Genomic DNA, 230,686 nt, shown 5'->3' with positions numbered 1-230,686 from the left:
TTAACTTGCAATATAAGCGTTGGTGACTTCTAAAATAACATTGTTGTGACCTGCTCGGCATCATGCGACAAAAAAAGCTGTTCCTCTGACGCATAATGCGCGTTAGAGAAACAGCTTCTTGATTGGGCTGTAACCAATACCACAACCCGAATGGCATTTCTGACCATCCAGCCTGTGTTTCTGCACATCACAAGGTGTCAGGTCATCTTATTGGTTACACTTTGAATTTGTTAATTTGCTCCTGCAATTCTTCCGCCATCTTGGATAACGAACCTGCGGATGATGCAATCTCTTCCATAGAAGCCAGCTGCTGCTCAGTTGCAGCAGATACATTATGCACTCCGCCTGCTGCTTCTCCGGCAATGTTGGAGATCTGACTCACATATCCTACAACCTCAGTTGTACTCGCAGACATTTCTTCTGAGCCTGCAGATACTTCCTGAATCTCACCCGCTACTTTGTTGACCGCATCCGAGATCTGCTCGAACGCTTGTCCTGCCGCTGTAACCATCTCGATTCCCGCTTCCGTCTCACTGCTGTTCACTTTGACAGCCTGAACAGCATGATCCGTATCTTTCTGAATCAATTGAACGAGATCCGTAATTCTTTGCGCAGATGTGGAAGATTCCTCGGCCAGCTTCCGTACTTCTCCCGCAACTACGGCGAAACCACGTCCATGCTCTCCCGCTCGTGCGGCTTCAATGGCTGCATTCAGTGCAAGCAGATTGGTCTGCCGGGCAATGTTGTTGATCACCTCGGTAATCGTGCCAATCTCTGCTGAACGTTCCCCCAGCCCTGTAACCAGCTCTGTCAGCGAAGCAATGGAATTGCGAACAGAACCCATCTGTTCAACCGCTTGTTGAATAATCATGTTTCCTTCAGAAGATTGATTCGCCGCATCTACAGCCGATACCGATACACTCTGAGCAAGCTCGGCGATCTGTTCTGATCCAAGAGCCATCTCATTCATCGCCTGTGAAGAACGCTTCACAATATCAACCTGATCCGACGTGCCCACAGCCAATTCCTCTACCGTTTCAGAAATCTGTTCCGAGGCTTGAGTATTTTGCTCTGCACTTGCAAGAAGTTCTTCCGATGAAGCCGCTACTTGCTCAGAAGTCACCGCTACAGATTGAATCATCGCGCGTAGATTGCCACTCATGATATTGAAAGAAGTTGCCAGTGTTCCCAGTTCGTCCTTGTTCTTCAGTACAATCGTCTCACCCGTCAGATCTCCATTGGCAATCGCCATGGCTGCTTCATTCATCTTCTTGATTGGACGTGAGATGATGCTTGCAATGAAGAATGCAATGAACACTGCGATCAGGAATGCAAAAATCGTCACAGCCAAAATTACATTAAATGTATTTTCGGCCACCTCAACAGATTCATTCGTTGCCGCGTCCGATCCTTCATTACCCAGGGTAATTAACTTGGCGATCGAATCGTTTGCCGTGTACCACGTTGGATAAGCCTCCGTGTGTAAACGACTGGACTCATCATAATTGTTGTTCAAACCAAATTCGATAAATGCCGGCATTTTCGCCACATAAGCATCATAATTCGTACTGAAATCATTGTAGAGCTTCATCGCCTCATCATTGCTCTCAATGAACGTTAGCAACTGTTTACGTTCATCTTCAATCTTCGTAAGCAGTAGCTGTAACGCTTCATTTAACTTGGCTGTTTCATCTTTGTTCTGTTCAACGATGATGGCCAGTGCCAAGCGCTCTACATCAGAAATATCGCCATTCATCTGACCCAGCAGACTTACACTCGGCATCCAGGTCTGATCCACATCGTTGGCTTTGCCAGACATATTATGGATCTGTACTAAAGCATAGCCACTTACAATAACCAACAGAGCCACGACTATGAGAAAACCAGTCAGTAACTTGCCTCGAATCGTTAACTTCAATTTCCCCAATATGTTCCCCCGCGTGTCTTCCATGTGTCCCACTCCTCAAAATAATACATATTTATAGTATATCGTCACCTATCGTCATGAATTGTAGATGTTAGAATTCAATTTCTATAAACTTCATGTAACTTCTAATATAACGCCAAAGAAGTCTCCCATCTTTGGCAGAACCAGAGATAAGAGACTTCTTTCATTAAACGAAACTACCACCACTTCACTAGACATTACATTAAGACGCTATCGGAAAACCCGTCGGTGTATGTTAATGAAGAAGTCGGGGATCGACTTGGTATAATTGCGGGTTGTAATCAAAACCACACTAAGCAGGCTACCCAGAATGAATCCCCCCAGGATATCTCCTGGATAATGCACACCAACATATACGCGTGACACCCCTGTCAACACAGCAAGCAACAGCATCCATAACCCGAAGCGACGTCCAATAAAGAATGAAGCAGCTGCTAGAGCAAATACAAAGGAAGCATGCTTACTTGGAAAAGAAGGATCAGGTACATGGGCAACCAGCTGATGCACGGTTCCTTCCACAAAAGGTCTTGGATGGCCCACTGCTGGTGATATCCCCCATTTGGCCAGAGCTAGCGCTACAATGGAAGCCACACAGGCATAGAAGACAATTCGCTGCTTCGATGGATCGCCGAGAAACCATACGATAACGAGCAGAGCGATCATAACCCAGACCGCATACTCGGAAGATGTAATCATAAACCAGTCCAGAAACGGAATTCGGTCTGCAAACTGATTAATCCAATTAAATATTGATTGATTCATAACGCCTTTTCATACCCCCATTACACAAAACAAGATTATTTTTAACATAATAAATATACACTAACTATTTGTCAAACATTCTACAATTTGACCGAAGTTACGAAATCAAAGAGGACATTTTCCTTTCTTTTTGTTAAACTAGTTTGGGTTACATATCAGTTCAATCATAGAAAGGTGAAGATTATGCTAAAAAAATGGTTATGGGGTACAGCCCTGACCTTGGCACTTGCAGTTACAGGTGTCATTGTCTATTACGGATATTCGATTGTTCATTTTGCCAATAGCATCTCAACGGCTTCCGGGACTTCATCCAACGCTTCCTCTTCCGGCACAAACAGCGATTCAGACACACCGACTACATCAATTCCCGAGTGGGAGGGTCAGGAACGGGTGAACATTCTGTTGATTGGTGGAGACTCCAGAGGCGATGATGCGGGACGTGCGGACTCCGTCTTGGTTGCTTCCATTGATCCGGTATCCAAAAAGGCACATCTGTTCTCCGTGCTGCGAGATACCTATGTGAAGATACCCGGACATGGTAAGAGCAGACTCAACTCTGCTTACTCCTTCGGGGGGGCGGAACTGACCAAACAAACCGTCAGTGACCTGCTCGGTATCCCCATTCAGCATTATGTCTACACGGACTTTACAGGCTTCATGGCACTCGTTGATGCTGTAGGTGGCATTGAGATCGACGTGGAGAAAGACATGTACTACACCAGTAAAGCGGATAAACACATGTACGATATAGACTTAAAAAAAGGATTGCAACATATGGACGGCAAGACCGCCCTGCAATATGTAAGGTTTCGGCATGATGCAACCTCGGATTTCACACGTACCCAACGGCAACGAATATTCATGACTGAACTGGTCAAGAAGATGCAGAACACCACTTCGATATTCAAAATTCCTGATATTCTGGAAGCTGTTGCTCCCTATATTGAGACCGACCTTAGTCCAACCCAGATGTTAAAACTGGCATCTCTGGGCTTCAATATCAATGTGAGCGATGTTGACCAGCAGCAGATCCCGCCAAATAAACTGTTGACCAATGAACTTGCCGGCTCAGCTCAGGTGCTGGGTGTCGATGTAACCAAACTCCAGTCCTACATTCAGAAACTGTTTGAAGAAGATACCTTATCCTCCGAGACCCCATCATCAGAGGAACTGAACTAAAACAAGCAAGAAATTGGAGCATTTATTGAACAAGATATGCCTGAGTGATATATCAACTGAAAAGACGGCCGAAGCCGTCTTTTTTAGTACCTATTTTCTCCATTTAATGCAGCCTTAATGTTTAACAGGTACCCTTATATGATGAACTCCGGTTCCTGGAGGGAGGACTACATGTGAAAAAACCGCGCATAGCGGAATGGACCGCGCTGCGAGGCATTGCTTTTCTGGCGATCGTCATGCAGCATAGTATCGCTGAGTATATCTATCGCGCCGATATTGAGCAACCGGATTCCATTATGCTGACCATGATTTATCATCTGACCCGGTTCGGTACGCCAACGTTTGTATTTCTATCGGGTGTAATGTTGTTTTACCATCATCGTAGTACCAAACCGGACTATCCTCGCTTCATTCGGAAGCGTTTTGGTGATATTTATATGCCGTTTGTCGTATGGACACTGATCTACTGGCTTGCTGTCCGTATCTTCACCCCGGCGTTCTGGCTTGCAGGCATACCCGATTTTCGCAGTCTTATTCGTGAACTGTTTGTCCCGCAGACGGGATATCATCTCTGGTTTGTCATTATGGTGTTTCAGTTTTACATCCTGTTCCCCCTGTTTTTAGCAGGAGCGAAAGCCATTCAGAGACGTATCCAGAACGTCTCACGTTTCTCGCCCATGCAAGTCATGATGGGGTTAATTCTTTTTGCAGCAGCGTTGTATGCCCTGCTTATGAAATGGTCCTACTATAATATGGGTGGCTGGACAGAATCACTGTCTGAGCCTTGGTCAACGTTACTGCAATATCGATCCTATTCATGGATCATGTACTGGTTCTACTTTTTGCTGGGTGCCGTGTGTGCCTGGTCAGTGGATAACTGGAGGAGCCTGACTACCAAGATCCTGCCCTGGACGATCTGTCTGTTCATAGGGATGTATATCTGGCTTGGATACGATGTGCTGCGCGGGTCCGGGGATGTTGTTAATCTGAATATCTCGACCTATCTGAAGCCAACTACATTCCTGATCATTGTGGCTCAGATGCTCATGTTCTACGGTTTCCTTATACTGATACAAGGAACAGACACGAAGTTTCAGCACCTGTTATCCTGGATAGGCCGCTACTCATTTGGCGGATATCTGGTTCATGCACTGGTCATCTACGCGATCGCTTACGTCACCAGACCGCTTCAACTCAGTGGATGGCATCTGCCGGTAACATTGCTCTCGTTCCTCGTAACGGTTGCTATGGCTTTAGCGATCAGTTGGGCGCTGTCCAAGCTTCCTGGCTCCCGCTTCACGGTAGGATTAATACGAAAACCAAGCTCCAGACCTCATCCATCTGTTACAGCGGACAAGAGAAATTCACCTCAGCCAAGCCCATCACCTGTTCCCACCTGCATTCAGGAAACGAGTGAGACATTATGAAGCAGGAAGAGCGTCCCCCTTATGGAGACGCTCTTCTTTATTTCACTTCAGTCGAAGTGGATCTTCCAGGAACAGGCTCCTGGGGACCTGGGGCTGGATGCGCGTTGCCCTTCTGATTCACAAACCTCTTCAGATCACCCGTCAATTGTTCCTTCAGCTTGTCCACCAGCTGCGTTTCGCTAATGCCTTTTGCCTGAGCAATCTCGGCCAGGGACTTTCCTCCCTGAAGCTGCTCGTGCAGTTGAGCAGGTGTGACTCCAATAAACCGGGCAATGGCGCCCTTATCTACCATGGGACGTTTGCCATGGTGGGCAAACTCACGCCGCAAATCACGAAGCGGTGTATGGATGACCTTTTTCAACTTGGTATCCATATCCGCCTTCGTAGCTGCTGCTTGTTCCTTGGTGAGACAACCCTCATCTACAGCTTGATCCAGACGCTGCGCAAGTGTAGGCTTTAACTTCTGCAATAGCTGTTCTTCACTGAGTCCCTTACGCTCTTTGGCAATCTGGGACAATGTCTTACCCAGCTCCATCTGTTCTTTCAGATCCCTAAGCCCAATCCCAAGCAAATCTGCCGTTTCACCAATCATAAACAGGCCATGTCCTGCCTGCATACATGGCTTCGCTTGTCTGCCGGAGGAAGAAGCTTTAGACTCATCCTCATGTTCCTCAGCACGAACGGCTGGATCAGCGAATGCCACATGCCCCGTTGCTGCTGTTATCACTACGGCTGCCAATCCGGCTGCCATCCATGTTTTCCATTTCATTTGCATTTTTCTGCCGCCTTTCCGATGTCGAAATCCTGTGCCTTCCTAGTTTGAGCCTAAAATCCACTTTTTTATGCCATAAAATACAAAAAGTCATCATTTTTCTCACAAATGATCACAAAAAATCCTATTTTTTTCAGTTTATTTCCGCTATACTAAGTGTAACTTCATGATCTATATCAGTTGAACAGTCCTGAATCACCTTAGTCGCAGGAAGGACGATATGTAACGATGCGTAGAGAATGGTTAGATCCGTTTAGATCCGATCTGGAGGCCGTGTTCGCTTCAGCGGAAGAACTCGTACGGAAATATCCCGAACCTCTATCAGGATATGGATTGGAACAACTTCATTCGGTCAATCCCCTGTTACGAGATTCGGGGCATAGTTATATCGGGTACATCATTCCTCTCTGGATGCAACATTCGGATGGACTATCCCGTGAGAACGCACACCAACTGAGTACAGCCTGTCTCATTCACATGTTATATTTCCTGAACCAGGACGACGTGATGGATGAACAGCCTGAGGATGCCACACGGAAGTTATCCCTGGGTAATCTATACTACATGGATGCACTTCAATCCTACTCGGAGTTATTCGATCCTACCTCCACATTCTGGATCTATTTCAGACAATATGTCGTGGATTGGGCCGTCAGCGTTACGGGTGAGCATTTCATTGATTATTTTCAACATAATCCCTTGCTGATTGCGCAGAAAGCTGCCCCTCTGCTCATTGGAGCTACTGGTGCACTCCTTCTACTGGAACAATCCGACCAGATGAACCCGGTGTGCTCTGCCATCAACATTATACTCATGACCCTCCAGATGACTGATGACTTCACAGACACACAACAAGATGCCGTGCATGGAAATTACAACAGCTACCTCTCCCACATATCCGCAGCACTGAACCATAACTATCCAGATCATCCGCTAAGTGAATGTATACATGACAATGTATACAATACACAACTCATGAACTCTTACGTAGACATTGCTAATCACTATAATCGTACATTAACATCTTCTAACTTGGGAATATCACACCTTGAAGCATTTAATTCCTATTTATGCAGCACTTTGGTACAAGCTGTTCAGGAGATTACACAACGGAAAAAAAGGCTCCTCCAAGGCGGGTTTCATTACTGGATCAGCGATCAACAACTGGAATCTTGAGCACAAGGGTGAAGCTGATTCGGTTTAATTTTAAATATGAAGGGAATGTTGACGATGATGGTATCAGAGAAAACGTTGCATGAGGATATTATTGAAAAAGCTTGGAGCGACGAGCACTTCAGACAACAATTGCACTCCAATCCGAAGCAAGCGCTTCGTGAAGCATTCGGCATCGTAATCCCGGAAAACATTAAAGTACGTACCGTTGAGGAACAGCAGAATGACTACGTTCTTGTCATACCTCCAAATCCTTCAAAGGTAAATTATGATGTAAATTGTGGACCTTGGAGAAGCTAAGTCAGATAAGTTAACTTTATAGTGCAAGAAGTCAGGGGTAGGAACAAAAAAAAGCGGTTGTATCCTTCTGCGAGTTCGTCATTCGACGAACTCGGCAAAAGATACAACCGCTTCTGTTCCTACCCCTTTGGTGCTTGTAAAGCTGATCTGCCCTTGCATCGCTTCTACAATTCGGAAAGTAACCATCATGCCCAGACCTGTGCCTTTGATTTTATTGGAGAAATATGGCTCGCCCAACCGGGAGAGTGCTTCCTCGTTCATCCCTTCTCCGTTATCCCTGACATGCACTTTGATGATTCCGTCCTGCTTATACGCCCAGATATCAATCTGGCCTTGTCCCTGCAGAGCTTCGATACTGTTCTTGATGATATTGATAAAAGCCTGTTTGAACTTCGAGGAATTGCCCCGAATATACAGATCTGGGGGAATGTCTGTTGTGATTTTTCCACCCTCCAGATTAGCCATCGGTACAAGAATGCCTTCAATATGATTGAATTCATCCGAGATATTGAGCGAGATGATATGGTCAAATTCAGGTTTGGCAAAGGTAAGGAAGTCCGTTATGATGCCGGAAGCCCGATCAAGTTCCTCCAGTGCAATTCGAACATACCCCTTATTTTTATTGTCTTCCTGTTCTGTCATAAGCTGCAGGAACCCTCTTGTCACCTGAAGTGGATTACGCACTTCATGGGCAACGGAAGCAGCCAGTTCACTAATAATCTCCATCTTCTCGGATCGCTGCAACTCATTGTTGAACAACTCCAATTCCTTGGAGTACTCTAGAACCTTGGTATGTTTTTCGGCAAAGCGACTTCCGAGAATCGCAATTAACGAGATCACAAATGCAACCATCGACCATTTCCACCATAACAGATGATATGAACCATTCCGCTGATAGTACCACAACAGTTCAGCCACACTAATTAGGGCAAATGTACCGAATCCTGTCGCAAGCAGCATCGTCTCCCGGTTTCGTTGCAGCGCTTTGGCGATGGTACCCACCAATAGAATCGTCAGCTGAATGACCAGCACCATGCCTACTACACGCTGTACGAGCAGATTGTAGAGCACATCCCATTGCCCGCCTGAAATAACATAGATAAATAGAGAGAACACAGCGACAACTGAATATATGAATAGTATTTTTCGCAGTTTGGTGAAGATTCCATGCAGTCCCGGCCCGATAATCTGTTCGAAGAAATAACAGAGCGCTGGCATACCCAACAGCATTGCCAGATCAAAGACTACGGAATACAGGTCACCATGCACCTGATAGAACGTATACAAAAATTGCGAGTACGTGATGATCATCGTGCCGATGGAGCCCATCACGATACATAGTGAGATCCACAATCCCTTGTGGAATTTGCCTAGAAAGAATGTGCAGCTCAGCATCGTAAGGGCTGTGAAGACAAAGGTCGCGCCCAAGATGACATCAATAAGCCCGCTATGAATATATTTCTCCTGTAACATGGCATAATTCCCAACCTGAATGGTGCCTTGTACGCCCAGACGGCCTTTCTCATTTTGCGACCATACATAGACCGTGTCACCTGAATTTTCGCTGGATAACGGTAGCAACACAGCATTATTATCATAATTGTAATGGTAGTTCTCGTAGACCTTGCGGTCCTCCAGATAGATAACAATATGATTGCCTTTGATGTTTTCAAATCGAATGGCTGAACTTTCCTCACTCAATTCAGGGATGGTCAGACGAGTCCATAAGGAACTCGATCGATCTGTATTGCTGTACCCTAACTTATCGATGCCCTGATTTTCCCATATCTCGTCTGCTCTCTTAACCTCACTGATGAACCCTTGATCGTCAACGTTCCCCCATTTTACTTCCCATCCTGTAATGGATACAGGCTGCTGAACCTCTCCTGTAGTTGCAAAGACTATCCCATGCGGCATGCATAGAATAATCAATACACTCATCCATAAGATGACGATAGCTTTGGGCACATTTTTCATTCACAGCACCTCAAAGTGTTTATTTTCCTTATATTAGAATCTCTCATCTATCATTCGCCACGGTTTGTCACGTCACCTTCTTGAGATAAAATGAAATTTCACATTTAAGTCGATTTATAGTCTTATTTCCATTTTATTGTTAAAATCATTCGGTTAATCGCGCAGATCTTCGAACTGATTCTCTATCATTTCACGTTCTCTTTGTTCAACTTGACTGCGGAACTCAAGCCACTGCTCTGTTTCCTCATCATCATAGATGGTCCATATATCGGAAAAAAGGAAATCCCTCAGCTGGACAACTTGTCCGGACCATATACCGCCTACCCAAAACAAACCATCCGGACGACGGATGACGGTACGGGAGAACCCGGGTGTGGACGCCTTTTGCCCGATACGAATGCGTGTGATCATATTGCCCAGTGTGAACCAGTCCACTTGAAACCCTCCCTTACATATTCATGATTCATCATAACATAGCCAAAACATGAAAAGCTGCAAAAACGGTCGCTGCGTTTCAATCCTATTCTTCAGGTGTAATGGTTTCACAAAGCTAGCACACCACCCTAAGGAGATGATTTCAATGAATGATCCACATCGTACGGTCGAGGTAGAACATAAGGATGTCCAGCATAAATCGGATTCAAGTAAGGTCGCTTCCACATTTATTAAATATGCCGCGTATATCATTATCTTTTTTGGATTTTTATACTTCTTGGTCAAGTATGTATTTCCCAAATTCTAAGGCATTCATATCGCAGTGGACACCCGGAGATAATAACCCTTGCAAGATTACAATACCAGCGCTTTGGGTAACTACGGGTAATAGCTTTTGGGCAACTCAAATGAAAGGAAGTGCTACTCATGTCTGACAAACCAATCAGTAACGAAGAGAGCGACCGCTACTACGACCGTTATCAGAGGTCCCGCGATATTCCACCAGAGACGGAAGTTCCGGAAGGTGATATGGATACCTTTGACGAGGTTTCCGGCAGACGGATTGTCACGGAAGATTCGAATCTGCCACCGGTAGCAGCAACGGCTGTGGACGAGCCGGAATTGGATTCACGTTTGGCTGAGACGCCGCTGGAATCCGTACCCGATGCAGATCTGCTGCAACCGAACAGCCCGGTTGATCCTGCTGCACCTGATCCGGATGCATTGCATGGTATAGATCTGCTCAATGGCGCTGGTGCAGACGCCAAACCGGAGAACGACATTCCACCACGACGCTAATAGTCGTAATGACATCCTGAACAAGGAGGTGCATACACGATGAAAGATGAACGCAAAGAGCATGAGCACGAACCCGATAATCTGGTAACTGAACGGGATATTGATCCAGACTTTGGGCTCTTCACAGAAGATTCTTTTCCTGATGCGCTTGAGGACGAGGATCAGCGTGATGCTGTTGAACATGCCATTCCCAAGGAGAAGGCTTCCCGTAAGCCCTCTTTCGATGACCAATAAATATAGATCCGTAGTAGACTTAAAAAAGATGACGTCTGTAACTTCACAGCGTCATCTTTTTTCGTTACCTTTCAGTTCACTTTCTGTGCGCAATTCAGCGTCACCGCTTTGCAGAAACCTTACCTGTTCCAGACAGCTTGTGATCCAACCCAGACCACTTGGCTACAATCGCAGTGATTAACAGCGCAAGTCCGTTAATGATAAAAATCCAGCGAATCGGCAGCCAGCCACCGAGAACACCACCAATGATCGGCCCCGCCATCGTCCCGATTTGGGCTGCGGACTGATTCAAACTAAAGGCCCTGCCTCTAAAACTAGATGCAGTAGCCTGCACAATCATGGCGTTAATCGCCGGGAATACAGCCGCAAAGAATAATCCATACACAAACCGCAATATACCGAATCCGATATACCCTGTTATGAAGAACTGCAGAAGGTTCCCTACAGCCCCGCCAACCAGACCAATGATCAGCACTTTACCGTATCCAATCCTTGAACCAATCTTGCCCCACCTTGGTGCCATGATGACTGTCGCTACACCTACCGCCGAGAAAATAATACCCGAGCTGAGTGAGGCACGATCAGGCTGCACGCCCATTTCCATCACATACACCGTCAATAATGGCTCCAGAATCATGACCGAGAATGTACATATGCCCATCATGCCAAGCACAGTCATAAACAACCGATTCGCTCGCGCTTCACGTATATCATCCATGACGTGGGAACGTGCCTTATTCCGGTTGAAGTTTTCCTCTTTTACCCAGAAGGTTGCGATAATCGCAGAGATTAGCACTACAATGGCCGAAAACAAAAATGCATTCCGGTTACCATAATAGTGACTCACCACCCCACCGATCAACGGTCCGATAATACCACCTGTTGCTCCCGCTGTAGACATAATGCCCAGTGCATACCCTGTCTTCTCTTCCGGTGTATTCGTGCCTACCAGGGCAATCGCTGCTGGAACAAACCCTGCAAGCAGACCCTGGAACAACCGAACAACAATCAGTGAATAGGGGTCCTGCACGAAGTAATTGATTAAATACAAGACGGCAAGACTATATCCCGACCGAATGAGCATGGGCTTGCGCCCATATTTGTCAGCCAGTGACCCCCAGAAGGGAGACACGAGAGCACTCGCGAGAAACGTAATACCGAAGGCCAATCCTGACCATAACTCCAGATGATCACGAACCCCCAGATCAGCACTAAGAAACAGGGGCAGAAACGGAATCGAGATCGAATACGCGGTGCTGCAAAAAAATACACCAATCCACAATATCACCAAATTGCGCTTCCACGAGAAGTTCATATGCCCACACGCCCTTTCCGTTACTGACGCCGGGACTGCCGTGTATTGGAGCGGACGGAACAGACCCGTACGTCCCCAATGCGGAAGCATTTTCCTTATTTTACACCCATGATTCCATGAAGACCATCCCTTGTTCACCACAACCACATGTATTGCATTGCCATCCTGTCCACAAAAACGGTATGATAGTTGGGTAAATATCCAAATAAGATTTGGAGATAATATATCATGCAGAGATGCAAGGAGGAACGCTTTCATGTCTTTACGGTGGAAAAAAACAACCGCGGTATCGCTCGTTTTTGCGATGCTGCTTATCGTCATTAGTGGTTGTGGACGCCCTTCGAGTGGCGCTACTGAAACACCAGCTCCAGTTGAACCCGAAGGCCCCAACCCGATAGCCACTATTGAAATGGCTGATGGTCAGAAGATTATCATTGAGCTATATCCGGAAATTGCACCCAATACGGTGAACAATTTTATTTCACTAGCGAATCAGGGTTTCTATGACGGCCTGATCTTTCACCGTGTCATTCCTGGATTCATGATTCAGGGTGGTGATCCAGATGGGAAAGGTTCGGGCGGCCCGGGATACACGATTAAGGGTGAATTTACATCCAACGGTCACAAAAACCACCTGAATCATACCCGTGGAGTTATTTCCATGGCACGTACAGATAATTTGGACTCGGCAGGCTCCCAATTCTTCATCATGTTAGCTGACGCGGATCACCTGGATAATGCCTATGCATCCTTCGGTAAAGTAACGGAAGGTATGGAAGTCGTTGATGGTATTGCAGCTCAGAAAATAGGCAATATAAAAGACAAACCCGATACCGATCAAGTTATGAAAAAAGTTACGGTAGATACCCATGGTCTGGAGTATCCAGAGCCGGTAAAAATGCCTTAATCAACATCCCTACCTATTGGATAGAATCCAAGGCTTACAGCTTGCTTTGAACTGTTCAAACAAACAAAAGCTCTGTCCTATGCGAATGTCGCAAGGCAGAGCTTTATTTAATGATAACGGTTACATAATTGACTTTATAAAAAATGACCTCTTCCGGCATCATCTTCAATACATCCATCCCATCAAACGCAACCAGCCGATAATCGCAATCCATAACGGGCAGCTGAAGGCAACGCCCCATGCAAGCCCTTTCAGTAAACCACGGTTTACTTCCACGAACAACGACTCCTTTCTCCAGGGAATAGTCGCAGTATCGGTAATAGTATATGATTTTATACCCGTTTTCATTCGTCACGCAACCCTCGTTTTCCTGCTTTTGTTCCGCAGTTTCGTGGAATGCATTACGGGAACCTGATATACTATGACTACTGTACGATAAATGGAACCTGATTCATGTTTGGAAAGGAGATTTTCCTATGGCAAAATCCAAAAAACGCACTCCTGCTCCCAAAGCAGCAGTAGCACAGGATAAACCCACAACACTGAAGGATCTGCTTAGCAGTGATGTGTTGGAGAAGCTGAAAGCTCAGGCGGATGCAGCCAAGGCTGCCGAAGCGGCACTTAAAGAGCAGGAACGTCAACAGGCAGAAGAAGCTCGCCAAGCGGAGCAGAAGCGCCGGGATAATGATTTCGAATATTTGCTCAATAACAGTGCAATGGACTGGAAGAAACATAAGTAAGTATCAGGCATGACCTCAATGAGTTTCCCACCATTCACATGCCAAAATAAGTTCACAGCAGACAGATGATGAAGATGATCTGTTCCAGAACAGGGCCGCGTTGCGGTCCTGTTCTTTTTCATATATACACATATGATTCACGCGTCTTGAGCCGGGTATGTTAGAAGTAGAGCGTACAACGATAATCTAACTATGAGGGATCAGAGATGACTGAACAACGTTTGGAAGGCAAAGTGGCGATTGTAACCGGAGGTGGATCGGGCATTGGTCAGGCTACTGCTATTCGATTCGCCGAGCACGGGGCCAAAGTATATATGCTGGATCGTACACCCGAAAATGCGGAGGAAACGAAGCAGACGATTGAGAAAGCTGGTGGAGAAGCGTATGTGATCGAGTGTGACATCTCCAAACCGGACAATGTACAGAAGGCGATCAATCAGGCTGTGGCTGAAGCGGGTAAACTGGATATCATATTTGCCAATGCCGGCATTAACGGAACGATGGCCCCGATCGAAACGATGGAAATTGAGGACTGGGACCAGACGATGGAGATCAATATGCGCGGAACCTTCGCAACCGTCAAATATGCTATCCCCCATCTGAGAGAACATGGCGGCAGCATCATTATTACCAGTTCCATTAACGGTAACCGGGTCTTCTCAGGGATCGGATTCTCTGCATACGCTTCCAGCAAAGCAGGACAAACCGCGTTTACGAAGATGGCTGCACTGGAGCTAGCTCGTTATAAGATTCGCGTAAACGCCGTCTGTCCAGGAGCTATCGATACCAACATCGATGATAACACCTATCCGTCGGATGATCTGAAAGAAGTACAGATTCCTGTTGAATTCCCCGAAGGACATGAACATCCGCTGAAGGGCGAACCTGGAACGTCTAAGCAAGTGGCTAACCTGGTTCTGTTCCTCGCTTCCGATGAAGCTTCCCATGTTACAGGTACACGAATCTACGTGGATGGTGCGGAATCTTTGCTCCGCGGATAAAATCAACATAAAAGTTGGCCCAATTCAGGGCAACAGCAGAACATCCCGCAAGCGATCTGAATGGGTCAGATTACTGCGGGATGTTTTATTTATGCATGGTTAGTAATTATACGGAGGAGGCGCAACTACAAGGATTACCTCTAAACCGCGGAGCTTTTCCCCTTTTTCATACGATGATTCAACCGGTCTGGAATGGCAAATAGCAGAACATACATCAGCGAAAACAAAACCAGCGCCATTATCTCTTCCCCAAGGATGTATATGGGATAAGGCCCGAGCATATCCAGGACCGAGGGTGTACTCGGCTTGTATCTCAAGAACATATAATTCGCATCAAGCAGAATATCTACAATATATACGAACAGTGCTGCTATATTCACAAATATCATCGAACCTGCCACAGATCTCCAACTAGGTCGCAGCTGTTCCACCCACGTCATGTAGAGTAAAGCCAGAATGATACAGGCATGAGCGACGAAAAATTGAATGAATCGAAAATGTGCATACGCATAGCCCAGATTAGGAGTCAGAATGGCCATAAGGGCTCCTGCGATGCCTGCGAACAACAGTGCCGAATGTAACCATCGACTGCGTGTCAGTAATAACACCCCCGATAATAACAAAGACAAACTGCATAGTTCGAGTGGCAGTGATGTCTGCAGGGTCCATACACCGCCATATATGTACCAGAGTTGCAGCACGATTTCACAGCCGAACATGATGCAAGCGATAACAATCCGCAGTGTATGGCGTGCCCTCTCTGACCACAACCGAAGCTGGTGTCGAAGTATAAACAATAGCAAAATCAGTACTGCAATTCCGCTAATGGTTACGATATGTGAAGTGGAGAACAGAATAAACGGCTCAGCATCATACGGGTCCAGCCATGGTGGATACGCCATGCATCTCTTCTCTCCTTTGTGATCATCTCACCACATTATCTCTCTTTAATGTTAACTTTTTCATTTTGCCATTGAATGAAATTACTGTCCAGTTGGAATTCTAAATAAGGATTGTAATTTAAATATCTTTATGTTAAGATAAATCCAGAAGCAAAGCACACTAAAAGTTAGTAACTTTCTCAAATAGACAATAAATTAAAAACACAAAATATGTTCAACTACAAATTTCACACGGTAACGGAGAGGACAGAAAAAACCTGAAGAAGCGGAGCGGTCGCCTAAAAGCTTTCTGAAAGAAAGCTACATCGGAAGCATATGCTTATCCCCGGATTTGCCATTTTCAAAAAGAAATCAAAAAAATCTGGGGATAACAGCGATCGGAGGGTTGTTCTGTCATCGAAGTGCCAGTGTAAATAATCCTTAGTTGAACTTATACCTAACTAGGAGGAATTATTATGCAAATCAAAGGACTTCACCACGTATCAGCTCTAACAGCACACGCCGATCAGAACTATCATTTCTACACTAATATCATGGGGCTGCGCCTCATTAAGAAAACGGTCAACCAGGACGATGTGTCCGTATACCATCTCTTCTATGGTGATGAGAAAGGCAATCCAGGTACCGAACTTACCTTCTTCGAGATTCCGATGGCCGGACAGACTCGTGAAGGCGTGAACAGTATATCAGGAACGTCACTCCGTGTTCCTAACGATAAGGCTCTTTCGTACTGGCAGCAGCGTTTTGACGAATTCGAAGTTGATCATGGAGAGATTGTTCAACGGGGCGGTCGTGCCACGCTCTCATTCACGGACTTTGAAGGACAACGTCTGATTCTGGTCTCGGATGAACACAATACAGGCGTTGCGGGTGGTCAACCGTGGGATCAGAGCCCTGTACCTGCTGAATACGGTATTGTAGGCTTGGGCCCCATCCATCTTACGGTAAAAGATGCATCCCTCACCGCTCCGGTTCTTACCGAACTGCTGGGTTTCAGAGCGAAAGGAAGCTACCCTTCCTTTACTCCAGGTCAACCTGATGTACTGGTCTTTGAATCAGGCGAAGGTGGCAGTGGCTCCGAAGTACATGTTGAAGAACGTAATGACCTTGCCCAAGAACGTCCTGGACGTGGCAGTGTGCACCATGTTGCGTTCCGTGTGGATAATGAGGAAGAACTCAAACAATGGGTGGAACGGGTTCATAACTTCCAATTCCCTAACTCCGGTTTTGTAGACCGCTTCTACTTCCGTTCCCTGTATTTCCGTGAAGCAAACGGTATACTGTTCGAGCTGGCCACCGATGGTCCGGGATTCGATACAGACGAAGAATTGGCCCATCTGGGAGAATCGCTTGCCTTGCCACCATTCCTTGAAGGTCGCCGCGCCGAGATTGAAGCAAACCTCAAGCCGCTAGACACCGTCATCCGCTAACCGGATCTGACTACCCTTCTCTATACAAGCAAAATAAAAACGATTATCGCTTATGCATTCCGGATATGATCCGGGTAAGGCAGAGCCGGTAATCGTTTTTGATTTTGATCTATTTTATATTTTCTCTGGGCAGCACAAAACGAGGCTGTATGTCCTGATTTTTTTCAGCCTCGCCCTGTTCCCCACTGTCCGTCAAGGCAGGAAGGGAGATATTTTTTTCACTTGCTTACTGGTAGGACTTCACTTTCACCACGAGAACTGCCAATCCCCGCCACACTAGGTGTCTACACTACGATATCAATCAAAGGATTCATAATATTCTTCTTCATACACTTCCATGCTGTACTTCAGATCTACAGCCTTCCATTCGCCACCCTCATATGCATAGGCAAAAGTCAGGTCACCGGCATACAGACCCATACCGTAAGCACCCGATGCCGACACAACAAGCTTGCCATTCTCCAGACTATAATACGTTACTCCACCAAACTTAAGTTCTTCGTTATACACGCCGCCACTCGTGTCTTCCTCCATCGAAGAGGGTTCTGCTGGAACTCCATCCACCGTAACGTCAATGTCGACCCATTCAGATGTAACGTTGATTCTCGAATTCACATGCTCCTTTACAATCTCATCCAGAGATTGCATCTTCATCTCATCCAGCGTCACCGGATCAACAATACGTGCTTGTCCCAAATAAATACCTGTGCCATGACCTTCCGTGTATAAAACTACAATCTCTTTCTGGCCGTCTCCATTCAGATCCAGCTCGTGCACTTCGGGTTTGTAAGATCCGCCTTCTCCCTGCCAATCACTGAACTCTCGCGTCTTGCCGTCCACTTCCAAAATCATTCCGTTATATATATATCCTGAACCCTCAACTTTCATAGGGTATAATCTGACATTTTCATTCTCAGGTGCAACCGAAACGTTCTCCTCTTTCACGGGAATCGATTCCTTCGTTGTCTTCGTTGTGTCATGCATTTTATCTATATTGGAAGCCTCGACCACTTCGGTCTGGCTGGATTGATCATCTATGTTAAGCTGTTTTTGTGATTCATTCATGGTTCTGGCAGCTGAAGTTGTACTAATCGTAGCTACCGCCAAAATAATCATCAGCAGGATACCTGTCCAAGTTTTCAATATACTGGGCTCCTTCTTCTGTTGTGATATTCCTATTATATCTCCATTTATCGCCTGCAAGTTGCGAAATTGTTAATGTTTCATAAAATAATCTTTACAAATTTTTATTTTCACGAAAGAACGTTCGGCTTTAACCAGAATAAGCAAAATTTCATGCCTAATACGTCTCTAAAAAGCAAAAAAAATTCCGAACACAGCTCAAGGCTGCATCCGGAATGCTTTGGTTTTGTCCATTAACCGATCGGTTAACTGTCTCAGTTCTTCAGCCGAGGATGAAATCTCCTCCATGATGGCTGTCTCTTCGTGTGCGGCATCCATGATTCGTCTCGCCTCATCCGAGAACGATCCGGCTTTACCCTGAATCTTCTTCACATGACCGTGCGTTTGTTCAACCCGGCCTGTCTGTTCTGCAATCTTGGAACCAATATCATGCGCACCCTTCATGAACACTTCCACCGTACCTGTCAGTTCATGCAACGTCTGATCCACAGAGATGGTCCGCTCCGATTCATTAACCACCAGACCATGCTGCTCATGAGACAGTTGTGCCGTCTCTCTGATCCGCTGCTGCACACGACTGATCAGCTCATTAATACGGTGCACCGATTCCTTACTCTCGTCTGCGAGCTTGCGGATCTGCTGAGCCACAACTGCAAAACCTGATCCTTCTTCGCCCGCTCGTGCAGCCTCAATGGAAGCATTCAGGGCAAGCAGCCCTGTTTCCTCAGCAATGTTTTTGACAGACTGAGTGATCACCTCGATATCGGAAGCTTCCTTCTCCAGCAACAGCATAATATCGCGGGAACGATTGTGAGACTCGGCCAGCTCGTCCATTCCATTCATCAGTGATGAGAAGGTCTGCTTCGTGTGATCCACCGATCGTTCCATCTGACCAGACATCTCTGTCATACCCATGGACTGGCTGTGCATACGCTGGAAATCCTTCAACATCTCATCCGCAGTGATCAGAGACTGATGGGAAGTGACTTTCTGCTCTTCTACTCCCACCGCAATATGATCTACCGCTTCGGACATCATCTCGATCTGCTCTGCAGCCTGCGTAATGGCTTCACTAAGCGATTGGGCGTTCTGGGAGGTGGTCCGTGTACTGTCCGCAATATCGTTCACAATACTTCTGAGATTAGAAACCATTACGCGAAAAGCGTCATATAATACAGTAAGTTCATCCTGTGTGCGCCGCTGCGGAATCTCGGTTGTCAGATCCCCGGATGAAACTTGTTGTGCCGCACGAGAAAGATGAACAATCGGACGAGTCAGCCAGCGAGAGGCGAACCACCCGAGAATCCCGTTCCAACACACCCCCATAACTAGGATGATGGAGATATACAACCAGCTTGGCATGTTGAAAGAGAGCCAGTCCTGGAGGAAAAATATAAAAAAGCCGCTAGTTCCGTACGTAATAATTGAGATCAGTACCAAACCTGCGACTGTTTTTGCGCCTAAAGTCCATTTCATATTCACACCCCGTAGTCCTTTTTTCCTATTTTACCAATCATGTACCAAATATCATGTGACATACATCACTGAAACATTCTATCTACTCCTTGCATATGGTTCACGCATGAGTTCTCTACCATGTAGTGCATAATGGATAAGACAAGCTTTTCAGCCCCCTTTTAATGATGACTGCGTATAAAGTAAATCCCTAATTTAAATTATTATCGGCAAATCAGACGAAATGATTTAGCTTGGCATCCATTTTGCTTAAATGATATACTGAGTGCGCTTCGGCATAGTCGGAGCTGACCTATTTATTGGATGCCACTGGAGGCGAACGAAATGTCTACAATGTCCACAAGGACGGAGAAAGATTTTATCGGTGAAAAGGAAATCCCAGCTTATGCCTATTATGGCATTCAGACGGTGCGGGCAGTAGAGAACTTCCCGATTACCGGCGTTCCGGTACACCGGGAGCTAATCACGGCTCTGGCTGCGGTGAAAAAGGCAGCAGCGATTACCAATATGGAGCTGAAGATGCTACCAAGCAAAATTGGCGATGTCATCGTCATGGCTGCTGAAGAAATGATGAAAGGCCATCATCTGGATCATTTTATTGTAGACTCCATTCAGGGCGGTGCAGGCACCTCCATGAATATGAATATGAACGAAATTTTGGCCAACCGCGGGCTGGAACTGTTAACCAAAAGCAAGGGAGACTACTTCCATTGCAATCCCAACAATCATGTGAACATGTCCCAATCGACCAATGACGTGGTACCCACAGCATTGCGTATTGCGGCGTACCGACTATCCGAGACGTTACTAGCGACGATGAAGAGACTACAGGATGCGTTCCGTAAAAAAGAAGAGGAATTCAACGATGTGGTCAAGGTTGGCCGTACCCATCTTCAGGATGCGGTGCCTATTCGCCTAGGACAAGAATTCGGAGCTTATGCCCGCGTAATTGGACGGGATATCGAGCGTCTTGAGTTCGCTAATCGCCGCCTGCTTACCATTAACATGGGCGCAACTGCGGTCGGCACAGGACTTAATGCCAAACCCGAATATATCGTCAAAGTTACGGAACATCTGTCCGATGTTACCGGACTACCATTACAAACGGCTGAAGATCTCGTGGATGCAACGCAGAACACGGATGCCTATCTGGAACTTTCGGCGGCGCTGAAGGTATGTGCGGTCAGCCTGTCCAAAATCTGTAATGATATTCGCATGATGGCTTCAGGTCCGCGTGCAGGATTCAACGAATTGCGTCTGCCACCGCGTCAGCCAGGTTCGTCCATTATGCCGGGCAAAGTCAACCCTGTTATGGCGGAAGTTATTAATCAGGTCTCCTTCCAGGTGATGGGGAACGACCATACGATCTGTATGGCGTGTGAAGCTGGCCAATTCGAGCTGAATGTCATGGGCCCGGTTATTGCGTTCAACTTGCTGCAATCGCTGAAAATTATGAATAACGGCATCGATGTTTTCACGCGTTATGCAGTTGAAGAGATGGAAGCTAACCGTGAACGCTGCGAATTAATCATGAACCAAAGTTTCAGTGTGGTTACGGCGTTGAACCCGCACTTAGGTTATAATGTGGCAGCTTCCATCGTGAAGGAAGCGCTCAAGACTGGACTTTCCTTGCAAGAGATTATTTTGGAACGCGGACTGCTGACACCGGAAGAACTGGAAGAGATCCTTCATCCGGAACAGATGACTACACCAGGGATTGCCGGAGAACACTTCCTGCGTAATATGGAACGTTTGTAGGAAATCAGATAATCTAATGCAGGAACCTAAACACCAACACCAATAATATAACAAGAACCCCCGCAGACCGTTCATCCGGTTCGCGGGGGTTCTTGTATTCAGAGATGATCAGACGCCAGCTACTCCATTAAGCCCATCGTTTACGCTCAAGGGAAGGCAGAATCTGAAGCTCCTCCCTGTACTTGGCAACCGTTCTGCGGGAGATGACGATCCCCTCCTCGGCGAGCAGTGTGGCCAAGTGACGATCCGAGTACGGCCGCTGCGTCTGTTCCGTGCGAATGATTGCTTTTAATCTGCGTTTCACCGCTGATGCGGATGTTTTATCCCCTGACGTTGTATCGATTCCCGAGGCAAAAAAAGCTCTGAGTTCATATACACCATGCGGAGTGTCAATGTATTTACCATTCACCGCACGACTTACCGTTGATTCATGCATGCCAATCTTCTCGGCAATAACAGCCAGATTAAGCGGCCTTAGCGCGGAAGGTCCACTGGTCAAAAAGCGCTTCTGCTCTTCCATCACGGCCGCCAGCACACGCATTAATGTTCTGCGCCGCAGGTGCACACTACGAATGATCGCCCTCGCCTCTGCCGCACGGGTAGACCAGATTTCGTCCGGTGCCTCATCCCTGATCCAGCGGGTACATGCTTCATTCATGAATACACGAGGGTTGCCTGCCGTATGCAGACTGAAATGAGCCTCACCATTACGCAATCCAACAATGGCATCCGGAATAATGTAATGTGGTCGTTCCGTACATCCGATGGATCGGCAAGGTTTGGGATCGAGACGTGTAATATAGTCATAGGCAGCCTGGGCTTCACATGAAGTTACACCTAATCGACTTCCTGTTCTACCCGGGTGAAAAGGAACCAATGCTTCCAATCCCGCTTCCACCATGCGTTCAGCATTCAGAACAGCCGATGGATCACGCCTGATCTGGAGCAGCAGACATTCCTGCAGATTCCTCGCCCCTACACCTGCGGGGTCCAGCGACTGGAGAAGTTCCAGTCCCGCTGTAACCTCATTCATGGGCAGCCCAAGTGCTGCTTGCACCTCTAACAGCTCCACCGTCAGATACCCATCATCATTAACACACCCTGCCAAGTATATTGATATATTCTCCAATTTTTCCGGAATAGTCATCACTCGAATCTGTGTAATCAACAACTGTTCCAGTGTAGGTTCGGCACCTTTAACCTGAAGCAGCGGATCATAGGAAGCATAACTGCGCTGATCCATTCGCCGTGGGATCCGGGCGAGGAGCGCAGCTTGTTCTTCCAGTTCAAGCACTGGATTTTCTTCTGCGGCATCTTGCAAATAACGAGCCAGATCCTGACCAGACAAGGTTAGCAAATGAAAGGATTGTTTCATCTCCGGCGTGATGGACAGCCGAATACGTTGTTCCTGTACCAACTGAACACCTAACATCCGTGTCCCTCCTTAAGCATTGCTGGGCAATAAACCTCTGTTTTTCTTATAATGCGTGTTCAAAAAGTCTGGTTTTCAGTACCGAGAAGATGGAATGAAGCTAGAAATGGAGTAGCGGAGCGTAGGAAAACTACGTGAGCAACCACAATGTTTCCAATGGAAACATACTTCGTAAGCCTACCGCTTATTTCGGCTGAATTTCATATTCGATGCTGACGATGCCGCTAGGCATGATTCGTAATCAAAAGTGGACTTTTTTGAACTACCTCTTATACGAACAAAAGCATTTGCAGGGATAATAGCATACTATTCAAGCGATTGTAAGCACTCTTTTAGCTGAATTATAATAATCCTTCTAGTATTTCTCCGATACCAGCTTCGCTTGTGTAAACAGCAGCAGATAGTCTCTTCCACCTGCCTTGGAATCCGTGCCCGACATGTTAAATCCGCCAAATGGATGCGTGCCTACCAGTGCCCCGGTACATTTCCGGTTAAAGTACAGATTACCCGCGAAGTACTCGCGTCTTGCCTGTTCCAGATGATCACGATTACGTGAGATCACCGCGCCAGTCAGACCATAATCCGTATTATTGGCAATATCCAGTGCATCCTGGAAAGATTCTGCTTTGATGAAAGCGAGTACGGGTCCGAAAATCTCATCTTGAGCGATTCGTGCTTTCGGATCCACATCCGCAATAATGGTTGGCTCAATGAAGTACCCTTCAACGTTCCCGGTACCACCACCATGCACAAGACGCCCCTCACCCTTCCCGATTTCAATATATTCCGTGATCTTCGCATATGCCTTGTCATCAATAACCGGCCCGACCTGACTGCCCACTTCAAGTGGACTGCCCATCGTCAGTTTCTGCGTCCGTTCAATCACTTTTTGCAATACTTCATCATATACATCCTTATGAATAATGGCACGGGAACACGCCGAACATTTCTGTCCTGAGAAACCAAATGCCGAAGCGGTAATGGACTCTGCCGCCAGTTCCAGATCGCTGCCGCTGTCTACGACGATGGAATCTTTGCCACCCATCTCTGCAATAACTCGCTTGATCCATTTCTGACCCGAAGCGGTACGGGCTGCACGTTCATTAATTCGCAGACCTACATCTCTGGAACCAGTGAAGCTGATAAATCGGGTGAGCGCATGATCCACAAGATAATCGCCAACTTCACTGCCTGGTCCAGGTAAAAAGTTCACTACACCATCTGGCAAGCCAACTTCTGCGAGCAGTTCCATGAATTTCGCGGCAATTACCGGCGTTGTGCTGGCAGGTTTCAAGACCACTGTGTTGCCAGATACCAGTGCAGCCGAAGTCATACCTGCCATAATCGCCAGCGGGAAGTTCCAAGGTGGAATGACAACACCAACGCCCAGCGGTATATAACTCAGCTCATTATCTTCCCCCGCAATCCGCACAAGGGGTTGCGGTTCACTCAGTCGCTGCATATCCCTAGCATAGAATTCCATAAAATCAATGGCTTCGGCTGTATCGGCATCTGCTTCAGGCCAGGTCTTGCCAGCTTCATAGACCATCCATGCCGAAAACTCATGCTTGCGACGACGCATAATAGCAGCTGCTTTGTACAAATAACGGGCCCGTTCATTCGGGTCAGTATGTTTCCAGGTGTGGAATGTCTCCGCCGCGGTCTGAATGGCCTTTTCGGCCAATTCCTGATCCGCCTGGTGAATGGTTCCGACAACCTGATTCTTGGCTGCGGGGTTCACGGACGTTAACGTGCGGCTACTTGTTATTTTTTGCCCCCCAATAATAATTGGATATTCCTGCCCAAGTTCAGCTTCTACCTGACGAAGTGCGTCTTCGAATGCTTCCCGGTTCGCCGGGACCGCAAAGGGTGTGAATGGTTCGTTAACAAAAGGGATATTCATGAATGATTCCTCCTTCAGGATGTGGGTTTCACTGGCTGCTCGCCTGAATTGATACGCATGTTACTCATCACCAAATATATGTAGCAAAATCCGTGCCAACTCCGTTTGGAACTGAAATATTTTCTCGTTAAAATTGAACTAAAGAAAATTCACACTGCCCACTCCGATGACAGAATAACCTTCCGATGCAGCTTTATTTCATAAAGCTTTTAGCTCCGCCTCGAATAAAAGTAGTAGACCATCGCTAAATCTGGCACATTTCTTGCTTGAATAAGGATACAAAGGGCACAAGGAGGAAATGAAGATGAGTGTAGGAACGGAAATATATCGTAAAACCTTGTTAACTGTGGCAGGCAACAAAGCTGTAGAGAACCTGTCCATCAAATACGGCAAGAAGCTGGCAGGTAAGTTTATCGCAGGCAATACCCTGGAGGAAGCTCTCGAAGAAATCCGCATACTCAACAACAAAGGCATTATGGCTACGCTCGATCACCTGGGCGAAGGCATTACCCGTCTAAGCGAAGCGGCATTATACAGGGATGAGTATGTACGACTGGTTGAAGGCATCGCACGTGAGAAGGCCGACTCCAATGTCTCGCTGAAACCAACCCAGATGGGCCTCGCACTCGACCCTGAAGAGGGTTATCGAAATATCCGAACCGTTGCCGCACAAGCCAAGCTGCATGATCTGTTTGTCCGAATCGATATGGAGGATAGCCCATTTACTCAAGCGACGCTGGACATCGTGCGCAGATTGCACGCCGAAGGACTGCACAATACAGGCACAGTATTGCAAGCCTACCTCCATCGGACTGAGGAAGATACGCGTGATATGATTCGGGAGGGGATCAGGCTGCGTCTGGTCAAGGGAGCTTACAAGGAACCCGGATCTGTTGCCTATCAGAATGCTTCTGAAGTCATTCATCAATTCAAAACGATGATACGCAACCATCTCGATCAGGGCGTGTATACTGCGGTTGCCTCGCATGACGATCACATCATTAACTGGACTAAACAATACGCCAAGGATCGGGGAATTTCGCCGGAATCCTTTGAATTTCAGATGTTATACGGTCTGCGCATGAGTGAACAGGAACGTCTCGCCAAAGAAGGTTATCGCATTCGCTGCTACGTACCATATGGCACCATGTGGTATCCGTACTACACCCGCCGTTTGGCCGAAAAGCCGGCTAATCTCTGGATGGTTGTTAAAAACATGTTCCGTTAGTTATATTTTAGAATGAATTTTTAGAATGAATTACTTCTATAACCATGCTGCCCTGTTTTCTTGGAGAGCATGGTTTTTTTAATCTATAAATTTGGATGAGATATAAGACTGAATTCTCATTCTTTAGCATGTTATAACCTGATTACTATGTCTAAAAAGTAAGAAACCTCAAATTGAAATGTCTAATATAATAGACACAGTAGTGCTTTCTCAGCCTTTCAAATAACTGGGCCTCCTTCTTCTCTCCGGTTTTTCCGCTCCGTTTCACAGAATTATTGACGTCATTTTTCATGACATCAAAACCACCAAAATCCTTTAGCCTTGCGATAACGGCAACTTCCATTCCCACTTACATCCAATGTAATCGCATACAATAATGAATAGGATCATAGCCGTAGATTCCCACCACTAAACCTGAACACCTGATGTCAAAAAATATATACACACCTTCATCCGAACGTTATAATATACATAATTTCACATTCTTCATTACGTACAAGTATAAGCTGTAACCGAGGTGATCCCGATGAGACATTTACTTCCTGATCTGAATTCTTTGTTACGAACAGATATGAGTATTCACGATGAAGTCCTGTATGACGAACATACACTTCAGTCTCTACATTCAGAACTCCATATTCGTGCAGACGAACCTGTCTTCATACGCTGCATTACAGGGTACGCCTGGTTATACAGCCAACCTAACAGAACAACACCATACGGTAGTCTGCCTGTGCCCGTCGTCTCTGCTTCGATCCAGCTTGCGGAAGTTATTCCCCTATTCGCTGCGAGCCCTTTTATATTAATAAAAAATGATCAGGGCGAATGGAAAGGCTATATCTCCGTATCCGATGTCCTGCATGCCATGATGCATGCGCATCGGCTGATGGAAGCCTATTTTGAGACCACATTGGAAACTGCGGGTTCAGCCTTGACCTTAATCGATGAAGAAGCTAAGGTGGCCTACTGGACATCTGGTGCGGAGCATGTATTTTCCATCAGCAAAAATGATATTATCGGACAGCCTGCCGCAGACTTTTTTCCGCCCGACCGACTTCAGTCCCTCAAGACGTTATATACCGGTGAAACAGTCTATCGCAAACAACATCAGCCGAGACCGGATCTGTTCGCTCTGATCAATGCCCGCCCAGTTCAGCTGGATGGACGCATTGTGGGCGCAGTAGCTGCTGAAGTGGATATTACAACCGAGATTCGATTGCATCAGGAATTATTACATATGACATCCAAAGTCCAACATTTGGAGAAGGCCGTTGCCAGACTGCGTCCTGACACAGATCCATTTGCTCGCATCAAAGGCAGCAGCCCAGTGATTCGCCAGTGTCTGGATACCATCCGCAAGATAAGTACCACCACAGCTACGGTACTCATCCTCGGAGAGAGTGGCACAGGCAAGGAGTTATTCGCCAAAGCCATTCATGATCTTCGTGAATTGCAGACGGCACCATTTATCGCGATTAACTGCGGGGCAATTCCCGCTTCCTTGTTCGAAAGTGAGTTATTTGGCTATGAAAAAGGCGCATTCTCTGGCGCTGATCCCAAAGGCAAAAAGGGCAAGATCGAGCTTGCCGAAGGGGGTACCCTTTTTCTGGATGAAATCGGTGAGATGCCATTGGAACTACAAGTGAAGCTACTTCGGGTGTTGCAGGAGAAGAGTTACTTTCCTGTGGGGGGAACACGTATGAAGCAGGCTGACTGCCGGATTATTGCAGCGACCAATCAGAACCTGCTCAGCATGATTGCCCGTAATCAATTTCGTGAGGATCTGTATTATCGGCTTAACGTCATCAATCTCATCATCCCTCCCCTGCGTATGCGCAAGGAAGATATATACGAATTAACCCAGACGTTCCTGCAAGAGTTCTCATTGCTCTATAACCGTCATATTGAACTGGTCCCACCCGAAGTGTTCAAGCTGTTGTTCCAGTATGATTGGCCGGGCAATGTACGAGAACTAAGAAATGTAATTGAACGCCTGACCATTCTGACCACAGATGGAGAGGTCAAGCCGGAATACCTGCCTGACACCCTCACCTCCATCGACCTGCAAGAACAGTCCGAAGTGCAGCTGATATCGGGAATTCATTTACATTCCAACAGTGAACACGAGCATAGCCAATATTCGGCGGGAACGGAACACAAACCTCGAACTGCTGCGAATGTGGGGGATTCGGATGATACCTACCAGCAAAAAATGGACACCTATGAGGCGCAACTTCTAATTCAATATCTGGAAGCCGCAGGTGGCAACAAACGAACACTCGCCAAGCAACTTGGCATCTCCAGGGCAACGCTCTATAATCGCATGAAGAGGCTTGGTCTATGACCAGCCTCTTCTTGTCATTATAATGAAAAAAAACTACAAAATCCGCGCCAAGCGGATCAGTGCTGTTCGGAGATGGCGATAGAATGTCGCCCGACTCATCGAACATGTCTGGGCTGCGGCAGTTGGATTGCCAGCATGTGTCCAATAGGCCGCATGGAGCAGCATCTGATCCTGCGGTGACACACCATGCACTCTGCCTTCCAGCAAATCCAGTAGATACAATTGTAACTGGATACCATCATTTACTCCTGTGATCCTGTTAGCATATTCATGCAATTCTCCCGGAGAACGAAGATGCCCCAACATCTTGCGAACATCCTGTTCAGTCCAGACTTCACGATCCGCCTCCGTTGTTTCTGGCTGTATTAGCACCTCTTGTTTCTCGGGATCAAGCAGAGACATGACCCAGGCTCCGAATTGCCCGCTACGCAAATCCAAATCAAGCACATCAGCCTGATTTTCATATCTGTCACAGACACGAGTACGTGTTCCTCGCATTCGAAACCCAATGCTCTGCAAGAACAATTTCAGATGAGGGTTCGTTGCTACCAGTATCGCTCTCGCGCCATCGCCCAACAGAGATAGTCGGTCGAGTGCCATGTATCCCACCAGTTCTTCTCGTGTGTAACCAGGCACGTCGCTTCTTGCCGCAGCCAGCAATGCAAAGTGGGTATCACTCTGATCCGGGTCATTCTCAAGCTCCTGTGGAGTGAAGCATTCATGCATCTCATTCGGAAAATATTTCAAAAGCAGCTCACTACTATCCCTATGTACAAGTACAGTGATGAACATGGCGATTATCTCCCCAAGCTTGTCACGCATCAGTACGATTCCTTCAGGATAACGGTCTGCCAATTCATCCAGGAAGGGGCCATAGGACACAGCCTGCCATGGTTCCACACTGTACTCGCACCATTGCTGTAACAAGCTGTGCAGAGCGGACAGATCCTCTTTTCTCATCATTTCAAGAGGCGAGAACAAGGAATCACGAGACACGTCTGCGTACTTGCGGTTTTGAAGCATCGATTCCTGACAGAGCAGCAGCATCTTTCGGGCGATTTGGCGACGCTCATGAGCCCCTGCCTGTTCATGCAACGGTTTCAGCAGCTTCGCCATCTTGATACGCATCGTCTGCAATCGATGTGGCTCACGCTGGCGAAAATCCCGCAGCAGATGCACCCTGGCCATGTCATGAAGTCCAAGACCATCCGGGCCGGAACGGATAAACGACATCTGTCTGAGCATATGGTAGTCTTCTTGCGTCACAGTCATGTCCAGTACAGATGATAACAATTCCTGATTGGCTGTCTCAATAAGTGTTAGCACCTCCACCATCGGATGTAGACGGGGATTCGTCAGTTCCAATAATAATCGCGCACTGATCATGTGTGATAACTCAGCCCATTCGGCCTGAGGAAGATTCCGTCTCTGATCCGCAGCCTCCACCGCAAGGGCCAGGCCCAGCGGGTGTCCATCGGTCATTCTCGTAATGGTACCTGCCACGCCCCGATTCAGGAAGCCTGCCACCGTGATATACTCCGTAATCTCATTCGCTGTAAAATGTTGAAGCCTCATCGGTACAAACCGCTGATGCAATCGGGGATGTGTCCGCCAGGCAGATGCCAGTTCCGGGCGTGAGGCAAGAATGACAAGTATCCCTCTTAACGGAAGTTTGGATATAAAGACTTCCATGAACCAACTTTCCAGCAGAGCGAGTTCTTCATAATTATCCACCGCCAGGACCATTCGCTTCTCGATTGAAGTGTTCCTCAGCAGGCTCAGTGGTCGTGGGTATCCTTCATCATCCAGTATCTCCAGGCCCAATGTAGAGGACAAATATTCCATAAAGACAGAAGGTGTCGGACCGCATGATCGGCCATCCATCCATATTGCCGTTGCACCCTGATCCCTAGATAAGGATAACATCTCTGATAGTAAGGAAGATTTACCAATGCCCCCCATGCCCGTAATTGAATATATGGTTAATGGGGCTTCCGGATGATTAAACCATGCCTCCAGTGTCGTCAGTTCCTTGGTTCGACCAACGAAACGTTTCCCATCCTTAACATATTTGTCGTATTGTGCCTCACTACTGTTTCCCATATATGTCCTCCGTACTAGATACTGGTACTTTTAATATACAATATATCCTCTCAAAAATGAGACTATATTGAGACGCGCAATTGCATGTGAAGTGATAGAATCTTGTTAAAAGCCAATTTAATGGAAATATTCAAAACAGCGGACATGGAAACGTATAACAAGGTATACATAAACGCCTCCGCGCTACTTCTTATCATATGGATCTTTCCGCCGATCAGGCACAGCCAACATGTACATGAGCATTTACCGATCTCGAATTCATGCTTCCCTTTCAATCCCTACTACCAGCCCGATATTCAGGAAAGGCGGATTTGTGTGAGAATAAACCTCGATATCTGTAATCTTAGCGGACAACTCGGAATCAATCCCAAACGACTTAATGAATGGCTGCTCCAAAGCGATATTTCAATGGCAGCCAAGGAGGCTGAACCGGGAGGACGCTCCGACCGGTCAACACCCCCATACCGGCTGGCTGCTCCTTCTTCTTTATCTCTGGCACCATCCTCCGGTCAAACGAAACTATATCGGGGACGACGTTCCACCCCCACCCTGCAACACCTGCCCGCCTCGTTACAACGTACTCGGCGGATCAGCAAAAACTGCTAGACTGTGCACGACGAAGTGTAAGCTCGATGCACAGTCTGTCTTACATCTCATATCACCCCATCAAGAGGATTGCCACTGTCCATTCTCAATCATCGCATGCGCGAGCAGCGCCATCTCCAGACAGATTCTTCTCTCCTGATCCATGTAATCAGGTCCCATCAGCTCTTCCAGCTTCTCCAGTCTGTTGTACAGCGTTTGCCGATGAACAAACAACTGGGCAGCGGCATCCCGTTTGGAACCAAAATTCTGCAGATAGGCAGCCAGCGTTTCTACCAATCGCAGGTGATTCGTCTGGTCATGTTCAATCAGCACACCCAAGTGATCCTGGACAAAGGGTTGCAGGAAGGATTGGGGTAAGGCTTTTAACATTTGATATATACCCATACGTTCGTAAAAGTGAACATGTTCCATCTGACCTACCGATCTCGAAACTTCAATCACCTGATAGGCCTCCTGAAGACTCTCGGGCAAGCTGGTCAAACGGCTGCGTAACTTGCCAAATCCCGCATGGATGGTGACTTGTTTCAAGTTACGGCTGGCAAACCGGTTCACATCCAGCGTGATTCCTTCCAGCAAGCGCAGCAGTTGATGACGCGCATTAGCAGTTACGGCTTCCTTCGCGCAGCACAGATACACCTGATTGTTCTTCAGCATGATCAGGTTGGGCAGATTATTCTTCTTGAGCAAAGATCGAAGCAGGACAAGAATATCCTGATGATTGGCTTCCATCCGCTCCCGTCCTGTACCCTTCAACCGATGCTCAATCTCTATAACCCCTCCAGCAAACCAATAATGTCCCTTCACCAGCAAACGAAGTCCCATTCGGGTCTGAGCTTGCTCCTCCTGATGGATGTTGCCATTCATTAGATCCTGGATCAGCTCGTTCTGATTGCGGACCATCTTCTCTTCAAGGAACTGGGAACGAAGCGTGAGGGCTGCCGCTGCCTTCGCTGTATAATCGAGCAACAGCTTGAGATACTCCACGGGAGCGGACGGATGCACGATCATGCCTACAGCTGAGAACACCTGCCCGAAACAGACGACCGGATGACACAGCAGAACCTTCTCTTCATCCATGTGGAACCATAATTCGGTGTCTGAATCATTCAGATCCAGATGCTCTACCTCTTGTTCATACCACGTATAGATCGTTTGTTCCATCTCCGGAGCCAGTTCAGGTACAAAGCTGCCCGGTTCCATGGACGAGATATACACCACCGGTTTAGCAGCGTACTCATGCAACAGGTTGAGCACAGCAGACATATCCGTACTCTGTAATGTTCGCTGCTGAAGCTGACGGGAGTAAGCTTCCAGACTTTTCAGCAGTTGATGCTGATGATTAATTAGCAGCGAGTGAATATCCTGTGTGATCTCGACAAAACGGACCGGTTGTTCGAATACGATTAACGGAAACTGGTGTCTATCCGCCAGTTCAATCAGTTCTTCGGGAATTCCGTTGATGCTGGTACCAAACTCCACACACAGCCCCGCAGCCTCACTGCCAATGAGCTGGAGCAGATACTCTTCACGCCCTTCTTCCGATTGAAGCCACAGTCCAGTGGATAAAATAAGATCATGGGGGCTTACGAATGGAGATACATTCGTAATCTCGAGCACATGAACCCAGCCAACCTGTCGGTTCACTCCACCCTTCCCTGCCGCAAGCTTTGCTCGGCCAAATACCGGACGTGCCAGGATATCTCTGATGGTAAACACGCGATCATTTTGCAATGGCGATCCCTCTTCGTGTTATTTTTTCTTACATTATAATCCATGGACAAATGTCCTGAACAGTCTTTTTCGACAATATGTTGAGTTGTATTCCTAAAAATTAGACATCAGGTAAGGTGCAAAACGATTATCCAGGTCATAAACTTGTAGTATAAGCTAACAACCAATAAATGGGCGAGGTGCATGGCGATGAGAATCGGAATTCCCAAAGAAATCAAAAATAATGAAAATCGTGTAGCAATGACTCCGGCCGGGGCAGCAGATTTCATCAGAGCCGGTCACCAGGTGATGATCGAACAAGGCGCAGGCGTCGGCAGTGGATTCACGGATGATGAATATCAAGCTGCGGGTGCTGAGATTCGGAATGATGCCAAGTCCGTTTGGACAGAGGCCGAAATGATCATCAAGGTGAAAGAACCGCTTGCCAGTGAATACGGATTTTTTCGTCCGGGGCTGATTCTGTTCACCTACCTGCACCTCGCAGCGGAACCGGAGCTTGCAAAAGCCCTTATTGAAAGTCGGGTAACGGCCATTGCGTATGAAACGCTGGAGGTCAACAATACCCTGCCTCTGCTCACCCCTATGAGTGAAGTCGCAGGACGCATGGCATCTCAGATTGGAGCACAATTGCTGGAGAAGACGGAAGGTGGCAAGGGCATCCTGTTGTCCGGTGTACCGGGTGTCAGTCGGGGGAAAGTCGTCATTATTGGTGGCGGTACAGTCGGAACGAATGCAGCCAAAATTGCTATTGGTCTTGGCGCCGATGTGACCATCCTTGATCTGAACCTGAATCGTCTGCGCCAGTTGGATGATATCTTCGGCAATCAGATCCACACGCTGGTATCCAGCCCGTCCAACATTGCAGCAGCCGTTGCCGCGGCGGATCTATTGATCTGTGCAGTGCTGATTCCGGGCGCCAAGGCGCCAACTCTTGTCAGCGAGCAGGTGGTGAAGACCATGGCACCGGGTTCGGTCATTGTGGATGTGGCGATTGATCAGGGCGGGATCGTTGAGACCATTGATCATATCACGACCCACGATGAACCGACCTATGTGAAACATGGCGTCGTGCATTACGCGGTGGCGAACATGCCAGGCGCCGTACCGCGTACGTCCACGGTGGCGCTGACCAACGCCACCATGCCTTATGCGCTGCAGCTGGCGAACCACGGTGCAGCAGCCGCGATTCGCGGCAGTTCGTCCATTCGCAGCGCGGTCAACGTGCTGAATGGACACATCACGTATGAGGCAGTTGCCCGGGACCTCGGGCATGCCTATGTTCCTGCGGGACAGGCGCTGGAGAATACCGCCGCTGTCCAGTAATCTTGATATGATCGTTCCACCCGGCGCCTTGTCGCCAGGCTTGTGGGACGCAATAGAAGCGCGAGTCGGGCAGATGAATGTTCCCGGCTTGCGCTTCTTGATTTTTTTCACATATGAAATAACTCGTTCGTATTAGTATAAGACAGGTCGTTCGTATAAGGCCTGATGTTCCTCTGGTTTTGGTGCTCTAGACCGCACGTTCGCTGCACACTTCGCGGAAGTTGCAGTCCCTGCAGGACCGGTGCGAAGGCATCGCCGTAAAATAAGTGACGTCCTTGGGACGGTTGTAATACTCATCCTCCACGCAGGATCGCATCTCCTCGATGTAACGCCCTACGTTCTCTTCTACCTTCCGTATATCCTCTTCCGTTGCGGTAAACTCTCGGTGCTTCCCGGTTAACAGGTACTCCACTCGCAGCTCAATCTGCTCCAAAGGAATTCGGTAGTGTTCTCTCACATAGGATGCGTACAGCATTAATTGATCCGAGAAGTCATCTTCCTTGCCCGTCTTCCAGTCCACAATGACAATGTTGCCGTTACTGCGTCGATACAATAAGTCCATCTTCACATACACACGTGTATCGTGCAGCATCATGGTATCCCATTTCTCAATCTCCAGAATGTCCGTACTTGCCCGGGACAAGTCCTCCCACGTAAGCGTCTGGTACAGGTTGCTGACACAGGCCGAAGCACGTTCCTTAATCGTGGCAATCCGGTCATTCAACGTATCATCCCCGTAATAAACCTCGGACAGCATCGTGCGATTCTTGGGGTTCAGCCGCCACTGATCTGCGTCCATTGATTCCACATACGCCTGATTCAGCAGCTTGCGTATCGTCTGTTCCAGAAAGTGTTCACGCGGTTTGTTCTTGCCCTCTTCCCTGCTGCGAACCGCTGACTCACACATCCGATGCGCGAGGTCCCCGAAGACAAGATACAGATTGCTAAGCTGTTTCAGACGGTACAGACGAACCTGCATCTCATCAGCAGAGTCTGTCTTCCAGCCATTATGGGCACCGTAATAATGATAATAATATTTGCGCAGGCACTCATCGAACATACTCGCCCGCGACTGCGAATAAGACCATTGCGGGTATTGTGCCATAAGAACTTCTGCCTTTCTGTATGCCGGATCTGCATGAGATCCCTTAATGCTCACAGTATAAAGCCCGTGCAACCTCGCCGCAAGCATGCTTCCGTTATTTTCTTCTGACGCAACCGTTTCCGATTCGATCCGTATCGTTTATATAGTAACATCACCAAAAGATGAAATTGCGGAGCAGAACGCTTAATATACTTCATAGAGGACAAAGAATCCGGGAGGCTGGTATGTGCCCAGGGCGGTCCCGGAACTAATGAATCTTACACATCTTATCACGTGCATAATACGGTTTTATTAAATCTAACGATCTCCAGACACGCTAATTAGTCTTTTTTTGGGTTGTAGAACGTAATTATTTTATAAAAAAATTGTACAGGCATATCCTAAAAGGAGGCACCACCCATGAATCGACCGGATTGGTTCCAGGCGGAAGAGGCATTACAACAGATCCAAGTCATCGGAAGCGACCGGAATGAGCTCGTGAACATCATCGGCGATGTCGAAGGATTGAATTGCATTGGCACGGGTACGGACGCGGCTGTATTTACGTATGACGGCTTGCCGCAGTATGCCTTCAAGATGTACTCGGATCATGCCTTGGACAAACTCGAAAATGAAAAGCAGGTATACGAGCAGCTTAAAGGCCTGCCATACTTCCCTATCTATTACGGCAGCGGCCGGAATGTTCTCGTGATCAGTTTTGAACCCGGAGATACCCTGCTGGAGTGTTTGGAAAAAGGAATCCCCGTCCCCGAGCAGGTGATGCTCGATGTGGACGCAGCACGAGAAGCTGTTCGCAGCCGCGGGCTGAACCCCCGCGACATTCATTTGAAGAATGTACTTCTCCAGAACGGACGCGGGAAAGTGATCGACGTATCCGAGTACATTCAGGACGGCAATGACAATCGGTGGGAACATCTAGTATGGGCTTATCACAATATCTATCCGCGAATCAAAGGTACGCCTATATCTCCACGCATGCTGCAAACGATCAAATGGGGATACAATCAGCTCGATCATGCCAATGTCAAAATGGACGATCTCTCCAAGAAAGCGAATCGTCTGTTCTCCAGATTTATGAAATAAGCATGTTGCAATCTCACTTCAATAAAATAACCCGGATGATCGCCAGAGATTGGCGATCATCCGGGTTTTGTTTGTCTAATGCCATCTCTCCCAAATTAATCTTACCCTAAATTCAAATGCCGCAACTTATCTGGATTACGCATGAGATAAATCCGTTGAACGCGGTCGTTTCTGAACGCAAGACTGACAACAGTTGGGAATGCCTCGGAGGGGCTGCTTAATACAAATCCAAGTTGTCCGTTGATCTTGACGAGCCGCACAGCCCCCGTGCTGTCACTTTTGGATACAAGCCCTTGAATGAACGCAAGAACTCGCTGGCTTGATGTAACGGGTTTAATTGCTGCCATGACTTTACCGCCACCATCACTATACAGCACGATATCGTCCGAAAGCATTCTGAAGAGCCCTTCCATATCACCAGTAGAGGTGGCCTGGAGGAAACGAAGTGCAAGCTGCTCGGACTGTGCGCTGGGGGTCAACTCGACTTCCGGCTCATCTTGGATTTTACGTTTGAGACGACTGTAAATCTTGCGGCATCCCAGCTCCGTCTTGTTCACGAAGTTTGCAATATCGCAATAATCAAATTCGAAGGCTTCTCGTAGAACGAATACCGCGCGCTCAATAGGAGTTAGCCGATCAAGCATGACAAGAAAGGCGTACGAGATCGTATCTTCCAGTTCAATCGTTTGGAGTGGGTCCTGTCCCGCTGCTGAAGCCGATCCTGGAGCGACCATATAGTCTTGCACCAGAGGTTCGGGCAGCCATGGCCCGATATATACCTCTCTTTTTTTACGTGTTGATTTCAAGTAATCTAGACAACGGTTCGTAACCATTTTGCATAAGTACGCTTTTAGGTTACGAACAGGGCCACCCTCTTTATGAATATCCTGCTGTTGTACCGTTATAAATGCCTCCTGCACCAAATCCTCAGCATGAGTGACAGATCCTAACATACGATATGCGATGGAAAGAAGGAGAGGTCTGTACGTTCTGTATACCAAGTCAAGCTCCATGATACATCCCTTCCTTATCTTTTTCTCTACCTGCTATTATCATTTGAGCAGCCTCTTTCGCGCTCGCTAAGGATGCGTTAATCAACATCCCCTCAGCTCCTACCCAATCGCCAGCAACATAGAGTCCGGGTCTTCCTTTGACCGCAGGTCCAGGCCTGCCCGGGAGGCCGCCGTTCGCTGCGGTGACAATGCCATGCGAGACAAGCATTCGCGGAAGGAAACGCTGCTGAACGACGTGCTTGCGCCACCCCGGCTGAATGAAATCAAGAAAGCCTTTAAGCTCGTGTTCATCCTGCCTGGGGTCCGAATGGATTGAAGCCGACAAATACTTCATGACATGCACAACCTCGTTTGCCGGGTTCTCTGATAAGGAAGCCGCGGCGGAATGGTTGGAGTAGTACCACGGGTAATCGGCGCCTAAAACAAATTTCGTCTTTGGTTGGGGCATCCCCGATACGACGAGATCCAGGCACGCGGCACGAACAGGAGTTAACTTTTTATAGGCTTCCGCTTCCATGGGTGTAAGAGCAGGATTGAGGAGAGCTAACGTATCCATTGGACCGGCAGTGGATATCACGTGACGAGTCGTCAACTGTGATCCATCTTTTAAGGTGACCATCATTTGCGGATAGCTTCCGGCAATGCCCAGTACAACCGAGCTCGTGCGGATTGACACGTTAGCCTGCTGAGCTTGTTCTGTCAGCCGGCTAACGAGGAATTGCCAGCCTTCATCTATATACAGCACCTGGCTCTGTTTGAGCTGTTCGATGACGGCACCGGCACTTAGCTGGTCGGGAGCATCGCAGTACGTGCTCAAACGAACGAGACCAAGCACGACACTTCGCACGCGTGGGCTGGAGATCTGGGCTTCCAAGTGAGCCTGCAGACTAACTTTACTTAGAGCAGATATGTCTGTCTTGCGCAGGGAACTGTAGAACCGAAGGAGTTGGGACTTCTCCTGCCACTTCAAGAACGATCCGAGCAAGAGCTGAGCTAGAGGAATCGCCCTATAACCGCCGTTTGTTCCTTCGAACACCAATGTGCCTGGCGGTTTCGGTACTGCTCCGGTAGGTGTGACGCCTACCTCTTGCAGAATGGGAAGCGCACTCTTACTGAGAGCATGGGCTCCCAGGTTTACGCGTGCGGCTGCGATCTCAGTCGAAATTGCCCGACCTCCGGGATGTTTTCCTTTGTCGAGTAACAGTACAGTCTGGCCCGCCCGTGCCAGATAGATCGAGGCGGTTAACCCAGCAATGCCTGCTCCCACGATGACAACATCCCATATCGGCTTATTGTGATTCTGTATCATGTATATCAATCCCTTCCGCTTGATGCATACATGACGATGAACGGAGCTTTTTTGTGACTCAACCTTCCTTCTTCAACCGCCCCTGGGAGGGAGTCATCCCCTTGTATTGCTTATACAGTTTCGTAAAATAATTGGCGTTATCACAGCCGACTCTGGCGGCGATCTCCGTAATGGTCAGACTGCTGCCTTGCAGTAGTTTTTCCGCCTCACTCATCCTGCACCCATTCACGTATTCCACGAAGGTACGTCCGGTCAGCTTTTTGAACATTTTGCAGAAATGATACGCATTCAGTCCCACATGACTAGCCGCTTCGGTTACAGACATCTTCCCTGTGGGGTTCGCTTCAATCTGTGCAATCAACTGCTTAAATCGTTCGCGATTGGGAAAATACGATCCGACCGATCTATCTGGCAACTGCTGCGGCATAAAGGTACGAGCAAGCAGAGTGAACAAAGCATGCAGCTTGGACTTCACGACCAGCTGATAAGCCGGGGGCTGTGATGCCATTTCCTCTACAGCTTCATTCAGCAAAGAATAATAGCCTACACAGGCTATGTTTTCCTCTGCCGGTTTGACCGGAAATCTCACCCTGCCTTCCAGATACGGCGCGACATATTGCTCATGCACGGGATCATGGGTGAAATCATGAAACAGTGCACGGTTAACCACGACGGAATCATAATGCACATCCCCATCATCCAGAGCATACCCGACATGTAACGCACCTCCGGGAATGATGATGACCTCACCCGCTCGAACTACATAAGGTTTGCTATCGATATGAAACAGCGCACTGCCCCTTCGCATGACAATCAGTTCAAAATGTTCATGCCAATGCAAATACAGAATGCATTCTTCCGTTTTCATATCCGAACACCGGTTTCGGAACAACTGAAACGGGTGCGATTTATGATCAATTCGGGTGTTTTCGTGAAGCGCTTTCAGATCCAGCACGACTTCTTCCCCCTCTTCACAAGATCCGACTAATATTACACAAGATTGTTTAGAGCCATCCCGTTAATCCCCGTCTATAATGAGTGTCACGAAGTACTATAAGCCAATATTGGAGTGAATTACAACCATGAAAAATCCATTACGCATCGGTACCCTTGTAGGCGGGCAGGACGCCGTCCGAGTGATCCCGCAGATCATGCAACACGGTTTCGAATCATTCAATCTGACTTTCTGGCAAACGACAGGCGATCTGGATCTGACCGAGACAGCGAAGCGTGTTCGTGAAATCGTGGATGAACAGGGTATTGTCATCTCCGCGGTGAGTGTGTTTGGTAACCCGCTCACGGGAGCTGGGGGCAATGCCGATACACTGGCGAGCTGGGAGCGAGTCATCGACCACGCACAGCTCTTCGGTGCGGATATCGTCTCCGGGTTCACCGGACGTCTGACCGATCAACCCATTAACGAGTCCATCCCCCGTTTCAAGGAAGTATTTGGTGAACTGGCACGCCGGGCAGCAGACCGGGGTGTACGCATTGCTTTTGAAAACTGTGATATGGGTGGAACCTGGCAGACGGGCGACTGGAACATTGCCCATAACCCGACGGCCTGGGAGATGATGTTCGATGCTGTTCCGGATGAAAATGTGGGTCTGGAATGGGAGCCTTGCCATCAAATGTCCAGCCTGATCGATCCTCTTCCACAGCTGCGTAAATGGGCTCACAAAGTGTTCCACGTACATGGCAAAGATGCCACGATTGCCTGGGATATCGTCAAGGAATATGGAGTACATGGACCACGTGAATTTGTCTGGCACCGCACTCCGGGCTTCGGGGATAGTAACTGGGCAGACATCATCACCATTCTGCGTCAGAACGGCTACCAGGGCACGATTGATATTGAAGGCTGGCATGATCCAGTCTACAAAGATGAACTCGAAATGACCGGACAGGTGCATGCTTTACGATATTTGAAACAATGCCGTGGTGGCGATTTTGTGCCAAACCCAGTGTAGGAAATCTCCCTGAACACTCCTAGTAATGCACGATTCAAGCTGTATAAACACAATCCATACGAAGGAGATGAGACGATGAGTCATGCTTATCAGGTAATTATCGCTGGCTGTGGCGCCATGGCAAATACGTGGGCAGACTATGCTTTGCAAAGACCGGATACGGAAATCGTTGGACTGGTTGATCTGTATGAACAGACAGCCACTGCTTTCGCTGCAAGACATGGTCTCACCTGTCCTACGTTCACCGATATCCGTGAGGCCATTCAAGCGACCGGTGCGAATATCGTATTCGATGTCACGATTCCGGCGAGTCATTACGGCATTGCCATGACAGCGCTGAAGGAAGGATGCCATGTCTTTGGCGAGAAACCCCTTGCGGAGTCCTTCTCCGACTGCACAGATATTGTGCAAACCGCTCACAGCACAGGACGCATTCAAGCCGTGATGCAAAATCGCCGGTTCGATCCGCGTATCCGCGCCTATCAGCATCTCATTTCCGGCGGAGCTATAGGGCAGGTAGGTTATGCAGGGGCTGACTTTTTTCTCGGTCCACACTTCGGCGGATTCCGGGATCTGATGGATAGTCCACTGCTGCTCGATATGGCGATACATACGTTTGATCAGGCACGATACATTCTCGGAGCCAACCCGGTCTCGGTATACTGCCATGAATTCAACCCTCCAGGTTCCTGGTATCAGGGTAATGCAATGGCGTTATGCATATTTGAGATGTCTGACGGGTCCGTGTTCAACTATCGCGGATCATGGTGCGCAGAAGGTGTACCCACATCATGGGAAGCAAGCTGGCGCGTAACGGGTGAAAAAGGAACAGCCATCTGGAATGGTCATGATGACATCTATGCTGAGGTGGTTGCTGCGCAACACCTGGATGCCGACGGCAAACCATCCTTTTTCCAGCCAAGTGAGCGGATTGAAGCGGAACTGCCGATCATGGACAAAACCGGGCACCACGGCTGTCTCGAAGATATGTTCGCTGCGCTGGAATCCGGACGACTTCCTGAAACCGATTGCAGTGATAACCAGTTCAGCATGGCCATGGTCCTCGCATCACTCGAAAGCGCCCGTACAGGACAGAAAGTGTTCATCGCCGATCTGCTGAAAAACACATAGCGTAGCACATGTGTTTTTCATATTAAACAAAGCCCAAACTGCAAAAGTTTAGCAGTTTGGGCTTTCTTGTTTATTACCCACTTCCCTTGCTTATACAAGGTACAAAAAAGTTTCTGACAAAACACGAAGTAGTGTAGGGGACGAAATCGATTCTGAAGAAACGAAGTGTTCGCCTTTATCACCGGATTTCGACTTAAAAAAGTCGATCAGGAAATCCGGGGATAACAGCGATCAAAAGAACGATTCGTAACCGGAACGGCTGCTTCACGAGCAGTAAGAACTCTTTTTTTTATAATGTATCTTTTATAGAATTCCTTTTTTCATTGCCTTATACACCAGTTGCGAGAACAGGCTGTTGGACCAAGCAAACCATGGTCTGGTGAACGTGTTGGGATCATCGGCGTGAAAGCCTTCATGCATATATCCGGTACCTGCGTCCGTGTTTTCCAGCAGCTCAATCATGGCCAGCATTTCCTCGTCATTGTCTGAGGTTAAGCCCTGCATGGATAGCGCCATATGCCAGATGTATCCCGGAGGGGTATGCGGACTGCCAATGCCTTTGGCTACTTGCCCTTCATAGTAGAACGGATTTTCTTTGCTCAAAATGAATCGACGTGTGTTCTGATACACCATGTCTTCGATCGAAGCATACTCCATATACGGAATGGACATCAGACCAGGGGTGCCCGCATCATCCATCAGACAAAAGTTACCGTAACCGTCCGTTTCATAGGCATAGATCTGTCCATACTCTGGATGACGGTAAGTACCGTACAGAGAAATGCCATGCCTTATTTCTTCTTCCAATCGAGCCATTCGACTCACCAGCTGTTCATCCCGGAACACCCACTTCGCGATCTCCCCCATCTGGCGCAAGGTTACCGCAGCGAACATGTTCGCCGGAATATTATAATGAAAATCACAGGCATCATCGCTCGGACGAAAGCCGGACCAGATCATCCCCGTATAATTCACCGGCATACCATGTCCTTCATTACGCAGCGTATCATGGGCTGGACAATTACGACGCATGAACCGGTAAGGTGAACGCTCTGCGTGATGTTGTTCTGCCTCCCATAGGTGTAAGATATTCTCCATCACTTTCTTGAAGCGCTCGTCAAATATATCCGTCAGTTCCGTCTCCCGCCAATATGTATAAGCCAGCTTCATGGAGAAACAAAGGGAATCCAGCTCAAACTTTCGCTCCCACACCCAAGGCGACATCTCCGTCTCATCATTGGCATCCCAATGCCATCCATTCGCCGTTTCGTTGAAGGCATTGGCATAGATATCCATATCAGCGTAGAATGTATGCCGTTTGATCAGTCCTCCAATGATCCGTTGCAACTGTTCGTCTTCCTTTGCCAACGGAACGTAGTGCATCACCTGCTCCACTGAATCACGCAGCCACATTGCCGGGATATCTCCTGTAATCACAAATGTTGTCCCATCATCGAGCAGCTTCGTGGTCGTTTCCAGCGTATTGGGAAAGCAATTTCGAAACTGAGCCAGCAATCTCGGCCTATGTTGCAAACGCTCGTCTGCCTCAGTCAGAATATCCTGCACAGCTTGCGGCAAGTCCAGATGCGGCATGGGGATTTTCGGTAATCTGAACTGTTCCATGGATGTCGTCTCCTTTGAATTGAGGTTTAGCACTATTGTTATTTTTGTTATGATAAATTATAATAACATTATTATTTGTAAGTGTACTGTGTCAGAAGATGATCGTCAATTCATAAAGGTCATCTCAATGAAAATCCAATTCACTATTTACATCTGCATTTTGCTTCATTCAATCAAATCGCTCATTGGATTTATGCAAATTGCTTACATACAAAGGAGTAATGATATGTCACGCAAAGTATCCATTCAGACGCTGGCTGACCAGCTCGGATTATCCAAATATGCCGTCTCCCGTGCACTCAGCGGCAAGACAGGCGTCAGTGAAGCGACACGCGCACGGGTACTGGAGCTCGCTCGGGCTCTGGGCTATCGCCAAAGCACTCCAGGTGCTAGCAATAGTCCTGCTGCTGCAAACCATGCAGATCCGTCCGATCCACCGTTCGCTCTTATATGCATGAATCAGCTCAACCGTGGTGAACCCCACTACTGGCAGCGTGTTCTGTCAGGCATGATCTCAGCCTGTAATGAACGTGGTTGGCATCATGCGATTGTATCTCCCTCACTCGGAGTGACGGATGAGAACACCTCTCCCGAAAAAGCCATTGCCCCTCATTTGGACTGGGAACGTTGTGCCGGCATTATTGTCATGGGTGCTTTTCCTCATACGGTTCTGCAACGACTCTCTCAGACTGGTCGGCCTATTATTCTGGTAGATCATCAGGAGCCGTTACTGAATTGTGATACGATCAGTCATGATAATCTTGAAGCTGGCATCACCGTGGCAAGATATTTAATGTCCATGAATTGCCGACGAATCGGCCTCATCACAGATGATGGTCGTGCCGCCAGCTTCGCGCAGCGGAAGATCGGCATTGAACTGGCTCTGAACCATTTTCATGTGGACACCAGTCACACCACCAGCTTCAGGGAATGGAATATTCCTTATGAGAACGGAGAATGGGTTAACCCGTTGGCTACTAAAATTCAAAATATGCCAGATGACGAGCGCCCTGATGCCTGGATCGGTGTTAATGATGATATTGCCTTGCAGTGGATGCACAAATTACAGGAGATGGGCATCTCCACGCCTAAAGATTGCCTTGTCATCGGTATCGACAATGTACATTCTGCAGTAACTTCCTCCCCGCCCCTGACCACAGTTAATCTGTGCAAAGAGGAACTCGGACAGCGCGCCGTCGAGGCTTTACAACGCCGGATTGAACGCCCGGGGACGCCGAAGGAAACCGTCATGTTATCGACCACGTTGATTCCAAGGGAATCGGCATAATTTGGCATACCCCTCCTAGGGACCGATGATTTCATTTTGTGCATTTCAAAAAGGCCCCACATTATGACATTGTGGGGCCTTTCATCTGTTTCAATCATTTTTCATCTTGGCTGGGAGACTCCTTTTTGTCTTATTATTTCTTCCAAGGCAGGCTCGTGTATGATGGAAGATCCACCTCCCAATTTACATCACGAAATTCTCGGTTAACTGCGGTTCGTTTCAAAGTGAATTTCGTTCCATTTTCTTTTTTAAAGCCATGGATAATCAACCTGAGATCACCTACGATGTATTCTTCGTTTTTATTAGGCTGATCCGTAGTTCCCATCACTTCAACGGGATACTCCTTTCCTTTACGATCTATAGCTACCCATTGATCTCCATTAATATCATTTTGGAAAGTCCCTACTCCCTCCAATACAAGAGAAGAGTTCCCTTCAAAGTTTCCTTCAGGCAGCTTTAATGATTGCTGCACTGGCCAATAATTGTATTTGGAAAATAAAACTTCATCTCCAAACTGTTCAAATCGTAGTACGTAGGTGTAGAACTCAGCATCCTTACGCATCTTATCCAGGTCCACTTCCACGGATTTCTCTTCCCTAACTGGAATGGTATATCCGTCCAAAACAAAGCGAATGTTCTTCGCATCTACCGCTACCAAAGCAGGGTCCCATGTCTCAGACAGCTTCAACTGAACACCGTTCTGGTTCAGTTCGCTCAAATCACGAAGACGGAACTTGGCTTCACGTGTACTCGGTCTGTTCCCATTGAATATTCGATACTCATTTGTTTCAGGGATTTCGATATGATACATAATGTCCATATCATTTCCCCAATCCTCATCAACTTTGGCACGAAGTTCATCATCCAGACTCACATTCAGGTCAAGCCGGGTTCCGTTTGGCGTGCGTACAAGCTGTGTCAAATCAAGCTTCAGTCCTTCTGGCGTCGTATATGTGTTATCCATAGGATTTTCAACAGCCAATGATTTGGCTTTGGTCATATCGATTTTAAATCGGAAGCTCCAGTCTACCTTAACTTCTCTATCTTCGTAGGATTTTTTCTCGTAATTATAATAGCTGCCCATATTTAAATTACGCAGTTCACCCCGCACGGCAACCTGATCCGGAATTTCATCATGAAACTGGAATAACAATCGTTCAGTTAGAGGGCCCTTTGTTCTTGTATCTCTTGCAAGAGTGGCAACCTGTCTCCCCTCTTCATCCGTAACATGAATTCTCCCCATCTCAGACAGTAACCGTGATAACCCTAATCCATCAGGTGTTGTTTGTTGCATGGTCATTACCATATGAGATCGGTCTACCAGCACGTCTTCAATCTTAAGCGTGTAGCCCTGGTCATTGATATTGATATCCGGATTAACCACAAGTCCGAGAGGTTTAAGACGTTTGTAATCATCCGCAAAATAGGAATATTTCAACTCTTCCGGCACAGGCATGTTCGGTAGCGGGGGGCGATCCACAGCGCTCACTGAGGGGGAGGGTGGCTCTGCTGTACGGTCAAAAGCAAACCAGGCCCCTCCCGCAAGAATCACAACTGCCGCTGCGGCGAATCCAGTCCGGCGCATCCAATGTGCTCTCATGGATTTTTTTACGAATGGATGCTCGTCTTCTCCACTTTCCATGGACACCCCATCCAGCTTCTGCATCACCTTAAGCGTAAAATCTGCATCCGGCTCCTCACGGTACAGGTGCTCCTCCCACAACCGATCATCATCCCTTGAAATAGGCTTCATACGTAGCTAAACCTCCTTTGCGTTCCATTTGCTTCCTCAGCGACTTTTTTCCCCGATACAGGGCGTTGCGCACTTTTGTTGGACTCATGCCTGTAATATCTGCAATCTCTTCATAGCTCAGTTCGTTCGTGTACTTCAGTAATAACACCAGGCGATACGATTCAGGTAACTGTTCGAGCTGGCGGTATATTTCACGCTGCATCTCTTTATGCAGCACACGTTTTTCCGGTGTTTCATTACTGACAGGTTCGATCCCTTGATCGACCGGAGACATCACGGGTTTCTTTTCCCGCATAAAATCCCGCATCCGATTCACCGCAATGGTGTACACCCACGACGAGAAATTGCTTCCCTCCCGCCGCGACGGGAGATAGCGATAGATACGAATAAACGTATCCTGAGCGAGATCCTGTGCATCCGGATGACTCGCGCCCATTCCGCGCATGATGCCGTAGACTTTATTTTTATATCGATCCACAAGCACAGAGAACAACTGCTTATCCCCTGCAACAATGCGCTGAATGAGCTCCTCCTCCGGTATCTGTTGAGTCATGTAATCCCCCTTCTCTACAGCTTCCATGCATGGTTCTGTACAATATAGACGGAAGAACCTCCCGAAACCTCTCACTTTATCCAAAAAAAAGAATTCGCCCTTATCGGCGAAGCCGAATGGGTGAACTCTGCATACACATATGTTAATTCCGCAGAATGATTCTCTCTATAGATGACCTTGAAGCTGCACTTGTTCTTGCCTTTAATCTTCCCTGTTCTTCTCTGCAACAAAATCAGCAAGCTGTGAATAGATCGCCACAATCTCATCCATGGACATACGCACGAGTCCACTGGACGACGGAGCGACGAACTCCTGAATTTCCTTGACGACAGGGGCGTCCTGGAATCCCCATTGCACTTTGGCACGCTTACTGTACTGGGTGTATACCCCTTTCCCGACAAAACAGGCGATGTCTGGTCGGTATTTCTCCAGCTTTTGCCGTAGAATCTGTCGTCCTTCTGCATACTCTTCCTTCGTAATATCCTCCATGCCTCTGGTGGGCCGGGCTACAATATTCGTGAATCCATATCCCAGCTTCAGCAACTCCCCATCCTCTTGTGCATCATATAAACGAGGGGTCAATCCCGACCGTTCAAGAATGCGCCAGAAACGGTTGCCCTTGTAGGCATAGTGGTGTCCGGTTTCACCTGACGTAATGCTCGGATTAAATCCGATAAACAGAATGGATAAACCAACATCCAGATGATCTGGAATCATAATGGGAGACCCCCTTATCTTTTTACTCAATTTACGCTTTCAACTGTGTATAAAATGATATAATAAGCAAAGCATTTTCGAAATCGGATTGAAATTTTCATGAAAAAGGAAGCTGAACTGATGATTGCAGACATCATGCTTGAAGTCGTCCTGCCCGTCTTTCTCCTGATCGCCGTCGGGTCCTGGATGCAAAAGGTGTTCAAGCTGGACTTGTACACACTCGCCAAAATCAATTTCTATTGTATTACCCCCGCAGCCGTCTTTATGAGCATGTATCACTCCGATATGTCGGGCGAACTGCTCGGGACCGTGACACTCTTTTACGCAATATATGTATTGATTCTTTATATTGTAGGTTCTATATTTGCGCGCTCACTTCGGATGAATAAAGGCATGAAGGCTGCCTTCAACAACAGTATTATGCTGGATAACGCAGGCAACTATGGACTGCCCATCAATGCACTGGTATTCCGCGGTGATCCACTGGCCTCTTCTATTCAGGCGCTGGTTATGTCTTTACAGGCATTGCTGACGTTCACCTATGGCGTGTTGTCCATTCAGGGCGCGAAGCTCAAAGGCAATTATCGTGCGGTAATTATTGGATTTCTTAAAATGCCCGTTCCGTATGCGCTCTTGCTGGGGATTCTGTTCCACATGTGGAAGTTTCCCTTGCCTACGTTCCTGTCCATGCCGCTGACCTATGCACAGCAAAGTATGGTTGCCGTGGCGCTTCTGACACTCGGAGCACAGATTGTTAAATATCCGATCAGGCTATACCGTCTTGATGTGTATATTAGCACATTTTTGCGCCTTCTGATTGGCCCGGCTATCGGGATTTCGATTGTGCTACTGCTTGGATTGGAAGGTATCGCTGCACAGGCACTCATTATCGCTTCAGGTATGCCTACCGGTGTTAACGCATCCATCCTGGCGGAAGAATACGATAATGAGCCCGATTTTGCAGCCCAGACAGTACTGATCTCAACGTTGCTCAATATCATTACGATTACGGCACTGATCTCTTATGCCAAAACGTTCTGAACAAAAAAACAAGTCCATGACCCATGAACAGGGTTGTGGGCTTGTTTTTTTGAAGTGCTAAAACTATGATTCAAACGTCGTTCGTTCCGGGAACTTGCCGCCTTCCCTGAATAAACATCGTACCAGTCGCTGTGCGGCTCGGTTAAAGAAAAAACTCGGACTGACCCCATCCACCTGGACAGGTTCCAGTTCCCTCACACTTTCCTTGATCTTATTCATCTCAATGAGCCCCATCTTTCGCTCATTCGGTCCGAATCGATAAATAACCTTCTCATCGTCCTCTGTTTGTTTCACCAAAAGAATCATGGATGTCATACAGGTTACCCCCTATCGTTACGTTATGAGATACCAGTAATCGCTTGCCTACTATAATTATTACCCAGATTCTAGTGGAAGGATATAGGACTTAAGTTAGTTATACCAAAATTAAATATCCTGATTTAAAGATTCTCCAGAATGAGTCATAAGGCTTACAAATACCCTGTTTGTACTATCCCCCTGGATAGTCACTGTCATGAAAGTGCGTACTGCCCAAGTTATTTTTCTCCGTTTATACTAACCTTATCTTGAATTCCAAAGGAGAGAAACATATATGTCTACAACTCAAATCTATAGCCACGGTGTCCCGTGGGAAGAAGCATTCAGTGTGGCTCAGGGATACAGCGTTAACGGTATGATCTATATTGCAGGACAATTTTCGCATGATATGCAGGGAACGTTTATCGGCGTGGATGATATTGAAGCACAAGTTCGCCAGACACTGGATAACTTGGATCGCGTGCTCGCCGCATTCGATGTGACCAAGTCGAACATTGCTGAACTGGAGATTTTCTTGGTTCACCCGCAGGAGCATCTTGAGCCATGTGTTGCTGTGTATAAAGAGTATATTGGTACTCATCGTCCGGCTGTTACGATGGTTGGCACATCGGGGCTGGCCTTCCCTCATCAACTGATTGAGATTCGCGCCGTTGCACATACCAACTGATTCGGAAAATCCCTACCGCTCCAGCACAAAGCAAAACGATTTGATAAGGTACTCGCTTTAGCGAAGTTCATACAAAAAAAACAGGGTCGGATAATCTCCGAACCTGCTTCATCATTTATTATTCCTTTACTTTCACCGTTAGCGTATTACCGGATGAAGTGAGGGATGCTCCAAGCCCTTCTACCAAAACTCTGAGCGGAATGTACGTTGTTCCCTTAATTGCTTTGGGTGCTGCCTGTAGGGTGACCTCTTTCCCGTTCACCTTCACCTTTTTGCTGCCCAAGGTAAAGATTAGCTTGTACTTATCTTTGGTAACAGTAATGGTTTGGGTCTTACTGTCCCAAGACGTTTTGGCTTTCATCCCTTTGGCCATCTCACGCAGAGGTACGAGATTTGTGTTATTCATTACAATTGGAGACTCCGTAAAAATAACCTTGGAACCATTCACCTTCACCTGCACAGAAGACGTGATATATTCCGGTTTAGGAGTTACTTTCTTTTGGGTTGCAGTTGAAGACTTGTTACTTTTCTTGGTACTTCCTGAACTGGATGAACTTGAAGAGGAAGATTTGGAACTCGAAGAAGAACCTCCGTTGTGATAGTGATATTCCCCTTGTTTCAACCCCCATTTTGCACAGTTGGTTCGACAGGTGTGTCCTCCATTCGCATCTGTTCTTCCCGGATGGGCAGACGCAACAGTGGCAAAAATCATAAAAATGGCAAGCAAACTACTCATTACTTTGAACCGCATAGGGATAACCTCCAGCAATTAGTTTTGCCAAAGTATCATACCATAATTACCCATACAATATAGGTGAATACATAAAATTATTTTCACATAACAGAATATAACCGCAGGTCTAGCCACTCTGACTCCAGCGAAAGCTGTATCAACATACAACTTCCTCCCCCTTATTCCTCTTCGCCCCATACCTCTTGCAATGCAAATCGAAAAATCCGGTCCAATTCTTCAAATTGAATTATTTGCTCATTCTTCATCTGTCCAGCCAGTCGTTCAAAATGCTCAATCTTCTCCGCCAAAAAAGCCTGTATTGCTGGAAGCTGCGGCTCCAGATCCAGTTCCTCGCCCGCCTTTTTTCGGCGCAGCAATTCATGAATCTCCGTATATAGCGGTGTAGTCGCAGGTACAAGTTCTTGCACCAGTTCTTCGAATGCCATCGGTGGCATCGCATCATAACGTTCGATCCAGCCACAAGCCAGTAAGGGGCGCAGCACGTAAAAATACTTTTTGATCTTCACCTGCTCACCTTGTAAATAATCCCGAAAATTGCCCTTTGCCATATTCAGATAATGATACATACAGGATTTGGGCGAGAAGGTCAACGGTGACAGCGCACGGATATGCTGTGCCACGCTATACTGTTCATCATACTGAATGGGTGATTGCAGCCACTCCAGCAGTGGTGGATTGGATTTGCGAAACAGCTTCAACGCCTTGCGCAGATCCCAACCATTGATGTCGAGCTGATCACTGATTGGGCGTTCAATGACATCCCTGCGATCCTCAATGGACAAATACCATTCCAGCGGTCTTACATACAAGAAACGCACATCATAATCACTGTCCTGTGAAGGAAACCCCCACGCCCGACTGCCGGATTCACAGGCATAGATAATTCGTACCTGCTCCTCCTGTTCAATCTGCTTCAATTGTTGCCTGATCGTATCTTTCATTTCTTCATGAATAAAGGTCATGTCAATTACCTCCTTTAGAAACAAATACATTACTTTATGTATCACTGATTCCTATTCCCTTTTCGCATTGTTCACCAGATCGATTAAACGTGTGCCCCCGCCTCGCTCATACCCTCATTATGACCCACGCATGGTACATACGAACATGGCAGAAGTATGGCGACGAATCAATTTCATCTAAATTATCATTTACCTTCATAAGTTTAAATGAAACCTGCCACTCATCCTGCTACAATGAAGGGATAACAAGGAGTGAACGTTCATGGCAAGAGAGAGTTTTGACAAAGAAATTCAGTTCTTACGCATGTTATCCCTAACAAGCGGTGCGTATAACCGCAAACAGTATGCCGAGCGGCTTGGCATATCCGTACATACCTTTGACAAAACCAATCGCAGATTAAAAGACATCATGCAGAGCGTCACTGACCCGCGTTCAGGTGCTGAAGCAAGCAGGGAAATGGCTGATCTCGTCCGCTTCCAGTACGGAGAATCCGCGGAACCTATGCTGCTCTTCCTCTTCCGCGCCAAGTCGATGAAAGAGACTGAAGTTCAGCGACTTTCTGTCCTTTTGCATACCCTACAAGATAAAGCCCTGACCGCGATGGAACTGCTGGATGCTTGCTGTGCTGATCTGCTGGAGGATCTGGCGTTACCTGACGAGAAAACCATTCGCTCTGATCTGAAGTATCTGGAAGAGGTTGGAGTCATCCGAAAAGAGCCCGGTGGCAGACCTTATCGATATGCCTTGCAACAGGATGTCCTTACCGAATTAACGGTGGAGGAACAGCTGGAGTTATATGATTTTGTGGATATGATGGCGAACACTCAGGTTCCATCCGTACAAGGGTACTTATTACGGGATAGTCTGAAGAAAGTCATTACGGCAAGTTATCCGCAAGAAGAAGCTACCGAGCCCTATATCTATAAGTATCACTATTATTCTCGTATCCTGGATGAAGCTCACCTCTACACGCTGCTTGGTGCGATTCGCCAGCGTAAACGTGTGCAGTTCTTGTACTTTTCACCCAAAAAACCATCCAGCTACAGTTCACAGAATACGAATCCGCGCTTTGAACGGGAACCAGGCGGACGATCCAACCGGATCGTGCCGCTTGAAGTGGTCTATGACCATCAGTATGGTCGTTGGTACGTGATTGGATATCAGGGTCGCCGCGGCTTTGTGAAATTCCGCATGGAAGGTATCACACAGCTAGAGGAACAGGATTCAATAGAAGAAGAAGAATATATGCTCGAATTGAAGCAACAATGGATCGACATCAGTCGCTACAGTTGGCTCGTGGATACGGGGAATACCGTGACGGTTCAAGCTCGCTTTTTCCACCCGGTGCGTGGTCAGCGCAATTTCATCCTGGATCGGGTTCGTCTGCAAGGTCAATGGGGCAAGATTATACCCGAAACGGATCATACCTTTCTATACGAAATTCAGGTCAATGGTACCACCGAGATCAAACCGTGGTTGCGAAGTTTTGGTTCAAGCTGCGAAATAATCACCCCTCAGAGACTACGCCAGGAGATGACCAAGGAATGGAAGGAGATTGCGGAATATTATGAACCTGTTCGAGAAGATGTTCAATTACCAGATGATGACGCGATTGAATGAAACCGGACTGTTCACCTGGACCTCACAGGAAAGGGCCTGGCTTCGCATGATGCTGGATCACCCTGCTGCGAGAGAAGCGCTGAGCCCTGTAACGTTGGATAAAATGCACAACATGCTGCATGATGAGCAGGACCTGAACCTTCAGGATTACCTGACCGAGAAAGCCAAAAGCGAAGAAAACAGTGTCTCTCATCCACTACTTAGACAGTTACGGCTAATCATCCTCCATCACCAGGGATTTCGACTGATCGGTCGCGTCCGCAATGGACGCACCAGTCAGGATGAATTCGGCTTCCCGTATAAACTGGAGTATTCCATGGTCAAAAAAGAATGGTACGTGCTCTGGTACGCCCCTCGCTTCGACAAACTCATGTCCACCAAGCTGCACAGCATCGTTTCCGTGGAAGCCCAACCGGTTGACCCGGATACCGCTTCTGGCTACACTGCCCGAATTGATGCGATTACGGAGAAGCGTAAAACGACCATCACCATCGAAGTATTACCCGAGTTCAATCAGGAGCTGTCCCGAATCCTCTATGCCTTCTCCTGCTTCGAGAAGCAGGTCGAGTATATGGAAGCCCAGCAGACATATCGGATCGAGCTGACCGTCCCGCGGAATGAGATGGACTATGTCTTATCCAAGATGCGTTTTCTGGGCAAACGGGTTCGAATCGCTGACCACACGGTGCTGCGGGAGCGGATGTCCGAGACAGCTGCGAAGGCATTGGCCCGTTATGCGCAAGCTGAACCTGATCAGAATTCTGAACGCATGCGAGGCGTCATACCGCACCAGCATGACGATGAACCTCGCGTGAACGCGGATGGTCATTGATTTTATGAGAGTGCGTTAACCATGCCTATTGGTCAAAAGAAAACCCATCTACGCAAACAAGGTCTGGATGACATCAACCAGACCTTGTTCATCTATTCCTGTGAAACTGCCTGTGAACCCCATGATTCTGTACTACGTTCCACCACTGCTGGCAGCCGAATTCCGTCTTTTATTAATCGCGTGCACGCCCATGACCACTGCAATTAATTCATACGTATCCAGTTGTTCCGACTGGTTGTCTAATACGAATGCCCCGGAACTAAACCAGCCGCTGGTGCGACGGAAACTGGCCACGATGCGGCCACCACTGCCGCTTATATCATATTCCTGCGAAAATGCTGGAGCAGACACATCATACGTTCCGCGTGATCCTGCGTCATATTCATACTTTTTGCTAAAGAAATTGAACCTCGCCCGAAGCACACCCAGATGTCTCCCATCTGCTGCAGTGATGTCCCAACGATTGGTTAACATGCGGAATTTGCCGCTGCAAACCAATCCCGAGTTATCTGATACATCGAGCGAAGAGCCAAAGACACTTTTCAAATCCAGATGCCCTGCCTGTTCCTGATTCGGATTCATAATCTCGGTGTAACCCGCATTAAAAAAGTTATCCCTGAAGTATAATTCCATAACGATTTCTCCTTTCCCATTACATGTTCTTTTCGTTAAACATAACTCTGAATTCGCACTTCTACACCCATTTTATCTATATTTACGTGTAATTAATGGGATTGGATTCAAAAGGTGGATACTTCCAGAATGTAAAAAAACGAGCAACCTAGGCTGCTCGCATCATGTGACCCTTGGATCAGACTTCAACTTTTTTGTTGTTCAGGTAGATGGTTGCCCACACCAAGAGAACGGCTACGATGATTTCAAATATAGTACTTCCCCACATGCCATCTGACCATAATACGCCATTGGCCGTGATGGAGATCCCCGTGCTTTCTTCGGTAAACTGGAACACCTCGTTTGGATTAAAGCGCCCTGTCATAATAATATTCTCCAACCAGCCAATCACATTAACGAGGACAAAGAATGCAACGATTCCGATCCATGGCCCAGTTTTCCAACGGAAACTGCCTGCAATCGAGATCGAAAGGAAGATGATAACGGTCATGAATACTAAAACCCATGCACCAAACAGCAACAACGTAAGAACATCCGAAACATGTATGCCTGAAAAATAGGTAGCCAAGTTCAGTCCGAGCTTCATTGAGATATAGATGTAGGCATGAATTGCAGATACAATGACTAGCCCCAACCCGCAGAGGGCTCCAAAGATCAAAGGAGACAACACATGTGACAGGCCTGTTACGGGTAATAAGCGGCGATTATACGAGCGAATATTGGACGAATATGTTTTGATCATTTTCACATAAATAGCCACACCTACTCCAACATAACCCATGATGCCAATCACAAGCCCTGTGACCTCAGACATGAAAAGGGATATTGCCACTTGAGCAATAATCAATATGACTAGCCCCGCCAGCAGTACATTCCAATTTCTTCTAAAGTCATACTTCAATAATGTCATCATTCTGCATAGACCTCCTTGAACATCTCATCCACACTTTTTCCATACTTCAGACGGAGCGTTTCCACTTCTTCCCGCATCACTAATTGACCTTCACGAATGAAGACCACTTCATCAAAAATCCGTTCGATATCATTCACAAGATGCGTGGAGATGATGAGACTGCTGTCTTCATCATAGAATTTGACGATCGCATCCAGAATCTTGCCACGCGCAACCGGGTCTACTCCGCCAATAGGTTCATCCAGCAAATACAGACGAGCCTTACGAGATAGCGCCAGTGTTAGTTGTAGTCGTTCATTCATACCTTTGGACAGATGCCGTACCTGGTCACTCTCGACAAGGTTCATGAAGTCCAGCATCTCCCGTGCCTTCTCTTCATCAAAATCAGCATAGAAATCGCGGTAGTACGCAATCGCATCCCGCACTTTCATCCATTTCTCGGTCAATGGACGATCCGGCATGAATGAAACCAGCGCCTTCGTCTCCAAACCGACAGGCTTGCCTGTGACTTGAATCGTTCCGCTGCTAGGATGCAACAAACCTGCGACCAGCTTCATCAGGGTACTCTTTCCACTGCCATTGCTGCCCAGCAGACCTACGATGCGTCCTGGTGCAATATCCAGCGTAATGTTACTGAGTGCTTTCTTACTGCCATATGTCTTATTAATCTGATTCAGTTCAAGGATGTTACTCATGCGTTGTTCCTCCCTTTCCTTCCGCAACGGCATCGGCTACGATGGATAAGATATCCTGCTCTTCAATCCCCAGTTCCTGCATTCCGGTCAGAAAGCGTTCCAGCAATTCACCGGCCATCTCTTTTTTGATCGTCATAATCTTCCGCTCCTCACTGGTCACGTATCTGCCCAAGCCCCGTTTGGTTTCAACCACTTCTTCCCGCTCAAGCTCCTGAAATGTCCGTTGTACTGTATTGGGATTGATCTGTAGTTCAGCCGCCAGTTCACGAACTGAAGGAATTTTGTCACCTGCCTGAAGTGTTCCGGTCACAATCTGTCTTTTGATGTACTGCATGATCTGCAGATAAATCGGTAAGTTATTATCAAATTCCATAGTCACAAAGCTCTCGCTCCTCTCTGTACTTGTGTGTTAGTTACATAGTACACTAGTGAAATAGCATTGTAAAGCCCATTGTTTAAAAATATTTGCTTAGCATGCGAAAGCTTCAGCGATCTGTTTATTTGAATAACTTTAACTTTGTATATAAGCATGGACACAAAAAAGAGCAGATCGTGTAGACCTGCTCCGCATGACTTATTATTCGTATTTCGTCTTATTTTACACGATATCTAAAGATACCTTGCCTTTAGGCGCAGGGAAAGCCTCATCCAATCGGGTTAACTCCTCTTGTGTCAAAACGATATTCACTGCTGCCGCATTGTCTGCCACATGGTTGAGCTGTACTGCCTTGGGAATCGCCAGCACATCTCCGTACCTGATCACCCAGGCTAATGCGATCTGGGAAGTCGTGACTCCTCGACCCTGTGCAATCTCCCGAATGACCGGATGCTCCAACAATTCATTTCGAAGTCTGCCACCCTGGGCCAGTGGACAATACGCCATGACCGGAACACGTCGTTCCCGCATCCACGGAAGTAGATCGTGTTCAATACCACGAGAAGCTGCATGGTACAGCACCTGATTCACCATGCAGTGCGAACCTTCCGGCAACCTCCATAACTCCTGCATATCCCTTGTATCCAGGTTTGAGACACCCCAACGCAGGATTTTACCGGCTTGCTTCAATTGTTCTAAGGCCTGAACCGTCTCTTCGAGTGGTATTCCTCCACGCCAGTGGAGCAAGTACAGATCCAGACGATCTGTACCAAGACGCGTGAGACTACGCTCACAGGCCGTAATCATCTGCTTGCGATCCGCATGATGGGGATACACTTTGGATACGAGAAATACTTCGTCACGACAGCCCGAGATGGCCTTTCCCGTAACGACTTCCGCCCCGCCTTCTGCGTACATCTCCGCCGTATCAATCACGGTCATTCCCAGTTCAATACCGGAACGCAGTGCCCGTGCTTCTTCTTCCTGACTGGATTGCTTCTCTCCCATGTTCCATGTCCCTTGTCCTATCGCAGGTAGGGCAGTTCCATCTGGAAGCAGAATCGTGCGTGTCTGATCACCATGCATCATCTATATTCCTCCATTCTGAAGATTCTATGGACATTGCGACCTCTCTAACGACGACTATACGAATCATGAATCATGTTATCGCTCACATGTCTCCAGTGACTCATTATCATAATATACAATTGATCCAGTGGCAAAGTGAGACTACTTTGAGCAACACTAATCGTCGCATCGAAATATTGCTGTTGACCGTCATCAACTTGCGTTTCATCCCGTTCTGGCGATCCAAAAAAGCTTTCTCATCCCGCAATTTGATCCCAATCATTTTCTGTCCCATTAATTCATACATAAAAATATTCTCAACGTCTCTCCATGCCACTGCTCCTCCTGCAGTATAAGAGGATGAATCCACAAACCCGCGCTCATCGACTACAAAAGAAGGCTCCTTCTTAATCATCTTTACCAGACTGTAGCAGAAACATAGCCCTCCTTCATTACGCTTATTGTCCTGCCCTTTGCTTTCCGTTAATATAAATGGAAAGGTTAGGGAATTATCCGATTCTAATTCATGGTGGGAGGACAAACAATGAATACTCAGCGCGGCATAACATCGGAAGATCTTTATCAGATTACATGGGTTAACGATCCAACTCCGTCCCCTCTAGGCGGACAACTGGTATATGTAAGCCGGAAAACGAATGAAGCACGTGACGGTTATTGTTCTCACCTTAGACTCCTGCATCTGGACAGTCGAAAGGATAGACCTTTTACCTCTGGTGAGAAGGATCATTCCCCTGCCTGGTCGCCAGATGGGTCCCAGATTGCCTTTTTAAGAGAGGTTGATGGGAAATCCCAAGTGTGGATCATCGCATCAGATGGCGGAGAAGCACAGCAAATCAGTCACCTGAAACATGGCGTCAGTTCCCTGCTCTGGTCACCAGATGGTCATACCATACTTGTGAAATCATCCGTGGATATGAGCGGACAAGAAGAATTAGAACATACAGATCCTGTAGAGGATAAACCTAAACTGCTGCAAGAACATGTCGTAGATCGGATTCGCATGAAGTCAGATGCCAGTGGATTATGGAACGGTAGACGTTCCCGCCTCTTCGCTCTCGCACCGATCGATGCGGAACCACTTCCTGTAACTACAGGTCATTATGACGTTGGTGATTACGCCTGGTCACCGGACGGAACATCCATCGCATGGATTGCGCAGATGCCCGAAGAAGGCGAGAATCATAACGATTACACCCTAACCAATCATGTGTACCTTGCCAAGGCAGACGGATCGGATGTACAGCAGCTGACCCCGGAAGGATATACGTTCAGCCGGCTGGTCTATGCACCAGATGGACAATCTCTGGCACTGCTCGCCAGTGACCGTTCCTATGGAAATGCCACGCTTGTGAAGCTGTACACCCTTCCCATTTCAGGTGGTGAGCTCGTATGTCTGAGCACCGATTGGGACGTACAGTTGAATCACAGCATTGTCGGCGACATGCGATCACATCAGACAACCACAGGGCCTGTATTCAGTCGGGATGGTTCGTCCATCCTGTGTCTAGCAACCATACATGGTAGTGTCCGCATCGCCAGATTCGCACGAGACGGCAGCAGTGCCGACTATATATGGCCTGACGAGCGGGAGATTTATCAGTTTGCGGAGTTGGACAACGGGAAAATCGTTGCTGCTGTAGCCGATACGCAAAATCCTGGTGATCTCTATGTGTATGAGCAACCAGAAGATTCCGGAGTAGAGCCGATTCAGCTCACCCGCAGCAATCCGCAGCTTGAGGATGAAATCCATCTCAGCACGCCAGAGACCTTCTGGTTCAATTCCTCGGATGGCCTGCGGTTGCAAGGATGGATCATGAAACCTCATGGCATGGTCGATGGGGTCAAAATCCCGACCATTCTGGAGATTCATGGCGGCCCGCACATGATGTATGGTTTTACATTTATGCACGAGTTCCAGATGCTTGCGGCTCAAGGGTACGCTGTCTTTTACATTAATCCACGCGGGGGACTCGGATACGGACAGCAGTTTGTAGATGCCTGTCGTGGAGATTACGGCGGTGGCGATTATCGCGATCTTATGGAAAGTGTAGACCACGCCCTGTCCCAATATGAGTTTATTGATGAATCCAGGCTGGGCGTAACCGGTGGCAGTTATGGAGGTTTCATGACCAACTGGATTGTTGGGCACACCGATCGTTTCAAGGCCGCTGTTACCCAGCGTTCGATCTCCAACTGGCTATCCTTCTACGGTGTCAGTGACATTGGATATTTCTTCACGGAAGACCAGATTGGCGGTAACGCGTGGGAAGACACGGAAAAACTGTGGAAGCACTCCCCGCTCGCTTATGTCGGCAACGTGAACACGCCGCTGCTCATTTTACATGGCGAACAGGATCTACGGTGTCCGATTGAACAGGCCGAGCAGTTGTTCATTGCACTGAAAAGACGCAAGCAGACCACAAGGCTTGTTCGTTTCCCAGGCGCCAACCACGAGTTGTCCCGTGGAGGTCACCCTCACTTGAGGGTACGCCGTCTGGAGCATATTGCCGGATGGTTTAACGAGTACCTATAATGAACTGTTAGTTCAGAGTATGGAACCAGATATGGATTCAACCCTAAAAGCCGCCCAATGAAATCTGTTGCGATTTCAACGGGCGACTTTTGCTTTTCGCCTGCTATAGGGGTACGAGCCTATTCGGATAACAGTCCGTTGTTCCATCAAATGTTAGCATTATAATAGCATCCGGTGAGAGGTTATAAACGATAAATGGACAAAACAGGACCAGGGGCGTACAAAATTAGTCTTTGTTGTATTCCCGTTGCTCTTTCGCTCGTTAAGTTGTTCTTATATGCATAAAGTCCCGAATTTCGGATCATACATATGAAGCTAATCCTGCACGTTCATGAGTTGCTAAATTAACCAATGTATTAGATAATTATTTGTCGATTGTGGTCGAGGAACGGAAATTCAAGGAGGATTAATACGATGAACAACAACAATAACAGTACATTTGACCAGTCTATTAACCGGATTTCTACCGGATCTGAGAAATGGGATGCACTTGAGGATATCTTCGGCGCTGCTGATGCGCTTCCGATGTGGGTTGCCGATATGGATTTCGCTGCTCCACCATCCGTCATTCAGGCCCTGCAAACACGGATGGAGCACGGAATCTTTGGTTACACGGTGCGGACAGGGGCATATCATGCAGCCGTAGCAGGTTGGATGGAACGGCGCCACAACTGGAAAATTAACGATGACTGGATCGTATTCACTCCCGGTATTGTGCCTGCACTCAGCATTGCTGTACAACGGTTCACCGATCCGGGAGATGCCGTGGTTATCCAAACTCCGGTGTATGCTCCCTTCTATGAAGTGGTACGTGGTCAAGGCCGTGAACTGATCACGAACCCTTTAATAGAAAATGATGGTCATTACACGATGGATCTGGAACAACTGGAATCCAGCTTGCAGACGGGTCGGGTCAAAATGCTGATTCTGTGCAGTCCTCATAATCCGGTTGGACGTGTATGGACTCGTGAGGAACTTGAAGGGCTTACGTCACTGTGTCTGCAATATAACGTACTGATGGTTTCAGATGAAATCCATGCTGATCTTGTTCATCAGCGCGGAGCTCATACACCGCTGACCCTGATCTCGGACGCCGTCTCTGACCTAAGCATCATCTGTACGGCTCCAAGCAAAACGTTCAATATTCCTGGCCTCAGCACATCCAATATCATCATCCCTAATGCCAAGTTGCGTGAATCGTTCGCGCAGGGTGTGAAAACGATGGGACTTGCCAGTATCAGTACACTGGGAGCAGTCGCAACCGAAGCCGCATACAACGGTGCCGAGGACTGGCTGGATGAGTGTCTTGCATATATCCGTGGAAATATGAAGTATGTACAGCAGTATGTTGCGGAACACATGCCACAGATTAAAATGCATCTGCCCGAAGCGACCTATCTGCTATGGATGGATTTTCGGGAGCTGAATATCCCACATGCACAACTATGCAACATGCTTCTTCATGAAGCGGGGCTTGCTTTCAATGACGGAAGTTTCTTCGGAACAGAAGGAACAGGATTCATGCGCATTAATGTAGCCTGTCCACGTTCTACGGTTGAAGAGGCGATGCGGAGATTATCTGTGCTGGTGAACAAACTGTCGGACAATTAAGCTATACGTCATATCTATCTACAGTGCTCATGAATAGGAAAAAGGGTGCCCCCAAAGTCATATCCATGTTTATATTCATGGTTAATGACTGCAGGGACACCCTTTTTTTTGTATTGAATGACTTTATAGACTCAAACAACTACAGTGACGTGGGCATCGGAACAATTCTGTCACATAGCCTGTCCAGCAAATCGCGATCATGGCTTATGATCAATAGCCCCAGATTACGCTGGCGAGCCACCTCCATCACGGTATGCCAGATCTGTGCCTGAGTGATCGCATCCAGCATCGTCGTCATCTCATCTGCGATCACGTAACGTGTCGCTGTGCCGAGTGCCCGCGCCACACAGAAACGTTGCAGCTCTCCACCGGATAATTCACCCGGCCTGCGGTCCAGCCAGGTTGGCTGGATACCCAAGGCTTCGAGCAAATGCTCATCCTGCACAGACGCCTCCTGGAGCACGCGACGCATTCGCCAGCGTGGGTTCACCGCCTTCTCCGGGTGCTGGAATACCAGCTGAACCGGACATGCTCCCGTGCGAGGGAGTGGTTGACCATCCAGAAGTACTTGTCCTGTCACAGGTTCGGCATATCCTGCAAGGATGCGTCCAAGGCTTGTTTTGCCACAGCCACTAGGTCCCCACAAGCCAACCGCTTCTCCCTGTTGCACCTGCATGTTCATCTGCTCGATTACCCATGATTTCTGATCGTAACGATAACTTGCCTCCCGTGCTTCAAGTGACATGAAAACACCTCACTTCTCCGCCCCGTACCTTACGAAGCTCTGGACGTTCGCGGGTACATGCAGCGGTTGCTGCGTTGCATCGGGGTGCAAATGAACATCCCACTGTAATCTCTTGACCCGCCAACGGCTGGGAGCCTGGAAGCGGCTGAAATCCATTCTGTGGCAGTGCATTCCAGAGCGCTTTCGTATATGGATGACGCAGACGTTCTCCATTCCCCGTAAAATCATCAACCTGCGCCGTCTCTACATTGGCCCCCGCGTAAAATACAGCGATGCGATCCGCTGCCGTCAGCGCTGTCGTGACGTCATGAGTAATCCACAGAATGCCTACACCTTGATCTGCAAGTTCGCGAAATTGCTTCATTGTCTCGGCCAGCACTTCAGGATGAATGCCTGGTGTCGGCTCATCAGCAATGATCAGCTTGGGCTGACCCGTGGTCGCTGTCGCCATCAGCACCCGCCTTGCCATACCTCCGGACAACTCAAAAGGGTATTTCCCGGCTGTTCCTTGAGGAAGGCGATATCGCTCGGTCAGCTCCTGCTCCGTCTTTTTCAAGTGGGATCGAGTCATGAATCTGCGCTTCCGTCCCGAATCTCGGGTTACCGGCTGAACTTGTCTTCCCACCTTCATCAACGGGTCCAAATAACTGACGGATTGCGGGATTAACACTAGTTCTCCTCCACGCAATTGAAGTTGCCGCTCCATCGTCAAAGGTTTCTCCGCATAGCTAATGCTGCCTTCCATCTTGGCATTGGCAGGCAGAATGCCCATAATGGCCTGTGCCAGCACACTTTTGCCTGATCCGCTTGCGCCTACAACAGCCATAATCTCCCCCTTATGTACGGAAAGATCCAGATTCTGAATGACATACGTCTGTTCATGCCCAAACCATCCACGAGCACGCCGAAATGACACCGACACTCCTTCAATATCAAGCAGAGCCATGTTTACCTCACCTCCCTCGAACTACCTGTACCCGTCAAAGTCTTCAGACTATTGCCCAATACATCAAACGCGCGAACAACCAGCAACAGCACGAGTCCCGGGAAAAAGGCAAGCCACCACATGCCAGCAGATAAATATCTCATCGACTCTGACAAAATAATTCCGATGGCCGGTTGTTGCGGGGACAACCCCAGCCCCAGAAACGTAATGGCTGCCTCATGCAGAATCGCATGAGGGAAAATTAACAGCACGCCCACGAACAGCTGCGGAACTAAATGCGGCAACATATGCTGCATGGCAATGCGTAATCGGGATTGGCCCAACTTATGTGAAATCTGAATATACTCTGCGGATTTCAGTTGAATCATCTCCGCTCGGACAATCCGTGCCAGATTCGGCCAATGCGTCAGCGCGATTGCTGCCGCCACTCCTGCCAGACCTCCACCGAATACAAAAGCCAGCATCACCAGCGATACCAGATGAGGCACACTCAGGAACAGGTCGATGATCCATGAGATTACCCGGTCAGCAACCTTGCTGGAAGCCGCCCCCAGACCCAGCATTAGTGCGATCAGTCCACCACCACACGCTGCAAGCAATCCAACTTGAATGCTGGTTGCCAATCCTTTTAACGTGCGCACGAACATATCTCTTCCGAGCCAGTCAGTGCCAAATGGATGTTCCCAGGCAGGAGCCATATTCCGATCCATTAATGAGGTTAGGGTAGAACCAGCGGGAAGCAGCCTGCCCGTCAACCACACGATGACAATCCAGATCAATGCAAAGCTTCCCCAGATCACAGCCCTTTGGCGAGGATTGCGAAAAGGTTGGTTGCTGATACCCGCATAACCTTTTCTTGTTTGGCTTGTTAGTAACCCCGTATGAATGTTGTACCGTACCTCTTGATTCGCCGTTTTCACTTTCTGTACTTCGGCTGTTTCTGCCGTCTGCTCGGAGGCGCGTTCGATCATCTGCTTCATGACATCAGCTCCTCCTTCATCCGTGGATCGATCATACGATACAGAATGTCAGCCACCATATTACCTGTAAAAACAAAAATTGCACTGCACATTACAAGTCCGAGCAGCAGTGGAACGTCACCGCGCAACCCCGCTTGGACCGTTGCCTGACCAAGCCCAGGGTACGAGAATACCTGTTCAGCCAACACGGCTCCCCCGAACAGTTCACTGAACGAAGCAAACTGCAGGGTGATAGCCGGCAAAACAACATGTCTGAACCCATGTCGACGAAAAAGCTGAAACCCTCGCTCACCTCGTGCTCTCGCGAACAGAATATAATCCGACTCCAGCACATCCGTAAGCTTCTGCCGGGTATGCAAAGCGATCGAAGCTACCCCGGTCAGGCTGAGGGTCAACGCTGGCAAAATCATATGAACAGCCCGATCTCCCCATGTCACCTGATCAGCCGACATCCCTGCGGGTACTCCAAGGCCAACTGGAAGCCATCCGAGCCAAACCCCAAATACCATGAGCAACAACAACGCAATCCAGAATACCGGCGTGGAGGCCAGCGTATAACAATACCAGCAGATCAGGCGATCCAGCTTCGAATCCCGTCTCATGGCAGCAACTACGCCAAGGGTGAACCCAATGATACCTGACAGTATCCAGGCTACAGCCATAAGCGCTACAGAATTCATGAATCGCTCCTGAATGATATCTGCTACAGGTTGTCTGTAAATCATTGATGTTCCCAAATCTCCCTGAATCAGCGCTTGTCCCCAGGTTAGCAATCGTTCTGTAGGGGAATCATTCAATCCCCACCGTTCTTCGATAAGACTGCGCTGTTCGGCGCTTACCCGGATCATGTCTCCGCCAATGTAAGCCTCGATCGGGTCCACAGGAGAAAATTGCATTAATATAAAAGACAATACACTGACTCCAACCAATAGAGATAAGAGTCTCAACATTTTAAAACCAACAAATCTGGCCCATCCATCCCTGCCTGTCATCCCAATCTCTCCCCATTTCAGGCTAAAGCTTACCGCTTCGTTTCCAACTTCGTACTGTTATCCCACGACCATTCCTCCAGATTGGATGTCACCGGCCAACCGTGACCATGGGGATGGATCTGTTGTTCGCCAATGTTCAGGCCATTCGTAACCAGATACAGATGATCTATGTTCACGAGCCACGCCCATGAGGCATCCCCCTGATAACTGAAACCTGTTGTTCCATCCCATTCCGCTTTCTGCCAGAACGGCAATGCCTCTTCTTCACTGGTTGCCTGAAGGGCCTTCTCCATCCATGAATCCACGACAGGATTACTGTACAGTCCCACATTGTAATACCCTTCTCCCTTGTGGGTGCTGCTATAGAGGTTATAGGTCTCTATGGGGTCATGACTGCCCCAGCCAAATAATACAGCGTTGGAGTACGCCAACTTTTTCGTGTCTTCACGGCTTTTGCCTTCAACATTGATTTTGATTCCAGCTTGGGCAACCATATCCGCAGCAGCCAGCGCCAGAGATTGTCTTGTTAAATCACCTGCAAAATAAAGCAGATTGAATTCGGCCTTGATGCCGTTTTTCTCAACGATACCGTCACTGTCCGTATCTACCCAGCCGCCAGCCGCCAAAATCCGCTTTGCTTCTTCGAGATTCGCATCCGCAAATACAGCTTCCGCATTGCTCCAAGGCAGATCATCACTGACGGAATAAGCTGGACGACCGTATCCCTCCAGTACACCCTCAACCAAAGCCTTGCGATCAATCACGACATTTACCGCTTGGCGAATCGCCAGATCGGACGTCACATCATTTCCTGCGGGAAGACCCTCGCCCGATTTGGCACCAGCAGGCTGCATGGGAAACATGATGCCCCGGTTATCTACGGTTTTCACGGCCTCCAATGTCATGCCATTCACCTGTTGCTTGCTAAACGCTGCCGGAATAGCAGCGATATCCACCGTACCTGCCTGCGCAGCGGCGTAGGCTGCATCTTCATCCAGATACAGGAACGTGAGTTTGCGGAACATGGACTTGTTTCCGTAATATTCTACATTGGCCTCAACGATGGCCTGTTGTCCTTTGTCCCACTGAACCAGCTTGTACGGTCCCGAACCGACCGGATGTTCTGCATAATCGGCACCATAGGCGTGCTCAGGCACAATGCCAAGTGTCGTCAGCAGACTAATAAACGTGGACTGCGGCGTCTTCAGTGTAAAAACGACCGTTCTATCATCGGGTGCCTGCACATCAGCCAGATTGGTTAAATCAATCACAGATCCGCTCTTGGCAGCTGTATCAAACGTAAATTCAACATCCTCTGCTGTAAGTGGCTCGCCATCAGAGAACTTCACATCATCTCGAAGCGTAACTGTCCATTCCAGACCATCTTCACTAACAGAATAGGTAGTTGCCAGATCGTTAACCAGTTGCAGCTTGGCATCCCTCTTCAGCAAGGTACTCTGGAAAAGTGGCGAACCATATTGCCCCCATCCAGTTGTCGGATCAAATCCGCCTTCCGGCTCCGTGCCTACGGCAAGTACCAATTCGTCTTTGGTTGGGGTACTCCCCGGTTGCCCATTCTCTGTTGATGACGCTGGTGGCGCTGTCCCCTGTGCACAACCAGATAATCCAATGGAACATATAAGCAGAATGCCTAATCCTGTTCTAGCTGTTCGTTTTCTCCATCTCCATGAAAATGTCCCCATTTTCGCCGTTCCCCCTCTACATGTGCACTGCACCTATTCATTTCGTGTTACTTTTTACGAAAATTGTAGCACAAATGTCAAAACATATGTCAACAAAGTTAACTTCTTAATCCATATATTTCCATATTTTAGATGAAAAACCTGATATTTATATCATTAAGGATTTCGATCATTCTCTAAAGTCAGGTATTATAACAAATAACAAAAAAACAGACGGTTGGTATCTAACCAACCGTCTGTTTTGATTACATTCGCTATTTTTTTTAAAATCGCACTCGTATTTTTCCTAATCTGCATGACGATGATGATTGTGATTATGAGCATGAGCCAGTTTATTGAGTTCATCCACATAAGTCACGGACAGTTCCGCATACAATACACCTTTTTGCACCTGAATCTGTTGATGAAGATGACGCAGCCTTCCCAGGTTTCCCCGTACAGCAATAACTTCCAGACACTGGTCATGATTCAGATGCACATGCATATTGGAAATGATGTCATGATGCGCCTCATGCTGAAGCTCCATTAAGCGAATAGGAAGATCACTGATATGGTGATCATAGACCATTACAATGGTACCCGCCACATCCTGATCGGATTGCAGTACGGAAGGTTGAAGTAATGTTTTTCGAACAAGGTCACGAAAAGCCTCGGATCGGTTTTTGTATCCCTGTTCCTCAATATACTGGTCAAACTGCTCAATTAGAGGTGTAGGAAACGCTACCCCGAACCGCGTCAAATCTTCTTTATCTGCCATGCTTCTCCTCCTGCGCCCTCATTTGCTTCGAGTGTACCACAGTCTTGTCTGCTCATCGACTATACTGCTGCATAAAACGTACAGCCGAATGCATCGCCTGTTGTCCAGCTTCACTCTCCAGATCAAATTGATAATCATGTCCCAGCTTCTGTGATGAGGTCGAGAAAAACAAGGTTTCCGCATCGACATCAAGTCGCTTCAAGACTTGTGCCAGTTCAACCGATTGACTGGTCAACGGGTCATCATTGCCTGAGGTAATAAATGCAGGCGGGTACTCTGTTGTGGCTTGAAGCACGGTCGACATTTCATCCAAACGTGGATAGTCTTCAAATGTTTTGATTCCTGTATATGACCAGAGAAAGGCCCGGATGAGCGGAAAACCTGTATTGGCTACGGTACTTAGATTATAGGGACCACAGAATAGAAGGACCCCACGTAACTCCTCCGGCTGGGCGGTTGGCGTTATATTCATCAGCTTGGCAAGGGATGGATTTGTCACCACCGCTGCGGTCTGACTTGCAATCTGGGCACCAGCCGAGTTGCCTGCGAGAAATATGTTTTCCGGGTCACCCTGAAACTCACTGGCATGGTTCTTCACGTAAGTCAAAGCCTGATTCGTCTGAATCACGGGAATGGGATATTTCGTATCCGGTGCGAGCGCATAATTCATACTGACGACAACATAACCCTGTTTGGCTAATTGTACCGCATAATCTGCAATATCCTCTTTGTTACCCAAGACCCATCCACCGCCATGAACCCACAGCACTACAGGCAGAGGTTCCGATGTTACGGAAGGATAATAGATATCCAGCGTACTGCCATTACGACCTTCGTCTGCATAGGGTACATCCGCAATACGAGTTATCCCTTCCGAGATCCCAGTGTCCTTGCCGTTCGTGTCCGGACTAGCAATCTCAATGAATGATTTTAATAAAAATACCGTTATTTTCGGTGTCCATTGTGTACCAACTCCAATAAAACCTATGATTAAAATTAGTACAACGCTGGGAATCCAGTAGCGTTTACGTTTAAAACCTCTCGTCCCCGCACGTTTCTTTTCCAACTTTGGCTGCAATAGCTTCACCTCATTTCATCATCCTTGAAGCGCCTTCACATCTAAAGTGGTGTACGTTAGGGAGAGAACCGGGTTTCCTCTTATTTGGGTCTCTTCGCGATTTCCTGTCTGACTTTCACGTATGTAGTGGATACTTTTTGCTCCAGTGTGTGGATATTTTGTTTCGAACCTGCCCACTTCTCCGCTGCAGAAGCCAAGGTGTTCAATGAGCTGAGTACACGTGACGTTTGGCCCTGCTTTGTGCTCTGTTTGAACTGTTGCAGGGCGTTTGAATATCGTTCTTTCGCCAGACTCACCTGTTTTTTAGCCGTTTGAATCTGTTTCTTCGCCGTGTCGGCCGCTGCTAGCATAGCGCGTAAACGTTTAACTTCAGCGGTCTTCCGTTTACGTGCTTCGGCAAGCTCCTTTTTCTTGATCCGAATGTCTTCTCTGGCAAGCTGCACAACCGGTTTCAACGTCTCTGCTTGCGTGCGGATGGCTGCACTCCATTCCTTATTTTTGATGGCTTTGGCTGCATCCAGCTGTCTATTGACTGAACTGTACAGGGCGAATAGCGGTTCATATCGGGCTTGGGTCTGCTTTACCTTTTCAGCTAGAGCTGCGACCTTCGCATCATCGGTTTGCCTTATTTCTACACGCAATCGCTCCAATTCCGCGGTATTGGCGGCATGAACTGTCTTTATTTTTTGTTCCCACGCCTGCTCTTGTGTCTTCCAGTTCCCTACTTTCTCGTACGCTTGCTTCAGCGTTAACTTGGTTTGTTCATCAGCCTTGTTCAGAACGGAGTCCCAAGCTTTCTGCGCTGTTACGCCAAGATCAATGCCCGCAGCCTCGGCTGCCGAAGCAAAATAGATCGTGCCTGCGCTGAACAGAATCACAAGCACTAGGAGAAAGCGTGACCTCACTATAAGATGGGTGAATGATCGCAATCGGTCCAGGTTGCCTTGCCTTTGATCCATCATACGATTATCGCTACCCTCTGTTGGAGAAGGACAACATACTGTTCCCTCCTGGTCAGTTATCATTTCCTTCCACACTGCTGTTTGCATGCATTCCTACACCCTTTCTTCAAAATAGTTGGAAGATATTAAGCCGTCTGATCCTCTGTGCTGTGCATTTCGAGCAACTCCACCTCCTTTTCCTCGCAGCAGAAACAGCTAACGATATCAGCGAACGACAAAAAAGCACCCGCAAGTCAGGCATTTGCCTGCTCTTACGGGTGCTTCCCTCATAAGCCGTTCCATATGAGATTCGACTGATCGAGTCGCTCGAACCTTACTCTTCCTAATATATTCCATTCGCTGAATAAGGTCAAGTAGATCTAGTCTCAATGGTTGAATAGCAGACCTTCGATCAACGGAGAACCCTTCCCGCTTATAGTTAACAATTGATGCAACTCAGCTCATTGATTGACCAAAATAGCTTTCATCTCCTCGGTCAGATCCTCTTCTTTCAGCATCATGTAGATGTTCGGTCCACTTACCGAGTTCAGCTTAATTTGATAGACCGTATCCTGATCGGTGTAAAAACCGGATCTTTGGCGAAGGAGCAGATCGCTGATTATTTTTTTGTTTTTGGTAGCGACCTGTCTGTTGCCATCGATATTTACATCCACAAAATTAGGTTCAGGATACACCATTCTGTATTTACCGGGATTATCGATCTCCTGTTTAACAAATTGGGCAGAAGCCATATCCTCAGCCGATACCGTAAGTTGATCATAGAGATTGTGCTGTTTGAGCCATTCCATCAAGCGGCCATAGCTTGCCTTGAACTGATAGCTCGCACTGTGGTTCGGTCGATCCAGCTTCTCTTTTGGGGATGCTTCATCAAGATAATCCTGGTAGACCTCTACCGAAGCGAACGACTCCCAAGAGGATAGCTGGTCATCATAAGTCTGGTTGAGTATTTCAGACTTCAACAGTACCTTGAATTCGCGAATCAGCTGCGGATCGCTAATGAATACTTTACGCTCCGAGTTGAGACTGGATCGAATGCCAATACTGCGAACATCTTCATCCAGTGCATAGGTGCCATAGGTCGTTGATTTATAATCTTCCCACTGTTTCACCTCTGCTAATTCCTGCCTGAATTCCTCTTCGGGAATCTGATACCTACGTGTCATCGTTTTCCCATTATTGAGTTGGTAGTCGATCAATACATATTCATCGTTACTTCTGTTCTGATTGCGTACTCTTTCGAGCAAAGGCAGATCGGAGTGCACAATTTTCTGATGAAGTGCAAGCACGGCATCCACATAACCCGGAGTATCGGAATAAAACGGGCCTTCATCCAGCTTTACACTTGTTCCATTCACATAGATGTAATGGTCTCCTCCCAGTCGTACCGTTTGTACATTTTCCTTTGAGGGCACATTATTAGCATATCCGTTCCAATCAGCTACAGGGATATACAGAATTAATCCTGCCACGATGCCATATAATGCAAACCGGGGGAGTAACCTGCTGCTCCAGATGAGCCATGTTTTACGTATAATCATCTCAGCGCCAATATAACCAACCACTCCACCGAGCAGATAACCAAAGATACCCCATACACCTGACCCTTCAGGAGCAATTCTGGTAAAGTAGGCACCTCCTAACAATACCAAGGTGAACATGAATCCAAAACGGAAGATGGGTTTGACGATCCTGAACGTAATAGCTTGTGTCGCCGACTCTACATGTCTTCTCGCATACAGCACATAACACAACACGAAGAGTATACAAGTTACGGCCGCATAAATTCCTAATTCTCCCCAGTCTGGAGGATTATAACCCATGGAGCTCATTCGGAAGAGCAAGGATGTTTTTTCCATGTTAAAGTTACTCGAATTATTGTACGGAAAGCCGAGTAAGTAACGTTGTAAATGAAGCTCATACACTCCCCAGAAGATCACCGGAATTAATATTAGACCAAAAACTGTAAGTCCTTGCAGAATAGATTGGCCTATACACATCCCCACGGCAACCGTCAGGGTGAACATAAACAATGAGAAAATGCTCATCGTCACGCCCCACATCCAGATATCATGACCACTGAAAATATAGGATGGTTGATCGAGAACCGCCCATACCCACCCTGTAATCCCGGTAGTTATCCAGATCGGAAGCAGAATCATAGCGTATCCCGTCAGCATATTCATCGTTAACAGATGTTTACGCTGCAACGGCAGACTGTGGTATAAGTCCGCAGGCGCACCAGTTTGAATATAGCGGAAGAGAAGTAAAGCTATGGCGACAGGAAAGGTCAACGCAAATAGCAGATGAATTTCATTGGCCTGAAACAGACTGGTGATTTCCAGAGGTACTTCTATATATTGTGTTCCAATATATAAAGGTAACGAGAACAACAATGTGATCAGGTAGAGGATACCTATCCATCCATGCTGTCTGAAATTTTGGATCAGGATGCCCCGGTTACAGAACAATCGGTTGAATATCATACCCTGCGTCCTCCATTTCATAGATAAAGATTTCTTCAAGCGTCAAAGGCAGTACATCCAGCAGATACGGATCATGTATACGGAATTGATCCGTTACCTGTTGTCGGTTGCCTTTGACAATGTACAGGGATACGCTTCCCCGTTTCTCTTCATGCAAAATATCAATCTGCTCCTCCATGGCTTTGGCATGGTCCGGATGGCGGAAAGCAACCTGGATTTTATGCGTATCCGCCTTCAGATCATCGAGATCCTTCTCTACAATAATTCGGCCTTTATGCATAATCGCCACATGGTCACACAGATCTTCGATCTCACGCAAATTGTGGGACGAGATGACAATGGTTACTTGACGCTCAGCTGCTTCTTGGAACAGCAAGTTTTTAATCTGCTGACGCATGACGGGGTCAAGGCCATCAATCGGCTCATCCATCAGCAGCACTTCAGGCATACAGCTAAGTCCCAGCCATACGGCTGCCTGACGGCGCATGCCTTTGGACATGCGATGCAGCTTGCGTTTTACATCCAGTTTGAACACGGTAGCCAGTTGCTTGAACCGTTCCTCATTCCAGCGCGGATATACGGAACGATAAAATGCAGCCATCTGAGTAATTGAAGATTGCGGGAAAAAGTAGGGCGAATCTGCCATGAAAATTGTGCGGCCTTTGAGATCCATATTTTCATAAATTTCAGTATCCTCGATACGAACAGTTCCGCTGTCCTGACGGTAAATGCCTGCTATCATTTTGAGCAGCGATGTCTTGCCTGCCCCGTTGGAACCGAGCAAACCATAGATCGATCCCTTATGTATGTGCATCGTTACCCCATCCACTGCCTTCTCCTGTTCAAACGCTTTGACGACTTGATTCAGCTCAATCATGAGGCTCCTCCTTCTCTATACGGGCCATCGCTTCCTCAAACAAAAGCGTCATATCTGCCTTGGTCAAACCGGAATACGAAGCTTCCGCAATCAGCTTCACCAGAGACTCTCTGATCTCATCTCTCATGGCTTCATTCGGATGTTCCACAGACGATGATACGAAGCTCCCCTTTCCCTGCAAAGAATAAATGTAACCTTCACGCTCAAGCTCACGATATGCCTTCTGAATCGTATTCGGATTCACAGTCAGCTGCGTGGATAATGCACGAACGGAAGGAAGCTGCTCATCAGGTTTAAGAATTCCGTATACGATCATTTCTTTGACTTTGTCCACCAGTTGCTCGTAGATCGCCTTACGGCTGCGTACATCTAATTCGAACATCCCGCACCTCCTTTCGAAAAATGTGTTTATGAGTGTAGCCAACGTCAAGGTGTATTAACTGTACTACTATTATTAATACAGTAGAACAAGATTGTCAACAGTTGACTTTGACTTATGGTTTTATTCGGAGTACGTTAAAGAGAGATAGAACATATGGTTAATTAGACATATCGAGCTAATTGGATTAGATTCGTTTCGGCTAAGGCCGGGGATGATCCTGATCAGGGTCGTATTCACATCAGATGAGGCAAAACGGGTTATTTGAAGCGATGCGGTTACTTGAAGTGATACGTCTACCCGAAACCTTTGCTTTACCGCGATTGACAGGATTATACACAAAGGTTGTTCAGGTCTTTCCCCTTCCGTTATGATGGAGATGAACTATTGTTCGATAATCACTGACTTTAAGTTCGGGTTTGCATAAATGGGCTACTATGTAGGGATCGGGTGTAGACTCGGCCCGTTATTCATTTGGTTTGTTGGTAAAAAATCCGAAGGCCGATATATGATTGAGTGTTGATTCGGTCGGGGCAGTCTTCAGCCTTTCCAATCGTTAATCTGTTCGTTTGAAGTGCAAGCTCTTACTGTCCGCACTGAGCATACATATTGTTGATATGTCTTTCAAAGGGTGGACACAGACATGAGAAATCAACTCGGAATTGGCATCCTACATATAGATCATTTATAACTTTATAGCCATAAACAATCTATATATAGTGTTTTATTTTCTTGGATGGAGATAGTACCTTTTTAGAAAAAGTGTCCACTCTTTGAAAGACAAAATTGCGAGAAACGTCCTTTCCACGAGGACAATATATTCTCGAATTTAATTTATATACGTTTAAGGAGAATCCGAGATGAATGAACATAGACAGGATACAGAGCAGAATAATAAATCAAACGCATCACTCCACACCAGTGACCAACAGGAAGAATTAAGCAGGGCAACGACTTCAGATACCAGTCTGGTCCAAGCAAGTTCGTCACAACGCGTGTTAATTGTCACCGCGGTTGATGCGGAGAAAGATGCGGTCCTCCGCGGTTTGGGAGATACGGCCGCGGAACGATTTGACGTCATTGCTGCGGGCGTTGGCCCAGCCTCGGCCGCAGCGGGAACAGCCGCTACATTGGCATATGCCGTAGCGGCTGCAAGCACGAGTGCATTGGCGCAGGGTGCCACCGCGCCAAGCACATCCGATGTGGCACAGACATCTGCCACATCTTCAAGGCCGGGGCCCCTTGCCGGAGCCGGATATTCACCAGCCTACATGCTGGTGATCAGTGCCGGCATCGGCGGTGGGTTCCCCGGCCGGGCAGACGTCGGCTCCCTCGTGGTAGCCGACGCCATGGTTGCCGCCGATCTGGGCTCGCAGACGCCAGACGGCTTCCTAAGCGTGGACGAGCTCGGATTTGGCTCGTCCATTGTGGCGGCGGACGCGGAGCTTGCCGCTCGCCTGCGCCATGAGCTGCAGCGGGCTGGGCTCGCTGTCAGCGGAGGCACTGCGGTCACCGTATCCACGGCGACCGGAACCGCAGAGACGGCCGCGGAGCTATTGCGACGCGTGCCGGATGCCGCCGCCGAAGGCATGGAAGGCTTCGGCGTGGCAACGGCTGCCCAGCAGTTCGGCGTGCCAGCACTCGAACTGCGGGCCATATCCAACGCGGTCGGTCCACGCGACCGCGACGCTTGGCGCATCAAGGATGCCCTCGATGCGCTTCAGGCTGCAAGTTCCATTTTACGGGAGGTTATTACATCATGAAAATTGCATTTTCCCCTTGTCCAAATGATACATTTATCTTTCACGCGTGGGTGCACGGATTGATTCCGGGCGCACCTGAGCTGGATGTCCGTTATGCTGATATAGATATTACCAATGGCCTGGCGGCGAATCCGGATGGACCAGATACACCTGAAGTGATGAAAATATCTTATGCAGCACTGCCATATGTGCTGTCTGACTATGCCCTGCTACCTGCTGGAGGTGCACTCGGCAGAGGATGTGGTCCGCTGGTTCTGACCGCTAACGGTACCACGGATCCCAGCTATCTGTCTGGACGACGGGTTGCTGTGCCTAGCGAACGCTCAACAGCTTATCTATTATTCCGTCTGTGGGCAGCGCAAAACGTTCCTGGCGGCGTAGGCGAAATTGTTGTCATGCCATTCGACCAGATCATGCCTGCTGTTCGGGACGGCAAGATCGATGCCGGACTTGTTATCCATGAAGCACGCTTCACGTACCAGAACTATGATCTTAAGCTGATGACAGATCTCGGGAACTGGTGGGAAAGCGACACAGGTCTTCCGATCCCGCTTGGAGCGATCATTGCACGCCGCAACATGGATGCTCACGCCCTCGCCGGATGGGCACGTGCCTCCGTTGAATATGCTTGGGCGCACCCGGATGAGTCGAGAGCATACGTTATGGAACATGCACAAGAAATGGACCCTGACGTAGCTTCACAACATATCGGCCTGTACGTTAACGAATTCAGCGCCAACCTGGGTGATGATGGTTATGGTGCGATTACTGCACTGCTTGGGCGTGCCATGAAAGAAGGACTTGTCCCCGAGTTCGATCTTGATTTGTTGCGAATCTAACATTTATTTATCTTTGAGCTATATCTGACCGCTCTATTTCTAACGAACCCTAGGCACCTTATTTAACCAAATATCATGCTACGAAAATTCTAACGAATCCCAGACACTCTATTCAGCTATAAATTGGTCATTTCGCAGACAAACTCGCTTAACTCCACACAATAACGCTTCTACTTCGTTAGAAATTGGTATGTGCTGCAAACTAGTGGCCTCACTAACCATTTTGGCTACACACGACACACGAAATAGAAAGAGCTGTTCCTAACGTCAGACTTATGACGATGGGACAGCTCTTTTTTACTTTATATTTCAACTTCATATTTATACTCATATCTATCACTTTACCCAACCCAAGATCGAAGCAGAAAGAAACCTATCCTACTGCTCTCCCTTTCACAACTGTGGTCTACGAATCCAACCGTCACCTACAATTCAGCACAACCTTGCCTACTCTCGCAACCCTCCCCTACGATTCAGCCACAACCGTGCGGATCATGATTCGCAGCGCATCCAGCATCATGGGAATAGGCAGCGACGGAACGGAAGGCTGCAGCACAGCCATCTCTGTTGAGGCTGGAAAGTGTACAAATCCGGCACGGATCGGAAGCTGCCCTACACGAATGTAATCCAGCACCCGGTACATCGTGTTATTGCATATATACGTGCCTGCTGTATTGGATACGACAGCCGGAATGCCTGCTGCGGACATGTCATTCACCATGGCACGTATGGGCAAGGTGGAGAATAGGCCGTCCGGGCTGCCATCTACAATCGGCTCATCCACCGGGCGCTGTCCCTGGTTATCCGCGTAGGAGCCAGGAGGAATGTCTTTGACATTAACGGCAATACGCTCCGGTGTGATGGACGTTCTGCCCTTGGCCAGCCCACAGGCAATGACCACATCGGGCCGATCGGCTTCCATCTCTGCGATCAGCAGATCTGCACATTCATTGAAGTGCACAGGCAACAGTACTGTTTTTAACTCAGCACCCTCCATCACTTCGTTCGCAAGAGCTTCCATTAACGCACCCGTCGGATTCACCGCATCCCCGCCAAACGGTTCAAACCCGGATATCAGAATCTTCACCATCACACGCCCACTCCTGTCTGTTTACTCCGATTTGTAACGCAATCCCCACTGCCCCCGAATCGTGTCCATCAGCTTCATGATTTCCAGGGATTCGTCCAGTTTAATCGTATTGCTCTCCGTCCGGCCTTCCAGGATACAGCGTCCCGCTTCTTCCGCCTCAAAGGCATAGCCAATACACGTTCGATCATCCGTAAATTTCTCGGGCTCATCCTGCCCGTTCACATACAGATAGGCTTCTTTGCCCGCCAGGAATAAAGGTAAACGTATCTTGCCTTCTGTTCCGTATATGACCGCTTCATTGCTGAGGTTCAGACGAATGGCAGCACTCAGTGATGCAGAACGCCCCTCGGAATAGGACAACAACACCGAAAACTGCTCATCCACGCCCGTTTCACCGATATTGGCTGTACTCCATACATGCTGGGGCTGTTCGCCAAAGATCATCGAAGCAAAGGAGATCGGGTATACCCCTGCATCCAGCAATGCGCCCCCACCCAGATCCGGGTTAAGTAAACGCCCTTCCGGCTCCCAGCCGATACGGAATCCAAAGTCCGCTTGAACCAAACGAACTTCACCAATTCGGCCTTCTTCAATCCATGCTCTGGCTTGGGCAATTGGCGGCAGAAATCGTGTCCACATGCCCTCCATCAGAAATAGCTTGCGCTCCCGCGCAGTCTCCACCAGCTGCTCCAACTGACGCGCATTCATCGTAAATGGCTTCTCACAGAGAACCGCTTTTCCTGCCTCCAGACAAGCCATCACATTCTCTTTATGTACAGGATGAGGTGTTGCCACATAGATAATATCCACCTCAGGGTCTTGCAGCATTTCATCATACGAGCCGTAAGCGCGTGCAAAACCATATTCAGCTGCGAACTTCTCCGCGCTTCCCGCTGTCCGCGAACCTACCGCTGTCTTCTCCGCGTTCCCCGCATGCTCCAAATCCCTTGCGAACTGGGATGCAATCCATCCCGTGCCCATAATGCCCCAACGTACTTTGTTCCGTCCCACTAATGCTGTCATATTAAAGCCTCCCTACTGCTAATTGAGTTAAAAAGGTTATGATTCAGATCAGGCCAACATGGTATCCCCTTTATATTACCAAAAAGAAACGCTTACGTCAGAAAACGATTTCGTTCTCATCAGAACAGGTATAAATACATCGTATTCGCTTGACGATATGTCCAATCAAACTTATGATTTAGTTAGTCGACTAACTAAAAAGATATGAACGGAGTGGAATATATGAACCCAGTCCAGAATGATCGGTTAATGGGACAATTATCCGAACTCGTGAAGCTGAAACGCTACAAGGTTCATGAGAAGCTCGTTAACCACCCCGAGTTATACCCAGGGCAGCCCCCGTTGCTGTTCCAACTAGAACGGGAAGATGGTCAATCCCAGAAAAAACTGGCCGAACAACTCCAGCGCAGTCCCGCAACGGTAACGGTGATGCTTAAGCGTATGGAAACATCCGGTTATGTGAGACGCGAAGCCGACCCGAAGGATCTGCGCAGTCTGCGGGTATACCTGACGGATCAGGGGCGCTCCGCGCTACAAGAATTAAAAGAAGTGGTTCAGGAGCTGGAACAGCAGGCCCAGAAAGATTTTACCCCGGAAGAATCCCGGATCATGTCTGCACTCGCACAGCGTATGCTCCAAAACCTGCGTGAAGCCTGAGGCGATGCAGACTCGCGACATTGCTAACAACAACTTGCTTGAATCAATTTCATAACTCACTAAAAATGGAGTTTTGTAACTAGTTATAGACAAATTGAACCGTTTTGATCTATACCTAGCCTTGATTGAAGCAGCTAAAGGTATTATGAAATTGATTCACTTATGCAATTAAAACTGAGGTGATTTCCTATTGTGGACGTTAAAACGATTCTTGACTCCGTATAAGTCGGCGGCGATCCTCGCCCCGCTGCTCATGGTACTTGAGGTTGCCATGGACCTGCTCCAGCCCAAGCTGATGTCCAGCATCGTGGATGATGGGGTGCTTGCAGGGAACCTGTCCCATATCGTAACTACAGGTCTGATCATGCTACTTGTTGCGTTAATCGGCTGGGTCGGCGGCGCAGGCTGTACACTCTATTCAAGCAAGGCTGCCGTTGGATACGGCACGGATCTGCGCCAGGAACTGTTTGACCACATTCAGACCTTCTCCTTCCGTAATCTGGATACGTTCCAGGAAGGATCTCTGATTACTCGTCTGACCAGTGATATTACCCAGATGCAGACCTTTGTACAGATGCTGCTACGGATGTTTATCCGTTCGCCGATGCTGATCATCGGTAGTATCATCATGGCGTTTACGATCAGTGTGAAGCTGGCTTTGATTCTTATTGCGACTGTGCCGGTCCTGTTTATTATTTTATTTATCCTGATAAAAGCTTCCTATCCGCTGTTCGCCAGCGTTCAGGGCAAGCTTGATCAGGTCAATGCCGTTCTTCAGGAGAATCTTGCCGGCATCCGTGTCGTCAAGGCATTTGCACGTGCGCGTCTGGAGAAAAAACGGTTCCAACAATCCAATGAAGATTACACCTCAACCGCCGTGAAAGCCTGGCGTATTGTCACACTGAATGCACCCGTGCTAAGCCTTATGCTGAACGCTACCATTGTAGCGGTGTTATGGTTTGGAGGTTTTCAGGTAGTCGGAGGCGATATTGCCGCCGGGGATCTGATTGCTTTTATCAACTATGTCACGGTTGTACTCTCGTCCCTCACGTCGATTGGCATGATAATGATGAGCTTCTCCCGTGCCAAGGTATCTGCTGCCCGAATCAACGAGGTGCTACATACACAGCCGGATATTCAATCGGGAACGGATAAGTCCGAGAATGTACAGTCACACCAGGTTAACCTTGATCCTTCTCCATACCAACCGTCTCCCCTTTCATCACATGCTAAAGGTCAAGTGGAGTTCAGAGACGTATATTTCCGTTATGACGGAGAACACACTCTCACCGGAATTAACCTGATCGCTCGTCCCGGTGAAAAAGTGGCTTTGCTCGGTTCAACAGGATCAGGTAAAACATCACTGGTGCAGCTGATTCCACGTTTATATGATGCTTCGCAGGGTGAAGTGCTCGTGAACGGAGTGGACGTCCGCCACTGGAATCTTCAGGATCTTCGCAGTCGTGTATCCATTGTGCTTCAGGAATCGATCCTGTTCAGCGGCAGTATCCGGGATAACATTTGCTTCGGCCGGCCCGGTGCAACGGATGCTGAATTGCGTGTTGCGGCACAAGCTGCGGCAGCGGATGATTTTATTATGAAACTGAAGGATGGCTATGACACGGAGCTGGGTCAGCGCGGGGTCAATCTGTCTGGTGGACAGAAACAGCGTATATCCATTGCACGCGCCCTGCTCATGCGGCCGGAAGTGCTGATTCTGGATGATAGCACCAGTGCGGTCGATCTGCGTACGGAAGCCAGCATTCAGAAGGCTTTGCAGTCCTTGATGAAAGACAGCACGACCTTTTTGATTGCACAGCGAATCTCTTCCGTGAGGGATGCTGACTGCATATATGTCATTGATGAAGGGCAGATCGTTGCCAGCGGTACACACGATCATCTCATGGCTCATTCATCACACTATCAAGCCATCTTTTATTCGCAGCAACGGAAGGAGGATGTTCAATTTGGCTAAACCTGCATCTTCCTCCCCTCAGCAAACTGCCGTTCCTCCGATCGGAAGACCCGGACCAGCGGGCAGAGGACCTGTCCCCAAAGTCAGAGCCAAAAATGCTCGCCATGCCCTGATTCGGGTATGGTCGTACATGGGGCGTCATCGCAAAGGAGTTATTGCTGCATTGGTGCTGACCGCTCTCGGAACGCTGCTTAATCTGGCAGGACCTTACCTTCTCGGCCGTGCCGTTAATGAACATATCGTTCCCAAAGTAACCGCGGGTTTGCTGAAGGAATGTCTCCTCTTGCTGAGTGTTTATGTCTTTGGCTCACTCCTGATGTGGGCTCAATCCTATGTCATGATTGGTGTGTCCCAACTGACCGTCAAGGATCTGCGACATGCATTGTTCTCACGGCTACAAGAGCTGCCTGTCCACTTTTTCGATAAAAATCAGAGCGGGGACCTGATGAGCCGGGCCACCAATGATATCGATAATGTGTCCACAACGCTTAATCAAAGTGTAACCCAATTGATGTCGAGTGCCATCCTGCTCGTTGGCTCCTTGTCGATCATGTTTGCGCTCGATGTTCGCCTTACATTGCTGAGTCTGGTGACGGTACCCTTAATCACCATCGCCACTCGCCTGATCGCTTCAAGAACACGCAAACACTTCACTGCTCAGCAGAAGTTACTTGGTGAACTTAATGGATATGCTCAGGAGACCATTGCTGGACAGAAAGTCGTGGCGGCCTATAACCGACAAGATCAGGCACATCAACATTTTGAGAACCTGAACGAGAAACTACGCACATCCAGCACACAAGCCCAGACCGTTTCGGGTTTGGTTGGGCCTACAATGAACGTAATGAATAATATCGGGTTTGCCATACTCGCCTCCGTAGGTGGATGGATGGCTTATCATGATCTGACGTCTATCGGACTAATCGTCAGTTTTCTCGCTTACTCCCGCCAGATTGAACGGCCGCTCAACGATCTGGCCAATCAATACAATCTGATTCAAGCTGCCATTGCAGGTGCTGAACGCGTGTTTCACATCATGGATACACCTGGTGAGTATGTGGAGGAACAGAAGAAACAGTTGGATCAGATTCAGGGTAAAGTCGTATTTGAAGACGTCTCCTTCGGGTACAGTGCCGAGAGAGAGATCCTGAAGAAGGTCAGCTTTACCGCCAAACCTGGCGAAATGATTGCACTAGTTGGACCAACCGGTGCAGGTAAAACGACCATTATCAACTTGTTACCTCGTTTCTACGAGATTACAGGCGGACGGATCACCATTGATGGATGTGACATCTCGGAACTGGAAAAGGACCCATTACGGCGGCAACTGGGCATTGTTCTTCAGGATGCCTACCTGTTCTCGGGTACCATTCGCGACAATCTTGCCTACGGCAAGCCGGATGCAACCGATGAACAGATCAGGCAAGCAGCTATACTTGCGAATGCACATTCGTTCATCCGCAAACTGTCGCAGGGCTATGATACGCCCATCATTTCCGAGGGAAGCAATCTGAGTCAGGGACAGCGACAGCTGTTAACCATTGCCCGGGCAATTCTCGCTGATCCGGCCATTCTTATTCTGGACGAAGCAACAAGCAGTATCGACACTCGCACGGAGATGCAGATTCAGGAGGCGATGCGCACGTTGATGAAAAACCGTACCAGCTTCGTCATCGCCCACAGACTTAGCACGATACGTGAAGCCGATCAGATTCTGGTCATTGATGATGGACAGATCGCTGAACGGGGAAGCCATGACGAGTTGATGCAGCAACAAGGATTCTACTATCAGTTACATCAGGGACAGCTAAATAAGTCGAACTAAAGATTCTTTACACAGACACTACGATGACAGAATAACCTTCCAATCGCTGTTCTCCCCAGATTTTTTCGATTTCCTTTTCTCGAGGGGAAATCCGGGGATAGCGTATGCTTCCGATGTAGTTTTCTTTCAGAAAGCTTTTAGGCGAACGCTCCGCTTTTTCAGATTTTTTCTGTCCTCTCCGTTACGTGTAAATGATTAGTTCAACCAAATATAGCTTAATCTTATACGATGTGGATTCTATACTTTAAGTTAATCGAAATACTAAACGCCGCATGGGATTCTCCAGGACCCATGCGGCGTTTTTTTTAATAAGTGATTTTGTTGCTGCTATTCCTGGGTCTGTTATACGAGTTACATCTCCATTGGCAGATGAAGTGTGAAGGTGGAACCAATCCCCAGTTCACTATGGACAGTAATTTTCCCGTTATGATCTTGGGCGATCTTCTGGCAGAGGGCCAGTCCAAGTCCTGTACCTTCTTCTTTAGTCGTATAAAACGGATTAAAGATCGTAGAAAGCGAATTTTCCGGAATACCACTTCCCGTGTCTGTAACCGAGATGAGCACTGCGTCCCCGTCCTGTAACAGATCCATACGAACCTCACCGGGATCTGTCATCGCTTCAAAAGCGTTACGAATCAGATTAATTAATACCTGCACAATCTTATCCCGATCCATATTGACCACGACTAGCTCACTAGTCATTTCGAGCGTAATTCGATGCCCTCGGGATGCCGCATCCGACTCGGTCAGCGACATGACTCGTTCAAGGCAGTGTCCGAGCTTTTCGGGCTTCATATGGTTGGCTTGTGGTTTGGAAAACTGTAAAAATTCAGCCGTCAGATCGGTTACCCTCGTTACCTCACCCATAATCACTTCATACCAAGGCGCGATATTGTACGCTTGTCCACGTGACAGTTGCAGGAATCCCCGAATGGCGGTGAGCGGGTTCCGAATTTCGTGAGCCATACCAGCGGCCAATTCACCTACGGCCCTTAGCCTTTCGGAACGGAATACTTCTTCTTCATTTTTCAGCCATTTACTCCGCTGCTGTTGAAGCAACCTGTCCTCAGCAACCGTCATGAATTGCTGCAATGTCTCTGACATTTCCGGGTACAACGAGATGCTATAACTTACTTGCAACCCCTGAAGCCGATCTGATAGTAAGGACGTCATACGTTCTTCAATATTTTGTATTTCTGGCAAAACAACCGCAAAACGGTCCCCCGCATACCGGGATATACCATAGGCCTCCGGGAACTGATTGGTAATAATTTTGCCTGTACCCGTAATTACTGAACACCAGGGATCTTCTGACTCTTTCTTAAATCCGCTAAAATTATTGACATTCAAAAGAACAAGCAAAAAGGAACGTTGTTCCTCCACCGTCTTCCGCAGCACCTCCATATAACCTTCATAGTTCAATAGTCCGGTTAGTGGATCATGAAGGGTAAGAAACCGATTTTTCTCTCGAAGTCTGCGCTTCTCAGCCTCACTGTTAATCAAGGTATGATACAAGAAAATAATCACAACCGTAGTTAACAGATCGAATAACGAAACCAGCAAAGTATATGTATCTATAGGCACGTAGGAGAGCCGAATCACAGTATATTGCAGCATGAACAGTAGTGAGATCGGTAATGTTTGTGCCACACGTTGTTTGTCCTGAATCATTGAAATGATCAGCATATAATACAGCATGTTGCACCAGTTCAGTTGACTGAAGTAATGGAATATTCCGAGAAAAATCCAATGAACATTTCGCAGCACAGGATATCTTTTCTCGCCATAGATACTTGCAACCAACAGGGCACCCGAAATCAACAATAATGCCAGATTAGGGGTAAGCTTTAGAACATAAGAGGACAGAATGACAAGCAGACAGCCCAGCGGGAATATCACCATTTTCATCTTGTAATTTAGCAAATAGCCTCGCCCCCTTTGACAAAACTCACATCTAACAACTTATGTACATGTATTATATCGATTATGATTAGCTGATGTTGTCGATTAATGGAGGTTCGTCAAATTCGCACGAATGTATAATTTATGAAGGCAATAGGACATATGCATGAATTGTAATCGACAAAAGTGAAACAATTCCTCTACGCATGGATCACTATTATGCTACAATACATTTATGGATTAATTTAGGATAAAATCTTGGTTATGGAGGAAGCTGTATGCCAACACAACGAAAACCACTGGGCCTCGGAACGCTCTCTCTACTCGTACTGTTGATGGGTCTCGCCTTTAACTTCCAATGGGGAAAAGCAGATTTTATGATCAGTCATTACCTGTTCAACTTAATAAACATGCCTATCTATAGCAACGGAACTCAAGGACTTCACATTCCTTTTGTGGTAGCAGCCCTCTTCTGGATTCCGACTTTCTTGATCGCAAAAAAATATCGTGCGCACTTTGGCACAAATGTATCTTATAACGTCGCCGGATTTATGTTGCTCTTATGTATCATTGGACCAGTTATCCCCGTTATCGATTGGATGGTCAATGGTTAAACGCTTAAAGCCAGCTCTCTATATTCCGAGGGCTGGCTTCTTTGCTGCTTTTCCATATAAGATAAATGGAATTTTCACACGATAACGTAGAGTGCAGAACCAATCTGAAGAAGCGGAGCTAAAAGCTTTCTGAAAGAAAGCTACTTCGGAAGCATACACCTCGCCTTTATCCCCGGATTTTCACTTCTTTAGAAGGGAATCAAAAAATCCGGGGATAACAGCGATCGGAAGATGGTACTGCACTCGGAGTACAACGGTGTAACCTTTTCACGTTCATCTCATATCCTTTTTATTTCTTCGCCATATACTTACGGATATCAAAAGCCACCGCAGCAACAATGATCAATCCTTTGATAATCAGCTGCCAGTATGGACTTACACCGATAAACGTCAGACCATAGTTAATGACCCCGAAGATCAGTACCCCCGCCATAACACCAGGCACCGTACCAATACCCCCAGCTGTTGATACACCGCCTACCACACATGCAGCAATCGCATCCAGCTCATACATGTTACCGTAATTGTTCGTAGCTCCACCTGTCCGTGCAGCCTCAAGCACACCACCCAGACCATACAACGCACCCGCAATGGCATACAGGGCAACCAGATTACGTGCTACATGAATTCCGGATACATGCGCTGCCTGAATGTTGCCACCAATCGCGTACATGTTTTTGCCGAGACGTGTTTTGTTAAAGATCAACCAGCAGATTAACGCCACCGCAATAGCAATCAGGACGATATAAGGAATGGAATACCCACCGCCCAGATCAATGTATCCAGAACCAATGACGGTGAAGTCTGGTCTCAATCCTCCAATTGGCTGCGACTGATTGGGTTCCGTATCAAAATAAATCGAGTTTAGTCCATACACGGCAACCATCGTACCCAGCGTTGCGATAAAAGGAGGCACATGTAATTTGGCGACAATGAGGCCATTCACCAATCCCACGAACAGGCCAACAGTGATTCCAACCAGAATCGGCAATAACACTGGCAAATGTGGCAGATCAGGGAAGAAACGGTTGGCATACTCGTCAATCTGAAGCATCGATGCCGATACGACAGCCGTCAGCCCGACAACCCGACCAGCAGAGAGATCGACCCCTCCTGTAACCAGGATGAAGGCTGCACCGAGTGCAATAATGGCTCTTGTGGAGGACTGCTGTAATATATCCCGTAGTGTGGAAAAAGCAAGGAAGTTCGGATCAGCGATGGCAATGCCAATGATGAGCAGAATCAGTACGATAAAGATGGCGCGCTGTGTTACATATTGTTTCACTTGATTGATCACCTGTGTGTTCATCTGTTTCCCTCCTGACTAAGCCATCCGCTGCTGCGCGGCCAGCCTCATAATATCCTGCTCTGTTGCCTCGGCTCCGTCCACAATTCCGGTGAGACGCCCTTCGCTCATCACCATGATGCGATCCGACATGCCCAGAAGCTCAGGCATCTCTGAGCTAATCATGATAATGCTTTTGCCCTGACGAGCCAGTTCCGTAATAATGGTGTAAATCTCGAATTTGGCCCCTACATCGATTCCACGCGTCGGTTCATCCAGCAGCAGAATCTCCGGGTTGGTCAGCAACCAGCGGGCCAGTAGAACTTTCTGTTGATTACCACCAGACAGGTTTCGAATTAGCGTGTTAACCGAAGGCGTTTTGGTTCTAAACTTCTGTGTCTGCTCCCTTGCTTCCTCGCGGCCCATTTTCTCATTCAACAAACCTATGCGATTTTTGTAACGGCCAAGACTTGCGATAATTGTATTCTCATACACCGACAACACAGGGAATATCCCTGTCACCCTTCGTTCTTCCGTGAGCAAAGCAATGTTGTAACGCTTTGCGGCAGCGGGAGAATTAATCTTTACTTTGCGTCCATGGATCGAAATCTGACCTGAAGCGAGACCGCGCAGTCCGAACAAAGACTCAATCAATTCTGTCCGCTGTGCTCCAACCAGGCCGCCAATGCCGAGCACTTCGCCTTTTCGCAGCTCAAAGGATACATCCCGAAACGATTTCGACTGATTCGATGTCAGACCCTCTGCCTTCAGTATGACTTCACCGGGTACGTTCGTCCGTTCCGGGAATCGTTCGTCCATGTCACGACCCACCATGCGTGTGATGATCAGATCTGTTGTTAAATCAGCAGCATCCCATGTACCAACAACGAAGCCATCACGCATGATCGTGACTTCATCCGAGATCGTCAGGATCTCCTCCATCTTGTGGGAAATGTAGATAATGGACACGCCGCGACTGCGTAGTTCATTAATAATGGCGAAGAGCTGGTCCACTTCCTTGCCTGTCAGGGAAGAAGTTGGCTCATCCATGACGATGACTTTGGATTGAAAAGAGACCGCCTTGGCGATTTCCATCGATTGAATCTTGGAGACAGACAGTGTTCCGGCTTGAGCCTTCGGATCAATATCCAGGTTCAAGTCTTTGAACAGAGCCAGTGTATCGGTATACATCCGTTTCTCGTCCACCAGTATTCCCCTCATCGGAAAACGGCCCAGCCAGATATTCTCCATCACCGGACGATACGGGACCGGATTCAGCTCCTGATGAATCATGGATATCCCTTGCTGAAGTGCTGCTTTGGAATTGGGAATATCCACGTCCCTTCCTTCGATGCGTATCGTTCCTTCATCTGGTCGATACATGCCGAACAGACATTTCATCAGCGTGGATTTGCCCGCTCCATTCTCTCCCATCAAGGCGTGAACCGTTCCCGGCTTCACCTTCAACGTGACTTGACTTAGTGCCTGCACACCCGGAAATGCTTTGGAAACTCCATTCATCTCCAGCAGGTAAGGTGATTCCATCTTGTATCCTCCCCTTCCATATGACCGGCAAAAAAAGGGACGCTACCCGAATGACGGACGTCCCTGTCTACTGCTGTTATTGGGCGTCGGCGATGTTGTCTTTCGTAATTTTTTTGTATGCTATCCAGACGTATTTCCCATCTGTAATGTCGTATTTGGTATTTTCCTTCGTTGGTGTCTCCCCTTTGGCAAGGACAGAAGCCAGAGCAACCGTGGCTGCACCCTGATTCTTGGCATCATTAAGTACCGTGCCCAGCATCGTACCATCCTGTAGAGCCTGAATGGCAGGGGCTGTTGCATCCACACCTACCACCGGCATTGATTTGCCATCCTTGAAGTATCCGGCTGCTTTCAATGCCTCAATGGCTCCAAGCGCCATGTCATCATTGTTCGCGAGAACGGCTTCAATCTTGTCGCCATGCGAAGCCAGGAACGCTTGCATTTTCTCCTGACCTTTCACGCGGTCCCACATCGCAGTATCTTCCGCCAGTGCTTCCACTTCGATACCGGCATCCTGGATCGCCTGAACTGAATATTTGGTTCGAAGCTCTGCATCCTGGTGGCCCGGTTCCCCTTTCAGCATGACATATTGCAGTTTGCCATCGCCGTTTTTGTCTGCTTCCGGATGTGCTTTCCAGTAATCCACAATCAGCTGTCCGGAGATCGTACCGGACTCTTCCGCTTTTGCTCCTACATAGTACACTTTATCCCACTTGTTCATGTCTTCCGCTACCGGCTCACGGTTGAGAAACACGACTGGAATGTTCGCGGCCTTGGCCTTGTCAATGATGACGCCTGCCGCCGTACGGTCTACCGGATTCACAGCCATTGCGTTATATTTCTTGGATACAAACAGATCGACTTTCTCATTCTGGGTGGGCTGTGCATTCTGACTATCCACGATATCCAGGGTCGCAATACCTTCCGCTGCTGCGTTCATCGCATTACGTACACCCGTCATGAACGTATCATCGAATTTGTAGATAGCGACACCAATCTTCGGTGTTTCCGTCCCGGCTGCTGTCTGACCTCCCGTATCTGTTCCCGTACTGCCACCTGCACTGTCTCCGCCGCTGCTACAACCCGCCGCCACAACCATACATGCCGTAATCAACAGTGTCATCCACGTTTTCTTCATATCCTAATGACCTCCCCCAAGTTCATTCGGCTTCACCGATGTCTTTATTATGAAAGGGTTTACATTAAATTCGAATACAATATCTTCACCTGTTCTATCGAAATCTTCCTCAAGTTAAGAAATGGCTTCATTTCATCATTCCGCATTCGTTTATTGTACAAAAGGAAACAGCAGCTTCTGGTTATCCATCCAGAACATATTGTCTGTACTAACCAGCTTCGTCTCAAGTAGCACTCTCGCCTGCACCTGTTCATTGTTCAGCCGCGCAACGGCTTGAATCATTCCCAGATAACCTGCACTGTATCCATTCTGGACGATGAGATGCTCAAAGACCCCTTCCTGCAGCTGCTCCAATTGCTGTTGTTCACTGCCGAATCCAACAATCTTAACCTTATCCGCAGACTTGCGTCGATTCAGTTCATCCGCTGCTCCCAGAGAAGCCGGTTCTTGAAGGGCAATGAAACCATCTACCTGCTGTTGGTCCAGCAGCTGCTTCGCCGCCTGCCAACACCCGTCCCGGGTATTGCATACCGATTTGGGTTCCACTTGGATGTCAGGATACTGTTCCAGGACTTCCATAACACCCTGCTCTCTGTGAATCAGACCGGAATTAAGAGGATCTGGACCCAATAAAGCCACATGCCCCCGTCCTTCCAACAACTCCGCCATGGCCTGCCCTGCTTGCCGTCCAGCCTCCACATTATCCATGGAGATGACGCTGGTGATGCCTTTCACAGGAAATTCATCGTTAAGCACAATGACGGGAACGATCGCTCCATCGGAATTCGTTGCCTGCGCCTCCTGAATAATGTCGCTGAGTGCCGTCTCGCTCAGGGGATCGACTAATAGAGCTGATGCTCCATGCTTCAGAGCCAAGGCGGCGGCTTCCACCTGAGCCTGCTCCCGCGCATTGCGAGACAACGTTCGGCGGTCTGCATTGGCCTGCTTAAGGTGTATCTGATTGCCAACGGAGTCCAGAATGGAGGGCGTGTACACATTACCGTCGGAAGGGTAGGCTTCCACGGTCATTAGTTCTACCCCGCTCTCTTTGGCAGCCGCTTCGGCACCAAGCCGGATGGCTTCCGCAAGTTCCCCTGTCCCAGCTGGCGTAATTAGCGCGATACGTGGCGGTAATGTACGGTCATCGGGAATCGGTATGCCACAGGCCGCGCATAGTAGCAGACAGCAGCTTGCAGCTGTCAGGATTACCAATCGACGTTTCCGAATTCGCCGGAAGCTCGCACCAATCTTTTTCAAAAACGCACGGATGTTCAATCCTTCAACGCTATCGGCATCGTTCCTATTCACTTGATTGACCGTCATCAGGCTCGCCCTCCTTCTGCTGCGATTGAATGGGAATCCGCATCCAGACCGTGGTGCCTTCTTCCAACTCACTGTCAAATTCAAGGCCATATGCCTCCCCGTAATAGAGCCGAATTCGATCATGTACGTTGCGGACAGCTACCCCTGATCCTGCACCGCTTTTGACAACCGGACTGCCACTCAATAATCCCGACATCTGTTCTTCCGTCATGCCGACCCCATTATCTATAATGCGAAACACCAGCTTGTTATCCTCACGATAGACATCGACCTCAATACATCCCTCATCCATGTGGTACTCGATGCCGTGAACAATAGCATTCTCAATCAAGGGCTGGAGCACCAGCTTCAATGTCAGGCAATCCAGAAGTGCATTATCGGCCTTAATCGTAAAGTTGAATTTACGCTTGAACCTCATCTGCTGAATCGTCAAATAATGCTGCGCATGCTCCAGCTCTTCCCTGATCGTTATAATTGTTTTGCCTTGACTCAGACTGATGCGGAACAGGCGCGAGAGTGACGTGATCATCGTAATCACTTCCTCATTACGACTCATGCTTACCATGCGCACCACAGAATTAAGTGTATTGTATAGAAAATGTGGATTAATCTGAGCCTGCAAAGCCTCCAGCTCCAGACGCCGCTTTTGCTCCTGTTCATGGATGATCTCATCCATTAGGGTTCGGATTTTATTGACCATCAGATTAAAGCGGCGGGATAGACGTTCCACCTCCAGCGGCCCTTCAATAGGCAACTCCACGTTAAAATCCCCACGCTCCACGGCCTTCATCTTGCGTTCCATTCGCCGGATTGGGCGAGTCAGACTGGAGGATAGAAACAGGGACACGATAATAACCAACACCAGGACAACGACCAGTACACGAATGAGATATCCGTTCACTTCCTGACGGGTGGTCATTATCTCATCCAGATAGGCGACACCAACGATTTTCCACCCAATATTGGCAACGGACTTCACGGTATTCAGCCTTTTCTGCCCATCTGCCTCATCTTCATAACTGCCAGTAGCCACCAAAGCCTGTTCGATATTCTCACTTTTGAGCCCCATATACATCAATTGCTGCTGCGGATGGTATACAATATTGCCCGCGCTCTCATCGATGATATAGACATACCCCCGTTGCCCCAGACTGACCCGACGGCTCAGTTCATCCATCTGTTTGAAATTGATATCGACCAGCAGGATGACCTGTCGGTCCTGACCATTTTGCCGTATGGTTATGCCTTTGCTCATGGAAACGACCCATTTGTATGGGCCTGTGTACATGTTCTGAATATGAGGTAGCGAGAAACTAAGATGATCTGGCACGCGGAGCGCAGACTGAAACCACCCTTGTTGTGTCACATGGGCACTGGTTTTTAATTCAGCTGTAGGTCTGTTCTTCAGCAATTGACCATTGGAATCAAGCAGAGTTATGGAGATGATATCCTCACGACTGCTGAGCAGTGTGTCCAGCTGTTTGTCCACCTGCTCCCCTTCCCATGTCCCGTCACGCAGCATGTGTTCCTCAATGGCACGGTACAGATGAGACATACTGCGTACGTAATCCTCCAGATTATAGCTAACCTGATCCACAATCTGTCTCGTCGTCAGTTCCGCGCTTCGTTCGGCAGCCTGAGTGAACTTGTCATGCAGAAGCAACGCCATGATCGTCAGCACCAAGACGATGAAGACGGAGAAGGACCATGTAATAATAAACCGGATACTGCTGACCCTGGACGAACGCAGACGAGAGCGTAACTGAAGTCCCATAGACTTCACCCATATGACCAATGATCTCATCGGATCGAACCTTCACTTGCTGCCAGAGAAGCCTGTTTACGATATTCTTTGGGCGAGACACCGATATGTTTTTTGAAACAAAAACTGAAATAATTCGGTTCGGCGAAGCCAACCTGCTCCGCAATCTGAAACGACTTCAGCTCTGTCGAGCGAAGCAGTTCCCGGGCTGCCTCCATCCGGATCTGCATCAGGTATTGCAGGAAAGTGAGCTGCACTTCTTTTTTGAAAATGCCACAAAAATAACCAGAGCTGATGTGCAGATGTCCGCACACTTTCTGAATGGACAGGTCCGGGTCAGCATAATGCTCTTTCGTGAAGACTAACGCCTGCTCGACAATATCCTTATATACATGCTGGCGTCCGCTAGCAATGCGATGTTGTACAAGCAGACAGACCTCCCGCACCTTCCTCTGTGCCTCAGTAAGTCCCGGTAGTCGGAACAGATCCGCATATAACTGGAACCCTGCACCGAAGATATCTTCCATCTCTTCTCCTGATGCCTGCGCTGCCTTCCATACCGTCGTTAACACTTCAATCAGATACAGTTGAATATCACTTCGACTATGTTCGACGGTAATTTCCCGGAAAATGATCTCTAGCCCTTCCTCCAGCTCCGCCTGCGTACCTGCCTTCAGACAACGTGTCAGCGTCTGCTGCTTCAACTCATCAAACCGTAGCTTGCCAGCCGTCTGACGCTCCACATCCGCAATATATATAATAGAATCCGTTCCGGGTACAAGCCGGTAATCCAGTGCCAGCATGGCATCTTCATAGGCATGATTCACATCCGCAAGTGTATTCACGATCTGCCCAGATCCTACCGTCGCCGGGATGCGCAAATAGTGGTTGATGCTTCGCATGACATTTTCCAATGCCTTCTGTTGTCGCTTCGCTCCATCTGTACCGCCCCACCGATCCACATAGAGCAGGACGATCGTCTCCTGATGCATAAACGCATGACCAGCGTCGTGTTCCGCCCATACTTCTGCTGCAATGTTAAGTGCAGCAAACCGTTTCAGTTCAGCATCTTCGTCCATGTGCAGTGTCAACACAGATACGCCATAGCGTTCTCCTGTCAGATCCAACCCACATTGTTTGGCTTTACTGTGAATGTATGTGGAGGACTTCTGACGATGGAGCAAGGTCGCCATCAGATCTGCCTGTAATAGCGGCAAGCTGGTATGATAGTGCTCACGCAGCTGCTGTACATCTTCACGCTCGGCTACTTCTGCCGCCATCTGGGCACGCAGCCTTGTAAGCAATTCGGTGAGATGCCCTGCCGAGAATGGCTTCAGCAGATATTCATCCACACTTAGCGAGATGGCTTGCCGGGCATAATCAAATTCATCATATCCGGTCAAAATGACCACCTTCACGAGCGGGTTTCGCTTCCGCAATCTTTGTGCGAGTTCCAGACCATTCATGAACGGCATGCTGATATCGGTCACCACAATGTCCGGCTCTACCCGTTCCGCCATCTCCAATGCTTCCCGCCCATTTTCAGCCAAACCGACAATCCGCAGATCGAGCGCTTCCCAATCGACCTCCACCACTAACCCTTCGCGCACATCTTCTTCATCATCCACCAGCAGTACCCGGTACACGTGCGGATTCCTCCCTTTTATATGACGGGCCCTATCCCGATTAATAATATAGATCTCAGCCTTTTACATCATTTGATATTCATCGCTCATGGGATCTATGCAAAATGCTCATGTTGATACGTTCCAGGGTTGCCATCATAATATACAATATTATCGGGAATATGTAATCGCTTTCTTCATTAGAGGTAAGGCAACCCTGACGGGCAGTGCCTCTGTGACATGTTAAGGATAGTATATGAATGCTAAGGGTAGGTTAAAGTAATACAAACACGGTAAATTTCGAAGTACTTCTAATAAGAGGAGTTTTGTTTCTACCTAAAATTTTGATCCTTCATTCTGGTTTCAATGATGATTCGCACTTAAGGCTTTAACATAAACCATTGTCGTATCGGGATTGGTGTGTCCCATGATTTCCGCCAGAAGGTGAAGCGGCGTATGTTCTGCCATGGCGTAACCAAAACGATGGCGTAGGTCATGTGAACTCAGTCCTTCCAGCCCTGCTGTAATCATGACTTTTTTAATGAGGTGGCGCAGTGCTCTCTCCGTTAAACGATCATTTGTCTTCTCTGAGGGGAACAGGTAAGAACTGTCGTTAGCAAGTCCGGATAAGTACTGAGTCAATATTACGATACACTGCATATTTAAAGGGATCTTTCGTTGTCCATTGCGCTTGTCAGCTCTTACTGTCAGGTGACCACTCCGTTTACCAAGCTCGATATCATAAGGCGTGAGGTTGCATACCTCCATCGTGCGCAAACCTGTGTGAAACATAAGGGTAAGAATGGTCTGGTCTCGAAGGGAGTTGATGCACTCCACCGCGGAGATGAATGCTTGTTCTTCTTCGACTGTCATTCGGCGTGGACTGACTTTGTCTTCCGGAATGAATTTCAATGCCTTGGAAGGATCACTGCTGAGCCCGGCTTCCAGGACAGCCCATTTGAAAAAACGCTTCAACGTAATCAATCTCCGGTTAATGGTAGCTGGCTTCAAAAGCATAACTTTGTGTGAATCTTCACGATAATTGACTAAAGTGGATGTGTTCACGTCTTCAATTCGCAATGTGAATTCTTCACCGAGCGTGGTGCTTTCCTTATACCATTCGATAAAGTGCTTCAGATCACTTGCGTATTCCTTCACGGTTTTGGGATGCAAATCTCCCTCATTGGCAAGCACATGTACGAATTCTTCTATCGTCGGTTTCCGCTGCACCGATATCACTGATGACTGATTCATTAGAAAATACCTCCAAATCTTGACTTATATTAGCGGACATGGTATTATCATATTAATCGATACATTAGCGGACATCAAGTCTGTGGTTTAAATGCACCAGGTGAGTGTCAATTTTAGTTTATACTCGTCATAATGATCGGCTAAAAACTTATTTTTTGGAGGAATCACATGCAAACAGGTACAGTGAAATGGTTCAACGCGGATAAAGGATTCGGCTTTATCGAAACTGAAGAAGGAACAGACGTATTCGTTCATTTCAGTGCAATTCAAGGTGAAGGTTACAAATCTTTGGACGAAGGTCAACGCGTTCAATTTGAAGTAACTCAAGGCAACCGTGGACCACAAGCTGAGAACGTTACTAAACTTTAATTATATGAAAGCTGCCTTATTAATAAGGCAGCTTTTTATTTACTCATATTTTGCACAGTAAAGATTTCACATCCCAAGAATGAAAGAGAGGTATTCCCCATGGATAAAGAACAATTGATCACAGAAGTAGCTAAGGCTGGTGGTTTCTCCAAAAAGAATGCTGAAAAGGCTGTAACCGTTGTACTGGACTCGATTCTCGAAGCTCTCAAAGAAGGTAAAGAAGTTCAACTGGTTGGATTCGGGAAATTTGAAGTGCAGAAGCGTGAGGCAAGAACCGGAAGAAGCCGGAAAACAGGCAAAGAAATTCAATTGCCTGCAGGTAAAGTTCCTGTATTCACAGCAGGCTTAAGCATGAAAGAAGCTTTAAATTAAACAACGCAACAACCCATTGAAAAGAGGTTTTTATTCAAACACACAATGATAATATGGATGTAAATGTCGTCTTTTCTACCGTTGATGATATCATTAACTTTTATTCAGGTAAGCAGACGAACCCGGATCATACAGAAGATCACACTCACTCTAAGTCCCCATCATCAACAAAGTCTGATTGTATCCTACGACCACCCACCCGCTAAACTAACATTTCATCTTGGACAACAAGAGGCCCTGGTCCGCTCAAAACGGTCCAGGGCCTGATTTGCTTGAAAATGGCTCCTTCAGGAACCAGCCATTTTCTTGTCTTCTTTTCACACCTGTGCTACTTGCTGTTCAGAAGTTCGCGCAACGTCTGTGAATCATAGGAAGAGACAAGGCGTTCCAGATAAGTATCCAACCATACCTCATCCTTCTCCCACCACTTTAGTTCGAGCAGCAGTGCAATTGTTTCTTCGTCAAAGCGCTTTTTGACAGTCTTGGCTGGATTACCACCAACAATCGTATAAGGTTCAACGTCCTTAACAACGGTCGAATTGGAAGCGACAATGGCGCCATCTCCAATAGTGACACCAGGCATGATCGTCACATGTTGTCCAAGCCAGACATCATTTCCCAGTACCGTATCACCCTTATATGGAAGTTGCTCCAGTGTGGGTGTCACGCGCTCCCATCCTCCACCGAATATGTTGAAAGGATACGTGGTCATGCCCTCCATCCGGTGATTGGCGCCATTCATGATGAATGTCACTCCTTCTGCTATCGCACAGAAATTGCCGATGACCAAACGATCACCAATAAAGTCATAATGATGCTGTATCCTGTCATAGAATTGCTCTGGCGGATTCGTGTTATCGCTATAATACGTATAATCACCGATGTCCACGTTGGAGCGAGGCGGCAGGTTTTGAATGTAACATACCGTGCGGATATTCTCGTTCGGGAAAAGTTTTGTTTTATCAGGGGCCATAGGCAGTCCCTCCTTTTCCCTATTGTAACAGATATTAAATCTTAAACGGACTAAGTGAGGTCTGCAGCTCTGTCGACACATCGGACAAAATAGCCGCAGATGCCTTGATCTGTTCTACCGACTTAAGCTGTTCATGGACAGATCCAGCTGCCTGTTGTGAATTGGTACTAGCCGTCTGCGCATGGCGAGCGATCTCATGTACGGAAGCAACGATCTGCTCCACGCCTGCGGACATCTCTTCACTCGTCGCAGCCATGTCCTCAATCTCTGTGGCTATGCGCAGGTTCGTATCCCGGATCAGGCTGAAGTTTTGTTCTGTTTCGCGGGTCAAACGCAGCCCTTCTTGCACTTCGTCCTTCACTCTCGACATGGCCGATAGGGATTGCTTCATGTCTTGTTCCATGGCTTGAACTAATTCTTCAATACGATCCGAAGAGTCTCCAGCTTGTTCAGCAAGCTTACGCACCTCCGTAGACACCACGGCGAATCCTCTGCCATGCTCCCCTGCTCTTGCCGCTTCAATGGATGCATTGAGCGCAAGCAGATTCGTTTGATTCGCGATCTCATGAATCGAGGTAACCATCTGGCTAATCTGTGCCGACTTCCCTTCCAGCATACGAATGACTTCATCCGTTGTGGTAACGGCGGATGCGATTGTAGACATCTGCTGTACGGTCAGCTGTACAGCTTCTCCTCCGGTTTCTGCCTGTTTGCGTGAATACAATGCTGAATCGGAGATGCTCGAGGCCTTGTCTGCCATACGTTGTACGCCTATAGCTACTTCTTCCATCGCCTGCAGATTCTCTTCCGTACTAATCGTCTGACTCTCGGCTCCTTGAGCCACTTGTTCAACGGAAGATGCAATCTGGGCCGATTCATTGGCTGTCTGGTCCGCAATCTTCAGTAGTAGCCCAGTCGAATGCTCCGCTCTCTCCGCAACCTGAAGTCCACCTTGAATGATGACCTGCAGATTACTTCTCATCTCATTGTATCCCGTGCCCAGCAATCCGATCTCGTCTTGGACGTTGTCCACAACCGGCTGTGTGAAATCACCCGTACCCGCACGCTTAATCGCCATGGATACCCGTTCGATTCGTACTCTTACCCTGCGAACATACAACAGAATCAGGGTAATCGCGACCAACATCGCGAGCAGGAATACAATCAGGAACGTCTTGAGGAACGAGGAAATAATCACGTCAATTAACGACTGAGAAGCGCCTACATAGAAAATTCCGATTATCTCTCCCGATGCATTCTTGATGGGTTCATAGGCCGTTTGATATTTCTGACCTACAACCACAGCTTCACCAAAGTACCTTTCCCCTTGCTGCAAAACGGTCTGAGCGACCTCTTCAGACACCTTCGTGCCTACAGCACGCTTTCCGTCCACCATGACATTCGTTGCGACACGTTCATCACCTCGGAAGATTGTCACGGTGTCACCAGAAGCTTCTCCAATCTCATCCACCAGTTCGAAGTTGCCTTCCAGCGCGGTATCTCCCTTGAATAATTGCCCGTCCTTAATGGCCCAGTCTCCTGGATACTTATATGAAATGATATGATTCGCCATCGCGAGATCTCGCTTCGCCTTCTCTGTAGCGAACGTCGTAATCCCCTGTCTCATCTCCAGGATTACACTTATCGCCACAGCTGAGGAGAAGACGATAAATATACTGACAACGATCAAACTAATTTTGGTACCGATGCTCATGCTTCGCATGTGTGTGAGCCACCCTTTTCCCTATGTAATTGTGGGGATATTCAAGCCGATTTCGATTCCGTTTCGAATATCACATATAGTCTTATCGGTAGGACAGATCACATAATTTATAATGACGCAGTGACTTTTATCACAAATCAACCCTCTTAAGATCTAATCTTTTACGTTTTCTCCGTAATCATGTGAGAATGTCCTTCGGTTTGGAAATTTATAGTGACAATCCGTATATAAATATCTATATTGTGTTGCCAACCACACAAAATGATGATATATTTTAGTTGCCGACAACATAAGTAAGAAAGTTTGGGCACACTATGACATCTACAGACGAATAAAGACGAAAAGATATATTCATCTTCAACCTAATTCCTTAACGACTGGAGCGTGTAAATAATGCATACAACTAGTATGAAAGCTATCCAAGTTTATCAATACGGGGGCCCAGAGACATTACAGTTCGAACAGGAAGTCCATATGCCCCATCCAGCTGCCGGAGAAGTTCTGGTACGCATTCAGTATGCAGGAGCCATTCCGCTGGACTGGAAGATTCGTAATGGCTGGTTGCAGAACGTGTTTGTCAAAGAGCTGCCTTATACACCCGGAACGGCCATGTCAGGTATCGTTGAATCCGTGGGGGAAGGTGTCGTTACCTTCCAGCCAGGAGATCACGTCTTCGGTAATGTGAACGGAAGTTATGCTGAATATGGCATTGCTCCTGCTACGGATGTGGTGCATATGCCGGCCGACCTTCGTTTTGAGGATGCTGCAACCATCAAAGGCGGAGCCGAGTCCGCGTGGAAGGTATTGTTCACTGAAGGTGAGCTGGAAGCAGGGCAAACGGTACTGATCCATGCGGCTGCGGGTGGTGTCGGACAATTCGCCGTGCAGCTCGCAAAATGGAAAGGGGCTCATGTGATCGCAACAGCTTCAGGAGCCAATGTTGATTTTGTTGCTTCGCTGGGTGCTGATCAGGTGATCGATTACAAAACATCCGTGTTCGAAGAACTGGTAAGCCATGTTGATCTGGTTGTTGACGCTGTGGGTGGAGAGATCGAAGACCGCTCATGGGGTGTTCTGAAACGCGGAGGTAAATTGGTATCGTTAACTCAACTGCCTTCTGCCGAAAAAGCAGCGCAGTATGGCGTTACAGCCAAGTTTAATTCCAAATTTCCGACATCAGAGGATCTGTACACGATCGCTCAGCTAATCGCTAACGGTTCCCTCCGCTCAGAGATTGATTCCATCTTTCCTTTAAGTGAAGCGAATCAAGCGCATGCCAAAAGTGAGGCCAGACATGGACGAGGCCGAATTTTGCTGGATGTTCGCTCCGTCTAACCTGAAAAAGCAGAGCAAAAAGGGATTCGATCTGACCATCGAATCCCTTTTCTCATTCTCCATACAACAACGTTGCTCTTCAGGAGATTTTTCTTATTTGGATGTAAGGCTTACTTGTGCAGCGATTTGATCCCAGTCCACTGTCAATCCCAGTCCTTCAGAAATGAAGCGTACAGGCACGAGTGTGCGACTGTTTTGAATAATTGCCGGTGTATCCATTTCGAGTGTCTCCCCATTTCCATTTACAGTTGGCCGTGCTGCTTCCGATCTGGAGTACAAGGGTCTGGTCATTCAGAATAGCTGTGACGGTCTTCGCTGTTTTGTCCCATGTCACTTCTGCACCCATTGCTTCGAGGATTGCGTTCAAAGGCACCATCACTCGGCCACTTTGCTGCAGCGGGTCCTGATCCGGGAAAATGATCGATTTACCGTCGAGTGTTACGGTAATGGTTTTGTCCGTTGCTCCGGATGAAGTATTGGAATCTGTCTCTTCCGAAGTCTCAGGCAAAGGTGTCACTACACGTCCAAGTTGCTCTTGCAGATTCGCAAGACGGTTCAGTGCAAATGTCGTCAGTGATCCGGCAGCCATGGAGCCCATGCCTCCACCGCCGCCAAAGTTACCGCCAGGACGTGTCTGCGTAGTGCCTGTACTCGTTGTTGGTGGTGTTGTCCCATCTGGAGGTGTCATTCCTTCGAAACCTTCAGGCGGCGTCATGCCTTCCATGCCCCGGGGGGTGTCATTCCTTCAAATCCTTCCGGTGGTGTGCCACCCATACCACCTGCTGCATCTGCATTGGCAGAATAAGCGATGTTGGATTCAAACTGTTCTGTCGTATAGAATTTCGTTGGATCGGCTTCCACATAAGGACGAATCTCAGCGGCAAGGCCAGTAATACGATCCTGAATGCCTTCCATATAGTCTGTCAGTTCATTGACATAGCTCAAATATTTTCCCTTATACTCCGGCACAGCAAGCAGGTTGTTAATCATCGGTACATTTTCCATGCTGATACCCAGTACAGGCTCGTCCACAGATACGTTCGTTGCGTTGGTGTTAGTCGTGGTTGATCCGGTTGTTGTGCCACGTCCGCCTCCACCCGAGTACCCGTTGAAGGACATGTTGAAGTCCCAAGGAACAACCGTGAACTTGCCGTCGGCATCACTGTAGAGCATGTAGTTGTGCCCTTTGTCGCCGTTATAGCTGTCATAGTTGCCGAAAACCATGTTGCCTGCAATATATTGAAGTGCCGAGTCCACGTCCAGCACGCTCTCGATATCGCCTTTTTCACCTTCTGGCATCTCGTTCAGCGTTTGGATGAAGCTTTTCAGTTTGGCTTTGTCCTTATCCGTACCCAAGTCTTTGGTAATTGTACTGTAGTCGCTGCCCTCTTCATATTGAAGATAACTCTTCTCATCCGTATCATAAAGGACGCCTTCTTCGTAATCCTCACCGTAGTTGCGCTCCAGATAGCTATCATCCACAGCTTCAACGCCAGTATAGAAACCAACCAGCTCACCATTAACATACAGATTAACGTAATTCGTCATCGGTACATCCATGCCAGTACTCCGCAGTGCTTCGTAGTGAAGTACCTCACGCATATACGATGGATCAGCGTAGTTGTTATTCAGCACCATTTTGTCTAGTCCAAGCAAGGTTTGTGTTTTGTCGTATTTATCAAACTTCAATCTGAAGCTGTAACGATCCGATTCTTCCATGGAGGCTACGGCTTTCAGGGTCAGGTTCCCCTTGGTAGAGAAACCAACGTTGTCCAGCTTGTTGCCGTCCACTTCCACACTCACATTCTTGTAATCCTTATCCAACGGGCTTTCGAGCATGCTCTTCCAGTCTGCATCATCAATCGTTACATTCACATCAATGACGTTATCCGTCCGGAACAACGATTCATAAGCTTGCGTCACGCCTGCACTCGTAGTTATCACTGTACTCTCTGCGGCGAATGCCGCATTTGGACTTCCGATCAGACCAAAAGATGTCGTTACCATCGTGACGGATAATGCCGTTACTGCAACTTTTCGTAATAAAATATTCAAATGATGAATCCTCCTTCTTGGTTTCTGATAAGTAGCTGAGGCTTATGTAACCATGGTAGAGGACAAACCTTTAACGAATCTTAAATGGTAGTCATCGTCAATAAACACCGTGTGGCTTTGTGCTAAAGTTGCTTTCATCGACATACGTGAAGTCATGTAAAAGCGCAATTTAATTCTAGGGAACCGGTCCATAAGACCTATTTTACTTGAAAAATCTAACATTAGTATGTCGAAATAACGATATAACTAAAGGAGTAGAACTTACCTGGAGTTCATATACGTGAATATCATAATATATTACCAAGATAGTTTTATAGAAGTATCACATTAGATCTAAAATTACATAGCGTGTACAACGCCCAGGTTAAGTCCTTCGTCACAATCGTAGAAGGAGTGAACAACTTTGTTTAATAAGCTTCGCTGGAGTACCATGCCTTTCTTTGCTAAAAATTTGGTGATCTCGTTCGGTAGCATCACCTTAATTGGTATTATCCTGATTACCGCGGCTTACCAGCTACAAAAGAACATTCTGGTGGAACAGTTGCATGACCAAGCCACTGTCATCACCCAGAAATCGTATAACGATCTGGACATCGCCAAAGTCGCCCAAGCCGCCAGTGAAAAAAGCTACGCCGGTCCTGTACAGCAGGAGATGAAAGCCTATCTCGATTCCATCCATGAGTTCTATCCAAACATCGCACAAGCGTACATTTTCGGTGCAGAACTTGAGCAAGGAAACGGAACGTCCATCATCGCGATTCCAACCAACCTGTTGGAACCATTCGAGGAAGGCAATCTGCCCGCAGGTGCCATGTACCTGCTGCCTGATGAAAACTCCGCTGCCCTGAAACAAATGAAAGAGGACGGGAAACCTGCCTTCAGCGATTTCTACACCGATGAATACGGGACGTGGACATCCCTGGTGTATCCGATCAAAAACGTTGACGGCTCCATCTACGCTGCTCTTTTCTTCGATGTCGATGCAAGTGCCGTTCCAAAAGGTCTGAACAAACTGCTTACGTACGGATTAATGTTCCTTGTCGGTTTCCTGATCCTGTTCATGGTGTTGCAATTCATTTTGCTAAAAAGAACGTTGCTGCCGATTCGCAACCTGATGAAGGGAATCGAGGAAGTCAGCACAGGCAATCTGGATGTCACCATTGATACAGGGCGAGATGATCTGGGTGTCATTAACGAGAAGTTCAATGCCATGATCGAACGATTCAACACGACGATGTTCAAGGTGCAAGCCACATCTAACCACCTCTCGAACTCATCCAAACAACTATTGGAGATTTCAGCGAAAAATAATGATAATATTCAATCCATCAGCAACAACATTCGTGAAATATCCACCGGCATGGTATCTCAGGACAAAGCCTCGGTGGAGAGTGCTCGCGCGATGACTGAAATGTCAACGGTTGTCCAGACGATTGCCAGCAGTTCAGCTGATGTGGCAGATGAAGCACTAAGCATGGAGCAACGTTCCAGTGCCGGTAATGAAGTGATGCAGCAAGTCATTGAGCAGATGCGCCTCATCTCCGGTGCAGTGCAACATACATCCGAGTCCATTCAGTCTTTGGAAAATAACTCGAACCAAATTAGCAACATTGTCAATCTGATTACGGAGATTGCCGGACAAACCAATTTGCTGGCCCTCAACGCTTCGATCGAGGCCGCCCGCGCAGGTGAAGAAGGAAGAGGATTTGCCGTGGTTGCAGGCGAGGTACGTAACCTGGCAGAGCAATCTCAGGAATCAGCGAAGCAAATTCGACAGTTAATTGAGGAAATTCAGCGCGATATCATTCAGTCTTCCGAGGCGATGCAACTGGGTTCCAAGGAAGTAACGAAAGGCTTGGAAGTCACGCAAGAGACTGGCGTATTCTTCGAGAATATATTGACTGCTACGAATAAAGTGGCGAACCAAATTCAGGATATCTCCAGCTCTACCGAAGAAATCTCGGCAAGCACCCAAGAAATGTCTGCCACGGCCGATGAACTCTCTGCCAATGTCAGCAAGGCAGCCAATAGCAGTAAACAAATTGAGCAGTCCATTGAAGAGCAGGAAGCCTCCATGGCAGCCATTGTGAGTGCCTCCGACGAGCTCTCGGTTGTATCCGAGCAACTGCAAGAACTGATTTCGTTCTTTAAAGTACGAGCAGAATAGAATTAATAGGACACAGATAAAAGTAATACGACACAGTAAAAAACCAAGGCTCATGAGAGACTAACTCGAAGCCTTGGTTTTTTGTTGTTACCAGGGTAGGTTCTATACTTCCCGGTTTCATTTAACAGACAGTGGTGTCATCAACTGATTGTTGAACCTCCAATCCACTATAATCCTGCAGCTGCTTTAATTTCTTTTCTCTGAGAAACGATTAATAATTGTAACTTTTCTGTTCCAAATGCACCTGCTGAGAAAGCATTCGCTTTTGGATAATAGACCATTCGAAAAGATGTTCCATCTTGAAGGTGCACACGTAAAAAAATCCCTGTCTCATGCTTGGATTTCTTATACGCATGCTAGTTCAGCATGTAGCTCACTCCCCCTACCCTATCCCCAATTTGCTCTGCAGGTACCACTTTGGTCCCTTCGTTGTTTTGAAAGTATGTAACAAATTGAACATCAGAAAATCAATCCATTCAATGCTTCCCGGGCATCTCTTCGTTGATTCCTTTGAAACTTCTTCCGTAACCGTTTCCTGAGGTTTGGATGTTATTTCTCCCTTATTCGATGTTCCACAGCCAACAATAATGACTAGAATCAAAAGTATACTCAAACGCTGGCTCCAATATTTAAATGGTTTCATTCTCATTCTCAATCACCTCAATCTATTAAACGGATTTAACTAAGACATAGTTACGAGCTTTTTACGATCAGCTATTCAACTCATTAAACACCTAAGAACAGGGAACAGTTATTTGGGCCAATATGCTCCTTGGTGTACTTCATTCATGCAATCGGCATTTCTGGATCTTTCTAAAAAACGAGCAGCAACACTTCTGTAGCAACCATTGTGCTGTCCGTTACCATAAAAAAACACAGACAGCTCAGCCATCTGTGAAATCGATATGGGTATTGAAGCGCCATTAGATACTGGAGACATGCAGCTACAATAGACGGAGCAAATATTCAATCCACATACTCCACACGGAGTGGGACAATATGCCTTCCATCTGTATATGCCTCCTTAGTTAATTTCAATCCACGCACTCCATACGGAGTGTGCGACAGGCTCCAGACAAGAAACTCATCAGCCAGCGTATCAACATTTCAATCCACGCACTCATACGGAGTACGACGGCGCTGTTATCAGGTTACCGCCGCCACCAGCAGGGTTATTTCAATCCACGCACCCCGTATGGAGTGCGACGAGGGGGCCGTGTCCATAGCTCTTACGAGCTCATTATTTCAATTCATGCACTTCATACGTAGTGCGACCCTCCCTAATCTTGAATCCACTCATACTCCATGTAATTTCAATCCACGCACTCCATACGGAGTGCGACCACGAACTCATTCTCCGTTATAGTTCATTGCCAAAAGGTCACAATAAAGACCTTTTCGACAAATTCCGAGGTGCGAATCCCCCAGGGGGCGTTTTCGTACCAGTCGTGACGCAGCTGTAGTAAGCTACGAAGCTTCACAGAAGGGCCACAACGCACTGAAGTGGCTCATTGATCGACAAGGAACGACTATTGATGTGAAAGTTTTTCTAGTGTGGGGAAACACAAGTCTGGATATGCCAGAACCCCAAGAAGATACATTTAGCTTATGGGATGATGATGATGAAGCATATGCTGGGGACACAACGCATAAGGAATTTGCTTTGCAAATCAGGAAGGCGATTGGTGGCTATCGATATGATGGGGAGTATAACTCCAAGCATGAAGTGACCCTTATGACACTGGATGCAGCTACACCAGGGCGAATGTCGATTATGTATTATCGAAGTTTGGATCAGGATATGTATTTGGATCGCTTGCAAGCCTGGCATGAGAGTTGTTATTGGTTGCATCGCTACCGGAAAAGCTGTAAATGTTTTTTTACTCTTGGGTTGATCTTCATCCCTTGTCTCAAATCATGAATACAACAAAAATACCCCATAAAGGGACTTTTTTAAAGTGTCTTTATGGGGTCAGTTTATACTTTGGACGGATTTTCTGTATTCAGTAGATTATTAAAAGTTAATGACCAACGCCATGATTAAATAACTGCATTATACTCTCAATTGGGAGTGCTGCTAACGTTGCCAAAACAATTGAATACACTATATTTAGAGCATTTCTTTTCTTCATCATAACATCCCCTCTAAGATAGATTTGTAACAGCTAATCTGTGCATGTGTAGCCTGCTCTCTGATTTTTTCAAAAAGCGCTACATATTTTATCTTATTCTGATTAATTTTAGGAGATATTGCCAAACAATTTAGTAAGATATCGATTGCATCGGAGTTATTATCATTTCGGGTATAGTACAGTGCCAACTCAAAACTAAATTTTAGATAATAAGAAACATCAATATCAGTAATTATGGTAATATCACTAATCAAACGATGTTCTTCAAATAGATACTCAAACTTCTTAATAGGTAAATTATTTAAACGATTGGCTTCAAGAAGAGTCAATATTCCAGATATGATCTCACCATTTGACTTTTGAATGTATGCCACGTATTCATCAAGCTTTGTAGCATTACCCTCGAGTAAATCCAAAACGATTAAATTGATCTTGGCTATATCGCTATAAAATTCAATTTCATTAAGTGTCTCTTGATTAGTCAATTTAATCCACTGAAAATCACTATATTGCAATACGCATTCCCTTGCTTTATCAAACTCTAGTAGTTTTTGATACGCTATTCCTTGCATCAAACGACTGTATCCAATGTAATAGACAATTGCCCGCTGTGTATGTATTTCAACGATATCCTGTTCCTTAGTCAACATTTGTAAATTATATATACGAAGTGATTCTTCATAAAGTGTTTCACCTAACTTAACGACCTCTCTCCAGTTGTCAAGACCATAAGCTATTCTGAGAAGTGTCACAGTCGAGTCTAATCCGTATCCATCATAATACCTCGACATACCCTTCCTCCTTATTTTACAATTAATAACATTATATTGATTTTTCTACCATAGGTCAAATCTATTGTTTAACAATAGACCTTAAAATATGCTGCATTTAATAGAACATCTCAGTTTTCGGCATTGTTTCTATACTTAATTATTTTTATTTCTCTGAAATAGAAAAGTCCTACCCACTTATCCATGCTTAACATGAGAAAGGTAAGACTTTTTTTAGGATTCAATTTGAATTCCATCCGGGGTGCCACCAGACACCCGTACCTGTAACAACGCTATTGCAAAGATTTCATTCCACGCACTCATATAGAGTGCGACATGTAACACCATACGAAAGGGTGGATATTTAAAATGATTTCAATCCACGCACTCCATACGAAGTGCGACAGCGGAAACGCACGTCATAAAGTTAGAATATTCATATATTATGCGTATTTCCAATCATTCGAAAGAGTTACATCATCAATTTTGCTAAAAAATCAGCATAAATCCTACTCACCTGTTGCCAATAGGTCACACAAAGGACGTTTTCGACAAAAACTGAGGTGCGAATCTCCTAGGGAAATCATGTGAGCTTAGGGTTCGCACCTGCTCAGATGACTCATGGCAATCACCAATCTGAACGATCCATTGATAGATATAAGATAATGCAAGCTCTTTATATCAACCCATTTGAGATTAGCTAAAGTACGGATTAACCATATTAAAGTGCTCTATTATAAACTGTCTGAACAAGCTTGAAATTTCGTTCATTTTGTTAGATTTTAATTCAATGATATTATGACGAATGATGATAGGATCGCCTAGTTTTAAAATTTTCAGTGTGTTTGAGGATAACTCATTTTCAACTGAGCATTTGGGAACTAATGCAATACCGGTTCCATTAAGAACCGTCTGCTTGATCATTTCCAAACTAGCATATTCAATATTTTTGTAATCAAATTTGCCTTGATCGACTAGAACCTTGTTAGCCACCGATTGATAAATGCAATTATTTCCAAAGGTAATCACTTTAATTTCATGACTGAACAGCCTCTCATCGGTTACGCGGTTAGATCCAATAAAAACAAATTCTTCTTCAAAAATAGGCGTACACTTAATTTGATTAAGTTTAGGATCAACAGGAGCAATACCAAAATCGATTTTTTGATTGATTACATCGTCTATAATACTTTGATGAAAACCCGTCGTTAATTTGATCTCAGATGTATTATACCGTTCTAAAAAATCGACGATAGGTTTGGAAAAATGGGTCACACAGAACGATTCCAAAGCTTTAATTTTAACGATACCGCTAATCTCATTGATTTCATCATATAGCTCTTGTGTTAGTTGCCAAAATGTTCGAGCATATTTTGCAAATATTTCACCTTTATCGGTTGGAACTACACCGTTGATCGTTCTGTGAAACAATTGTACATTCAATAACTCTTCAAGAATATGAATATGGTTGGTAACCGTAGATTGGGAGTAGCCTAATTGAATGGAAGCCTTGCTTATATTTCGTTGCTCATATGTTTTTAAAAAAGTATACATATATTTTCCATCTAATTGGTTTAGCATCATATACACTCCATCTATTTATTAGATAATGGTTATCAACATTATTCATTATATAGATGCCCATTCATCATGTATACTCTGACATGTAGATGAAATATTTGTAGAGGAGTTGTCATTTTGAATAACATTCTAAAAGCTTATATCGCCAAATTTTCAACCTATGCTCGTTCACCACTAAAGATAAGCCTGTGGCATGCTATTGTCGCTTTTACGGGTGGTTTTATTGCGATTTTTATGTTAATGAGTCTTTCTGAAGGATTGCAACTGTCTTTATTAATGGCTCCTTTTGGAGCCAGCTGTGTTTTGGCTTTTGGACTTCCTGAGGCACCTCTGTCGCAACCTCGAAATATTGTCGGCGGGCACTGTATAACTACTCTTTGTGGATTGGCTGTTTATCATTGGATAGGTCAAGGTATTTGGGCTTTATCTTTATCTGTAGGATTAGGAATTGCTATGATGATCTTAACTAAAACCACTCACCCTCCTGCTGGTGCTAATCCAATCGTTGTGTTTACAGCTGCAAGCTCCTGGTCGTTTCTTTTCACTCCAGTGTTAATCGGTTCTATTATTATTGTGTGCGTTGCCTTGCTATACAACAACCTAATTAAACATAGAAAATATCCGACATTTTGGCGATAAATTAATGTAACGATCACAGGAACTAGACGTAAAATGATGCCCCGAAATCTGTAACAAGCAGATGCCTTCTAATGTACCGAAACAGTACACAAGCATCGGGAAACACTTCTGAAGTGCCTGACAGAAAGATTTCAATGCACTCCATCCGGAGTGCGAATCCCCCAGGGTATTCATGTGAGCATCACATTCGCACCTGTCCCATCCGTTTATGACAATGATCACATCCACCTCCCCTCCTCAAATGCTACAGTTGTTAACGACCAACTGACCATAATCGTAAATCGGTCAATCAAGAATTTACCTTACCATTAGCCTTTCAACCTATAAGGAGGTGTATATGTCATGAAAACGATAGATCGAAGGCAACAGGTGATGAATTCTGCTGAGAAATCCTTTGCCCTGTTCGGCTACAAAGCCACAACGATGGAGCAGGTTGCGAGACTTGCTAATGTGGGCAAGGGAACGATCTATACCTTTTTCGAAAATAAAGAAGAACTGTTCAGCGAGATTCTGTGCTCAATCATTGCGGATATGAGACAGATTACAGAGCAGACGGTGAAGGAAGAGAATTCCTTTCTGGATAACGTGCATATGAGTATGGATTCTTTGCTGGAGTACCGGGAGGAACATGAGCTGTTGATCAAGCTCTTTCAGGAGGTTAACGAGTTCGGCACGCCGCAAGCCAAGGAAGGTTTGCAGAAGGTCGAGACAGCCATTCTCGAATATCTGGAGCGTCAGGTGAGCCGTGCCATGGAATTAGAGCAGATTCGCAGAGAAAATCCAAAGTTGGTTTCTTTTGTCCTGCTGAAGCTGTATGTCACCTTAACTTCGGATTGGAACAAAGCGCATCCTACGCTGCACAAGGATCAGATCAAGGATTTTGTGGGTCTCTTTCTCAAGAATGGCTTATCCCCCACGTAGAGATCGGCGTCCCACTAGATTCAAAACATAATAGAGATAGAACGAACGGATTAGCGTAAGGATAGGGAGAGAACATGATGAAATCATTCCACGTATTTGGGCAGGATCTGAAGTACGCCTTCAAGAAACCAAAAGTATTTATTCCGATTCTCGTCGTACTGTTCATTCCGGTACTGTATAGCGGCCTGTTCCTGAATGCATTCTGGGACCCCTATGGCAAAATGAATGAATTACCTGTAGCCGTGGTTAACACGGATCAGGGCGCAGTCTACAACGACAAATCACTGGAGGTCGGTCAGAATCTGGTCGATGAACTGAAAAAAAGCGATGATTTCAACTGGCAATTCGTCACTCGCGAACAAGCAGAACAAGGTATGGAAGACAACACGTATTATATGACGATTGTGATTCCGGAGGACTTTTCCACCAAAGCAACAACCCTGATGGATGAGCACCCTGAGCCGGCAGACCTGATCTATGAACCCAATGAAGGATACAACTTCCTCGCGGGTCAGATCGGCGGCACGGCGGTCAAACAAATTCGCTCCAAAGTCGCTGCCAAAGTCACAGAATCATATACCGAAACGCTATTGGATCAGGTAGAAAAAATCTCTGGAGGGTTGGCGGATGCCGGGGATGGCGCTAGTCAGATTCATGATGGTGCGATCAAGCTGGATGAGGGTGCTGCTACATTAAAAGAGAACCTGTCCAAACTGGCTGCAGGCACAGACAAGCTGGAAACGGGCGTAGTTCCGTTAAAAGAAGGTACGTCTACTCTCGCCCAAGGCATTGGTGATCTTCATACTGGCGCGAGTGCCCTGTCCAGTGCGCTGTCCCAATTGGCAGCAGCAGGCACGAAGCTGGGTGATGGAGCAACCCAGGCTGAAGCAGGTAGCAAACAGCTACAGGCTGGCATTCAATCTGCTCAGGAAGGTGCAACCAAGCTGGATACAGGACTGGCGGCTTCCGAGGAGGGCAGTGCTAAGCTGACTGCTGGGCTGCAAAACTCTGTCGAGGGCAGTGGCAAAGTAAGCGAAGGTGCCAAAGCGGTTGCACAAGGCCTTGCCCAATTAGCAGAAGCCAGTCCGGAACTAGCCGCAAGTCCGGCTGTACAGCAACTCCTGGCAGCCAGTCAGGCCGTAGCAGCAGGCAGTGAACAGGTGTATCAGGGCGGACAGCAATTGGTCGCAGGCAGTCAAAGCCTGTACGCTGCACAGCAACAACTGCATCAAGGCAGCAGCCAGTTGGTACAGGGTGAACAACAACTGGTACAAGGAGCAACGCAGTTATCGACTGGACAGGAAAAGCTTGCGACTGGTCTACAACAATTCAATTCCAAATTATCCGAAGCAGCCGCTGGAGGAGCCAAACTTGCGGATGGTTCAGATCAATTGAATGCTGGTGCAGGCAAGTTGGTTGTGGGTGTAAGCCAGCTTACAGACGGCATCTCAACCCTTGCAAATGGTTCACATAAGCTGGATGACGGTGCTGGTCAGTTAAAAGAAGGTACTCTTAAGCTAACAGACGGCTCTGGCGAACTTGCCACCAAGCTGAATGAAGCGGCTGAGCAGACGGGTAGTGTGAAAAAGACCGATGAACTGGTAACCATGTATGCAGAGCCTGTTCAGGTCGATGAGCATAAATATAATGAGGTACCTAACTACGGTACAGGATTCTCGCCATACTTCCTGTCACTCGGGCTGTTTGTCGGGGCATTAATTGCCACACTCGTTGTGCCAACACGAGGCAGCACGGTTAGCGAGGCAAGTGGCTGGAATCGTTTTGTAAGTAAAACGTTGGCTTTCACACTGATGAGTGCTGTACAGTCCCTGCTTGCTTCATGGCTGGTCTTGTACGGTTTGGGTCTGGATGTTCAGAGTGTTCCGTTGTTCCTCTTGTTCAGCTTTGTTACCAGTCTAAGCTTCATGTACATCATTCAGGCACTGGTGACTTGGCTGGAGAATCCGGGACGATTCCTCGCAATTCTGATGCTGATCTTCCAGCTTACTACCAGCGCAGGCACCTTCCCGCTCGAACTGATTCCAAACTGGCTGAAAGTATTCAACCCATGGCTTCCTATGACCTATTCGGTAACGGGATATAAAGCAGTCATCTCAAGTGGACAGTTCGGTGTGGCTTGGGATCAGATCGGCATTCTGTGCATTTTCGCCGTGATTGGTCTCGGAGGAACCTTAACGTATTTCCTGATGCATCACACCACGGAGAGAAACGAACCATTACTTCAAGTTGAAACTGCGCTTCACGTATAAGTATAGATGTTTACGCAATAAATCAAGAAAAGACATCTCCCCTGCTCTGACTCGCTGGTTAACAGCAGGTCTGGTGTAAGGGATATGCCTTTTCTCTTTTGAGTATCGGGTTTAACTATGACTTCACTTCACAATGTCTTGGTTTATAAATCTAAGAAAATCACCTTGCATGGAGCCCAGGGCAAACATTTCCTTGATAATGCTAAATCGCCAATGGGTACCGCAAAATCAACCGTTTCTACAACTTTGGAGGAAAATCCATTGAGAAAAAGAATTCGTTAACCGGTCTATAGATTTTCTAGTGATTAATAGCTCGATATTATTCCTAATATGTAGAGTACACATCAGCGGTGGAGACTACTACAGCAAACAATATCACAAGCACGATAATTACGGCATAGATCGCTGTACCAATGATGCCACACACGAGGCCGGCAATGGCTAATCCTTTTCCTTGTTCCATGCGCATTCTGATTTCTTTGAAAGACAAAGATGCAAAAATTATAGCGACGATCCCGATCAAGAATCCCAAGTAAGGAATAGTAATGGACAGAATCCCCAAAACCAGTGATACGATCGATTTGCTGTTGGTCTTTGGTGGTGCTACATAAGGTGGTGGTGGCAAAGTGTCACTATAATAACGATCTACATTATTAATATCTCGTTGATCCAAAGTAAATCCTCCCCTCTTTATTAAGTAACATCATTATAATGGTTTACAAAATATATTTGTTCCATATTTTGCCAATCAAGACTCTTACTCCGTTATTGACTCTGGAGATATCGTGTATCTGGTATTCTTGACACTGAAAAAAAACACGTAATGAGTATATGTATATATTCATTACGTGTTTTCGATCATCTATTTTTTCAGTTCATAAATATATCACATGATTTAGTGCTTGTATCACCTCATCACATGTTCCTATTTGGAACCCCAGATCGATTGATTGTTGGAACCAATCAGTGAGAAGGTCATCACTTCGTTATGGCTAGATAACTCATTCTTCTGTTTGAAGAATATACCTTTGTACGTCACTCCGTTAATGACCATCGTGCAGTAATACGTACCAGCAGTATTCGACCATGTACCGGTTACCGCGCCAGATATCGTTCCGTTAGCATTCAGTGTTACACTTTGGGTGGGAATCATACCTACGTTGCTGGTGGACGCATCCAGCCCCATATTAACGAATTGGTACGTTCCCGTCATATCGGTTGCACTATACCCAGCGGGAGAGATTTTGCTTCCCAAAAATTCGTACACTGCGGTCACCGGCCATTTGTCGACGTTCAGGAATTGCTGATGCGCACGAACCTCATGATACTCAGATCCGTTATTGAAGCGGGTATGGTAGATCAGATACCTCGCCCCATCCGTGTCAACAAATGCGGAGTTGTGCCCTCCAGATTTGTAACCAAGCGGTATACCGGGCAGCGCATAGTTGCCGAACAACTTCACACCCCGAGTTGACTGATTAACCGAAGCAGATTCATATACAGCCTGATTTCCGGCGGCATCGGAATATGTTCCATCAATCGTGGTGGATCGGTACACGCGAAGATGATAACCGCCTTCACTGGACAACCAGCCGTACGTTACATACAGATAGTAATAACCTGCATCCTTGTCATACACGATATAGGGAGCTTCTCCCGTTTTCCCATAACCTCCTGCAATCCGCTTGCCAAAGTAACGGTCCGTATTGCCACTATCCGATCCCGGATAGATCGGCTGGCCTGTGTCTGGATTGATTTGAAGGATATAGATTCCCCCTGACCAGGATCCGTAACTCATCCACAGTTTGCCGGAGCTGTCGTAAGTCAAGGTAGGATCGATCGCGTTGGGGAAAAGTGTATTATTAAATCCACCATTGTTCGTGAACCAGCCGCTCCGTGTGCCGGACAGATTCCCTTTGTCGATCAGCTCGGGAATGTTGGTATTCTGAACCCAGGTGTTCACGGTTTTGGTTCCAAGCGACGACGTGGTCGTGATCGGATTGCTTCCACTCGTGAATCCTGAGTAGACGATCGTATCAATGTATTCGTAAGGCCCCTTAACGGATTTGGATACGCCAAAACCGATGGCTGAGCGAATATAGGTGGACGATGTGGAGTAATACAACATATAGGCACCCTTGGAACCGTCCGCCCATGTATATGAAGCATTGTAGATCGGCGATGCTGGCGCCCATACCGCATGACCGCCGGAGCTGTCCTGATCATTATAACCGGCCCACGCGTAGGATACTGCCAGAGCTGATGTCAGCGCAGCCCCCGAACTTCGGGATGCATTGCCGGTGCCACCTGCTTTGACCAGTTCCCATTTCTGCATATCTCCACCCCAGTAATTCCATTGCTGTATACTTGCACCGGCTGTCGTACTGCCGTCAGCCACATCCAACGCACTGCTATATCCGGAAGCCTTGGTTAACAATGCAACCGTTCCGTCATCGTTTTGCTGAATTCGAAATAACTGCATGGTTCCGCCCCAATACGCCCATTGCTCAATACTGGCACCGTCGGCTGCTGAACCGCCATTGACGTCGAGAGCGCTGTTGTAGGCCGAATTGGCGGTCAGAAGATAATAGTCCCCGTTGCCGTAGTGCATTATTCTGAACTTCTGCGCGTCCGATCCATTATAGGACCACTGACGAATGCTTGTGCCATCGGCAGACGAGCCATCGGAGACATCCAGATATAGGCCGCTGTTTTTATTTTTAATGTAATAGTAGCCTTCGAAGGTAGATGGTGCGTACAAGGTGCTGTTAGCATACCCTTGTGTTCCCTCGTATGACCAGTTTCTGAGATCTGTGCTGCTTGCCTGAGCCATATGCGAACCGTATATGTAGTACTTGTTCGTGGTTGAATCGTAATAAATGGACGGGTCGTGTACAGATACTCGTGTTGTATTCGAAGTGGTCGATGAACTTGCTGCACCTAATGCATTTCCACTGCCTACGCTGGCGGCCAAAAGAACAAAAACGAGCATCATCATCCCCAGCTTGTTCCATAACTTGTGCAGAATTTGCATGATCGGATCAATCTCCCTTCCTATTGGGTTACTTATATATCAAATTAAAATTATGTTTTGGTATACCAAAACTAGTTAAGCGCTTTCATGAATTAGAATGAATAATCCATCCTAATTCCCAAATCCACTCTTATAGAATGCGCTTTCATTATTTTAGAATGTATATTAGCCTCCTTTCATCATGATAAGGTGTCTATCGATTAATAGCTTCCAAGCTGTATACACCTCATATTAATGGTATTCCTTTGTCGAAGTAAGGGTTTTTTTGTCGTTTGTAAAAATAAATAAATATGTAAATTAATTCTTTAAATATAGATTGATCCTTACCTTTCCAACTCCTGTTATCATCTCTTGATCCAAAAAAAGATACCCCAAACTTAAATGGGATATCTCTCTTTTTGGTTTCCTTTCCGTCTATCCTTCCACTTCTACCCGCTGTAAAAATGTCCGAGTGCGTGCAAGCTTTGGATTCCCAAATATCTGCTCTGGTGGACCTGCCTCTGCGATCTCGCCGTTATCCATGAAGAATACACGATCCGCAACGTCACGGGCGAAGCCCATCTCATGCGTAACAATCATCATCGTCATATTTTCCTGCGCAAGTTGTTTGATTACGCGTAGCACTTCCCCGGTCAGTTCCGGGTCGAGTGCCGACGTCGGCTCATCAAACAGGAGAATGTCCGGCTGCATCATCAGTGCGCGAGCGATGGCCACGCGCTGTTTCTGTCCACCGGACAGATTGGCTGGATAGGCATCGGCCTTGTCCGACAGACCTACTTTGCCGAGTAATTCCAGACTGCGCTGCCGGATGATTGCCAAGCTTTCTTTTTTCAACGTCTTTGGTGCGAGTTCTAAGTTCTCTCTTACAGTCAGATGCGGGAACAAGTTGAAATGCTGGAACACCATACCCATCCGATCCGTCATCTTGCGAATATCCGAAGCACCTGCGTAACGGCCATTATCGACCAACGTCTGATCCTGAATGCGAATCGTTCCGCCCGAAATATCCTCCAGATGAATCAGGCTGCGCAGCATCGTACTTTTACCAGAACCTGAAGGCCCAATCACCGCAATCACCTCGCCTGGTTCCACGTTGAAGGATACTTGCTTCAGCACATCAAGTGTACCGAATGATTTTCTCAACTGATTTACTTCTATTATATGTGTCATATGCAGACAGTCCTTTGATTGATCAGATTTAATTTATTCAAATGAAAACCGCTTCTCCAATCCTTTAAACAGCAAAGTAAGTACCAGAGTCATTAATAGGTACATGATCGCAGCGATGAAAAAAGCAATCAACTGCCCATCCCGATTCACTGCCGCTTGAGCATAATACAACAACTCATGCACAGAAACAGCATATAACAATGCCGTATCCTTAATCAGTGTAATGGACTCATTGGCTGTTGCAGGCAATACCACGCGGATCATCTGCGGGATAATGACCTTCATCATCGTTTGCCTTCTCGTTAAACCCAGCACTTTAGCTGCCTCATGCTGCCCCTTGTCTACGGAGAGCAATCCACCTCTGAAGATTTCGGCAAAATATGCCGCATAATTTAGTATAAACGCAATCGCTGCCGCAACAAACCGATCAAACACCAAATATTCGCCAATTACAGGCAACAGCGGCAGACCGAAGCAGAAGAAGAAAATTTGCAGCAATAGCGGCGTTCCGCGCATAACATAGACGTACATATGAGCGATCCAGGCCAGGGGCTTGAAACGACTTCGCATGATTAACGTTATTGCAAAACCAAACGGCACTGAGAGCACGATAGCGACCAAAAACATGAAAATCGTCATCTGAGCCCCTTCCAGCATCGGCTTCATCACGGTAAAAATATAATCCCAACTCATTATTATGTCTCCTCTAATCTGTTAACCCCGCATTCCTCGGCAGCTTCATGGGCTCCATCGTGGAATACGGGGTCATTTTGTTTAAACTCATATTTCAGGTGTCACACCTGTCTATTTCAGAACCTTATCTTCACCCAACCATTTGGTAGAAATCTTGGCTGCTGTGCCATCTGCATTAAGTTCATCCAGTGCTTTTTGCAGCTGATTCAGCAGTTCTTCATTGCCTTTTTTGATACCAATTCCGTATTGTTCCGGTGCAAGGGCTTCGTCCAACAGCTTATATTTTCCCTCTTCCTTTGACATGTAATATCTCGCGACCACTTCATCAATAATGACTGCATCCAGCCGCGTCGTTTTTAAATCGGTCAGTGCAAGTACATTATCCTTGAATTCCGATGTTTTCACCTTGTCCTTCAAAGGACTTGCCGCGAGGGCGTCTGCCGCCGAGGACAGAGCCTGCAAACCCACATTTTTGCCATCGAGTTCATCCAGCTTCGTAATTGGTGAGTCTGCCAATGTAATGGCAACTTGACTGTTTTCCAGATACGGCTTCGTGAAGAGCACTTTCTCTTTACGCTCATCCGTAATGGTGTACCCGTTCCAGATCATGTCGATCCGGCCACTGTTCAGCTCCAACTCTTTGGAAGACCAGTCGATCGGTTGGAATGTGACTTCTTTACCCATTTTCTCCGCAGCGGCTCTAGCGTAATCAATATCAAAACCTACAATTTCATTCTGCTCATCCCGGAAGCCCATTGGAGCAAACTTATCATCAATTCCTACAACGATGGTGTTATCATCTTTGCTTGCGGAACTGGAACATCCCGCCACAATCAACACACATATACTAATGAATAATAGTAGAATCGCTTTTTTTCTCATCTCTCGAACCCCTCCATGTCTATAACCAAAACCCAAACGCTTTAGTTCGTTACCACGTTATCAGAGACTTATAATAACATAGCATGGGAGAAGAGTCGAGAGTCTCTTACCTATTTCCTTCTATTTCATACAGCTTAATTGTCAACAATCTGTGAAAAAGCATCTTTCACTTGTTCCGACTCTACTAGTCTATCGCGTACAGTTGAATTCCAAAGATCCGTCTTCTGGAGCTTCTTCAATTCCGTACCCGCCCATTGCCGAGCAGCCTGACGAGATAAGGTATGAGTGGTATTCTCAAACTGGTAGACGACCTGCTCCAGATTATCGATCATGACAAAGTTCGCAACTGCATTATATATGAGAATCCGATCAAGTTCCTGTGTGTTCATCTCATGCGTATTCATGCTGTAATTCACTTGAGCCGTGAACTTCTCCGGATACAACTGGTAACCATTCAATCTTTCACGCAAAGGCAAAGCCTGATTCAAATGACTGAGATTGGAGAAGTCCCCCATATATGGACTCCGATATTTCGCCAAAGCGGCAAAATCATGCGTCAGCGGATTCTGCTGCTCTGCCTCGTACTGAGCCTGCTGCGCCTCGATCTTCGGATTAACGAAACCCTCAACAATCACCAAGCCAATGATCCCCAACACAACAAGTGTTATAATCCATATGTTTCTAATCCTCATAGTGCATCACTCACTTCATACCTGCTAACGATTCGATACGCCCGGTGCACCACCAAAGGGACAATAATACTCAGTAACGGGATAGCAAAGGCAATAGCTATCACAGCAAACTGATAGGGCCCATCCACTTGAACAGGGCGATTAAACCAGATGTTGCTTCCGAATCGCAACGCCGCCTGTGTTCCCCACAGCACAATCATGAACGCCGCCCACAACCACCATATTCTGCGATTCCACTGCATTAAGACAGGGGTTCGAATAATCGTGGTTTTTTGCTGACTGGTAGGATCATTCTGCCTGTTGATCAACATGTACAGTACATACGTTCCACCCACAATGAGACTCACAACCATGAGCAACGTGTTCATGACGGAGCCTTGCATCAGCACTCTCATTGGAATGGTAACGATCCAGGCTATGAGGCTATAGATCAAGGTAGATTGCAACAACGCCGTCCAGTAAGGAACACGTTGCACCCTCCGATGATCACTCATCACCTGATCCATACCTACGATATGCTGAATGGCGGTCTGAAAAGCCTCCTCTTCGTTCATCCCCTGGGAGATATAATCGTCAATCCGCGCAGCGAGATTACTGTGAATCTCTTCTTTTAATTCTCGATTGTCCAATGTATCTTGTGCGTGAGCGAACAAACGATTCACATGACGGGTGATGCGAGCTTCCAATCTCATAGGTCTTCATCTCCTTTTTCTCCAGTGACAATCATGCAATCAATCAGTGCCTTGGCTGCCTGCCAAGCCTGAACTTGCTCTCTATATGCTTCGAGACCTTGCACGGTAATTCGGTAATATTTGCGTCGTCCTCCCTGCGTCTCTCCCCCCCAGTAGGACTCCACATATCCACTCTTCTCTAGCCTTTTCAAACTGGAATAAAGCGTAGGTTCCTTCAGTTCAAACTGTTCTCCGCTCTTGCGATAGATTTCCTTAATAATGCTGTAGCCATAGTTATCGGCTGGTATAAGTACACTTAGAATGATGGGATCAATGTTGCCCCGAATCAGATCACTATTAATCACTTGCGTATCCATCTGCGAGATTCACCGACTTTCTTCCGTCCTGCGTATACTATAAGACATATTACTATGTCTGTAAAGGTAATATGTGTTGTGTGGTAATGATGCATTGCAATGAGTTATCCGCGGTGTCGAAAAATAAAAAAACAAACAGGGCCCCTCCAATTTTGGAGAAGCCCTTACTCATTTTTCTATTGCTGTACTTTCTCGCGATCTTTCCCTTTATCGGATTCACCCGCATTTTTGTTGGCGGCATCCCGATCCTGCTGCATTTCTTCTACCGTCTTCACTTTGAGACGAGCAGCGCCCTCATATTCCTTCGTAGGAATCAGGTCACCTGCAGCAAGTCTCGCTTCTGCGGCAGCAATGGCTTCACCATACTGCGGTAACCATTGGGCCTGCGCAACCAGCATCTCGTCGACCATCTGCCAGATCTCTCTCGGATTACATACGGCACCCACGAGTGGATCCATCATGAACGCCTGACGAAGCAACTTGTCGTCTCCATGTACCGCTGCTTCAACGGCGAGCCGTTGCACGGAAATGCTCACATTACATACCGCAGCCGGACCAAGTGGCAGATCGCCTACGTGCGGCATGGAGATCCCGTTGCGGTCCACATATCCCGGCGCTTCAATAATCGCATCATCCGGCAGGTTCGAGATTACCCCATTATTAACGGTATTGAAATGTCCGCGATAGACCCGTCCAGTCTCCAGCCCTTCGATAATATAGGAGCCGTGCTCCTCGCCCCGTTTTTCCGGAACGAATTGCATCGGTTCATCCTTCATCCAGTTCGGAAAATCGGTCTCGAACCAGTTGCGTCCCTCGGTACATACCCGCAAATACCCACCTGTTTCTCCGTTAATCCAATTGCCCAGATCGATCCAGTCGTTGATCTCTTCCGGACGTTTGCGGTACCACGGCACATATTCACTCAGGTGACCATTCGATTCCGTGCTGTAGTATCCGAAGCGGCGTAGCATATCAATCCGCACTTTCTCGGTGCGGCTGTACTCTGGATGTTTCTCGAAGGCTTCGAGCAGATCACCTGTTAGGTCTTTGCCCTCATGAGACGCTTGAACATACCAAGTCTGATGATTGATGCCTGCACAGATAATATCCACTTCACTCTTTTTCAAGCCAAAAGCTTCCGCAATCTGATGATGACCATGCTGTACACCATGACACAGTCCGATCGTCCGCACACCGCCATACTTATTGCAGGCCCAAGTCAGCATTGCCATCGGATTAGAGTAGTTCAAGAGCAGCACATCCGGTGCACTCTGTTCACGAATATCTTTACAGATATCCAGCATCTCGGCGACTCCGCGTTGTCCATACATAATGCCGCCTGCACACAGCGTATCGCCAACACATTGGTCTACCCCATATTTCAGTGGAATATCCACATCGGTTGCAAATGCTTCCAGTCCCCCGACACGAATCGTACACAATACGTACTTCGCATCTTTCAACGCTTCTTTACGATCCGTGGTCGGCTGAATCTGAATATTTAATCCATTCTCACGGATATCCCGCTGACACAGCTCAGTCACCATGTCCAGATTGTGCTGGCTAATATCGCAGAACGCAATTTCAATGTTGTTAAACTCCGGTACCGTGAGCAAATCCCGTAGTAACCCTCTTGTAAATCCAATACTTCCTGCCCCGATAAACGCCACTTTAAACGACATGCTATATCCTCCCCTAATCCGAATTTTCCCTTCGGTTAATGACTCTCTTCATGAAATCATTGTACCAACGGCAAAAGGGGAAGCGTTATCAAAATCATGACCTGTTCAGCAGGGGGTTGTCAAAAATCCTAACTTTTTTCGCACCTATTCCAATCATTCAATACTCATTTATATTAAAAGAACTGCAATCGAGACTCATTCATCCCGCGGGTATTGACTAACATGTCGTTCCATAGAGGAGCGAAATTCAACCGGAGTCATGCCCGTCGTCTTCTTGAATAACATATGAAAATACTGACGACTGCCTACCCCAACATAATCGGAGATCTCCGAGATCGGAATATTCGTCTGCTGAAGCAGCATCTTGGCTTTCTCCATTCGTAGCATCGTCAGGTAGTCGGTAGGTGTCCGCTGCGTATGCTGGCGAAAAATACGATGTAAATAGCCTGGATGCAGATTAACGACTGCTGCGATGTCCTTCATCTGAATGTTGCGATCAATATTGTGATGCATGAATTCAATGGTTCGTTTGACATACAGCTCCGCCTGATCTGGGGCACTCCGGCTCATTTCTCCGCGCAGACGTGCAACACGGACCAGCAATTGGATAAAGAGTGTACGTACCAGCATTCCCTGCTCGGGAGACGACAGATTCCGGGCTTCGCGCTGTTGCGCCCTCTCCTCTGTAGGAATAACTCCTATCGATACAGACGACCTTCCTTGCTCCAGCAGACCGCGCTGGTCGAGTTCCAACACCAGACTTTTCATAATGTGATATACCTCTTCCGGGTCAGGCAGTACCAGATATGGCGAAGCATTAGTCAGTAAAGCTTGGACTTCTTCCTCTTCCAGCGCAAGCTGGCGGATGGATAGCTGTCCGGGATGCGAGGTGGAGAATCCAAACTCCACATTGAGCATCCGGCAAGGCATGCCATCTTCCACCAGCAAACGGTGCGGGACACCTGCATCGAGCATAATGAACTGTCCTTTTTTCAAAACGGCCTGCTCCGAGCTCCCATCTGGCATCTGCACATCTACCCGGCACATTCCCGAAATAATGTACATGATCTCCGTGGAATCATGATGGTGATAGGACATACGGTAATCGTCCCACTGCTTGTAATAGTACGCATAGAAACGCGGTCCACAGTCCTCCGTTCGCAATGCCTCCTGATACAGGCTTCCTGTCCAGCGCTTTGTGACACTCACATCCATACCTCCATTCCTACAACGATCGATCCCTCACTTTCTCCATTGTAGCAATTCTATCGGGTGGATATAAACTGTCCTGACTCAAATGATGATTGCAACATCTAATTAGATAAATATATAATTAGTATATCATCTAATTAATTGTTGTAATCTGTCTATAATTAAGGAGGTTTCCAATCATGAGCACCACCTTTCATCTGGTGAGACATGGTATCAAAGAACGACGAATCGGTGCTGTCCCTCTTACTTCCGAAGGGTCTATACAAGCCGAAGCCACAGCACTTCATTTTGCCAGAGCTGCCTTTCCTGTTACTAAAATCCTTACCAGTCCACTTCGACGAGCTCAAGAAACCGCCAAAACGATTGCCCGCCTTACCCATGCCCATGTATCTGAAGATCCCCGCCTGCGTGAACGTGCCAATTGGGGAGATTGCCCGGATCAGTCCTTTGAAGAATTTATCGCAATGTGGGATAGATGTACGTCTGATCCAGATTACATCCCACCCGTGGGAGACTCGGCCAAACAGGCTGGTGAACGTCTGGCCTCTCTCCTAACGGAATGGGCTAATGAAGGGCAGGAGAACCTTACCATTATTGTGGTTGCTCATGGTGGACTAATTACTGATTTCTTGGTGCAAACCTTTACCGAGCGCGAGCTTAACGTCTGGCATTCTGATTTTATAGCTATGCAGAACCAATTGATCCCAGAGTGCTCCATCACCACATTGATCCATGATCAAGGGAATTACACCATTAAAGCGTTCGCTTCTACCGAGCATCTATATAAATTGAAATAAAGATTATTTACACTGACACTACGATGACAGAACAACCTTCCAATCGCTGTTATCCCCAGATTTATTGATTCCCTTTCTAAAGGGAAAATCCGGGGATAGCTTATGCTTCCGATGCAGCTTTCTTTCAGAAAGCTTTTAGGCGAACGCTTCGCTTTTTCAGGTTTTTTCTGTCCTCTCCGTTATCGTGTAAATGATTAGTTCAACTTATTTAGACTTAACTTATGAAAAAGAATGACGTAACATGGATCGCTGGGAACACACCAAGCTCTTTCCGCAGATCCTAATGTGAAAAAGCTCTGAAACCTTCATGTGCCGAGACACATTGGGATTCCAGAGCTTAAATGGCAAAGCTTCTTTACGTTACAGGCTGATCCGATGTTATGTTGTGTTGCTACTGCTCATCCGGTCTGCTTACTTTCCACCCTTACCTGGCGTATAGAACTTCGGCAGCGTTACTTTTGACCAGTCGATATCCGATGCCATGTAGAAGGACGGATAGGAAGGCTGGTTGTATCCACTGTTCTGTCCGGCAATGCCCACGCGATACATCGCGTCATGCATCAGCGTGTAGAGCTTGCGATCTGTCTTCTCGGTACTCATATACATGCGGATAGCCGAACTGTCCGCAGTTCTTACCAGCATCTCTTCTCGCCAATCCCCGAAGATATCAGCCACGAGAGAAGGCGTACCTTTCGTGTGATTGTTGGTCAATGTGCCTGTTGCCGTCAGCAACGTGCCACGATTCCAGTCTTTAATCGTAGGCGTAACATCAATCGCACCATCTACGATCTGTGTCGTCATATCGGCAGCCCAACGGATATTCATATTCGTTCCAGGCATCTGATCACTGATTTTCTCACCCTTAGCTGTCCACAAGCCTACAGCCCATGTCTCCAGTCCACGACGAGTCGGATCAACATCCCCCACCATGCCGCGACCGGTATCTTTCCCTGTGTACCCACCATAGATTACTTCTCCGGTCTTCGCATCCCGTAGGGAATAGCCATATGGCGCCCAAGGGCCACCCTCGTGAACCATGAAAATCTCAAGTCCCGGACGATCCGGGTCGATATCCGCCACATGAAGAGCATCTCCATGACCCAGACGGGCAATCGTTCCCGGTGCAGCACTCTCGGCAGGCATCAGGTCTGTGGAGCTGTACAGCACACTGCCGTCATGATCAATCGTAGCGGAGCCATAGATGATCTCCTGTTTGCCATCGCCATCCACATCCGCCACACTGAAAGAGTGTGCACCCTGGGTAGTAATTGAGCCATATTGCGGATCAGTACCATCCACGCCGTGCGGTCCGTCATTGAACGGGTTCTTCATTGGCGTCCAGCCGCTGTCCACGTTCCATTCCTTTTTCAGCTTCTTGCCGTCCCAATTGTAGGCAACCATCGTCGAACGTGTGTAGTATCCGCGTGCAAAGATAGCAGACGGTTTCTTGCCGTCCAGATACGCCACGCCTGCCAGGAAACGGTCCACCCGATTGCCCGGTTCAATCCGTGCCATCGCATAATCGCCCCACATCAGGCCATCATCATGACGCTCAGGTTCATATGGGACGGTCTCCAATTCTTTTCCTGATTTGCCTTCAAATACCGTAACATACTCAGGCCCATCCACGATAAAACCTTCAAATTTGCGCAGCTCATTTCGGTTGCTGCGTTCTACCGCATATACGTCAATGAAGTAGTCGGCCAGACTCTCGGCATCCTGCTGAGATAATGGATAGTTATATTTTTTCTCAATCCCAAAAGCCTCTTCCAATGTCGCAGGCCAGTTCCCCTTCACAACTTCATCATGTTTATGCCAGTTCCTGAACATATCCACCACGTGATCATAGTAACCATCCGCACTTAAACGATAATCATCTTCGTTCGAGTACCCTGCCTTGCGATCCTGCTTGGGAAGCGTGATATATTTCTCGGCGGTCACTTTTCCTTTTTTGTTGTATTGGATAATCTTCGTACCCGGAGCGGTCTTGAACATCATCTCGGCCTTGCCATCCCCGTCAAAATCGTAAACGAGCATTTGTGTATAATGAGCACCCGCCCGGATGTTAACCCCAAGATCGATCCGATACAGCAATTGTCCGTCCAGGGTGTAAGCATCAATGTAGGTTTTACCGGTGTACCCTTTTTGAGATACGTCCTTGGCGTTCGAAGGGTCCCATTTCACGAAAAACTCATACTGGCCATCCCCGTCTACATCGCCCACGCTCATGTCATTGGCGGAATACGTATAGGCTTCTCCCGCTGGCGTCACGCCACCAGCCGGTTTTTGCAATGGAATGTCCACGTAGCCGTTCGCCCAAGGTTTGACGGATGCACTGCGTTTGCTCTCCTTGCCCTTCTTGTTCACCGCTGCCACTTCATATCGAGACGATGATTTGCCTGTGGCATCTACATAGTTGGTGCTGTCGGTGACGTTTGCGATCTTTTTGCCATCACGATAGACATTAAAGTCCGTACCTGTCAGCCCTTTGTCGCTATACCCAGTGGCCTCGTCACCAAGCAATCTCCAACTGAGAAACACCCCTTCAGATGTTGAAGCAGCCACCAGCCCCCGATCCAGATATTCCAGTTGAATCTCTTTCACGTGACTGCCTCCCTTATGTGATTGCAGGCTGGCCTCCGTCGACCCATTACCGTTCAAAGCTGCTGCTCCCGTAACGCCAGCTGTTCCTCCAATGAGCAGAGCTACGCTGAGTGCCGAAGAGAGCACCTTGGCTGCAAGTGGCATACTTGCCTTCCTGCGACCTGATTGCCGACCTGACACCGATCCCTTATGTACCGGCGCTGTTGTTTTTGAGTTCATCCACCTTCACGCTCCTTGAGACAGAATAGGTGACGCATATACACATCGATAATGATTGGAACTTCGATAATCCACACAGACCTCTTCAACGGAAGGGTTCCAACCCATAATGATTGCGCTTACAAAATAAAAAAAGAGAAATCAGCTTGTCTGACTACCGGAGTGCGGTCCCCCTTCCATTCTCTTTCCAATCCGAGCGAGGCCATCTCGCCCATCGGGTACTATTATAGACATCCTGCCTGTCAGACCCTAGGCAAATATCCGTCTAAAACGATCAATAATCAGTGTTTTTAGGAGTCATTTGGGTAATAAGTACTTGCAGAATCGATTTCGTCCCCTTCACTACGTTCTCAGTTAATCAAGAATTTCAATCGTGAATGACTCTTGTAATGAATAGCAAAAAACCGCAATCCTCTAACATACGGAGGATTGCGGTTAAGACAATTACGAGTAAAGTTTAAGGCTCAATACCCCACACCAGGTTTCCACCTTGATAGAGTGTTACCTTGTTCCAATCCTGATAGGATGTTTTGGTTGGATCGAAGGAGTAGTCATTACTCTCGTCAAAGTTGGACCAGTCTGTTTTGTACATGCGAAGCTGGATGTCCCCAGTCTCTCCGCCAGCTTGAATACTGCCAGCGCCAGATGTGAAGCTCAACTCCACATACGAGTCTGTGAAGGTACGCTGGATATTGGCTCCGCCAACTTGAGCGTAATCGATGGCAGAATCCATCGCAGCCGAGCCTTCTTTAGAGAAGTAATAACGGATCTTCAAGTCACTCAGATTCACAGCAGTACTGCCCAGGTTTTTGATGTTGAAATACGGCTTGATCTGGCTATCCAGAGCATTAGTATCTCCGGCACGGTATTGCACAACAAGATCACTGGTCGGCACAACGACACTTTGAGGTGTCGCGGAAGCTACAGCAGAATTGGCACTTTGCCCTGCTGTATTCACCGCACTTACCACATAATGATACGTTGTTCCGTTCGTCAGGGAAGTGTTCGTGTAGGATGTACCACTCACATTCGCTGCAATCGTTGTGAACGGACCTGATGCACTGAGCGCCCGTTTCACATTATAGCTTGTCGCACCTGCAGAAGCAGTCCACGTCAGACTCACCTGAGCATTGCCTGCGGTTGCTGTAAGAGCAGTCGGTGCAGCTGGTGCAGTTACACCTGCAACCGGCGTAGCTGTTGCTGTTGCTGAGTTGACACTTTCACCTACTGCATTCGTTGCCGTGACCACATAATAATAGGTTGTGCCATTGATCAAGCCTGTATTGCTGTAAGACGTTCCACTCACATTGGCAGCAATCGTTGTGAACGGACCTGATGCACTCAATGCCCGCTTCACACTATAACTCGTTGCTCCTGCGGAAGCAGTCCACGTCAAGGAGACTTGGGCATTACCAGCAGAAGCCGTCACAGCTGCTGGTGCTGCCGGAGCTGTTGTGCCGCCCGGAGGATTACCTCCGCCGTCACTTGCAGGCAGCACAGGGAATGAGTTCTTTACCAATGTCACGAATTGATCATGGAACCAGTGACCCGACACCGGAGCATTAGGCAACGCGCCTGTTAATACGCCATCCCGAGTGGTGAAGGTCGGATCACACATCCGGTCGAAGCCTTTGCCTTCGTTGTTCGGAATTTCGGAGCTGGAGCCATCGGATTCACCCGGAGGTTTCACCCATACATAAGCGTCCAGGTGTGCAGGTCCCGGAGCTGCTTTAGGTGCTTCACCAATACCTGCTCCACTGTTGTTGCACCAGTTGCCACGATGGGCCCGTTTGTCGACCCTGCCAGAATTCACATAGGCATTGATATTACTTCCTGTCGCGGATGTTGGACGGTCTACCCCACCCCATCCATTACGGCTGGTATCGATCAGGAAGCCCGTGCTGCTTGGCCATCCTGCTTGTACAAATCCGGAATAGAGCGCTGCAGTGAAATCCGTCTCGTCAAAGTACGGGTTCCATTCATAATAATCGGAGGATCGGATTGGTTGTCCACCAATATTCAGATCCGGATTAGGCAGATTCGGTTCATGGATAGGCGTCGTATTCGCAGTGTTCGTGATGAATCCATCCGCACTGTTCAGACCTGCTGCTGTATCATTTACCACGTCAGTATACAGGGCAATCGCACCGCTACGGTTGTTGTCCCATCCGAGCCAGCCGGAGTGGCCGATATCCAGGTAGTTGTACACATTGGGGATGGCATGCAGCTTGTCCAGTGCATACTTGACCCCAGCTTCATAGATGCCTGTTGAGCTGGCTTGCGCACAAGCGGGAGTACTCAGATTGGTCACAAGGTTAGGCAGACTGTCCGGCTCAATGATCGCTACAATACGAATATCCTGATATTTCGGATCTGCGAAAATATCTGCGATCACATCAATATAATCCGTTTTGTAGGTCTGCAGCGCAGCCTGTGTTAGTGGAAGTTCACCATTGGATGCAAGTGCATGACAATCCCGACCTGGCAGGTTATAGATAACGAATGAAGCGGTTATGGGTGTGCCAGGTTTCTTTTGAGCGAGAACGGCATCGAGATGCTGCTCTACGCTTTTGCGCCCAGCGTTGTCTGCACCGCCATAGATCGCAGCAATACGGTCAATCCACACTGCTGTTGGATACGATTTGACCGTCTCCATCTGCGCCTTCAGCGATGTATCATTGGTCAGCGCAATGGACGTATCCACGAGTGCCGAATAGTCCTGGTTCAGATAAGCCGTGGCTCCCACAAATGGATTATCCACATGTGCTTCAGCCGCCTGAGTCAGACCTGGAGACATTCCTGGGAAAATCCCCGCCGCGAGCAGCGTTGCTGCCAGCATTTGCTTTACACCTTTGCGCAGGATCTTCTTACTTCTCGATTTGGTTTTCAATTTAGTCTTCATAGTTCCACCTTTCCTTTAGTTAGATTGGGTTGTACTCATGTCTGATCCTCTGTGTCATTATGATGCTTAGCACGAAGAGAACGTTAGGATGAGTTGGTTGTATCGCCTCCAGAAGAATTGGTTGTGTAGTTGGAATCTTGAGTGAACATACCGTGTGTGGGGTCGAACCATGTGAGTGTAATGTAGTGGGTGTGATTGAACGTGTGTTAGACATGAAGAAGTGTGAAAAAGGATTACGGAATATCCAACTCTCTAACTTGGTAAGCGCTTTCTTTGAGTGATTTAAAAAAAGGCTTTCGCCTACCATCTACGGTCATGATGTTCGGTGTTCACCTCCTTATGTACTGATTATACGACATGTAAATATTACTGTAAATTGAATTATATAAATTTAATTATATTTATTTCCATATTCTAAGCAGGAATCTGAACATCCCTTGCCCCAAACGACACAAAAGGCTCATCCTGGCACAATGCCACAATGAACCTGATGTTGAACAAGGTCGAACTGCACCTCTTCTAAGGCAGAACAACGATATCTCCGGGTTTTAATCCACGAACCACTTCCGTCTTGTCCCCTGACTCCATTCCAGCTTGAATCGTCAATGGCTCTGTCTGTCCATTCCCTTTGTCCAACAATACATAGGGTTCAGTCTGATCCCGCATGATCGCCAAGCTGGACACAACCGTAACTTTGTCCTTCCGCGTTGTCTCGATATCCCCTTCCAGACTCACGCCTCCGTACATTCTGGCATCCGGCTTCAGATCAATGACCACGTCAAACTGGGAAGCCTGCTTGAGGTCCGTATCCGTACTCTTCCGGGCGAATTTGGACACTTTACTCACCTTCCCGGTGAATTGCAGGTCTTTCTGCGCTGTCATTCGCACCTTAACTGGCATTCCCACCTTAACTGGCATTCCCACCTTGAGCCTGAACATTTCTTCCTCGCCAACAATCGTCATAAATTTCAGTTTGCTGATATTTGTTATGGACCCGATTAGCTGTCCTTCCGTCACCGCACGTGTCTTACTGTCCTCTTCATTCATCTGAAATATACCGGAAGCCGAAGCATACACAACAGACTTGCTCATCACTGCCTGTTTTTTCTGTATTTCCTTCTCCTTAAGGACCAGCGCTTTTTGATTCAATTCATTCGTCAGGCGTTTGCCCTCCCGGTCTGCAAATGCCTTCTTGCGCTCTTCTTCCGTCACGCCAAGCGACTCGCTCATATTCGCCTGATCCAGGCTAACCTGATTCATCTTATTTTCCAGTTGAGCTTTCTCCAGATCGCTCTGCAACTGCTCTACTTCCGTTTGTAACGCGGACGTGTCGAGGGTAAACAGGACATCGCCTTTGTTCACCTGCTCACCACTTTTCACATGCCATTGCTTGATGTTGGATGCATACGGAGCGAAGATATCGGTCTGATCGGTGTATACGGATTTCCCTTTCACCTGAATCGTTTGCGTCATCGTTTCCTGTGTGACATCAAAGGTAATCGGGGGCGGGATTTCGACAGGTGCCTCCGGTTTTGGCTTGTACTTTTCATATAACCAGTACCCCACACCTGCCAAAAGTACCACCGTAATGATGATTTTAATCCATTTCTTCATGTGCCCATTTTCCCTTTCGCTGATAAAATTACATCGATTTGATCACCGTTAATGCATTGGTCCGGGATGCGCTGATTGCCGGATAGATCCCCGATACAATACCGACCAGCACAGCAAAAACGATGCCCAGCGGCAGAGCGGACTGCTGAATAACTACGGTCATCGGACCATTCACCTGGTCTGCCATCTGACTCGCGAGCAGACTGTTCACCCCGCCGAGGGCAGCAAAGGCAATCCCTACACCCGCCACGCCACCCATCAGTCCAAGCATGGCTGCTTCCGTAATAAACATCTGGCGGATCTGCCACAGATTCGCACCCAGCACCTTCATTACTCCAATTTGCTTACGCCGCTGATGCGTAGACATGATCATTGCCACAATAATGGACAACGAAGCCAGCAACATGATAAAACCACCGATGCCCAATGCTGCTTTTTGGTACATCGCCAGTTGGCCTGCCATCGCTTCCTCCTGGAACAGATTACTCTGTGTGTTTAACGTCAACTTTTGGATCTGTTCTTCAACCTGGGGTACATAGCGTTTATCCTCTACCTTGACCAGAGCCGAGTTGAGATGCTTGGCCGCGGTACTGTCTGCCTGTTGTAACCCGAGCTCATCCTGCAAAGCGCGAGCTGTATCGAGCGGCAGATATACTTTTTTGTCACCCTGAGCAGTCATATCATCCATATTGGAAGGCTTCATTAATTCTCCAGATACACGTATGGAGCCGCTCATTTTGGTTTTGCCTGCATTCACAAAGTCTTCATATCGAAACTGAACATGCTGCTGGACGAGCTGATCCTGCTTCGATGCAATCGCCATATACTCTTCCAAAAGCGCATTGTTATATGGATCAGCATTCAATTGTTCGAATAACTTCTGAGTTACTTTGGGGTCTACGAGTCCGAATGCGGTCCCATAACTGGTCACCGCCATACGACCCTCTTCCGCACCACGTCCCTCAGCATACTTGTATCCAAACCCGCCCAGGGTCTCAAGCTGTGTACCAATGACTTCAACATAAGTACTGCGACCATCTGGAAGCACCATTTCCAGCGAATCCAGCTTTAACATGGGAGCCACGGCAGCCACATGGGGAAGCCTTTGGATAATCTGAATCTTTTCCAGCGTCAACGCGCCCCGTTCAAACTTCGATGTCTGACCGCTCCCCTTGCCGTTGCCCGTACGAATGCCTTCATTGGGCGTAATCGTAATCTCATCCATCTTGTAATTATCGTTTAATGTTCTCTCGCTATATGTCTGTACGGACTGCCCCACACTAAGTGCAATGATCATGGCGGCAGAGCCGATCGACAGACCCATCATACACAGCAGTGTGACCATCTTCCTGCGAATGATCTGTCCCCATGCCATACGCGCTACATCCCGTATTCTCACAATTCCTCTCCTTTTACCTCAAACTTCCCTTACAGCCTCTTCAACCAATATTCCATGTTGCAGGGTAAGCACGACCTGCATCTGCTCGGCGACCTCTGCTTCATGTGTCACAATGACGAAGGTTGTATTCATATCCCGGTTAAGCTGCTGCAAAATCGCAATAATCTCTTCCTCCGTCTCGGTATCCAAATTTCCCGTCGGCTCATCTGCGAAGATAACCGAGGGTTCGGTAATGAGCGAGCGTGCAATACTGACACGTTGTTGTTGACCGCCCGACAACTGAGACGGGAACAAGTTTGCTTTTTCACCCAGTCCAACCTGCTCCAACAGCTTTAGTGCTTTTGCTTTGCGTTTCGAAGGGCTTATGCCCATAAACACCAAAGGTAACTCTACATTTTCCCGGATCGTAAGGTTAGACAGCAGCTCATAGGATTGAAAAATAAACCCGATGTGACTGCGCCTGAACTCAGCCAGACGGTTCTCGCTGAAACGTACAATATCTTGTCCCGCGATTAGAATCTTGCCCTGATCCGGTTTCATCAGTCCCGCCATCAGATTCAGCAGTGTGGATTTGCCTGAACCCGAACTGCCCAGCAGGGCGACCATCTTGCCTTCACCTATCGACAGGTTGATATCATGAAGCACTGGAACAGTTCCCTGTGCATTCCGGAACGAGTGGGATAATTGTTCAACTTGAAGCATTGCTACATGTCTTCCTTTCTACTTGCTGAATATGTATGGATTCGCGTCGCACATTCCCTTTTATTATAGGGTGGAGATGTATCCGGGCTGGCCGGAGTTGTATCCAACTTGTAAAATGTCAAAACAAAAAAGGCCTTGTCCGCAGAGTAGCTATCGCCAGCTCCATCCAGACCAAGGTCCTATATTTGTATACCTTCCGTAGCTTACCAAGCTCTGAAACTAAAGCGGTACATCTCACTTTTATCCGTTGTGCTGGCTACAGCAAATAGTTCATCGTCATTCCATTTCAGCTTGATGAAGTTATCCATATTGCGGTAGATTACCGTATCGGACGACAACTTGCCGTCATTCAGGTAAGCGATATGCATTTCATTCTTCTTATTCTCCATCGAGAGAACGTAAGCGATCCGGGATTCATCTCCATCCAGGTCAAAGTTCCAGAATGTCCCCTTTACCAGTAGAGTGAGCTGATCTTGCTCGGCACGGTACCGATACAATCCCTGTACATAATCGACTTCTCCCTGAATGATCATATCCCCATTCTTCAGTGGCCTGAATTGCTGTATGTCATTCATCATCATATACGCCTTCACTTCACGATCCTTATCCAGAGATATGCGGTAGATTGCGAATGTGTCCTTCAACATAACCAATATATATACCTGTTTCCGATCCGGACTGACTTCGAACACATCCATAATAATGAACGTGTCACTCGGATTATTCGCCTCACTTTTACCTGTCACCGAGGTCATTAACTCTTTATGTGTGAATAACACACGTCTCTTGCCTGTACTCAGATCCGTCTGCCCGAATGTGAGATCATCCTGACCAATGTATGTGTCATTGCCAACATATTGTTTGTAATATGAGTTATCATTCCCAAGCTTGCGACGTTCTCCACTCTGGATACCATACTCGAACGTGGTCCTCTGTGTCTGACCCGCACGATATTGGGAGTAGATCAGCTTCTTTCGGTCTGGACTCAGCACAACCCCATAATCCGTATTGCCTCCGATATCTTTGACATGATTATCATCCAGATACAGCAGGGACAGTTTCAGGCCAGAATACGAAAGCTCCGGACCATTAACGACAAGCGTATTTCGATCAGCCACGTCAAAGTCATAAATAGCAAAATCATTCGGAATCTTGGTAGCTGACTCGATCTGGATTGTACTGCTCGGTGGCGGCGCCAGACGGCTGTTGAATTGCTCACTTGGCAAAATTACGGTTCGTGGTTTGAGATTTCCGATACTGAACAGGCTGCCAATCCCGAAGAATCCCCCGACAAATGCGATCAACAGCCCTGAAAGTATCAACCTGTCACGGTTTTTACGCCAAAATCCAGGATGTCTCATGCGTTCATGTCCCCCGGAAGACTGATATATACTTGTGTCCCTTGACGCATGATACTCTTCATCTCCACTGTTCCTCCGTGACGTTCAACGATGTTCTTCACAATAGACAAGCCCAGTCCAGCACTTCCTTTCTCAGCTCTGTTCATTCCTTTATCCTGGTAAAAAGGTTCGAATACATGTTGGAGTGCATCTTCTCCAATCCCCTCCCCCTGATCACGAATTACGATAGCTATGACATCAGCCAACCGGAAGGATTGTACTTCAATAATCGAATTCACATCACTGTATTTGACCGAGTTGTCCAAGACGTTGAGGAATACCTCCTTAAGCTTGTCACGATCTCCCTGAAGATACAGATACTCTTCCAGCTCATAATGGATGCCTATATTGTACTTGCCTGCCTTAATCGACATGTCCTCACAAGCTTCGCGAATGATGTCCGATACATCTATACGTTCAAATCGGTACGCCTGAATGACCGCAGACGAGACCGACACCTCCAGAATATCCGCAACCATCGTGTTGAGACGCTGGCTTTCTTTGATAATATAATTCATGCCTTTGTCAAAGAAGTCCTGATCGGTAAATCCGTTATCCCGCAAAATCTGGGCATATCCCAGAATCGTCGTTAGTGGTGTCTTCAATTCATGCGTCACATTGTCAAAAAAGGCCTTACTTCGCGCCTGCACTTGCTTCCCTTCATCCCGTTCCCGTTCAATCAGATCAATCTGCTCCCGAACCCGATCAATCATGATAGTGAAGCTTGAAGCCAGTTCACCAATCTCATCCTTCGTTGTAATCTCAATATCTGCATTCAGACTCCCCTGAGCCACTTCCGCAGACCGTTTCGTGAGTACACGAATGGGTTGTGTGATTTTCCGGGAAATAAAGATCGATGCGATAAACACAAATACGAAAATAGCAGCTGCAAACAGCTTGATCGTATTCTGGAAACGGAGGTTACGCTTGTACAGATCGGTGTAATCCTTCTCCAATTGCACAATGCCAATGAGCTGTTGATCTCTCTGGAGTGGGAAAGACAGACTGGCGGTGACTCGGCCGTTATCTACTACAGTGGTGTACGCAATGCGGGATTGCATGGCTTCTTTTACATCAGGGTTGTCAATTCGCTTAGTGACGTTAACCCCGCTACCAGCTGAGCCGTATGGAGAAGCATCCGGACGATACACCGTAATGTTCCCGCCAACGGCTGAACCAATCTGCTCCGCTAACTCGCGGTTTCCCGCTTCGAGCGAGTCTGTGCTCATACGTTTATTTTGAATCAGGAAGTACTGATTCAGTGCGATATCCAGGTTTTTCTTCGATTGCACCATGTCCTCGTGCACTTCCCGGTACATATTCTCTTGAGCTACCTTATTGGAGAGAATCAGCAGAGCCGAGAATCCGATAAAGACAATAACCGAGAACAGCACCACCATTTTGAACTGGATCGTCCACTTCATGTCTGAACCTGAATATTCAGCTTGTACCCCACACCAAATACGGTTTCGATCATCGAAATGCCTTGCACACCACTATCCAATTTCTTGCGAATCCGTTGTACATGAATGTCCACGGTTCGGGTATCCCCTGCAAAATCAAATCCCCACACCTTATCCAGCAGTTCAGAACGGGTATGCACCTTACGGTGGTGGGTCACGAGAAATAACAATAGATCATATTCCTTATTTGTGAGTCCTGCCCGTTTCCCGTCCTTCCACACTTCCCGTTCATCCTTGCGGATCTCAATATGTTTGCCGAGCCTTACCACCTCATAGGACTGATTCTCCAGTGTCTCGCTGATGAGATCAATCCGGCGAAAGATAGCCCGAATGCGCGCAACCACCTCACGGATATCAAACGGCTTCGTGATATAGTCATCCGCCCCCAGTTCCATGCCAAGTACTTTATCCAGCATGTCTGACTTGGCGGTGATCATGATGACGGGTATCTTGGAGTTCACAGATAGTTGTCTGCACACATCAAAACCACTCATGTCTGGCAGCATCAGATCCAGCAGGATCAGATCCGGCTTCGAATCCCGAAGCAGATTCAGCCCCTCTTTACCCGTAGCTGCTTCCTTGATCCCGAATCCTTCTTTACGTAACGAATAGGACAAAATATCGCGAATGGACTCCTCGTCCTCAATAATTAAAATCTCTTTTTGTCTCATGATACCCTCATAATCTCCCTGCTCTATGAATTTCATCTGCCTATATTTTGTATCCCAAGCCGTATGCTTGAATAGAGGGAAGCACGAAATGTTACAACTCCGATACAACTCTGAACCGTTTGGAAACAACCTCCTGATATACTTGGATGATAGAGACTCATACCAGACCGGACCCAAGCCTGATCTGTATCCAAGGGGGATTCACATCATATGAACAGCACACGAATTAATGAAGCTTATATCAACTATAAATCAGAAATCACAAGGTATCTATCCCATATCGTCAAACAACCGCAAGACGCAGAAGATCTGGCTCAGGATTGTTTCATTCGACTAATGAACGTTACCGTGGATATCCCTGAAGATCGGCTTCTCTATTATCTCAAACGCATTGCCCGTAACCTTGCGATGGACAGTTTCCGCAGGCGGACCCGTACACTGAGACGCGACAGTCGTCTGGAGGTACCTACCCATCACTTCGATACACCCCACCTTGAAATTAATGAAGGCGTTCATGATCTTGTCTCCCATATTAACAACAGCGAACATCGTAAAATATTAGAGCTGCGTCTCATCGACGGATACTCCATCAAGGAGACAGCAGAGCTGGTAAATCGCAGTGAAGGTATGATTAAATCCTCTGTCTTCCATGCCGTCAATCGAATTCGGGCCAAAGTCATCTCATAAGAGATGGCTTTTTGTTTACGCAAAATCGATATGCGATGGCAGATTAATTAAATGAAGCCAGACCGAAATACCTATGGATATGTCAAAAGACCCCATTTTACAAATATCGAGTTAATTTTTACACATTGTTATGACTATGTGAGATTTTCATGTGGTAGAATATGGACGAACTCATGAATCAACTAATATTTGGGAGGGATTTGGTTGGGTAAATTAACAGGTATGCGAGGAGTATTTTTAAAATCACTCCTGGCATTGTCCATGGCTTTGCCGCTTCAGATCGGATTATGGAACGGAGATGCATCGGTTCATGCGGAAGGGCCGACAGACCCGGCACCGTTCATCCAGGCGAAGGTTGTGAACCAAAATGCAGGGAAGAAAGTACTGTTCGACAACTCTCACGGCCAGACGGCTGGAGCTGCAGACTGGGTCATTGATGGAGGTTTCTCCGACTTTGGTAATGCACTCGCGAATGATGGTTATTACGTCAAAGAACTTCGCAAGACGACACCATTTACCTATGATGATCTGAAAGAGTATAACGTATTCGTTATTGCAGAGCCTCAAATTCCTTTCAAAGCATCCGAACAGGCAGCACTGAAACAATATGTTGAAACTGGCGGCAGTATCTTCTTCGTTGGAGATCACTATAATGCCGACCGTAACAAAAACCGCTGGGATGGCTCTGAAGTCATCAACGGCTTCCGTCGGGGAGCTTTTGAAGATCCAGCCAAAGGTATGAGCACAGATGAGCGTAACTCGGAAGCCATGCAAAATGTAACTAGCACGGACTGGTTGTCCGATAACTTCGGCGTACGATTCCGCTATAACGCACTTGGCGATATCAACGCTAATATCGTCGTACCGGCAGATCAAGCCTTCGGCATCACAGAAGGCGTATCGGCTGTAGCCATGCACGCCGGTTCAACACTCGCGATCACCGATCCGGAAAAAGCAAAAGGCATTGTGTACCTGCCAAAAACCAACGCAAAATGGAATAACGCGGTGGACCAAGGCGTCTACAACGGTGGCGGGATCGAAGAAGGTCCTTACGTAGCCGTATCCAAGCTGGGTGCAGGTAAGGCTGCTTTCATCGGCGACTCCTCTCCAGTAGAAGATGCATCTCCAAAATACTTGCGTGAAGAGACTGGCACACGCAAAACGACTTATGACGGTTTTAAAGAAGCCGATGATGCGGTGTTGCTCGTAAATACCGTGAACTGGCTCGCAACGCAAGAGAACTACACAAGCCTGACTGAAGTGAACGGACTTGAACTGGACACAGCTACAGCGCTGTTGCCATTCGAAGAGCCGGCTGCTTCCACAGAACCACAGGCTGAACCTTGGTCCGCACCTGCTGCCGGATACAAGTGGTACGATCGTTCCACGTTCAAAGCTGGTTCTTACGGTGGCCCTGCATCCAGTGCGAACGCTGCCTACAGCTTCGTCAAACAGGATACTCTTCCAAATGCAGAAGACTTCCAGGTTCGTGTGGTTGTGGAAAACATGCCACCCAACACAACCGTATCCGGTTATAGTGCCGGTATCTATCTGACTGGTGGAACACAGGTCGCCATGATCCAGAATGAAAGTGGCACTTGGCCGACTTCGTACGGGTATAGCTCCACATTCAGCGTAACCTCGGACAGCAAAGGTCGCGCGATCAAAGATCTGAACGTCCGCATCAAACCAGGTACAACTGGCGCTGCCAGCTTGCGTCTGCGTCTAAACGGTAGCAACCTGATCACCAATGCCGTGACCGTGGGCAATGTGCCAGCTGAACAGCTTCCGGAAGAAGAAGGCCCGATTCCAGCAGCTATTACCGTTGCTGAAGCACGCACCAAAGCGGTTGGCACTACCGTAACTATTGAAGGTGTTGTGACGACAGAGCCGGGTGCATTTGGTGGACAAGCCTTCTATCTTCAAGATGAAACTGCCGGAATCTACGTGTTCCAGCATACCAGTGGCTTCCATGCTGGTGACAAGGTTAAAGTAACGGCAGCAACAACCATCTATAACAGCGAATTCGAGCTTACCGATATCGTTGCGATTGAGAAAACAGGTACTGCTTCCATACCTGCTCCAATCGAAGTTACAGCAATTACAGATGCGAACCAAGGTCAACTGGTTCAACTGAAGGATGTAACGATCGAGAATATCATCAGCGCTGCACCGGTTGGATCATTTGAATTCGACGCGGTAGCAGCAGACGGAACGAGCACACATATCCGTGTAGATACACGTACAGGTGTGACAGATACTTCCTTCCCTTATGTTGCAGGGGACAAGATCAGTATCACAGGCATTTCCGCTATTTTCAAAGATGTATATCAATTGAAACCAAGAAGTTTGAATGATTTTGTACCTGCTGAAGATCAAGGTGGAGGCGAAGTGCCTTCCACTCCAGCTGCGGGGGCACCGGGTAAACCGGTGCTTTCTTCTGATAATGGTTATACCACAGGCCTGTACGAAGGTTCGTATAACGTAAGCATGAACCTCTGGTGGGGCGAAAATGGTTCCGAGTACAAACTGTATGAGAACGGTGTTCTGATCGATACGCAGAAGTTGACTGCGGCTTCACCATCGGCTCAGTCCTCCAAAACCGCCATTACAGGTAAAGCCAACGGCACATATACTTATGTAGCCGAGCTGACCAATGACAAAGGCACAACACGCAGCGACGTGCTGACGGTACAAGTAACCAATGCCGCTCCAGGCAAAGCTACGTTGTCCCAAAACAACTGGGATGGTGACGGTAACTACAACGTGTCCATGAACCTCTGGTGGGGTACGAACGCAACTGAGTATCGCCTTTATGAGAATGATGTATTGATCGATACACAAGCGTTGAACGCGGCAACACCTGCTTCTCAAAGTGCTACAACTGAACTGTCGGGTCGCGCTAACGGAACGTACACGTACCGTGCTGAGCTGATCAACGCCGCAGGCGTAACCAGCACAGAGACGATTACGGTACAAGTGACCAAAGCATTGCCTTTGGCTAGCTAAGTCTCAGTAAAGAAGCCTAACGTTTAACGAAGCATATAAAAAACCGAAACCAACATTGCCTGATTCACAGGGCAACATGGTTTCGGTTTTTTAGTTGAAAGCACACATGTCGGTAAAACGGGTGAAGTGGTCACGTTTTTTTGACGATCGTGTATGTAGGACTTATGTCCAGAAAGTAGACACTTGTGACACTATTGATAGTGATGCCGCTTCAGCCTTTCCAAATTGCTGCACTTCCTAGGCGCTAACGAACCTGACAGATCTTATTCAGCCATTTTGGCCAAGTTCTAGAATCTAACGAACCTCAGTATCGCTATTTAACTACATTTCAGTTGCCAAAGGATTAAATCGTACAAAACGCAACATATAACGTGACTACGATTCGTTAGAATTCCAGTGATGCCTTATGAGGCAAAATAAGGACTCTCAGGTTCGTTAGCCCAGTTCCTGCAAGGTTACAATGTTTAAATTCCTTAACGACGATGCAGAACGGGTTCATTTCAAACGTTCCGGCTCATACCCATTTCTAACAAATAGAATGCTGTTCCATACAGCCGAATAAGCGGCCACGGCGATGACACTAATGACAAAAATTAAGTTCATGTGTATAAACGTATAACTGCTTCCCGTGAAAATAATCAGGATTGCACTGAGCCCAATATTTTCTCTGTTATGTTTTTTAAACTTCTGAAAGATCATTCTGTACAGTAATAGGAATATCATAAACCCAACCCATATATATTGAAATAATTCCATAGGTCACCTTCCTTTTAAAAACTCACTTCTTATATTGGTATCGATGAGGAGTATTGATTAATATCCTTAATTCCCTTTATATAGAAACATATTAATCTTACATGGATTTGGAAAATAATTCAATCATCTTTATACATATTCTTTGAACCCTCTTATTCCTCAACGGTTAGCTAAGCAACAAGAACGCACCGTTGTTTATTTGCAGACACCAAAAAAGACTATCCCTGCCAATATTCTGGCACCGAATAGCCCTCTCCTCTTACTCTATCATCTAATATATTTGTAGCTCCACATTAACTCTACACCAGCTTCTTACGAATATAACCCGAGATCAGATCGATGATCGTGATCATCACGATAATACCCAGCAGGATTATACCTACTCGCGGCCAGTTCCGTGTGCTCAGTGCGAAGATCAGCGGAGTACCAATCCCCCCTGCTCCGATTACACCCAGTATGGTTGCGGAACGTACGTTAATCTCGAAACGATACAACGTATAGTTCAGGAAGCCAGGCATAACCTGCGGCAGGATGGCGAACCACAACTGCTGCATCCGATTGGCTCCGGAGGCAAGCAGCGCCTCAGATGGGCCATAGTCGATATTTTCAACTTCATCGGCGTACAATTTGCCTAACATGCCGATGGAGTGCAATCCGAGGGCGAGTACCCCTGCGAACGATCCGGGACCTACTGCCTTGATGAACATCAAAGCCATGATAATCTCGGGGAACGTACGGATGAAGCTGAGTACCATTTTGCCTGCACCCGAGATAGAGCGATGTCCACTCATATTGCGGGCAGACCAAAATGCAAACGGGATACAAAGTACTGCCGAGATTACAGTACCTAGTACCGAGATTGCCAACGTGTCCAGTAGACCTCGCAGCAAGTCTTCTCCCTCAGGCAGATATACAAAATCCCAATCCGGTGAGAAAATCCCGGCTACAATGGCCTTCATAATCTGAGCGGCGGTTTCCTTGAAACCAGTAAACGGTACACCAGCAAGGGCCCAGGCATACACAAGGATCAGGAGTAACACAATAACCCAGCGTAGCGGGTTCTTCCGTGGTTTAGGCCGAATGCGGCTTGTTTCATTTTTCATCATAGCAATTTCTCCCGCAGCTTAGTACTTACATAATCAATGACCAGAACGATGACGAGGGTAAACAGAATGATTACGCTGGTCTTGTCATACTCCAGGAATCCAAGTGTAGCCTCATAGTAGAGTCCAATCCCTCCGGCTCCCACCAATCCCAGAATGGCAGCAGCACGTATATTAATTTCGAAGGCATACAGCACATAGGATGTGAACTGGGCAGCCAATTGCGGCACCACGCCATACATAATCAGCTGAATCCGGTTCATACCGACAGCCGTCATCGCTTCCAGCGGCCCCTGATCAATGGTTTCCAGCGTCTCATATGTCAGCTTTGCAATCAGACCTACGGAGAACACAGCCAGTGCCAGGATTCCGGGAATAGGTCCCAGACCAAACACAGCGACGAACAAAGCAGCAAGCAGCAGATCCGGCACGGTCCGAATCAGGTTCAGCAGAAAGCGTGCCGGATAGTAGATCCAGCGACTCGGCATCAAGTTACCGGCACAGATGATCGAGACTGGAATGGCAATAATCGCACCAATGGTAGTCCCAATCAGGGCCATCCGTATCGTTTCCAGCATGCCTTGAACGATATTATCAAAGTAACTCCACCGGGGTGGGAACATGTCCTTCAGCAGGTCCAGCATGTTAGGAAAACCTTCAAACAACTCCGTGAAGCTGGCATCGGTCTGCTTCGCACTGGCCCACAGAAGAAGCAGAATGATAACTAAGGTGAGCAGATGTTTCGTACGCCCAGGCGGTTTCGGGCGATTTACAACCTGAGCCGGGCTGGAACCAGGTTCCTTCCTCACTCCGCCTGAATTCTGAAGTGGAACGTTGGACTGCCCCTTCATACCACAACTTCTCCCTGCTCATGCACAGCATGCTTGTCCAGCAATTCGTCAGCCAGAATCGGCCTGCCGTATATTTCTGCAAAGCGCTCATCCGTCGCCTCTTCCACCGGGCCGTCGAAGACCACCTCACCTGCTCGCAATCCGACAATACGGGTCGCATACTCTCTGGCCAGATCAATAAAGTGAAGGTTGACGATGGTCGTAATACCAAGCTCCTGATTAATACGTTTCAGGTCATCCATAACCTGCTTCGTTGTAAGCGGGTCAAGTGAAGCAACCGGTTCGTCGGCCAGAATGATTTTTGCTTCCTGTGCCAGTACACGAGCAATAGCCACACGCTGTTGTTGTCCACCGGACAGCTGATCTGCACGGGAATAGGCTTTCTCGGAGATGTTAACCCGATCTAGCGCAGTGAATGCCAGCTCAATATCCTCTTTTGGAAAACGCCCGAGAATGGTACGCATGGTGGAATGGTATCCAACTCGTCCAGCGAGTACATTACGGAGTACACTGGATCGTTTCACGAGATTGAAGCTCTGGAAGATCATGCCGATGTCACGTCTGATCATGCGCAGCCGTTTGCCCTGCGCCTTCGTTATGGAGCTTCCGTTAATCAGAATCTCGCCCTCACTAATGTCGTGCAGTCGGTTAATGGAGCGCAGGAGGGTTGATTTACCCGCACCGGACAGACCCACTACAGCAATGAATTCACCCTCCTCAAATTTCAGATTAATATTATCCAGGCCCTTAGTGCCGTTAGCGTAAGTTTTGGTAACGTTATGAAGCTCAATCATGGCAATAATCCTTCTTTCATTCTTAATGATCATACATACCTAAGTCCTTGCTATAATGGCACAAGCCAGCGCAGCGTAGATCACGCTGAACTGGCCTGTCCATTGCTACGATTAAGCTGTTCCCATCCAAGAGAGCTACTACAAAGTGAACAGATCCCAAACTACTTTTGGATCTAAATTACTCACCTTTCACTTTTTCGCCATACTGACGAACGATCTCGAACTTGCTATCATCGGACTCTACATAACCTTCATGCGTATAGATTTCTTTGATGATCTGGTGACCTTCAGTATCTTTACCGATATCGATGAAGGCTTGTTTGATCTTCGCAGTCCAATCAGCATTCATGTCTGTACGAACGGCGATGGTATCGTTAGGAATAGGCTCAGTGAACGCCAGTACACGTGTATCTTCAAATACAGTCGGATAGTCTTTAGCTACCGTATTGCGGGCATCTTGGAAAATAGCTGCTGCGTCAACGTCACCGTTCAATACAGCGATAACACCTTGGTCATGACCTTTCAACGTTACAGGTGATACATCTTTCAATGGATCAATGCCTCTGTCCAGCAACAGACCTGCTGGCCATACATAACCTGCGGAAGACGTTACGTTTTGGTAAGCAACCTTTTTACCTTTAAGTTCTTCGATGGATTGAATCGGAGAATCTTTTTTCACAATAAACATGGATTTATAAGAATCCGCCAACTCTTCCGTTGGAGCACCTGTCTCATCATTTACACCAAAACGTTGTGCTTGCAAAATAACTTGTGCAGCGCCTTTTTCTTTTGCCAGTACATAAGCTGTTGGAGGCAAGAAACCAACGTCCACTTTGTTGGAAGCCATTGCTTCAATAATCGTGTTGTAGTCGGTGGATACGCTGACTTTTACCGGAATGCCCAGTTTGTCACCAAGCAACTTCTCAAGCGGTTTTGCTTTAGCTTCTAGCGTGTCTGCATTCTGGGAAGGTACGAATTGAACTGTCAGTTCAGTCGGCACATAACCTTCGACAGCTTTCTCTGTCTCTGTCTCTGTCGTAGACGTACCGGATGCATTGGAACTCGCATTATCCCCGTTACCCGAACCAGTTGTACTACTAGACCCACAAGCACTCAGAAACATAACCAAAATCAACAATGGTAAAAATAAAGCAGACTTCTTCAAACGAACACCCTCCAAAGAGTTTCTATTTTTCAGTACTTATCTACTATAGTTGCCAAATATTAGCGCGATGTGAAACGGAATTTGGAGTTTTGTAAAGTTTCCTGTCAGGCTGTCAGCGCGAATTGTATCTGTTAGAATAGGCTCATTATGGTTGAAGATATAGGGAGAACATCGGAGATAACTGCTTATATTTCGATTCTTCATGCTAATCTGTCTTCTCCGTTTTATAGTAATTCCATATATCTGAACTTATATATTAGAGGAGATTGTAAAATGACATCCATAACCACCCATACGGCAAGCTTCGACATCCTGTTCACCAGTGATCTGCACGGAGCGATCCGGCCCATTCATTACAATACCAATGCATACCGCCCGGCAGGACTTGCCCTGCTCGCTTCCCTGATTCGTAAGGAACGCGAACGTTCACCTGAACTGATCCTGGTGGATAACGGGGATCTTTTGCAAGGATCGCCCTTGGCCTCTTATGCAGCTTCACAAGTTTCCAAAAACGAAGTGCATCCTTTCATAACCGTTCTGAATGAACTGGGATATGATGCTGCCGTGATGGGCAATCATGAGTTTAACTATGGTCAGCATCTGTTACGCGGGGCGGTTGAAGCTTCCAACTTCCCTTGGCTGTCTGCCAACATTGTGAATGATGAGCATCCAGATGTCCCTGCCTTCGGTCCTCCATATCTAATCAAAACCTTATCTTCTGGCGTCAAAATCGCCCTGTTGGGTGCAACTACGCATTACATACCGAACTGGGAGCACCCGAAAAATATTGAGGGCCTACAGTTCCTTGATGCCTTGGAGACCATTCGTACATGGGTTCGCTATATACGCGAGCATGAACAACCAGATGTTATGGTAGTGAGTTATCATGGCGGATTTGAGAGTGATTTGGAGACGGGAGAGCCTACTGAACGGTTAACTGGAGAAAATCAAGGCTATGCCATCTGCCGGGACATCGAAGGCATCGATGTGCTGCTTACCGGACATCAACATCGTCAGCTTACCGCTAATATTCATGGGGTAACCGTCATCCAGCCGGGATTCAGTGGTAACGGTGCGGGACATGTATCCGTTCAGTTGGAACAATCATCGGGTGGGAAGTGGCAGATTACCGATACGCAGGCTCGGTTGTTACTTCTGGATGAGTATAGTGAAGTCGAGCCTGATGCTACAGTCTTGAAATTTACGGATGAGGTAGAGAATAAGGCACAAGCCTGGCTTGATCAACCCATTGGGGAGGTGTCTGGGGACTTGTCCATCACCAATGCTACGGCCCTGCGACTCAAGTCACATCCATTCATTGCCTTTGTACATCAAGTGCAGATGGAAGCGACCGGGGCTGAGCTGTCCAATACCGCCATGCTAAGTGAAGAGGCTCGGGGATTCGGACGCCATATCACTGTTCGGGACGTGTTATCCAACTTCATCTATCCCAATACGCTTACTGTACTGGAGCTGAGCGGTCAAGACATCCGGGAAGCGCTGGAACAAACGGCTCGTTACTTTGAAGTGAATGCTTCTGGTGAAGTGGCCGTGAATCCTGCCTATATGGAGCCCAAACCTCAGCATTATAATTACGATATGTGGGCTGGCATAGAGTACGAGCTGGATATCTCCCAACCTGTGGGCAGTCGAGTTATGAAGTTGGAACGTGAAGGCAAACCTATGGACATGGATGGCAAGTACTCTGTTGTGATGAACAGCTACCGTGCTGCTGGGGGCGGTGATTATGCGATGTATCCGGGCAAAAAGGTACTGCACGAGGGTGCCACGGATATGGCCACACTGGTGGAGGATTACATCCGCAGACATCAGCCGTTGATGGTTGAGCAGACGAATAATTGGAGAGTTATCGGCAGTTAAATGAGTAAGAGCAGATCCTGATCACAGGATCTGCTCTTTGCGACTTAACCCATAAGTTTTTCATTTGGTAAACTTATGCTTCCAAAAATTTATGGCAACCTCTCGCAACGGTTCAAAATCTTTTGGGTCCAGAAGAGCAGTGAGATCTGGATACCCAAAGCGATAACAGATTTCTCCATGCTCCCTCAAATCGAAAATACTAGGCCGACGTCCTTGTTCGGCTACGTACAGCATTTAGCGAATTGTATCCTCCTGAACGCCATTTATTCCAGGCGAATTACGAGTAGAGTTACTAAATAATTGGAGTAACAGCTAAGCTCATCGGTAGGGCCATTAATGTAATACCTTCCCCTTTCTGATGATTCAAGAAACTACTTATAATTTATAAGCTTATTCGAATTTTCTTAAGATGGGGGCCTCATAATTCTTAAGAATTCTTAAGCCAATTAGTGTCTGAAATATATGGGCTGTTTACACTTTATAGACACAAAGAAGCCGCTTCTTAGCGACTTTGGTGGTGTATGTTCTTGCCCTGCGACAAGTTAGGTGCTCAAAGAGAACGTTATTGGATTTATCAATCAAAAGTCTGTACTGTTTTTTTTAAAATGACAGGTAGCGTAACCTGAAGTGAAAAAGTATCTTTTCGTTGCGATACGGTCAACGTCCCGTTGTGCTGCTGTATTATCTTCTGACAACTAACGAGCCCAATTTTGTTGCTATCTTCCGTTTTGCCCACACGTAAAATCTTATTCTCGACCCCAAGATAGACCCATTGTTGCTTCAAGGAAATCTGGATATGAACGGGATGCGTCGGATCAGCATACTTTCGAATATTCGAAAAAATGTTATCGAATACACGGCGTATGGCGACCAGATTGATTTCTAGTAAAAATTCCTCATGATATGCATCTGTCTGGACCTGTACATCAATTTTGTCTAAAACCACCAGTTGCTCATCAATGAGTTGATCGATAAGCGCTCTGCCCTCATAGATTTCAAATTCCACATCCTCTTCTTCAGCGGCAGAGGATACCGTAAAATATTCGAATAGTTTGTCCGATAGCGCTTTGATTTGATAGGCCTTCTCCCGGCTATTGTGAATATACTGCAACAGATCCTCATGCGTCTTATATTTGTTAAGCTCTATGATGTCCATATAACCCAATAGAATCGTGAGTGGAGTGCGCAAATCATGGGAAATTGCCGTGATCAATTCGCGATTAGCCATTCTCACTCTCTCCTCGCTACCGAGTCGCTCAACAAAGGATTTCCTCATCTCATCAATACTTTTGGCCAAAGAAGACAATTCATCCTTTCCCAATATCGTAATTGAATAATCCAAATTTCCACCTTCAAGTATTTTGATCTCTTGTTCAAGCACGCCAATATAAGATGTTTTCTTATTAATCATCAGTAGAAAGGAAACAATGAATATAACAGCTGTTATGAAAACACCAATAATCAGAATGAGATTGTAGTATTGATACTCATAAAAGCCAACCAAGTAGATCTGGGCATCCTGATCCGCAAAATGGATGGTGGTGATGGGTACTTTCGAAGGCACGAATTGAGTTAGAAGCTCTTCATTAATAGCAGGATCAATCTCTGTGTTAGAGGAGAAAATCAACTTGTCTTTTGCAAAAATATACAGATTCAAGTAGCGCTCATGACTGATCCATTCATACAATTTCTCGTGATCACGGGTTGACACGTTCTGGTTGTTCACGAATGCTTCGAATCGATCAAGCGCATCTTGCTGCCTATTTTCCACAAAAGTGGATTTGCTTAAATAACTATTGAGTACAGTCTCGCCAATCAGTTGTAAAATGACGAATACACTTATAGAAATGACCAATGAAATTATAACTGCCAGAACCAGTTTGATCTTCAGCTTTTTTCCCATTAGTAATCTATTCAATTTTGTACCCCTTCCCCCAAACGGTTTTCACATATTTAGGGTTCTGTGGATCATCTTCCAGTTTGCTTCTCAAATTACGAATATGAACCATGACCGTGTTATTACACGTATAAATGTAGGGTTGTCCCCAAACACTCTCATATATGTTTTCAGCCGAAAACACCTTACGTCGTTTCTTAACCAGCAGCAGCAAGATCTGGTATTCAATTTCAGTTAATACGATTTCCTTCGCCCCAACAAACACGGTTTTTGCATCCTGGTGAACCGTAAGATCCTTAACGATAATTTGGTCCGTTTCTTCCGTCTTCTCCTTGCCCCGATAAACATAATACCTCCGCAGTAAAGCCTTCACTCTCGAAACGAGTTCTGTATAGGAAAAAGGCTTGGACAAAAAGTCATCACTGCCTGAGGAGAATGCCAATTGTTTGTCAGAATCCTGCGTTTTCGCGGTAAGAAACAGGATCGGTGCGCTTGTTTTTTCACGAATCTCCAAACACGCCTTCAGTCCAGATTTATTGGGCATCATCATATCCAAAATAATGAGATCCGTCTCTTCACTCACTTTATCAATCGCATCTTGACCATCTATCGCTTCAATCACTTCATAATTCTCGCTCTCTAACAAAATCCTTACAATCTCACGAATCTCACTGTTATCGTCAGCAATTAAGATTTGCTTGTTCATCTGATCCCTCCGTCTAATAGCAGTATAATATGCGCTATTAGCAACTACCAGCAAATACAGTCGACTTAAGAATTCTTCAGAAGTTATGTAGGTAACTCTTAATGATTTCATTTTATACTACAAATATGTAGAGGTCATTATACAAAGGAGGGAGTCGTCAGCTATGCCACAACCTTCGAAAAAAGCAGTGATAAACCTGTTATTAGGTCTGATATTCATATTGTCCATTGGTTTACTGGTCTATTATTCTCCTGCCCTTATTAAAATTATGTCGTCCATGGACAATTTCAGAGCATATATTCATTCAACAGGGCATTGGGGTCCGGTCATGTTTATTTTATTCCAGATTCTTCAGATCGTAGTTGCGCCTATTCCAGGAGAAGTGGTACAGGTTGCAGGCGGTTATATCTATGGGATTACACTGGGGTCCTTGTATACTACAATAGGCTTGATACTAGGCTCAGGAATTGCTTTTTATTTTACTCGTTTTATCGGCCGCGCTTACATTTCACGGCTGCTGCAAAAGAAAAATTATAAGTGGATGTCTTTTATTCATGATGAGAAGAAGTTCTCTGCCTTTTTATTTATCTTTTTCGTTATTCCCGGATTGCCGAAAGACCTGCTCGTATATGTTGCCGCTCTTACCTCCATGAGTTCGTTAAGATTCTTCACGATACTTATAGTTGGTCGTCTGCCGTGGATCATCGCATCTGCCGCTGTGGGGTCCACCATTCATATGCAGCAATACAGCATCGCAATTATCATATCCGTCATCGCTGTTTTTGGTTTCGTGCTCGGATATATCTATAAAGATAAATTGATAAAGTTGTTTTCAAAAGTGGAGAAAACGAAAGGGAATAGACCTACTGCCAAACCCGTCAAAATTAAAAAATTTGGAGAAGAACCGAAATACCGAAGGTAGTACTCTTGGAAACACTAGAATTAAAAGGTGGGATATAGTGATAAAAACAATTGTAATGACAACCCTCTTAGCCTCTCTAATTTTCTTGGTGGCATGTAGTGGAGAAAATCTGCCAAAAGATGTACCAAGCACATCGACAAATACATCGATTCAGAATGCACGTCCCGATACAACAAAATCGCAAGATACGGGAGCTAAACCATCATCGAATACCAGCTTTAAAGCTGAATTGACAATTGACTTGGAATCAGCAAAAGATCCGTTAAAAGAAGACCAGCGCCCCGCACTGGATGTACTCGAAAAGAATCTGACCGCTCTCGTGCAGCATGATCACAAACTGTTCCGATCCGGTTTTGTCGATGATCAACTGGCTGATGCCATGGATTTTTATTATGGTGAGCAGTTCCAATATACGTTTTCAAGCATCGAAAGCATTGAGGAAAATTCGTCTATTAAAAAACAGGTGCATATTACTGTTCTTGGTGCACGTCTGGATACAACAACCAATTCGGTTGAAAAAGTAAAAATGATGTATGCGATCCGGCAGAATGAACAACGAGATTGGGACATCTATACCATTGATTAATGTCAGCAGACGGATCAGTGCGTCAAAATACATCTTATGCTTCCAATACGTAAAACCACGTTGAGCCTGCTTCTTTGAACGAACAAATTCACGAAACTTACTTTTGTCACCGACAGCTCAACAAAAAATGAGTAGCCTGCTAATCTGCAAACTGCTCATGTCTTTTCAACTAACGTTTCCCGTTAGCTTAATGAATTATTCTACGTGCTCTAGTTTGTGTGATCATGAATATTTAGAGGCATTTCATTTTCCATAATTAACAGGACCTCCTTTAATTACATCCCTACACGTAACCATTTTGAAGGATAGTTGCTTGCAAAATGCTTCTCAATAAATTCTAGGACTTCGTCATTTCCCGGTAATTCAACTCTTTCTATTGCTTCATTAAATGTTAACCATTCGTATTCACTATGTTCATTGTTTAGAATCACATCTTGATCATCATCTACATATCCCACAAAACAGGCGCTATATAAATATAATTTTCTTTTGCTGAATAGAATTAATCAAACTTATTTGAAGTGAACAAGGAAACAGTTGTAATACCAGTTTCTTCACGAATTTCTCTTAACGCAGCTTCCCATGCCTGTTCCCCTTCCTCAATAGCACCACCAATATAACACCAAAAATACCACTCAATACTGAACTAGCCCGTTCTAATAACAGCACTTTGTAACCACAAGGTGTGTTTTTAAGTAACACAACTTGCAACACCAATACATCTTAATGGAACTTCATAATGTACTCTGCCCATAGCTTACATCTCTTTCTAATTTAATTTTATGAAACTTGGTGTTAATTAAATTAGTCATAAATAAAGTTCTTCAAAGAATATAAACAAATGCTAAACAACCCAATTCTTTAATTAAAGCTGGATCTATACTTCTCCCCAATAAATCTCTGTTTCATAATCGAATGGAACAATACCATTTTGATTATTCCTATCAAATAGATTTCGCAGTTCCGTCATCATCGGATTGTAATTTGGATGCCCTTGTACAGGGCTGTAAGAAGATGATAGCAACCTGCCTCTCAAGCCCTCGAAATCAAACTCCTGATGCATTCTGAATCGCACTTCATGCATTGAACCTTCCTTGAAAAAAGAAAGAAGCATCGTCTGAGAAATATTTTTATGATTGACTTTTTCGTAGTCGGTTCCGTATGTATTTAGCAGTTGATCGTACTCTTCACGAAATGAAGTACCGTTTGTAAGACGGGAATTCCAGATTAGTATTACTCTCCCACCCGGCTGTAGAATTCTACGGAACTCAGTTTGTGCTGCTGAGCGATCAAACCAGTGAAACGCCTGTGCGCAGACAATAAACTCAACCGACTGATCAGGTAATCCAGTAGATTCTGCAGATCCTGATATACTCTGAAAATTTGGATTGCTTTCTAACATTTGTTCTGCTGCTTCACGCATTGCCTGATTCGGCTCGACCGCGATCAGGTAGCTACCGCGTTCTAGGAGTAGCTTCGAAATAATCCCAGTACCTGAACCGATATCTAATATTTTACTATTCGAACGCAAACCGACGAAGTCGTACAAATAATCAATAGCCTCTTTCGGATAGCTAGGGCGGTACTTCAAATACGAATCGACCCGGTTCGAAAACTTTTCTTTACTGTTCATCTATTGACACTCTCCCAACTGATTTTAATTAAATGATACAGATAAATTCCAGTTAAAAAAAGAGAAGTTTTTCGTATTAAATTTCCTATTTTTGTTTAAATCAATAAAGTTTGCTCTCGACACTATACCTTATCCGGCCCTAAAAGAAGTCTAAACTAACCTGCCCACTAGCTTAATAAAAAATGGAGCAGCTGCCTGCTCCTTGCCTTTTTTGGACTAACGTTTCCCGTTAGTTTGAAATGAGAGTTATAAATTATAGAATACAGTTACAGTATGACGATTAAATAGAAAAGGGCTGCTAATACAAAACGGTATAGAGCAAACCACTCCAAGCGAAGTCGCTTGATCAGTCTAATAAACGTTACTACCGCAATCATAGCCACAAGGAAGGAAGTCATAAAGCCAATTAACATTAGATACAAATCGTCTAAACGAAGTAAATCGCGGCTATCGTATAAGTCCAACAAGGTAGCACCAAACATAACAGGTACAGAAATAATGAACGTAAAATCTGCGGCAGCTTTTTGGCTAGTACCGAGCAAAAGTCCACCTGAAATCGTCGAACCCGATCTCGAAAAACCCGGCCACAAAGCCAGACATTGGAATAAGCCAATTCCAAAGGCTTGTTTGTAACTAATCATATCAATTGTATCAACGCTGGTAGTTCTCTTACTCCGTGCTGCGATGATCATTAATAAACCACCAGCAACTAAACCAAATAAGACAGGTGTAGGGCCGAATAATTGGCTTTTTATAGTGTCCTTTAGTAGAAGATATACGATTAATGCTGGTAACATAGCCAAAATCATATGTATTACGTTTAAACCCTTACTTTTTGAAAAATCCATTTTAGTTAAGTTTGACCCCATCTCCATGTACCTTTTCCAGTAAAGAATTAGAACTGCCATCACTGCACCCAACTGTATAACAATTTTAAAGGTTATTGCCGCGTCTCCCTCAAAGTTAAGTAAATTGCCTGCTAAAATAAGATGTCCAGTAGACGATACTGGTAAGAATTCAGTTAACCCTTCCACTATGCCAAGTATTATTGCTTTTATTACATCAGTCATTAGAAGATACCCCCTTTACAGAAATAAACTCTCTTAACAAGTTCAAGTATAAGGGTGAATAACGATATATCCCCATCGATTAGCATAACAATATTCATTTCAGTGTGACATTATTGTCACTTCATTTAAATGATATACAGATCATATTGATGTATCTTGATAAACTATCCTGTCCCGTTATCCGACATATTGAAGGATTAATTGATATAACGCTATGGAAAATCCTAAGATACTTGCTTTCATTTTAGATGGATGATTTCTTTCGCTTCGAAACAAGTAAAAGAAAACCACCATAAACCCTGCAGGGATCCATAGCTCAAAGACACCTTTTGTTGTACTTTGAGAATAAATTGGAGTAATGAACGTACTAATCAAAAAGTAAAAGAAAACCGTAAAACGCCTTGTTTCTAATTGCTTGCTCCACCTTACCAGAAAGAAAAGAATAATGATCGCGATAATCGTAATGTGTACAGGGGGGAGAAGAATAGCACCATTCCCAAATCTGAATTCCATTCCGCATTGCCCTCCTCTCTTTTAATGCTCAGTTGACTGACTAAAGACATACGTCTGGCAACCTTCCAAAAACGAACCCATTCCAGTATATCCATATTTTAACACACAATCACAGTTCCATTTCCCACGTTTCTTCAATAAAATATGCAAAAAGAGCAGAAGTGAGGTGCATCGTGCCCTCATCCCTGCTCTTTTTACATACCTACAAGCTTTCTAATACATGTCACCTATTATCCAAAATGACTACTGAGCCTTCTTACGCAGCTGACTGTAATACAGCTCGCTGTAGAAACCGCCTTGTTCCAGCAGGGCATCATGCGAGCCTTGCTCCAGGAGATGACCATCCTTCAGCACCAAAATTCGATCAGCCTGACGGATCGTGTTCAGCCTGTGGGCAATGACAAAGCTGGTTCGCCCTTGCATCAGACGTTGCAGCCCTTCCTGGATTTTGATCTCTGTGACGGTATCAATACTGCTCGTTGCCTCATCCAGAACGAGGATGGAAGGATCGGCCAGAATTGCCCGGGCAATGGCGAGCAGCTGCTTCTGCCCCTGACTAATACCACTTCCGTCGGCTTGGAGCACTTTGTCGTACCCGTCCTTCATTCGCACAATGAAGGAGTGGGCATTTGCCAGCCGGGAGGCTGCTTCCACCTCTTCATCGGTCGCATCCAGGCGGCCAAACCGAATATTTTCTCGAATCGTACCTTGAAACAGAAAAGAATCCTGCAGTACAAACGCCATATGGGATCTCAGATTCTCACGCCGAATGGTGGTCATATCCCGTCCATCAACGGTTAACGTACCACCCGTCGGATCATAGAACCGGGATAACAATTGGATTAGCGTCGTTTTCCCCGCCCCGGTCGGACCGACAAGCGCAATCATCTCCCCTGGCTTGGCTTCAAAGCTGATTTCATGCAAAATGTTACGTCCTTCATCGTATCCAAAGGATACTTTGTCAAAACGAACAGCTCCCTCCACTTTATCCAGAGATACCGCTGCCCCTTCATCCTTCGCTTCCTCATCTTCGTCCAGTACCTCGAATACACGCTCAGCCCCCGCAATCGCGGACAATAACGTATTCCACTGATTCGCCAGATCATTCAGCGGACGTGTGAATTGACGGGCATATTCCACAAAGATAATAATTACCCCAACCGTAACCGAACCCTGAATCGCCAGAATACCACCGATGCCCGCAACAATCGCAAAGCTCAGGTTATTCAATCCATTCATCAGTTTCGGAATAAAACCAGAGATCGTCTGTGCCCAGAAACCGGAAATCCGGATGCGGGTATTGCGTTCCTCAAAACCGCGAATCACACGCTCCTCTTGGGAGAATGCCTTAATGATCCGCTGCCCGGATAATGTCTCTTCGATATAACCGTTGAGTTCACCTAGATTGCGTTGCCGTTCCTTGAAGAGCGGTCCGGTTCTGCGTGTAATCCAACGCATGCCGATTGCCATCAAAGGTACAACGATAAAGGTAAGCAGGGTCAGTAGTGGGCTGAGCCACAGCATAACGCCAAATGTCCCAAGCAGGGTTAATACACTCGAAAAAATCTGGATGGCCGAACTGTTCAACGTACCGCTGACATTCTCGATATCGTTGGTCACCCGACTCATAATTTCCCCCTGCTGGCGTTTACCGAAGAATGGAATCGGCAATTTGTGCAGATGGGAGAACAAGTCATACCGCATGCGGAAGACAGTTTCCTGTGCGATTTCAATCATCCATATATTCTGGAGCCAGGATGTGAGTGAGAATAAGACATAAACGGCCGTTAATCCAATCAGAAACCGAGTCCAGCTTGAACCGGCTTCGCCCGCGATGAACTCATCCACGGCCACCCCTACCATGTAGGGACCAAGTAAAGCGAGTGCGGAGCTGGCGAACACCATCAACAGTACCATGGACAGCTTGACCTTACGCCGTGCCAGATACGTCCAGATCCGACCTAGCGTACCAGACCAGTTCTTCGCTCTTGCCTTGGGTTTGCGCTCACCACCTGACCGTAGCGTCTCGGGATCAATCGGCGGGGGTGGCTGGCGGAAAGGCTCAATGAATGCTTTGTACATGCTGTGCGCCCTCCCCGTATTGTGATTCATGGATTCGACGATACAGCTCGGACGATTCCATTAGGTCTTCATGTTTTCCCTGTCCAATAAGTTGTCCATCATCGAGCAGCAGAATCAGATCCGCTGAAGTCGTCGAACTGATCTTCTGGGTGATGATAAACGTAGTACACGACAATTCCTCCAGCGCATCCAGCAGTCTGCCTTCCGTAGCCACATCCAGTGCACTTGTGCTATCGTCCAGAATCAGAATTCTTGGTCTTCGTACCAGTGCTCGTGCAATGGAAAGTCGCTGTTTCTGTCCACCGGAGAGATTAACTCCCCGTTGACCCAGCAATGTATCATAACCGTTTGGTAAATTTTCAATGGTTTCATGGATCTGCGCACGCTTCGCGGCTTGCACGATCTCCTCCAATGTCGCATCTTCCCGGCCCCAGGCAATATTCTCCCGTACAGAACCGGTAAACAGGATGACCTCCTGCGGCACATAACCAATCGAACCACGCAGCATGGACAGATCCAGCTCTGATGCATCGGCACCATCAATCCGTACCTTTCCTTCATCCTCTGTATATAACCGCGGAATGAGCTGTACCAGCGAGGATTTGCCTGAGCCTGTTGCTCCCATAATGGCAATGCGCTCCCCCGCTTTTGCAGTGAATGTGATGTTATCCAGTACTGTAATTTCACTATTCGGATAACTGAAGCCTACACTGCGGAATTCAACCGCTCCCTGCACAGCGCGCTGTTTCTTCGCTGAGTATACCGATTGCGGAGAGTGCGTAGATTTCACAGATCCAGCAGATGGTGCAGACGTAGATAACGCATTCGTCTGTTCAGTCTCCGACGTGTCCTCCGTATTAAACACTTCATTCAGACGTTGCGCCGAAGCGCTTGCTCTGGAGAAGGTTACCAGAATCCATGACAACGCAGACATGGCACCAATTGTGCGAAGCAGATAGTTAATGACGGCAACCACTTCACCCACAGTTGCATTACCGGAGGCGATGTCTACTCGTCCAAACCATAGCACGGCGATGATACAAACGTTCATCATCAGCAGCATGAACGGCATCGTCGTCTCCGTCAGGCGTAGCGCGGAGACCGTGCCTTTCATCAGCTTGCCGCTGAAACCGGCAAAGCGTTCAATCTCGTGGCCCATCCGTACAAAGACACGGATCAGCCGAATGCCTGTCAGATTCTCCTGGATGACTCCGTTGACGGCATCCAGTCTGCGCTGCACATTGCGGAACAGCAGCGCTGCCTTTTTGATCATCCACACCACAACAATGAGCAGTACAGGCACCATGACAACCAGCAGCAGACCCAACCTCGGGTTCACGATCACTGCCATAATCATGCTACCAATCACCACCAGCGGTACACGCGTCATGAAGCGCAGACTCATGAAGACGGTGTCCTGTACCTGGGTCACATCCCCCGTTAATCGCGTAATCAGAGACGACGTTGCGAAACGATTGAATACGGCATAAGAGAACGTTTGCACTTTCTCATATAACTTCTCGCGCAGATCGTATCCGAATCCCAAACTCGCATGAGATGCAAAGAACGAACTTGCAATTCCGGCAGCAAAAGCCACCACAGCACTGCCCACGAGCACGCCGCCCCACAACCAGACGACTGACAGGTCTCCCTGCTGAATGCCGTTATCAATGATCTTGGAGATCAAGTAAGGCTGAGCCAACTCCACCGTCAGCTCAATTAACATCATGACTAAGGCTGCAATTGCGGCAACTCGGTACTTCTTCAGGTGATACAACAGCTTGATCATAAGCATTCCTCCGGCTCGGAGCCCCCTAAACCGATACCATGTTCCAGCTCAGAGTCTCCATTAGACATGTTGATTTCTCCACTTCGTCCAATATGTAATCATTTCTATGTACACATATGGTTATTATAGCGTATTTTACAATCCCGCTCCTATTCTTATTACCCTACTTTTCCCTTTACAATAAACTTATCAACATTTTGACAGTAAAAAAAGGAAGGTCTCCCTTCCACACGCTAGTTAGGTACTTATAGCTGATCTTCACGAATGTCATTGTGCAACCGATTCACCAAGGGCATAATCCGCTTCTCTGTAAAAGCATTCATGACACTTGCAAATCAGGATGATCTACCTGACTTCGCAGAAATATAGTTATCTGTTTACATACCAAGCGGGATTTCACTACCATCTTCTGCGTCCACGATCACCCCGATTGTCATCATTCAATTCGCCTAGGCGGTCGTATGTCTCCTTATATATTCGAATCACGGCCTGAACTTTGATAAAATCGGCATCTTCCGGCCCAAGTCCCTCCATAAACATTCTCTGAATGATCTGTTGGAAGAACTGTACTCTGGCCTCCATCTGTTCTTGCTCAAGCTTCAATACTTCTTCGAAGCTATGGTTCCCTATGTAATCCATCAACTCATCATCATGACTGGAATAATCTGCGTTTCTTCGATCTGCAACCCATTCATCCGGCTCATTGGATTGGAGGTTAACACTGGTACGCAGTTGAGATAAGATGATTTTCTCTTTGGCCAACATGACATGAAAATCTTTGTTACGGAGCAGCTCCGATACAATGAGACTGCACATTTCACGATTTTGGATCAGTATGCCGTCAAATGGATGCAATGTCCAATCCCCGTTCGCATAATACAGGTTAAAGTTAAAGAACTCACTGCCATATTTGTATTGAATATTAATCTTGGTCTCATCAATAATCTCGAATGAAAAGTCCAGCATGTTCAGCAAGCTCCTTCGCACAACCCCAGATTTTACCTTCATTCTATCAAATAAATGAAACAAAGAGACGCACTCGGCGTCCCTCGTAGAAAATAAATACATGTAGCCATCTCGATACGATACGCAGCGAGTCTTACCCTAATCCAGGAAAGATCCTAATGCACTGGAATCCGGTTTGTTTTTCTCCGGAATGGCAGCAGCCTTCGGCCCTTCCAGACCCAATCGATCGCTCATTTTGGCGTTAAGTGTCGTCATCTTGTTGGTGTAGTCATTACAGCTCTCGATGATCCGGCGATTGGATTGCTCGGACAGATCCAGCGCAGACATCAGATCACCCATCGCTTGATTGACCGCTTCAAGGGACATGGCCGGTTTGGACAACAACTCATTCGTTTTCTCTGTCGTTGTCTTCAACAATCTGGCGTTCTCCTTGAATTGATCTTCAATTGTCTTATTCGTAGCTTCCACAGCAGAAATGACCTTCTCCTGATCATTGAGTGCCATCGCAATCATGGCCGAAACGGTGATCAGATTCGCTGTTTTATCAATGGCGTTATTCACTGAATCAATCAGCTTGTCATTGTTATCATTAATGATGTCGGTAGCTGCAATCGCCTGATTGTAGAGCATGATCATCTCTGTCATGGATTGGGTACGCGTAACCACTTTGCGCAAACCACGCTCCAGATGTGCTTTACGATTCTCGTTCTCAGGCTTGGCGATCTCGGTTTCAAACAACGCTTTTAACTGATTACCAAAGGAAATTTTGGTCTGCAGATTGTAGATCTCCTGAATGGAAGAACGTTTCAACTGACGCATATTCACGATGCTTTCTTCCAAGTTGTCCTTGCCGTCCCGCAACCCGTTAATGATGGCATCAATGTTTGTGCGAACGGATTGATAACGGTACACGTAGTTTTTCAGCGGGCTTTTACGTAACAACTTCCCGACAAAACTCACATTTTTACTCTGCTGCAGACTCTCACATTCATCACGGAGCTTCAGGATCATGTTCGATACCTCAGCCCGATTCCCCGACATCAGTTCATTGACTGGACGATCAAGCAGCTTGAGGGTCTGTCCTGCTCTCTCTTGTGTTTTCACACCCAACTTGCCGATATCATCCATTAAGGTATCCAGGTGAGCCGGATCACTTTGGGACACTTTCTGAATAAGCTGCGTTGCTTCCTGGTTAATCCGTTGCTCATCTTCCTGCTTCAACTGCGCCCATTCCGTTGCCATGCCAATCCCTCCTATAATTCAGAGCTGTTATACCGTTGATGTATTAATTCCGCTTTGTTCTGGAGCTCCATTAAGTCTTTATGTTCAATCGTTGATACAATATCCGATATCTTGGAATCCACGTCCCGAAGACCATTCAAAAGCATACGCCGATTATTGCGTTTGGCTTCTCCGCTTAAACGTAGAAATGGATTAATAAAACCGTTCAGGTCTTTCAAAATCAGTCTGCGCACCGTATGGTTGATATCCCCGTTGTTCAGCTCCTGAAGGGAAGGAATCACACGCTGCAGACGAGCAAACAACGCCAGTGATTTCTCCACGATCTCATTATCCAGCTCGTTCTTCTGACCTTCGGAGATGATCATGTCCTCCAGAACTTCCAGGTACTCAATCACCGGATCAAATACAGGATCTGGTTCAGTCCGGGAAGGCTTCGCTTGTTCTGAGCCCCCATGTTGAGCGGGAGTGGAACTCGAATGGGGCTGTGCCGGGGAAGCTTCTATAGTCCCTGCTGGCACTGCGCTCGGCGCTTGTCCACCGTTCAAGCGAGATGTTTCATTTCCAATGTCTGTAATGGGTACAGGTGCTGATGACGAACCCTCGACCTGTGTACGTGGCGTGGAACGTGAAGGAATCAGTCCCCCCACCACAGTTGCCAGTGCCGGAATCGCCCACGTGATAACATCCGGTAGAAAGGGACTCGAGATCGCCGCGAGACCATAACCGACCAGTGCGCCTATACCTATCTTCGTTTTCCGTAACATTACTTATCCTCCTGCCTGTAACAACACATAAAGTGCATATTCAAAAAGTCTGGTTTTCAGTACCGAGAAGATGGAATGAAGATAGAAATGGAGTAGCGGAGCGTAGGAAAACTACGTGAGCAACCACAATGTTTCCAAAGGAAACATACTTCGTAAGCCTCCCGCTTATTTCGGCTGAATTTCATATTCGATGCTGATGATGCAGTAAGGCATTATTCGTAATCAAAAGTGGACTTTTTGAATAACCTCTTATCCGTATTGTAAAAAAACCATCCAGAAGGTGTCAATGTTGAGGGAAATTCTCAGCTAGACGTGATGTACTCCGCTTACCTTCTGAACGTCGATTATAAATGGCTGTTCGATGTGACTTCCCAGAAGACCAAACTTCGGATGAAGTGGTCCAATATCATGGCCAAGTGCAGACTTGACCGCGAGATAAGGGAAGTTCACGCCGGACAGACAAGACATGTGCAACCCACCCGACATTCGCGGATTGATCTCAAGCAGCTTCGGTGTATCCTTGCGGTATTTCATCTGAATATTAAAATTATAAGGAATCCGATATACCTCTGCCACATTGCGGGCAATCGCCAGCAATTCCTCGTTTTCTTCGAGTAAGCGTAAGCGTCCTCTTTCTTTTCTACGCGGAATAGCCGTTAATAGTTTCCCATCGCGATCCGAAAGACAATCAATGCTGTACTCGTATCCTTCCAGCACCTCCATCACCATGACATTGGGAAAGGACGGAGCAGAAGAGAACGCACGCAGGGCATCTTCATATGAAATCGAGTTAAGCGCATATCCGAACAACTCCTGCAACGGATCACGTTCATTGTTAATGACCCGGAATCCCATACCACCCTCACCATTACATGGTTTGAAGCATACATCATGTCCACGTGCACGCAGCGCCTCATAGGCTTGCTGGAATTGTGCAGCATTACTGACCGTGAAATAATCCGGAATCTCCATAATGCCCTTCTCACGTACCGATTCATAGAAGCGGTCTTTCTCCATCAATTGTTCCAGCAATTCCGTATCCGAGCATACGATAACCCGTGTACCGATCTCTTCGAACAAGGAGATATGTCTACTGATGTCCAGCATGTTCCAGCGCGGAATAAAGACATCAATCTGATGACGACGGCAAAAGTCGAGGCAAAAATCAACATATTCCCGGCCCGTTACACGCGGTTCAACCTCTGCAACATCACAGCCCTGTAATGCCATATGTCCCGGATCAGGATGCGTGCCGTATATTTCAAATTCGAAACCATCCTCATTGTCTCGAATCGCATTCATATAATGATACGTTACAGAGAACCAACGGTTGAAGTAAATCTTCATTTTTTTCATTTATACGGTCTCCCTTATCACGGCATGGTCTATCTGGATCTGTTGATCGTTATGGATACGGTGAACGTAATCGAGAATCTCATCTGCTGCAAAAGCACCGAATTGTTCCGTAAATTGATACGGTACCTGCTCAGGTACACGCTGTCTCTCCACATGCAGCTCCCCGTGAGATGGAGCAATGGCATGCTGCGCAAAGTCCAGCAAACAGCGATCCAGCAAGGAGTCACCTGAAGCAATTACAGGTACATCGCCAATGCATTGCCTAATATGCTCCACTGCAGCTCTTTTGTTCACGGCCGAAGGCACCAGATAGAGCTTCCGACCCTGAATTGAACTCTCCCATCCCAGCGTCTCTAACACCCGAATCTTGTCGGCAATGCGTTCCATTGGAAGCTTATCACGTTCGATCAATAGTGAATAGAACAGCTCATCACACAATCGCTGGTTAATCACCCATTCCGGGCTCAGTACGTCGTCAAATAAATCCAGGATCTCTTCGGGTGCAGCTGCCTGCTGACGAAGCAAAGAACGAATATGCAGGTTCCATTCATCGTCTACCTGACCATCGACAATGATGTTGCCACCATTGCTCGTCACCGCATATTTCGGAATACATTCGGTCTGAAAAATATGAATGCGCCGGTACTGCTCCACGGTACGTGTCGTCACAGGCATAAATACAATGTCTTGTGGCAAAGACTGCAACCGCTCCAGTGCATATGCTGACATAAAAGCGGACAACTTGCCGTTAATCCACTCTGCGGGAACAAGTCCCGGTGTATCTTCGGGAATACGGAGCGCACGACGGGAGTACACCAGCGTCTGGTCCAGATCACTTGCGTAGATCATCATTCTCCTCCACCTCCCAGGGATTGAATAATGCCGCAACAGGAATAGGTTAATCCCGGATATACCTCAACCGGCACATCTCTGTCTCTGGCGAGCATCATGATATGTTGCAAATCCGGATTATCCAGACGGTCCACAAGAATCTTCCAAGGGACCCGGCGCAGCAGCACCCGGGTTGTTTCTCCGATTCCAGGTTTAATCAGATTGATGCTCGCAATGCCAAAGGATTGCTGAATGGACTCAATATCCTGCCAGCCTTTCCAGGTGATTTCCAAAGTACCGATAGCATTGGTGTCCGTACGAAGTTCCGCTTGGTTCATCACCTGTGGAAAATGCTGAGCGATGGTATCCACGTATTGGTTCGACACATCGTCAGAGGACCATTCACGATACCATTTGGCTCCATGAAAATCTGTCGGCCCAATCAGATCATCCCGAAGCACTGTACGGCTCACAAGTCCCGAGACCGTCGAATTCAGACAAGCGCTAGGAATGAGATAATCTTCCCTTGTCCCAAAGGTGCCTGAACATTGCCCCGGATCGGCCAACACGGCAAGATCATCATCCAGTCTTACGCCATAAGTCCGTTCCATTTGATCACAGGATTCTTTCAGCACTTTGCGAATAGCCCCTTTGCCGGTCCAACCATCTACAAACTGAATGGCTTTTTCCAGCCCATGCTGCTGTAAAATATATAAAATTGCGTTCTCATCCATACCTTTGCCACGAATAATCGAGATACTATAATGCGGAATCGTCACCTTGTATTTCAATTCAATATATCGCTTGATCAGGATGCCAATAGGAGTTCCCGCTCGAGCCAGAGATACCAGCACAAGATTCAGGCCCCTGCGCTCCACGATCTTCTCAGCCACGATGGCGGTATGAAGTGCGATTCTCGCGGCGGATTGTTCCAACGTCTGGTGAAACAGCTCGATGTATTCGGCTGTGGGCTGATATTCCACAGGTAACATCTCCGAATAATGAACTCCGGATTGGATCGCCTGCTCCCGTTCACCTGTTCCCTTTTCCAGATCCACATGGCTGATATCCTTCAGTAGGAAAACAACGTCGGATGCAGCATAGCTGCCCATCGGCTCGGGAGACTGAATCTCACGTTGTCTGATTAGCTCCAGTGTAGTTAAGTTCATTGCTCGTTGTCCCCTGTCTTCTCTGGCAAGCCGCAATATACAATATGAATGGGTCCGCATCCCAGCTGCTCCAGTACCTTCACCATCGGTTCCATTCGTTCTTCGGACATCTGTCTCTCCAGCAGAACAAAAATTTCGTCATATTGTCCCGGGGCGATGTTGTAGATAAAGTTACGAACAGATGCGTCTTCCGGTGAGGCATATCCAGAACCACTACGAACAGCATATCCTGGAGCCGGATGGGTATGGATTGGACTGCGAGTAGTGGATTGATACAACACGCCTTCCCCCATCTCAGCAGCAATACGCATCGGAATGTACATGAACTCCCCTGTTCCCATCACCAAAGTCCGTTCTCCCGTACGCTGCGACCGAAGTCGTTCTGCAATCTGGCTAATCTCCTGACGTAATACGCCATTATGCCGGGATTGCATACCAAACCTGCCCGTATGCTGGACGTAGCTCGCTGCGCTACGGTTACCTTCACCATCCTCCGAAGTGGCATAAAGCTGATCGAAGGCATCGGCAACGTTAGATGTCTGAAGCGTCACGGCAGGATGGGACAGCTGCTCATCTTGCTGTGTTGCTTCCAACTGCGGAGTACCCACCACGTCAATGCGACCCTTCAACAGGCTTAATGGTGTAATGGTAATCCCAAGCTCAATTTCCAGTTCGGCAAATCGATTCTCGTCCGCTTCCGTACGCCAGTCCAGCAGTGAAGCAATCACATATTGCTTCCGAGGATATCGGGCCTGAATATCCCGAATGATATTCAACGTCGTTTTGCCCGTCGTAATCTCATCGTCCACCAGAACAATTGGACCCTCTCCTGCAAAAGCTTCGTGATCCAACGCATAACAGCGATGAGCCATCGCGTGGGAATGTTCTTCTTCAAATTGAATATCCGGACGCATCGCTGGAACATATTCGCGAGTGGTGTGAATGTAGGAAGCATGATCAGCAAACATCTCGTACATGCTGTGGCCCAGCGCTGTAGCTGTCTCGGCAAAACCAACAAAACGAATCGTTTCTGGCAAACTCAACTTTTCTTGCAACAGCATGTTGTATACTTGCCGAGCTTGCTTGGGATCAATCAATCCTTCGACCATTTCCCGTTTCCATTCGATGATCTGATCTTTGGTCTCTTCCGTCTTTTCAGTCAGGTGCTCATATAACAGAACAGCCAATGCAGCGCCGCTCAGAAGCGAGGTATACGGGTTAACCGGGATATGCTTGCCCAGCAGTCTGCTTACAAACAGAAAAGAACGTTTCTTATTGATTCGTGCAGCCATTGAAAATAATGATTCCAGTGGCAGTTGCAGCGGATTATGTGTGACCTGAACGTGCAGACTGAATTGATCAAGAATTGGAAACGTAGTTGTCTTGTTGTTCGTGCTTGGGCAAGAGCCCGACAAAATGCTGATGTTCATGTAACACCCCATATATTTGTGATCGGATTAGAATTCGATTTGCCCAGCTCAAGTGTGGTTTAATCTCATTCATTTTGTTATAGTAATTACTTTTGAACACACCCAGGCTACCGTCATTACGGGCGATGATGTCTTGTGCATCGGAATATTCCTCATGTGTAACAACGTACATCGCTTGTACCGGCTTGATATGAGAAGGATGAATGATCGTTTTGCCTACAATTCCATTTTCCTTGTCCATCATGACTTCACGCATCAATCCATCCATTGTGTTCGTAATATATTTCATTCTCAGATGCAGCCCTGATTTGCCGAGAGTTTCTTCGAATGGAGTCTGTCGTAATTGAGGCTTGAACACGCGCTCCCGCTGGCTAAAATATTCCCAGACTGGACCCGAAATCACGTACGGCTTGTCCATCCGACCGAACAAATTGATAATGTCCGAGATGCAGTCACGGATCGTGGCGATATCGTATATGGTCAATTCCGGGCTGCGGCGTAGTCCAAACAGGCTGGAGAAATCGGTCGCACCAATGCGTACATTGAGCACATATTCATCATTTTCATCGAGGATGTTTCGAAGATCCAGCAAAGTCTCCCATCTTGTTTCCCGATAGATTATCGAAGCAGTCTCTAGGATAGGCATTCCATAGAGGACGGGATAATGATCCGGTTTCAGTTGATTATACTTGCGGATCTGTTCGAAATAGGCTCTTCCATTCCCCACACAGAACTTGGGCAAAGCCACGCCTGTCAGCATGGATACCAGTTCTCCCAACGTATCAATCAGACGTTCCAACTGTTGTGGTGAACGTACACGAGCAAACAGAAGAGGCACTCGATCCTGACTGAGCATGCCTGTCTCCATATAAGTCATCAGTTGAGTTAGATGCTGTGCCAGACACTGTTCGGCAAACTCCACTTGGTCGTCACCCACAGCGTCCTCCAGATCAATAATAATGGTCGTCAGACCTTCATGCTTACCATTTATAATGTCGTCCGCGATATGTGTGCGCGTCGCGGGCATATATAAAGCGGCCCCAACAGCATATGCCAGTAAATCTTTGGAAGTCCGGTGATTGAACGAGACGGGCGAAGAGAAAAATAAAGTATCTTCTTCTTCCAGACTCAAAAAATTAAAATATTTCAGGATTGTCTCCTCCTCGCACCTTTGGCAATAGCCAATCTGCATGAATTGATTCAAGCTGTCGGGGCATAAAAACCAATCCCTCCTTAATCTGGAGGGATTGAATAAATACGAATGATTATTTTCTTCCAGCAACCCACTGCATTCCCCAATCATGAGCCTCGTCCAACGCCTGATGCCCATTATAGAACTGCACAATTCGTTCAATGCTGAATGTCTCATTGTTCACATTGCGTAACATGGCAATGCCACACATGCCGAGTGGACTTCCGTATTCATTCATTCGGACAATGATATCGGGGCCGTCCTTCTGCTGGATGGTTACCACACCGTCTACTTGAGACCAGTTGGCCACGCCACCATAAATATAGGTAAATACCAGGATGCGCTCAATTTCCGAAATGCGTGCTCCATTAATCCGTAGATTCTCTCCCGTTTTAACCGATCCTGTCCGGTCATCACCATCCAGGGCAATATAAGGAAAACGGTTCAGCGAACCAAATGTTTGTCCCAAGGCCTGGATCACATCCCGTGTACCATCCTTCATCTCGAACAGGCAACCCAAGTCCAGATCAATACTCTTGTTACGACCAAATAACCCTTTGCCACCCTGTTGATTCCAGTTCAGGTTAATCAGGATTTCACCAAGTCCCCCTGCATTTTTCTTGAGGTTAATGGTGTCACCTTTCTTCTTCAATTCAATTTTGCTGAAATTGATCGAATTCACAGGAGCAGGCGTCGGCTGAGGTACGGGTACCGGGGGTGGTGGAGTCGGTGCAGCTGTCGGTGGTATGGTTGATGTGCTTGGCGCAGAATCTGATCCACCATCCACATCCACACCAAAGTTGGCGCATAGTGCATTCAAGCCACCTGCAAAACCCGATCCTATAGCATTAAACTTCCATTCTCCGTTATGACGATACAATTCACCGATGACAATCGCGGTCTCCACTGTAAAACCACTGCCCAGATCATATCTCATCACTTCCTGACCTGTAGCTGCATTGGCAAACCGTAAAAAACCATGCTGTACCTGTCCAAAATGATGTCGTCGTGCTTCACCGTCATGAATCGTCAGGCTGAAGGCGATTTTCTCAATTCGGGCAGGGATTTTGCCAAGATCAATGGCGAACTGTTTCTTTTCTCCACCAACCTGCCCACCATCCATATACGTGATGAACGAGGTAGAAGGCTGGTTATAGAAGATAAAATCCTCATCTCCAGCCACTTTATTGTCTAAAGCCAGAAGGAATGCCGATGTGTCCAGCTCCACTCCGGAAGCTGCCTCCCAACCAATGCCTACGGTTAGACGGGACAAGCCCGGATTGGTTTTGGTCAGATCACTCTTCTGGCCTTTCACGACAGAAATCGCCATAGCAGACTCACCTTTCTTATGCCAAGTTATTGTGCATCCAGTCCGTAATGTTTGCATAAAGCAGAAAGTCCGCCCGTAAAGCCACTGCCTACCGCCTGGAATTTCCAGTCCGCACCTGCACGGTAAAACTCACAGAACACAACTGCTGTTTCTGTGGAGTAGTCTTCTCCCAGGTCGAAACGAAGCACTTCCCGATCGCTTGCAGCATCAACAACACGAACAAAAGCGTTGGAGACTTGTCCAAAATTCTGCCCTCGTCCATCTCCATCATAGATCGTTACCGTAATCCCGATCCGGTGAATGTGCGCAGGGATTTTGCTGAAGTCAACGACTACTTGCTCATCATCGCCTTCACCCTCACCCGTACGATTGTCACCGGTATGTGTCACTGAACCCGCACCACCGCTTGGATTGTTGTAAAAAACAAAGTCATCCGTACCTTTGGCTTTGCCATCTTCGTACAGCAAAAAAGCCGAAGCGTCCAGGTCAAAATCGACTCCACCACTATATTTGTTCGTATCCCAACCTAACCCAACCACGACACGGGTAAGACCCGGATTCGTCTTAGTCAGGTCAATACGTTGTCCTTTGGCAAGACTGATCGTCATTTGTTTTTCCACCTTTCCAAGATATCTGATTAAATGAAAAGGAGAACCGTCCAGGAGACGGTTCTTCCCATCCTGTAAGTCATTCTGTACGTCCTATTGCAAACCGTAGTCGCGTGTCAGTCCAACCAATCCATCCTGGTAACCACTACCAATGGCACTGAACTTCCATTCGCCGTTATGACGATACAACTCACCAACAACTACACCCGTTTCAATGGAGAAGTCTTCTCCGAGGTCGAAACGAATCAATTCTTCGTTGTTTGCTTCGTTGACGATTCGCACATAAGCACGGGAGACTTGTCCGAAGTTCTGGCTACGTTCCGTAGCTTCGTAGATCGTGATGGAAAATGCAATTTTCTCTACATTGGCGGGAACGTTAGGCAGGTCGATATTGATCTGCTCATCATCACCATCGCCATCGCCTGTACGGTTGTCACCGGTGTGAACCACAGAACCATTTTCATTTTGTGGATTGTTGAAGAAGATGAAGTTTTTCTCGCCTTCTACTTTACCGTTTGCATTCGCACAGAATACCGATACATCCAGGTCAAAGTCTTTTCCGCCATCATATTTGTTGGTATCCCAGCCCAAACCTACTGTAATTTTAGTCAGACCTGGATTGGTTTTAGTCAGATCGATCTTTTGACCTTTGGAGAGATTAATTGCCATCGTTGATCATCCTCGCTTATTTATAATTTATTGTAGTTATCGTTACATATGAATATCAGGATTATTGTCGAATTAGATTAAATCTTGTACTTAGGAGTACCTGCGAGCGAGTTCGTTAATATGTACCGCATGGGAACCCTCTCCAATTGCCGAGAATTTCCATTCACCTCCATGACGATACAATTCACCACAGATCAACGCTGTTGAACCTGTGTAGTTATCGGATAGATTGAACTTCACCAGCTCACTGGAATTTTTACCATCCAGAATACGAATATAAGCCTTCTCAATCATGCCAAAATCTTGCTTGCGATTGACGCAATCGTAGATATTAACAACGATTAATACTTTATGAACATCAGCAGGAATACGGGACAGATCCATTTTGATCTGTTCGTCGTCACCGTCTCCCTGTCCTGTTAGATTGTCACCTGAGTGGATAACCGAACGACATGCACTTTGCTTGTTGTGGAAGCAAACCAGGTTGGAGTCCTTCACCAACTTGCCTTCTTCATTCAACATGATCGCCGATGCATCACAATCGATATCCGCCTGTTTCTTTCTTCCGAAGAAGCCTTTGGCAGTTACCGGGTCCCAACCGAGACCAGCTATCACCTCAGTAAGTCCTGCATTGCCTTTGGTTAAATCAATCTTCTGTCCTTTGACCAAATTAATGCTTGCCACTGATTTTCACCTCCCTTCATATGTAAAATAGCTACTCAGAGATTGAATTCACCCGGATTCAGTCCAAGCACGTTGCATATCTCAGCAACGACTCTTTTCTCCTGGTCATCAAAGTTGCCGTCAGCTGAACCAATCGCACTGCACACGCCCACAATAACGCGGCCTACATCCGGCTTGGATCTGAATTTCCCAATAGCTTTCAGCGCTTCCTGCTTCCCGATCTCCGGAGAGAACTCAAAGTTCGCGACATAATGATTGAAGCGTGTAATCACTTCTCCCATGTCGAATACTTTCAATTCCTGACTCAGTTTAATATAGCCGGCCATCTTGTTCTTCTCGGTTTCGTCAATGGAACCATCCGCAAAAGCAACCAGTGCACAGCCTGCAACTACGGCGTCCATAAAATCTTTATTTTTAAATTTTTTGACTTGCTCTTCAAGTCCTTGTTTTGTTGAATTTAACCAGCCTTTAAATGAACTCATACTCAACCTCCAATAGTTTCATACATGGTGTTCTTCCCACTTTTTCATGGTTTTCAGTAATTTTCATCCCTACATCATAATTGAATATAAGTTAAATTATTCCTTAACTATACTCTGAAATACGGCAATATTCTACATTAAAAAACAATTAATACCTTATGATACGCATCGTTCCAGATATAGTTTCAAGCAAGATGCAAGAACTTCCTATTCACTTCATTTTTCAGGCAAATATTCACGTAAAAAGGCTCTGATCAGGAGATCAGAGCGCTTATTCCTGCCAACACCAAAAATTATAAATCTTATGGATGATTTGAATCCTTGAATTCACTTCGATTTTTCAAAATCAGCCTGTTGCTGTTCATAGATTTCATAGAAATCGTCCCAGACCAGTACATTATCCTTTTCCTTGCTCCACCAGTCTTTGTACCATGCTTCAATCTCCGGGCCACCGCCCTGTTCCCACTTCTGCTGTGCTTCGGCAGCAGCCTGTTCCACCGTATATTTGCTTCCGCCAATGATGGAACGGGTAAAGATATCGTTAATGGCTGTCGTCACATTGGTCAGCTTCACCTGGAGTTCCTTCGGCAACTGCGGCATATGTTCCGAATGGGTAACGCCCTCTCCCACCGGAAGATCCGTCATGTATACCTCACGCGCTTCCTTAAAAAGTCGAAGTCCTTCCTTCTGCGACGGAATCTCTTCGCTGAACAACATTTCAGTGTACCCACATTTGCCTTCCTCCAGGCGACTGTACAGCATGGCGTAATCGCCTGCCCAGCTGATCTCCTGCTTGTATTTCCCCTGATCCGAGATACGCGGACAGCCTTGATCGTTCAACGTATAATGCGTGCCTTCAAATCCATTTTTGAAGGTTCGGCCTGACTCTGTTTTGGTCAGAAAATCGATATATTGCATGACTGCTTCCGGATTTTTGGCTCGCGCATTCACAGCTGCAGTCATCTGAACCGGGTTATTCCACACCATCGTGTGCTGTCCTACGGACGTGGTTGGCAGAGCGATGACCTTTAATTTAGCCTCAGGAACATTTTGCATCAGTGTATCCAGTTCCTTCGCTGCAAACCCGGTATAATCCGAAGTCATGGCCGCGTACATACCGATTTTGCCATTCAGGAAATCCTGCTTCGCCTTGGCCCCGTCCTTGTCGGTCAGTAAGTCCTTATCCACCACGCCTGCTTCATATAATACACGTTTGAATGCCGCGGCTTCCTTCATGTTGTTGGGACCAACCACCATCTCCCCATTCTCCACGTTCACCCAGTTGGCGTTATACATATAACGGAAAAGACCCGCCGTATCTCCGTACTGAAATCCACCGATGCCGTATGTATCATTCGCTCCGTTTCCATCGGGATCATTCTCCGTGAAGGCCTTGGCCACCGCCAGCATCTCTTCCTCGTTGGTCGGCACCTCCAGATTCAACTTTTCCAGCCAGTCTTCCCGAATGAAAAAGCTTGTCAACGGAAACACCTCGTTCATGCGGCCCACTTCATAGAGCTTGCCATCACTTTTGATGCCGGCCTTCTTGAGCTGAGGATATTTTTCCATCAAGGCTTTGTATTCCACGCTCGAGTTCTCGATCATCTCATCCAGCGGCATCAGCTGTTTCTGATTAAACAGTGTGTTACGGATGGGCGTACCGAATTCAAAAATAATATCCGGTGCACTGCCAGAAGCGAATAAAACGTTAAGTTTGGACTGGGATTCCCAGCGGGGAACTGCTGTATATTTTACATTAGCCGGCCCGTTCTCGTTGATCCACTTGGACCACATGTTATCTTCGATCGTACCCATGCCGCTTGGGACCGCGCCCCGATCATAGATCGTTGACGTGATGTTCCCCCTGTTGCCTTCGCCTTCCCCCTGTTCGCTACCGTTATCTCCTGTACATCCCGCCAGCAAACCACCGATCAAGCCCAGAACGAGACCCGACTTCATCCATGCCTTCATCGTTAACGCCATAGATAAGACCCTCTTTCTCTCCTGTAATATGAACCCATGCGGGTTAACCTGCAGCCTGCCTTAACCTTTAATTGATCCAAGCATGACCCCTTTAACGAAGTACTTCTGCAAGAACGGATACACCGCCAAAATGGGTATGACCATCACAATGACAGCCGCTGCCCGGATGCCTTCCGGGGTCAGATTCGATATCATCGTTGGATCGGTAAAATCCTGTACATTCAGATTGGACATAATCATATTCTGGACGAGCACGGTCATGTTGTATTTGGACGTATCATTGATATAAATCATCACACTCATGAACGAATTCCAGTAACCTACGCCGTAAAAGAGGGCTATAGTCGCCAGCAAAGGTTTGGATAATGGCAACACAATTCGGAACAAAAGCCCCAGTTCACCACAACCATCGATGCGCGCGGCCTCGTCTACTTCTCCCGGGAGATTTTCAAAATAAGATCGCATGATCAGCATGTTATACGTGCTCACCAGGCCCGGTAGCCAAAGCGCACCGTAACTGTTCACAAGACCGAGATTTTGCACGACCAAGTACGTTGGAATGAGTCCACCGTTAAAAATCATCGTGAATACCATCGCCATCGTAAAAAAGCGCCGGTGGTAAAAATGTCTGCGTGACAGGGGATATGCCGCCATAATCGTCACCGCCATACTCAGCCCTGTACCGATCAATGTGATCTCCACACTGTTCCAGAATGCATTCAGGATCGGTGTTCCCGTAATTAGGCTGTGGTAGGAGAACCAGGTGAAATCGACGGGCCATAACCCCACTTGACCTGAAACGACCGCTCTCGCATCACTAAATGACAAGGCAACGATGTTCAGTAAGGGCAGGATACAGCTGATGGCAACCAGTGACAACAATACATAATTGATTAGGTAAAAGACTTTTTCTCCTTTGGTTTTTCTCATGCTGTTCTCCCTCCCTACCACAAACCTTCGTTAAATCGACGCGCGATATAATTGGCACTGAAAATGAGGATAAATGCAACCAGGGATTCGAACAATCCCATCGCCGTTGTCAGGCTGAACTGTGCTCCCTGAAGACCGGTGCGGTAGATATACGTACTGATGACATCCGCTATCTCGTTGACATTGGAATTCTGAAGCATATACACCTGATCGAATCCAACCTCCATCACTCGTCCCATCGACAGGATCAGCAGGAGAATAATGGTGGAGCGTATACCGGGCAGGGTGACATGCCAGATCTGACGCATTTTGCTGGCTCCATCCATCTGCGCAGCCTCATACTGGCTCGGATCAATGGTCGTTAGTGCCGCGAGAAAAATGATGGCATTGAAGCCCATGTCCTTCCAGATCCCTGAGCCGACAAATACTGCAACCCAGGAGCCCTTGTTGTACATGAAGGGATAAGGCGCTCCCGTCCAGGCCTCAACCCAGCGGTTTACGATCCCATTTTCCAAAGAGAAGACCGTCATGATCATCATCGCAATGATAACCCAGGAGAAGAAATGTGGCATATAGACTACCGTCTGTACTGTTCGCTTGAATGCCATGTTTCGCACTTCATTGAGCATGATGGCCAGAATGATCGGAATGGGAAATCCGATAATAATGCTTAAGAGACTGAGGAACAAGGTGTTGCGAATAATCTCCACCGTGCGCGGATCACTGAACAGCGTCTGAAAATGCTGAAAGCCCACCCATGGACTATTCCACAGCCCATCATAGAAGTTATAATCCTTGAAGGCCATGACCAGACCTCCAATGGGTGCATAACGAAAGGTAAGATAGAACATAATCACCGGCACAAACATCAAGATTAACGGAATATTCATCTTGAATCGTCGCAGTCGCTGCTGCCGAATCCGATGCTTCATCTCACTGTCCGGCGGTTGTAATCCAGACGGCGGACCTGCGGTCAGTTCCCCCTTCATATCCATCACTCCTCTCTGCTGTTGATGTACTATAGTTGTATTTTAGATAAAAATGTAAGCGTAAACATTTGATATTTAACGATCCTTTTATAATTTTCTACGCAAAATAACCCCACATGGTGGGGTTGATCCTGCAGCAGTTCAAGGGGGATTGCTACATCACTAATCCGGGCACTTCACTTGGCTACTTGCTTGCGATATTCGCGGGGCGATACTCCCGTCATCTGTTTGAATACGGTTGTAAAATAACTGGAGTTATCGAACCCGGTCAGTTCCGCTATATCTGCCATGCTCTGCCGAGTGCTGTGCAGCAGCAGCTTAGCCTTATCAATTCGGCGCTTGCTGACATATTGGCTGAAGCCTTGTCCTGTCTCTTTTTTAAACAAATGGCTCAAGTAGTTGGGTGTCACATGAACATGGGCAGCCACGGCCTGCAACGTGCAGGTGCTGGAATAGTTCATTTCAATATACTGCATGACTCGTGTAACGACATGATCCTGCTGTTCCTGAGTTAGCCGCATCAGCATATCCACCCACTCTTCACTCTTGCAACGGGCCCAAGCGATGACTTCAGGAATGGTATGAATCCAGAGTAGTGGATCTGGGGCAGTGGAGTCCATCCCACCGGATTCCTGAGGCTGAAGCTGTTGTACCAGCAAGTCCGCCATGATTTTCATAAGCATATGAATCTCCGCTTTGCCTTGCGACAAGCTCATCCCGGACACTTCTTCCAGCAAAATCTCGATCCGATTCATTATCGCTCCGAATTGATGATGGAGCACCAGCGAAGTCAGTTCCTCTCGCAGTCTCTCGGTACGGTCCACCTGGCTGTATTGTTCCCTGATCCGAATGTCAGACTGTTTCCGGCGATATCGTTCATGTGCCTTTTGCAACACCTGACATGCTTCATCGAGCGAGAACGGCTTCAACAAAAATTCAATCGCCCCATAACGGATGGCACGCTGTGCATATTCGAACTCACGATAACCTGTCAAAATGATAATCATAATGTCCAGTCCACTCTCGTGTATGCGTTCGGCAAGGTCCAGACCATCCATCACAGGCATGTTGATGTCCGTAATGATGAGATCTGGTGTGCAGCTGTGTACAGCCTGCATCGCTTCTTCTCCATCGGCCGCTTCCCCAACGACCTCCCAGCCGAGGGGGTTATTACGAACCAGATGAATCAACCCCTGACGAAATAATACTTCATCATCCACCACAAGCATACGTCCATTCACAGAACCTACTCCTCTCAGTCACCTGAATTTCCCGGCATGAGTCCCTCACCAATCTGATAAGGCAAACGAAGACGCACCAGCGTACCCTCACCCACAGTCGACTCGATCTGTACACCGTAGGGTTCGCCATGAATCAACTCAATTCTTCGAAGTACACTCCGCATACCAATGTGCTGGCGTTCGTCGTCCACATGTGCCACTGGCGTCATAATGTTTTCAATGACCGATGCGTGCATGCCGCAGCCGTTATCTGAGATTTCAATGATGAGCAGATCCGGCTCACCCTCATGTCCGTTTTGCCGCGAGCCACGAATCTCCAGATGGCGGTTGTTCCTTTTGTCCGAGAAGGCATGAACAAAAACATTCTCCACGATGGGCTGAAGCAACAGTCGGATAACCTGACAGCGAAGCAATTCATCAGGAACGGTAATTGTAATCGACAAAGCTTCCTGATACCGAGCCTGCTGAATCTGCAGGTAATGATCCATTTGCTTCATCTCATCCTGCACGATCGTTAGTCGCTGCACGGGCTCCAGCGTATACTGCAGCATCTCAGACAATGCAGTGACCAGGCGAGCCGATTTCTCATCGCCAAGCATATAGAACTTCCAGAAAAACATACTGAGTGTGTTAAACAGAAAATGGGGATTCAACTGGGCCTGAATGGCTTTGAGTTCGGCTTCTTTTTCACTGAGTTCCCGTTCATACACTTCATGGATCAGCGTATCAATCCGGGACGCCATTGCATTGAATCGTTCACCGATGAAGCCTAGCTCATCCCGGGACTCAATCCTTACCCGTGTATCGAACTGTCCATCACGGACTCTTTTCATCGCGTTGACCAGACTCGCAAGCGGACGCAACAGTCTGCCGCTAATTACGGTAATGATAAGCCATGAGCATAATACGCTCGCTACCGCAGAGAACACGGCAACTTTTACAATGATCTTTCCCTTGTTCTGAATCTGAGCGAGTGAGACCTTGCTGACCAACGTAAAGCCCGCTTTGTCTGACGTTTGTTTCGTATACAAGTGGGTTGTTCCCTGCTCATCCCTGATCTCGGTCGCCCCTAGGCTTAGCTCGGTAAGCGGTGGTGGGTCTGCATCCTGATTATGAAAGGCATATAGAAGTTCACCATCTGCGTCAAACAAGTAGACAGCCACTTCCTCATTCAGTCGCAGATCTTTGAGATAAGATTCGAACAACGAGGTGTTAAACAGAATTAACATGACGCCATAGGTCTCCAGATCAACAGACCGCATTAATCGTCCCGCTAGAATCCAATTGGATTGTTCCTCCTGCAAGAAGGCATCCGGCCCCAAACGATTCCAACCATATTCGCCGCCCGTTCCTTCCAGTCTATGAACCATTTCCGCAAGATAGGAAGGGTCCATCTGTTGAAACGAGCCAGCGAAGGCGCCGAGATTAAATATGTTTTCCTTCAGATCATATATGCGGAGCCCCATGATCTCGGGTGCATCCAGCCTTACCTGATACAACTGATCATCCAGTTCATCTTCCAGCTTCATCTGATCATAGGATGAGATGCCTGAGGTCTGTGCTTTGATGGCATTTTTCACGGAGGGATTCAGTGTGATATAATCGGTGACTTTGTACATGTCGTGTACCCGAGAATCCAGACGTGCAAGAATCTGCTCAGCTGTAAGGCTATACTGGCGACTGACCTCTTCATTGAACAGGTCAATATGGATGCGATAGGTGATTAACCCTGTGATTCCCGAGATTAGGACCGTTGCCGCAGATAAAAACAAGATTAGCTTTGTTTTAAATTTAAAGCGTTTACAAAAGTTCATCCACCACATCTTGCACACGCACCTCACCTATTCCGTACATGTCTTACTTCTAAAAACATATCATACCCCTATTGGAAAAAACCAGAAAAACCCTGACACCGCTTCAATCGGTAGTCAGAGTTTGAAGGCATTGTGACCCAGACATGTTACCAGTATCATCCAGGATAACTCTATCCGGCTATTTTTATTCCCCGTAGATCTCTTTGATCCGTTCTTTCTCATTCGTAGACAACAGAACATTAAGCAATCCCATCGCATTATTGGCATCGGTTCTCGTCGTCTTATACATCTCGGCATATGCTGCTTCATCCTGCTCCGGGTCCATCTCAGCAAGCTTGCCCCACGACGTGCGGGCCTTGTCGTATAGAGTAGTCAATGTGATGTCATAAGGATGCTGTGCAACAGGCGCCATGGATTCAAATTTCGCTGTAATGCTGAAGAAATCTTTGGAATCCTGGAACGATGTACTGCTGTAATCCTTATTTTTCATCGCATCTTCAGTAATCAGCAGACCTTCACGGGCGATAAATAGCGTTTTCACCATGGCACGTTCCAGATTGGTTGCTTCTTCCCAGGTTACATAAGATTCATCAGGTGCTTGTACAGTTGTGAAAAAAGGAAAGGCATCATCAATCAATCGCTGCGAATCGGAATGAATCGGTACCCCCGCATTCATGTCCACAACGGCATCGCTATAGTTGGCCACGTTAATATTTTTGGAACCTTCCTCACTGACCCGGCGCACCGGCTGATCCGTAAGCGGGATACGGATATAACCAAGCTTATCCGCATACTTCTGCTTCAACTCTTCCAGTGTGGAATCCTTTCCAATCTTGCCGTCGTCAGCTGAAGAAGATTCTTCTGTAGCTGAACCTGTCTGCTCACTTCCATTCGAACCGGATGCTGCTGTTTCTGTGACGGTCGTATTTGGACTGCTTGTCTCCGACGAAGTACCTTCTGTACCCGAAGCAGACTCCGGCGATGACGCCTCTTTAGCTCCACCACCACAAGCTGTCAGAATTACTGCCAAACTGAACATGACGGTGAACGTCTTTATCGTATCATTCCATTTCATCGTATGATCTTCCCCTTATCGGTTGTATAACTTACAAGAATATCCTTTCAGATAACATGCTTGATTCACAATTGGACATGGTCTACATTCTATCACAAGTAGAAAATCGGTTGTATACGACGATATACCTGTGTCTAAAGCCTTTTACTCTCCCTATACTAACTACCACCGCAACACAAAAACACTGTCGCCCATATGGACAACAGTGTTCGTGAAGCAAGATTATTTGATACCTTTCGCCTTCTCCATGTGTTCTGACCGAATCTGAGGATCCGTGGAATTGACCGATGAGAGCAGAGTGTAGATCGCCTGAATATCCTTCTCTTGAAAGACAGTCTCGGGAACTTCAGTCTCAAGTCGTTCCGTCTTGCGCTGAATGGTCTCTACCAATTCATGGTCGTAGATGATCAATTCATCCGAATTCACATACCTCACAGCAGGATCAACACTGATACGGCAACGGTTCGTGAAGGTGACCATGGAGACAAGGCGTACTCTTTTGTAATCTCCGAGGTGTGCATGAATGGCTTCAACATGGGCACGATGCTGCATGAGCGGATTGTACATTTTGACCCGGCTGCTGCTGACCGACCAATTGGCTTCTCTTCGGCCGCCGCGGATCTCACCTGTCGTCAGATTCCGGGTTTCGATGACGAAGATTGCCCGCGGACCGATCACGACATGATCAATCTGCGAATAACCGGAGCGTGACTTTGGATTGGTAACAAGTAAGTCGTTCAGCACTTTATATTCACTTGGGAGACCAAGCAGCTGATCTGCTGTACTAGGCTCCTCCGGCTGGCGTGTCCAATCCCCTTCCGCTTTTTTCTTACGCTTACTACGGACCATACGCGGGGGAATGGTTGTCGTCGATGGTAACGCTGAAGCGGAAGCTGTAATCTGGTTCGCAAGCTCTGGCTGTGTCTTGAACAGAGACAGGATTTTCTTGAACATGGGCAAGCTCCGTTCTATTGTAGTGTGGGTTACGGGTGACCATTACAGGAGGAATAACATCCTTTGACACATTCATTATGTAAACTTCTATTACTTATGTCGGATAAAGAGGGGGAAAAATAAAGGGAAGGTGACCAAAATCTCTTCATTATGCAAAATACATATGAACATTTAACCAATCCCGTGACTTTAGACGCATAAACAAACCTCAAAATTGAAAAAAACAGCGCAACCTTTCCTGAATAGAAAAAGAATACGCTGCTGTTCTCTTGGATGTTAAGCCTGAAGATAATAGGTGTAGAGTACCTGTGTACCTTTCTCATCCAGACCATTATTCGCTATTTCCTGATACAGGGATTCGGCCAGAGCCAGCCCAGGCGTTTTCATGCCCATCGCTTTTGCAGACTCCAGTGCAATGCCCATGTCTTTGATAAAATGTTTCACATAGAATCCAGGCTCATAATCGCCTGCGATCATGCGCGGACCGAGATTGCTGAGCGACCAGCTTCCGGCTGCACCGGTAGCAATGCTCTTCAGCACGTTCTCCGCGTCCAAACCAGACGTCTTGGCATAGGCAAGTGCTTCGCATACGCCCATCATGCCAGAGGCAATGGCAATCTGGTTGCACATTTTGGTATGCTGCCCGGCTCCTGCCTTGCCTTGCAGCACAATGTTGGTGCCCATCTGCTCAAACAGCGGACGCACGGCATCAAAAGCCTCCGAACTACCCCCAACCATAATGGACAGCTTGGCGTTCTGGGCTCCGATATCGCCGCCCGATACAGGCGCGTCCAGTGCATGCAATCCTTTGGCTTCCGCAGCTTCAAAGATTCGTGCAGCCAGTAGCGGACTGGATGTCGTCATATCAATCAGATATGAACCCGGTTTGGCATTGGCTACGAGACCATCCTCACCGAGATAAATCTCCTCTACATCTTTCGGATACCCCACCATCGTGATGATGACATCACACGCGGCAGCCAGTTTGCCTGGTGTGTCATGCCATACGGCACCTTCCTTCACCAACGCTTCCGCTTTGGCAGCGGTTCGCGTGTAGACATGCAGCGGATATCCCGCTTGCTGGATGTGCCCAGCCATGCTTTTACCCATCACGCCTGTACCAATAAAGCCAACTTTCGTCTCTCCAGGTGCCTTCGTTGTATTTGTCATCGCAGGTTTCCTCCCTATTTCTCTATGTTTCGTAAGGTGCTTGTTCTGAGATAGATAGCTATATCTGTATGTTAAAGCTTTCGTACCCCGCCGTCTATCTTTTGTCTCCAAATCTAGCGAACTGACATGCGGTATTGGTTCGGGGACATTTGAACGAAACGTTGAAACGCACGGTTCAAATTACGTTCAGAATAGCCTACCTTTTCCGCAATTTCCGTAATGGTACAATCAGTGTCCTTTAGCAGTTGTTTTGCTTTTTGCACTTTCATATTCATCAGATATTCGATAAAGGATACTCCCATCTCCTTCTTGAAGAGCCTACTCAGATAGGATGGGCTGACGTTCACCAGTTCCGCACAATCCGAGAGGGATTGGACTCCTTCAGGCTGAAGGTTAAGGTGCTCGCATACACGCTGCACAATATGACGGGATGAATGTGTACGGAGATCTTGACTGATCTCTATGCATAGCGGAAACAACACACCAATAAACCAATCGTGCATCTCTCGTGACGTCTGATTTTCCTGCAACTGATCGAACAGATTCCCACCAAGCCGTTCAAGCATGCCTGGTCCTTTGGTTTCCATATATTGAATAATGGCCGACAAGAGCATGTGGTAGCCCTGGATCATGATCGTATACGATTCGGAACCACGGACCCTTTTGGAAAACCTGTGAAGTACATCTTCAGCTTCAGAAAGGGTGCCATTCCATAATGACTCCATCATCTCCGTCTCCATCTCTCGTGGATACATAAACACCGGATTTCGCTCAATCGCTACAATATCTTCGTAAAACAGGACATTCTCCGCATCGTCAAATAATCGGTATTGCAGCGCAAGCTGTGCTTCCCTGAACGACTCTGCTACAGTTTCAAGTTGAACTGAACGGCCCACCCCAACCGTAGCAGAGAAGGAGAGGTACTGATTCAGTGCGTCATGAATATCCTCTGCATAACGACATACCCTCAGTCGTATATCACCAGAAGACATCGTTGCATCAAAGTGTAATATCGCTACGGAGTCACTATCATTTTTATCCACCACGTATCCTCTAAGATCATCATTCTGACCGAGCAGTTCATCCATTACATTTTTCAAAGCGAAAACAATGACGGGACCTTCACTTGGTAAAAAACGTTTCTTCTTCACCAGATTCTCTACTTTCACCACCAGCACAATGTACTGTCCTTCAGTTGAAACATCGTGTCTGGCGCATTCCACAGCAAACGGAGTGCCTCTCCATGAACCACTGAATTGCAAGAGCTTCTGAAAGAAACGATCACGCAAATCAGGTTGTATGCCTTCAATATAACGGTTAAGCTTCTCCGTCTGGTCGTTGAGATAACTAAGTGAGGACCTGATATATTCAATTTCGTTCCCTTGGGGAGCTGACTCCTGCCCATTTCTACGCAAATGTTCTCCGTAACGCAACAACTGTTGAATTGGATTATAGGCGAGCCGTGAACTGAACCAGGTAAGCAGTAATCCAACGAACACAAAGATGGACACACAGATCAGGATTAATACGCGAATCCAGTTCAACTGGGCAATCATCTCCCGCTCGGGTAACTGTGACACATAGGTCCTTCCCATTGACGCTTCCACATAGGCCACAAGTTCCTTGCCCTGAGCCCCCTTCAGTACGTCATGCCCCGACCTTTCCCTGCCCTCCTGATACGCAATCTGTTGTAATATGGCATCATCAGACGCAACTTTACCAATTGCCTGGGGTCCGTCTGTATGCAAAATAATTCGTTGATCTGAATTCAAGATCGCCAGGGACTGATCTTCCAGACTAACGGAATAACTTCGTAGCAGACTTCGCAATGCCTGTTCTTTCATCTGCAGAATGATCACACCACTCGGTGGCCCCTGACCCATGATCGGCAGTTGTCTGACATAGGAGATATAACCCGCCTCTCCGGACCCAGGCAGATACATCCACCCTGCCCCTTGGCTTCCTTCAAGCGCGATCTTCATATCCTGCTTCTCTCGGTAATCTACCAACGGGACCAATCCATAATAGTGGGATAAAACCATATCCGTCCTGGTATCAAAATAGATCATTTCTTCAATCAGATTATTGGTGTTTTTGTGAAGTTGAAACAACTCCAGCAGATCCAGATGCAGAAAGTAATCGCTCTCATAATTGGCATTCCCCAGTGCATTACGCATCAAGGGACCACTGGCGAGCTGCATCGATTCATGCTCAATATTGGTCAGAATGTTCTCCACCCGGTCTTTGAGCAAATTAAGAGAGGCCATGTTGTTATCCTGAAACTGCCCGGTCAACTTGATCATGGAGAAATGATAATACGCACTTCCGGCAAGCACCACCGGAATGACCACCGACATGCAGCCCAGCCAGATCAGCCTTTTCAAATACCCATTCGTTGCGAACCAGCGATCCAATATGGATTGGACGGTATGCATGATACGTCTCATGGAATCACCCCCGTGTGCTGCCTTATGCTCATTCCCATCAACTATTAGGGTTCATTATATCAAGAGCGGTATGCGGATACACTCCCAAACATCAAGTCTGGGAACGTTTATTTTCAATTCGCCTTCAATCCATTCCGTCTTCAGAAGATTTCCGGTAATTAAGGCTTCCGCTTCTCCTGCCGGACTCCCCTCACCAGAGCCCACCGTAATCTCAATATCGTGAAGCGGTAGGACGGAAGACAATGGTCTGCGCCCTGCTCCGTTGACCAGATGAAGAAGCAGCTCGTCATCTTTGCGAAAAACCGTCAATTGTAGTCCCGGAATGGCTGTCACAGATACCAGTGCCTTTCCATCCAGCAGAAGGTCTACGGCGTTAGCGAAGAGTCTGAAATGTTCCTCCAGCTTAAATTCCTGGATTAGTTTGCTAAGCGAAAAGGGTAAATAACACGCTTTCCCTCCTCCAAGTGTACGAAGCAGCGCTAGCGGCAGATCCGTCTGCTTCACAGCCAGTGAAGCACGTTCAGGAGGTGCGCCGACACTTTCCAAAGGAGAAAATGGAGGCACCAATGTTGCCAATACCTGTACGTCTGTATCGATCGGTTGGCAGTACATTACCTTGCCGCGATGGGGGATAAGTTCGGTCTCTTCCAGTTCACGCTGCAATGGGTTCGTGCCTTTAGGTGTGTCTTTGCCTACAGATGCCGAAGATTCGAAGCGCAAGTAAGAAGCGACTAAATACTCGCTCTCCTGCATTTCCCCGGTAATACCGAACAGATCAGCCAAAAGGGACCTGGTCTGCATTTCTTCCATGGGCAACTGTCCTTCTGCAAGCACAGCCCCTCCCTGACTCACGTATTCATGCAGCGAACTTACAAAATCAGGCGGATACGTGCATCCTTCAGGCAAAAGAATGACCTGGAACCGATGCAGGTCCACATTTGCCAACTGTTCCGGCAGAATTATATCAAACGGGATTTGCTTATGAATCAGCGCTTCAGCCAGACCTTCCGCAGAACGGTCTGCATTCCATAGTAAAGCTACCTGACATACCGGCTGTGCACCGTCCATATAAGTAGCAAGTTTTGAGGCATCCGTGTTGACTTCCCTCACCGTACGCAAGATCCGCTTATCCGTAATCGTATCCGGAATTCCGGTCAGGGAGTGCCAGAGTTGGCCTCCATTGGCCGGGATCTGTGAGAGCCAGAACCGATACTCAGCTGGTGGAAGCCCCGTGTGGCGCCAGTCCATCCCCGGACAGGAATGAATGATGCCGAAGGGATCCGGACGTCCAGGAACGGAGCGCCCTACTTTGATACTGAGCGCGGGCTGCCAGAATTCCGGTATGCGCGTATGTCCCAGTGACAGGATATCCTGTGGCTCCGTGCAGAGCATATCCGTAATGGAAACCCTGTTCTCCAGATGATCCCGGTGCAGATTATAATACAGAATCATTGGTACTTCAGGTCGGATCTCCTTGATCTCCTGATACATCCGTCCCAGATTATCATCGAAGCAACGTGAAGCAAAATCAGGCTCAAGTTCGGCAGACGTCCCAGGCAGATCCGCACCATATAGACCTCTGTATTTCTCCTGACATGTAGAACATCGGCAAAAAACATAACCGGGGGCGTTAAAGAAAACACCGTCGATCTCATAACGTTCCAGCGCCTCCCGAATGACTGGAACAGCCAATTCCTCGTTCCGATAACCCCCGTTAATGCAGGTTGACATGAGAAGCGGCCAAGCGCCCGGGCGTGTAGCCCCAATAATATCCGGTTGCCCTCCTTCCCTACGTGCAAACCATTGGGGCCGCTGCAGATAGACGGAGTCCTCTGCTTTGCTGAAATCAAAGCGGGCGATAAATCGAATTCCCCGCTGATGACAACTGTCGATCAACTCCCGCAGCAGATCACTGTCATGAGGCAAATAGTCATTATGCACATGATATTTCACTTGGGATGAATACCAGGCATAGATCCCACCGGTATTGAACACCAACGCATTGGCGCCCATCTCCATGATCTGATCCGCAAGCTTTTCGGGATTAATCTTTGCCGTATCCTTGACCTGCATATTGGGCTGGATGATGCGTAGCGGCTGCTGCCACCATGGACGATGTTCCTGCTCGGTTATTGGGCTCTTCATCGCTTCTCCTCTATTCCGTTATTGTAGGTTGATTGAATTGATCGTACGCTTTGGCCATCTCCTGGTACGCCTGCTTGATGTCAGGCTGATTATTCAATTTGTCTACATAGGCTCTGAGCTGTTCCACACTGGTTTGACCGACAATCGTCCGGGTTAGCACGGAACTGTATTCGTCTGCGTATTTAGGCCACGTTTCTCTCCATGCTTCTGAAGTGATGACTCGATAGAAATCAATCTTGCCTATCTCATCAAAGTTTTCGACTTCCTTGATTTTGGCATCATTATAAGCCTTGTCACCAGAAGCACTGATCACCTTGCCCCATTTAGCGTAAGCGAGCACACCTGCCCCTTTGCTGGTCGTGTTTACTTCCTTAACGCCCTGCTCCGTCAGAACCTTCTGACCGTCCTGTTCCGTATAATGAACACCTTCAATTCCATAGTAAGAGAAATCCGTCATCTCCTGAGAAGCGGTCATGTCAAAATACTTCAGAAGCTGCTTCACCTTTTCTTCCGGCACCTTTTTCGAAATGTAGAATCCACCAGCTACCCCGGTTTCCAGTCCGACTGCCGCATCTCCATGAGGACCAGTCAGGGACAGATTCAGAATCTTCGCATCCGGTTGGCCCGATTTCTTCATGGCCTGCTCCCATTCGTGATCCCACCAGATTGGACGTCCATAGGAAGCGGCCCGATTGGTCTTGAAGAGTTCCTCAGCCTGGCTTTCTTTCATGACGGCATACTCTTTTGATAACAATCCATCCGCATACAGTTCACGGAACCACTCAATCATCTCGATATACTGAGGTGTTAAGCCTGGGCTCATCAATCCGCCATCATTATCATAGGTAGGATTATAAGCTCCGAATCCCGCCTGGAACATTGCTGGTGGATTGTTGATGAACAATAAGCCGACGGTATCCTTATTCCCGTTGCCGTCCATATCACTATCCACGATCTTTTTCAAGACTTCCCTATACTCTTCGAATGTCTTGGGAATCGGCAGGTTTAGCTTCTTCAGCCAGTCCTCCCGAATCTTCAGTCCGCCGTCAATACGAGAGCGGGAACGCGGAACCGCATAGATTCCTCCATCCACCGTCAGATACTTCAGGGCATCGGGAGCCAAATTCTCTTTGAGATTCGGATATTCGCTGAGATCTCCAAGGAACGGCGTCAAATCCCAGAACGCACCATTCTGAATGGCCGTAATCAGAGTTGGACGAATCTGATTCTGGTAGGCCACCACTTCGGGCAGATCACCCGACGCAAGCAGCAGATCCAGCTTCGTATCCAGATCTCCCGACGGTACCCATTCGATGTCCAACTTGGCGTTGGTACGTTTCTCCCATTCGGTCCAATATTCATTGTCCATATCGGGAATCTCATTGTATAAGCCTGCAAACATCTTGATATTCAGCGTCTGATCTCCCCCAGATTCCCCTGTACCTGGATTATTGGCTTCTCCCGATCCACTGCTCCCGCTGCACCCGGCAAGCATGGAAACCGCCAATAGAATGCAGAGCCATGTCGTCCATCGTTTATTGAGCTTGTTCATTGTTGTTATCCTCCCTTAAGATCCCATTAGTAAGCGTTTGCAAATCAACCTAATAAACATTTCTACTTATAAACTTAAGCAGCAAGCGTCACCCTTTGACCGAACCAATCATGACTCCTTTGGCAAAATGCTTTTGCAAAAATGGATACACAATCAGGATCGGTACCATCGCCAGTACGATGGAGGCCATTCGAATCGTCTCCTGCGGCACAACACTTTCGTCACTGGCTCCCGCCTGAGCCACGGCGACCGAATTCGAATCGATTACAAGAGTTTTGATGAGCAGCTGAAGTGTCCACTTACTGGAATCGGATAGATAGATGAGTGCATTGAAATAGGCGTTCCAGTGTCCCACCGCGAAGAACAGCGTAAACGTTGCGATGGCTGGCATCGATAACGGGATTATGATGCGGATGAAGGCCGTCAGGTCACTGCATCCGTCAATCTGTGCAGCATCCTCCAACTCGGAGGGCAGCGATTCCAGAAAGCTTTTAATCACAATCAGGCTCCATGCATTCGTCAGTCCAGGCAGAATCATGGACCAATATGAGTTCAACAGCCCCAATTCCTTAACAAGCAGGTAGTTGGGAATAATGCCGGCACTGAACACCAAGGTGAAAATGACCAGCCCCATGATCCACTTATGACCGGGCAACGACTTCTTCGTTAAACCATAGGCCATTGTGAAGGATACGATAATATTCAGTATGGTGCCAACCACCGTAATAAACAACGTGCTTTTGAAAGCGTTCAGGAAGCTATTCGTTGATAAAATGTAACGATAAGACTCCAGCGACCATTTTTCCGGAAAAAGATAAAACTTCAGCGGCACATACACTTTCGGATCGGTAAACGATACGCTGAACACGTACAGAAACGGGAAAATGCAGGCTAGCGAGATCAAGGCAACCAGGCTGTAATTGATCCAGTCAAAGAGTGTCAGACCTTTTTTCTGCACAACAAAGCTCATTTCTTATCCTCCTGTCCAAAAAGAACAACGACCCTACGGGTTAATAGATTCCCTCATGTCCAAGTCTTTTCACAATTTTGTTGGCAGCCACAATCAGGAACAATCCGACCAGCCCTTTGAACAGCCCTACGGTTACTCCGATGCTGATCTTGCCTTGCAAAATGCCATACGTGTAGGAATACGTATCGAATACCTCCCCTACCGAACGCACCAAGGGGTTCATCATCAGCAGGATCTGTTCAAACCCGGTATCTGCCATGCTTCCAAGGCGCAGAATGAGCAAGATGATAATTGTTGGCCGGATGGCCGGCAAGGTAATATGCCAGATCTGCCGGAAACGTCCGGCGCCGTCCACAACCGCAGCTTCGTATCGCTGAGGGTCAACCCCCGCCATCGCTGCAAGGAAAATGATCGTACCCCAGCCCGCTTCCTTCCACATGCTCTGTGCGGTAAGCAGACCCCAGAAATAATTCGGTTCGGATAAAAATGAGATCGTATCCTTTCCACTCTGTGCAATCAGTTTGTTCACAATACCAACGTCAGTGGAGAGCAGAAAAAACGTCATGCTGGCTACAACGACCCATGATAGAAAATGCGGTAAATATACAATGGATTGATTGATGCGTTTGAACGTCTCATGCCGGATTTCATTCAGCATTAGCGCCATCAGGATCGGCAGTGGGAAATGGAACACCAGCGCGATCAGATTGATGGCGAGTGTATTGCGCAGCATGATATAGAAGTTGGAACTGCCAAACAGTTCATTGAAATGCTTAAATCCCACCCATTCACTGCTCGTAAATCCAAGGAATGGATTGTAATCCTGAAAGGCGAGAAGTAGTCCCCAGAGGGGAACGACTTTGAATAATAAGAAGTACAACAGCCCCGGTAGTATAAGTACATAAATCATCCGGTGTTTGTACATGCGCGATAGCAGACTGCCGGATTCCAACTTGCCACTTGAGCGGTTTATCGTCTTTAGCTGGGTGTTCATCGATCTACGTCACCTCTCTCTTCGAGGCATGATCCATGTCAATTACAATGGCCTCATACCGTGCCAACATAGGGAGGCTAATCCTTGTTACATTTCCCTCTTGCCTGATGGGAACAGCCTTGGACGAACACAGGGAGTACGCCTGTATGGATGTGTCAATGTTGTTAAGTTCAATTGCAAGGTCGTATAACGGTAACGCTTCCATATATGTCGTGCCATTGAAACCGGACAAGTTCAATAGCTGAACCAACAGGTTGCCATCTTCCATTCGGTTCAGGAACAGCTCCACACTGGCTGGAAGGTCTGTTCTCAATGAGCGTTCTCCAATGAAACGTTCGAGTATATCCGTCACTGCATGTTTGTGATCTTCGAAACCGTGTTTGTAATACAACGCACCTGGATTCCAACCGTAATAGATGCCTGCCCCACGATCTACATATTGGGTGATCCCCAATCCGTAACTCTCTCCCATCTGATGACCATAGGCCCGCTCCGGTGGACCGAAAGAGGCTGGTTCGATATAAGGCATATATCGCTCCGTATCCGACGGATTGAACTGTATTCGCGAAAAACCGCCGCTGACCGTAATCCATTCCCGATCCTTTAGACTGGGAAAGAGATCGTTGTCACCAACATGCAAGTAGGCGGCAGGCAGCATATCTACATCCCCTGAATGGACAGCCCCAAACCATTCCTGCAAACATTCCGCATCATTCTTGAAGGCATTGCCTGTAGCAAGTATCGTTACTCCCTGACTATGCACCTCTTTCAATGATTCTAATGTTTGTGGTTCAGGACGTTGCACCCCGGGCAAGATGACTACTTTCACTGCGGCGAGTTTATGCGCCATGGCTGCAATCTGTTCTTCCACGATGACATCAAACAGTATGTGGGCTTCTTTTAACATTTTGAAAAGTCCAAGATATTCGATTCCCGCCCCAGCCGCTGACGGTTTGATCAAAATGACTTCTGCCATGGAAGCGAGATGTCCATAGATATGTTCATGGTCTGCATGATAACGGAAGATACGCTGTGCCACGGCAAAGTTCCTTCGATCCGGATATCCCTCAAATGCCCCAATGATACAGAAGTCCAGCCCTGATCCGTTCGCGATATTCTGCAGTAACCGCACTTCGGTCTCATACGGTGAAACACCTGTGAACCGATAGGTCAGGTCGATGGCATTGATGCTGCAATTGCTGATCAACTTGTTATCCCAACTCTGTACGACAGAAGCTACATTTTCAGAAGCGGAGTACTGCCATAAAGGTAAGGCACGGGTAAGTGATGTGTTGGATTCCTTACGAATGATATCAACCTGGTGAGGATGGTAGGTACTGATTGCCACATCAGGCCAGCGGGATTTGACCAAGTCATTAATTTTGCTCAGAATCTCTCTGGAAGTGAACTCCTGAAATTGAAGATACGCTGCATGTAGCTCATGATCAGAGCCTGTATAGTCCAGTAGCTCACTCCCGCAGATCTCTTTGAATCGACGCTGACAATTGTCACAGTAACAAGGACCATAATAGTTACCGCTGTAATCCCAGTGCTGATAACCAAACATATTGAAGAAAATGCCATCCACCGGATACTTCTCCAATACTTCCGTGATGGTTTCGAGCGATTTTTCCTGCTGATATGCACCGTTCAGACATGTATGCACAATCCCAAAATAATTCACTTCTTGTCCTTCACGGTCACGATAGAACCATTCCGGATGTCCTTCAAAAAGCGATTCATGGGCTTTGCTGAAATCAAAACGGGCAACAAACTTCATATCCAGCTCATGTGCCTTGGCGATGGCTTCCTGTAGCACATCCGCATGAAGATAAGGTGTGACGTATTGGTGCTCCAATGTGGAAGGATAGAAGGCAAAGATGCCTCCCGCATTCATCATCAACACATTGGCTTGAAACTCCTGAAGTTCTTTCATCAACAGGTCCACGTTCATCCCCGCATCGATCTCACGAAGATTGTTCTGAATCAGGCGAAGCCGGTTCGAAGACCACCAGTTCATTCGCATCGTCCTCCTCTTGTCTGCGATGTACTTTAACCGTATACCTCGGATGACAGGCACAGTAGGGACATTTTTTGCAGAAATCGGCTAGGAAATATATGTCTGTTCTATGGAGCCAATGAACAGCATGAAGGCATACATGCCAGATATGGCAGACAATAATTGTCCGTTCATTACTTTGATGAGTTTTTTGGTTCAAAAAATATGAAATAGGAATCAACTTCCTATATGCTGTACAACCTAACGGAAACTTCCTTCATTGGAAAGGAGGATTCCCATGAGCCGGAAAAAAGGTCAAATTACCATCTGGTTGTCCTTTTCCATCCTTTTATTAAGTGCCGGTCTCGTCTCTCATGTCTTGTCCGTTCCAGCGGTTCTTGAAGCTGCAGGCAGGGATGGATGGTTATCTGTCGTGGCGGCAGGCCCCTTCTTCATGTTGTTTCTATGTATGATGTACATCATTATTCGGCGTGTACGTGGACAGCGATTAACCGATTGGATAACCCGAGAATTCGGGGCGGTCCCTTCCTGGATCTTCCGGATCTCCGCTTCCCTTCTGCTGTTCACGCTTGGCACGCATACGTTATATGAGACAACTAACTGGACCGTGTCCACATATCTTCAATTCACGCCTCCCTATGTTCTGGCCGGTGGAGGAGCACTGGTTGCCGCATGGGCAGCGGCTAAAGGCATACGCTCCATTGCGATGACTTCCAGTCTGCTACTGCCTTTTGTGGTTCTGCTCGGTTATTTTGTAATGTCCGCCAATATGAAATATAAAGACTACAGCCTACTGTTCCCGATCATGGAGAACGGCATGGGGCCCCTCTGGCGGGGCATGATCTATTCTCTTGCCGGACTTATGGAAATCTGGATTCTAATGCTGTTCCAACATGAAGTCAAAGGCAAAATTCGGTGGTGGTATGTCCTGATCCTCGGCGTATTTATGCTTAGTATGGCCATCGGACCAACCATTGGAGCCATTGTGGAATTCGGTCCTGAAGAAGCAGCAAAACAACGAAACAGTCCCTATGAGCAATGGAAACTTGTGAATATCGGCAAGCTGCTGCAGCACGTTGATTTTTTGTCCATCTATCAGTGGCTTAGTGGTTCCTTCGCAAGAGTGGCTATATCCATGTATCTCATCGTGGATCTGCTGAATTTCCGCAGGCCGAAGAAACGATATATCGCCATTCTTATCATCACCGTCATCATGAGCTTCATGGCGATGCAATGGTGGCGCATTGATTACGTGGATTATTATGTGGACCATATTCAGTTCCCGGTCATGCTCGCCTATGTCTCAGTCGTTACCGTAATATTGACCATTGCTGCATTAATCCATAAAAAGGACAAGGAGGCTCCCGATCATGCCGATCTCAACCCAGCCCAAGAATAATCCTGCCGTTGAACCTTTCCGGATGAACGAGCATAACCTGACTACCTTTTTTGCCGGATCTGATGATGTGATCATCAATAGTCACATGCTCGGAGAATCTCCAATGCAGATCATTGTAGCCTATTGCAGCGGTATGGTGGACAGTGAAGCGATCTATCATATTATTCTCCCGGAACTCAAACGAACGTACGAGCACACCCATTTTGTCCGTACATCCGATATCGAAAAGTGCATCAGTTTGCAATGGAGTCGAATGGATCTGCAAGACCCGGCATATGGAACCGAACTAATGTCTCTCCGTGTTTTTGAAGGTCATATGCTAATCTGTGTTCCTTCCCTTCAAGCCATGTGGAGTATTGATATCTCTAACATCCCGACTCGGACGCCGGAGGAATCGACCACCGAGGTTTCGATTCGCGGGGCGCGAGACGGGTTCATTGAACCCCTTGCCGTCAATGTTGCCTTGATACGCACACGTCTGCGTACGAACCAGCTGGCCTGTAATATCGAACTGATCGGTTCACGTTCGGCAACCAAGGTGGCCCTGATGTATCTCAAGAATATCGCGAACCCGGAGCTGATCGAAGATGTTCAGGATCGGTTACGCAAGATTGAGACCGAACGTATCATGACCGCCAATGAATTGGAAGAATTACTATCCCCTTCTATGATTACTTTGTTTCCCCTCACTCATTACACGGGAAGGCCGGATTTTGCTGCAGAATGTCTCCTGAACGGACGCTTCATCCTCATCGTGGACGGCAATCCCAGTGCCATTATTGGCCCGGTGAATCTGTTTCTGCTGCTCAAATCCCCGGAAGATGCCAGCTTTCCATTTCTTCCGGTGAATTTGGGCCGAATGCTGCGTTTTCTCGGTTTTATGATAACGGTGTTCCTGCCCGGATTCTATATTGCGCTAACATCGTATCATATGGATCAGCTTCCATTCCCCCTGGTGGCAACGATATCAGTCGGACGGATGGGACTGCCGATGGAATCAGGCGTTGAGATGTTCCTCATCATGCTCCTGATGGAGCTGTTCCGGGAAGCGGGTGTTCGCCTGCCGAGCGCAATCGGTCAGACATTGACTGTGGTTGGAGGTCTGATTATCGGGGAGTCAGCCATCCGGGCCGGTATAGTCTCTCCACTTATGATCGTTGTTATTGCTCTGACCATTGTTGCCGGAGCAACCATCGTGAATCAGGTGATGACAAGTTCCATCCTGATCCTGCGCTTTCTCTGTTTTGTACTGGGAGTATCGCTCGGCGTCTATGGTTTCATTCTGTCCCTGATCCTGTTTCTCATCTACCTGACCGATCTCAAATCATTTGGCATTCCATATCTGGCTCCGTTAACACCGCTCCATTTTAAACAGGCCGTGGCTTCATTATTCAAACTGCCGAAGGGGTTCGGTAAACGCAGACCCATATATCTTGAAACCCAGGAGCCCCGCAAGAAAGGCAGCGGACGATGAAACGCTTATTGCGGCGAGCATTACTGGGTTTGTTAAGCCTGGCAATGTGTGTCATGACAAGTGGTTGCTGGAGTGCATTTGAGATCCAACAGGTAGACTACGCGAAAGCGATAGGCATTGATTACAAGGACGGTATGTATCACATTTATGTGCAAACACTTGATTTTGCCAGTGTGGCCAAAAGTGAAAGCTCGACCAAAAGTGCCGATACGCCGCCCGTCTGGGTCGGTCATGCTGAAGGAAAAACGATGAGTCTTGCGGTGAACGAGCTATTTCGTACTGCCCAATTACACATCGCCTGGGGGCACGTTACAGCTATAGTACTGGCTGAAGGCGTATTAACCAGCAAACATATCAAGGAAGTGTTCGATATGTTGGGACGGTTCCCAGAATCCCGTTATACAACTTGGGTATATGGAACCCGCGAACCACTGGAGAAAATTCTGAGCGCGACGTCCATCTATAATATGTCTCCCCTGGATAGCATTCTTCACAATCCGCTCCCGACTTATATGGAAGAATCGTTGTATCCGCCCGTCCTTAGCTTCAAGCTCATTGCAACGCATAATGATCCGGCTACAACGACGTATCTGCCGAGTATTGCATTGAACAATACCCAGTGGTCAGAGAACCAGAAGAAACATGATTTGTTTCTGATCGAAGGGGCTTTTTTTGAAAGGACAAGTGTTGACTTTGAGTTCCTGCCACGTAGTCAGCTACCCGGTTATCACTGGCTAATTAAGGACATGCGGCGTGCCCCCTTGCTTGTGCAGAAGGACGGAACGATCTATGGGGCACTCAGTGTAGGATTGCCGAAGATCAAAATAAAACCTGTCATTCAGGGGGATAAGGTCAAGTTCAATATTGACGCCCAATATCTAACTGCCCTGTATGAATATCTGGTGCCCACCTCTTATGAAGAGATGATCCAGATTAGTGAAGTGAAGTTGCGCGAGCAGATCATGCAGACCTATCGTCATGGCCTTGAGCGTGGTATAGATATCTATGGCCTTCAGGAGAAACTGTATCGTAAAAATCCGAAGCTCTGGCGGAAGTTATCTAACAATGGGAGCAAGATGATGCTTACCGAAGACTCGATCCAGGATCTGAAAATCCATCTCACCATCCCGTATACAGGGAAATATAAAAGGAAAGTGTAACAAGAACGTGAAACCCCTTGCCCGTATGAAACGACGGATAAGGGGTTTTGGGTTCATGCTGTTTCTCTAATTCACTTTCACTTTTTATAATATTGCACCACCCGCAACCGAGTAGTCAGAATTAACATCTGAGGAATAAGCACGAAGATAATATACATCACTACAATTAACCATAGATGTGCAGCAAAATGTTCTGCACCGAACGATGGTTTCGGACGTTCAATCCAATACCACCAACACGGGACGGCAACAAACCATGTCAGCCCCGTCGAGAGGAACATGTCTTTTACATCGCTCCACAGAAAGCAGAACAGCGCGACAAACAAGATGGCCATAATCCATGAATCCAATATCGGTCCCCAGCTCTGGAAGACAAAGATAATGACAGGATACAGAAGATTGATGGTCCAGCGCCATATGTTATTAGTATAAAGATTCATACTGCTTCTCACCTCATTACATAACGTTGCAATTGTAATAGCAGAAAAATTAGTATTAAAGTGTCTTTAGAGTTTATCACCAAAAAGGAGAATTAAAGCTTGATGAAAACAAAACTTATGGCTCTATTCTTACTTGTTTTTACACTTGCAATAGGAGGATGTTCTAGCCTGTCCACATCAGATAAGCAAAACATTCTTGAAAAAGCTACACCCGTCAGCATCCAATACATTATGGAGTATTACGACGCAGCCTTTGTTATCACGAGTCATGATATTGACGACCCTTCAGTCCATTCCCGCTTGTACCTGTATGGTCATGTAACAGGTCACGAAGATGAGCACATTACCGTTTCATATAACTATGACACACGGGAAGTCATCAGTGTGACAGGACCGGGTTGGTTCATCGATAGCCGCAATCCAAAAAAGTAAGATCCGGCTAAACTGCAATGATACATACAGTTAGCTCGTTCTTTGCCTTTGTTAATTATGGGAAAGAAATGAACAGATGAAGCATGATTTTGGATATTATAGCTCATACTACCTTCAGGAAAATTATCGAAGGAGTGACAGCATGAGGTTAAAAAGTATCATCGCGGTTGGAGCCGTGTTAACTTGCTCAACTTTGTTATGGGGATGTGGTAACGGCACTGCAAATAATGCATCCCAGCAGCAAAATGACACTGTTCGGTCGGAAAGTTGGAACGATCCCAAACGACTGGAATCTTCCCACCTCGAGGCGCTTGAGCGTATGGAGAAAGATCATATTCACCGGATGGTTTCGCTTAGCGCAAGTATAGATGGAGACAAAGTGATGACCACGCTTGAACGGTCGAGCCAAAAGTTGGAGGAAATGAGACCCCTCGCTGAAATGCTTCAGCACGAAGGGCATCCCGCATTATTACAGCGAATCCAGGAGATGTCCGGTGATATCCAAGGTTCCAAATCCGTCATTGCTGAGATGAAAACTTTGCCTCAGGACGGTAAAATTAAGATCCAGTCTGAGAACTCCGATTCTTTGCATCACATCAGCAGCTTCCGCGATTACCACCAGTTTATCCAAGAGAGAATTCAAACTTTGAACAAGAATAATACTGATACACACTAATCAGTTATAGTACTGCTTACCCAAAGAAGTAAATAGTTAGGTGGGAGGATTACTTCCTATCTGACTATTTACTTATAAGCAGATATAGACAATTACTGTATCCTGCTGCGATTTCTTTGATCTTCTCTGTCCGCTTCTTCCATCTTGCGAATGTATCGCTTCAATTCCTCTTTATGAGCTTCTAGTTCACTTAATCTCACAGAAGCTCCTTCAACAAAAGACTGCATCTTGAAAGTTAGCACCGATGCTGATGTCCCTACCCAATCCTGCTGCAACCTTCCATGAATCGTACGCATCTTCTGTTCCTGTTGTATGAGCCGTTGCTGCAATTGTTCGCATTGTTGAACAGCTCTTCGTAAATCCGACAAGGATACGGATATTCTGCCCATGTCCACTTTCCTCCTGTTAATCCATCTATATAAATTCCATTATTGTTGTTCCTGATCAGCTATTACGAAATCTTCTCTCTTTCTTTCAATATAATCCGCAATCTCACTTATGGATTCCTGGTACCAACGGTTAATTTGTTGCAAAGTAGCTGTTGCATTATAAGCAATAGGTGTAAAAGACTGACTTTCGCTCGTTGCTATATGGGTCTGGAACATCTGAATAGAAGCTTGTGCATCGTTGGAAAATCCGCTCAAACTCAGTCTCATTTCCCGAGCAGACTGCGCTAATTCTTCCGGTGTTAATTGAATCTTACCGCCACCAGAACTACCTACTGCGGATATAAACGAAGCTACTGCACCAGATATAACATTAGAGAACACAGCCATTGCTTTCTGATGTGCAGTCCATCTTGGAGAAATATCAAGCGTCTCTCCCGTACTCCGATCGATTAAAGGGCCAATTAAGTTTCCATCCTTATCAAACTCATATTGCTTCATGGAATGGTACCCCTTGCCTTCGTCCTTCGAGAAGGAATCCAATAATCTAACGATATTTCCAATGTACAGCTTATCCAGATCTACATCTATGCCAACGTCATGAACCAACATCGGCGAGCCTGCACCGAGAGGTTGAAAAGGGACCTTTAACTGTAATTGAAACTTCCAGTTTTGATACATCGCATTAGCGGTGTCAAAATCCTGTCCCTTGTACACCGTAAGTCCAACGTGCCTGTCATATTCACTTATTCCACCGGCCCCTACAGAATCACTCGGATGAACCACATTAACCATTTTGTTGTCAAAGTGACCTTCATTCACCTTAGCCAGACTTACATCATCCAGCAGATTCATTACACTTGGAGCACTGTACGTCATACCAGATACATCATGACGAGCAGCTACATATTGAGCTAAACCACCGCCAAGAGAATGGCCTGTTAGCGAAATATCTGAATCAGGATAAGCCTTCTGTACAGCCTCATACAATTCTTCAGCTTGATGAAACTGATTGTTTTCCCAACTTGAATTATCCATCATGAGTTTGAATGGACTATTTTTGAAGATATTATGACGCTCTGGGTCGGTTATGGAATCTTCAAGCTTTCTCGTTCTTCCTCCTACGACATCAAAAGCATCCGTCTCCCAGTCAGCAATTTTATCTGTCAACTTCCCTTCCGGTTCAGTCCCGCGATAACCTATGACAATCTGATCTGTAAGATCATTCTTTAAAACAACTGCGTCGAACCCAGACTTTCTATGCAATTTTGCTCCATCTGGCTCAATCACTTTCCAATTAGCTGAATCCAGCGTATCAGGGTAATCCCCTTCATTTAAATTAAGATATGCCAGTTCCGAAATTTCCTTATATGTTTTATCAGTTATATAGTTATCCATAAAAACTCCCTCTCTGTTTACTGATCTAAAAAGTTAAAGTATATTATAAAGTGTTAAGTTCACATATATAGGAGGTTGAAGAATATTTTTAAAAATTTTCAATTTGTATCTATTACACTTATAATCTTAGCCCTTATATTGGGAGGATGTAATTCTATGCCGAATCAAGACAAAATTATTGAAGAAGCTACTCAAGCGGGTCTTCAATACTTCATTGATCACTATAATACTGAAGTGGAATTCACTGATCATAAATTTATGCCAAAAGATCTTAGTCACAATATCAGTTTGAGTGGTCATGTTAAAAATAATAAAGGAACCAAAATCACCATCCTCATTGATTATGACACGTTTGAAGTTCAAACAGCCGTTGTACCGAAAGAGTTACTCGACCAAAAAATCAAGTAAGTTCCAACAAGGAGTAGTGGTTATGCTCATTATTAAATTTCGTACACCTCTAACCCTATTAATAATGATTAGTTTAAGTATCACTGTATTTTGCGGTTGTATGTCGAACGAGCAAAAAGGAATTGTACAAAAAGCCGAGATCGCAAGCCTAGCTTATTTTAAAGAAACCTATGGAATTGATGTTGAGTTTACAGGCCACAAGTTCATTCCGTCTGACTTGTCTCATACGGTGTCACTGACAGGGTACGTAAAAGGAAATAAGACCCAAGAAATATTCTCAATGGTGGATTATGATACTTATGAAGTCAAAACAGGCTCAGTGCCCGAAGACATCAAACCTCTTAAGTAGTTTATAAGAAATTTTAACTTTTAAAACTTTAGGGCCTTGTACAGATACATGGCTCTTTTATATGTAATAATAGGGATTCCATAGCCTAATCTCATCCTCTTTTTTCCAAAGAAGTAGAATCATTATAGTCCATCTTCTGTGAATCGTGTATACGGCATATAAGAAATGAGCACAAAGTCTTTATAAATTTCAGGTATTAAATCTTACACATTATAAGTTATAGGACGTTGTTACCAGAATAATTTCAGCAATTTGCATAAATATGTGAAAGTAATGGTATATAACTTTGTCAGGCAGCGACGCTCCATATACATCTTTACACTCGTCACTGCCTCTACACTCATAATGCTAGCTCCCACTCGAACCAGATACGTGAAATACGAAGCCCTCCTGATTCATCGATTGGATTACGAGCAGCAGACACAGTAATTCACTGAACACCACCACAGTCAGCGCTCTTTCTTTCACTCTTTTCCCTCTTCGCTACAGCTTCATTCCACCCACAACGACACCCAGATGAACATGCTAGATAATAAGACCGGCGCAAGTGCACCTGTGGCTAAAATGATCCATAATGTCGCGGGCTTGATCCTTTGGCAGTATGCATCGACCTTGCGCATCCGATCTTTGCGCCACTTGGCGAACCTGAGCTGTCTGATCATCCTACCCAGAACTATTTGCCGCTGCTCGTCCTCTTCGAAATCATCGATCGCACGCCGCAACTCCTCGTATAATTGAGTCTCTTCCTGCCCAGCCGCTGTAGGTGTAGTCATCTGATCCTTCCTCCCATGAGAACATTATTGAGATAAATCCGCTACTTAAATAACACAGTAAGGACCTTCAAAGTTTGGAGTTTTATCGAAAATGAACAACCCAAAAAGCCCGGGCATAGCCCGGACTTCGTTGAATCATGCTAGAACTATTTATCTGAGTGCTTTTTAGCCTGCGTTAGCGATCAATTCATTCAGACATACTGCACCCTGCGCACGCACATTAACGACAATGATCGGCGTTTCCAGCATGTCGTGCATCCAGGACATATACTCTTCTACTTTTTCGTTCGGAAGGATCGTCAGAATAACCCCTGCGAACCCACCACCATGAATCCGACAAGCGCCATCACCCAGGTTTTGCAGATAATTCTCCGTTACAGCCAGCGCGATGCCAATCTCCTGTTCCTTCACAGCACCACTCTGATATACATTCTGCAGCCACTTCCATGACGAGTTACCGGACGCTGTAATCAGTTTCAGGAAATCAGTAAAACGTCCATCACGCAAAGCTTGAACCTGACCATCTACACGATTGTTTTCTTCCAGGAAATGAAGGGCACGCAGCACGGCACGATCCCCAGCAGCTTCACGAACCTTCTTGAGGTTGGCATAGATTGCGTCAGCTGTAATTTCCCGAACATACTCACTGCCCAATGCCTGAGCAACCGCTCTCATCTCATACGGTACAGCAGCATAATCTTCCGTCAGATCGGCGTGGTTACCACCTGTATTCACAATGACCAATGAGTAGCCGTTTTGTTGGAAATCCCACTGAACAGGCTCAATAACCGGCTGTGCAGGATTCTCAAAATCAATGGCAATCAGCCCACCGTACGCACAAGCCATCTGATCCAGCAGACCCGAAGGTTTGTTCCAATAATGATTCTCCGCATACTGACCGATTTTGGCCATAGTCACTACATCTAAAGCTCCACCATTATAGAAGTGATTCAAAATCGTACAGATCAGCATCTCGAATGACGCCGATGAACTGAGGCCTGATGCCGAGAATACGTTACTGGAGATGTACGCTTGGAAGCCGCCAATCTGGTGTCCAAACTCTCCGAATCCAGCAGCCATACCGCGAATCAATGCTGTTGTGCCATCGTCTTCCGCATTTGGCGTGAGATCTGTGAGATCGATTACATATTTCTTGTCGTAGCCTTCCGAATAAAAAGTAATAACCGATTCTGCCGTTGGCGCAGCCAGCGCAAGTGTATCCAGCGTAATGCTGCCCGCCAGCACTTTACCATGGTTATGATCCGTATGATTGCCGCCAATCTCGCTACGCCCTGCCGCGCTGAACAACTTGCTACCCTCTTGCGCGCCGAAGTACTCTTCGAACGTTGCGTTCAGCTTCGTGTAACGTGCTGTCTGTTCCTCTACTTGTGATTGTCCATACATCTGGGCAAGCAACGCTTGGCCCTCCGTGGATTGGATCAGATTCAATGGTTGTGTCGTCATTCGTAATCCTCCTATGGATATGCAGCTTTTATTTTTACATTGTTGGTGAACATGGTTGTTACATCTGTTTCACGCCTTATTCCTCTCCCATTATCTCAGCTTCGTAGCGGAAAAGGTAGGGTAGAATTGAAAGTTTGTAAGCGTTTTGTGAAGTTATTTCTTGTAAAAATAGGATTGAAAACCATTTCACAATAACTTAAATTTAGTTTAAGTGAAAACACATTATTTTCCAACCTCAATGTTGCTATGCTATTCATCTTATTCGTGGAGGGAACGATGAAAATCAAATCGAATTATACCAAGTTATTTGGTGCATTTTCGCTTACATTTTTGGGTGATGGACTTACACTTGCTGCGGTCCCTTGGCTCATATCAACACTTACGAGCGATACACTGTATGCCTCCATCACCATGACGGCACTTCGTTTACCGTGGCTTCTCTTCAGTCTGCCCGTGGGTGTTCTTATCGACCGATACTCACGCAAACATATGCTGATTGGCGCAGGCTTTACGCGAATGGTCCTTCTGCTTGCCCTGACGTTATGTATCTGGGGTGGGTGGGTAAGCATTCCCATTCTGGCTATGTTCATGTTCGGGATCGGTCTTAGCCGAGTCGTATTCGACAGCACGGTGCAGACGGTCATCCCACAACTGGTAGATGAGAGTAAATTAGAAAAAGCCAATGGGCAGTTCACCGCCGGACAGTTAATCACAAGTGATATTCTGGGCGTTGCTCTGGGAGGGTTCATTATCACCCTGCATATTGTCTTTCCTTTTGCCATAGACGCCGTAACGGCTGTTATTGCTCTGCTCTTTTTGATCAGTTTGAAGGGAAACTTCTACCCAGGGGATACGGAAACAACCAAGAAGGAAACTCGCCCGATGAAGAATTGGAAACGTGAGATGTGGTCCGGTATTCAATATGTCTATCGTGATCGTTTTCTCCGCGGACTAGCGATTCTGTCTGTCACCATTACGCTGATGTATTCGATCATTCTGGCTACTCAGATCTTTTTTGTACGAGATGTGCTTCAGTTGGATGCTTTTGCATTCGGTATTCTCATCTCCATTGCAACGATCGGTAGCATTGTGGGGAGCCAAGCTGTTGCTTATATGCGTAAGAGATGGAGTACAAAACAATTGATCATCTCCTCCATTCTGTGCATGGGAATCATCTACGGTGCGGTGGGGTTAACCACGAATGCATATATGGTAGGTGGACTGTACTTCTGTGCTGCATTTTTCATTATTGTCTACAATGTTACCCGTTCCTCCATCCTGCAACGTTCCGTTCCTAATGAAATGCTTGGCCGGGTCGGAAGTGTGTTTCGCTTTTTGTCCTTTGGCATCAGTGCCATTGGTACGCTTCTTGGCGGGTTATTGGTGCGAGTTAGTGAAACGACTTTTGATCGCGTATTCTCGCTACAACTCCCTTATCTCTTGTTAAGCCTGATCTATATGCTGTCAGGTCTGATATTCGCGATGAAGATGAAGAATCATTCTGAGAGCCAGCAGCGTGACATCCACGCTTGACTGTTACGTTAGGTCATACTTGATAATGATCTCAAGCTTACACGAAGGAGAGATTAAGGATGAAGATTACCGCGTTACGTTCAGATAAAATCTATGAGGAGATCATCCAGGCTGCACCCGATGAGAAATTGGAGTTATACCGCGAGCGAATGATGGGTCCCTTTATGAACAAATGGAACATTCAACAGATCCCGTTTCGCTCTCAAGAGCCCCACGGCTTCGACGTGATTATGATGAATAATTTTATGAATATCGCTCCCGCAGATATCACGACCGAGATTAACGAATCGTTAGCAGCGATCTCGTCTGAAGCATTTTGGCAACAGTGTCATGAAGCCGTTCTTACGAGTCTATCTACCTTTACAGATCACAGGATTGAGCTATCGGTCTCCGAATATCTATACACGATTTTATTAGGCAATAAGAACAGTCCCTCACTCACCATGAACGAAGGCATCAGCGGAGATGGTGGAATCCCGGGTTATATTATTGCGAACCTGATCCCCAATAGCTATACTCTACCTCGTATCCAATCCGTGTTAGCCCATGAATGCAATCATAACGTGAGGTATCAATATATCCAGTGGGATCCACATGTTACGCTTGGGGAAATGGTTGTTAGTGAGGGGTTGGCCGAGAGCTTTGCGACATCCCTGTATGGAGAAGAGTTGCTAGGCCCCTGGGTAGCCAAAACGGATATGGAGACTTTGAATACCGTAATCAAACCGAAGATGAAAGACCAGCTGCATGTCACCGGTTATGACCAGATTAATCCGTATCTATACGGCGATGAACTTGCCATACTGCAAAATTTCACTCCCGTAGGTATGCCCTATGCGGCTGGCTATGCCTGCGGTTATTACTTAATCCAATATTATCTGAACAAAACAGGTAAACCGATTACCGAAGCAACCATTACTCCGGCAAGTGTCATCCTTGCGGAAACAAAGGACTTTTGGAATGAAGACACCCTATTTCACCGTTAAAGATATCATTCAGATTACAGGCATCACCAAACGCGCATTACATTATTACGATAAAACGGATCTCTTAAAACCGAGCAAAGTCGAGGACAATGGCTATCGGCATTACGATCAAGAGGCACTGGGGAATCTGCAAATGATTCTCTTGTTCAAAGAAATGAATTTCTCATTGAAAGACATTGCAGCCATGATGCAACTTTCCAAAGAAGAACAGAAAGATATCCTAAGAGAGCATCGCAGTACACTCGTTCAACGAAAACAAAAACTCGAAACCATTATCGACCAGTTGGATGAGTATGTGGATGGAACGGATATCTCTCATCTTCATCTGTTTGACGACTCTTCCATTCTATCCATTCAAGATCAATATGAATCTGAGGCAAAGTTTGTATATGGAGATACCAAGAAATATCAAGAATTTGAAGCTAATGTGAGCCAGCTGTCTGTGGAAGAGCAAGAAAAAGCCTACCAACAGTTCTCGGTCAACATGGAGCAGGTATTTCGGGAATTGGCGAAACATCAGAATCTGTCTCCTGCTTCTGGTGAGGTGCAATCGTTAGTGGTTGAATGGAAGAATTGCTTGGAACAGTTTATGGTCTGTGATGCTGAGATTTTGAGGTGTATCGCAGAAGCCTATACGACGGATCGCCGCTATGCGGGTTATTTTGATCAGTTTGGCAATGAGGATTTTTTGAGGTTTTTGTATCAAGCGATTATGGTTTATGTACAATCGGCATCGAAGAGATAAGCTTCGGGTGAAAAGAAATGCCCATACTTCGCCACAGCCGTGTCTCAATTCGTGGATCAACCTCACAGAGCGCCCGTAGTCCTTCCGGCTGAGCGATATACAGATAGTCTCCCGCGAGCATCCGCACCTCGGCCCCACGTTCTGCCGCCCGCTTCAAGTGCGGGGCCAGTAGCTTCACCCCGGACTGCATCATAAAGGACGTCATAATATAAATCCCGGATGCATGCTGCATCCGGTTAATCAGTTCGTCTGCCAAGTTATCTGTAATAAGTTTAACGTTAAGCTTCGTCGACATCGATCAGATACACCCGTTCCTGGAATCCACCGCGCGCCTCGGCTTTGTCAGCCCGCAGCTTATCCAGCTGTGCCGCATCCGCACCATGCACCTCCGCCAGTGCTCGGATCACCTCTAGCATGTCTGCCAATTCTTCCAGCGCTTCCTGATCACTTGCTGCATTTACATACTCATCAGATTCTTCTTGTAGCTTCGTTCTTAACTCTTGCTTATACTCCTCCGGGTCCAGAATGCGTGTGCGGCATTCCTTACCGCTGGATGTGATAATATGCGGGATCTTGTCCCGCACCAATTTGTTGTATGTAGGCATGTGGTATAACATCCTTTCTGCTGTTGAAGTCTACGAGCCTCGATCAGAATCTCCCTTGTTGCCATTATACAAGTTCCATTTGAGAATGGGGTGATTTTGTAAAGTAGTGGATTGGAATTAGGATATAAAAATAACCCATGACTACTCGTATTCGAGTTGAAATGGGCTTTCTGCCATTATTAATGTCTATTTTTCTGCATCAAACTCTGGTTCAGAAGGATTTTAAGCCAACAGTTTCGAGACAATAGCATTCGTATCCATCATTTCTTTATTAATCTCTACCAAGCAAGTGTCATTATCCATAGCTGGTTCATAACCGATTCTAACCTTCTCAATTGCATATTTGTTCTTAAAATTGAGAATATACTCTATTAATTTCTGAGCTTTTAACATCGTCTCTGGATTTTCTCCGCTGAACAATTCCTCTTCAGGAAAATTAATTACAATATCTCCAGATTCCTCATTAAATGAAAATACAATCATCACGTCGTTAAAGGTATGACCCAGGTTAAGCTGAGACAATAATAGATTCCCTGTTCTACGAGCACTTAAAGAATTCTATTCAGCACTTTATGAGGTTCCGGTGCAAGCACCTCTTCTTTGTTCTTCATATAAATACTTTTTGACACCATGCCACCCAGTTGAGAGTACGAATCATGGGCTGTTGATATTATGTCTCATTATTACTCAAATCGAATCGGGATTAACATAACACCATTCGGAATGAATTGTATTTTTCAGAATTTTCTCCAGATCAGATAAGGTATATATCCAGTCCTCCTCGATCCATATAACCATCTGTGGCTGTCTCATAAGAAAATGATATAGAAAGATTAGAGTAACCTCTTCATTTTGATAAACTTCATCTAAAATCAGCGTGTTAAAATATACTCTCCCATCATCTCTCCATTCCAATTCTCTATATTGATATTGAACAGGTTCATCATATACATCGACTCTGATGTTATTCTTTTGCTCACTATGGCCCAACTCTTCTTGGTCTGAAAAGGTTATTCCCAAGGAGCAATGTTTCATGTTCTGTTCTGAATCTGTATCTTCAATTCCAAAAACTAAAGTTAACTTTGCATCCAGACAAGCTTCTTGTATATCCTGGATCAAACGCTCAATGGGAATATTACTATTTTCTTCTACTAAAACAAAAGCAGATGCCATTACTTCAGTACCTCCCTTAATTCTTCTAACGAGTTAACCACTTTGACACCCTTGCTCTCAATATAATCGATTTTCTCAGATGCAATTCGACCCGTATTTTCTAGTGGCGCGTCTATATATAAAATAACTTCCTTCTTCTTGTAATTGAAAAATTCTTTATTATTCATATCCACTAATCTATCTATTTGGTCTGTTTTCACTGCTCCCGCTGACTTTTTCACTTCAATAATTTGTGAGTTCGTTACAACATCCAAATCCGTAACTCTTAATTTATTTTCTGCATTTTTAATTTCCACCCCAAATCCAGTTACCCCGACATGCCGATCTACAAATTCACCAACTTTTCCTTCAACAACTTTCCCTGTGTCTCGGCTATGTTTTGCAGCTTCTATAGCATTGGTAATATTTTTGGGATTGTGCTCTACCCAAACGATTTTGTTTCCAGCTTGGTTAGTATACTCCACTTCTAATCCTTTGTTCGTTTTGCTGACCATTGGGTTATCGTGCAATATTTTGGTTTGAAGGTGACTAGGCGTTCCTTTTCTGTCTTTCGGTAATCTTAATCCCTCTTTCGGAACCTTATAACCCTTATTATACGTTCCTGTAAAAGCCAACACGAGCTTAGCAGTCTGTAAACCTCCAATAGAAACTGCTGCTTGCCATGCAGGTATGGATTCTCCAGTTACGGGATGATGACCTTCCTTAAATGCGCTGATCTGTTCATCATATATATCCCCACCACTAGACTCCGGTTGCTTCGGCCCGGCTTTCATTTCTTCATAGGTGCCACCACTTTCCCAATACTTAACAAACTCTTTTTGCCCTGGCATCCCATCCTCTGCTTCACTGGCAGGCATGTTAACTCCAAACAAAGGATTATATACCATTCGTCGTTGCTCTTCTGTGTTACCTATATTATGGTTCATCATTGTATGGGCAGCAATCTGTCCAGCAACGGCTCCCAAGCTCACCTGTTCCTGATCTGCTTGGTCGAATCTCTCGGCAATCGCCATTAGATCCTGAGAGGACTTCACCATACTTTCCAGTGCTCGATCCAGTACAGGACGTGAATGATGAAAATCATAGAAAAATCGTTCCTGCGTTGCTCCCGCCCACTGAGATTGGATGAATCCGATCCTTGCAGTCAGGTCATTACGTATACCTTCCAACTGCTGCCTGCCCTGCTCAATCTGTTTAGATACATGCAGCAGCTCCTCCGGTGTTACTTTAATTGTACTCATATCATTCTCCGCCGTTAGAATTAGGATTTTACAATGTTAGCAGAAGTTTGTAGCAATTACATCCACCCATTATCCTGATTTTCCTTTCTTCAAATGAGTACCTTTCAGTACTTATAATCTTCCAGTCCCATTCCTGGGAAAGGAACCTCCAGATCATCATGGCACGCCTTATATCAGAAAAACTTTGATGAATTATCATTCAAACGAGTGGCTAACTCCTCCAATATGTCTTCCGTTCGTTGAAGAAGCTTTTCGATGTTATCAAGGTCTAAATATTGATCCTCTTGGCATACCTCTAGAGATGACAAATGTTGCATCGTGCCGATGAACAAAGCGATATCCAATCCAGGTTCAGTGTCCGTATGCACTAAAGGCAAGATTTCGTTCATGGTGAGTTCCTTGGGTGGATGAACTGAATGATACTTATGGATATATAACGCCTTGATCATGGAGGCCAGAGCCCAATCGCAAAGAATCAGGCAGGCTTTGAACTGATTATGATTACACATGATGGCCGCAAGTTTGAGATGATACTGGGAAAGTCGTTGATATTCAAATTCATCATTCTGCCGATTCTTGTAGGAGTAAGCGTGATTCAAGGTAATCAACTCCTCAATAGATTAGTTTAGAATCCACACTACATTTGAACACTCTGCATATTTTTTTAACTTTTGGGCAAGATACAAAGAAAATATTACTACATAGTAGTTTTAAATACAAATTACTTATTATCTATCGGTTAATTAACGATGATTCTTTCTCTACACTTCTAATTAAAGAGAGGTGTTCATATGTCCGAACTTTTAGAATTAGTGGGCGCGAGAATAAGAGATCTAAGAAAATCTAGAGATCTGTCTCAAGAAGCATTAGCTGAAAATGCGGGGTTTAATCCAAGTTACATTGGCTTTATTGAACGAGCAGAACGAAATATATCTTTAAAAAATCTTGAAAAGATTGCTGCCGCTTTAGATGTCGGTGTATATGAATTGTTTACATACGTTAAGGAGCGTGAAGATCTCTCGCATGATGATGCCAATATTACTAAGATCATTTCTCTTTTAAGAACCCATGAACCTAAGCACATTTTAATGGTGCTTAATATAATTACTGAAATCTTCGATACTTATGATAGAAACTAAAATAACGAGGAGCATACCGATCCTACACGACCGGAATGTTACCTCGTTATTTTCATTATTTCTTCATCTTTTATTCACGTAATTACGTACTATATTTACTTTATTATGTAATTTAGACATTGAACATTTGTTCGTCTTACGATAAAATCAATATACATTCTACGTTATTACGTACGTAAAATAGGAGGATGCCTATGAACTTTAGTTATAGTTTTCCAGCGATTCGCGGAATTCAAGCTGGAAGAGATTTTTATACAGTAATGTGCCCATTGAAATTAATACCCAGGATATTCCTTTTTGATGAGGAGGAAATTCCGGCTGACCACCGTGCACAACGTTTAATGAATAAATCAAGAATTCCGGATATTACGAACTATATTCTTGAGAATCCTAAAGATTATATTTTCTCTTCGTTAACTGCATCAGTAAACGGCGAGCTAATTTTCCAGCCACAATCGGAAGAGTTTAAGGATCTTGGTTATTTAAATATTTCTTTAGATGCTCAATTTCTCATTAATGACGGTCAACATAGACGCGCAGCTATTGAAGAAGCTCTTAAAATTTCGCCTGAACTTGGTGACGAAACGATATCCGTAGTATTCTTTCATGACCTTGGACTTCTACGCTCTCAGCAAATGTTTTCGGATTTGAATCGTCATGCAGTGAATACCACATCTTCAATCGGAATTCTATACGATCACCGTGATCAACTATCTTTGATCACTAAAAGTTTAATTAATGAAATTCCTTTATTGGAGCGATATACGGATCGTGAGAAAGTATCGTTGTCCAAAAATTCTCCTAAATTGTTTGCTCTGAATCACATTTTCAATACGATCTGTAAACTGTTAGGCAAGCGTAAAGGTGAGTTAATCTCAGAACCCGAGAAAAAATTTGTGTCTGAGTTCTGGGCTCTTCTTTGCGTTTCTATATTAGAATGGCAAGATGTACTCAATAAGCGAACCTCGCCAAGAGATCTTCGTATTGGTTCGGTTGTAGCGCATGGTGTATTTCTCGAAGCTATTGGTATAGTCGGCCACTATCTTTATCGTTATCATGCAGATCAATGGGAATTGTACGTAAAAGAACTATCCAAAATCGACTGGAGTCGCGATAATAAAGCGGATTGGTTAGGCCGTGCTTATGGACAAACCGGACGTATTAACAAGACAAATGAGACCATTCAATTGACTGCAAATCTCATAAAATTTAAACTAGGGCTCCCCTTAACAGAAGCCGAGCAGAAAATTGAAAATAAAATAAAAGAAGGTACATCTACTGATGTTTAACATATTTAATACTGGAAGCAAGTTCGTTGAAGCCAAAGAACTAGTCAAAGAAGTCTATTTAGCAGATGAGAAGCCTTGGGTCGTAGGTTTCAGTGGGGGAAAAGACTCAACGGCAGTTGTACAGCTAGTCTTTCAAGCGTTATCCGAGCTAGAACCTTCTCTTCTGAAGAAAAAAGTGTACGTCATTTCATCAGATACTCAAGTAGAAACTCCTTTAATTATAGACAAAATCACGCGAACTCTTGGACGCATACAAAATAAAGCACTCGCTGTAGGTTTGCCTATTGAAACACACAAGGTACGTCCAAAAGTTGAGCAAACCTTTTGGGCCTCTATTATTGGAAAAGGTTATCCTACTCCTCGTCAAAAGTTCAGATGGTGTACGGATCGTTTGAAAATCGAGCCCGCTAACCGTTTCATTCTTGATAAAGTAGATCAGTTTGGTGAAGTGGTTATGTTACTAGGAGTTCGAGATTCCGAAAGTTCGACAAGAGCAGGAGTAATGCAATCTCATACTATAGAAGGTTCAAATTTAATGCGTCACTCTACACTTCGAAACGCATTTGTCTTTGCTCCGATCCGCTCATACACTCTTGATGATGTATGGGAATTTTTATTGCAGTATGAGTCACCATGGGGCGATGATAATAATGAACTGCTTCAGCTCTATCAAGATTCAAGTAGTGAATGCCCTCTTGTAGTAGACAAAGAGGTAAAAGAAAGTGCAGGTTCTTGTGGAAACAGTCGTTTTGGGTGTTGGACATGTACAGTTGTTAATGAAGATAAGGCGTTGAGCGGATTTATTAATAACGGTGTGGATTGGTTACGTCCATTATATGATTTTAGAAATTTCCTTGTTCAAATACGTGAAGATCGTACGAAAAGACAAAAACATCGTATGAATGGCGAAGTCTATCTGACAACAAATTTAGGCGGTATAGATCCTGATGATTTGAGTCACCCGAGAATCTACAAATCTGAAATGAAGCATTATATTGAAGAAAATAAAATTAACCTTGCATCTGTGGAGGAATTGGATATTTTGATCGTTGATGATGAGAATCCAGATGCTCTTCCTAAACGTTTTGGCGTCGGTCCTTTCACAATGAAAGCTCGGGAAGAAATTCTTCGAAAATTATTACAAACTCAAGAAGAAATTCGCCAAATGCATGACCCTAACGTTGAATTGATCACATTTGAAGAGCTTAAGGCGATTCGGAAATATTGGCATGACGACCTACAGTGGGAAGATCGACTTCCTCTGATCGTCGAAGAAGAAACAGGTATTGTTTACGATTGGCATCAAAATGATCGTCCTGTATTCAAAGAAGACCAAGTTACCGATCTTGAATCTCTTTGTCAAGAAGAAGGAGTCAACCTTAATCTTCTTAAAGAATTAATATCTGTTGAGAAAGAATACTCCGGCGTAAAAGTAAGAAGAGGACTATTCCAGGCATTTGATAAAACACTCAGACAAGATTTCTTACATTTATAAAGGTGGATAAATAATCAATGCACATTCAAAAACTGGCTCTCCGAAACATAGGTGCTTACCATGGAGAACTCAATAAATTTGATTTCCGTACAACGGCTAACCGTAACGTAATACTACTTGGTGGGAAAAATGGTGCTGGTAAAACGACAATACTAGAATCTTTAAGAATCGTTTTATTTGGCTCCATGGCATATGGTTTTGTTACAGAAAATGAACCCTATTTTCGTAAAATTAGAACGTTGCTAAATCGCAAAGCGATTAATGAAAATGTAACTAACGAATTTCAAATCACTCTTGACTACATTTCTACTGAAGATTTCGAAATACACGAATATTCATTAGTGCGAAGCTGGCGCATAAAAAATGATCGTATTCGTGAGAGTTTTGCAGTCAAACGTGATAATCAATTCTTATCTGCTCAACAAACTTCTGATTTCCAGAGTCGTTTACGTGAAGAAATGCCTCCAAAATTATTTGAACTTTGCCTTTTTGATGGTGAGGATATTTCGCGTATTGTTTCTGAAGAAAAAATTCCAGAGTACTTGAAAGAATCAGGTAAAATCCTATTTAATCTGGATCTATTCGTAAATTTGGAAAAGGATCTGAACACATACCGAATACAATATGCTCAGCAAAATGCCAGTGCAGCAGAAGAAGTTGCTCAGTATGAACAACTCGAGATGGAAATTGATCAACTCAAAGCAACAATCGACGAAAAACAACAGCTTACAGTGCTGCATGAAGAAGAGATAAGCAATCTGAATGATGCTATTAAACAAGATAAAAAGGATTTCGAAATTCACGGTGGCCTACTTCAGGAAAAAAGACAAGAAATTGTTTCTAGAATAAACATCATTGAGAACAAACGCAAAACGAATTCAGAACATGTACGGCATTTCGTCTCATCTCTTCTTCCCTTCTTTATAGCGAGGAAACAACTCAGACTAGTATATCATCAGTTAAATGGAGAAAAGCAATTTGAGTCATACGATTATGTTGCAAACTCACTAGTAGAAGAAAAGCTAGCTTCTCTTCTTAATAATGTACTTGGGCCAAGCAAAGAGGTAGATGAGCGTGAAGTGACATCTGTATTTGAAGGTCTACTGAATTTAATAAAACCCGATCAAACCAAATTAATTCATCGTGCATCGTTTGAGCAGCGTAGCGAGATTCATAATTTGAATAAACAAATTCAAGCACTAAATGTAACCGAATATGTTAGCCGTTTCGATGAAAATGCTATCTTGTTAAAAGAATCTCAAGAATTAAGAACCCAATTAGAAACGAATGATCAAGCCAGTGAATTCAAGGAACTTCTGGAACGAATTGAACAGAAAACAAAACAAGCTGAGCAACACAATATGATGATGGAACAAATTGAGTTAGAAATTCAAGCCCTGTCTGAAAGCTTGCATGCTAAAATACTGCAAAAAGAAAAAGTAGAAGACAAGATTCGAGAATATCATAAATCTGAAAAGTCATATGAAATGACTGAGAAATTACTAAAAGTTAGTCAACGTTTTAGAGAACGCCAATGGCGTAAAAAACTTGATGACGTTGCTAATGAAACTGTGCGTATGATTGACGTACTCTTCCGTAAGAAAGATTTCATAAAACGAATTCATATTGATCACACGACTTTCGAATTAAAGCTATATAACTTGATGAACCAAGAAATTTCAAAAGAACGTCTTTCTGCTGGCGAAAAAGAAATGCTGATGTTAACAGTAATACTAGCTATGTTTAGAGTTTCAGGTTGGAAACTGCCGTTTGTATTCGATACCCTCATGGGAAGACTTGACCAGGACCACAAAAAGTCCCTTATTCAACATTTCATCCCGCGTTGTGGAGAACAAGTCCTTATGTTCACAACGGATTCTGAAATCACGTCAGAACAATTTCATGTGATTGAAGAGATTACGGCTCGTTGTTACACGCTAGAATATGATGCCTCACAAGAAAGCGCAGTAATAGTAAAAGACCGCTACTTTGATATCATTAGAGAGGCGGGACAAGATTCATGAACTTTACATTAAAAACATCCAAATATGCTAAAGAGACGCTAACACAACTTCATGCCTCAACCGGTATTACTCCCAACATTTTGATCCGGTATGCAGTTGCTCTATCTCTGAAAAATAATGACTCAAGTAACCCAATTGTACCTATTACAAAAGATTTTACAGATGGTCTTGTATTGAATCGGAGCACAGTTACAGGAGAGTTTGATTATGCCTTTCGTGCAATGGTTACACAAGCCGCTGGTCGCGAATTAACAGATGAAGAATTCTTCCCTTCTTATTTTAACGCTCATCTAGAACGCGGCATACGCACTTTGGCTTCAGAGTATAAAAGCGCAGGAAATTACGAAAAATTCATTCGTAATTTGTTAATTTAACGAAAGTAGTGATCCCATGTTATATCTGGATAATAGCGCAACAACTAAGATCCATCCTGAGGTTTTGGAAGCAATGCTTCCCTATCTTCAAGAGGAATACGGTAATCCATCCAGTAAATTTTATTCTCTAGCAGAGAACGCTAAAAAAGCTGTAGCCACAGCACGTGAACAAGTCGCTCAACTATTAGGATGCGATCCAGACGAAGTTGTTTTCACAAGTGGAGCTACTGAGAGCAACAATATGATTATTAAGGGAGTAGCTGATTACTACGGTCAAAAAGATAACTCATCCAAATATTTACTAACTTCTGCCGCTGAGCATCCTTCTGTACTCGAAACAGTAGAGTTTCTGGGTGAACGCGGGTACAAAACGAAGTTCCTTGATGTCGATACTTATGCGAGATTGAATATTGAAAATGTCAAAGAAACAGTTGATCAAATTCACCCTATTCTTACTTCGTTTATGTGGGGGAATAATGAGATTGGATCACTAAATCCCATTGATGAACTTTCCGATTTCTTCACAACCAATGATCTATTCTTCCATACTGATGCAACTCAGGTTATAGGTAAAATACCTGTTGATTTGCGGAAGCACAGAGGAATTCGCTTTCTTTCCATGTCAGCACATAAAATAGGCGGCCCCAAAGGTATCGGAGCCGCTATTATAAGAAAACAATCAAAAGAGATTTTTACTCGTCTTACCCCCCTCCTTCATGGAGGAGGACAAGAAAATAACTATCGAAGTGGAACCCTTGCTGTCCACAACATTGTTGGACTAGGTAAAGCAGCTGAGCTAGCATCGCAGAATGTAGAGAACAATGCCAAACGTCTAGCTCAACTGGAGAATTATCTAGTCGATATTCTTAAAACTAAACTAGGAGACAAAATTATTTTCAATAGCGATGATCACGACAAAATTCCGGGATTAATTAGTCTTCAGTTCATCGGTGTGAACAATGAGTTGCTACTGAAAAAACTTTCTAACTTCATCGCCCTTTCTTCCGGATCAGCTTGCAGTTCGAGTAAACCGAGTCACGTACTGAGCGCGGCTGGAAAATCGTTAGAAGAGGTAAGACAAACTATTAGGATCACGTTAAGCGCTGAGATAAATGAAAAAGAATTAGATCTGTTTAGGGAGATAAAATAAGAGAAGTGGGGGATACAACTAGATGGCCTATAGTTTAGAAGATGTTTTTGTAGTGGCTGTTTCCTCTAGAGCACTTTTTGATCTAACAGAAGAGAATAGAATCTTTCAGTTAGAGGGCTTAGAAAAATACTCTAGCCATCAGTTGGAGCATGAGAGTAAAGTCTTAAAACCTGGTATTGCATTCAGCTTAATAAAGGCACTCCTACATCTTAACAAGCATTCTGAGAGCAAAAGATTAATAGAGGTAGTTGTTATGTCTAGAAACAATGCTGATACCTCACTTAGAATTTTCAACTCTATTCAAAACTATGAGCTTGATATTACTCGTGCAGCATTAACTAGTGGTAGGCCCTTAGCCACATATCTTGAAGCCTTTAAAGTCGACTTGTTTCTATCGGCAGATGAAATAGACGTACAAGATGCTGTAAATGCCGGGGTGGCTGCAGGACTCGTTTTTGAATCAGAAAGTTCCTACGATGAAGACAAAACAGATACAATAAAAATAGCTTTTGATGGAGATGCTGTACTATTTTCAGATGAATCCGAAAAAATATATCAATCTAAAGGTCTTGATGCTTTTATTGAACACGAAAAACTAAATGTTGATATCCCTTTACCTGAAGGGCCATTTGCAAAAATGTTAAAACACTTATCTTTTATACAGAAACAATTCCCTGCAGAATCAAATCCAATTAGAACTGCTCTAGTCACTGCAAGAAATTCTCCAGCTCATGAACGTGTAATTCTCACTCTTAGAGCTTGGGGAGTCAGAATAGATGAGGCTTTTTTCCTAGGGGGCATTTCAAAAGGAAGTGTCCTGAAAGCATTTGGAGCCCATATTTTCTTTGATGATCAGGAAACACATCTTAACAATTCTGCTAAAGTAGTTCCCTCTTTTAAAGTCTTACCTAAACAACAAAAATCGTCTATTGAATAAACATAAATCGCTGTCCAGCAAATGGACAGCGATTTATGTTTATTAATTTAATTTTGGGAGTGAACAGTATAAACATAGAATCAATACTTTTAATAATATCTCCATATACCAAGTGCCTCTTGCGCCATTAACGTTTGTCTATTATTTATAGAAGCAAAGTCCCAATGAGTTTGAGCAGCTGAAATATCTCGAGGATAAGAAAGTCCTGAAGCATTGTAAAGTGTAAGTTTTACTGAAAAATCTTTATTGCTAACTTGTTGATTAATATCACTTTCGAGTATGACCATATTACCTATACGATAAACAAAGTCGCTATATTCTGGATTGTTTCTGACATGCCCCCATTCATGAAGTCTGCTTGTTCTTTTAGATGGTTTCTTAGGCATAATATGCTCTATATGTTGGGCGGGGCCATGAGGTAAGGGTATAACTCCTGTCATCCTTTTTTTCTCAAGTTCATTTAGTACATAAAAAGCAAGCGAATTTGTTTTTGTTGTGAAATCTCTGAAATGTCTCACAAAATTCGCATTACTTGTCAACAGGAGCATATAGGTACATAATGAATCAATATCCACAATTTTTTTATGTTCCGGTATACTTTGTAACTCTGCTTGTGATAACTTACTCAGATCCAACGGATTCCTTAAAGCTCTAGACATTAAACCAACTTCACGTTCTAAGTCAGCTACAGAATTTTTAGCAATTGTGAAATATCTGAAACAAAAAACAAGAGTTGCATTAACAATTCTTTCGAAATCTATGGAGTTATGATTATACTTCACTGCACCAGTTAATAACAAAGGTATACTATGAGAAATATCAAGATGCTTAAAACCATCCAATTTATGGGTAATAGCATCATTCCAATAAGTCGCACCAATCAAGTTTACTCTTGCATACCAATCTGCTTCTGAAAACAATGAATCTAAATATTCTGCTGCATCATTATTGTTTAAATACTCCGTAACTGCACCAAATAGCTCTACCTTTTTCACAGGACCAATTTTAGACGCGTAATGAAATCTAATATACTCAGTAAGGTCTTCGTTTTCTATACATTCAATTATTGAATCCCACTTCTCTTTAATAATACTTCTTTGTAACATTGGAACTCTTTTAAAAAGTTCATTCTTTATTATATCTGAATCCGTTAGATCTTTTCCTCTATTATTAAGTGTTCCAAAAATTGTATATGCTGTCTCACTCTCTTTAACAACAATTTGTAAAATCAAAAACAATCTAGTTATAGTCAGTACAAAACAAAGCAGTTTATTATGGAGTTCTTGTTGATCTAGTGTTTCTGGTAACTCTTCACGTATTTTCTTCACGAAATAACTATGAGCCATCTTTAATCTGTATATTGCCGTATTATTACTTCCTATAGGATGTAATTGAAGATATTGGGCTCTTTCTGCTTCAGAATTTTTAAGAAGTATATAATCTCTATAAAAATCATTAATAGTAGAGTCTAATTCAAACTTTTGGACAAAGGGTTCTCCATATTGGCTTCTCTGCACCAGTGGAGTTAGAATAGCTCTAATCCCAGCCTGAGCATGCATATCTCCAATTCGACTTGCTTCTTCTAGGAGACATTTCAACAGAATACTGACTGTTGTTAATCTTTGTTGACCATCTGTGATTTCATATCTACTACCATTGGGGCTTTCAGTTACTAATATAGTTCCAAAGAAATGCGGTTTATGATCTGGTTTAATTAGATGATTGTCATCAAATGAATCTTTCACTACTTTCTGAAAGTCTTCCCAAAGATGTTGAAGCTCGTTGTGAGTCCAGGCAAAATTACGCTGGTAATCCGGTACAATAAATGTAATATTTTGAGAAAAAAGACTTCTTATATTATGTTCTTCTGCTCCAAAAAAATCTCTAGGTTCAATCATAAAAGAACTCCTTCATTTTGTGACTCGAAGACCAAAATTAGCGGTTGACTCATTAGTTTCAAGAAAATCTATTTATAATTGTTAATATAAAAATTACCTAAGTGACTCTTGCACATTTTGCACCCTAATACTGTCAACCACTAATTATGAGGTAGAGCCTATTTTTTTTTGCTATAGTGTTCATTTCTAAATTCGAATATACAGAAGAACTAAAGATTCAACTCCCAAAATGCCTTATCCCGCATCCAAATCGGTTGTCCCGAACCAGCCTTCACGATACTATAATGCTTCTGCAACGACTTAATCCGGCTCATAATGTTATCCTCTTCTAACTTACTCTGCGTGCTAAACACCATTCGAATTTCCTTAGCAGACATTTCAGATACATTATGCACAATCCAGGTCAAAATGTAATTCGCATAGTCATTATCCGAAGTCGAGAAATGGCTCAAGAACTGTGTAGATAAGATCGTTCCTACTCCATATTCTCGTCCTTCTTTTAAAATCTTCTTAATGGAAGTAAAGTCTTTGCTGAGGAAATTATCCGCTTCATCAACTAAAATCATACGTGTAATTTCACGATATGCTCCATCAATTGCACTGTGTCCAAACATTTGCATTTGATTGTAGAAAACATCAAGCGTAATGGACACCACAAGGTTTTGAATACTCTCGCTGTATCCAGACAAATTAATTACCGTAATCCCATCAATCATGTCGAACAACGAGATGGTTTTGGAAGAATCCGTTTCAAACACTTCAGTTTCATATAACTCTTTAAGTGCCGCATACAAAGAATCAATTTTAGAGTTTTCTTTCCCAGCATAAAGTTCATATATATCGCTCATCGTTGGAGCTGGTAAATTCCAAGTCGTAGAATCCCCTTTTAGAATGCCTTTTTTAGCGTATGCCTCCATCATTAAATCCTTCAACGTAATTGCTTGAACTTGTCCAAGATTGAAAGACCTTACAATTGTGTCTGTAAGAGAGTTACTTGTATGAAGGGGCAATAAAGGCTTTATTGGTTCTGCCATATACAAAGATAAGGGATTAAACGGCAAATGATATAGATTATATACCTTAGCATTTGTTTTTTCAGTAAAATCAGGCTTGATATAATCACCTTTATAATCAAAAATCAAAATACCTATGGGAGTTTGATTCACGTTATCATAGCTATTACGACTTAACTGCGTAATCAATGATTTCGTGAATTGTGTTTTCCCCGTTCCCATCGTTCCAATGATTCCTGTATTGGTGTGCATAATCTTATCCGTTGAAGTAGGGAACCATTGAACCTCTTCATTCGAAGTTGCATTATGTCCAAACAAAACTTCAAGTGGCTTCTTCGGTTCTTGATGACCCACAGAACTATGATGATCTCCAGCAGTTTCTAAATCATCTGGTTGGTCATGATCATCAGCTAAGTGCTTGGTAGCTGCTACTTCACCAAGTCCTGTTTCATAATGCTCACGAGTTTCAGCAACAAGTAACACCTGGTCGTTAACTTGAGTCATTCCAGACTGTTCAGAAGAATCATATAAATTACTCAGCAATTGCTCTGGGGACAAGTCCCCTTGATTACTCTGTATATATTCCTTCATCTCTTCAACACTTTTGAGTATGAATTCATATCCACTCTGTTCAGGATAGTCATAGACCATCACATTATCGTTCATTTTGATATCGGTAAATACGACATCCTTCTTAAATGAGATTACTGCACCTTGACCAATATACTGATCTAACGTATCTACAATCGTATACTTATCATTAAGAAGACGTTCGCGAACATCATGGTCCGTAATTTGACTCCATGATTGTTCAGGCCACACTGAATAGAGCTTCATTTTCTCCGCACTTGCAATCGCTAGTTGAATAAAGAAATTACGATATAGTACAGCTTGAAAATTCTTCTCATCCCCTGTTAAGAACTCCATTAATAGCTCCTTGGTTTCTTTTACTTGTTTTATCGCTTTATCTTGCACGTTAGCCCCGTTATATCCTATTTTGACCTCAATGGGGTAAAAGTGAACAAACATCTCTTGGTCAGAAGGTTCGACACCAATCAATAACAGATCATCACTATAAGAACCGAATCTACCCAATCTTTTAGCAGAAAATAAACCTTCGGATTGTCTTAGGCCAGTCCCACCTGAAATTCTAAGAATTTCTTCCATTGATATTGGAATCCATATAATATCGCTGTGTGCATATGCAGCAAGGGATAGTTTTACCGCAGAAAGAATACTGATTTTTTCCTTTGGAAAATAGTTCTTCTGAGCCAAAAGACGAAGCAGCCAATTGCCATTAATAGCATTAAAGAAGTTGATAATTGGAGGCAAGACATGATCGTCTACATAGAGCCTCTGATGTCCAAGGAATTCTTTAATTAAACGCTGATATTGTTTAGATCTTCTGGTAACAGTGATCGCATCAAAACCACTAGAGGATGTATATTGATCACTGTAATGAATAACAAGCAACTCTTTTTGGGCATCACTATTCTTGAAAAAACTCAGGTCTACTTTTGGCTCAATAAAAGTAACCCAATGGGCTGAATCGTAGACTTGATCTAGTTGCTGTTTATGATCTGCAGAGATCGCAGTAACAATATTAATATCCTCTTGGTAATTATCAAGAGTTCGAGCAACTCTCAGTAAAGAATTTAATTTCGGTACCATTTTCAATAGTGGAGCTTCTTGTGTCGGATAATATCTCGTTCCGAATCCCGTTTTGTAATCTTCGTTGATGAATACAGAAGGAATACCTGAAACAAGTCCGAATAATGAAACTCCCGTAATAATCTCCGAAGCATTGCTTGTAGCAATCTGCTCGATTTTATTCATCTGATAGAAAGTAACATGACTGTACTCGTAACGATCCGTATCCACATTTTTAGAATAAAACTTCACTTTGTCTCGGAAAACATTTAACAATTCTTCTGCGTGATACCCATCCAATTCCAATTTGAGATTGAACTGTTTGGCAATCTCTTCTGCATCTGTATATTGTGACATCTCCTCAAAAACATTGTTGATTCCTTTTTCAGCATAGATGTGAATTTCAATAGGGAGTAGGTTCCCTTTTTCCAAGTTATCTTTAAGTTGCTTCTTGTAGTATTCAAAAAGACCTTGAAGGATTTCCTGACAGTCTCCCATATTAATCGTATTAATTTTAAGCGGGGCTCGACGATCTAATTCAAAAAGATATCCGAAATGACCAGTAAATTCTTCAATTTTTTCTTGAACCAATTTATTCACAAAGGTTTTGGATGACTCGAATCTTGGTAAACTTTGATCCATGTAAGAAGCCCACTCATACGAATCACTCATCTCAATTGCCTTATACAGTTTGGAAGTGAAATTAACATACGGCAATAGATTCGTAGGTCTCATGGAATGCAACAGCTCATCATTGATTGACTCGTCACCAACCAATTGACTTAATTGCAATTGGTAAGCCAAATGTAGAGGATGTAATGGTGTAAATAGCCATTCTGGGTTTATATGATTTTTCTGAATCGTTCCAACTAAAACAAGATCTCTTTGGGTCTGGTTTAATGACTGACCGTTTTGTAATTGTTCAAGCTCCTGCAAATACACATCTATATAGTTACGTGCTAACACAGTATAATCTTCATCAAAATAGGCTAAACTTGGGAGTAAATCGTTAGTTCTAAAGTATCGTAATAAATCGCAATATGCCTCTTTTAACGGTTCAGAAACTGAAATAGCTTGCGGAACAATCTCTCCTAAGTTATCTTCGAGAAAAAACAAATGATTGGTTTCTAAGAGTTTGCGTTCCCTCTCTAAATTACGTTTGAATTCTCCTTGAGCAAAAGTCTCCCTCGTTCCTTGCACGATCTTCATCTTTTCATTCTCTATGCGATAGGTAAAGTGCTCTTGCTTTTCACGTTTCAGCTTCCACACGCTAAAACCACCAATAGGAACAGGTCGTTCAACTAAATCCTGCACAGCAAATGGAATACTTGTATGAGGAAGCTGGATGTTAAAATAAATCATTTCTTCATCACTATTATTTTCATCATTGCGAGAAACAACTAATTCCTGTTCCTCAGTAATGTCAAATGTGCTGTGCGATTCTGTTAAATTAACTTTGGTGATTTCTGAAGCATCCTTATTGAAAAACCAATGTTCCGCATCTGAATTAATTAAAAGATACGAACCCTTGGATTTTGATAACGTAATGGCATAAGACGTTTGTATCGTCTGAAGAAGCTTGGACTGTGTCTCAACCACTGTAATTCTAAATTCATAGGCTGGAGACACCTCTGTCTTGTATTTCACACCATAAAATGTAGTCTGTCCAACTTCATGTTTTAAGTGTACGCGGATCTTCTTACCTGCTTGTTCCACCTGTATTGGTTGTTTAATTTTAGTTTCATTGATATACTGATTTTTGATAAAATCATTAAATGTAAACTCTAATGAGATATGTTCTTTTTGATCAGGATTGAATACGATAATGTTTCGTTTACGTTGCTTACTCTTGGTCTCGCCATCGGCTCTCTCCCAATACTCTAACCCTTCCAAAGTCAACTTCTTACCAGCCTCTACATACTCCAAACCTTTTCCTTCTAATTTTTTCTGATTCGATCTTCGTACCGAACCAAAATCAACATCCTGCCACGTTTCAGACTCGGATAAAACCTTGATCCCCTGATCATCAAAATGCCGCTCCAGGCTGACCTCAGCAGAACCATATTGATGGGCTATTTCAACGTCACTATATAACGAATGGTTTTCCTTTAGTCTTTCTTTAATTTCCTTAGGAGTTCTAGGAGTATTGAAAAGCTCGGCATCATAAAAAATTCCAAAGTTTCTATATTCATGCTTATTCAATTTTTCATTGTTCAGCACAGTAAGTATATTCTCGTAGTCAAATAAGTTTACTCTCTCATGAAGTCCCTGTTGAGCTTTCATGGACTCAATCGAGAAGTTAAGAATTTGCTTCTCTTCTGAGGATAGATTCGATTGCTTCATCATTTCTTGCAAATCTTTTTCAATTGAATCAATATGAAAAGGCATACCTTCTTTTCCAAACGAAGTCATTCCCTGAACCAAACTATCTAAGTTTGAATTGTGGATTAAAAGCATAGCCAAATCTTCAAAAGGATCTTCATGTGTGCCAACTTTATTCCGTAATGTTGTAAGAAAGTCTGGCGTGATCTCCTCAATATTTGATGCGATTAATACCTTGGTCTGATCATAATTTAAAGTGTGCGATTGATAGAATCCATCCTCAGTTGACATTAAGAACGGACTAACTCGATTAATGTCCTTAATTTGATTCACTAGATTTACGACTTGTTCTTCACGTTCAAATTGAATATGATATTTTTCTCCTGCTTGAATATTGACCTCGCTCAAAAAACGATCTACGAGATGAGCAAGATAACTATAAAAATGCTTTGACATAAATAGCATCCCCACTATCACTTTTTTTCTCTAGCAAATTCAACTTTTCAAAATACTCAATGATGGAACCTTGAGTATCTCTATCATAAATAATTCCTCTCACTGCGAATTGTTCAAATAGTTTCTTCAATCTGATTTTAGGCTCATCTTTAATGATAACTTTAGTAAGGAATAATAAATAATCTGTGTCCAGAATTAACATCTTTCCAGATCTCCCCCTAGATTTGAGGAATGTTCTCTGACAAAAATGAGTAAACCACATCTTATATTCGTTATACGGTTTGGAACGAAATGAATTATTAAACTGGTAATCAATCATTTGAAATAATGTTGATAGCTTATTTAATACAGGCAGGTCATAAGTTTCAGGATTAAAGCTCATTTGACTCCACTTTACATCGGATAGACCCTCACGATATTGTTCAATCACCTTATCTACGTCTTCTTCGACCGCAAGGATTTCTTCATATGTACCTGAACGAAGTATTTCGGAGATTTCTTGATAGGAAAGTAACTTCCCTACTCCTTCAACTGAAATATTAAGCATTTTCAGAAAATTCACATGAGTAAACATACGATTAATTGATCTCTCAATGTTTTTCCATCCATACTCATAACTGACTCTTGTTTTCGATAGTCTTTCTTCTTCTTCAAACGTAAAATAGATGGGCACTATGCTCTTCTCGTATTTGGCAAACAGAGTTTCATTTCTACGTGTCATTTGAGTAATATAGAAAAAATAATAGTAAGATAGAAGTTTCTCAAATTGTTGAGTGAATAAATCCTGTTTCGTAGAAAGCCATTCAAAATCTACAGCAAATAATTCCGAGATTTCTGGTATTAACACAGCAAACTTCTGAGATTGTGTCTCTCCACTTTTCAACTCCGGTAAAGCTTTGAATATTAACGAACTCATCAAATCATCCGTTTGATGTTCGTCTTTACTAATCTCCCATGCAGCTTTTCCATTCCATAAAACCGCATAAAGAAACTCAGCCAACTTTCTGTTCTCGTTCTCAACTGTATTGATATAATAGAGCGTTTGAGGATGGAATAAAAATAGTTGGTTGTTTTCGTCAATGAATAAAGTTTTAATCATCTGCTTGAATTCATTTTTTTGATTTATATCTTTGAACTCAATGGATTTTAGCACAGCTTCGACTAGTTGTTCCGGGTTGGCTTCTGAGGACATTTTCTTTTGCCCAACCAGACGCAAAAACTCACCTACAACTTCCTTAAGGTTGAATTGCATATCTTTAAATTTTGTATTGTACGGTAAGAGTTCAACAGGTATTTTAGGGTTATGCCTAATGGAAGAATCAAATTTGAACTTGTCTTTAATGGCTTTTAAATCCATCTTATACTCCATAATTTCACATCTCCGTATATGAATATTGGTCGAATAAATCATCGTAAGTCAGTCTATAACGTTGGGACTTACCGAACTTTTTACTTTCAAAAATAAGCTCATTTTTATCATTTCCTTTACTACTCAACTGATCTATAAATTCAACAAACTTGATATATTGGAACTTGTCCTTCTTATTCGGTCGATAACCGTTCTTGATTCGAATTAACAAGAAATATAATGAGAAATCAATATCGATTTCGACCGGAGTTCCCCCTTTGGGTCTAAAAGCGATCGTTAACATTGGTAAAAACTTCATTAATATATCTTCTAGTCTTGGTTCAACTCGTTCCAGCGCTGGTTCAATTTCAAGTTTTTGTAAAGCGTAATATTGTGTCTGGGGTTGTCCAATCTGAACATAAATAAGTCCGCCATGTCCCTCACCATTCCATTTATAAATCGCATCACGAACGTCTTCTCTGTAAAGCTTGGATAGCATACTCCAAGATCTTTTATTCCAATAAAATAAGTACTGCATATATTGATCATAGACCCGATCTTTAAATGAATCGTGATGTTCTCTAGGTATTAAGTAATATAGGTATACGAACAACTTAACTAACTCATTTCTAAATGAATTATGCTTTTTGTCTTCCTCTTTCCACGGAGAATGTGGAACAAGAGATTTTGCAAAATACGATGTTCTATTAACGTCGATAAATTGACTAAACAAATATGCACCGTCTTTTTTAGATTTAAAATCTATTAAGTGCTCGTCAAGTAACTCAGTTCGGTATTGTGTTGGATTGATATGATTTATAGCTTGATGTATAGCAGATGCATCCTCACGGTCAAATAGCTGAAAAGGAAGTAGACATGACGTATACGATTGAAAATCTTGATTTCTGATTACTTCCATCAACTTCTCATGCTCTATATTATCCATCGAAGCGGGAACAATGATATTGTATATAAAGTCCAGCAGAGCCCGAGTCGAAATAATAAGCTTTTCTTTTACCATCGCTTGAATCAATAAATCAATAATTTTGTCTTGGATATCCTCATATTGTAATAACTCATAATTTTGAATAATAGGATTTTTAAAAGCAACCTCGGGATGTTCAGCCTTTTCTCTTAGATAAGCCTCATAGAACGGATTCTGTTCTTTATCCTGAGTAATTCTTTGTAAAATTCCTCTAATGTAACTAGAACGAGGACCATGTTCCGTTAGCTCATACATGTGATAATCACTGAAATTCACATATTTGAAAATGTGATCATCCTGAGACACTTCCTCTGTAATCACAGACTCCATAATTCTCTTTGCATGTACAAATTCTCTAAGCCGAGTGAACTCCTTTCCTTCCTCTGCATCAATAAAGTTATTCAGAGCGCCCAGATTAATGGCTAAAACAATGGTTATATTCGGACCCGTTCCAATCTCTTGATCTGAAAACGGCTTTAGAATCTTGGCCAACGTTTCAATTGAAGTTTTCCGAGGAGAGAAACTCTCCGTTGCATCATTATGTAAATAAAATCTTTCTGGATCAGCTAAAAAATCATACTTATCTTTTAAGTAAGATAAGATATGTGATTTACCATCGCCCACTCCGCCACACACCAATATTAACTGTGGTTCATTTGTTTGATTGGCATTTATAATATAGTTTTCAAGTTCTTTTTCGACTGGCCTTTGAACATGCATATATTTTTTAAATTCACTGAATCCCTCAAGATTCTCTACAGCTTCCTTTGAAGACTGCTTACAGCGCTTAAGAACATCAATGAAATGAATATTTGTAGACATGCCCCATCCTCCAAAACACATTTTTATAAATCTCTACAAAAAAAGACATAGTTCTCCTATAGGAACCATGTCTGTCATCATACGCTGTTTACTGTGTAATAGACCATGCTTTGGTCCCGCATACATAAGTTAAAAAAGAAATAATTCAATACATGCAATAATGCGAAGCACTAATCTACAATAAATGACTATATATAGGATAAATATACCACACTTATGGTTCTTAAGGTACAAAATTAAGATTTATAGGTATTATTTCCAAGCTTCCTACGCATGTTTGAATATGATTAGAACAAAAAGCCTGCATAACATGTCCGATTTCTTTATAGTGCTAACTCAAACAATACACTTATTCGCCACCGCTACCATCTTCGCAGGCATCTCTTCCCGCAGTCGCCATACAAAGCTCATAGGTTTGTTCCCTTCATGACTCACATAATCCGCTTCGCCTAGGAAGACAAATGGAGACGTATAGTTATGCTCCTCCTTATATTCCCGTACGAACAGCGCGATCCGGTTGCCTGTCTCGCGGTGATGGATATACCTCTGCGCGGTAGCCGTACGCTCTGACACCCGGCTCTGAGTCTGCCAATGAAACAAATGCTCGTTGATCGCATAATCCTCATACAGCGTAGATGGTGAGAAATCTTTGTCCGATTTGTTCAGTGTAATGAAGAAGATATCGGTCTGTTCGTCTGCAAAATACTTCACGCCTTCACGGAAGGCGGGTGATTGCTGGGCATTCCAGTAACCGAAGGCGGCAAGCACTTGGTCGATGGAGTACATACAGTGGATATCCAGTGGACAAGTGTACGGGAACGAATTGCTTTTATCCACAAATCGCAGATGAGCCAGGTTATATTTAAAAATATCCACAAGCTCTGCTCGGAATGCCTCACAAGACAGCACACGCTGCACCCCCTCTTCGATGCTGCTCAGTCCTAGCTTCTCGGGCGCAGCCCGGTGGAAGGTGTAATAGAACATGGTGAGCATGCGCTGTTCATCGGCGGTAGTCGGTTCTTTGTCTTTTTCAATAAAGTCGATCAGGAACGTCAGCCAGCTTCGGGAGTTAATCGTCAACACAGACGGCAGTCTGCGGATATACTCCTCATGTTCATCCTCGATGGGTGCTGTTAATCCAGATTCGGCCAACAGGCCGCGGAAATACCTTTTTCCCGTACGTCCACCATATAATTCAACCAGTGTCATCCCGTGATGCTCAACAAAATGAGCCAGTGTCAGAGGCAGTCCGGTGTCTTGTTGGAACGTTTGCAGCTTCTGGATCAACGCTTTGCGATTACGACTCATCTGCTTGAGGTTGCGCATAATGTATTCCTTCGCTTGCTTCTCCAAGTGAATGAACGTGCCGCGAGGCAGGTTCGAGAAGCCGTTCTCGACGTAGTGCCACCTGTACTCCTGATGCGCTTGCCCGATGAAGTCGAGCACGGTCAGGCACTCTTTGCCGTCCGCCATCCGTAGTCCACGTCCCAACTGTTGCAGGAATACAGTCAGACTTTCGGTAGGACGCAGGAACAGGATGGTGTTCACCTCAGGGATATCCACGCCCTCATTGTACAGATCAACGACAAAGATCATGCGCAGTTCCCCGTTCACCAGCTGTCCTTTCGCAGAATGACGTTCCTGTTCGTTCGACCCGCCATGAAGGGCCATGGATGGAATGCCGGCTTCGTTAAATATTTTTGCCATATACATCGCATGATCCACCCCTACGCAGAACCCAAGCCCCTTCACATCATCCAGATCGGTTACGTATTTGTTCAGACTTTGGATGATCTGGTTGGCACGGATTTTGTTATGGGTATAGAGCTTCTCCAGTTCGTTCAGGTCATAACCTTTACGCGACCACTTCACCTGAGACAGATCGACAGTATCGGTGACGCCAAAATATTGAAAAGGACTCAGTAGCTTCCGATCAATCGCATCAGTCAGACGGATTTCAGCAGCAATCGTATGATCGAAGTAGGCGGTAATGTCTTTGCCATCCATCCGTTCCGGCGTTGCAGTGAGTCCTAGCAAAATCTTAGGTTCATAATGGGATAACAGCTTCTGGTACGAAGGCGCTGCGGCATGGTGGAATTCATCCGCAATGATGTAATCGTAATAATCTGGGCTGGTGATCTCCGTCAGCTTCATGGAGTTAAGACTCTGAATACTAACAAACAGGTGATCCAGCGCCTCCGCCCGGTGATTTCCGACATGCAGCTCACCAAAGTTCATATCCTTCAGGATATACCGGAACGTGTCCCGGCTTTGCTTTAAGATTTCTTCCCGATGGGCGACAAAAAGTAGCTTGGCTCCCGCATGGCTTGCACGAAACCGCTTGTAGTCGAAGGCAGAGATGACCGTTTTGCCAACGCCTGTGGCGGCAACGATCAGGTTACGGGTTCGTCCGTACAGCGTACGCTCGGCGTGAAGCTGTTCCAGCACTTCTTTTTGATAATCGTAAGGCTGAATGTCGAGGTGGAAGTGGTTGGACTGATCTTTTTTGCGATTCAGAGCCGCCTTCAACTGTGCCTCATGCCCTTCATCCTCAGCTACATAACGCGTAAATTCGCGGTCATTCCAGTAGCTCTCAAAGGTCGCTTCAATCTTGCGCAACACATCGAGTGAATCTTTCTCCGTCACCTTTAGGTTCCACTCCATACCACTGGTCAGCGCCGGGTTGGACAGGTTAGAGGAGCCGACATAGGCTGTCGTGAATCCAGTATCACGGTGAAAAATGTACGTTTTGGCGTGCAGCCGAGTCACTTTAGTATCATACGAAATCTGGATTTCCGTGTTAGGTAATTTGCTGAGTTCGGTAATGGCTTTGAGGTCGGTTGCCTCCATATAGGTGGTCGTGATGATCCGCAGCTTTCCGCCGCCTCCTGTAAATTGCTGAAGCTGTTTCAGAAGCAGGCGAAGCCCGCTGAATTTGATAAATGACACCAACCAGTCGATCCGATCGGCGGTCACGATCTCCTTTTGCAACTCCAGTAACATACTCGGCTCGGACTTCGCGCCTGTGAATAATGAGCTTTGGGAGATCGGTGTATCTGGACGAACGATTTTGGTATCCCTGACCGCACGAATGCTGTTCAGCTTGGAATACACATGGGTCAGCACTTCCCCCTGCTCGTCCAGTTGCAATTCGTTGTACTCTTCTTCCCCCAGTGTGCCTTTCAGGGTAGCAATAATCTCATTACACGTCCGGATCTGCGCCAACACTGCTGTCTTATCTTCTGTCTGTTCCCGTACAATCTTGAGCGCTCGCCGGGTCACCTCCGCCAAATACGTGGATAACAGTTTACGTGCTTCTTCTGCATCCAGCTTCTCGGTCCCAATGTTATACACATCCGGGTCCAGCGCCGAAATCTCCTGTCTGGTGATTGTGTTGATAAGCTGTTCATATATGCCTTGTTTCATGAATATACCTCGTGTGGGTGTAGGATGGTTTGTGGATAGTTCTCTATGTATATGTTTAGCTGAAAATTGCTTCTTCTATATTATCGACCAATCTGTGGAAGATTTCATTATTTGTTTGATTTCATAGGAAAAAGCACCTCTACTTGTGGTCTGGTAGAAGTGCTGTTTGTATGAATACAATTACATTAAATATGATCTACAGATTATTGATATCAATAGGATCTTTCTCAACAAATTTTTCATACCAATTGTTTAGTGGGAAATGTGAGACATTTATAATTTCTAGAGAGAGTGGTTTGATGGTAAAAGAGCCGC

At 46.0% G+C, this 230,686-nt stretch carries 196 protein-coding genes (1 of these 196 only partly in view); 63 read left to right on the top strand and 133 right to left on the bottom strand.

Annotated elements, in window-relative coordinates; all coding sequences use genetic code 11:
- Positions 1 to 214: 214 nt before the first annotated feature.
- Together M1D71_RS05445 and M1D71_RS05440 are read right to left on the bottom strand one after the other, a co-directional pair.
- Positions 215 to 1,951 (bottom strand): methyl-accepting chemotaxis protein, encoded by a 1,737-nt coding sequence (locus M1D71_RS05445; protein WP_458125590.1) that lies wholly within the window; start codon positions 1,949 to 1,951, stop codon positions 215 to 217.
- A gap of 207 nt (positions 1,952 to 2,158) precedes the next feature.
- A complete protein-coding gene (locus M1D71_RS05440) occupies positions 2,159 to 2,710 on the bottom strand; it encodes an undecaprenyl-diphosphatase (RefSeq protein WP_458125589.1) in 552 nt (183 codons plus the stop codon).
- 183 nt (positions 2,711 to 2,893) lie between these two features.
- Between M1D71_RS05440 and M1D71_RS05435 the strand changes: the two genes are divergently transcribed.
- A complete protein-coding gene (locus tag M1D71_RS05435; RefSeq protein ID WP_458125588.1) occupies positions 2,894 to 3,889 on the top strand; it encodes an LCP family protein in 996 nt (331 codons plus the stop codon).
- Positions 3,890 to 4,062: 173 nt separating this feature from the next.
- Positions 4,063 to 5,316 carry an acyltransferase gene (locus M1D71_RS05430; protein ID WP_458125587.1) on the top strand — a complete coding sequence of 418 codons (1,254 nt, stop codon included), beginning with the start codon at positions 4,063 to 4,065 and terminating at the stop codon, positions 5,314 to 5,316.
- Between the two features lie 37 nt (positions 5,317 to 5,353).
- Here the strand turns inward: M1D71_RS05430 and M1D71_RS05425 are convergent, their stop codons facing one another.
- Positions 5,354 to 6,091 carry a hypothetical protein gene (locus M1D71_RS05425; protein ID WP_458125586.1) on the bottom strand — a complete coding sequence of 246 codons (738 nt, stop codon included), beginning with the start codon at positions 6,089 to 6,091 and terminating at the stop codon, positions 5,354 to 5,356.
- Positions 6,092 to 6,316: 225 nt separating this feature from the next.
- Here M1D71_RS05425 and M1D71_RS05420 point away from each other — a divergent pair, with 225 nt between their 5' ends.
- Together M1D71_RS05420 and M1D71_RS05415 are read left to right on the top strand one after the other, a co-directional pair.
- Positions 6,317 to 7,264, top strand: coding sequence for a hypothetical protein (locus M1D71_RS05420; protein WP_458125585.1), 948 nt, complete (start codon positions 6,317 to 6,319; stop codon positions 7,262 to 7,264).
- A gap of 54 nt (positions 7,265 to 7,318) precedes the next feature.
- Positions 7,319 to 7,561, top strand: coding sequence for an NHLP leader peptide family RiPP precursor (locus M1D71_RS05415; protein ID WP_458125584.1), 243 nt, complete (start codon positions 7,319 to 7,321; stop codon positions 7,559 to 7,561).
- A 78-nt stretch (positions 7,562 to 7,639) separates the two neighbouring features.
- On the opposite strand, the gene M1D71_RS05410 is transcribed toward M1D71_RS05415, so the two are convergent.
- Entirely contained in the window at positions 7,640 to 9,538 is a 1,899-nt protein-coding gene (locus M1D71_RS05410; protein ID WP_458125583.1) for an ATP-binding protein, read from the bottom strand.
- 153 nt (positions 9,539 to 9,691) lie between these two features.
- Positions 9,692 to 9,973, bottom strand: a complete 282-nt coding sequence (locus tag M1D71_RS05405) for a hypothetical protein (RefSeq protein ID WP_458125582.1) — start codon at positions 9,971 to 9,973, stop codon at positions 9,692 to 9,694.
- A gap of 145 nt (positions 9,974 to 10,118) precedes the next feature.
- Between M1D71_RS05405 and M1D71_RS05400 the strand changes: the two genes are divergently transcribed.
- From M1D71_RS05400 to M1D71_RS05390, 3 genes are all read left to right on the top strand, one after another.
- Positions 10,119 to 10,280, top strand: a complete 162-nt coding sequence (locus M1D71_RS05400) for a hypothetical protein (RefSeq protein ID WP_458125581.1) — start codon at positions 10,119 to 10,121, stop codon at positions 10,278 to 10,280.
- 119 nt (positions 10,281 to 10,399) lie between these two features.
- Entirely contained in the window at positions 10,400 to 10,771 is a 372-nt protein-coding gene (locus tag M1D71_RS05395; protein WP_458125580.1) for a hypothetical protein, read from the top strand.
- A gap of 39 nt (positions 10,772 to 10,810) precedes the next feature.
- Complete coding sequence (locus M1D71_RS05390; protein WP_458125579.1) at positions 10,811 to 11,005, top strand: hypothetical protein; 195 nt, start codon at positions 10,811 to 10,813, stop codon at positions 11,003 to 11,005.
- A gap of 100 nt (positions 11,006 to 11,105) precedes the next feature.
- Here M1D71_RS05390 and M1D71_RS05385 read toward each other — a convergent pair whose 3' ends face one another.
- A complete protein-coding gene (locus tag M1D71_RS05385; RefSeq protein WP_458127176.1) occupies positions 11,106 to 12,320 on the bottom strand; it encodes an MFS transporter in 1,215 nt (404 codons plus the stop codon).
- A gap of 256 nt (positions 12,321 to 12,576) precedes the next feature.
- On the opposite strand from M1D71_RS05385, the gene M1D71_RS05380 reads away from it, so the two are divergent.
- The 3 genes from M1D71_RS05380 to M1D71_RS05370 all read left to right on the top strand — a co-directional run bounded on the left by M1D71_RS05380 (position 12,577) and on the right by M1D71_RS05370 (position 14,968).
- Complete coding sequence (locus M1D71_RS05380) at positions 12,577 to 13,227, top strand: peptidylprolyl isomerase (protein ID WP_458125578.1); 651 nt, start codon at positions 12,577 to 12,579, stop codon at positions 13,225 to 13,227.
- Between the two features lie 476 nt (positions 13,228 to 13,703).
- Entirely contained in the window at positions 13,704 to 13,967 is a 264-nt protein-coding gene (locus M1D71_RS05375; protein ID WP_458125577.1) for a YqkE family protein, read from the top strand.
- 206 nt (positions 13,968 to 14,173) lie between these two features.
- Positions 14,174 to 14,968 (top strand): SDR family oxidoreductase, encoded by a 795-nt coding sequence (locus M1D71_RS05370; RefSeq protein ID WP_458125576.1) that lies wholly within the window; start codon positions 14,174 to 14,176, stop codon positions 14,966 to 14,968.
- A 140-nt stretch (positions 14,969 to 15,108) separates the two neighbouring features.
- Here M1D71_RS05370 and M1D71_RS05365 read toward each other — a convergent pair whose 3' ends face one another.
- A complete protein-coding gene (locus tag M1D71_RS05365) occupies positions 15,109 to 15,870 on the bottom strand; it encodes a YwaF family protein (RefSeq protein ID WP_458125575.1) in 762 nt (253 codons plus the stop codon).
- Between the two features lie 455 nt (positions 15,871 to 16,325).
- On the opposite strand from M1D71_RS05365, the gene M1D71_RS05360 reads away from it, so the two are divergent.
- On the top strand, positions 16,326 to 17,300 hold the full coding sequence (locus M1D71_RS05360; RefSeq protein WP_458125574.1) for a ring-cleaving dioxygenase: 975 nt from the start codon (positions 16,326 to 16,328) through the stop codon (positions 17,298 to 17,300).
- 297 nt (positions 17,301 to 17,597) lie between these two features.
- Here M1D71_RS05360 and M1D71_RS05355 read toward each other — a convergent pair whose 3' ends face one another.
- Positions 17,598 to 18,443 carry a hypothetical protein gene (locus tag M1D71_RS05355; protein WP_458125573.1) on the bottom strand — a complete coding sequence of 282 codons (846 nt, stop codon included), beginning with the start codon at positions 18,441 to 18,443 and terminating at the stop codon, positions 17,598 to 17,600.
- A gap of 198 nt (positions 18,444 to 18,641) precedes the next feature.
- Positions 18,642 to 19,919: a methyl-accepting chemotaxis protein gene (locus M1D71_RS05350; protein WP_458125572.1), complete on the bottom strand. Its 1,278-nt coding sequence runs from the start codon at positions 19,917 to 19,919 to the stop codon at positions 18,642 to 18,644.
- A gap of 324 nt (positions 19,920 to 20,243) precedes the next feature.
- On the opposite strand from M1D71_RS05350, the gene M1D71_RS05345 reads away from it, so the two are divergent.
- Positions 20,244 to 21,677: an aspartate ammonia-lyase gene (locus tag M1D71_RS05345; protein WP_458125571.1), complete on the top strand. Its 1,434-nt coding sequence runs from the start codon at positions 20,244 to 20,246 to the stop codon at positions 21,675 to 21,677.
- Between the two features lie 127 nt (positions 21,678 to 21,804).
- On the opposite strand, the gene rpoN is transcribed toward M1D71_RS05345, so the two are convergent.
- Complete coding sequence (gene rpoN / locus M1D71_RS05340; RefSeq protein WP_458125570.1) at positions 21,805 to 23,109, bottom strand: RNA polymerase factor sigma-54; 1,305 nt, start codon at positions 23,107 to 23,109, stop codon at positions 21,805 to 21,807.
- Positions 23,110 to 23,464: 355 nt separating this feature from the next.
- Positions 23,465 to 25,012 carry an L-glutamate gamma-semialdehyde dehydrogenase gene (gene pruA, locus M1D71_RS05335; protein ID WP_458125569.1) on the bottom strand — a complete coding sequence of 516 codons (1,548 nt, stop codon included), beginning with the start codon at positions 25,010 to 25,012 and terminating at the stop codon, positions 23,465 to 23,467.
- A gap of 304 nt (positions 25,013 to 25,316) precedes the next feature.
- Between pruA and M1D71_RS05330 the strand changes: the two genes are divergently transcribed.
- Together M1D71_RS05330 and M1D71_RS05325 are read left to right on the top strand one after the other, a co-directional pair.
- Positions 25,317 to 26,240, top strand: coding sequence for a proline dehydrogenase family protein (locus M1D71_RS05330; RefSeq protein WP_458125568.1), 924 nt, complete (start codon positions 25,317 to 25,319; stop codon positions 26,238 to 26,240).
- A gap of 526 nt (positions 26,241 to 26,766) precedes the next feature.
- Positions 26,767 to 28,584 carry a sigma-54 interaction domain-containing protein gene (locus M1D71_RS05325; protein WP_458125567.1) on the top strand — a complete coding sequence of 606 codons (1,818 nt, stop codon included), beginning with the start codon at positions 26,767 to 26,769 and terminating at the stop codon, positions 28,582 to 28,584.
- A 33-nt stretch (positions 28,585 to 28,617) separates the two neighbouring features.
- On the opposite strand, the gene M1D71_RS05320 is transcribed toward M1D71_RS05325, so the two are convergent.
- On the bottom strand, positions 28,618 to 30,687 hold the full coding sequence (locus tag M1D71_RS05320) for an nSTAND1 domain-containing NTPase (RefSeq protein WP_458125566.1): 2,070 nt from the start codon (positions 30,685 to 30,687) through the stop codon (positions 28,618 to 28,620).
- A 315-nt stretch (positions 30,688 to 31,002) separates the two neighbouring features.
- On the opposite strand from M1D71_RS05320, the gene M1D71_RS05315 reads away from it, so the two are divergent.
- The gene (locus M1D71_RS05315) at positions 31,003 to 31,293 is read left to right on the top strand and encodes a hypothetical protein (RefSeq protein WP_458125565.1); all 291 of its coding nucleotides are present in this window, start codon (positions 31,003 to 31,005) and stop codon (positions 31,291 to 31,293) included.
- Positions 31,294 to 31,353: 60 nt separating this feature from the next.
- On the opposite strand, the gene M1D71_RS05310 is transcribed toward M1D71_RS05315, so the two are convergent.
- Entirely contained in the window at positions 31,354 to 33,024 is a 1,671-nt protein-coding gene (locus tag M1D71_RS05310; protein WP_458125564.1) for a PucR family transcriptional regulator, read from the bottom strand.
- A 189-nt stretch (positions 33,025 to 33,213) separates the two neighbouring features.
- On the opposite strand from M1D71_RS05310, the gene ald reads away from it, so the two are divergent.
- Positions 33,214 to 34,347, top strand: a complete 1,134-nt coding sequence (ald, locus tag M1D71_RS05305) for an alanine dehydrogenase (RefSeq protein ID WP_458125563.1) — start codon at positions 33,214 to 33,216, stop codon at positions 34,345 to 34,347.
- 187 nt (positions 34,348 to 34,534) lie between these two features.
- Here ald and M1D71_RS05300 read toward each other — a convergent pair whose 3' ends face one another.
- A complete protein-coding gene (locus tag M1D71_RS05300; protein WP_458127175.1) occupies positions 34,535 to 35,452 on the bottom strand; it encodes a PD-(D/E)XK nuclease family protein in 918 nt (305 codons plus the stop codon).
- A 399-nt stretch (positions 35,453 to 35,851) separates the two neighbouring features.
- On the opposite strand from M1D71_RS05300, the gene M1D71_RS05295 reads away from it, so the two are divergent.
- Entirely contained in the window at positions 35,852 to 36,535 is a 684-nt protein-coding gene (locus tag M1D71_RS05295) for a serine/threonine protein kinase (protein WP_458125562.1), read from the top strand.
- 101 nt (positions 36,536 to 36,636) lie between these two features.
- Here M1D71_RS05295 and M1D71_RS05290 read toward each other — a convergent pair whose 3' ends face one another.
- Genes M1D71_RS05290 through M1D71_RS05280 form a run of 3 tightly spaced genes read right to left on the bottom strand, consistent with a single transcriptional unit; the run spans position 36,637 to position 39,812 of the window.
- Entirely contained in the window at positions 36,637 to 37,548 is a 912-nt protein-coding gene (locus tag M1D71_RS05290) for an RNA polymerase sigma-70 factor (RefSeq protein ID WP_458125561.1), read from the bottom strand.
- Positions 37,538 to 38,857 (bottom strand): phytoene desaturase family protein, encoded by a 1,320-nt coding sequence (locus M1D71_RS05285; RefSeq protein ID WP_458125560.1) that lies wholly within the window; start codon positions 38,855 to 38,857, stop codon positions 37,538 to 37,540. Before M1D71_RS05285 ends, M1D71_RS05290 begins: the two co-directional genes overlap by 11 nt.
- 58 nt (positions 38,858 to 38,915) lie before the next feature.
- Positions 38,916 to 39,812 carry an AraC family transcriptional regulator gene (locus M1D71_RS05280; RefSeq protein ID WP_458125559.1) on the bottom strand — a complete coding sequence of 299 codons (897 nt, stop codon included), beginning with the start codon at positions 39,810 to 39,812 and terminating at the stop codon, positions 38,916 to 38,918.
- A gap of 127 nt (positions 39,813 to 39,939) precedes the next feature.
- On the opposite strand from M1D71_RS05280, the gene M1D71_RS05275 reads away from it, so the two are divergent.
- A complete protein-coding gene (locus tag M1D71_RS05275) occupies positions 39,940 to 40,827 on the top strand; it encodes a sugar phosphate isomerase/epimerase family protein (protein ID WP_458125558.1) in 888 nt (295 codons plus the stop codon).
- 75 nt (positions 40,828 to 40,902) lie between these two features.
- Complete coding sequence (locus M1D71_RS05270) at positions 40,903 to 41,958, top strand: Gfo/Idh/MocA family protein (protein ID WP_458125557.1); 1,056 nt, start codon at positions 40,903 to 40,905, stop codon at positions 41,956 to 41,958.
- 303 nt (positions 41,959 to 42,261) lie between these two features.
- Here the strand turns inward: M1D71_RS05270 and M1D71_RS05265 are convergent, their stop codons facing one another.
- Positions 42,262 to 43,581 (bottom strand): glycoside hydrolase family 125 protein, encoded by a 1,320-nt coding sequence (locus M1D71_RS05265; protein WP_458125556.1) that lies wholly within the window; start codon positions 43,579 to 43,581, stop codon positions 42,262 to 42,264.
- Between the two features lie 226 nt (positions 43,582 to 43,807).
- Here M1D71_RS05265 and M1D71_RS05260 point away from each other — a divergent pair, with 226 nt between their 5' ends.
- Positions 43,808 to 44,869: a LacI family DNA-binding transcriptional regulator gene (locus M1D71_RS05260; protein WP_458125555.1), complete on the top strand. Its 1,062-nt coding sequence runs from the start codon at positions 43,808 to 43,810 to the stop codon at positions 44,867 to 44,869.
- 133 nt (positions 44,870 to 45,002) lie between these two features.
- Here the strand turns inward: M1D71_RS05260 and M1D71_RS05255 are convergent, their stop codons facing one another.
- The 3 genes from M1D71_RS05255 to M1D71_RS05245 form a co-directional block, all read right to left on the bottom strand.
- Positions 45,003 to 46,622, bottom strand: coding sequence for a hypothetical protein (locus M1D71_RS05255; RefSeq protein ID WP_458125554.1), 1,620 nt, complete (start codon positions 46,620 to 46,622; stop codon positions 45,003 to 45,005).
- Positions 46,600 to 47,175, bottom strand: coding sequence for an RNA polymerase sigma factor (locus M1D71_RS05250; RefSeq protein WP_458125553.1), 576 nt, complete (start codon positions 47,173 to 47,175; stop codon positions 46,600 to 46,602). The genes M1D71_RS05255 and M1D71_RS05250 overlap by 23 nt, the downstream gene beginning before the upstream one ends.
- A gap of 201 nt (positions 47,176 to 47,376) precedes the next feature.
- The gene (locus M1D71_RS05245) at positions 47,377 to 47,892 is read right to left on the bottom strand and encodes a mismatch-specific DNA-glycosylase (RefSeq protein WP_458125552.1); all 516 of its coding nucleotides are present in this window, start codon (positions 47,890 to 47,892) and stop codon (positions 47,377 to 47,379) included.
- 120 nt (positions 47,893 to 48,012) lie between these two features.
- Here M1D71_RS05245 and M1D71_RS05240 point away from each other — a divergent pair, with 120 nt between their 5' ends.
- Entirely contained in the window at positions 48,013 to 48,933 is a 921-nt protein-coding gene (locus M1D71_RS05240) for an AEC family transporter (protein WP_458127174.1), read from the top strand.
- A gap of 63 nt (positions 48,934 to 48,996) precedes the next feature.
- Here the strand turns inward: M1D71_RS05240 and M1D71_RS05235 are convergent, their stop codons facing one another.
- Positions 48,997 to 49,248: a hypothetical protein gene (locus M1D71_RS05235; RefSeq protein ID WP_458125551.1), complete on the bottom strand. Its 252-nt coding sequence runs from the start codon at positions 49,246 to 49,248 to the stop codon at positions 48,997 to 48,999.
- A 277-nt stretch (positions 49,249 to 49,525) separates the two neighbouring features.
- Here M1D71_RS05235 and M1D71_RS05230 point away from each other — a divergent pair, with 277 nt between their 5' ends.
- Positions 49,526 to 49,918, top strand: a complete 393-nt coding sequence (locus M1D71_RS05230; protein WP_458125550.1) for a RidA family protein — start codon at positions 49,526 to 49,528, stop codon at positions 49,916 to 49,918.
- Positions 49,919 to 50,036: 118 nt separating this feature from the next.
- Here M1D71_RS05230 and M1D71_RS05225 read toward each other — a convergent pair whose 3' ends face one another.
- A complete protein-coding gene (locus M1D71_RS05225; RefSeq protein ID WP_458125549.1) occupies positions 50,037 to 50,669 on the bottom strand; it encodes a stalk domain-containing protein in 633 nt (210 codons plus the stop codon).
- Positions 50,670 to 50,830: 161 nt separating this feature from the next.
- Positions 50,831 to 51,634 carry a nucleotidyltransferase domain-containing protein gene (locus M1D71_RS05220; protein ID WP_458125548.1) on the bottom strand — a complete coding sequence of 268 codons (804 nt, stop codon included), beginning with the start codon at positions 51,632 to 51,634 and terminating at the stop codon, positions 50,831 to 50,833.
- Positions 51,635 to 51,896: 262 nt separating this feature from the next.
- On the opposite strand from M1D71_RS05220, the gene M1D71_RS05215 reads away from it, so the two are divergent.
- Together M1D71_RS05215 and M1D71_RS05210 are read left to right on the top strand one after the other, a co-directional pair.
- Positions 51,897 to 53,255 carry a helix-turn-helix transcriptional regulator gene (locus M1D71_RS05215; protein ID WP_458125547.1) on the top strand — a complete coding sequence of 453 codons (1,359 nt, stop codon included), beginning with the start codon at positions 51,897 to 51,899 and terminating at the stop codon, positions 53,253 to 53,255.
- Positions 53,203 to 54,087 carry a WYL domain-containing protein gene (locus M1D71_RS05210; RefSeq protein ID WP_458125546.1) on the top strand — a complete coding sequence of 295 codons (885 nt, stop codon included), beginning with the start codon at positions 53,203 to 53,205 and terminating at the stop codon, positions 54,085 to 54,087. The genes M1D71_RS05215 and M1D71_RS05210 overlap by 53 nt, the downstream gene beginning before the upstream one ends.
- 132 nt (positions 54,088 to 54,219) lie before the next feature.
- Here the strand turns inward: M1D71_RS05210 and M1D71_RS05205 are convergent, their stop codons facing one another.
- The 6 genes from M1D71_RS05205 to M1D71_RS05180 form a co-directional block, all read right to left on the bottom strand.
- Positions 54,220 to 54,720 (bottom strand): hypothetical protein, encoded by a 501-nt coding sequence (locus M1D71_RS05205; RefSeq protein WP_458125545.1) that lies wholly within the window; start codon positions 54,718 to 54,720, stop codon positions 54,220 to 54,222.
- A 178-nt stretch (positions 54,721 to 54,898) separates the two neighbouring features.
- Positions 54,899 to 55,633 (bottom strand): hypothetical protein, encoded by a 735-nt coding sequence (locus M1D71_RS05200; RefSeq protein WP_458125544.1) that lies wholly within the window; start codon positions 55,631 to 55,633, stop codon positions 54,899 to 54,901.
- On the bottom strand, positions 55,630 to 56,328 hold the full coding sequence (locus M1D71_RS05195; RefSeq protein ID WP_458125543.1) for an ABC transporter ATP-binding protein: 699 nt from the start codon (positions 56,326 to 56,328) through the stop codon (positions 55,630 to 55,632). The genes M1D71_RS05200 and M1D71_RS05195 overlap by 4 nt, the downstream gene beginning before the upstream one ends.
- Positions 56,321 to 56,707 carry a GntR family transcriptional regulator gene (locus M1D71_RS05190; protein ID WP_026081254.1) on the bottom strand — a complete coding sequence of 129 codons (387 nt, stop codon included), beginning with the start codon at positions 56,705 to 56,707 and terminating at the stop codon, positions 56,321 to 56,323. The genes M1D71_RS05195 and M1D71_RS05190 overlap by 8 nt, the downstream gene beginning before the upstream one ends.
- 219 nt (positions 56,708 to 56,926) lie before the next feature.
- Entirely contained in the window at positions 56,927 to 57,790 is an 864-nt protein-coding gene (locus M1D71_RS05185) for an aldo/keto reductase (protein ID WP_458127173.1), read from the bottom strand.
- A gap of 109 nt (positions 57,791 to 57,899) precedes the next feature.
- Positions 57,900 to 58,187, bottom strand: coding sequence for an STM3941 family protein (locus M1D71_RS05180; protein WP_458125542.1), 288 nt, complete (start codon positions 58,185 to 58,187; stop codon positions 57,900 to 57,902).
- Between the two features lie 129 nt (positions 58,188 to 58,316).
- Between M1D71_RS05180 and M1D71_RS05175 the strand changes: the two genes are divergently transcribed.
- Together M1D71_RS05175 and M1D71_RS05170 are read left to right on the top strand one after the other, a co-directional pair.
- On the top strand, positions 58,317 to 60,326 hold the full coding sequence (locus M1D71_RS05175; RefSeq protein WP_458125541.1) for a S9 family peptidase: 2,010 nt from the start codon (positions 58,317 to 58,319) through the stop codon (positions 60,324 to 60,326).
- Between the two features lie 414 nt (positions 60,327 to 60,740).
- A complete protein-coding gene (locus tag M1D71_RS05170) occupies positions 60,741 to 61,937 on the top strand; it encodes a MalY/PatB family protein (protein ID WP_458125540.1) in 1,197 nt (398 codons plus the stop codon).
- Between the two features lie 139 nt (positions 61,938 to 62,076).
- Here M1D71_RS05170 and M1D71_RS05165 read toward each other — a convergent pair whose 3' ends face one another.
- The 11 genes from M1D71_RS05165 to M1D71_RS05115 form a co-directional block, all read right to left on the bottom strand.
- Positions 62,077 to 62,682, bottom strand: coding sequence for an ABC transporter ATP-binding protein (locus M1D71_RS05165; RefSeq protein ID WP_458125539.1), 606 nt, complete (start codon positions 62,680 to 62,682; stop codon positions 62,077 to 62,079).
- Positions 62,672 to 63,628, bottom strand: coding sequence for an ABC transporter ATP-binding protein (locus M1D71_RS05160; RefSeq protein ID WP_458125538.1), 957 nt, complete (start codon positions 63,626 to 63,628; stop codon positions 62,672 to 62,674). Before M1D71_RS05160 ends, M1D71_RS05165 begins: the two co-directional genes overlap by 11 nt.
- Before the next feature lie 2 nt (positions 63,629 to 63,630).
- Positions 63,631 to 64,608 (bottom strand): ABC transporter permease, encoded by a 978-nt coding sequence (locus M1D71_RS05155; RefSeq protein WP_458125537.1) that lies wholly within the window; start codon positions 64,606 to 64,608, stop codon positions 63,631 to 63,633.
- Positions 64,605 to 65,600 (bottom strand): ABC transporter permease, encoded by a 996-nt coding sequence (locus M1D71_RS05150; protein ID WP_458125536.1) that lies wholly within the window; start codon positions 65,598 to 65,600, stop codon positions 64,605 to 64,607. The genes M1D71_RS05155 and M1D71_RS05150 overlap by 4 nt, the downstream gene beginning before the upstream one ends.
- Positions 65,601 to 65,629: 29 nt before the next feature.
- Complete coding sequence (locus M1D71_RS05145; protein WP_458125535.1) at positions 65,630 to 67,303, bottom strand: ABC transporter substrate-binding protein; 1,674 nt, start codon at positions 67,301 to 67,303, stop codon at positions 65,630 to 65,632.
- 286 nt (positions 67,304 to 67,589) lie between these two features.
- A complete protein-coding gene (gene nikR / locus M1D71_RS05140) occupies positions 67,590 to 68,060 on the bottom strand; it encodes a nickel-responsive transcriptional regulator NikR (RefSeq protein ID WP_458125534.1) in 471 nt (156 codons plus the stop codon).
- 52 nt (positions 68,061 to 68,112) lie between these two features.
- Complete coding sequence (locus M1D71_RS05135) at positions 68,113 to 69,138, bottom strand: alpha/beta hydrolase (protein ID WP_458125533.1); 1,026 nt, start codon at positions 69,136 to 69,138, stop codon at positions 68,113 to 68,115.
- Between the two features lie 80 nt (positions 69,139 to 69,218).
- On the bottom strand, positions 69,219 to 70,187 hold the full coding sequence (locus M1D71_RS05130) for a hypothetical protein (RefSeq protein ID WP_458125532.1): 969 nt from the start codon (positions 70,185 to 70,187) through the stop codon (positions 69,219 to 69,221).
- A gap of 353 nt (positions 70,188 to 70,540) precedes the next feature.
- Positions 70,541 to 72,583 (bottom strand): hypothetical protein, encoded by a 2,043-nt coding sequence (locus tag M1D71_RS05125; protein ID WP_458125531.1) that lies wholly within the window; start codon positions 72,581 to 72,583, stop codon positions 70,541 to 70,543.
- Positions 72,558 to 73,460 carry an ABC transporter ATP-binding protein gene (locus M1D71_RS05120; RefSeq protein ID WP_145320892.1) on the bottom strand — a complete coding sequence of 301 codons (903 nt, stop codon included), beginning with the start codon at positions 73,458 to 73,460 and terminating at the stop codon, positions 72,558 to 72,560. The genes M1D71_RS05125 and M1D71_RS05120 overlap by 26 nt, the downstream gene beginning before the upstream one ends.
- Positions 73,453 to 73,842 carry a GntR family transcriptional regulator gene (locus M1D71_RS05115; protein ID WP_036606399.1) on the bottom strand — a complete coding sequence of 130 codons (390 nt, stop codon included), beginning with the start codon at positions 73,840 to 73,842 and terminating at the stop codon, positions 73,453 to 73,455. Before M1D71_RS05115 ends, M1D71_RS05120 begins: the two co-directional genes overlap by 8 nt.
- Before the next feature lie 965 nt (positions 73,843 to 74,807).
- Between M1D71_RS05115 and M1D71_RS05110 the strand changes: the two genes are divergently transcribed.
- Entirely contained in the window at positions 74,808 to 75,602 is a 795-nt protein-coding gene (locus tag M1D71_RS05110) for a futalosine hydrolase (protein ID WP_458127172.1), read from the top strand.
- Positions 75,599 to 76,441 (top strand): 1,4-dihydroxy-6-naphthoate synthase, encoded by an 843-nt coding sequence (locus M1D71_RS05105; protein ID WP_458125530.1) that lies wholly within the window; start codon positions 75,599 to 75,601, stop codon positions 76,439 to 76,441. The genes M1D71_RS05110 and M1D71_RS05105 overlap by 4 nt, the downstream gene beginning before the upstream one ends.
- A gap of 466 nt (positions 76,442 to 76,907) precedes the next feature.
- On the opposite strand, the gene M1D71_RS05100 is transcribed toward M1D71_RS05105, so the two are convergent.
- Both M1D71_RS05100 and M1D71_RS05095 read right to left on the bottom strand, forming a co-directional pair.
- Positions 76,908 to 77,531 (bottom strand): pyroglutamyl-peptidase I, encoded by a 624-nt coding sequence (locus M1D71_RS05100; protein ID WP_458125529.1) that lies wholly within the window; start codon positions 77,529 to 77,531, stop codon positions 76,908 to 76,910.
- Between the two features lie 21 nt (positions 77,532 to 77,552).
- Positions 77,553 to 78,554: a Gfo/Idh/MocA family protein gene (locus tag M1D71_RS05095; RefSeq protein ID WP_458125528.1), complete on the bottom strand. Its 1,002-nt coding sequence runs from the start codon at positions 78,552 to 78,554 to the stop codon at positions 77,553 to 77,555.
- Between the two features lie 222 nt (positions 78,555 to 78,776).
- Here M1D71_RS05095 and M1D71_RS05090 point away from each other — a divergent pair, with 222 nt between their 5' ends.
- The 3 genes from M1D71_RS05090 (at position 78,777) to M1D71_RS05080 (ending at position 83,011) form a co-directional block, all read left to right on the top strand.
- On the top strand, positions 78,777 to 79,211 hold the full coding sequence (locus M1D71_RS05090; protein WP_458125527.1) for a MarR family winged helix-turn-helix transcriptional regulator: 435 nt from the start codon (positions 78,777 to 78,779) through the stop codon (positions 79,209 to 79,211).
- 190 nt (positions 79,212 to 79,401) lie between these two features.
- Positions 79,402 to 81,186, top strand: coding sequence for an ABC transporter ATP-binding protein (locus M1D71_RS05085; RefSeq protein ID WP_458125526.1), 1,785 nt, complete (start codon positions 79,402 to 79,404; stop codon positions 81,184 to 81,186).
- Positions 81,179 to 83,011 (top strand): ABC transporter ATP-binding protein, encoded by a 1,833-nt coding sequence (locus M1D71_RS05080; protein WP_458125525.1) that lies wholly within the window; start codon positions 81,179 to 81,181, stop codon positions 83,009 to 83,011. The genes M1D71_RS05085 and M1D71_RS05080 overlap by 8 nt, the downstream gene beginning before the upstream one ends.
- A gap of 351 nt (positions 83,012 to 83,362) precedes the next feature.
- Here the strand turns inward: M1D71_RS05080 and M1D71_RS05075 are convergent, their stop codons facing one another.
- On the bottom strand, positions 83,363 to 84,934 hold the full coding sequence (locus tag M1D71_RS05075) for an ATP-binding protein (protein WP_458125524.1): 1,572 nt from the start codon (positions 84,932 to 84,934) through the stop codon (positions 83,363 to 83,365).
- 257 nt (positions 84,935 to 85,191) lie between these two features.
- Here M1D71_RS05075 and M1D71_RS05070 point away from each other — a divergent pair, with 257 nt between their 5' ends.
- Positions 85,192 to 85,527: a hypothetical protein gene (locus tag M1D71_RS05070; protein ID WP_458125523.1), complete on the top strand. Its 336-nt coding sequence runs from the start codon at positions 85,192 to 85,194 to the stop codon at positions 85,525 to 85,527.
- Between the two features lie 289 nt (positions 85,528 to 85,816).
- Here M1D71_RS05070 and mglC read toward each other — a convergent pair whose 3' ends face one another.
- The 7 genes from mglC to M1D71_RS05035 all read right to left on the bottom strand — a co-directional run bounded on the left by mglC (position 85,817) and on the right by M1D71_RS05035 (position 95,459).
- Complete coding sequence (gene mglC, locus M1D71_RS05065; protein ID WP_458125522.1) at positions 85,817 to 86,836, bottom strand: galactose/methyl galactoside ABC transporter permease MglC; 1,020 nt, start codon at positions 86,834 to 86,836, stop codon at positions 85,817 to 85,819.
- Positions 86,837 to 86,851: 15 nt separating this feature from the next.
- The gene (locus M1D71_RS05060; RefSeq protein WP_458125521.1) at positions 86,852 to 88,357 is read right to left on the bottom strand and encodes a sugar ABC transporter ATP-binding protein; all 1,506 of its coding nucleotides are present in this window, start codon (positions 88,355 to 88,357) and stop codon (positions 86,852 to 86,854) included.
- Positions 88,358 to 88,433: 76 nt separating this feature from the next.
- Positions 88,434 to 89,495 (bottom strand): galactose ABC transporter substrate-binding protein, encoded by a 1,062-nt coding sequence (locus M1D71_RS05055; RefSeq protein ID WP_458125520.1) that lies wholly within the window; start codon positions 89,493 to 89,495, stop codon positions 88,434 to 88,436.
- A 150-nt stretch (positions 89,496 to 89,645) separates the two neighbouring features.
- The gene (locus tag M1D71_RS05050; protein ID WP_458125519.1) at positions 89,646 to 90,818 is read right to left on the bottom strand and encodes a substrate-binding domain-containing protein; all 1,173 of its coding nucleotides are present in this window, start codon (positions 90,816 to 90,818) and stop codon (positions 89,646 to 89,648) included.
- Positions 90,796 to 92,592, bottom strand: coding sequence for a histidine kinase (locus tag M1D71_RS05045; protein WP_458127171.1), 1,797 nt, complete (start codon positions 92,590 to 92,592; stop codon positions 90,796 to 90,798). The genes M1D71_RS05050 and M1D71_RS05045 overlap by 23 nt, the downstream gene beginning before the upstream one ends.
- Before the next feature lie 26 nt (positions 92,593 to 92,618).
- Positions 92,619 to 94,226, bottom strand: coding sequence for a response regulator (locus M1D71_RS05040; protein ID WP_458125518.1), 1,608 nt, complete (start codon positions 94,224 to 94,226; stop codon positions 92,619 to 92,621).
- Positions 94,227 to 94,568: 342 nt separating this feature from the next.
- Entirely contained in the window at positions 94,569 to 95,459 is an 891-nt protein-coding gene (locus tag M1D71_RS05035; RefSeq protein ID WP_458125517.1) for a tyrosine-type recombinase/integrase, read from the bottom strand.
- A 168-nt stretch (positions 95,460 to 95,627) separates the two neighbouring features.
- Between M1D71_RS05035 and M1D71_RS05030 the strand changes: the two genes are divergently transcribed.
- A complete protein-coding gene (locus M1D71_RS05030; protein ID WP_017690333.1) occupies positions 95,628 to 95,828 on the top strand; it encodes a cold-shock protein in 201 nt (66 codons plus the stop codon).
- 99 nt (positions 95,829 to 95,927) lie between these two features.
- The gene (locus M1D71_RS05025) at positions 95,928 to 96,200 is read left to right on the top strand and encodes an HU family DNA-binding protein (RefSeq protein WP_036606368.1); all 273 of its coding nucleotides are present in this window, start codon (positions 95,928 to 95,930) and stop codon (positions 96,198 to 96,200) included.
- Between the two features lie 328 nt (positions 96,201 to 96,528).
- Here the strand turns inward: M1D71_RS05025 and M1D71_RS05020 are convergent, their stop codons facing one another.
- Both M1D71_RS05020 and M1D71_RS05015 read right to left on the bottom strand, forming a co-directional pair.
- Positions 96,529 to 97,173, bottom strand: coding sequence for a CatB-related O-acetyltransferase (locus M1D71_RS05020; RefSeq protein ID WP_458125516.1), 645 nt, complete (start codon positions 97,171 to 97,173; stop codon positions 96,529 to 96,531).
- A 34-nt stretch (positions 97,174 to 97,207) separates the two neighbouring features.
- Positions 97,208 to 98,896 carry a methyl-accepting chemotaxis protein gene (locus M1D71_RS05015; protein ID WP_458125515.1) on the bottom strand — a complete coding sequence of 563 codons (1,689 nt, stop codon included), beginning with the start codon at positions 98,894 to 98,896 and terminating at the stop codon, positions 97,208 to 97,210.
- A 393-nt stretch (positions 98,897 to 99,289) separates the two neighbouring features.
- On the opposite strand from M1D71_RS05015, the gene M1D71_RS05010 reads away from it, so the two are divergent.
- The gene (locus M1D71_RS05010; protein ID WP_458125514.1) at positions 99,290 to 100,231 is read left to right on the top strand and encodes an NADP-dependent oxidoreductase; all 942 of its coding nucleotides are present in this window, start codon (positions 99,290 to 99,292) and stop codon (positions 100,229 to 100,231) included.
- 93 nt (positions 100,232 to 100,324) lie between these two features.
- Here the strand turns inward: M1D71_RS05010 and M1D71_RS05005 are convergent, their stop codons facing one another.
- Genes M1D71_RS05005 through M1D71_RS04995 form a run of 3 tightly spaced genes read right to left on the bottom strand, consistent with a single transcriptional unit; the run spans position 100,325 to position 102,286 of the window.
- The gene (locus M1D71_RS05005; RefSeq protein WP_458127170.1) at positions 100,325 to 100,432 is read right to left on the bottom strand and encodes a stalk domain-containing protein; all 108 of its coding nucleotides are present in this window, start codon (positions 100,430 to 100,432) and stop codon (positions 100,325 to 100,327) included.
- Positions 100,389 to 100,946: a copper amine oxidase N-terminal domain-containing protein gene (locus M1D71_RS05000; RefSeq protein WP_458125513.1), complete on the bottom strand. Its 558-nt coding sequence runs from the start codon at positions 100,944 to 100,946 to the stop codon at positions 100,389 to 100,391. The genes M1D71_RS05005 and M1D71_RS05000 overlap by 44 nt, the downstream gene beginning before the upstream one ends.
- Positions 100,943 to 102,286 carry a CotH kinase family protein gene (locus M1D71_RS04995; RefSeq protein ID WP_458125512.1) on the bottom strand — a complete coding sequence of 448 codons (1,344 nt, stop codon included), beginning with the start codon at positions 102,284 to 102,286 and terminating at the stop codon, positions 100,943 to 100,945. The genes M1D71_RS05000 and M1D71_RS04995 overlap by 4 nt, the downstream gene beginning before the upstream one ends.
- A gap of 430 nt (positions 102,287 to 102,716) precedes the next feature.
- On the opposite strand from M1D71_RS04995, the gene M1D71_RS04990 reads away from it, so the two are divergent.
- Both M1D71_RS04990 and M1D71_RS04985 read left to right on the top strand, forming a co-directional pair.
- The gene (locus tag M1D71_RS04990; RefSeq protein WP_458127169.1) at positions 102,717 to 104,453 is read left to right on the top strand and encodes a methyl-accepting chemotaxis protein; all 1,737 of its coding nucleotides are present in this window, start codon (positions 102,717 to 102,719) and stop codon (positions 104,451 to 104,453) included.
- Positions 104,454 to 105,858: 1,405 nt separating this feature from the next.
- Entirely contained in the window at positions 105,859 to 106,374 is a 516-nt protein-coding gene (locus tag M1D71_RS04985) for a type I-C CRISPR-associated protein Cas8c/Csd1 (protein WP_458127168.1), read from the top strand.
- A gap of 210 nt (positions 106,375 to 106,584) precedes the next feature.
- Here M1D71_RS04985 and M1D71_RS04980 read toward each other — a convergent pair whose 3' ends face one another.
- Together M1D71_RS04980 and M1D71_RS04975 are read right to left on the bottom strand one after the other, a co-directional pair.
- On the bottom strand, positions 106,585 to 107,376 hold the full coding sequence (locus tag M1D71_RS04980) for a hypothetical protein (RefSeq protein WP_458125511.1): 792 nt from the start codon (positions 107,374 to 107,376) through the stop codon (positions 106,585 to 106,587).
- 675 nt (positions 107,377 to 108,051) lie between these two features.
- A complete protein-coding gene (locus M1D71_RS04975; protein ID WP_458125510.1) occupies positions 108,052 to 108,939 on the bottom strand; it encodes a LysR family transcriptional regulator in 888 nt (295 codons plus the stop codon).
- Positions 108,940 to 109,050: 111 nt separating this feature from the next.
- On the opposite strand from M1D71_RS04975, the gene M1D71_RS04970 reads away from it, so the two are divergent.
- The 3 genes from M1D71_RS04970 (at position 109,051) to M1D71_RS04960 (ending at position 112,766) form a co-directional block, all read left to right on the top strand.
- Positions 109,051 to 109,575 (top strand): HPP family protein, encoded by a 525-nt coding sequence (locus M1D71_RS04970; protein WP_458127167.1) that lies wholly within the window; start codon positions 109,051 to 109,053, stop codon positions 109,573 to 109,575.
- A gap of 342 nt (positions 109,576 to 109,917) precedes the next feature.
- Positions 109,918 to 110,496 carry a TetR/AcrR family transcriptional regulator gene (locus tag M1D71_RS04965; RefSeq protein ID WP_458125509.1) on the top strand — a complete coding sequence of 193 codons (579 nt, stop codon included), beginning with the start codon at positions 109,918 to 109,920 and terminating at the stop codon, positions 110,494 to 110,496.
- Positions 110,497 to 110,573: 77 nt separating this feature from the next.
- Positions 110,574 to 112,766: a YhgE/Pip family protein gene (locus tag M1D71_RS04960; protein ID WP_458127166.1), complete on the top strand. Its 2,193-nt coding sequence runs from the start codon at positions 110,574 to 110,576 to the stop codon at positions 112,764 to 112,766.
- A gap of 325 nt (positions 112,767 to 113,091) precedes the next feature.
- Here M1D71_RS04960 and M1D71_RS04955 read toward each other — a convergent pair whose 3' ends face one another.
- From M1D71_RS04955 to M1D71_RS04910, 10 genes are all read right to left on the bottom strand, one after another.
- Positions 113,092 to 113,439, bottom strand: coding sequence for a DUF4190 domain-containing protein (locus tag M1D71_RS04955; RefSeq protein ID WP_458125508.1), 348 nt, complete (start codon positions 113,437 to 113,439; stop codon positions 113,092 to 113,094).
- Between the two features lie 252 nt (positions 113,440 to 113,691).
- Complete coding sequence (locus tag M1D71_RS04950) at positions 113,692 to 115,800, bottom strand: RICIN domain-containing protein (protein WP_458125507.1); 2,109 nt, start codon at positions 115,798 to 115,800, stop codon at positions 113,692 to 113,694.
- Between the two features lie 414 nt (positions 115,801 to 116,214).
- Positions 116,215 to 116,970 carry an amino acid ABC transporter ATP-binding protein gene (locus M1D71_RS04945; protein WP_458125506.1) on the bottom strand — a complete coding sequence of 252 codons (756 nt, stop codon included), beginning with the start codon at positions 116,968 to 116,970 and terminating at the stop codon, positions 116,215 to 116,217.
- Between the two features lie 33 nt (positions 116,971 to 117,003).
- Complete coding sequence (locus tag M1D71_RS04940) at positions 117,004 to 117,663, bottom strand: amino acid ABC transporter permease (protein ID WP_017690366.1); 660 nt, start codon at positions 117,661 to 117,663, stop codon at positions 117,004 to 117,006.
- 111 nt (positions 117,664 to 117,774) lie between these two features.
- Positions 117,775 to 118,545 (bottom strand): amino acid ABC transporter substrate-binding protein, encoded by a 771-nt coding sequence (locus tag M1D71_RS04935; protein WP_458125505.1) that lies wholly within the window; start codon positions 118,543 to 118,545, stop codon positions 117,775 to 117,777.
- Positions 118,546 to 118,679: 134 nt separating this feature from the next.
- On the bottom strand, positions 118,680 to 119,180 hold the full coding sequence (locus M1D71_RS04930) for a DUF4825 domain-containing protein (RefSeq protein WP_458127165.1): 501 nt from the start codon (positions 119,178 to 119,180) through the stop codon (positions 118,680 to 118,682).
- Positions 119,181 to 119,233: 53 nt separating this feature from the next.
- Positions 119,234 to 119,929, bottom strand: coding sequence for a permease prefix domain 1-containing protein (locus tag M1D71_RS04925; RefSeq protein WP_458125504.1), 696 nt, complete (start codon positions 119,927 to 119,929; stop codon positions 119,234 to 119,236).
- Positions 119,926 to 120,285, bottom strand: a complete 360-nt coding sequence (locus M1D71_RS04920; RefSeq protein ID WP_458125503.1) for a PadR family transcriptional regulator — start codon at positions 120,283 to 120,285, stop codon at positions 119,926 to 119,928. Before M1D71_RS04920 ends, M1D71_RS04925 begins: the two co-directional genes overlap by 4 nt.
- Positions 120,286 to 120,461: 176 nt before the next feature.
- On the bottom strand, positions 120,462 to 121,967 hold the full coding sequence (melA, locus tag M1D71_RS04915; RefSeq protein ID WP_458125502.1) for an alpha-galactosidase: 1,506 nt from the start codon (positions 121,965 to 121,967) through the stop codon (positions 120,462 to 120,464).
- Positions 121,968 to 122,162: 195 nt separating this feature from the next.
- Entirely contained in the window at positions 122,163 to 123,182 is a 1,020-nt protein-coding gene (locus tag M1D71_RS04910) for an AraC family transcriptional regulator (RefSeq protein ID WP_458125501.1), read from the bottom strand.
- A gap of 176 nt (positions 123,183 to 123,358) precedes the next feature.
- Between M1D71_RS04910 and M1D71_RS04905 the strand changes: the two genes are divergently transcribed.
- Entirely contained in the window at positions 123,359 to 123,976 is a 618-nt protein-coding gene (locus tag M1D71_RS04905; protein WP_458125500.1) for a histidine phosphatase family protein, read from the top strand.
- A gap of 411 nt (positions 123,977 to 124,387) precedes the next feature.
- Here M1D71_RS04905 and M1D71_RS04900 read toward each other — a convergent pair whose 3' ends face one another.
- The 8 genes from M1D71_RS04900 to M1D71_RS04865 form a co-directional block, all read right to left on the bottom strand.
- Entirely contained in the window at positions 124,388 to 126,724 is a 2,337-nt protein-coding gene (locus M1D71_RS04900) for a rhamnogalacturonan lyase (RefSeq protein ID WP_458127164.1), read from the bottom strand.
- Positions 126,725 to 127,256: 532 nt separating this feature from the next.
- On the bottom strand, positions 127,257 to 129,701 hold the full coding sequence (locus tag M1D71_RS04895) for a glycoside hydrolase family 6 protein (RefSeq protein ID WP_458125499.1): 2,445 nt from the start codon (positions 129,699 to 129,701) through the stop codon (positions 127,257 to 127,259).
- A gap of 519 nt (positions 129,702 to 130,220) precedes the next feature.
- Complete coding sequence (locus M1D71_RS04890; protein WP_458125498.1) at positions 130,221 to 131,315, bottom strand: efflux RND transporter periplasmic adaptor subunit; 1,095 nt, start codon at positions 131,313 to 131,315, stop codon at positions 130,221 to 130,223.
- Between the two features lie 28 nt (positions 131,316 to 131,343).
- The gene (locus tag M1D71_RS04885; RefSeq protein WP_458125497.1) at positions 131,344 to 132,714 is read right to left on the bottom strand and encodes an ABC transporter permease; all 1,371 of its coding nucleotides are present in this window, start codon (positions 132,712 to 132,714) and stop codon (positions 131,344 to 131,346) included.
- A gap of 18 nt (positions 132,715 to 132,732) precedes the next feature.
- On the bottom strand, positions 132,733 to 133,416 hold the full coding sequence (locus M1D71_RS04880; RefSeq protein WP_458125496.1) for an ABC transporter ATP-binding protein: 684 nt from the start codon (positions 133,414 to 133,416) through the stop codon (positions 132,733 to 132,735).
- 203 nt (positions 133,417 to 133,619) lie between these two features.
- The gene (locus M1D71_RS04875) at positions 133,620 to 134,777 is read right to left on the bottom strand and encodes a hypothetical protein (RefSeq protein ID WP_458125495.1); all 1,158 of its coding nucleotides are present in this window, start codon (positions 134,775 to 134,777) and stop codon (positions 133,620 to 133,622) included.
- Positions 134,774 to 136,240, bottom strand: coding sequence for a sensor histidine kinase (locus M1D71_RS04870; protein ID WP_458125494.1), 1,467 nt, complete (start codon positions 136,238 to 136,240; stop codon positions 134,774 to 134,776). Before M1D71_RS04870 ends, M1D71_RS04875 begins: the two co-directional genes overlap by 4 nt.
- Positions 136,237 to 136,950, bottom strand: coding sequence for a response regulator transcription factor (locus M1D71_RS04865; protein ID WP_458125493.1), 714 nt, complete (start codon positions 136,948 to 136,950; stop codon positions 136,237 to 136,239). The genes M1D71_RS04870 and M1D71_RS04865 overlap by 4 nt, the downstream gene beginning before the upstream one ends.
- A gap of 210 nt (positions 136,951 to 137,160) precedes the next feature.
- Between M1D71_RS04865 and M1D71_RS04860 the strand changes: the two genes are divergently transcribed.
- Together M1D71_RS04860 and M1D71_RS04855 are read left to right on the top strand one after the other, a co-directional pair.
- Positions 137,161 to 137,637 (top strand): RNA polymerase sigma factor, encoded by a 477-nt coding sequence (locus M1D71_RS04860; RefSeq protein ID WP_458125492.1) that lies wholly within the window; start codon positions 137,161 to 137,163, stop codon positions 137,635 to 137,637.
- Positions 137,638 to 137,859: 222 nt separating this feature from the next.
- Positions 137,860 to 140,646, top strand: a complete 2,787-nt coding sequence (locus M1D71_RS04855) for a DUF5689 domain-containing protein (protein ID WP_458127163.1) — start codon at positions 137,860 to 137,862, stop codon at positions 140,644 to 140,646.
- Positions 140,647 to 141,141: 495 nt separating this feature from the next.
- Here M1D71_RS04855 and M1D71_RS04850 read toward each other — a convergent pair whose 3' ends face one another.
- The 5 genes from M1D71_RS04850 to M1D71_RS04830 form a co-directional block, all read right to left on the bottom strand.
- Positions 141,142 to 141,402, bottom strand: a complete 261-nt coding sequence (locus tag M1D71_RS04850; protein WP_458125491.1) for a hypothetical protein — start codon at positions 141,400 to 141,402, stop codon at positions 141,142 to 141,144.
- Positions 141,403 to 141,701: 299 nt separating this feature from the next.
- Positions 141,702 to 142,508, bottom strand: a complete 807-nt coding sequence (gene phnE / locus M1D71_RS04845) for a phosphonate ABC transporter, permease protein PhnE (protein WP_139331943.1) — start codon at positions 142,506 to 142,508, stop codon at positions 141,702 to 141,704.
- On the bottom strand, positions 142,505 to 143,356 hold the full coding sequence (gene phnE / locus M1D71_RS04840; RefSeq protein WP_458125490.1) for a phosphonate ABC transporter, permease protein PhnE: 852 nt from the start codon (positions 143,354 to 143,356) through the stop codon (positions 142,505 to 142,507). Before phnE (M1D71_RS04840) ends, phnE (M1D71_RS04845) begins: the two co-directional genes overlap by 4 nt.
- Positions 143,353 to 144,150, bottom strand: coding sequence for a phosphonate ABC transporter ATP-binding protein (phnC, locus tag M1D71_RS04835; protein WP_458125489.1), 798 nt, complete (start codon positions 144,148 to 144,150; stop codon positions 143,353 to 143,355). Before phnC ends, phnE (M1D71_RS04840) begins: the two co-directional genes overlap by 4 nt.
- 178 nt (positions 144,151 to 144,328) lie before the next feature.
- A complete protein-coding gene (locus M1D71_RS04830) occupies positions 144,329 to 145,315 on the bottom strand; it encodes a phosphate/phosphite/phosphonate ABC transporter substrate-binding protein (protein ID WP_458125488.1) in 987 nt (328 codons plus the stop codon).
- A gap of 273 nt (positions 145,316 to 145,588) precedes the next feature.
- Between M1D71_RS04830 and M1D71_RS04825 the strand changes: the two genes are divergently transcribed.
- On the top strand, positions 145,589 to 147,196 hold the full coding sequence (locus tag M1D71_RS04825; RefSeq protein ID WP_458125487.1) for a bifunctional metallophosphatase/5'-nucleotidase: 1,608 nt from the start codon (positions 145,589 to 145,591) through the stop codon (positions 147,194 to 147,196).
- Positions 147,197 to 147,770: 574 nt separating this feature from the next.
- Here the strand turns inward: M1D71_RS04825 and M1D71_RS04820 are convergent.
- A complete protein-coding gene (locus tag M1D71_RS04820) occupies positions 147,771 to 149,114 on the bottom strand; it encodes a HAMP domain-containing sensor histidine kinase (RefSeq protein WP_458125486.1) in 1,344 nt (447 codons plus the stop codon).
- Positions 149,107 to 149,799 (bottom strand): response regulator transcription factor, encoded by a 693-nt coding sequence (locus M1D71_RS04815; protein WP_458125485.1) that lies wholly within the window; start codon positions 149,797 to 149,799, stop codon positions 149,107 to 149,109. Before M1D71_RS04815 ends, M1D71_RS04820 begins: the two co-directional genes overlap by 8 nt.
- 163 nt (positions 149,800 to 149,962) lie before the next feature.
- Here M1D71_RS04815 and M1D71_RS04810 point away from each other — a divergent pair, with 163 nt between their 5' ends.
- Together M1D71_RS04810 and M1D71_RS04805 are read left to right on the top strand one after the other, a co-directional pair.
- Positions 149,963 to 150,721, top strand: a complete 759-nt coding sequence (locus M1D71_RS04810) for a TVP38/TMEM64 family protein (RefSeq protein WP_458125484.1) — start codon at positions 149,963 to 149,965, stop codon at positions 150,719 to 150,721.
- Positions 150,722 to 150,758: 37 nt separating this feature from the next.
- Positions 150,759 to 151,307, top strand: a complete 549-nt coding sequence (locus M1D71_RS04805) for a hypothetical protein (protein WP_458125483.1) — start codon at positions 150,759 to 150,761, stop codon at positions 151,305 to 151,307.
- Between the two features lie 502 nt (positions 151,308 to 151,809).
- Here M1D71_RS04805 and M1D71_RS04800 read toward each other — a convergent pair.
- The 33 genes from M1D71_RS04800 to M1D71_RS04640 form a co-directional block, all read right to left on the bottom strand.
- Positions 151,810 to 151,911: an NUDIX domain-containing protein gene (locus tag M1D71_RS04800; protein ID WP_458127162.1), complete on the bottom strand. Its 102-nt coding sequence runs from the start codon at positions 151,909 to 151,911 to the stop codon at positions 151,810 to 151,812.
- Positions 151,912 to 152,184: 273 nt separating this feature from the next.
- A complete protein-coding gene (locus M1D71_RS04795; RefSeq protein WP_458125482.1) occupies positions 152,185 to 152,940 on the bottom strand; it encodes a class I SAM-dependent methyltransferase in 756 nt (251 codons plus the stop codon).
- A gap of 266 nt (positions 152,941 to 153,206) precedes the next feature.
- The gene (locus M1D71_RS04790; protein WP_458125481.1) at positions 153,207 to 154,010 is read right to left on the bottom strand and encodes an undecaprenyl-diphosphate phosphatase; all 804 of its coding nucleotides are present in this window, start codon (positions 154,008 to 154,010) and stop codon (positions 153,207 to 153,209) included.
- A gap of 177 nt (positions 154,011 to 154,187) precedes the next feature.
- Positions 154,188 to 154,523 carry a hypothetical protein gene (locus M1D71_RS04785; protein ID WP_458125480.1) on the bottom strand — a complete coding sequence of 112 codons (336 nt, stop codon included), beginning with the start codon at positions 154,521 to 154,523 and terminating at the stop codon, positions 154,188 to 154,190.
- A 243-nt stretch (positions 154,524 to 154,766) separates the two neighbouring features.
- Complete coding sequence (locus M1D71_RS04780) at positions 154,767 to 156,605, bottom strand: ABC transporter ATP-binding protein (RefSeq protein WP_458125479.1); 1,839 nt, start codon at positions 156,603 to 156,605, stop codon at positions 154,767 to 154,769.
- Positions 156,586 to 158,394 carry an ABC transporter ATP-binding protein gene (locus M1D71_RS04775; RefSeq protein WP_458125478.1) on the bottom strand — a complete coding sequence of 603 codons (1,809 nt, stop codon included), beginning with the start codon at positions 158,392 to 158,394 and terminating at the stop codon, positions 156,586 to 156,588. The genes M1D71_RS04780 and M1D71_RS04775 overlap by 20 nt, the downstream gene beginning before the upstream one ends.
- Positions 158,395 to 158,793: 399 nt before the next feature.
- Complete coding sequence (locus M1D71_RS04770) at positions 158,794 to 159,360, bottom strand: hypothetical protein (RefSeq protein ID WP_458125477.1); 567 nt, start codon at positions 159,358 to 159,360, stop codon at positions 158,794 to 158,796.
- Between the two features lie 138 nt (positions 159,361 to 159,498).
- Entirely contained in the window at positions 159,499 to 160,602 is a 1,104-nt protein-coding gene (locus M1D71_RS04765; protein WP_036606281.1) for a toxic anion resistance protein, read from the bottom strand.
- A gap of 11 nt (positions 160,603 to 160,613) precedes the next feature.
- A complete protein-coding gene (locus M1D71_RS04760; RefSeq protein ID WP_458125476.1) occupies positions 160,614 to 161,366 on the bottom strand; it encodes a hypothetical protein in 753 nt (250 codons plus the stop codon).
- Positions 161,367 to 161,672: 306 nt separating this feature from the next.
- Positions 161,673 to 162,722: an ATP-grasp domain-containing protein gene (locus M1D71_RS04755; protein ID WP_458125475.1), complete on the bottom strand. Its 1,050-nt coding sequence runs from the start codon at positions 162,720 to 162,722 to the stop codon at positions 161,673 to 161,675.
- Positions 162,723 to 163,571, bottom strand: coding sequence for an HAD family hydrolase (locus M1D71_RS04750; RefSeq protein ID WP_458127161.1), 849 nt, complete (start codon positions 163,569 to 163,571; stop codon positions 162,723 to 162,725).
- Entirely contained in the window at positions 163,571 to 164,722 is a 1,152-nt protein-coding gene (locus tag M1D71_RS04745) for a cysteine protease StiP family protein (protein ID WP_458125474.1), read from the bottom strand. The genes M1D71_RS04750 and M1D71_RS04745 overlap by 1 nt, the downstream gene beginning before the upstream one ends.
- On the bottom strand, positions 164,719 to 166,152 hold the full coding sequence (locus tag M1D71_RS04740) for a phosphoribosyltransferase family protein (protein WP_458125473.1): 1,434 nt from the start codon (positions 166,150 to 166,152) through the stop codon (positions 164,719 to 164,721). Before M1D71_RS04740 ends, M1D71_RS04745 begins: the two co-directional genes overlap by 4 nt.
- Positions 166,082 to 167,179, bottom strand: a complete 1,098-nt coding sequence (locus tag M1D71_RS04735; protein WP_458125472.1) for an HpcH/HpaI aldolase/citrate lyase family protein — start codon at positions 167,177 to 167,179, stop codon at positions 166,082 to 166,084. Before M1D71_RS04735 ends, M1D71_RS04740 begins: the two co-directional genes overlap by 71 nt.
- A 238-nt stretch (positions 167,180 to 167,417) precedes the next feature.
- The gene (locus tag M1D71_RS04730) at positions 167,418 to 168,674 is read right to left on the bottom strand and encodes a TerD family protein (protein ID WP_458125471.1); all 1,257 of its coding nucleotides are present in this window, start codon (positions 168,672 to 168,674) and stop codon (positions 167,418 to 167,420) included.
- Between the two features lie 26 nt (positions 168,675 to 168,700).
- A complete protein-coding gene (locus M1D71_RS04725; RefSeq protein ID WP_458125470.1) occupies positions 168,701 to 169,282 on the bottom strand; it encodes a TerD family protein in 582 nt (193 codons plus the stop codon).
- Between the two features lie 93 nt (positions 169,283 to 169,375).
- Entirely contained in the window at positions 169,376 to 169,951 is a 576-nt protein-coding gene (locus M1D71_RS04720; RefSeq protein WP_091015801.1) for a TerD family protein, read from the bottom strand.
- A 90-nt stretch (positions 169,952 to 170,041) separates the two neighbouring features.
- Positions 170,042 to 170,635, bottom strand: a complete 594-nt coding sequence (locus M1D71_RS04715) for a TerD family protein (protein ID WP_062837433.1) — start codon at positions 170,633 to 170,635, stop codon at positions 170,042 to 170,044.
- A 35-nt stretch (positions 170,636 to 170,670) separates the two neighbouring features.
- Positions 170,671 to 171,117: a tellurite resistance TerB family protein gene (locus M1D71_RS04710; RefSeq protein WP_458125469.1), complete on the bottom strand. Its 447-nt coding sequence runs from the start codon at positions 171,115 to 171,117 to the stop codon at positions 170,671 to 170,673.
- 327 nt (positions 171,118 to 171,444) lie between these two features.
- Positions 171,445 to 173,100, bottom strand: a complete 1,656-nt coding sequence (locus tag M1D71_RS04705; protein ID WP_458125468.1) for an extracellular solute-binding protein — start codon at positions 173,098 to 173,100, stop codon at positions 171,445 to 171,447.
- A 60-nt stretch (positions 173,101 to 173,160) separates the two neighbouring features.
- On the bottom strand, positions 173,161 to 174,030 hold the full coding sequence (locus M1D71_RS04700) for a carbohydrate ABC transporter permease (protein ID WP_145321031.1): 870 nt from the start codon (positions 174,028 to 174,030) through the stop codon (positions 173,161 to 173,163).
- 14 nt (positions 174,031 to 174,044) lie between these two features.
- Positions 174,045 to 174,962 (bottom strand): ABC transporter permease, encoded by a 918-nt coding sequence (locus tag M1D71_RS04695; protein ID WP_047844113.1) that lies wholly within the window; start codon positions 174,960 to 174,962, stop codon positions 174,045 to 174,047.
- A gap of 233 nt (positions 174,963 to 175,195) precedes the next feature.
- Complete coding sequence (locus M1D71_RS04690) at positions 175,196 to 176,260, bottom strand: response regulator transcription factor (RefSeq protein WP_458125467.1); 1,065 nt, start codon at positions 176,258 to 176,260, stop codon at positions 175,196 to 175,198.
- 14 nt (positions 176,261 to 176,274) lie between these two features.
- A complete protein-coding gene (locus M1D71_RS04685) occupies positions 176,275 to 178,083 on the bottom strand; it encodes a cache domain-containing sensor histidine kinase (protein WP_458125466.1) in 1,809 nt (602 codons plus the stop codon).
- A 175-nt stretch (positions 178,084 to 178,258) separates the two neighbouring features.
- On the bottom strand, positions 178,259 to 179,149 hold the full coding sequence (locus M1D71_RS04680) for a hypothetical protein (RefSeq protein WP_458125465.1): 891 nt from the start codon (positions 179,147 to 179,149) through the stop codon (positions 178,259 to 178,261).
- Between the two features lie 222 nt (positions 179,150 to 179,371).
- Entirely contained in the window at positions 179,372 to 180,103 is a 732-nt protein-coding gene (locus M1D71_RS04675) for a nuclease-related domain-containing protein (protein ID WP_458125464.1), read from the bottom strand.
- Positions 180,104 to 180,379: 276 nt separating this feature from the next.
- On the bottom strand, positions 180,380 to 181,273 hold the full coding sequence (locus M1D71_RS04670; RefSeq protein ID WP_458125463.1) for an NAD(P)-dependent oxidoreductase: 894 nt from the start codon (positions 181,271 to 181,273) through the stop codon (positions 180,380 to 180,382).
- Positions 181,274 to 181,386: 113 nt separating this feature from the next.
- Positions 181,387 to 183,720 carry a helix-turn-helix domain-containing protein gene (locus M1D71_RS04665; RefSeq protein WP_458125462.1) on the bottom strand — a complete coding sequence of 778 codons (2,334 nt, stop codon included), beginning with the start codon at positions 183,718 to 183,720 and terminating at the stop codon, positions 181,387 to 181,389.
- A 54-nt stretch (positions 183,721 to 183,774) separates the two neighbouring features.
- On the bottom strand, positions 183,775 to 185,865 hold the full coding sequence (locus tag M1D71_RS04660) for a hypothetical protein (RefSeq protein WP_458125461.1): 2,091 nt from the start codon (positions 185,863 to 185,865) through the stop codon (positions 183,775 to 183,777).
- Positions 185,866 to 185,875: 10 nt separating this feature from the next.
- Positions 185,876 to 187,417 carry an extracellular solute-binding protein gene (locus M1D71_RS04655; protein ID WP_458125460.1) on the bottom strand — a complete coding sequence of 514 codons (1,542 nt, stop codon included), beginning with the start codon at positions 187,415 to 187,417 and terminating at the stop codon, positions 185,876 to 185,878.
- 88 nt (positions 187,418 to 187,505) lie between these two features.
- Entirely contained in the window at positions 187,506 to 188,387 is an 882-nt protein-coding gene (locus tag M1D71_RS04650; RefSeq protein WP_076332971.1) for a carbohydrate ABC transporter permease, read from the bottom strand.
- 40 nt (positions 188,388 to 188,427) lie between these two features.
- On the bottom strand, positions 188,428 to 189,381 hold the full coding sequence (locus M1D71_RS04645) for an ABC transporter permease (RefSeq protein ID WP_458125459.1): 954 nt from the start codon (positions 189,379 to 189,381) through the stop codon (positions 188,428 to 188,430).
- Between the two features lie 4 nt (positions 189,382 to 189,385).
- Entirely contained in the window at positions 189,386 to 191,401 is a 2,016-nt protein-coding gene (locus M1D71_RS04640) for an alpha-amylase family protein (RefSeq protein ID WP_458125458.1), read from the bottom strand.
- A 277-nt stretch (positions 191,402 to 191,678) separates the two neighbouring features.
- On the opposite strand from M1D71_RS04640, the gene M1D71_RS04635 reads away from it, so the two are divergent.
- The 3 genes from M1D71_RS04635 to M1D71_RS04625 are packed head-to-tail and all read left to right on the top strand — an operon-like array spanning position 191,679 to position 195,434.
- Positions 191,679 to 192,800 (top strand): GerAB/ArcD/ProY family transporter, encoded by a 1,122-nt coding sequence (locus M1D71_RS04635; protein WP_458125457.1) that lies wholly within the window; start codon positions 191,679 to 191,681, stop codon positions 192,798 to 192,800.
- The gene (locus M1D71_RS04630; RefSeq protein WP_458125456.1) at positions 192,772 to 194,274 is read left to right on the top strand and encodes a spore germination protein; all 1,503 of its coding nucleotides are present in this window, start codon (positions 192,772 to 192,774) and stop codon (positions 194,272 to 194,274) included. Before M1D71_RS04635 ends, M1D71_RS04630 begins: the two co-directional genes overlap by 29 nt.
- Positions 194,271 to 195,434 (top strand): Ger(x)C family spore germination protein, encoded by a 1,164-nt coding sequence (locus M1D71_RS04625; RefSeq protein ID WP_458125455.1) that lies wholly within the window; start codon positions 194,271 to 194,273, stop codon positions 195,432 to 195,434. The genes M1D71_RS04630 and M1D71_RS04625 overlap by 4 nt, the downstream gene beginning before the upstream one ends.
- A 77-nt stretch (positions 195,435 to 195,511) precedes the next feature.
- On the opposite strand, the gene M1D71_RS04620 is transcribed toward M1D71_RS04625, so the two are convergent.
- Positions 195,512 to 195,874 (bottom strand): hypothetical protein, encoded by a 363-nt coding sequence (locus M1D71_RS04620; RefSeq protein ID WP_458125454.1) that lies wholly within the window; start codon positions 195,872 to 195,874, stop codon positions 195,512 to 195,514.
- Between the two features lie 99 nt (positions 195,875 to 195,973).
- On the opposite strand from M1D71_RS04620, the gene M1D71_RS04615 reads away from it, so the two are divergent.
- Both M1D71_RS04615 and M1D71_RS04610 read left to right on the top strand, forming a co-directional pair.
- Positions 195,974 to 196,306 carry a hypothetical protein gene (locus M1D71_RS04615; protein ID WP_458125453.1) on the top strand — a complete coding sequence of 111 codons (333 nt, stop codon included), beginning with the start codon at positions 195,974 to 195,976 and terminating at the stop codon, positions 196,304 to 196,306.
- A gap of 142 nt (positions 196,307 to 196,448) precedes the next feature.
- Positions 196,449 to 196,982, top strand: coding sequence for a hypothetical protein (locus M1D71_RS04610; RefSeq protein ID WP_458125452.1), 534 nt, complete (start codon positions 196,449 to 196,451; stop codon positions 196,980 to 196,982).
- A gap of 92 nt (positions 196,983 to 197,074) precedes the next feature.
- On the opposite strand, the gene M1D71_RS04605 is transcribed toward M1D71_RS04610, so the two are convergent.
- Entirely contained in the window at positions 197,075 to 197,371 is a 297-nt protein-coding gene (locus tag M1D71_RS04605; protein ID WP_458125451.1) for a WXG100 family type VII secretion target, read from the bottom strand.
- Positions 197,372 to 197,410: 39 nt separating this feature from the next.
- Complete coding sequence (locus tag M1D71_RS04600) at positions 197,411 to 198,766, bottom strand: lipase family protein (protein WP_458125450.1); 1,356 nt, start codon at positions 198,764 to 198,766, stop codon at positions 197,411 to 197,413.
- Positions 198,767 to 198,922: 156 nt separating this feature from the next.
- Between M1D71_RS04600 and M1D71_RS04595 the strand changes: the two genes are divergently transcribed.
- Positions 198,923 to 199,174 (top strand): hypothetical protein, encoded by a 252-nt coding sequence (locus tag M1D71_RS04595; RefSeq protein ID WP_458125449.1) that lies wholly within the window; start codon positions 198,923 to 198,925, stop codon positions 199,172 to 199,174.
- 22 nt (positions 199,175 to 199,196) lie between these two features.
- On the top strand, positions 199,197 to 199,523 hold the full coding sequence (locus tag M1D71_RS04590; protein ID WP_458125448.1) for a DUF1433 domain-containing protein: 327 nt from the start codon (positions 199,197 to 199,199) through the stop codon (positions 199,521 to 199,523).
- 491 nt (positions 199,524 to 200,014) lie between these two features.
- Here the strand turns inward: M1D71_RS04590 and M1D71_RS04585 are convergent, their stop codons facing one another.
- Both M1D71_RS04585 and M1D71_RS04580 read right to left on the bottom strand, forming a co-directional pair.
- A complete protein-coding gene (locus M1D71_RS04585; protein WP_458125447.1) occupies positions 200,015 to 200,296 on the bottom strand; it encodes a hypothetical protein in 282 nt (93 codons plus the stop codon).
- A gap of 165 nt (positions 200,297 to 200,461) precedes the next feature.
- Positions 200,462 to 201,760 (bottom strand): galactokinase, encoded by a 1,299-nt coding sequence (locus M1D71_RS04580; protein WP_458125446.1) that lies wholly within the window; start codon positions 201,758 to 201,760, stop codon positions 200,462 to 200,464.
- A gap of 276 nt (positions 201,761 to 202,036) precedes the next feature.
- Between M1D71_RS04580 and M1D71_RS04575 the strand changes: the two genes are divergently transcribed.
- Genes M1D71_RS04575 through M1D71_RS04565 form a run of 3 tightly spaced genes read left to right on the top strand, consistent with a single transcriptional unit; the run spans position 202,037 to position 205,024 of the window.
- Positions 202,037 to 203,293, top strand: coding sequence for an MFS transporter (locus M1D71_RS04575; protein ID WP_458125445.1), 1,257 nt, complete (start codon positions 202,037 to 202,039; stop codon positions 203,291 to 203,293).
- Positions 203,294 to 203,352: 59 nt separating this feature from the next.
- Positions 203,353 to 204,279, top strand: a complete 927-nt coding sequence (locus tag M1D71_RS04570; protein WP_458125444.1) for a DUF2268 domain-containing protein — start codon at positions 203,353 to 203,355, stop codon at positions 204,277 to 204,279.
- Positions 204,254 to 205,024, top strand: coding sequence for a MerR family transcriptional regulator (locus M1D71_RS04565; RefSeq protein WP_458125443.1), 771 nt, complete (start codon positions 204,254 to 204,256; stop codon positions 205,022 to 205,024). Before M1D71_RS04570 ends, M1D71_RS04565 begins: the two co-directional genes overlap by 26 nt.
- Here the strand turns inward: M1D71_RS04565 and M1D71_RS04560 are convergent.
- The 6 genes from M1D71_RS04560 to M1D71_RS04535 form a co-directional block, all read right to left on the bottom strand.
- The gene (locus M1D71_RS04560) at positions 204,990 to 205,319 is read right to left on the bottom strand and encodes a hypothetical protein (RefSeq protein ID WP_458125442.1); all 330 of its coding nucleotides are present in this window, start codon (positions 205,317 to 205,319) and stop codon (positions 204,990 to 204,992) included. The two genes, M1D71_RS04565 and M1D71_RS04560, sit on opposite strands and share 35 nt — an antisense overlap.
- Positions 205,303 to 205,629, bottom strand: coding sequence for a nucleoside triphosphate pyrophosphohydrolase (locus tag M1D71_RS04555; protein WP_458125441.1), 327 nt, complete (start codon positions 205,627 to 205,629; stop codon positions 205,303 to 205,305). Before M1D71_RS04555 ends, M1D71_RS04560 begins: the two co-directional genes overlap by 17 nt.
- A 222-nt stretch (positions 205,630 to 205,851) precedes the next feature.
- The gene (locus tag M1D71_RS04550) at positions 205,852 to 206,151 is read right to left on the bottom strand and encodes a hypothetical protein (protein WP_458125440.1); all 300 of its coding nucleotides are present in this window, start codon (positions 206,149 to 206,151) and stop codon (positions 205,852 to 205,854) included.
- A 165-nt stretch (positions 206,152 to 206,316) separates the two neighbouring features.
- Positions 206,317 to 206,802, bottom strand: a complete 486-nt coding sequence (locus M1D71_RS04545; RefSeq protein WP_458125439.1) for a hypothetical protein — start codon at positions 206,800 to 206,802, stop codon at positions 206,317 to 206,319.
- Positions 206,802 to 208,043 carry a WXG100 family type VII secretion target gene (locus tag M1D71_RS04540; protein WP_458125438.1) on the bottom strand — a complete coding sequence of 414 codons (1,242 nt, stop codon included), beginning with the start codon at positions 208,041 to 208,043 and terminating at the stop codon, positions 206,802 to 206,804. Before M1D71_RS04540 ends, M1D71_RS04545 begins: the two co-directional genes overlap by 1 nt.
- Before the next feature lie 173 nt (positions 208,044 to 208,216).
- The gene (locus M1D71_RS04535) at positions 208,217 to 208,642 is read right to left on the bottom strand and encodes a hypothetical protein (protein ID WP_458125437.1); all 426 of its coding nucleotides are present in this window, start codon (positions 208,640 to 208,642) and stop codon (positions 208,217 to 208,219) included.
- 192 nt (positions 208,643 to 208,834) lie between these two features.
- Here M1D71_RS04535 and M1D71_RS04530 point away from each other — a divergent pair, with 192 nt between their 5' ends.
- From M1D71_RS04530 to M1D71_RS04500, 7 genes are all read left to right on the top strand, one after another.
- Positions 208,835 to 209,182: a helix-turn-helix domain-containing protein gene (locus M1D71_RS04530; RefSeq protein WP_458125436.1), complete on the top strand. Its 348-nt coding sequence runs from the start codon at positions 208,835 to 208,837 to the stop codon at positions 209,180 to 209,182.
- Positions 209,183 to 209,376: 194 nt separating this feature from the next.
- Positions 209,377 to 210,471, top strand: a complete 1,095-nt coding sequence (gene dndB, locus M1D71_RS04525; protein ID WP_338020314.1) for a DNA sulfur modification protein DndB — start codon at positions 209,377 to 209,379, stop codon at positions 210,469 to 210,471.
- The gene (gene dndC, locus M1D71_RS04520) at positions 210,464 to 211,966 is read left to right on the top strand and encodes a DNA phosphorothioation system sulfurtransferase DndC (protein ID WP_458125435.1); all 1,503 of its coding nucleotides are present in this window, start codon (positions 210,464 to 210,466) and stop codon (positions 211,964 to 211,966) included. The genes dndB and dndC overlap by 8 nt, the downstream gene beginning before the upstream one ends.
- A gap of 17 nt (positions 211,967 to 211,983) precedes the next feature.
- Positions 211,984 to 213,990, top strand: a complete 2,007-nt coding sequence (gene dndD / locus M1D71_RS04515; RefSeq protein ID WP_458125434.1) for a DNA sulfur modification protein DndD — start codon at positions 211,984 to 211,986, stop codon at positions 213,988 to 213,990.
- Positions 213,987 to 214,364 (top strand): DndE family protein, encoded by a 378-nt coding sequence (locus M1D71_RS04510; protein ID WP_458125433.1) that lies wholly within the window; start codon positions 213,987 to 213,989, stop codon positions 214,362 to 214,364. The genes dndD and M1D71_RS04510 overlap by 4 nt, the downstream gene beginning before the upstream one ends.
- Before the next feature lie 16 nt (positions 214,365 to 214,380).
- Entirely contained in the window at positions 214,381 to 215,514 is a 1,134-nt protein-coding gene (locus M1D71_RS04505) for a cysteine desulfurase family protein (RefSeq protein WP_458125432.1), read from the top strand.
- Positions 215,515 to 215,536: 22 nt separating this feature from the next.
- Entirely contained in the window at positions 215,537 to 216,451 is a 915-nt protein-coding gene (locus M1D71_RS04500) for a 5'-nucleotidase (protein ID WP_458125431.1), read from the top strand.
- An 89-nt stretch (positions 216,452 to 216,540) separates the two neighbouring features.
- Here the strand turns inward: M1D71_RS04500 and M1D71_RS04495 are convergent, their stop codons facing one another.
- From M1D71_RS04495 to M1D71_RS04470, 6 genes are all read right to left on the bottom strand, one after another.
- Positions 216,541 to 218,349: a DUF262 domain-containing protein gene (locus M1D71_RS04495; RefSeq protein WP_458125430.1), complete on the bottom strand. Its 1,809-nt coding sequence runs from the start codon at positions 218,347 to 218,349 to the stop codon at positions 216,541 to 216,543.
- Positions 218,350 to 218,558: 209 nt separating this feature from the next.
- The gene (gene dptH, locus M1D71_RS04490; RefSeq protein WP_458125429.1) at positions 218,559 to 223,790 is read right to left on the bottom strand and encodes a DNA phosphorothioation-dependent restriction protein DptH; all 5,232 of its coding nucleotides are present in this window, start codon (positions 223,788 to 223,790) and stop codon (positions 218,559 to 218,561) included.
- Positions 223,771 to 225,159: a DNA phosphorothioation-dependent restriction protein DptG gene (dptG, locus tag M1D71_RS04485; protein WP_458125428.1), complete on the bottom strand. Its 1,389-nt coding sequence runs from the start codon at positions 225,157 to 225,159 to the stop codon at positions 223,771 to 223,773. The genes dptH and dptG overlap by 20 nt, the downstream gene beginning before the upstream one ends.
- Positions 225,160 to 225,163: 4 nt before the next feature.
- On the bottom strand, positions 225,164 to 226,945 hold the full coding sequence (dptF, locus tag M1D71_RS04480) for a DNA phosphorothioation-dependent restriction protein DptF (protein ID WP_458125427.1): 1,782 nt from the start codon (positions 226,943 to 226,945) through the stop codon (positions 225,164 to 225,166).
- 336 nt (positions 226,946 to 227,281) lie between these two features.
- A complete protein-coding gene (locus tag M1D71_RS04475) occupies positions 227,282 to 230,371 on the bottom strand; it encodes a DUF3427 domain-containing protein (protein ID WP_458125426.1) in 3,090 nt (1,029 codons plus the stop codon).
- Positions 230,372 to 230,567: 196 nt separating this feature from the next.
- A protein-coding gene (locus M1D71_RS04470; protein ID WP_458125425.1) for a hypothetical protein crosses the window boundary here: on the bottom strand, positions 230,568 to 230,686 show its final stretch. It continues 370 nt past the right edge of the window; 119 of the gene's 489 nt are visible here — the last part of the coding sequence; its start codon lies off the right edge, out of view — the gene reads right to left on this strand; the stop codon is at positions 230,568 to 230,570.

This window comes from Paenibacillus sp. Z3-2 (genome assembly GCF_054161325.1).
Note: the sequence above shows the minus strand (reverse complement) of the source record. Positions and strands in the feature narration are given on the sequence as shown.

Bases quoted from the DNA above. Each gene is read 5' to 3' on its own strand.
- M1D71_RS05155 (WP_458125537.1), bottom strand. From the start codon at position 64,608: ATGAAGCAGATGATCGAACGCGCCTCCGAGCAGACGGCAGAAACAGCC.
- M1D71_RS04595 (WP_458125449.1), top strand. From the start codon at position 198,923: ATGCCGAATCAAGACAAAATTATTGAAGAAGCTACTCAAGCGGGTCTT.
- M1D71_RS05095 (WP_458125528.1), bottom strand. From the start codon at position 78,554: ATGACAGCATTAGTGGGACGGAACAAAGTACGTTGGGGCATTATGGGC.
- M1D71_RS04785 (WP_458125480.1), bottom strand. From the start codon at position 154,523: ATGGAATTCAGATTTGGGAATGGTGCTATTCTTCTCCCCCCTGTACAC.
- M1D71_RS04700 (WP_145321031.1), bottom strand. From the start codon at position 174,030: ATGAGAAAAACCAAAGGAGAAAAAGTCTTTTACCTAATCAATTATGTA.
- M1D71_RS04750 (WP_458127161.1), bottom strand. From the start codon at position 163,571: ATGATCTACGCAAGTGATCTGGACCAGACGCTGGTGTACTCCCGTCGT.
- rpoN (WP_458125570.1), bottom strand. From the start codon at position 23,109: ATGTTAGGTGTTCAGTTGGTACAGGAACAACGTATTCGGCTGTCCATC.
- M1D71_RS04650 (WP_076332971.1), bottom strand. From the start codon at position 188,387: ATGAGCTTTGTTGTGCAGAAAAAAGGTCTGACACTCTTTGACTGGATC.
- M1D71_RS04740 (WP_458125473.1), bottom strand. From the start codon at position 166,152: ATGAACATCAGCATTTTGTCGGGCTCTTGCCCAAGCACGAACAACAAG.
- M1D71_RS05120 (WP_145320892.1), bottom strand. From the start codon at position 73,460: ATGATTGAGCTGAATCAAGTCGTCAAAGCGTTTGAACAGGAGAAGGCA.
- M1D71_RS05360 (WP_458125574.1), top strand. From the start codon at position 16,326: ATGCAAATCAAAGGACTTCACCACGTATCAGCTCTAACAGCACACGCC.
- M1D71_RS04670 (WP_458125463.1), bottom strand. From the start codon at position 181,273: ATGACAAATACAACGAAGGCACCTGGAGAGACGAAAGTTGGCTTTATT.
- M1D71_RS04850 (WP_458125491.1), bottom strand. From the start codon at position 141,402: ATGGAATTATTTCAATATATATGGGTTGGGTTTATGATATTCCTATTA.
- M1D71_RS05150 (WP_458125536.1), bottom strand. From the start codon at position 65,600: ATGACAGGCAGGGATGGATGGGCCAGATTTGTTGGTTTTAAAATGTTG.
- M1D71_RS04570 (WP_458125444.1), top strand. From the start codon at position 203,353: ATGAAGATTACCGCGTTACGTTCAGATAAAATCTATGAGGAGATCATC.
- M1D71_RS05425 (WP_458125586.1), bottom strand. From the start codon at position 6,091: ATGCAAATGAAATGGAAAACATGGATGGCAGCCGGATTGGCAGCCGTA.
- M1D71_RS04900 (WP_458127164.1), bottom strand. From the start codon at position 126,724: ATGCCACTTGCAGCCAAGGTGCTCTCTTCGGCACTCAGCGTAGCTCTG.
- M1D71_RS05230 (WP_458125550.1), top strand. From the start codon at position 49,526: ATGTCTACAACTCAAATCTATAGCCACGGTGTCCCGTGGGAAGAAGCA.
- M1D71_RS04920 (WP_458125503.1), bottom strand. From the start codon at position 120,285: ATGGATACGCAAGTGATTAATAGTGATCTGATTCGGGGCAACATTGAT.
- M1D71_RS04770 (WP_458125477.1), bottom strand. From the start codon at position 159,360: ATGCTGGACTTTTCATTCGAGATTATTGATGAGACCAAGATTAATATT.
- M1D71_RS05240 (WP_458127174.1), top strand. From the start codon at position 48,013: ATGATTGCAGACATCATGCTTGAAGTCGTCCTGCCCGTCTTTCTCCTG.
- M1D71_RS04580 (WP_458125446.1), bottom strand. From the start codon at position 201,760: ATGACGACACAACCATTGAATCTGATCCAATCCACGGAGGGCCAAGCG.
- M1D71_RS04905 (WP_458125500.1), top strand. From the start codon at position 123,359: ATGAGCACCACCTTTCATCTGGTGAGACATGGTATCAAAGAACGACGA.
- M1D71_RS04585 (WP_458125447.1), bottom strand. From the start codon at position 200,296: ATGACTACACCTACAGCGGCTGGGCAGGAAGAGACTCAATTATACGAG.
- M1D71_RS05185 (WP_458127173.1), bottom strand. From the start codon at position 57,790: ATGCATGGTGATCAGACACGCACGATTCTGCTTCCAGATGGAACTGCC.
- M1D71_RS05385 (WP_458127176.1), bottom strand. From the start codon at position 12,320: ATGAACTTCTCGTGGAAGCGCAATTTGGTGATATTGTGGATTGGTGTA.
- M1D71_RS05130 (WP_458125532.1), bottom strand. From the start codon at position 70,187: ATGCAAACAGCAGTGTGGAAGGAAATGATAACTGACCAGGAGGGAACA.
- M1D71_RS05395 (WP_458125580.1), top strand. From the start codon at position 10,400: ATGTCTGACAAACCAATCAGTAACGAAGAGAGCGACCGCTACTACGAC.
- M1D71_RS05220 (WP_458125548.1), bottom strand. From the start codon at position 51,634: ATGACCTTTATTCATGAAGAAATGAAAGATACGATCAGGCAACAATTG.
- M1D71_RS05205 (WP_458125545.1), bottom strand. From the start codon at position 54,720: ATGGAATTATACTTCAGGGATAACTTTTTTAATGCGGGTTACACCGAG.
- M1D71_RS05300 (WP_458127175.1), bottom strand. From the start codon at position 35,452: ATGGCACAATACCCGCAATGGTCTTATTCGCAGTCGCGGGCGAGTATG.
- M1D71_RS05350 (WP_458125572.1), bottom strand. From the start codon at position 19,919: ATGAAATGGACTTTAGGCGCAAAAACAGTCGCAGGTTTGGTACTGATC.
- M1D71_RS04875 (WP_458125495.1), bottom strand. From the start codon at position 134,777: ATGAGACATCCTGGATTTTGGCGTAAAAACCGTGACAGGTTGATACTT.
- M1D71_RS05210 (WP_458125546.1), top strand. From the start codon at position 53,203: ATGAACCTGTTCGAGAAGATGTTCAATTACCAGATGATGACGCGATTG.
- M1D71_RS05295 (WP_458125562.1), top strand. From the start codon at position 35,852: ATGAATCGACCGGATTGGTTCCAGGCGGAAGAGGCATTACAACAGATC.
- M1D71_RS04645 (WP_458125459.1), bottom strand. From the start codon at position 189,381: ATGAACACCCAGCTAAAGACGATAAACCGCTCAAGTGGCAAGTTGGAA.
- M1D71_RS05035 (WP_458125517.1), bottom strand. From the start codon at position 95,459: ATGAATCAGTCATCAGTGATATCGGTGCAGCGGAAACCGACGATAGAA.
- M1D71_RS04910 (WP_458125501.1), bottom strand. From the start codon at position 123,182: ATGGATGTGAGTGTCACAAAGCGCTGGACAGGAAGCCTGTATCAGGAG.
- M1D71_RS05265 (WP_458125556.1), bottom strand. From the start codon at position 43,581: ATGGAACAGTTCAGATTACCGAAAATCCCCATGCCGCATCTGGACTTG.
- M1D71_RS04710 (WP_458125469.1), bottom strand. From the start codon at position 171,117: ATGAGTTCATTTAAAGGCTGGTTAAATTCAACAAAACAAGGACTTGAA.
- M1D71_RS05045 (WP_458127171.1), bottom strand. From the start codon at position 92,592: ATGGGACTTCAGTTACGCTCTCGTCTGCGTTCGTCCAGGGTCAGCAGT.
- M1D71_RS05270 (WP_458125557.1), top strand. From the start codon at position 40,903: ATGAGTCATGCTTATCAGGTAATTATCGCTGGCTGTGGCGCCATGGCA.
- M1D71_RS04745 (WP_458125474.1), bottom strand. From the start codon at position 164,722: ATGAACTTAACTACACTGGAGCTAATCAGACAACGTGAGATTCAGTCT.
- M1D71_RS05050 (WP_458125519.1), bottom strand. From the start codon at position 90,818: ATGACGGTCAATCAAGTGAATAGGAACGATGCCGATAGCGTTGAAGGA.
- M1D71_RS05225 (WP_458125549.1), bottom strand. From the start codon at position 50,669: ATGCGGTTCAAAGTAATGAGTAGTTTGCTTGCCATTTTTATGATTTTT.
- M1D71_RS04945 (WP_458125506.1), bottom strand. From the start codon at position 116,970: ATGACACATATAATAGAAGTAAATCAGTTGAGAAAATCATTCGGTACA.
- M1D71_RS04865 (WP_458125493.1), bottom strand. From the start codon at position 136,950: ATGAGACAAAAAGAGATTTTAATTATTGAGGACGAGGAGTCCATTCGC.
- M1D71_RS04780 (WP_458125479.1), bottom strand. From the start codon at position 156,605: ATGTACAAAGCATTCATTGAGCCTTTCCGCCAGCCACCCCCGCCGATT.
- M1D71_RS05170 (WP_458125540.1), top strand. From the start codon at position 60,741: ATGAACAACAACAATAACAGTACATTTGACCAGTCTATTAACCGGATT.
- M1D71_RS04810 (WP_458125484.1), top strand. From the start codon at position 149,963: ATGCCACAACCTTCGAAAAAAGCAGTGATAAACCTGTTATTAGGTCTG.
- M1D71_RS04815 (WP_458125485.1), bottom strand. From the start codon at position 149,799: ATGAACAAGCAAATCTTAATTGCTGACGATAACAGTGAGATTCGTGAG.
- M1D71_RS05320 (WP_458125566.1), bottom strand. From the start codon at position 30,687: ATGGGAAACAGTAGTGAGGCACAATACGACAAATATGTTAAGGATGGG.
- M1D71_RS04760 (WP_458125476.1), bottom strand. From the start codon at position 161,366: ATGTTACGGAAAACGAAGATAGGTATAGGCGCACTGGTCGGTTATGGT.
- M1D71_RS05410 (WP_458125583.1), bottom strand. From the start codon at position 9,538: ATGAAAAATGTGCCCAAAGCTATCGTCATCTTATGGATGAGTGTATTG.
- M1D71_RS04540 (WP_458125438.1), bottom strand. From the start codon at position 208,043: ATGAGTACAATTAAAGTAACACCGGAGGAGCTGCTGCATGTATCTAAA.
- M1D71_RS04560 (WP_458125442.1), bottom strand. From the start codon at position 205,319: ATGTCGACGAAGCTTAACGTTAAACTTATTACAGATAACTTGGCAGAC.
- phnE (WP_458125490.1), bottom strand. From the start codon at position 143,356: ATGAAGGGGCAGTCCAACGTTCCACTTCAGAATTCAGGCGGAGTGAGG.
- M1D71_RS05345 (WP_458125571.1), top strand. From the start codon at position 20,244: ATGTCTACAATGTCCACAAGGACGGAGAAAGATTTTATCGGTGAAAAG.
- melA (WP_458125502.1), bottom strand. From the start codon at position 121,967: ATGTCGTTTAAAGTGGCGTTTATCGGGGCAGGAAGTATTGGATTTACA.
- M1D71_RS04755 (WP_458125475.1), bottom strand. From the start codon at position 162,722: ATGAAAAAAATGAAGATTTACTTCAACCGTTGGTTCTCTGTAACGTAT.
- M1D71_RS04675 (WP_458125464.1), bottom strand. From the start codon at position 180,103: ATGTTCAAGAAAATCCTGTCTCTGTTCAAGACACAGCCAGAGCTTGCG.
- dptH (WP_458125429.1), bottom strand. From the start codon at position 223,790: ATGTCAAAGCATTTTTATAGTTATCTTGCTCATCTCGTAGATCGTTTT.
- mglC (WP_458125522.1), bottom strand. From the start codon at position 86,836: ATGAACACACAGGTGATCAATCAAGTGAAACAATATGTAACACAGCGC.
- M1D71_RS05435 (WP_458125588.1), top strand. From the start codon at position 2,894: ATGCTAAAAAAATGGTTATGGGGTACAGCCCTGACCTTGGCACTTGCA.
- M1D71_RS05160 (WP_458125538.1), bottom strand. From the start codon at position 63,628: ATGGCTCTGCTTGATATTGAAGGAGTGTCGGTGTCATTTCGGCGTGCT.
- M1D71_RS04475 (WP_458125426.1), bottom strand. From the start codon at position 230,371: ATGAAACAAGGCATATATGAACAGCTTATCAACACAATCACCAGACAG.
- ald (WP_458125563.1), top strand. From the start codon at position 33,214: ATGAGAATCGGAATTCCCAAAGAAATCAAAAATAATGAAAATCGTGTA.
- M1D71_RS04705 (WP_458125468.1), bottom strand. From the start codon at position 173,100: ATGGCGTTAACGATGAAGGCATGGATGAAGTCGGGTCTCGTTCTGGGC.
- M1D71_RS04795 (WP_458125482.1), bottom strand. From the start codon at position 152,940: ATGAACAGTAAAGAAAAGTTTTCGAACCGGGTCGATTCGTATTTGAAG.
- M1D71_RS04600 (WP_458125450.1), bottom strand. From the start codon at position 198,766: ATGGATAACTATATAACTGATAAAACATATAAGGAAATTTCGGAACTG.
- M1D71_RS05010 (WP_458125514.1), top strand. From the start codon at position 99,290: ATGCATACAACTAGTATGAAAGCTATCCAAGTTTATCAATACGGGGGC.
- M1D71_RS05165 (WP_458125539.1), bottom strand. From the start codon at position 62,682: ATGTCACTTGAAGCACGGGAGGCAAGTTATCGTTACGATCAGAAATCA.
- M1D71_RS05255 (WP_458125554.1), bottom strand. From the start codon at position 46,622: ATGAAGCCTATTTCAAGGGATGATGATCGGTTGTGGGAGGAGCACCTG.
- M1D71_RS04880 (WP_458125496.1), bottom strand. From the start codon at position 133,416: ATGCTTCAAGTTGAACAATTATCCCACTCGTTCCGGAATGCACAGGGA.
- M1D71_RS04545 (WP_458125439.1), bottom strand. From the start codon at position 206,802: ATGGCATCTGCTTTTGTTTTAGTAGAAGAAAATAGTAATATTCCCATT.
- M1D71_RS05125 (WP_458125531.1), bottom strand. From the start codon at position 72,583: ATGATATTCAACCGATTGTTCTGTAACCGGGGCATCCTGATCCAAAAT.
- M1D71_RS05260 (WP_458125555.1), top strand. From the start codon at position 43,808: ATGTCACGCAAAGTATCCATTCAGACGCTGGCTGACCAGCTCGGATTA.
- M1D71_RS05055 (WP_458125520.1), bottom strand. From the start codon at position 89,495: ATGAAGAAAACGTGGATGACACTGTTGATTACGGCATGTATGGTTGTG.
- M1D71_RS05380 (WP_458125578.1), top strand. From the start codon at position 12,577: ATGTCTTTACGGTGGAAAAAAACAACCGCGGTATCGCTCGTTTTTGCG.
- M1D71_RS05180 (WP_458125542.1), bottom strand. From the start codon at position 58,187: ATGATTAAGAAGGAGCCTTCTTTTGTAGTCGATGAGCGCGGGTTTGTG.
- M1D71_RS04605 (WP_458125451.1), bottom strand. From the start codon at position 197,371: ATGGGCAGAATATCCGTATCCTTGTCGGATTTACGAAGAGCTGTTCAA.
- M1D71_RS04825 (WP_458125487.1), top strand. From the start codon at position 145,589: ATGACATCCATAACCACCCATACGGCAAGCTTCGACATCCTGTTCACC.
- M1D71_RS05175 (WP_458125541.1), top strand. From the start codon at position 58,317: ATGAATACTCAGCGCGGCATAACATCGGAAGATCTTTATCAGATTACA.
- M1D71_RS05440 (WP_458125589.1), bottom strand. From the start codon at position 2,710: ATGAATCAATCAATATTTAATTGGATTAATCAGTTTGCAGACCGAATT.
- M1D71_RS04860 (WP_458125492.1), top strand. From the start codon at position 137,161: ATGAACAGCACACGAATTAATGAAGCTTATATCAACTATAAATCAGAA.
- M1D71_RS05060 (WP_458125521.1), bottom strand. From the start codon at position 88,357: ATGGAATCACCTTACCTGCTGGAGATGAATGGAGTTTCCAAAGCATTT.
- M1D71_RS05090 (WP_458125527.1), top strand. From the start codon at position 78,777: ATGAACCCAGTCCAGAATGATCGGTTAATGGGACAATTATCCGAACTC.
- M1D71_RS04980 (WP_458125511.1), bottom strand. From the start codon at position 107,376: ATGTCGAGGTATTATGATGGATACGGATTAGACTCGACTGTGACACTT.
- M1D71_RS04555 (WP_458125441.1), bottom strand. From the start codon at position 205,629: ATGCCTACATACAACAAATTGGTGCGGGACAAGATCCCGCATATTATC.
- M1D71_RS04680 (WP_458125465.1), bottom strand. From the start codon at position 179,149: ATGAAATGGAATGATACGATAAAGACGTTCACCGTCATGTTCAGTTTG.
- M1D71_RS04960 (WP_458127166.1), top strand. From the start codon at position 110,574: ATGAAATCATTCCACGTATTTGGGCAGGATCTGAAGTACGCCTTCAAG.
- M1D71_RS05375 (WP_458125577.1), top strand. From the start codon at position 13,704: ATGGCAAAATCCAAAAAACGCACTCCTGCTCCCAAAGCAGCAGTAGCA.
- M1D71_RS04665 (WP_458125462.1), bottom strand. From the start codon at position 183,720: ATGAGACGTATCATGCATACCGTCCAATCCATATTGGATCGCTGGTTC.
- M1D71_RS04655 (WP_458125460.1), bottom strand. From the start codon at position 187,417: ATGAACAAGCTCAATAAACGATGGACGACATGGCTCTGCATTCTATTG.
- M1D71_RS04500 (WP_458125431.1), top strand. From the start codon at position 215,537: ATGGCCTATAGTTTAGAAGATGTTTTTGTAGTGGCTGTTTCCTCTAGA.
- M1D71_RS04730 (WP_458125471.1), bottom strand. From the start codon at position 168,674: ATGGCGATTTCTGTCGTGAAAGGCCAGAAGAGTGATCTGACCAAAACC.
- M1D71_RS04735 (WP_458125472.1), bottom strand. From the start codon at position 167,179: ATGCCCGCGACGCGCACACATATCGCGGACGACATTATAAATGGTAAG.
- M1D71_RS04950 (WP_458125507.1), bottom strand. From the start codon at position 115,800: ATGCAAATTCTGCACAAGTTATGGAACAAGCTGGGGATGATGATGCTC.
- M1D71_RS04855 (WP_458127163.1), top strand. From the start codon at position 137,860: ATGCGAGGAGTATTTTTAAAATCACTCCTGGCATTGTCCATGGCTTTG.
- M1D71_RS05235 (WP_458125551.1), bottom strand. From the start codon at position 49,248: ATGACATCCATGATTCTTTTGGTGAAACAAACAGAGGACGATGAGAAG.
- M1D71_RS05275 (WP_458125558.1), top strand. From the start codon at position 39,940: ATGAAAAATCCATTACGCATCGGTACCCTTGTAGGCGGGCAGGACGCC.
- M1D71_RS05115 (WP_036606399.1), bottom strand. From the start codon at position 73,842: ATGTTCGAATTAGATGTACGCAGCCGTAAGGCGATCTACGAGCAACTG.
- M1D71_RS04565 (WP_458125443.1), top strand. From the start codon at position 204,254: ATGAAGACACCCTATTTCACCGTTAAAGATATCATTCAGATTACAGGC.
- M1D71_RS04590 (WP_458125448.1), top strand. From the start codon at position 199,197: ATGCTCATTATTAAATTTCGTACACCTCTAACCCTATTAATAATGATT.
- M1D71_RS05100 (WP_458125529.1), bottom strand. From the start codon at position 77,531: ATGGTGAAGATTCTGATATCCGGGTTTGAACCGTTTGGCGGGGATGCG.
- M1D71_RS04895 (WP_458125499.1), bottom strand. From the start codon at position 129,701: ATGAAGACTAAATTGAAAACCAAATCGAGAAGTAAGAAGATCCTGCGC.
- M1D71_RS04575 (WP_458125445.1), top strand. From the start codon at position 202,037: ATGAAAATCAAATCGAATTATACCAAGTTATTTGGTGCATTTTCGCTT.
- M1D71_RS05415 (WP_458125584.1), top strand. From the start codon at position 7,319: ATGATGGTATCAGAGAAAACGTTGCATGAGGATATTATTGAAAAAGCT.
- M1D71_RS04695 (WP_047844113.1), bottom strand. From the start codon at position 174,962: ATGAAGCATCGGATTCGGCAGCAGCGACTGCGACGATTCAAGATGAAT.
- M1D71_RS05390 (WP_458125579.1), top strand. From the start codon at position 10,811: ATGAAAGATGAACGCAAAGAGCATGAGCACGAACCCGATAATCTGGTA.
- M1D71_RS04505 (WP_458125432.1), top strand. From the start codon at position 214,381: ATGTTATATCTGGATAATAGCGCAACAACTAAGATCCATCCTGAGGTT.
- M1D71_RS04635 (WP_458125457.1), top strand. From the start codon at position 191,679: ATGAGCCGGAAAAAAGGTCAAATTACCATCTGGTTGTCCTTTTCCATC.
- M1D71_RS05365 (WP_458125575.1), bottom strand. From the start codon at position 15,870: ATGGCGTATCCACCATGGCTGGACCCGTATGATGCTGAGCCGTTTATT.
- M1D71_RS04765 (WP_036606281.1), bottom strand. From the start codon at position 160,602: ATGGCAACGGAATGGGCGCAGTTGAAGCAGGAAGATGAGCAACGGATT.
- M1D71_RS05070 (WP_458125523.1), top strand. From the start codon at position 85,192: ATGCCAACACAACGAAAACCACTGGGCCTCGGAACGCTCTCTCTACTC.
- M1D71_RS04530 (WP_458125436.1), top strand. From the start codon at position 208,835: ATGTCCGAACTTTTAGAATTAGTGGGCGCGAGAATAAGAGATCTAAGA.
- M1D71_RS04940 (WP_017690366.1), bottom strand. From the start codon at position 117,663: ATGAGTTGGGATTATATTTTTACCGTGATGAAGCCGATGCTGGAAGGG.
- M1D71_RS04620 (WP_458125454.1), bottom strand. From the start codon at position 195,874: ATGAATCTTTATACTAATAACATATGGCGCTGGACCATCAATCTTCTG.
- M1D71_RS04775 (WP_458125478.1), bottom strand. From the start codon at position 158,394: ATGATCAAGCTGTTGTATCACCTGAAGAAGTACCGAGTTGCCGCAATT.
- M1D71_RS05325 (WP_458125567.1), top strand. From the start codon at position 26,767: ATGAGACATTTACTTCCTGATCTGAATTCTTTGTTACGAACAGATATG.
- M1D71_RS04610 (WP_458125452.1), top strand. From the start codon at position 196,449: ATGAGGTTAAAAAGTATCATCGCGGTTGGAGCCGTGTTAACTTGCTCA.
- M1D71_RS05285 (WP_458125560.1), bottom strand. From the start codon at position 38,857: ATGATACAGAATCACAATAAGCCGATATGGGATGTTGTCATCGTGGGA.
- M1D71_RS04990 (WP_458127169.1), top strand. From the start codon at position 102,717: ATGCCTTTCTTTGCTAAAAATTTGGTGATCTCGTTCGGTAGCATCACC.
- dndC (WP_458125435.1), top strand. From the start codon at position 210,464: ATGTTTAACATATTTAATACTGGAAGCAAGTTCGTTGAAGCCAAAGAA.
- M1D71_RS05030 (WP_017690333.1), top strand. From the start codon at position 95,628: ATGCAAACAGGTACAGTGAAATGGTTCAACGCGGATAAAGGATTCGGC.
- M1D71_RS05025 (WP_036606368.1), top strand. From the start codon at position 95,928: ATGGATAAAGAACAATTGATCACAGAAGTAGCTAAGGCTGGTGGTTTC.
- M1D71_RS05145 (WP_458125535.1), bottom strand. From the start codon at position 67,303: ATGGGGACATTTTCATGGAGATGGAGAAAACGAACAGCTAGAACAGGA.
- M1D71_RS05200 (WP_458125544.1), bottom strand. From the start codon at position 55,633: ATGATGACATTATTGAAGTATGACTTTAGAAGAAATTGGAATGTACTG.
- M1D71_RS05195 (WP_458125543.1), bottom strand. From the start codon at position 56,328: ATGAGTAACATCCTTGAACTGAATCAGATTAATAAGACATATGGCAGT.
- M1D71_RS05215 (WP_458125547.1), top strand. From the start codon at position 51,897: ATGGCAAGAGAGAGTTTTGACAAAGAAATTCAGTTCTTACGCATGTTA.
- M1D71_RS04660 (WP_458125461.1), bottom strand. From the start codon at position 185,865: ATGAAGAGCCCAATAACCGAGCAGGAACATCGTCCATGGTGGCAGCAG.
- M1D71_RS04630 (WP_458125456.1), top strand. From the start codon at position 192,772: ATGCCGATCTCAACCCAGCCCAAGAATAATCCTGCCGTTGAACCTTTC.
- M1D71_RS04725 (WP_458125470.1), bottom strand. From the start codon at position 169,282: ATGACGATCAGTCTTGCCAAAGGACAACGTATTGACCTGACTAAGACG.
- pruA (WP_458125569.1), bottom strand. From the start codon at position 25,012: ATGAATATCCCTTTTGTTAACGAACCATTCACACCCTTTGCGGTCCCG.
- M1D71_RS05370 (WP_458125576.1), top strand. From the start codon at position 14,174: ATGACTGAACAACGTTTGGAAGGCAAAGTGGCGATTGTAACCGGAGGT.
- M1D71_RS05290 (WP_458125561.1), bottom strand. From the start codon at position 37,548: ATGGAGCTTGACTTGGTATACAGAACGTACAGACCTCTCCTTCTTTCC.
- M1D71_RS05105 (WP_458125530.1), top strand. From the start codon at position 75,599: ATGAAAATTGCATTTTCCCCTTGTCCAAATGATACATTTATCTTTCAC.
- M1D71_RS04625 (WP_458125455.1), top strand. From the start codon at position 194,271: ATGAAACGCTTATTGCGGCGAGCATTACTGGGTTTGTTAAGCCTGGCA.
- M1D71_RS05015 (WP_458125515.1), bottom strand. From the start codon at position 98,896: ATGCGAAGCATGAGCATCGGTACCAAAATTAGTTTGATCGTTGTCAGT.
- phnC (WP_458125489.1), bottom strand. From the start codon at position 144,150: ATGATTGAGCTTCATAACGTTACCAAAACTTACGCTAACGGCACTAAG.
- dndB (WP_338020314.1), top strand. From the start codon at position 209,377: ATGAACTTTAGTTATAGTTTTCCAGCGATTCGCGGAATTCAAGCTGGA.
- M1D71_RS05245 (WP_458125552.1), bottom strand. From the start codon at position 47,892: ATGATTCCAGATCATCTGGATGTTGGTTTATCCATTCTGTTTATCGGA.
- M1D71_RS05250 (WP_458125553.1), bottom strand. From the start codon at position 47,175: ATGACTCAACAGATACCGGAGGAGGAGCTCATTCAGCGCATTGTTGCA.
- M1D71_RS05445 (WP_458125590.1), bottom strand. From the start codon at position 1,951: ATGGAAGACACGCGGGGGAACATATTGGGGAAATTGAAGTTAACGATT.
- M1D71_RS05420 (WP_458125585.1), top strand. From the start codon at position 6,317: ATGCGTAGAGAATGGTTAGATCCGTTTAGATCCGATCTGGAGGCCGTG.
- M1D71_RS05000 (WP_458125513.1), bottom strand. From the start codon at position 100,946: ATGACGCCGCCTGAAGGTTTCGAAGGAATGACACCTCCAGATGGGACA.
- M1D71_RS04495 (WP_458125430.1), bottom strand. From the start codon at position 218,349: ATGATTGAACCTAGAGATTTTTTTGGAGCAGAAGAACATAATATAAGA.
- dptG (WP_458125428.1), bottom strand. From the start codon at position 225,159: ATGGAGTATAAGATGGATTTAAAAGCCATTAAAGACAAGTTCAAATTT.
- phnE (WP_139331943.1), bottom strand. From the start codon at position 142,508: ATGATGAAAAATGAAACAAGCCGCATTCGGCCTAAACCACGGAAGAAC.
- M1D71_RS05400 (WP_458125581.1), top strand. From the start codon at position 10,119: ATGAATGATCCACATCGTACGGTCGAGGTAGAACATAAGGATGTCCAG.
- M1D71_RS05020 (WP_458125516.1), bottom strand. From the start codon at position 97,173: ATGGCCCCTGATAAAACAAAACTTTTCCCGAACGAGAATATCCGCACG.
- M1D71_RS04640 (WP_458125458.1), bottom strand. From the start codon at position 191,401: ATGAACTGGTGGTCTTCGAACCGGCTTCGCCTGATTCAGAACAATCTT.
- M1D71_RS04935 (WP_458125505.1), bottom strand. From the start codon at position 118,545: ATGAGAAAAAAAGCGATTCTACTATTATTCATTAGTATATGTGTGTTG.
- M1D71_RS04925 (WP_458125504.1), bottom strand. From the start codon at position 119,929: ATGAGATTGGAAGCTCGCATCACCCGTCATGTGAATCGTTTGTTCGCT.
- M1D71_RS04975 (WP_458125510.1), bottom strand. From the start codon at position 108,939: ATGATGCTAAACCAATTAGATGGAAAATATATGTATACTTTTTTAAAA.
- dndD (WP_458125434.1), top strand. From the start codon at position 211,984: ATGCACATTCAAAAACTGGCTCTCCGAAACATAGGTGCTTACCATGGA.
- nikR (WP_458125534.1), bottom strand. From the start codon at position 68,060: ATGGCAGATAAAGAAGATTTGACGCGGTTCGGGGTAGCGTTTCCTACA.
- M1D71_RS04870 (WP_458125494.1), bottom strand. From the start codon at position 136,240: ATGAAGTGGACGATCCAGTTCAAAATGGTGGTGCTGTTCTCGGTTATT.
- M1D71_RS05330 (WP_458125568.1), top strand. From the start codon at position 25,317: ATGAGTGTAGGAACGGAAATATATCGTAAAACCTTGTTAACTGTGGCA.
- M1D71_RS04890 (WP_458125498.1), bottom strand. From the start codon at position 131,315: ATGAAGAAATGGATTAAAATCATCATTACGGTGGTACTTTTGGCAGGT.
- M1D71_RS04510 (WP_458125433.1), top strand. From the start codon at position 213,987: ATGAACTTTACATTAAAAACATCCAAATATGCTAAAGAGACGCTAACA.
- M1D71_RS04720 (WP_091015801.1), bottom strand. From the start codon at position 169,951: ATGGCAATTAATCTCTCCAAAGGTCAAAAGATCGATCTGACTAAAACC.
- M1D71_RS04685 (WP_458125466.1), bottom strand. From the start codon at position 178,083: ATGTGGTGGATGAACTTTTGTAAACGCTTTAAATTTAAAACAAAGCTA.
- M1D71_RS04790 (WP_458125481.1), bottom strand. From the start codon at position 154,010: ATGACTGATGTAATAAAAGCAATAATACTTGGCATAGTGGAAGGGTTA.
- M1D71_RS04965 (WP_458125509.1), top strand. From the start codon at position 109,918: ATGAAAACGATAGATCGAAGGCAACAGGTGATGAATTCTGCTGAGAAA.
- dptF (WP_458125427.1), bottom strand. From the start codon at position 226,945: ATGTCTACAAATATTCATTTCATTGATGTTCTTAAGCGCTGTAAGCAG.